This window comes from Streptomyces sp. NPDC046821 (assembly GCF_040645335.1).
In the GTDB taxonomy this organism is placed as follows: Bacteria; Actinomycetota; Actinomycetes; order Streptomycetales; family Streptomycetaceae; genus Streptomyces.
In genome coordinates this window covers 227,759-449,207 of record NZ_JBEYYB010000006.1, presented here as the reverse complement: position 1 = coordinate 449,207, position 221,449 = coordinate 227,759, and the positions used below count along the sequence as shown (strand labels likewise).

Sequence of the window (221,449 nt, the reverse complement as noted above, 5' to 3'; positions counted from 1 at the left end):
AGGGAGTCGGCGAGGGCCTCGATGATCGAGAAGTTCTCGGCGCCGTTCACGCCGCGTCCGCCGGAGACCACGATCGCGGCCTCGGTCAGCTCGGGGCGGCCGGTCGACTCACGCGGCGTGCGGGCGGTCACCTTCGTGCCCGTGGCCTGCGCGCCGAAGGTGACCGTGAGGGCCTCGACCGTGCCGGCGGCGGGGGCCGTCTCGACGGGGGCGGAGTTGGGCTTGACGGTGATGACGGGGGTGCCGGTGGTGACGCGGCTGGTGGTGGTGTAGGAGGCGGCGAACGCGGACTGCGTCGCGACCGGACCCTCCGCGCCCTGGGTGAGGTCGGTGGCGTCGGTGATGATGCCCGAGCCGATACGGACGGCGAGGCGGGCGGCGATCTCCTTGCCCTCCGCGGAGGACGGCACGAGGACGGCGGCCGGGTTGACGGCGGCGACGGCGGCCTGGAGGGCGTCGACCTTGGGGACGACGAGGTAGTCGGCGTACTCGGCGGCGTCGTGGGTCAGCACCCGGGTCGCGCCGTGCTCGGCGAGGACGGTGGCGGTGTCGGCGGTGTTGGTGCCGAGGGCGACGGCGACCGGGTCGCCGAGGCGGCGGGCCAGGGTGAGCAGTTCCAGGGTGGGCTTGCGGACGGCACCGTCCACGTGGTCGACGTAGACCAGAACTTCAGCCATGAGACTTCTTCTCCTGCTGTTTCAAAAAAGCTTGAGGGCGGATCGGGTGGGGGTGTGGCTGAAGAACTAGATGAACTTCTGGCCCGCGAGGAACTCGGCGAGCTGCTTGCCGCCCTCGCCCTCGTCCTTGACGATCGTGCCCGCCGTGCGCGCCGGACGCTCCGCCGCCGCGTCCACCACGGTCCACGCGCCCGCCAGGCCGACCTGCTCGGCCTCCAGGTCCAGGTCCGAGAGGTCCCAGGCCTCGACCGGCTTCTTCTTCGCCGCCATGATCCCCTTGAACGAGGGGTAGCGGGCCTCACCCGACTGGTCCGTCACCGACACCACCGCCGGCAGCGCCGCCTGAAGCTGCTCCGACGCGGTGTCACCGTCCCGACGACCCGTCACCACACCATCGGCCACCGCAACCTCCGACAGCAGGGTGACCTGAGGAACGTTCAGGCGCTCCGCGAGGAGCGCGGGAACCACACCGGCCGTGCCGTCCGTCGACGCCATGCCGGAGACGACCAGGTCGAAGCCGGCCTTCTCGATCGCCTTCGCCAACACCAGGGACGTGCCGATGATGTCCGTGCCGTGCAGATCGTCGTCCTCGACATGGATCGCCTTGTCCGCGCCCATGGACAGTGCCTTGCGCAGCGCGTCCTTCGCGTCCTCGGGACCCACCGTCACCACGGTGACCTCCGCGTCGTCCGCGGCTTCCTTGATCTGCAGCGCCTGCTCGACCGCGTACTCGTCCAGCTCGGAGAGCAGCCCGTCCACGTCATCGCGGTCCAACGTCAGGTCATCGGCGAAATGCCGGTCACCCGTCGCGTCCGGCACATACTTCACGGTGACAACGATCCTCAAGCTCACGCCGGCTCTCCTACCTACCCTGGTGCGATTCCTGAAATCGACACTATGGCACTCAGTACCCTCTGGCAAGGTACGTGGTGCCACGGGAGCGAATTCGGTGTTACGTTCCCGGCATGACGGAGTCGACCAGACCGGCCAAGAAGGCGCCGATGCGGGAGGTGCTCGCCGAGGCGGCGTTCCAGCTCTTCCTCGAGAGGGGCTTCGAACAGACCACGGTCGACGACATCGTCGCGCGGGCGGGAGTCGGACGCAGGTCGTTCTTCCGGTACTTCCCGTCGAAGGAGGACGCGGTCTTCCCGGACCACGAGCGCTGCCTCGCCGACATGGTCGCGTTCCTGGCCGACGCCGGTGACGCCGACCCGGTGGGCGCTGTCTGCGACGCGGCCCGCATCGTGCTGCGCATGTACGCGGCCAACCCGGAGTTCTCCGTGCAGCGTTACCGCCTCACGCGTGAGGTGCCTGGCCTGCGGACGTACGAGCTCTCGGTGGTGCGGCGTTACGAGCGCACCCTGGCGGGCCATCTGCGTGCGAGTTTCGCGCGGGAGCGGGACGGTGGTCTGCGGGCCGAGGTGATCGCCGCCTCCGTCGTCGCCGCTCACAACAACGGCCTGCGCTCCTGGCTCCGTTCGGGTGGCGAGGGCGATCCGTACGCGGCTGTGGACCACGCCCTCGCCATGGTGCGCGGCGTGTGGGGGAGCGCGGACGAAGGCGCGCGGCCGGCCGCCGTCGAGGACGATGTGATCGTGATGGTCGCCCCCAAGGGCGCCCCGATGTGGCAGGTCGTGCAGCGGATCGAGTCGGCCTTCGGGGAGAGCTGAGCCCCGGCCTCGGGCCGTTCCCGAACGATTTGGCACTCAGTGCCTTTACAGTTCGGAACTCAGTGCCATACGGTGCGCAGGCGTCGACGTGAAGGTGCGGCGCATCAGGGCCGAGCGCAGGGGGCCGAGAGATGTCCGAGACTGCAACCCACACCGCGCCGGTCATGCCGGCAAGTCACACCGCGCCGGCCATGTCGGCAACCCACCCCGTGCCGGTCATGCCGGCCGGTCACACGGCGACGGGAATCATGGAGCCCGTACAGACCGCCGAGCCCGGTCTGACGATCCAGCGCTGCCGCTGGTGCGGCACCGCCTCGTTCCGCCGGCTCCTGTGTCCGGTGTGCGCGTCCAGCGACCTGCAGCCCGAGCGCAGTACCGGTATCGGCGTGGTCGTGCAGTCCAACGTGGTGAACCGGTACACCGGAACGGCCCGCAACGAATCACTCGTCCGGTTCCCCGAGGGCTTCGTGTACCGCTGCCGTGTCGTCGGCGCCGCCCCGAACCTGGTGTGGATCGGCGCCCGTGTACGGCCCGTGGCCGGCAGCGACACCGACTCCGGTGAAGTGGTCTTCGAGCTGTGCGACACGGCCGGCCGCACCGACTGGCAGTGAACTTCCCCCACTTCGGCGGGCGGGCCTGAACTCACCGTTGTAAGGCCGCAGTTCGGCAGGCGACCGAGTCACGCACAGGCTCCGCTGCTGGGCCGTATGGTCGCCGCCGTGGGGAGTAGTGCGGAGAGCCGACCGGAAAACCCGGGCATATGGTGCGTCGAGGAAGAAGCCTCGCCCCATGAAAGGCGCTGCCGTGCAGCCCGAACTGACTCCAGCCGTGCTCGCCTCGCTGCGCCGGCCCCGGCAGTATCCGGCGGTCTCGGTGCTCGTACCCACCCACCGCACGAAGCCGGACAACGCGCAGGACCCCATCCGGCTGCGCAACCTGCTCGCCGAGGCCGCCAAGGAGCTGAACGCCGACCCCGCGGTGACACCGGAGGTGCGGCAGGACGTCGTGCGTCAGCTCGACCAGGCGGTCGCGGAGCTCGACCCCGGCAGCGCCGAGGACGGCCTGGCGATCCTCGCCTCACCCGGCGAGCACCATGTGTGGACCCTGCCGCGCACTGTCCCCGAGCGGGTCGTCCTCTCCGACACGTATCTGACCCGCAACCTCGTCGCCGCCTACGCCGCCGAGCGCCCCTACTGGGTCCTCGCGGTCTCGGCGGACCGCGCCGCTCTCTGGAGGGGTGACGCGCGGCGCCTCGTCGAGGAGCAGACCAACGGATTCCCGCTGACCAGGAGCCTGGAAGACCCCGACGCCGAGCGCAAGCAGCAGATCGGGGACCTGCCGAGCACCTACCGCGACGAGCAGACCCGCCAGTTCTTCCGGGACATCGACTCGGCGGTCAACGAGGTCCTCGCCCCCAGTGTGCGGCTGTACGTCACCGGCGAGCGGGAGGCCATCGGACTGCTCGCGGAGGTCGGCACCGCGACGAAGGACGCTGTCCCCGTGCCGCACGGCGGACTCGCCCAGGCCGGCGCGGAGGCCGTACGCGAGGCGGTGCTGCCCGCCGTCACCGCGCAGGAGAAGGACGGCGTGGCCGCCACCGTGGCCGACATCGAGGACGCGCGCGGGCGGAAGGAGTTCGCCGCGGGCGTGGACGAGGTGTGGGAACACGTGGCGGCCGGGCGCATCCGCGTCCTCGTGGTCGAGGAGCACTACCGCACCACGGTCCGCGAGGACGGGAACCATCTCGTCCCCGCCGAACCCGGTGACCTGGACGCGCGCGACGACATCGTGGACGAGATGGTCGAACAGTCACTGGAGACAGGCGCCGAGGTGCGGTTCGTCCCCGACGGAACCCTCGCGGACGGGGCCGGAATCGTGGGGCTCCTGCGTTACTGAGGGCGCCGGACCAGCTCCGTGAAACGTTCGAGGTCCACGTTGCCGCCGCTGACGATCACTCCGACGCGGCGGCCGCGCAGTTGCTCCGCCATGGCGCGGGCGGCGGCGAGACCGAGACACCCCGTGGGCTCGACGACGGTCTTCATGCGCGTCGCGAACAACCGCATACATTCGACGAGTTGATCGTCCGACGCGGTCAGGATGTCGTCGACGCCGTCCTTGATGACGGCGAAGGTGTGCTCGCCCAGATGCTGGGTCTGCGCACCGTCGGCGATCGTCTTCGGGGTGTCGATGTGGACGATGCGCCCCTCGCGGAGCGACTGCCTGCCGTCCGCTCCCGCCTCGGGCTCGACACCGTAGATCACGCATCGCGGGGACAGTGCGCGGGCCGCGAGGATCGAGCCGGAGAGCAGCCCGCCACCGCCCAACGGCACGAACAGCGCGTCGAGTTCACCGACTTCCTCGAAGAGTTCCTTCGCCGCCGTGCCCTGCCCCGCCATCACGTCCGGGTGGTCGTACGGCGGGATCAGCGTCAGTCCGCGCTCGGCGGCGAGCGCCCGCCCGATCTCCTCGCGGTCCTGGGTGTAGCGGTCGTACGTCACGACCTCCGCGCCGTACCCCTTGGTCGCGGCCAGCTTCGCCGCGGGCGCGTCGAGCGGCATGACGATGGTCGCGGGCATCTCCAGGATGCGGGCCGCGAGGGCGACGGCCTGCGCGTGGTTCCCGGACGAGTACGCGACGACACCGGCGCGGCGCTGCTCGGGGGAGAACCGGGACAGCGCGTTGAACGCGCCACGGAACTTGAAGGCACCCATGCGCTGGAAGTTCTCGCACTTGAAGTGGAGCGAGGCGCCGAGTTCCGCGTCGGTGAGGCGGGAGGTGAGGACGGGCGTGCGGTGGGCGTGGCCGGCGATGCGCTCGTGCGCGCGCACGACGTCGTCATAGGTGGGCAGTTCGCTCATCAGGGACTCCCTCTCGCTGGACTAACCATCCAGAGGGTACGGAGTGCCCGAGGCGTCGCGGGCCGCCGTTCTCGCCAGCCAGTCGTACGCGGCCGCAGCCGTGAACTCCCGGTGCCCGCCCCGGAAAAGCAGCTCCGCCGTGGCGAATCCGGGGTCGCCGGCCTGCGAGGTCACGTACGGGACCGCGATGCAGCGCATCCCGGCGGCGTACGCGGCAGCCGCTCCCGGGACGGCGTCCTCGATCACCGTGCAGTGCACGGGCATGGCGCCCATCCGACGCGCCGCCTCCAGGAAGATGTCGGGGGCGGGCTTGCCGTGCGCGACCTCGTCCGCCGAGACGTGGACCCGTAGGTGCGCGTTCAGACCCGTGCCCGCCAGGACAGCCGCGATGGCCTGGGACGACGACCCGGAGGCCACCGCCATCGGCACCCCGGCCGCGTGCAGCCGTTCCACGAGCTGCCGCATCTGCGGATAGACCGGGGTGGAGGCGTGTGCGCGCGCCAGATAGCGGGTGTTCAGCTCGGTGAGGAGCACGTCGACGGGGGCCTCGATGCCGTATTTCTGCCGCAGCATCTCCAGGGTTTCGTGGGTGCTGATCCCGACGTACGACTCGTGTTCCTCCCAGGTGAAGTCCGGGACGCCGTGCTCGGCGAGCGTCTGGCGGCTCGCCTCGAAGTAGTTCGGCTCGCTGTCCACAAGCGTTCCGTCGAGGTCGAAGACGACCGAGGTGTTGCCCAGGGAGCTCATGGGTTCAGGGTGACAGGGCGGGGGTCACCGGCGCTCGGCGGCGGCCCGGCCGATCGCCTCGACCAGCGGGAGCAGCCGGTGCGGAACACGCTCGCGAAGTGCCACCTCGGTGCGGGTGCGGACCACTCCGGGCAGCCGGTTCAGCTGCTGGATGACGTCCTCCAGATGCCCGTTGTCCCGGGCCGCCACGCGGGTCAGCAGGTCGCCGCCGCCGGTGATGGAGAACGCCTCGATGATCTCCGGCACCCCGGCGAGCGCGTCGCCCACCTCTTCGAGCTGCCCCTGCGTGACCTCGATGTGCACGAACGCGAGGACCGGGTGGCCGAGCGCCGTGGGGGACAGGGCCGGACCGGTGCCCGTGATCACCCCGTCGCGTTCGAGCCGGTCGAGCCGGGCCTGGAGCGTGCCGCGCGCGACGCCGAGAATGCGGGCGTATTCGCGCACACTCGTCCGCGGCTGCTCCAGGAGGAGACGCAGGATACGGGTGTCCAACTCGTCCACGGCCATGGGCGGCGGCCTCCTTCACGGGCGCGCTGTACGGGCACGATGATCGCCGGGCGACTGTACCAATGGTCCATCGATGAGCGCGATATCCGGGCCATTGGGGAGATAAGAGGCTTTGCGTGGCGCGCGCCGGGGGAGTCGGCCGTGATCCGTCGAAATCCGGTGCGGGGTCCTGTCGAGAGGGGGTCGATCACGAGATATCTTGATGTCGAGCAATGTTGCAGACGAGAGACGCAGACTGTGGAGCGGAGCACCCGGTGACTGACTCGACCATCATCTACACGCACACTGACGAGGCCCCGGCCCTCGCGACGTACTCGTTCCTGCCCGTGATCGAGGCCTACGCCTCGACCGCCGGCGTCGGTGTCGAGAGCCGCGACATCTCGTTGGCCGGCCGCATCATCGCCAGCTTCCCGGAGCGTCTCGACGAGGGTCAGCGCATCGACGACGCGCTCGCCGAGCTCGGCGAACTGGCCAAGACGCCCGGCGCCAACATCATCAAGCTGCCGAACATCTCGGCCTCCATCCCGCAGCTCAAGGCCGCCATCGCCGAACTGCAGGGCCAGGGCTACGCGCTCCCCGATTACCCGGACGACCCGCAGACCGACGAGGCCAAGGACGTCCGCGCCCGTTACGACAAGATCAAGGGCAGCGCCGTCAACCCGGTCCTGCGCGAGGGCAACTCCGACCGCCGCGCCCCCGCGTCGGTCAAGAACTACGCCAAGACCCACCCCCACCGCATGGGCAAGTGGACGCCGGATTCGAAGACCAACGTCGCCACCATGGGCGTCGACGACTTCCGCTCCACCGAGAAGTCCGTGGTCATCGACGAGCCCACGACGCTCCGCATCGAGCTGGCCGCCGCCGACGGCACCACCACCGTCCTGCGCGAGTCCGTCCCGGTCCTCGCGGGCGAGGTCGTCGACGCCTCCGTCATGCGCGCCGCCGCCCTGCGCGAGTTCATCACGGCGCAGATCGCCAAGGCCAAGGCGGAGGGCGTCCTGTTCTCCGTGCACCTCAAGGCCACGATGATGAAGGTCTCGGACCCGATCATCTTCGGCCACGTCGTGCGCGCCTTCTTCCCGAAGACCTTCGCGAAGTACGGCGAGGTGCTCGTCGCCGCCGGCCTGTCCGCCAACGACGGCCTCGGCGCGATCCTGAACGGTCTGGACTCCGTGCCCCACCTGGGCGCCGAGATCAAGGCGTCCTTCGAGGCCGAGCTCGCCGAGGGCCCGGCCCTCGCGATGGTCGACTCCGACAAGGGCATCACCAACCTGCACGTACCGTCCGACGTCATCGTCGACGCGTCCATGCCGGCCATGATCCGCACCTCCGGCCACATGTGGGGCCCGGACGGCGAGGAGGCCGACACCCTCGCCGTGCTGCCCGACAGCAGCTACTCCGGCGTCTACCAGGTCGTCATCGACGACTGCCGCGCCAACGGCGCCTTCGACCCGTCCACCATGGGCTCGGTGCCGAACGTCGGCCTCATGGCGCAGAAGGCCGAGGAGTACGGCAGCCACGACAAGACCTTCGAGATCCAGACCGCCGGCACCGTCCGCCTCGTGGACACCGCGGGCAACGTGGTCCTGGAGCAGGAGGTCGCCGAGGGCGACATCTTCCGCGCCTGCCAGGCCAAGGACCTGCCGATCCAGGACTGGGTCAAGCTCGCCGTCACCCGCGCCCGCGCCACCGGCGTCCCGGCCGTCTTCTGGCTGGACGAGACGCGCGCGCACGACGCCCAGCTCATCAAGAAGGTCAAGACGTACCTGGCCGACCACGACACCGACGGTCTGCAGATCGAGATCATGTCGCCGGTCAAGGCCACCGCGTTCTCCCTGGAGCGCATCCGCCGCGGCGAGGACACCATCTCCGTCACCGGCAACGTGCTGCGTGACTACCTGACCGACCTCTTCCCGATTCTCGAGCTGGGCACGAGCGCCAAGATGCTCTCCGTCGTCCCGCTGATGAACGGCGGCGGCCTGTTCGAGACGGGCGCCGGCGGCTCCGCCCCGAAGCACGTCCAGCAGCTCGTCAAGGAGAACTACCTGCGCTGGGACAGCCTGGGCGAGTTCTTCGCCCTGGCCGCCTCCTTCGAGCACCTGGCGACCACCACGGGCAACGCCCGCGCCCAGGTCCTGGCCGACACCCTCGACCGCGGTACCGCGACCTTCCTCAACGAGGACAAGTCGCCGACCCGTCGCGTCGGCGGCATCGACAACCGCGGCAGCCACTTCTACCTCGCCATGTACTGGGCGCAGGAGCTGGCCAAGCAGACCGACGACGTCCAGCTCGCCGAGGCGTTCGCGCCGCTGGCCAAGACGCTGACCGAGCAGGAGCAGACGATCGTCGACGAGCTGCTCGCCGTCCAGGGCAGCCCGGCCGAGATCGGCGGCTACTACCAGCCCGACCCGGCCAAGGCCGCGGCCGTCATGCGCCCGTCGGCCACGTTCAACGAGGCCATCGCGTCGCTCGCCTGAGCGCTCCGCCTGCTCTGACGCGTTCCGCCCCGGTCGGCACCTGCCGACCGGGGCGGTTCCGTATGCGTATGCGTATCTGGGCTCCGTACTGGGGTCGCACAACCTAGCATTTGCTTGGTTCAAGCTCGTAGAGTGACGGACATGTGTGAACTGTCTGACCGTCAGCAGATCCATGACGTCGTCCTGCGCTACTGCCGCGGTATCGACCGCCTCGACCTCGACCTCGTCCGCTCGGCGTACCACCCCGACGGCGTGGACCACCACACCGGCTTCAGCGGTCCGGTGGACGCTTACGTCGCGTGGGTGGAACCGCTGCTGCGGAGGTTCGACGGTACCCAGCACATCATCGGCAATCACTACGTCGAACTGTTCGGCGACGGCGACCATGCCGTGGCCGAGACCTACGGCACGGCCGTGCACTGGGGTTCACCCGCCGACGACGCGCGGCGCAACTTCACGAGCGGCTTCCGTTACGTCGACCACATGACCCGACGGGACGGGCGCTGGGCGATCGTCGAGCGGTTCGCGGTCCGGGAATGGACACGCAGTGACGCGGGCACGCGCATCGCGCCCGAGGCGGACGGGCCCAGGCCCCGCCGCGACGGGTCCGATCCGCTGCACACCCTCACCGCCCGCGTCCGCCGGACGGCCAAGTCGTAGGAGCGCCACGGTGGTTGAGACGCCCGTCTCAACCACCGCAGCTGCTGCCGCTCTTCGCGACGGATGTCAGAGGCCCGCCCCGACATCCGTCGCTCAGAGCCGGATCGACTAGAGCCGGATCGACTTCTTGTTCATGAACTCCTCGATGCCGAGCGCCCCGAGTTCGCGGCCCATGCCGGAACGCTTGATGCCGCCGAAGGGCAGATCCGCCACGGAGCCACCGGACTTGTTGAGGTAGACCATGCCCGCCTCGATACGGTCGGCGACGCGGCGGTTCCGCTCCGGATCGGTTCCGAAGACCGCCGCGCCCAGGCCGAACGGCGAGTCGTTGGCGATGGCGATCGCCTCCTCCTCGGTCTCGGCACGGAACACCAGAATGACCGGGCCGAAGATCTCCTCGTAGTAGGCGTTCATCTCCGGGGTCACATCGGTCAGGACGGTGGCCTCCAGGTAGGCGCCCGGGCCGATCCGGTTGCCGCCGGCGCGCAGCGTCGCGCCCTGGTCGACGGCGGTGCGGACCTGAGCGGCCACTTCGTCGGCGGCCGCGACGGAGGCGAGCGGGGGCAGTTTGGTCGCGGGGTCCGCCGGGTCGCCGGGCTGGTAATAGTTGCTGACCCGCTTGGTGATCTTGTCGACGAACTCGTCATAGATGTCGGCCATCACGATCATCCGCTTCGGAGCGTTGCACGACTGGCCGCAGTTGCGCATACGGGCCGTCGCCGTGGCCTTCACGGTCTCGTCCATGTCGGCTGTGTCCAGCACGATCAGCGGGTCGGACCCGCCCAGTTCGAGGACGGCACGCTTCAGGTTCCGCCCGGCCTCCGCCGCCACCGAGATCCCCGCGGCTTCGCTGCCGGTGAGCGACACCCCCTTGATGCGAGGGTCCGCGAGGATCCACGGGACCTGCTTGCTGGAGGCGAAGACATTCACGTACGCGTCTTCGGGGACCCCCGCGTCGTGCAGGACCTGGGCGATGGCGACGGCCGACCGGGGACAGATGGAGGCGTGCTTGAGCAGGATCGTGTTGCCGAGCACGAGGTTGGGAGCCACGAAACGGGCGACCTGGTAGCAGGGGAAGTTCCACGGCATGACGCCGAGCAGCGCGCCGATCGGCTCCTTGGCGATGACGGCCTCGCCGGACTTCAGGGTCAGGGGTTCGTCCGCCAGCAACTTGGGGCCGTTGGCGCCGTAGTACTCGAAGATGTCGCGGACGACGCCGATCTCCCCGCGCCCCTCATTGATCCGCTTGCCCATCTCGAGGGCCATGATCGCGGCGAGCTCGTCGGCGCGCTCGGCGAACAGCTCCGCCGCCCGCAGGACGATGCCCGCACGCTCGGCCACCGGTCGGCGCCGCCAGGCGGTGTAACCGTGATCGACGCGGCCGATCGCGGCTACCACCTCCTCGTCGGTCGTGTTCGGGATTTCCTCGATCAGTTCTCCGGTGGCCGGATTGGTCACTGAATACATGCGAACGAACCTCCCATGTCCCAGGCGAGCCAGGGCCTCTCGTCTGGATCAGGCCTGATCCAGACGAAAGACCCTGGGCGTGAGCCATCCACCGTCCCCAAAAACTGAGTGCCCGTCAACGCAAAGGTTCCTATTGGTATATAGGGGGCGCCTATGAGGGCTGGGTGGGGGCGCTTTGGGCGGCATGTTGGAACTTGATGGCAGTCGTGCCCGTGACCGTGTTTCGTCCCTCAGAACGCCCATCGCGTGTGGGTGTAGACCCCGCCGTCCCGGCCGAAGCCGTACGCGGTGGTGGGGGCCACCTCGAACAGCACCGCATCCCCTTTGCGGAACGCGTCGCCGATTCCGTGGAAGGTGCCCTCGGGTGAGGTGATGTGCGGTCCGTACTTCGCCTCGTACGCCGCGATCACCTCCTCGAGCAGTGCCGGATCGGCAACCTGCTCCGCCGTGCCCTCGACCACCAGGTCGAGTCCTTCGGTGAGCGCGTTGCCTCCCGTGGTCAGCGCGCAGTGCGCGTTGTGTGCGATGTTCTTCGCCTTCTGCTCGCCCGGGCCGGTGGAGAAGTACATCGCCCCGTCGTGCCAGGCCGCGATCACGGGGGTGACGTGCAGTCGGCCGTCGGGCCGCACGGTGGACACCCAGAAGATCTCGGCGGCCTCCAAGAGCCGCTGGGCCTCGGCCCATTGGGTGGCGGTGACGTCCGTGGCACCCGGGCGGGGAGTGAGTGCGGAGCTGTAGCGGGTGTCGAGCTCGGTCGTGGGTTGCTTCGCGGGGCTGCCCTGCATCGTCATAGCGCCTCTCCTTCGTCCCCCCAAAGAAACGACTTGCTGCCTTACGTAGTCCCGGCGGTGGTCAGAGTCTGGGTGACGCGCCACAGTCGGCGCGGCAGGCCGCCCTCCTCGAACGGGTGGACCTCTTCGAGGTTCCAGCCGTCGGCGAGGGAGTCGACCAGGTCGCGGTCGAAGAAGTGGACGGCGAACCCACCGTGCTCCCAGATGTCGTCGCCGTGCTCGGTGCCCGCACCGTAGTGGGCGTCCCCGGTGTGCCGGACCGTGTAGACGAACGAGCCGCCGGGCCGCAGCACCCGGCGGACCTCGGCGACCAGAGCGTGAATCTCCTCGGTGGACAGGGCCATGCACAGCAGCATGTGCGCGAACACGGCGTCCACCGAGGCATCCGGGAGCGGCAGCGGCTCGCGCACGTCGTGCACCGCGGTGGTGACCCGGTCCGCGATGTCCTCGGCGACGGCGGCCTCGCGCAACTGCTTCAGGCCGACCGGGCTGAAGTCGGTGGCCAGCACGGTGAAGCCGGCGCGGGCGAAGTACAGCGCGTCCCGTCCGTGCCCGGCGCCCAGCTCCAGCACCTCGCGGGCCCCCACGGCCCGGAACGCGGCGGCGGCATGGACAGCAGGCGCGGACGGCTCCTCTCCATACATGCCCGGGTGTTCGCCGTACGTCTGCTGCCAGTGCTCCTGCTGAGCCTCGGCCAGCTCCCGCTCGTTCCCAGACACGTCCGACGCCCCTTTCACCGCCCAGCCGGTGCCGGGACTCTCCTGCATGTCAGCGTAGATCCACGGCCGGTCACCGCAACGGGCAGCCACCTGCCGCCGATCGCCACGCGACGCTCTTGGCCTCACCTGAAGGGCGATCTTGCTCAATTGAGCGGACTATGAGCGAGGGCGCTTCGCGGAGCGCCTCGTACTCGCCCCCCGGATCAGCGAAGGGCTGACAGGTGATGTCGGACGAGAGAGCCGAACGCATCGCGGATTTCATCGAGCCACTCCGGGTGGAACCGGGGTCGGAGGTGTGCCTGGAGCGGGACTTCGACCCCCGCTACAAGGCCGGCCTGAAGAAGCGGGAAGGGATCGAGCTGCTCAGGACCGGGGTCTCGCTGCTCTCCGAGTACCAGGAGCGGCTCGCCGCCCAGAACACGTACGGCGTGCTGCTCTGCCTCCAGGCGCTCGACGCCGGGGGCAAGGACGGGACGATCCGCCACGTGATGAGCGGCGTCAACCCCCAGGGCGTACGGGTCAGCAGCTTCAAGGTGCCCTCCGCCGAGGAACTCGACCACGACTACATGTGGCGCTACGCACGGCGGTTGCCCGAGCGCGGTGAGATCGCCATTTTCAACCGTTCGCACTACGAGGAGGTTCTCGTGGTGCGGGTCCACCCCGAGAACCTTGTCCGGCAGAGACTGCCGGAGAGCGCGGTCCGGCACGGCCTGTGGGACCGGCGCTACCGGGAGATCAACCACTGGGAGCGTTACCTCACGGACAACGGGTTCAAGGTCGTGAAGATCTTCCTGAACCTGTCCAAGGAGGAGCAGCGCACCCGTTTCCTGAAGCGGATCGACCGGCCGGAGAAGAACTGGAAGTTCTCCGCGGCCGATGTCCGGGAGCGGCGCCATTGGGGCGATTACCAGGAAGCGTTCTCCGAGATGCTGTCGGCGACGAGTACGAAGTGGGCGCCGTGGTACGTCGTGCCGGCGGACCGGAAGTGGTTCGCGCGGATCTCCGCGGCGGCGATCCTCGCGCACACCCTGATGGACATCGACCCTCAGTTCCCCGACGTCGGAGAAGCGGCGCGCAAGGACTTGCTCGTCACCAGGCGTGACCTGGAGCGGGAGGCGCCTGCCGGGGAACCGGCCGATCCGTACGCCGAGAAGCGGAAGAAGAAGCGGAAGAAGAAGCGGAAGAAGAAGTCGAAGAAGAAGCGAGGCTAGAGCGGGAGTCGGGCCTGGCGCGGCGGCGCGCCCCCGGACGCATTCCGGCGGCCGGCCACGGATCGGAGGCAGGACGATGACGGTGCGCGCGGATTCCGTGGGGGAACCGCCTCGGGCCGGTGAGAACGACTGGTACGCGCGTTCCCCCGCGGAGGTCGTGGCGGCGTTCGGTGTCGATCCGGCGGCCGGCCTGTCCGCCGGGCGGGCCGAGGAGCTGCTGGCCGCGCACGGTCCGAACGCGTTACCGGAGGAGAAGCGGCCCGCGGTCTGGCGCCGGTTTCTTCAGCAGTACCGCAGTTACATGCAGATCGTTCTGGTGGCCGCGGCGGTCGTCTCGCTGGCCATCGCGGAGTGGACCACCGCGATCCTGCTGATCGCCCTGACTCTGCTGAACGCGGTCGTGGGCCTGCGCCAGGAAGGCAAGGCCGAGAGCGCGATGAACGCGCTGCAGTCGATGATGAAGGCGACGGCGCGGGTGCGCCGGGACGGGCTGGAGGCCGAGATCCCCGCCGAAGAGCTGGTCGTCGGCGACATCGTGCTCATCGCCGCAGGGGACCAGGTGGCGGCGGACGGACGCGTCATCGAGGCCAGTGCCCTGCAGATCGACGAGTCGGCGCTCACCGGCGAGAGCGTTCCCGCAGCGAAGGACACCGGCGTACTGACGGGACCGGGGACGGCTCCCGGCGACCGGACCAACATGGCGTTCATGAACACCCCGGTCACCCACGGCAGCGGCGTACTTGTCGTCACCGCGACCGGCGCCGCGACCGAGGTCGGCAAGATCTCCGGAATGCTGTCGGCCACCGAGAAGGAGGTGCCACCGCTCACCCGGGAGCTCGACGCCCTGACGCTGTGGATCACGGGGGCGGCGGCCCTGACGATGATCGTGATGTTCGTCCTGGGCCGGCACCGGGACCAGGCCTGGGACGCCCTGTTCGTCAGCGCGGTCTCGCTGGCCATCGCCGCCATCCCCGAGGCCCTCCCGACCGTGACGCAGGCGATCCTGTCCGTGGGCAGCCTCAACCTGGCCAAGCGGAACGCCATCGTCAAGGAGCTGCCGTCGGTCGAGACACTGGCGTTCGCGTCGGCGATCAACTCGGACAAGACCGGCACCCTGACCATGAACCAGATGACCGCCGTCGAAGTCGTCAGCCCCACCGACCGGTACACCGTCTCGGGTACGGGCTACGGGCTCGACGGCAAGATCCACCATGCCGCGGGCTCCTCCGCCGGTATCGAGGACGCGATCCTGCCGTACGTGGTGGCCAGCGACGCGAAGCTGGTGGACGGCGAGGTGGTGGGCGATCCCACCGAGGGAGCGCTGCTGGTCCTCGGGCACAAGGCCGGCCTTGACATCGACGCCACGAGGGCGGGCCTTCCCCGGATCGCCACGCTGCCGTTCGACCCGGACTACAAGCTGATGGCCACCTTCCATTCGGCGGCCGACGCCTCGGGGCGGCAGGTCGTGCGGTGCTATGTCAAAGGCGCCGTACCGGCCGTGGTGGCACGGGCGGCCACCGCGCTCGCCGCGGGCGAGACCGTCCCGTGGGACGCCGAGCTGGCCGAGCGCGCGACGGCGCAGACCGAGCGGATGGGCGGCGAGGGCCGCCGGGTGATGGCCGCGGCCACCCGTGATCTGGACCCGGCCGGCTTCGACCCCGACGGCGACCTGCTCGCGTACGTCACCGACCTGCGGATGACCAGCCTCGTCGGCATGGTCGACCCACCCCGTGAGGACGCGAAGACCGCCATCGCCGGGGCGCAGGCGGGGCACATCCGGGTCCGCATGGTGACCGGCGACGACGTCACCACCGGCGCGGCGATCGCCCGGCAGCTCGGCATCCCCGGCGAGGCGATCCTCGGCGCCGACTTCGCCGCCATGAGCGAGGAGGAGCGGCTCGCCCGCATCGACGGGATCGGTGTGGTGGGGCGCGTCGCGCCGGAGCACAAGGTGCTGCTCGCCGACACGCTCAAGAAGAACGGTGACGTCGTGGCGATGACCGGGGACGGCGTCAACGACGCGCCCGCCATCAAGGCCGCCGACATCGGCATCGCCATGGGCAGCGGCACCGACGTGGCGAAGAACGCCGGACGCATGATCCTCTCCGACGACAAGTTCGCCACCATCGTCTACGCCGTCGAGCAGGGCCGGCGAATCTACGACAACCTCACCAAGTACATCCGGTTCGTGCTGCTCCTGCTGGTCACGTTCGTGCTGACGTTCCTCGGGGCCACCGTCTTCAACATCGCCGCCGGTGAGCCGTTCACCCCGCCGCAGGTCCTGTGGATCCACTTCGTCGTGAACGCCTCGTTCGGCTTCGCGCTCGGCTTCGACCGGGAGAGCCCCGGACTCATGCGGCGTCGGCCGCGCCCGCGCGGCGAATCGGTGCTCACCCGGCCCGTACTGGTCACGGTCGGGCTGGCCGGACTGGCGATCACCGTCATCCTGCTCGGCCTGATCAAGCTCGGCCAGCACCATTTCGGCAGCACCGGCATCGGTCAGTCGATGGCGTTCACCGCCTTCGCCCTGTGTCTGATCGTGGCAGCGTTCGAGTGCCGCAGCGAGACGGACTCGGTGCTGACGCCGTCCACGTTCGACAGCAGGCAGATGAACTGGGTGGCACTGGTCCAGCTCGTCCTCGCGGTGCTGGTGACCCAGATGGACGGCTTCCGCCGGATCCTGGGGACGACTCAGATCAAGGCACGGCAGTTCGGGTGGGCACTACTGGCCGCCGTGGCGCTTCTCGCGCTGTGGGAACTGGCCAAGCTTCTGGCCCGCCGGGCGCGGCCGAGTATCGCCTGACATCGCGTCGCGTGGCCGTCGGCGGAGTCCTCCCCGTAGCAAAGTCACCTCAACTGACCTGCGCTGACACGCACTTGATGTCTTTCCGGCCTCATCCTCACCCGGAGGGTCTTATTCCAGGCCTATGGCGACAGGGCACTCCTTTGGTTGGGTTGGCGATGACCGATTGATCAGCTCGTGTGGGCGGCCGATGACGGCCGTCGCAGAGTCAGGGGGAGCGAGTTTCAGTGGGCCTTTCTTCGGACTACCCGAACGTCGAAACGTGGGTGAAGAACCCCAGCGGCTACCAGACGGGTTCCGTCACCAAGTACGAGGGCAATATTTTCCGCGCCGCATTCTGGGCCGATGAGCCGGGCGTGGGGGACCCGAACAAGAACGGCTGGCGCTTCTTCGACGAGCTCTACGACAAGACCCAGCACAAGGAGACGGAGAAGGCGAACGTCATCGCCTACATTCCCTCCTGGCGGAAAGAGGGGGAATTCGACTATGCCAAGGGTGAGATGTACCGGTACCTCACCCACGGCATCGTTGCCTTCCTGACGTTCAGCGAGAAGAACTCCGGCGCATTCGACGAGGGTTCGCTCCGGGAGGTCGGCAGCGTTCTCCCGGACGTGCTGATGGCCGCGAACCTGTACGGGACCAAGGTCATGGTCGCGCTGGGCGGTGCGAGCGACTACGCCTTTCTCGACCTGATGACGGAGATCGGGAACAATCCGGAGTCCCCGAAACTCGACAAGACGGTCCGCGCTGTCGTGGACTTCGTCACGCAGAACGGCCTGGACGGTGTCGATCTCGACCTGGAGTGCTGGTGGGGCCGGCCCGGCGGGCAGGACCAGGGCGGCCGGATGAAGAGCGATGGGCCCCATCCCGCGGGTAAGGGCCTGACGCTGTTCGCGAAGAAACTGCGGCAGGCCATGCCGGAGAAAACCATCTCGGCAGCCGTCTTCGGCACTTCCTGGTACGGCAACAACTACGATCCCGGCCTCGCCGAACACGTCGACTGGCTCGGCGTGATGACCTACGACCTGACGGGTTCCTGGGACCGGTCGCCGGTCGGCCCGCATTCCGCGCTGCACACGATCCGCGGCAAGGACACCGAGAACATCCGCAAGGCGGACGTCTATCTGGAGTCGTACCTGGACGAACAGCAGGGCGGCTGGCCGACGCCGCGAGCGGGTACGAAGCCGGGCGCGCCGGATGACAAGGCCCCGGATGGCAAGGCCCTGGAGGACAACCCGATCCTCTCCGTCGAGGACTGCCTCTGGTACTGGACGAATCCCCTGTTCATGAACTGGCAGGGAAAGGGACAGGGCATCGACCGCAAGAAGATCGCCGCCGGAGTGCCCGTGTACGGCTACGACTTCAGCGCGGCCAAGACACGGGACGACAAGACAGGAGACATTCCTCCGGGATACAAGGTGCTCCCGTACAAGGAAATCCTGGACGCCTTCCCGGACGCCCATGAGGCGAAGGACGGCAACATCAAGGTGCGCGGCGAGACCCCGCGCCCCCAGCTAGGCGAACCGCTTCCTCCGGGGACCTACCCGTACGCCCACAACGTCTATTTCGAGACGCCGGAAACCGCCGTCGCCAAACTGAAGTTCCTCAAGGACGTCGGAGCCCAGGGCGTCATCATCTGGGAACTCTCCAACGACGTCTGGGAAGAGGGAAAGGGCATCATCGAGGCGCTCTACCACGCCTCGGGAAACCAGGTGCTCGAACCCTCACCGGGACACGAAAAGCCCACGCCGGTGGCCGGCACGTACCTGTGGGACTCGCTCGGATTCCTGGGGCACGCGGCCAGTGCCCTGCAGTTCCAGGACGACGGCACCCAGGACAACGGAATGCGGCAGTTCTCCGCGCGCCTGTGGGACATCCCGGACGGCGTGGACTGGAAGTCGGCCGCGCAGAACGCACCGGCCGTGATCAAGCGGCAGTATTTCAACCGCCCCACACGCATCGTGGACAAGGGGGCACTCGGACTCTGGGGAGAGTTCGACGTGCTCGACGACGGTGATGTCCCGGACTGGTTCTGGAGCCACGTCGAAAAGCAGGACGAGGCTCCCGACGGATATACGCGCTACAGCTCGCGCCTCATGGGCCTCTCCCTCGACGACGACTGGAAAGAGTGCGCGAAGAAGACCCCCGCGCTCATCGCGGGTCAGTACTTCGACGAGCCGACAGAAATCGACGACCAGGGAATCGGCGGCCTCTGGGGCATTTTCGACGTCAGCGACAAACCGAGCCCGGTCCCCGCGCCCACGACGCAGTCACAGGGCGAGAACGACTGCATGTACTGCCAGGTCGGCACCGTCGCGGTACCGGAAGGCTGGGACAACGTAAGGCGGTTCAACCTCACGAACACGATGACCATCGGTGAGAACGCGCCCTTCCTCTATGCGGTGGTCACGAAGGACGACGACTCGGTCGACTTCCCCGACGGGGTTTTCATGAGCCTCAAGGACCCCGACGGGAACGCGTACGACAAGGAAGTCGACGAGGACGGTCGACTCGTCAAGATGTCGGGCGACTCGGTGCGATTGGTGGTCGTCAAGGATCCGCAGGCCGGCGACTGGACGATGACCATGAGGGTGGCCGCCGACGCCGCATTCCGCTGCGAGTGCAACACGGTTCCGAGCAGGGACGTCTTCAACACCATGCTCCAGACCGCCCGCCGGAGGGACGAAGGGGCCGGGGGGATCGCTCCGCGGAGCATCGGGGGAGACATCCTCGCGGCATTCCTCGGCGTCGCTATCGCCGTGGTCCTCATTCCCGAGGCGGCCATCACCGCCGCTCTCACCGTTGCCGTCACCGCGGCGGGGATTGTCGGGATGGGCTACAACGCCGTCAGGAAGAAGGACAGCGCGGAGAAAATGGGCACGGTCGCCTCCATCGTGAGCAAGATCGGCGACGAAGTCCGACGGGACGGGTTCGAGGGTGTCCTGAAGTGCGTGTGGCTGATCGGAAAGAACATCAGCGAGGAGGAAGTCAACGTCATCCGCAGGAAGGAGAATTGGGACAAGATCAACGCGTGGATCGGGGTGCACATCCAGGTGTACAAGGTGGTGGAGCACATGACGGACCCGGAGATGCAGAACTCCGTCCGTCATGTCTTCTGGCAGTGCCTGCTCACCAAGCGGCTGGGCAAGGAATTCGCGACGGAAATGGGCGATGCGCACGAGCGCGGCAGGCCGGGTTCGGACGCGGACAACAAGGCGGACGAGCGGAACAACGAGATCGGCCAGCAGCTCGCGGAGGAATTGGCCTCCGAGGACGAATGCCTGAAGCGCACGCGAGAACTGTGGGAGGCCGGGAAGCTGGCCATCCGGCCCGATTACGAGGGGGATCCGACGTGACTCAGGCGCGATTCCCGCTCGGGCCTGAGGTGACTCCGGTGTGACACCTGCTCGGGCCGCCCGCCGTCCCGGACTCCCGGGCCGGCGGGCGGTGGTCGCGCAGGATTGTCCAATGGGGAGGGTTCGTTCAGAGTCCGGTGACGTCGAGCGGGCCGAGGTCCTGGACGGTCCGGGCGAGGGCCCGGATCGTCTCGTTCTCCGCCTCGGCCGACCACACCAGCGCGAAGGAGAGCCTGTCCATGTCCCGCACGGGCAGGTACGTGATGTCGGGCCGCTGCCAGTAGCGGCTGACGTGGTGGGGGAACAGGCTGACGGCCTCTTCGGTGCTGACCAGGGAAAGCACCTCGTCGGCACTTCGCACCAGTGGGGCGCGCTCGATCCGGTGGCCGGCGGGAGTGTGGGAGGGGCAGTAGCTGTCGGCCCAGTAGTCGGGCCTGGACGGGGCGTCGGAGTGCGCGAAATCGGCGAGCATCTCGACCGAGGCGGTTTCGTACCGTGTCAGTTCGTGCTCGACGGCTACACCCAACACGCGTGGCTCGGTGAGCAGCACCGGCCCCACCGTCAGATCGGGCTCCTCAACGGGCAGCCAGGCGACGAGAACGTCGATGTCGCCTCGGCGCAGCGCGGCGAACGGGTCGACGTAGGGCGTAATCCGGATCTGCAGCTTCCACTGGGGGTGACGGCTGCGGAAGGTTTCCCAGTAGGGCAGCAGGTCGTAGGTGTTGTACGGGAGCGTGCCGACTCGCAGCACGGCGGTGACGCCCTGGGCGGCGAGTTTGGCGCGGCGCAGACTCGCGTGGAGGCCGGTGTACATCGGCCAGAGATCGTCGCGCAGCTGCCGGCCGAGAGGAGTCAGCCGTACCGTGCGGTTGCTGCGGTCGAACAGCGGGGCGCCGATCTGGCGCTCCTGCTTCTTGATCGCTTGGGTGACGCGAGCGGCAGTGACATGCAGACGAGCCGCGGTGCGGCCGAAGTGAAGTTCCTCGGCCAGGGTCAGGAAGATCTCGACATCACGCAGCTCCACGCCCCCTCCTCACGTTAACCCTGAGGTTAATTCACCTTGCGCGCTTGGTAGTTGATCGGGATCGTGCCTGAGACCAAACATAGCCGACGAGCGAATCCCACGACCCACGACTCACGACCCACGCCCCTGGAGGGACGACATGACGGACCTGACCGGCAAGACCGCACTGGTGACCGGCGCCTCGCGCGGGATAGGCCGGGCCATCGCCCTGCGGCTGGCAGCCGCGGGAGCACTCGTGGCGGTGCACTACGGCAGCAACGACAGCGCGGCCGCCGACACCGTGCAGCTGATCGAGAAGGAAGGCGGCCAAGCGTTCCCGGTGCGGGCCGAGTTGGGGGTGCCCGGCGACATCGACACACTGTTCGCCGCCCTGGCCGCCGGCCTGGAGGCGAGGACCGGCCGGGCACGGCTGGACATCGTGGTCAACAACGCCGCCATCAACACCGGCGGAACCGTCGAGGCCATCACACCGGAAGCGTTCGACCGGCTCGTGGCGATCAACACCAAGGCGCCGCTCTTCATCATCCAGCGATCCCTGCCGCTGCTCAACGACAACGGCCGGATCATCAACGTGACCACCGCCGCGACCAGGATCGCGATGCCCGAGGCGCCGTACGCGATGACCAAAGCGCCCGTCGAAGTGCTCAGCCGCTCCCTCGCCCAGTCCTTGGGCGGACGGGGCATCACGGTCAACGCCGTGGCACCGGGGCCGACGGTCACCGACATGAATCCGTGGATGCTCGGCAACCCCGACGTCCAGAAGATGGTCGGTACCGGCAACGCGATTCCTCGCGTCGGTCAGCCGGACGACATCGCCGACGTGGTGGCCTTCCTCGCCTCCGAAGCCGGCCGCTGGGTGACCGGCCAGGTCATCGACACCTCCGGCGGCTGCTTCCTCGGCCCACGCATCTGACTCCAGCGGCGAATTCGACGTGGCCTCAGTACGCTTGCCTCCGTACGAACGGTTCACGTCACTGTTCCGCCCCGCGCGAGGTGTCCCATCGCTGATGACCCGAGTCTCGCGGAGCTGCTGCGCCGCCATCGGCAGACAGCCCGCCTGACGCTCGAACAACTCGCGGAAGCATCCGGAGTGAGTGTCCGCACGCTGTCGGACATGGAGCGGGGGCGGAGCAGGGGACCCCAGCACCGGACGGTCGTCGCGGTGGCGGACGCACTCTCATTGCCGGGGGAGAGCCGAGAGCGGCTCGTCGAGCTGGCGCGGGACGGCCGTCTGCGTGACCACTGGACCCGCCCGGCCGGCCTGTGCGAACTTCCGCGCTCGGTCGCGGACTTCACGGGCCGGCCGGCGGAGCTCGTATGGATGGACGAGCTGGTCCGCGCCGGGGTCTCGCCCGGTGGCGCGGTGGTGGGGCTGGTCACCGGCTCGGCGGGGTCGGGGAAGACCACCTTCGTCATCCGCGCCGCTCACGCGCTGCGGCCCGGATTTCCCGACGGGGTGCTCTTCCTCGATCTCTTCGGCATGTCGGCGCAGCCCCGGCCGGTCGAGGACGCACTGGGGCTCCTGCTCGGTGCGCTCGGCGTCGCCGAACGTCAGCTGCCGACCGGCGCCGAGGCACGGGCTTCCCTGTACCGGTCGTTGCTGCGCGACCGGCAGGTCCTCGTGGTCCTCGACGACGCCGCGTCCGAGGAGCAGATCCGCCCGCTGCTCGCGGCGGACGGCCCGAGCCGGGTGCTGGTCACCAGCCGACGCCTGCTGGCCGGCCTGGAGGGCGTACGCCGTCTGGTCCTCGGTCCGCTGCAGTTGCCGGAGGCCATGGATCTGCTGACCGGCATCGTGGGCGAGCGTTCCGACACGGACGGGCCTGAGGCCCTGTCCCGGCTCGCGCAGCTGTGCGGCGGGTTGCCGCTGGCGCTGCGCATCATCGGCAACAGGCTTCTCAGCCGCCCCGGTTGGAGCGTCACTGAACTCGCCGCCCGGCTGTCGGACGAAGAAGGGCGCCTGGAGCACTTCAAGGCCGGCGACCTGAAGATCGCCAACGCGTTCGGGATGTCGTACGAGCAGCTCGGAGTCGTCGCGCGGCGGGTGTTCCGCCGGCTGTCCGTGGTGCCGGGTCAGGACTTCGGCGCCGAGGTCGCGGCCGTGGTCGGCGGCGTGGAACGCACGGCAGCCTGGAACGCGCTGGACGAGCTGGTCGATCTCGGCCTGCTGCACGACGGCGCCGCGGGCCGCTACAGCTTTCACGACCTCGTACGTCTCTTCGCCCGCGACCGGTTGCAGCGGGAGGAGACGGCAGCCGACCGCAAGGCGCTGACCGTCGAGGTGAGGTCCTGGCTGCTGCGGATGGCGACGATGGCAGGGCGGTGGTTCGAGCCCGGTTACGGCCGCCCCGACGGGCCCGATGCCGATCTGGTGGTGCTGTCAGGTCTGGAGGAGGCCGACCTGTGGCTGCGGGCGAACCTGGACAACTGGCTCGGCGCCCTGCGGCAGGCCCAGGAAGCCGGTGAATACGCCGCCGTGCTGGACTGCGCCGAGGCCATGCACTGGTTCTCCGACCAATGGGTGCACGCGCCGCACTGGCGGGAAGTCTTCACACTGGGCGCCCGAGCCGCCGGAGCCCTGGGCGATCCGCTGAACCAGGCGACCCAGCTGAACTATCAGGCCTGGGTGCACGCCATCCCGCTGGACGACCCGGAGGGTGCGCTGCGCTGTGCGGCGGAGGCGCTGGACCTGGCCACCCGCGCCGACGCCACGGCACAGATCGCCTGGTCGCACAGCTATATCGCGATCGCCCGGCGCAAGCTCAAGCACTACGAGGCGGCCGTCAGTTCCGCGTCCCGGGCGGTGAAGCTGTTCGGGTCCCTCGGCGACACCGACGCGTACTTCTCGAGCGTCAGCAATCTCGGTTACTGCCTGCGCGACGCCGGGCGTCATGCCGAGGCGGCGGAAAGATTCCGTGAGGCGCTCGCCCTGGTCAGCGACGAGCGTTCGGGCATCACGCCGAGCATCGCGGCGCACCTGCGACCCCACTACCTCGCGGACCTCGGCCGGTGCCTGGCCCAACTCGGCCACCGCTCCGAAGCGATCACCAAGCTCACCGAGGCCACCGACCTCATGGAGCCGTACGACGCGGACTACCACCAAGGCGGCGCCCTGGAAGCCCTCGCGGCCCTGCTGGCCGAGGACGGCCGCACGCAGGAAAGCCGACGTGCCTACGCCCGTGCGGCGGCGGTGTTCGAGGCGAGCGGCGAGTCGGAGGCGTACCGCCGCTGCCGCGACCTCGCCGCCCTCTGAGAACCACGGGCCGACGGTGCGCGCCGGTACGGACAGGCAGCAACTTCTGCGTGCTGTTCTGCATGGTCCGGCACCTGCCGCGGGAGTTGACTGAGCGCCACCGGACAGGCGCCGGACCTGTCCCTCTCCGACAGGAGCGACCATGGCGACCATCAGGAACATCGTGCTCGTCCACGGCGGATTCGTGGACGGCTCGGGCTGGCAAGGTGTCTACGAGCAACTGGCCGCGGACGACTACCAGGTGCACGTCGTGCAGAACCCCACGCTGTCGCTGGCCGGTGACGTCGCCGCCACCCACCAGATCCTCGACCGCCTCGACGGACCGGCCGTGCTGGTCGGCCACTCCTACGGCGGCGCAGTCATCACCGAGGCCGGCAACCACCCCAACGTCGCCGCACTCGTTTACATCACCGCCTTCGCCCCGGACAAGGGAGAGTCGGTCAGCACTCTGATCGCCGACCCGCCGCCCGGCGCACCGGTGCCGCCGATCCTGCCCCCGCAGGGCGGGTTCCTGTTCCTGGACCGCACCAGGTTCGCCGACTCGTTCGCCGCCGACCTGCCCGCCTCCGAGGCCGCGTTCCTGGCCGACTCCCAAGTCCCCTGGGGCATGGCGGCACTTGAAGGCGCCGTCTCCGAACCGGCCTGGCGGGCCAAGCCCGCCTGGTACCTGGTCGCCACCGATGACCGCATGATCCCGCCGCCCGCCCAGCGCGCCATGGCCGAGCGCACGGGCGCCATCGTCTCCGAGACCCCCGGAAGCCACGCGGTCTACGTCTCCCGCCCCGCATCCGTGGCCGCGGTCATCACCCAGGCCGCCGAGGGCCGCAACGGCAACGCGTAGCAACTCCCGCGCCGCCCGGGCGGGCACCCCGCCCCGGCGCACCTCCACCCACTTCGCCGAGGGAGACCCACATGTCCGCACACCGCACGTTCACCCGCCGCAGAGTCATCGCCACCGGAGCGGCCGCCGCGGCATCGGCCGCGATACTCACCCCGAGCAGCGCCGCCGCCGCGGTCACCGGCGACAACACGCCGGGCGCCAAGCCGACCATCGTGCTGGTCCACGGCGGCTACGCCGACTCGTCCTGCTGGAACGGAGTCATTCAGGAGCTGCAGAGCGAGGGTTACACCACGATCGCCGGGTCGAACCCGCTGCGAGGCATCCCCACCGACGCCCCGTACATCGCGAGTCTGCTCGACTCCATCAGCGGGCCCATCGTGCTGGTCGCACACTCCATGGGCGGAACCGTCATCACGAATGCCGCCGCCGGAAAGAGCAACGTCAAGGCGCTGGTCTACATCGCGGCGTTCGTGCCCGACGTGGGCGAGACCCAGGGGGAGCTCATCAACAAGTTCCCGGGCAGCGAGGTCCTGCCCGTGAGCGTGCCGGTCCCGTACACGAAGCCCGACGGCACCACCGGAACCGACCTGTACCTGAGCAAGGACGGCCAGGCCGCCTTCGCCGCCGACGTGTCGACCGCTGCGTTCCGACTCCTCCAGGCCACCCAGCGGCCCTTCGACGCGGACTCCTTCACTTATCCGACCCGGGCCGCCGCGTGGCGGACGATCCCGTCGTACGGGCTGGTCGCCGGCCAGGACAAGGCGATCCCGCCCGCGGCCGAACGCTGGATGTACCGCCGAGCGAACTTCCGCAAGGTCGTCGAAGTACCGACCTCGTCCCACGTCGCGATGATCAGCCACCCGAAAACCACGGCAAGGCTCATCCAGGACGCCGCCAGAGCCACCGGCTGACCAACACCGCTCCGGCCCGCACGCGCGGGCCGGAGCCCGAACGCGCGTCTGGTGATGCCGGAGACAGGCGTCCGCAGCGCCTGGCCTGCGCTGCGACGCGAACCGCGTACATCCAGGTCTCCCACGCGTCGTCGGGGCGATGGGCCGATGTCCGCTCCGGTTCACCAACGGCTGGTGGGCTGTGGAGGCCAAGACCCGGAAACGAGCCAGGAGTTCATGACATGCCCAGAGCCCGCCTGCCCCGCCGCCACCTCGTCGCCGCCGTGTCGGTGGCGACCGCCACCGCGGCCGTCGTCGCGGTCACCGCGTCGGCCGGCGCGGTCAGCACGCAGGACCAGGCCCGCAGCGCCGTCCAGGGCGGGAAGGCGAAGAACGTCATCCTGCTCATCGGTGACGGCATGGGTGACTCGGAGATCACCCTGGCCCGCGACTACACGGTGGGTGCGGGCGGCCGTCTGGACATGGACAGGTTCCCCATGACCGGCGCCTACACCACGTACGCCGTGCACAAGGACGGCACTCCGGAGTACGTGACCGACTCCGCGGCCAGCGGCTCCGGCTGGGCGACCGGCGTCAAGACCGTCAACGGGCGCATCTCCAAGACGCCGGACACCGACAAGGCCGTCCCCACCATCCTGGAGCTCGCGCAGAAGGGCGGCTTCGCCACCGGAAGCGTCACCACCGCCGAACTCACCGACGCCACCCCGGCCGTCCTCGCCTCGCACGCCACCGACCGCTCCTGCCAGGGCCCCGCCGACATGGCGAGCTGCCCCACCGACACCATCGCCCAGGGCGGCCCCGGATCCATCGCCGAGCAGAGCGTCGACCACCGGGTCGACGTGCTCCTCGGCGGTGGCAAGCAGCGCTTCGACCAGAAGGTCACCGACGGCAAGTACAAGGGGCAGACCGTCACCGAGCAGGCGCAGAAGCTGGGTTACCAGGTCGTCACGGACGACGCGTCGCTGAAGGCGGCCAAGGGCGACAAGCCGCTGCTCGGCCTGTTCGCCCCCGGCAACGTACCGACCGAGTGGACCGGCAAGGCCGCCGCGGTCGGCGGCACCGCCCCGCAGCGCTGCGTCACCTCCAACCCCGACCGCCCGGCCGCCACGCCGAACCTGGCCGACCAGACGGCCAAGGCCATCCAGCTCCTGGAGGACAGGCAACAGGCCAGGCACGCGAACAAGGGCTTCTTCCTCCAGGTCGAGGGCGCCTCCATCGACAAGCGGGACCACGCCGCCGACCCGTGCGGCCAGATCGGCGAGACCGCCGCGTTCGACCGCGCCGTCAAGGTCGCCCGCGCCTATGCGGCCAAGCACCCGGACACCCTGGTGGTCACCACCGCCGACCACGGCCACACCAGCCAGATCGTGCCGGTCGAGGCCACGCCGCCCGGCCTGTCCTCGACGCTCGTCACGGACGAGGGCCAGCCGCTGAAGGTCAACTACTCGACCAACACCCCGGGCCAGTCCCAGGAGCACACGGGCACCGAGGTCCGTATCGCGGCCCAGGGCCCGCAGGCGTACCGCGTCCTCGGCGTCACCGACCAGACCGACCTGTTCACCACGCTGCGCGAAGCGCTCGGCGTGCGCTGATCCGCGACCGACTCACCTGCCTGCGGCACACGGCTTGGTCAAGCGTGTGCCGCACGTGCTTTTCCGTACGGGGTGCGGGACCAACCCGGCAGCTTGCTAGATTGCGTAACTACGCAATAATACTGACCGGCACCCCGCCGCGCACGCTTCGTACGCCCGGACGCCGGTCACCGACGGACCATCGTGGAGTACGAAATGAGCGGCCTGCGAGACGGATCCGTCGACGAGACGAAACGTGGGGGTACGAGGGCCCGGGTGCCGGGCCAGCGCACCGGCGGGCGCGGCAAGCAGGCAGGTCCGCGGAGCGGGCATCGTGCGTCCGGCGGTGGCCGCTCGCGGCGGCGCGCCCCGAAGAAGGGGGCGAAGGCCGGACGCCGGAGGCGGGGCCTGCGCATCGCGTTGATCTGCCTGTCCGTCCTGCTCGTGGCGACGGCGGGCGCCGGCTGGTGGTTCTACCAGCACCTCAACGGCAACATCCGCAGCGTCGCACTGACCGACGGGGCCGGAGGCAAGGAGAAGCCGGACGCCTTCGGCCGGACGCCGATCAACATCCTCGTCATGGGCTCTGACGGGCGGACCAGCAAGGCCGACTGCAAGCTGGGCGGCGGCTGCGCCAAAACCGGCGTGCAGTCCGTGGGCAACGCGGACGTGGAGCTGGTCGTGCACGTATCGGCCGACCGTTCCAACGCCACGATGATGAGCATCCCCCGCGACACCGAGACGGACATCCCGGCCTGCACCGACCCCAAGACCGGCGCCTCCACCCCCGGCTACCGCGGCATGATCAACAGCGCACTGGGCCACGGCCCCGCCTGTCAGGTGGCCGCCGTCCACCAGCTCACCGGCATCCCGATCGACCACTTCGTGCAGCTCGACTTCTCCGGCGTGGTCAAGATGTCCGACGCGGTGGGCGGTGTCGACGTCTGCGTCAGCTCCAATGTCTACGACACGTACTCGCACCTGAAGCTGTCCAAGGGCAGCCACACCCTCAAGGGCGTCGCGGCCCTCGAGTTCGTCCGCTCCCGGCACGGCTTCGGCGACGGCAGCGACCTGGGCCGCACCTACGCCCAGCACATCTTCCTGTCCTCGATGCTGCGCAAGTTCAAGAGCGCGGGCACCCTGACCGACCCCACGGCGGTGTACGGGCTGGCCGACGCCGCCACCAAAGCCCTCACCGTGGACACCGGTCTCGGCAGCGTGAAGCAGCTCGTGGGCCTGGCCGCCGACATGAACAAGGTGCCGACCGACCGGACCACCTTCACCACCATGCAGACGGTCCCGGCGCCGGACGACGCCAACCGGCTCGTCCCGGCCGAGGCCGCGAAGGCGCTGTTCGCCACCATCGCCGATGACCAGTCCCTGACGACGCACGGCGGCGGTGACAAGTCGAAAGCCCCAACCGCCTCCGCATCGGCCACGCCCTCGGCCACTCCCTCCTCCGTGCCGGCCTCCGAGATCGCCGTGACGGTGGCCAACGGCACTGCCACCTCCGGTCGCGCCGCCGCCGTCGCCTCCGCGCTCACCGCCGATGGGTTCGCCCCGGGTACGAAGGCCGCCGGCAACGCCCCGCACACGACGTCGACCACGCTCACCTACGGCTCCGGACAGAAGGCCGAGGCGCTGACCGTCGCCCGCGCCCTGCGCCTGCCCGCCTCGCACCTCAAGCAGAGCGGCACCGGTCTGACCCTGGTGATCGGCACGGACTGGCCCAGCGGCACCGCGTACCCCGAGAGCAGCGAGCGGCCCGTCCCCGCGGACACCGCCCAGGCCGCCGCCGGATCCCACGCCCGCACCGCGGACAACTCCGGGAGCTGCTCCAAGGTCAGCCAGTACAAGACCGTCGAGATCAACGGAGTACCCATGACGCCGGCTCAGGCGTACGCCGCCGCGACCGGCCAACCCGACTCCGATGCGTAGGGCTCCGCTGAAGCTCGAGCCCTGGACCCTTCAAACGGCCCTTCAGATCAAACGGCCCTTCAGACGGCCCTTCGAATACCCTTCAAGCACCTAGATGCTTGCGCAATAATTGAAACAATTCTGTCCGTGTGGTGGAAAGGCCGAGGGATGCCCGTGTCGAACGCCTTAATGCCCAGCCCGCAGGATCCGCGATCGGGTGACTGGGCCCCTGCCGAGGTCGAAGTGCGCTCCGCGTACCGCCGCGTTCTGATCAACGCCGCCGGGGAGACCTGGCCGCTTCGTGGCACCGTCCTCGGCTGGTGGACCCGGTCGGACGGGCTCGAGATGTGCCGTCTTCGCACATTCGGCTCGAACGCGTCCGAGTGGGTGGTCTTCGATCCCGACCGGATCGTGTTGCTCGTGGAGAGCGGCACGTGAGCGGTGCGTGAGCGGCGCCCGTGACGTGCATGAGCTTGTCGCCGATCGTTCATGCCGGGGGAGCGACTCGCCCCACCCCCGGGCTATACAGTTGCGCAAGGTAGCAATCATGGACGCTGCCCTGACGCAGGCGTGATGAGCACCCTGCGGGCGTCCTGAACGGCCGGGAAACCGAGATAGGAGTGGGCCAAGTGCTTCGCAATGGACTGGAACCGTGGCACCTGCTGATCGTCGCCATCGTGATCATTCTGCTGTTCGGCTCGAAGAAGCTGCCGGACATGGCCCGCTCGCTCGGCAAGTCCATGCGCATCCTCAAGAGCGAGACCAGGGCCATGAAGAGCGACGGAGCGCCGGAAGCGGACGTGCCGTCCGCGGATGACGCCTCCGCGCAGCCGACGGCGCAGCGTGTCATTCAGACCGCCCCGGGCGACAGCGACACGGCGCGCCCGGTCACGCAGACCAAGGTCGCGGACTGACCGCTTCGCGCCACCGCTCCCGAGCTCACGTGGCGTCGGGGTCGTAGCGCAGAGGTGAGCGGGGGTCGGTTCCCTCGGTGACCTCCTCGGACGGTGTGGTGTCCGAGGAGGTCGTCGTGCCGTCCGCCATCGCGCGAGCGGCGTCGGCCGTCGCGGCCAGTTCCGGCCTCAGGTCGAGGGCGCCCCGGATCTCCTGGATGCCGAGCGGGTCGGAGTCCAGCACGTGCTTGCGCACAAAGGTCTTGGGGTGCAGATCCTCGAACTCGAAGTCCTGGAACTCCGGCCCGAGTTCGGAGCGGATCTCCTCCTTGGTGTTCTCCGAGAACTGCCGCACCTTACGCACGAACGCCGCGACGTCCTGGATGAGCTTGGGCAGCTTGTCCGGGCCGAACAGCAGGACGGCGAGCATCGCCAGAGTGATGAGTTCCATGGGACCGACATCCGAGAACACGCGGCGCTCCCTTCGCTGGAGAGGCGGGGGCCGAACGGCGGCCTCTCTCACGCCCGAGTCTCATTTTAGCGCTTGCGCAACTATGCAGAGTGTCGGAGTGGGCGCCGACTACTCGAAGTCGATGTCGTCGCCCTCGTAGTAGTTGTTGACGACCACGTCGGGCTCGTCGTCGCTCAGCGCCTCGTTCAGCAGCGCTCCGCCGACGAGTCCCGCCGCACCCGCGCCGATCAGGGCCCCGGTGCCGAACCGGCGACCGCCCTGCTCGTGGTGACCGTCCCCGAAGTGCTGCTGCTGGTAGCCCTGCTGGGGATAGCCGGCCTGCGGGTACCCGGCCTGCGGGTATCCGGCCTGCGGCTGCGGGTATCCGGTCTGGGGCTGTGCGTAGCCCGCCTGCGGCTGCGTGTAGTACGGCGGCGGAGTCGTCTGCACGCGCTGCGCGCAGGCGGGGCACGCCTGGATCTGGCGCGGTACGCCCCACTGCGGGGACCACATGGCCGCGGCCACGCCCGGTCCGTGCTGGGGATCGAAGAAGCACGTCATGGAAGAACTCCCTGAGGGTGAGGGGGGCGGTGTGGCGGGAAGCGGCGGTACCGGTGCGTCGGCAACCGTCGGCGACGGTGCGAAGGCCCCGTGCGGGGCGGGTGCCCCGGGAAGGTGCTGCGGCGCCGAAGGTTGCTGCGGGGCTGGGGCCGGGGGCTGGTGCGGGGCCGCCGCGGCCTTCTCCCGCAGTACGTCCACGCCGTAGTCGGAGGCGATGCCGGCGAGTCCGGACGCGTAACCCTGGCCGACCGCACGGAACTTCCACGCGCTGCCGTGCCGGTACAGCTCGCCGAAGACGAGTGCCGTCTCCGAGGTGACGCTTCCGGGTGTCAGGTCGTACCGCGTCAGTTCGGCGCCGCCGTCCCGGTCCAGAACGCGGATGTGCGGCCGTCCGACCTGGCCGAAGTTGTGACCCCGGGCCGCGGCCTCGTAGAGGGAGACCGGGAAGACGATCTTTGTGATGTCGGCCGGGACCCGGTCCAGGTCCACCTCGACGCGCTCCCGGCCCGCCGCCGAGCCGGGGGACTGGCTGCCGAGGTGGCGCACCGACCCGTCAGGGCTGGTCAGATTGTTGAAGAACACGAAATGCTGCTCGGAGGGGACCTTGCCGCCCTGGTCGCACAGCAGCGCGCCGGCGTCGAGGTCGAGGGCGGAACCGCCGTCCCACCCCAGCTCCACCGTCACACCGGTGAGACCGGGACTCAGCCCCGTCAGCGATACGTTGCCACCCTTCAACAAGGGCACGCTCATGAACTCCTCCGAGAGACAAGCGACTTGACGCGACCTGCAGTGATGCCGCTGAGACGCGACATTGCCACAGATTACTACTTGCGCAATTGGCGGAGTGTTTACGTGCCTTGTTCGTCGATGGCATGTCCCACGGCGGCCCGGGTGTCGGACTCCTGTGCAGGGCTCGTCAGTTGACGGACTATCAGACATTCACTCCGAAGTCGGAGGCGATACCGCGCAGTCCCGAGGCGTACCCCTGGCCCACGGCCCGGAACTTCCACTCGGCGCCGTGCCGGTACAGCTCGCCGAACACCATGGCGGTCTCCGTCGAGGCGTCCTCGGAGAGGTCGTAACGGGCGATCTCCTGGTTGTTCGCCTGGTTCACGACACGGATGAACGCGTTCTGGACCTGGCCGAAGCTCTGGCCCCGGGATTCCGCTTCATGGATGGAGACGGGAAAGACGATCTTGTCGATCTCGGCGGGCACGGCCGCGAGGTTCACCTTGACGCTCTCGTCGTCGCCCTCGCCCTCGCCGGTGAGGTTGTCGCCGGTGTGCTCGACCGAGCCGTCCGGGCTGGTCAGGTTGTTGTAGAAGACGAAGTGCCGGTCCGAGAGCACCTTGCCGGACGTGTTGCACAGCAGGGCCGACGCGTCCAGGTCGTAGTCCGCTCCCGTGGTCGTCCGCACGTCCCAGCCGAGGCCCACCAGGACCGCGCTCAGGCCCGGCGCCTCCTTGCTGAGCGAGACATTGCCACCCTTGGACAGAGAAACACCCACGTCATTCCTCCCGCTTCCGCACCGGGCCACGGTGACCCGAATCAAACGCCCAACCGGCGCCGAATCAACGCCGTTCACCAGGTACAACGGCCCTGGAAGGCTCGCGGTTCCCTTGCTTGCGCAACAAATAAACAGTGCGCCCCTGCGGGGAGGGGGTTCGGGATCTGCCCGGCCCTAGAATTGGGCGGCAACTGGGATGTGGCCGGGCGGCCGTGGAGGCCGCCCGTCCGGGAAGGGAGCGGGCCGTGACGGCACGGATCGGGGCAGCCGAGAGGCGCGAGGACCCCTCGGGCGAGGTACTCGCCCGGGCGGCCGAGGCGTTCGGCCTGCTCGCCGCTCCCGCACGGCTGCACATCGTGTGGATCCTCGCGCAGGGCGAGAGCGACGTGACCCATCTCGCCGAACAGGTGGGCGGCACCCTGCCCGGCGTCAGCCAGCACCTGTCGAAGCTCAAGCTCGCGGGCCTGGTGCGCGCCCGCCGTGAGGGCCGGCGGCACGTGTACTACGTCGACGACCCGGGAGTGGTGGCCGTCGTACAGCTCATGATCGGGCAGCTCGCCGAGCGTGCGGCCCAGCCGGTGCGCCGTATGCGCGGGGCCGGTGCCTGAGCATCTCGCGGCGCGGCCGGTGGCGGCCGGGCCGGCGGTAGGTGAGCGGACGTCGTTCCAGCAGCTCCGGGCGCTCGACGCGACCCCGCGCGGCCTGACCGAGGAGGAAGCCGCCGTCCGGCTCGGCGAGTACGGGGCGAATGTCCTTCCCGTACACCGGCCGACGCCGTGGCCGGTCCGGCTGGTGGGCAGTCTGCGTGATCCGTTCACGGCGGTGCTGCTGGTGCTCGGCCTTGTGTCCGCGCTCGTCGCGTCGTGGGGGACGGCGGGGGTGATCCTGACCCTCGTGGCGGTCAGTTGTGCGCTCCGTTCGCACGGCGAGCACCGCGCGGAGAACGCCATGACGCGGCTGCGGGACATGGTCGCCGGCACCGCGACCGTGCAGCGCCGCGCTTCGGCCGACGCCGAACCCGGCGCGCGAGAGGTCCCCGTCGACGAGCTGGTACCCGGCGACGTGGTCCGGCTCGGCCCGGGTGACCTGGTCCCCGCCGACGTACGACTGCTGCGCGCACACGGGCTGTGCGTGGACCAGTCGGCATTGACCGGCGAGTCCGCACCGGTCGCCAAGGCCGCGAGTGACGGCACGCCCGAGCCGGGTGGCGAGTTCGCCCGGGAGGAGCTGTGTTTCCAGGGCAGCAGTGTCGTGACCGGCAGCGCGGTCGGCCTGGTCGTCGCCACCGGGGCCGACACGCGCTTCGCCGCCGCCCAGCCGCCCGCGGGCCCACGGACACCGACCGCGTTCGACCGTTCGGTGCACGGGATCTCCTGGGTGCTGATCCGGTTCATGCTGCTCACCCCTCCGCTGGTCCTGATGGCGAACGCGGCGCTGCGCGGGCGCGGCCTGGAGACGCTCCCCTTCGCCGTCGCGGTGGCCGTCGGCCTGACCCCGGAGATGCTCCCGGTCGTCGTCACCACCTGCCTGGCCCGGGGAGCGGCACTGCTCGCCCGCGCACACGGGGTGATCGTCCGCAGGCTGCCGGCGCTGCACGACCTGGGCGCCGTGGACGTGCTGTGCATGGACAAGACGGGGACGCTCACCCAGGACCGGCCGGTCGCCCGCGAGGCCGTGGACGCCCACGGCCGTGCGGCGCCCGAGGTGCTGGAGTGGGCGACGGCCAACGCGTGGTGGACGCTCCAGCTCGCCGAACTCCCGGCCCCCGACCCCCTCGACGAAGCGCTCCTGGAGGCGGGCGACCTGGGCGAGGCGATGGCGTACGACCCGGTGGCGGCGCTGCCGTTCGATCCCGTACGCCGTCTGGCCACCGCCGTCGTCCGCACCCCGGGCGCGCTCGGCAGCCACACCCTGGTCGTCAAGGGCGCCGCGGAGAGCGTGCTGGAACGGTGCGTGATGGACGGCGAGGAGCGGTCCCGGCTGCTCGCCGACGCAGCCGCGCGCGCCTCCGACGGAGTGCGACTGCTCGCCGTCGCCACCGCAGACCGCCCCGCACGGAATCGGGCCTACACCCCGGCCGACGAACGCGGGCTGACGTTCCAGGGCTTCGTCACCTTCCACGACCACCTCACTCCCAGTGCCGCCGACGCCCTCACCCGCTTCGCCGACCACGGCGTCACCGTCAAGATCCTCACCGGCGACCACCCCGCCACCGCCGCCCGCACGTGCCGCGACCTTGGCCTCGAAGTGAACGGGGTGACCGACGCGGGCGACATCGACGCCCTCGACGACTCCGAGCTGACGCAGCTCGCCGCCCGCACCACGGTGTTCGCCCGCTGCACCCCCGCCCACAAGGCCCGCATCGTCGACGCGCTGAGCGCCGGCGGACACACCATCGGGTTCCTCGGCGACGGCATCAACGACCTGCCCGCCCTGCGCGCCGCCGACGTCGGCGTCTGCCCGGCCACCGGCGTCGACGTGGCCCGCGAGAGCGCCGACGTGGTGCTGGCCGAGAAGGACCTCGCCGACCTCGACCACGCGATTGTCGCGGGCCGCCACAGCAGCGGCAACATCGCCTCCTACCTGCGCATCACGCTCTCCTCGAACCTCGGCAACGTGATCGCCATGCTGGCCGCAGGCCTGCTCCTGCCGTTCCTGCCCATGCTCCCCGCCCAGGTCCTCGTGCAGAACCTCTGCTTCGACGCGGCCCAGCTCGCCTGCGCCTACGACCGCCCCGCACCCGGCACCCTGCGCCGCCCGACCGCGCTGCGCCCCGTACCGTTCCTGCGCTTCCTCACCGGATTCGGCCTGCTCGGCGCACTGGCCGACGTCACCACCTTCGCCGCCCTCTTCCACTTCGCCTCGGCCGGGCAGAACGAAAGCGCCTTCCACTCGGGCTGGTTCACCGAGAACCTGCTGACCCAGGCCCTGGTCATGCTGCTCCTGCGCACCGGCCTGCACCCCACGCCACGCCCCGTGCGCATCGCCTCCGCCGCCCTCGCCGCCGTCGGCGTCCTGCTCCCGCTCACCCCCTTGGGCGCGGTACTCGGCCTGAGCCTGCTGCCGCCTCTGTACTACGCGGCGCTCGCCGTGATCCTGACGCTGTACGCCGCCGCGCTCGCCGTGTTCAGCCGACGCCGCTGACGGTCACGCCGGGCGCCGCGGCCCGGCACTGGCCTCCCGCAGAGGCCAGTAAGATCCAACTCCCGTGAGCAGCAACACGATTCGTTCAACAGACCCGACGCGGCGGGCAGCCCTCGCGGCCCGCTGCCGGGCCGTCACCGAGGCGCGCTGGTTCGCCGTCACCGTCTTCGCGCTGATCCTGGCCAACGCCGCCGTCCTCGGCGTCGAGACGTACAGCGGCGCCATCGACCGGTTCGACGACGAGCTGAAGCTGGTGGAACACGCCTTCCTGGCCCTGTTCACCGTGGAGATCCTGCTCCGCGCCGCCGCCCACGCCGACCAGCCGCGCGGCTTCTGGCGTGACCCGTGGAACCTGTTCGACCTGGCCGTCGTCGCCTGCGCGTTCCTGCCCGTCGTCCGCGAGAACGCCACCGTCCTGCGACTCCTGCGCCTGGCCCGCGTGCTGCGAGCCGCCCGCTTCCTGCCTCAGCTGCGCATCGTGCTCGTCGCGGTGGGCCGCAGCCTCCCCGGCACCGTGAGCTTCCTCATCGTGGGCAGCCTGCTGCTGTACGTGTACGCGATGGTGGGCTGGGTCTTCTTCGGCACCGCCGACCCCGAACACTTCGGCTCCATCGGCCGCGCGATCCTCACCCTCTTCCTGCTCATCACGCTCGACGGCCTCGGCGACGTGGTCCGCGCCGGTCTGGAGATCTCCCGCTGGAGCATCCTCTACTACGCCTCCTACGTCCTCATCGCCTCGTTCGTGCTGGTCAACGTCCTCATCGGCGTGGTCCTCACCTCACTCGAAGAGGCCCGCGCCATGGAAGAAGCCGCCGCAGGGCCGGCGCCCGCGTCCGCTGCCCCCGCGACCGAGGAGGAGGTCCGGGCGCACATCGCCGCGGCACGCAGCGCCCTCGACCAGCTGGAGAACAGCCTCGATCGCTTTCCGGCACAGCGCTCAAACCTTCCGGCGGAGGAGAGCGAGGCCGTCCTGCGGTAGCGGGGCTGTCCTGGAGTAGCGCGGGGCTGGTCCGATGGTCCAGCCGTGACTGAGGAGGACGCGGCGCTTCTGGGCCGTTGGCCCAGTGAAACCGGACGCTGTTGAACCGGTGGCCGGTCGAATGGTGAGATATCTGAGTCGATGGCGCTGCGGATCCCGAGGGATCTCCGCGGCGCCTTTCTCATGTCAGGGCGCATCGCGGTGCGGAAGAGGCGGGACAACTTGCTGAAGAGGGCGTTCGTGGCGCCGGATCCGGGGCGGATGCGGCTGCGGTTCGCGAGCCGGGCGGTGCTGGGTATCGGGCTCGCCGTCGCGCTGTGCGGAGCCGTCGGGCATTCGCTGGTGGCCGCCATCACCGGCGGTCTGGCCGCGCTGCTCGCCCTGTTCACGGTGACCGACGCGAGCGTGCGCGGGCAGGCGGTGACGACGGCGCTGCTGCCGGTCGTCGGGTTCCCGGTGCTCGCGCTCGCAGCGGTGCTGCACGACGTGCCCGTCGCCCGCGACCTCGCGTTCCTCGCGGTCGTGGGAGCGGGCGTGTACGCGCGCCGCTGGGGACCGCGCGGGCACACGCTCGGCGTGTTCGCCTTCATGACCTTCTTCGCGACCCAGTTCCTGCACGCCGTGCCCGCCCAGCTGCCCGAGCTCTACGCCGCCGTACTCCTCTCGATCGCCGCGGCGTCCGTGGTGCGCTTCGGGGTGTGGTGCTACGAGCGGCGCCTGCCCGCGCCCCCGGCGGTCGCGCCGCCCACCGGGGGCAGCGGCCTCGCACGTATCACCACGCGGCAGGCGGTGCAGGCGACCGTGGGGGCCGGGTTCGCCCTCGCCGTCGGGCAGGTGCTGTCCGACCAGCGCTGGTACTGGGCCGTCGGCGCCACCTGGTGGGTGTTCGTGAACACCACGTCCCGCGGCGAGACCCTGGTGCGCGGGTTCCGCCGGTTCCTCGGCACCGTGCTCGGGATCGCGCTGGGCTTCGCCGTCGCCGTACCGCTGCACGACCAGCCGGTCGCCGCCGCCGTCGTCATCGCGCTCAGCGTCTTCGGGATCTTCTACACCGCCGCCGTCTCGTACACGTGGATGATGCTCGCCGTGACCGTCATGGCGAGCATGTTGTACGGGCTCCTCGGCGTGCTCGACCCGGCGCTGCTCGCCCTGCGCGTCGGCGAGACCGCCGTCGGGGCGCTCGGCGCGGTGCTCGCGGTACTGCTCGTCCTGCCCGTGACCACCCACTCCGTCACCGACGCGTGGGTCGAACGTGCTCTGCGCTGCGTACACGCCTGCACGGCCGAGGCAGCCGACCGGCTGGCCGGCTCCACCACGGCCGATCCGGCCGCGCGCGTCGCCGAGCTGGAGGCGATCCTCGGCCGTGTCCGGCTCTCGCTCGCGCCGCTGGTGCATCCGCTCAGCCCGATGCGCGCGCGGACGGCCCGGGCCAGGCACGTCCTCGCCCTGCTCGACGACTGCGCGCGCGAGGTGCGGGGGCTCGCCTCCGTCGTCGCCGACCCGGAGGCGTCGCACGACGCCCGGCTCGCCGCGGCCTGCTGGCGCGTCGAGACCGCGGTCGAAGCGCTCACGGACTCGCCCGTCGACGGGCGGCGCCCCGGGGCGGAGGCCGTCACCGTGGAGCACCCGGCGGAGGGCGAACCCGTTCTGGCCCACCTCCACGCCTTGGAACAGGCCTTGCTCGAACTGGCGGTACCGCTGCGCGGGTCCAACCGGGTGGCCGTCGGAGCCTGAGGACTGGAGGGGGGCTGCATTCATACGGCCCTCCCTCCGGTGCCGTCACGGCGGACACGCCGCTCCTGGTCTAGACCCGCTGCTACCGTCTGCCGCAACGAGCGGCGAGCACCCGGCTCGCCGTACTCCGGCGCAGGGAGACTCGCGTGGGTGACAGGAAGAGCGGGCGGGCGTACATCGGATCCTTCACCGCCGCGGGAGGCTCCGGGATCATCACGGCGCTGGCCGATACGGAGAGCGGCGCTCTCACGGAACTCGTCGCCGTCGACACCCTCCCCGACCCCTCCTTCCTCGCGCTCTCGCCCGCGCGCGACATGCTCTACGCGGTGAGCGAGACCTCCGAGGGAGCCGTCGCCGCGTTCCGCACCGGCGACGGCAAACCGGAACTCGCCGGGCGCGGCGTACTCGTCCACGGCTCGAGCCCCACCCATCTCGCCCTGTACGCCGGCCACGTCCTCACCGCCAACTACGGCTCGGGAAGCGTCAGCTCGGTGCGGCTGCGCGCCGACGGAACCCTCGACGGCGAACACGTCGAGGTGCTGGCCCACGAGGGTTCGGGCCCGCACCCCAAGCGCCAGCAGGCCCCGCACGCCCACGCGGTCCTGCCCGACCCCACCGGCCGCTGGGCCGTCAGCGTGGACCTCGGCACCGACTCCGTACGCGTGTTCTCACTGGCGGACGGGCGCCCTGAAGTGCACCGGGAGATCGCGCTGCGCCCCGGTTCGGGCCCCCGGCACCTGGCCTTCCACCCGCGCGGCGACCGCGCGTACATCGTGAACGAGCTCGCGCCCACCGTCACCGTCTGCCGCTGGGACGCCGCCGACGGCGCTCTGCAGCCGATCGGCGAGTTCTCCGTGCTGCCCGACGCGCCGCACGGTGACGCGTTCCCGTCGGAGGTGGTCGTGGCCCCCGACGGACGCTTCCTCTGGACGGCCACGCGCGGCGCGAACGTCATCTCCGTACTCGCCCTGGACGCCACGGGGGAGCGGCTGACCCTGCGCGCCACCGTGTCCTGCGGTGGCGACTGGCCGCGCGACCTGGCCCTGGACCCCACCGGCCGTTTTCTCTACGTGGCGAACGAGCGGTCCGGCGACGTGACCTGGTTCTCCGTCGACCACGGGACCGGTCTCCCGCGCCGCAGCGGCTCCCTCGCCGCGCCCGCCGCGTCCTGCGTGATCTTCGGCTGAGCCCCCCGGGATACGCCGACGGGTCCGGCCCCCATCAGGGCCGGACCCGTCACCGGTGCGTGCGGACCGCCGTCAGTGGACCGGCGCGCCCGGCGTCTGCTGCGGCGCGATACCGAGGGCCGTCGCGTACTTCGACAGCGCCAGCTTGCCGATCGCCGGGTAGGCGCCCAGCGGCTCGGCGGAGGCGCAGCCGGCCTCGCTCGCCGCGGCCTCCAGGAGGCCGGCGTCTATTTCCGGGCCGATCAGGTACGGGGCGAGCGCCAGGTTCTGCGAACCGGAACCGCGCAGCTGCTCGGCGGTCGCCGCGATGGCGCCTTCCTCGTCGAGCGCGGCGGCCATGACCGGCACCGCGAGGCGCGCGGCCAGGAGCATCCCGGTGATCCCGGCGGCCTGGACGGCCTCGGCGCCACCGACCGAGGCGAGGATGATGCCGTCCGCGGCGGTCGCCACGGTGAACAGACGGGCGCGGTCGGCGCGGGCCAGGCCCGCCTCCGACAGACGCACGTGCAGGGCCTCCGCGAGCAGCGGGTGCGGGCCGAGGACGTCCGTCAGCTCGGCGGCCGCACGGCTGTCGATCACGGCCTGCCGGATGCTGCGCGTGAGCGCGCTGTCCGGGCCGGCGAGCAGGGGCACGACCACGGCGACCGGTCCGTCGGGCTCCGCGACGTCGGCGCCCGCGGCACGGGCCTGCTCGAAACGGGCGGTGCGCTCCTTCGCGGCGCGCGCGAGCACGGCCCGGAGGGAGGGGAACTCGGCGAAGGCCGAGGCCTCGGCGGCCGGGGAGTCGTCACCGTCGAGGTATCCGATGCGGGCGTCGAGGCCCGGCAGCTCGGAGCGGGCGATGCTCACGACCTCTTCGGCGAGGCTGCGCGCGGCGGTGCTGGGCGGGCCGGGCACCGCGAGGACGAGTGCGGGTGCGCCCTCGGGAGCGGCCACGGGTTCCGGACGGCGGTGCCGACCGGGCTGACGGGGACGCGGCATTCGTACAGGGAGGCCGGATGCTGGCCCAGTGGGGGAGCTCATGCCGCCGTATGCTACTGGCTCGCCGGTCCGTGCTGTTCGGGGAGGGGGTAGCTGAGCGGTATCCGTCCGGAATTATCCGTTCAGTAATTAATGCCTCAACTGTCCAGGTGGGAGGGGGTGGCGAACCGCCCCCTTCAGGACGCTGATGTCTCTCCGGGTACGCGTCCGGGTACGTGTCCGGGGATATGGAGGAGCCGGCCGTCGCGCGGCAGGCGCAGGCCGTCTCGCGCGAGCGCGGCGGCGATCACCAGCGCGCCGTGCAAGGGGTCGCCGGCGGCGGGCACCACGGTGGCGTGGGGGAGTTGCTCCGCGAGTTCGGCCCGCAGCGGCGCGAGCAGCGGCTCGCCCATCTTGAACAGCCCGCCCGTGAGCGCCACTTCACTTGTCGTACCCGGCGGGCACACCGCGGTCGCCGCCTCGGCGATGTGCGCGGCCGCCGCGCGCAGGATGGCGCGGGCGACCGGATCGTCCTCGTCGAGGGAGGCGCTGGCAACGTCCGGAGCGAAGGACGCGAGGACGGCGGGACGGTCCGTACGCGGATAGATCCGGGAGGGCAGCTCTGCGGCCGGGCCGAACCGTTCCTCGGCGAGCGCGAGCAGCGCGGCGGAACCCCCGCGCCGACCGTCGTACGCCCGCATCGCCGCGTCCAGGCCCGCGCGGCCGATCCACGCGCCGCCCCCGCTGTCACCGAGGAGATGACCCCAGCCGTCGGCCCTGCGCCAGGTGTCGAGTGCGGTGCCGACCGCGATCATCCCGGTGCCCGCGGCGACGACCGCGCCGGGCCGCTGACCGAGCGCGCCCGCGTAGGCGGTTATCCCGTCGGCGGCCAACGCGAGGCGCCGTACGCCCAGTTCGGCCGCGAGCGCGCCGGGCAGCTCGGCCCGCAACGCGTCGCCGAGCGTGGCCATCCCGGCCGCGCCGACGGCGACGGCGTGCACTGCGGGGACGTCGGCGCCGGGGCCGGCCACGCGGCCGAGCAGTTCGCGCGCCATCGGCAGGAGCTGCTCGAGCAGATGACCCGCGTCGATCCCCGAGGCACCCGTCCGCACGGGCTCGCGGGACACCGCCGTCTCGGGCCGCGCGAGATCCCTGCGGTCCCCGGCCTCGTCCCCGTCCTCGGCGAGTGCGACGTCCCCGGCCTCGGCCAGCGCGACCCGCAGCCCGGAACCGCCGGAGTCGACGCCGAGAACCCATGCCTGCCCGTGACGCATCAGGCTCCCTCTCCTCCGGATGACCTTCCGATGACCTTGATCGAGGAGGAAGACTAGCGCCGGAGCGGGTGCCCGCGAGCACGGGCTCCCGCGTTTGTGCGCGAGGCGGGTGTGGGCCAGTAGGGTGACGGGCTGTGGCACCACGACCCTTGCATGAACTAGTCGAAGCAGGCTGGGCCAAGGCCCTTGAACCTGTGGCCGAACGCGTCGCCGGGATGGGGGACTTCCTCCGGACCGAGATCGCGGCAGGCCGGACCTACCTGCCGTCCGGCGCGAACGTCCTGCGGGCCTTCCAGCAGCCCTTCGACGACGTACGCGTCCTGATAGTGGGGCAGGACCCCTATCCCACCCCCGGAATGGCCATCGGGCTGAGTTTCGCCGTGGCCCCGGACGTACGGCCGCTGCCGGGCAGCCTGCAGAACATCTACCGCGAACTCGGCACCGACCTGGGCCTGCCCCTCCCGTCGAACGGCGACCTGACGCCGTGGACCCGGCAGGGTGTGCTGCTCCTCAACAGGGCGCTCACGACCGCCCCGCGCAAGCCCGCCGCGCACCGGGGCAAGGGCTGGGAGGAAGTCACCGAGCAGGCTATCCGTGCGCTGGCGGCGCGCGGCAAGCCGCTCGTGTCGGTGCTGTGGGGGCGGGACGCACGCAATCTGCGGCCGCTGCTCGGGGACCTTCCGGCGATCGAGTCCGCGCACCCCTCACCGATGTCGGCGGACCGTGGTTTCTTCGGCTCGCGCCCGTTCAGCCGGACCAACGACCTGCTCGTCCGGCAGGGAGCGCAGCCCGTGGACTGGCGTATTCCGTAAGCGAACTCAGCTATGACGAGGGGCCGTCCGCACATCGCGGACGGCCCCTCGTCATACGGAGGTCATACGGACGTCAGCGGGCCCAGAACGGCACCGGCGCACAGGAGTTGGCGCAGGTGTAGTCGCCCGGCATCAGCAGGCCCGCGTCGTCCTCGTAGTTGTCGCCGCCCGCGAAGTACACCTCGGGGACCCAGCCCCACCGGCCGTTGTCGGCCATCGTGCTGCCCCACCAGAAGTTCGCCGAGCTGCCCAGGTGGAAGTCGCCGCCCTTCATCTCCGTCACGAACCAGTTGGCGGCGCCGCCCTGCTCCAGGTGGCCGACGACCGGGGCGTCCGCCGAGCGGGAGGCGTAGACGGGGACGTGGCCCTGGGTGAGGTTGCAGTACATGACGTCGGTGCCCGGCCAGACGTTGCCGGTGTTCGGGTCGGTGAGGTCCCGCTTCACGGTGCCGTGGCACGGGACGTTGTCGGTGGCCTGGGCCGTGGGGGCGGACAGGCCGGCCAGGGCGGCGGTGAGCGCCACGACGGCGAGGGCGAGCTTGGAGCGCATGTGTTCCTCGGGAACGTAGGGATGATCTTCCTGCGTGTGTCCCAACGAGGGCGGCCGGATTCGGGTTGTAGGCCATAGGAGGGGCGGCGCCCCGCGTCACCGCGCGGCCGTGACCACCTGGCCGGTCAGCCGATCACCGCCGCGCGGACGCACAGCACGTCCGGCAGATGCGAGGCCAACTGGCGCCAGCTGTCCCCGTCGTCGTCCGACGCGTACACCTCGCCGTTGCGATTCCCGAAGTACACGCCCGCGGGGTCGGAGTCGTCCGCGCACATCGCGTCGCGCAGGACCGTCCCGTAGTGATCGCCCTCGGGGAGGCCCGCCGTCAGTGGCTCCCACGAGCGGCCCGCGTCGGCCGTGCGGAAGACGCGGCAGCGCCGGTCCGCGGGCACACGGTCCGAGTCGGCGTTGATCGGGAAGACGTACGCGGTGTCCCCGCGGTGCGGATGCGCGACGGCCGCGAAGCCGAACGTCGAGGGAAGACCGGCGCCGATGTCGGTCCAGCGAGAGCCGCCGTCGTCACTGCGGTACACGCCCCAGTGGTTCTGCAGATAAAGCCGGTCCGGGTCGGCCGCGTCCCGTGCGACCTTGTGGACGCACTGGCCGAACTCGGGGTTCGGGTCCGGCAGGAAGACCGCGGAGACCCCGGAGTTCGCGGGCTCCCAGCTCAGGCCGGCGTCCCGCGAGCGGAACACCCCGGCCGTGGACACCGCGACCGTCACCGCGCTCGCGTCGCGCGGATCGGTGAGTACGGTGTGCAGACCCTCGCCGCCACCGCCGGGCACCCACTGCGACCTGGTCGGATGCTCCCACAGCGGACGCACGAGCTCGAAGGTCTCGCCCCGGTCCTGCGAGCGGTACAACGCGGCGGGCTCGGTGCCCGCGTACACCACGTCCGGCTCGGCGGCGGCCGGGTGCAACTGCCACACGCGCTCCAGGGAGGCCCCGGTGTCCTTGGGGAACTTGACGGCGGGGCGCGCCGGCTCGGTCCACGTGCGGCCCAGGTCGTCGGAGTGGAACACGGACGGGCCGAAGTGCGAGCTGTCGCCGCCGACCAGCAGCCGGGGGACGGAGCCCCGCGTGTCGATCGCCACCGAATACACGGCCTGCGCGTTGAAGTACGGCCCGTCGTCGAACTCCCACGCCCCACCGCCGCGCCTTCGGCCGATGAAAAGCCCTTTGCGCGTGCCTACCGTCAGCAGTACGTCGGTCATGCCGGACACCTCCGAGGACGCCGTTGTTCTCAGGTACCGGCCAGTCTGCACCCCGCCTCTGACAGTCACCCCCGCTGACGGCGTCACCGCAGGTCACACCGGCTGGGCGCCGACCTCGGGCCCCGGCAGTCGGTGCGCGGGGCCCCGCATCGCACGTACGCCTGCCGACGCGCTCCGGGCGAGCCTAGAGTTCACGACGCGAACCGAACCCGCCGGACCGATCGCCGCCTGCCCCTCTTCAGGAACCGCCGCCCGCCCCCTCCCCAGGAAGAGAGCGCCCCACCATGACCAGCACGGCCCCCACCCGCCGCCTGCGCATCGGTATCGGCGGCATCGGCATCGAGTCCTCGACCTTCTGCCCGCACCGCGCCACCACCGACGACTTCCGCCAGACGCGCGGCCAGGAACTCCTCGACCGCTACACCTGGACCCATCCCGACTCGGACCTCGCCGAACTCGTCGAGTGGGTACCGCTCCTGCACGCCACCTCCCTCCCTGGCGGCCCGGTCGAGGCTGAGTCGTACCTGACCCTCAAGGACGAACTCGTCACCCGCATCCGCGAGGCGGGCCCCCTCGACGGCCTGGTCTACGACATCCACGGCGCGATGAGCGTCGTCGGCCTCACGGACGCCGAGGGCGATCTGACGGAGGCGGTCCGCGCCGCGCTCGACTCGCACGGGACTCACCCCCTGCTGTCCGCCGCCATGGACCTGCACGGCAATGTCTCGCGCCGCTTCGCCGGCCCCTGCGACCTGCTCACCGCCCACCGGCTCGCCCCGCACGAGGACGCCTGGGACACCCGCGAGCGCGCCGCCCGTAACCTCGTCCGCTGCCTGCGCGACGGCACGCGTCCGCACCGCGCCTGGGTCCAGATCCCCGTCCTGCTGCCCGGCGAGAAGACGAGCACGCGACTCGAACCCGCCAGGTCCCTCTACGGCTCGCTCGCCGGGATCGAGAGCAACGACGGCATCCTCGACGCGGCGCTGTGGGTCGGCTATGCCTGGGCCGACGAACCCCGCTGCAAGGCGGCCGTCGTCGTCACCGGAGACGACCCCCGACTCGCCGCGGCCGAGGCCGAGAAGCTCGCCCGGCGCTACTGGGACGCCCGCCGGGACTTCACCTTCGTCGGCCCGACGGGCACCGCAGAGGAGTGCATCGAGAAGGCCGTCGCCTCCGACCGGCGCCCCTTCCTCATCAGCGACTCCGGGGACAATCCGACGGCCGGCGGCGCGGGCGACCTCGCGTACATGCTGGGCAAACTCCTCGCGAACGAGGCGATCCGCACGGGCGAGGTCACGGCCGTGCACCCGGGCATCACCGACCCCGTCGCCGTGGCCCGCTGCTTCGAGGCCGGCGTCGGCGCCGAGGTCACGCTGAGCGTCGGCGGCAAGGTCGACGCCGGCCATGGCGGTCCGTACGAACTCACCGGCACGGTAACGGCGTTGCAGCGCGCGACCGATCAGAAGGACCGGGCGGAGGGCGGGGCGTACGACCGTGGTGTCGACATGGCGGCCGTGTGCGTCGGGGGACTCACCGTCGTCCTCGTGGGGCGCCGCAAGCCGTTCCACACGCTCGCCGACTTCATGGGCCCCGCCGAGGGCGGCCTCGGCGTCGACCCGCGTACGTACGACCTGGTCGTCGTGAAGATCGGCTACCTGGAGCCCGAACTCCACGACATGGCCGCCGACTGGCTGCTCGCCCTCACCCCGGGCGGCGTCGACCAGGACCTGCCGCGCCTCGGCCACCACCGGGTCGACCGTCCTCTGTACCCGTTCGACGAGGACGCGTACGAAGACGGGCCGGGCCCCGACCTGACGGCCACGCTCCTCTAGGTCTCGCCGGAGTCGCGGAGCGGGGGCTTCCGGGCCAGGCTGGAACGGTCAGTACCGGCCCGCCTACGCATGGAGAGACGATGCAGCAGGACAAACAGCCCGCCTACGGTCCCGTGGTGTTCCGGGACCGTTCGGCGGGCTATGCCTTCCTGACCCGCTCGACCGCCGTCAGCGAGGAGACGATCGAGTGGGACGACGGCGAGACCTACCCCGTGGTCGACGTGGAGATCTCCTCCGAGTCGCACCCGTTCTACACGGGCAAGGCACGCGTGGTCGACGCCGAGGGCCAGGTCGCCAAGTTCGAGAAGCGGTACGGCGAACAGGGTAAGAGCTGACGGCCTGACGACAGCCGCCTACGAGCGGCCGTACTGGTTCGGCGCGTAGACGTCGGCGCCCAGTTCGCGGGCCGCGTGGCGGGCCCAGTAGGGGTCGCGCAGGAGTTCGCGGCCCAGGAGAATCGCGTCGGCGTCGCCGTTGGCCAGGATCTTCTCGGCCTGCTCGGGCTCGGTGATGAGTCCGACGGCGGCGGTCGGCATGGGCGTCTCGGTCTTCACGCGCGACGAGAACGGGACCTGGTAGTTCGGGCCCACGGGGATGCGGACGTCGGCGACGTTGCCGCCGGTCGAGACGTCGAAGAGGTCGACCCCGTGATCCCGCAGGAGCGTCGCCAGACGCACCGTGTCGTCGGCGGTCCAGCCGCCCTCCTCCAGCCAGTCCGTCGCGGAGATACGGAAGAAGAGGGGCAGGTCGTCCGGCCACACGGCGCGAATGGCGTCGACGACCTCCAGGGCGAAGCGGACGCGGTTCTCGAAGGAGCCGCCGTACTCGTCCGTGCGCTTGTTGGAGTGCGGCGACAGGAACTGTCCTACGAGGTACCCGTGGGCGCCGTGGACCTCGGCCACCTGGAAGCCGGCGGCGAGCGCGCGGCGCGCGGCGTCGGCGAACTGGCCGACCACGTCAGCGATTTCGTCCGTCGTCAGCTCGTGGGGGACCGGGTGCGCGTCGTCGAACGGCACGGCGCTCGGCGCCACCGGCTGCCACCCGTGCTCGTCCGGGCCGACGGGTGCGCCGCCCTTCCACGGACGCTCCGTCGAAGCCTTGCGTCCGCTGTGCGCGATCTGGATGCCCGGCACGGAACCCTGGCTCTTCACGAAGTCCGTGATCTTCCGCAGCGCCGCTACCTGGGTGTCGTTCCAGATCCCGAGGTCGTACGGGGAGATACGGCCCTCGGGGCTGACGGCGGTGGCCTCGGTGATGATCAGGCCCGTGCCGCCCACGGCGCGCGCCGCGTAGTGCGCGAAGTGCCAGTCGGTGGCCACGCCCGCCTCCGGGCCTTCCGGCGCGGCGCTGTACTGGCACATCGCGGCCATCCACACACGGTTCGGGATGGTGAGGTCACGCAGCTTGTAGGGGCTGAAGAGTTCGGTCACCGGAAGACTCCTGAGGTGTATCGGGTGGTGCGCCGCGCCGGAGTGGCGTCCTCGTACGATAGACATCGTAGTACGGCAACTGTCAAACTACGATGGATCTCGTACAATGAGGGCCGTGACGCACACCGCGCCCGCGCACCGGGCCGAACCGCCCGTGTACCGGGCCGAACGAAGTGGAGCCACCGTGACGACCGCCGCAGCGAACAGCAGGGCGCTTGCTCACCCCGCGCGTGACGAGATCCGCCTGGAGTCGGTGCTGCACGCGCTCTCCGACCCGATGCGGCTGCGCGTGGTACGGGAGTTGGCGGCCGAGGAGGGCGTCGAACTCGCCTGCTCGTACTTCGTCCTGCCGGTCACGAAGTCGACCACCACGCACCACTTCCGCGTCCTGCGGGAGAGCGGCGTGATCCGGCAGATGTACCGCGGCACCGCCAAGATGAGCGTGCTGCGCCGCGACGACCTGGACGCGCTCTTCCCCGGCCTGCTCGACAGCGTCCTCGCGGCGGCCGCCGGCCAGGACGCCCGACTCGGCACGGTCACCCTGGAACGGCCCGCCACCTAGTAGGTCGCCGCTGGCTGTCGTACTACGAGTCCCCGTCCCGCGCCGCTGCCAGCAGTCCCGCCCAGTCCGGGATCTTCACCGGCCCGCGTCCGAGGGAGTGGCCGAGCGCCGCCTCCGCGCGTTCGATCGCGAGCCACCCGGGCCACTCGACCCCCGTCGCGCCCGACGCCCGCAGCCCCGGGAGCGCGTCGTCCGGAACGTCGCGGCCGGCCAGCGCCGGCGCGTCGTCCAGCAATGACTGCGCCGTCTCCTTGGCGCACGGGCGGTTCGTGCCGATCACTCCGGACGGCCCGCGCTTGAACCAGCCCGCGACGTACTCGCCGGGCGAGGTCTCACCCTCCCGTAGGATGCGCCCCGCGAGGTGCGGCACCGTCCCGGTGGCCGTGTCGAACGGCAGCCCCTCCAGCGGAACTCCGCGATACCCGACCGAGCGCAGGACGAGCTGCGCGTCGATCACCTCGTACCGCCCGGTGCCGGTCACGCCACCCATGCCGTCCGGCGCGGTGCGCTCGAACCGCACCCCCGCCACGCGCCCGGCGGGCCCCTCCAGAAGCTCCACGGGGCGCAGGAAGAAACGTGGGTGGATACGGCGGGACAGGCCCGGCGGCGGCTGCTCGGCCCAGGTGCGCAGGACTTCGACGTTCCGCCGGTTCGCCGCGGGCAGGGTTGATGGGTCGAGGCAGGCGGGATCGAGCGCCAACTCGTCTGTGTCTACGGCTACTTGGACCCCGGGAAGCGTGCCGAGCTCGCGCAGTTCCTTCGTGGTGAACCGGGCCTGGGAAGGGCCGCGCCGCCCCACCATGTGCACGTCCCGCACCCCGCTCTCGGCCAGGACGCCGAGTGCTCCCTGCGGCATGTCCGTGTGCGCCAGCTCGGCGGCGCCGCGCGCCAGGATCCGGGTCACGTCCACCGCGACGTTCCCGACGCCGATGACGACCGCCGACTCGACGCCCCGCAGGAACTCCTCGGCCACGGCGTCCGGATGCGCGCTGTACCAGGAAACGAAATCGGTCGCCGACCAGCTGCCCGCAAGGTCCTCACCCGGCACCCCGAGCCGCCGGTCGGTGGCGGCGCCGACGCAATAGACCACCGCGTGGTACAGCTCCAGGAGCCGGGCGGGCGGCAGACCGGGGCCCACCTCGACGCCGCCGACGAAGCGGACGCGTTCGTGTTCCAGGACCGCGCGCAGGTTGTTCTGCAGCGACTTGATCTTCTCGTGGTCCGGTGCCACGCCGTAGCGCACCAGACCGTACGGGCAGGGGAGCCGGTCGAGGACGTCCACATGGACGTCCGGCACCCGCTCCTGCTGGACCAGGCTCTGCGCGGTGTAGACCCCGCTCGGCCCGGACCCGACAACGGCGACGCGCAGCACGGCGGACTCCTTCGGCAGGCCGACGGACTTCCAGCATGACACCGCGACGGCGAGGCCGGGAGAGTACGACGCGCCCGGACTCACGCGGCTGGGCGACGCGACGGCGGCCACATGCGCCGCCCGGGAGATCACGGGCAGCAGCCATATGTGCCGCCCCGGAGCCACAGGCAACGTCCACGCGCGCCGCACGTACGGCCCGGCCGCACGCGCGCCGCACGTACGGCCCGGCCGTCACGCCATCCGCCGCACGCGCCGCCCGGCCGTCACGTCGAGCCCCGCACCCACCCTGCCCCCGGCCGTCACGACCAGCCCCGCACCCACCCCGCCCCCGGCCGCCTCACGGCATCTTCCGCATCCGCTCTATCTCACTCGTCTGCTGCGCGATCACGTCGTTGGCCATCTCCTCGACCTGGACGTTGTTCCCCTCCGACAGCACGTCCGTCGCCATCGTGACCGCCCCCTGGTGATGCGTGATCATCAGCTTGAGGAAGAGCTTGTCGAAGGCCGCGCCGCGCGCCGCGCGCAGCGTCCGCAGCTGTTCCTCCGTCGCCATCCCCGGCATCGCGTCATGGTGGTGCATCCCGCTCTCGCGTTCCCTGCCATGGGAGTTGAGCCAGCCCTCCATCGCGCCGATCTCCGGCCCCTGGGCCGCCGTGATGCGCTCCGCGAGCCGCTTGACCTTCCCCGACTCGGCCCGTTTCGGGGCGAGTTCGGTCATCTGAAGGGCCTGCGTGTGGTGCGTGATCATCATCTGCGCGTACGAGAAGTCGGCGGAGTTGGGACTGTCGTCCGACTTGCGTTTCTCCGCCTCCGCCGCCGAGAGCGTCTCCGCCCCCTCGCCCGGCTTGCCCGGCGCGATCACCGAAGGCCCGCCCCCGGCACGGGACTTGGCGTCACCGCCTCCGCCGCCCGCCCCCGCGTCACAGCCGCCGAGCGTGAGCGCGCCGAGGGCGACCACCAACGGCAGAGCAACTTTCATGACGATTACGTTGCCATCTGTTGATCTGTGCATGAGGAAGACGATACTCGGGGGACCCGTGCATCGTTCCGGTTCGAACGGAGGGCACGGGAATGTCATCGACGAGGGAGACAGCAGTGACCCTGTTGAACGAGTCCCGAACACGCCGCAGACGACTGGGAGTCGGCGCGACCGCGGCCGGTCTGCTCGCCGCGCTGCTCATCGGAAGCCCGGCGTCCGCGACGCCCGACCCGGGTGATTCCCCGGCCGCGAAGAAGCAGCTCTCCAGCAGCGTGGCGGCCGACACCAAGGAGGCCATAGCCGGCGGCGAGATACCCGCCCAGGACCAGGTCGTCCACTCCGACAACGTCGAACACCTCGCCAACATCCCCAAGGACGCGCTGCCCGGGTTCAACTCGGACCTCGCGTTCCAGGGCAACTACGCCTTCGCCGGCAACTATGACGGCTTCCGGATCTTCGACATCAGCGACCCCAAGGCCCCGAAGACGGTCTCGCAGGTCCTGTGCCCCGGCTCGCAGAACGACATCTCCGTCTCCGGGAACCTGCTCTTCCTGTCGACGGACTCCTCGCGCAGCGACAACTCCTGTGCCAGCACCACCCAGCCGGCCACGGAGAAGTCCTCCTGGGAGGGCATGAAGGTCTTCGACATCAGCGACAAGAAGAACCCCAAGTACGTCGCCGCCGTCGAGACCGCCTGCGGCTCGCACACGCACACCCTGGTGCCGGAGAAGAAGAACGTCTACATCTACGTGTCTTCGTACTCACCGAGCGCCGCGTTCCCGGACTGTCAGCCGCCGCACGACGGGATCTCCGTCATCAAGGTGCCGCGCAACGCGCCGGAGAAGTCCGCTGTCGTCGGCTTCCCCGTGCTCTTCCCCGGTGAGGGTCCCGACGGCGGCGGCAACCCCGGCGCCCCGACCAACCCGGGCGTCTCCAAGACCACCGGCTGCCACGACCTGACCGTGCTCCCGTCGAAGGACCTGGCCGCCGGCGCCTGCATGGGCGACGGCATCCTGTTCTCCATCGCGGACCCCGAGCACCCCAAGGTCATCGACCAGGTCCAGGACAACAAGAACTTCGCGTTCTGGCACTCGGCGACCTTCAACCAGAAGGCCGACAAGGTCGTCTTCACCGACGAGCTGGGCGGCGGCGGAGCGGCCACCTGCAACGCGGCCGTCGGCCCGAACCGCGGCGCGGACGGCATCTACGACATCGTCGGCAAGGGCGACCACCGCAAGCTCGCCTTCAAGAGCTACTTCAAGATCCCCCGCCACCAGGCGGACACCGAGAACTGCGTGGCCCACAACGGCTCGCTGATCCCCGTCAAGGGCAAGGACATCATGGTCCAGGCCTGGTATCAGGGCGGCGTCTCGGTCTGGGACTTCACCGACTCCACCAAGCCCAGGGAGATCGGCTACTTCGAGCGCGGCCCGCTCAGCACGGACACGCTCAAGGTGGGCGGCGCCTGGTCCGCGTACTACTACAACGGTCACATCTACTCGAACGACATCGAGAAGGGCTTCGACGTCCTGAAGATCAGTGACAAGCTCACCGACCCCGCCCAGAAGGTGCGCGTCGGCGAGCTGAACGTCCAGACCCAGCCGGACTACTTCGACTGAGGTTCTGTCCGGCGCGGTTCGATGAACGGGGAGAAGTCCGGCGCAGTGGCCGGGCTTCTCTCCCCGGACGGCGACGCCTCGGGAGGGAAGCCCAGCTCCCACGCGAGCCCGTACCGGGCGAACAGCTCCGACCGCAGGGCCGTCAGCGGCATCGGCGCCCCCGGGACGAGCGCCGCGAAGACGGCGCCCATCAGCTGGGAACGCAGCAGCGGATAGTCACGGTCGACGCTGAGCGAGCCGTGCCGCTGGACCGTGTCGCGCAGCAACTCCGCGAGCCGCTGCTGCTCCGGACACTGCACGAAGCCGGTTGATTCGAGCATCCCGGCCATGTGCGTCCGCATCAGGACGGGCTGGTCGAAGGCGAGCCCCAGGATCGCGTCGACGGCCCGCGCCAGCCGCTCCCGGCCGTCCTCCGTGCGCGGCTCGCGCTCCAGCGCCTCTTCGAGCGTCCGGTGCATCAGCCGGTGCACCGCGGACTGCAGCAGCTGCCGCTTGCCGGGGAAGTAGTACGAGACCAGGCCGCGTGCCGATCCGGCCTGGTCGGCGATGTCCCCGAGGGTCGTCGCCTCGTACCCGCGCTCACCGACGAGATCCACCGTGGCCTGCAGGATCCGCTCGCGCGAACGCTTGCGCAAAGCCTCGTTGGTCGACGCGCTGCGGGGGGACATCGGGTGACTCCTATGTTGACTGGCGGCCAGCCAGTATACTTTCCCCGTCCTGTCCAGCGGGCCTTTTCGGTCGTCGGCCAGGACTGTGGACCGTATTCGGCGACGCGGGGGATCGCCGGATGCGGCCGGTCATGACCGGACCGGTGTCCGGGCGGCGTCGGCGCTGCCCGGGTACCGGTTTCCGCGACCGGATCGCACTCGTCCGGGACCCTCCCTAGAGTGGTCAGGGGACAGCACGAGGTCGCGTATCTGGGAGGCGTTCCGAGATGGATCAAGATCAGATCCTGGCCCGGATCACCGAGATGGTGGACGACGAGAAGCGCCTCCGCGCCTCCCTCGCCTCCGGTGAGATCGACGGGGCGACCGAACACGCGCGCCTCGCCGCCGTGGAACGTGAACTCGACCAGTGCTGGGACCTGCTGCGCCAGCGGCGGGCCAAGGCCGAATTCGGGGAGAACCCCGACGAGGCGCGGGTCAGGCCCTCGTCCCAGGTGGAGGACTACCAGTCATGACCGCCAAGCCGTACGAGGGCAAGGACGTCACCGTCACCTTCGACGGCGAACGCTGTCTGCACGCGGCGGAGTGCGTACGCGGCCTGCCCCCGGTGTTCGACACGTCGCGCCGCCCCTGGATCGACCCCGACGGAGCGCCCGCCGCCGACGTCGCCGAGGTCATCCGGCGCTGCCCCTCGGGCGCGCTCCAGTACCGGCTCGCCGACGGCCCCACGGAGACCCCGTCCGAGGTCACCACGGTCGTGCGCACCGAGGACGGCCGTCTCGTGATGCGCGGTGACCTGCGGGTCGGACGCCAGGGCGACGCGGAGGTGCGCGAGACACGCGTGACACTGTGCGGGTGCGGCGCGAGCGGCAATCAGCCGTACTGCGACCACTCCGGACCGTGCGGTTCCGCGACTTGAAACGACGCGGGGCCGTCAGCCGACGAGATCCAGGACCGGGCGCAGCGCGTCCGGCCGGGCGGCCGCCGGGAGATGGTCCACGAAGTGCACGGCGCACCCGAGCGCGCTCGCTCCGCCGTCGGCACGGCGGTCGTCGCCGACCATGAGCGTGTCGCCCGGCGCCACCCCGAGCGCCTCGCACGCGGTGGCGAAAATGCGGGGGTCGGGCTTCTGGACGCCGTGCCGGTAGGAGAGCGCGTACGTGTCGATGTACGGGTCGAGGCCGTGTTCGACGAAGACGGGCCGGATGTCCCAGCCGATGTTGCTGACCACGCCGACGGCGATGCCGCGCTCGCGCAGCCGTGACAAGACGTCCAGTGCGTCGGGGTAGGGCCGCCACGCCGCGGGCTCGAGCTGCCGGTCGTACAGCGCGTCGTGGAGACGGTCGTCCGGCAGTGGCACCTGGCGGGAGAGGGCGGTGAACGCGGCGCGGTGCCGGTCGGCGTCGTGGTCACGGACGGCGAGGAGCGGGGCCAGGTGCGGGGGGATCTCCACGTGGGAGGTGGGGCCGCCCGGCTGTGCGCCCACCGCGTGGAGGGCGGCCGCCGCCCTGGTGAACTCGGCTTCGGGCAGCGTCAGTTCGGCCTTGTCGAGGGTGGCCCGCAGCCAGGACTCGGTGGACTCGATGCGGAACAGCGTTCCCGAGAAGTCGAAGAGCACGGCTTTGACAGTCATGCGCCCGATCCAACGTTGCCGGAAAGGGGCGGGTCAATCACCTTTCCGGCCGGGCAGCCGGTCGTACGCCGTCACCGCCACGGTCACCGTCAGCGCGCCGAGCAGCCAGCCGCCGAGCACGTCCGAGGGCCAGTGCACCCCGAGCCACAGGCGGGTGAGGCCGACGCCGATGACCGAAACCGCCGCGATCGCACAGGCCGTACGCCACACGATCCGGCCGGCGTCGTAGCGGCGCAGCAGCCAGAGGACGAGCCCGCACACGACCGTGGCCGTCATCGCGTGCCCCGAGGGGAACGCCGCGTAGTGCGCGGAGTCCACGGGGTCGGGCCACACCGGGCGGGGGCGGTCGACGGCCGCCTTCACTCCCTGCTGGAGCAGCGTGCCGACCACACATGTGGCGGCCACCCACAGAGCGAGCCGCCAGGCATGGTGGCGCCACATCAGCCATACGACGGCCACGGCGCACACGGCACGCATCGTCAACGGGTCCCAGACCCAGTCGGACAGCACCCTGTTCACGTGGGTGAAGCCGGGATCGGCGACTGCCCAACGGTGGAAGGTGCGCGCCAGTTCGTCGTCGAGCGTGATCAGCGGGCTCCAGCGCACCGCCACCGCGACCAGGACCAGCGTGAACAGGGCGGCGAGCACCGCCGACGCGCGTGCGGGCCGTGGATCTCGACGGTGGGGCGGGGAGTCGACCGGTGCCGGGTGCATGGGGAAGATCCTCACCCATGGGCGGGGTCGGGGGCCAACGTGCGGATCGGGCGCGTCCGGTGTCGCGCCTCGGGCCTCTCCATCGGATCAGACCGGGCTCGCGGGGCCTGGCTCGGGACGCGCAGGGCCGGTGTGGCTCCTAGCCCAGCACCGGGCAGCGCCGGTGTAGCGCCTAGCCCAGTACGCGCAGCGCCGGCACGAACGTCACCAGGAGCGGCACCACCGGAACGAGCGCGGCCATGGCGGTCAGGCGCAGCCGCTTGCCGGCGGTCAGGCGCCGTGGGGGAGTCAGCAGCCGGTGCACGCGCTCCGGCAGATGGGCCTGCGAAGGGGGACAGGGGCCGAACACCCCGCGGTCCTCGTTCAGTTCGACCAGGGCGAGGGCGATGGTCAGCCGTCCGAAACGGCGCGACGCCACGTCGTCGGCGGCCAGTTCGACGAGCCGGTGCATCTCGTCACGGAACGCGGCGAACACCGGAACCTGGGGGAAACCCGAGGCCAGCGCGCCCGAACAGTGCAGCAGCCAGTCGTGCCGCCACCGCACGTGCCCCATCTCGTGCGCGAGCACCGCGTCCAGCTGACGCCCCTTGAGTCGTTGCAGGGCGGCGGTGGTGACGACCAGTTGGGGCACCGCGCCCGGCAGCCACCAGGCGTCGGGCCGTACGCCTTCCAGAATGACCAGCCGGTCACCGCTCGGCTGCTCGCCGGGCAACAGCGGGGAGCGCACCTCGAGTTCGGCGCGCCGCTGACGGCGCCCGGCACCCGAACGGAAGATCTCCCGGGCGAGCATCGCCGCCGTCCACACACCGCCGAGGGCGAGCGCCACCGCCACGGCCGCCGCCCATCCGTCGCCCACCCGGAGCGCGTACGCGTCGACCACGGCGTGCGGAGCGGGCGCGAACACATGGCCACGGACGGCCTGCCAGGCGGCGGCCGCGCTCAGGGTCATCGACAGCGCACAGCACAGGAGGACACCGGCCACCACGCACTGCCACACCCACAGGGCGACCACCGGCTCGCGCTCCGTCCAGTCGGCCCGCGCGAGAAGGCGCGGAGCGACGACAGCGGCGAGGGTGCCGAGCAGCAGCAGTGCCACGGGGACCGTCATGGCCTCAGCCTATGAGCCGGGGGTACACGTGGGTACGGGCTGTCGCGTCAAGTGACGCACGCCACGGTTTCACTCGGTCAGTTGTCCGTAATGGAGCAGTTTCCCGGGCCGCTTCCGCCGCCGGACGGCGTGGTCGGCTACATCGTCAGCAGCATCGCGACCATCCCGATGCCCATCGACAGGCGGCAGGCGCGCGCCAGTTCGGGGCGGTCGCCCCAGCCGGTGACCGGTGGTGCGCCCCCAGCCGCCGCTACGGGGACGAGGCGAGCCCCCGACCACAGGACGTAGCCCGCGAAGTAGAGCAGGAGCAGCTCCGTCACCAGTGGGGTGCCAGCGCCTCCGTGGCCGGCGTGCCCGCCCGGCGCCACGGCCATCGCCACCGCCATGTACGCCATGGCCGACGTGCCGACGAGATGGTGCAGATGGTGCGCCCCTGCCCCCGCCCCCGAACGCGCGGCCCACAGCGCGCGCAGCGCCGCCGCCCCGAACACGGCCGCGTACACCGCCCAGGCGGCGCGCGGTGGAGTGAACACAGCTGCCGGGAGTGCCATGAAGGCCATGCCGAATCCCATCAGGGCCTCGCCGCCCGCCGCGCGGCGCTGTTCCTCGACTCCGCTGCGCATCCGCAGCACGCAGTACGCGCCGGTCGCCGCGCACAGCGCGACGAGCAGCCAGGCGGCCGAGCCCGGTCCGTGCACGGGAACCTCCCCGTCGGGCGCCGGCCGGCTCTCGCCTGCGGGCGCCGAAAGTCGACGCCGGGCGGCGTCGGGGACGAGATGCCCGGGCGCGGCGGGGCGCAACCGAGCGCAGGGGAGCACCCGGCCGGGCGCCCAGTGCCACCGTGCGCGGGTGTTGCGCGAGACGGCGAATCAAGAAGAGGGACAGTTTCTTATGTTTTTCGAGTAAAACACTTGCTAAGCTTCTCTGTATGAGCAGCTCGGCACCCCCTACCCCGACCCAGACCCCGTCCCCCTCCGCGTCGCGGCCCCGGCTCGTCCTGCGGCTTCCGGTCGTGGGGCCGCTGCGCCTCAACAAGCCGTCCGACATCTGGTTCAAGGCCTCGACCAGCGTCGCCGTGTCCGTCGCGGTGCCGGGCCTCACGCTGTTCGCGATCGGCCGCCTCGACCTCGCGATGTACACGATGGCCGGGTCGTTCTGCGCGCTCTACGCCCACAACCTGCCGTACGCGGCGCGGGCCCGCGCCGTCGCCTGGGTCGTCCTCGGGATGATCGCGAGTCTCGCGGTGTCCCTGGTCACCGCCTCCTTCACCACCAACGCCGTCATCCTGGTGACCGTCGGCGCGCTCCTCGCCGCGGTCCAGAAGACCGTGTGTGACGCGACGCGGATCGGCCCGCCGGGGCATCTCATCCTTACGTTCATCAGTTCGGCCAGCCTCTTCGCGCCGCAGAAGCTGGGGCAGATACCCGGCCACCTCGCCCTGACCGCCGCCGCGGGCGCCGTGGCCTGGCTCGTCTGTATGGCCCCCGCCCTCGTGCGCCCGCACGGCCCCGAGCGGCGCGCCACCGGCCGCGCGCTGAACGCGGCCGCCGCGTACGTCGAGGCCTTCGGCGCCGGGGACGCCACCGTCTCCGACGCCGCACGTGGACGCGCCCGTGCCGGCGCTGCCGCCGCCGTCCACGCCGCCTGGCAGTCCCTCTTCGCCACCGGCGGCGAAGGCGCCGCCCGCCGGGCGCTGGAGCGCCTCGTCGTCCGCGCCGAGGTCGCCCTCGCCGCCCCGGCCGACACGGACCCCGCACAGTTGCGCGCCTGGGCGGCCGGACTCAGCGGCACCGGCCCCGTCCCGCGCCCCGCGCTCCTCGACGGCATGGAGGACGAACTCCTCGGCATCGAGATCGAACGGGCCAGTGCCGCCGCGCCGTCGCTGTGCCGCAGGCTCGCCCCCGGTTCACCGTTCCTGCCGGTCGGCCTGCGCACCGCCATCGGCTGCGCCCTCGCCGGGTACGGCTCGCTCGCGCTCGGCGTCGGCCGCCCCTACTGGGCCCTGGTCACCGCGGCCGCGCTCTACCAGGCCAACGTCACCCTCACCTGGAACCGCACCGTGCAGCGCGTGACCGGCAACCTCCTCGGCGTGCTCGTCTTCGCGGCCGTGGTCCCGCTCGCCCACGTCAGCCCGCTGTTCATCGTCCTGCTGTGCATGGTCTTCAGCTTCGGCGCCGAGGCGTTCATCGCCCGCAACTACTGGCTCGGCACCGTCTGGGTCACGCCCATGGCGCTGCTCATCACCGAGTTCGCCCGGACCCAGGACGCCGGTGAACTGATCACGGACCGGGTCATCGACACCCTCCTCGGAGCGGTGCTCGGGATCGTCGCCGCCCTGATCGTCACCAACCGGCGCGTCGGCGACCACATCGAGCGGGCGCTCGACGCCGCCGACCGGGCCCGCGAGCACGCCGAGCGCACCCTCGCGGCCACCCGTCCGGCCCCCGGCGAGCTGGAGGGCGCGCGCCGCCGACTGGTCGCAGCTCTCGTCGAACTGCGTACCGCCGACGACACCGCGGCAGGCGAATGGTGGCAGCGCGCACTGCCCGAGGAGCGTGTGGTCGCCGTCGAACAGGCCGGACACCGTACGCTCGCGGCGACGGTCCGACGCCAGGCGCGGCGGTCCGTCCAGGACATCGACGAACACAGGGGCGGCACGGACGCCCGGGAGAACACGCGAGCATGACGACACGCAACGGCAGGGCGGCGGCGGACGACACGGTCGCCGCGGTGGTGCGGCAGTGGCAGACGGTGCGCCCCGACATCGACACCGGGCCCATGGAGGTCATCGGGCGAATCAACCGCTGCGCCGCCCTCCTCCAGCAGGCCGAGGACGCCCCGCTGCGCCGCGCCGGACTGACCCGCGCCGAGTTCGACCTGCTCGGCGCGCTCCGCCGCACGGGCCACGAACTCACCCCCGGCGACCTCGCCCGGGAGACGTTCTCCTCGGGCGCCGCCGTCACCAAGCGGCTCAAGGCGCTCCAGGAGCGCGGCCTCGTCGACCGCCGCGGCGACACCCGCGACCGCCGCGTCTCCCACCTCAGCCTGACCGACACGGGCCGCGAACTGGTCGACGAACTCCTGCCGGACCAGCTCGCGTACGAGACGACGGTACTGTCGGGCCTGGACGCCCCTGGGCAGCAACAACTCAGCGCTCTGCTGGGCGACTTGCTGGGACAGCTGGAAGGACGACTGGGAGGGGCGCGGACCTGAGGCCGCTTCGCCCGGAGGGCCGCTGGGCCACACATGGCGCGCGCCAGAAGCCACGCCGCTCCGCCTCGAGAATCACCGTAAAACGCAAAGCGCGGACGATCACCCCGTGATCGTCCGCGCTCATGTCTGCCTACCTGAGCCCTCAGGACCCGAACGGCAGATAGTCCACCTCGTAGCCGAAGTACCGCGGTCCGGCCAGTGCCAGGCCGCCCGGGGATGTCCAGCGGGGGTCGCAGCGGGCCGCGAGCACGCTGACGCGGAGTCCGTAGCGCAAGCCCTCCGTGGTGACCGGGTCGCCGGTCTCGCTGTCCAGGACGCAGATCAGGTCGGGGGTCGTGGCGACGACAGCGCCGTCGCGCGTGGCCAGCAAGTGCTCGTTCTGGAAGTCGAGTTCGAGTACCTGCCCGGCCGCGTCGCCGATGCCCTCGATGACGGACCGGCCGCGCGCGAAACCGCCCTCGGTGCGTCGGCTCACGTCGACGACCTTGCCGGTCAGCAGGTGGATGCCGTCGAGCATCTCGCAGGCCGCCGCCACCGGGTCGGTGTGCGCGGCCCGCGCCTCACGCACCGCAGCGCCCAGGCGCTCGGCCAGCGTCAGCGTCGCCGGCACGAGCCCGTCGGCGAGCTGGTCACCCCGCAGCACCGTGTCCGCGGCCGAGATCTGGCAGCCCAGCTCCACGCACACGGCACGGCCGATCCGCTCCGACGCGTGGTTGTCGACGGCCTCCACGACGATCGTGTTGCCCTTGACGTCCGCGAGCGCCATCGGCGAGTTGGTCACGCCGATGAGTCCCGGCAGGACCATCTGAGCCTCCGGGAAGGCCCGCCCCATGGCGTCGCCGTCCACGATCGGCAGGCCCGCCTGCGCCGCGCACGCGATCGGCAGCATCGAGTTCACGCCGCCCACCTCGATCGGCGCGATGTGCGTGGCGGAGCGCCCGAGGTGCTTCTCCAGCGCGCGCAGCGCGGCCAGTTCCTCGCCGCCGTTGGGGACCCGTTCCAGGAGCACCGTCGGCGCCCCCATCCCGGACACCGGCACGACCATCGCGTCCGGCGCGACCTCGTCGATGTCCACGACCCGCACCGGACCGTGCTTGCGGATGGCCTCACGGGCGAGCAGCTTCCCGATGTACGGGTCGCCGCCCCCGCCGGTGCCGAGGATGCCGGCGCCGCGTGCGATGTCGTCGAGGTTGTCCAGGGTGATCTCACGCATGTGCCGTCGCTCCGTGCTGCTGGGTGCCGATCCGGTTGAGGTCGAGGTCGCCGACCGCCTTGACGCGGATCCGGGTCGCGCCGCCCGGCAGATAGGCGAGCGGCACCTCCTCGATGTCCACGACGCGCACGGTGCCGGGCCGCGCGCCCGCGTCCTCGGCGCGCCCCACGGCCTCGCCGCGGGCCTCCGCGAGCACCGCCTCGCGGCGCCCCTCGGGGACGTGGAAGACCCGGTCGACCTCGCCGCCGACCTGTGCGATGGCCGCGCCGACCGCGTTCGCGACGCCGAAGTTCCCGGGCCGCCGCACGTCGTCGAAGCCCGGCAGCGACTCGGGCACGAGGATCGAACCGCCGCCCACCGCCACCACCGGCAGCGGCGCCGCTGAGGTGCGCATCCGGTCGACGCTCTCCGCGAGCCGCTCCGCGATCCGGTCCAGGGCACGTGCCACGAAGGCCTTGTCGAGGTGGGCGACGCGCGACGCGTCCCCCACGTCGGCCCGTCCCGCCGCCACGGCCAGGTCCGTCGCGGTCAGCGTCGTACCGCCGAAGACGAGCGCTTCCTCCGTGAGCCGGTAGCCGACCGAGCGGGGCCCGGTCTCGCCGTCGTCGGACACCAGCGAACCGCCGCCGATCCCGAGCGACAGGACGTCGGGGATGCGGAAGTTGGTGCGGATGCCCGCCGCCTCGCTCTCGCCCGCCGCCTCACGCGGGAAGCCGCCCGCGAGGATGCCCACGTCGGCCGTCGTGCCGCCCACGTCGACGACCGCGCAGTCCCCGAGCCCGGACAGGAAAGCCGCTCCGCGCATCGAGTTGGTGGGACCCGACGCGAACGTCGCCACCGGGTACGTCCGCGCGAAGTCCACGTCCATCAGCGTCCCGTCGTTCTGCGACAGGAAGAACGGCGCCGTGATCGACACCTCGGCGAGCGCCTTGCCGAACGACTCGACGATCACCGTCGCGAGATCGCGCAGCGCCGCGTTGATGATCGTGGCGTTCTCGCGCGCCAGCAGGCCGATCCGGCCCAGCTCGTGCGACAGCGAGAAGTGCACGCCGTGGCCCAGCTCGCCGCGCAGGATCTCCATCGCGCGCCGCTCGTCGTCCTCCGCGACCGGGGAGAACACCGACGACACGGCCACCGAACGGATGCCGCGCGCGGCGATGTCCGCGGCGGTCCGCTTCAGCTCGTCCGGGTCGAGCGGGGACAGGACCCGGCCGTCGAACTCGCGTCCGCCGTGGCACAGGTAGCCGTGCCCGCCGACCGCGGTCCGCTGCCGCTCTGGCCAGTCCGTCATCGGCGGCAGGGCCGCCGTCGCGGGCAGGCCGAGGCGCACGGCGGCGACGGGCGCGAGCCGGGCGCCCTCGATGAGGGCGTTCAGGAAGTGGGTCGTGCCGATCATCACCGCGGTGATGGACTCGACCGGCGGGTCCAGGGCCCGGATCGCGGCCGTGACCCCGGAGGTGATGTCCGGAGTCGTCGGCGACTTGGCCGCCGCGAGGACCCGGTCGTCGTCCCCCAGGAGAGCGGCGTCGGTATTGGTTCCTCCGACGTCGATGCCGATGCGCATGTGGTGGCTTCCTTCGTGCGTACTTCGTGCGTACGTGGATGTGTACGGGAGTTCAGTGGGCGGCCGCGGGCACGGGGTCCGCCGTGCCGGCCTCCGCCTCGATCTGGGCGGCCGGGCGTTCCGGCTGGGTGAAGGGCAGTTCGCGGACACCGCGTACAAGGCCCAGCTTGCCCAGGACGATGTAGCCGAGGCCCGCGAGGATCAGGGAGTTGAGGGCCGGGATGCCCCACCAGGCGTAGTGGTCGCCGAGCCAGCCGACGAGCGAGGCGACGGCCCACATGGCGAGGGTCGCGGGCACGCAGCCGGGCTCGCTCTCGGGCAGGCGGCCGAGCGCGCGGGAGGCGTCGAGCTGCGGGCGCCACTTCTTCACCACGAAGTACTCGGCGACCATGATTCCGGCGACCGGCGGGGTGAGGACGCCCAGGATCGTCAGGAAGTCAGTGAAGTGGTTCAGGATCCCGGCCGCGGCGGCGAGGCTGCCGAGGACACCGATGACGACGGTCGTGCCGACGCGGCCGAGCCGCACCTTGAACACCGACTCGACGGCGCTGATCAGGCCGAGCGAGGACGAGTACAGGTTCCAGTTGTTGATCTTCACGGTCGCCGACACCAGGATGATCACGCCGACCACACCGGAACTGGACGTGATGATCGCGATCAGGTCGGAGGACTTCACGGCGTAGGCGAGGAGCACACCGGCGAGGCCGAGGACGTACTCGCCGAGCGAGATGCCGACGAGGGTCTGCTTGACGACGTCGCCGGTGGTGCGGTTGAAGCGCGTCATGTCGGGCGTCGTGACGGCGCCGACGATGTACGAGCCCGCGACGATGGTCGCGCCCGTCGCGATGGAGATGTGCATACCGAACGGCGGCGACGCGACGAGGTCGGTGAAGCTGTGGCGGGAGATCTGCACGGTCATCGCCCAGCCGGCCAGGCCCAGGAACGCCGGCACGGTCACGAACGCCGTCCAGCCCATCGCCCGGAACCCGCGCAGCACGAGCGCGGTGACGCCGAGCCCGCAGATCAGGCACCAGCTCCACAGCGGGATCGACGGCACGATCGACTGGAGACCGGCCGCGAACACGGCGGTCTGCACGCCGAACCAGCCGAACAGGCTGACCGCGATCACGAGCCCGATCAGCGTCGAGCCGTACCGCCCGAAGCCGGTCCAGCGCACCAGCATCGAGGTCGACAGGCCCTCCCGCATACCGGCGACGCCCACGAAGATGCAGACGATCTCCAGGATCACCGAGCCGAGCGTGAACGCCCAGAAGGCGCCCCAGAAGGACAGACCGGCGCCGAGCGTCGCGCCGAGGAGGAACTGGGTGAGGTCGGAGAGCTGGCCGAACCGCTGGACCGCGACGTTGAACCAGGAGTAGCGGGCCGCACGCGGCACTCTCTCCAGGGGGTAGTCCTCGTCGGTCTGGTCGGCGGCCGGCACGTCGGACGGCTTGGGCATGGGGACGGTCCTCACAAGAAACGGATGACAGGAATGACGGCAGCGCCGCGGCGCGCGGCTGCCGTGAAGAAGTACGGGGGATGCCGGGTCGAGAGGCTCAGAGCGGTAGCGGTGGCCCGAAGGCGCGGGCCCGCAGGAGCAGCGCGTCCGGTACGTAGGGCACCGTGAGCTCGGGTTCGAGAACCGTGCGCACCCGGCGGGGATCGGCCCCGGCCCGCACCGCCCCGGCCCGCGCGAGATCGCGCACCTCGTCGCGTACGGCGTCGAGTCGCCGGCCGGAGGCGACCCGCACGATGCGCTCGTGCTGGCCGCCCACCGGGCTCGCCGCCGCGCCGAACGCGCCCGCGACACCGCCGTGCTCGGGTCGTAAGACCTCGCAGCCGGGCAGCGCCCGGTCGGGCACCGACGCGGCGCCTCCGCCGACCAGGACGACGGGGAGCCGGCCGGCTGCGGTCTGCATCCGGTCCACGGCCTCCGCCAGCTCGCGGTGTGCCGCGGCGTCGACGGTCAGCAGTTCGGGGACGCGCAGGCTGACGGGTACGCCGCCGATACGTCCTCCGGGTCCGGCCTCCTGGGGATAGCCGGCAGTCAGGGTGCCCACGCGGGCCCGGCGCTCGCCGATGTCGGCGACCACCGCGTCCTCCAGTCCGCTGAGCAGGCCCGCGCCGCGGATGGTGCACGCCGGGCCGGAACCGAGGCTCAGGCCGGGCTGGCGGCGCAGGTAGTCGAGGCTCATCAGCGTGCCGTCGTGACGGGTCACGAGTACGGCGGCGCCCGGCGCGAGTCCGAGCCGGGGGAGCGCGGCCGTCAGCTCGTCGGCGACGCGCGCCACGAGCAGGCACAGGGCGGCGTCGAGGACGGTGGCGTTCTCGCGCCGGAGCAGCCCGAGGGAGCCGATCTCGCCGGAAAGGATCACGGGTACGTCGGCGCCGGCCTCGGCCCGCAGGATCTCCGCGGCCTCGCGTTCCTGCGTCCCGTCGGCGGGCGCGGACACGGCGCTGACCGCGAACGCCTCGGCCCGGCCCGCGAGTTCGGCCCCGAAACGGGCCACGGCGTCCCGGTCGAGGGGCGCACCGTCGCGCGGGCCGAGACCGCCGCCGCCGGCGACGTTCGCCGTCCCGGCACACACGGCGTCACGCAGCTCGGCCGGCCACCCGAACAGCGGCCGTACGCCGTCGGCGGCCTCGCCCCCGATACGCAGCACACCCACCTGGGCGAGCCCCGCACGCTCCGCGACGGCACGACCGGCGACGCGCAGGCCGACAGCGAGTTGCGTGGCACGAGCCCGCGCCTCCCGGGGCAGCGCCTCCACGGCGGCAACGAGCGAACCGACGGCGTCACCGGGCAACGACGGCACCTTCACGGCCCACAGGGCCTGGCCACCGCGGACTCCGTCACCGGCACCGTCACCGCGCGCACCGTGACTGTCGCCGTCGCCCTCAAGCAGCACGGCGTCAGTGTTGGTGGGACCGACGTCGACTCCGATGATCACGACGCCACCTCCCGCGTCAGCCCGTCCAGCCCGAAAGCCGCAGGCCCGGCAAGCCGCAGCCCCGCCTCCGAGTACCAGACCGGCGCCGACGGCAGCGCGAACAACCGCACCCGCAGCCCGTACCGGACCTCTTCCACCGGTACGGCCCAGCCGGTGTGCACGTCCACGAGAGAGATCACGTCAGGCACCAGGGCCAAGGTCCGGCCGTCCTCGAGGGCGGCGACGAACTCGCTGCGCGCCTCGATCCGCACGAGCCGCCCGGCGTCGGCGCCGGTCCCTTCGAGCAGTACGCGCGTCGCCCCCTCCTCGTCCCGCCGCACCGACGACACCTTGCCGGACAGCAGCGCCGACACACCCTCGCCCCGGCCGACGGCGACCGCCCGCGTCACCGAACCCGCGACGGCGTGCCGGGCGGCCTGCCCGGCGGTCAGCGGGTACTCGGACGTCGCGGCGTGCCCGCCGAACGTCGTGACCACCGACCGCGCCAGCTCCTCGAGCCAGGCACCGTCGACATGGTCGAGGACGACGGTGCGCCCGTACTCGTCCGCGAGCACCGTGGGACCCGGCCGCAGCCCGGCCAGTTCAAGAACGTTCTGGTCCATGCGCGGGAACGCCCGACCCATGGCGTCGGCGTCGAGCAGCGGCAGCCCCAGCCGGGCCGCCCAGGCCACCGCAGTACAGCCGTTGAGCCCGCCGATCTCCGAGCACAGGACTGCCGCCACGGGCCTGCCGTGCAGGGCTTCGACGCGCTCCCGCATCCGCGCGGGCTCAGCCCGGCTTCCGATGCGCTCCTCGGCGACGGCGGGCGAGCCGATCAGTCCGACCGGCATGACGAACGCGTCCTCCGGCAGCTCGCCGGCGGCGACCACGCGGACGGGCCCGCACTCCTCGATGGCCTGCTCGGCCAGAGGGCGGGTCACGGAGGCGGGGCTTCCGCCGCCTCCCGAACCCAGGACGGCGCAGCCCCGCGCGAAGTCGGCGAGCACTCCGGCGTCCATCTGCATACCGTTCAGCGTACGAGCAGGTCCCGGTCGGCCAATGGGCCACAAGCCCACACCTTGGCATCGCCACGTGCTGCCAGCACAATGACCCCATGCCGCGCCTCGTCCACCTGCTCGCCGCCCCCGGCCTCGACGCCCTCCGCCCGCTCGCGGGCCCCCTGGATGCGACGGAGGTCACGGGCATCCGTCTCGAAACCGGCACCGGCGGACTCGCCACCGTCCCTCCAGGCACGGTCGCGGTCCTCCTCGCCCCGCTGCCGGACCACCTCCTGGACGTCGCCGTACGGGACGCCGCCTCCGCCGGGGCCGCAGCCCTCGTACTCACCGGACGAGAGGCGGGCGCGGCGGGGGACCTCGCCCTGCGGGCCCTGGCCGAGCGCGGCCGGATCGCCGTCCTGACCACGGACGGCGACCTCGCGGCGCTCGTCGTCGCCGTCGAGCGCGCCGTCGCCGGGGACGCCGCCGACGCCCTCGCCCGGATCGACGCCGCCGCCCGTGAGTTGCCCGCCGCCGCGGGCGACCCGGAGAAGGCGGCTGCGACCGCCGCCCGGCTCCTCGGCGCACCCGTCGAGCGCCGCGCGGCGGGCCCGGGAGAGGAGGGCGCGTCGGCCGCCGGACCCGACGGTGAAGTCCGCCTCGCCGCGCCCGCGCGCCCCGGCCACGCGGGCACCGCCGTCCGCTCTGTCCTGGCCCTCGCCGCACTCACCGCGGCCGGCGGCGGACTCGGCGACGTCCCCGTCCGCTCCCGCGGCCACCTCCTGGCCGAACTCCTCGTCGCCCCGCAGGACCGCACCGCCCACCTGGCCGCCCGCGGCCGCAGCATCGGCCTTCCGGTCGACGGCCGCCACATAGCGCTGCGGATCGAGGCCGCGGCCCTGCCCGCCGCCGACCGCTACCTGCTCCTGGACACCGTGCTGCCGAGGACCCTGACCGACGTACGGCAGTACGCCGCCGACGGACACGTGCCCGACGGCGTCCACTGGAACGCCGCGCTCGTCGACGACGCGCTCGTCCTGCTCGGCACCTGGCCCGCCGACCCCGGAGCGCCCGGCCGCCGCGCCGCGCTCGCCCTGGCCCGCCGCGCCGTCGACCGGTTGCGCCGCCTGCATCCCGAGGCGGACCTGCGCGGCGGCGTCGGAGCCCCGCACCGGGGCCCGCTCGGCATCAGGACCTCGGCCCGCGAGGCCCGCGCCGCCCTCCTCAAGTCCTCACCCGCCGACAAGTCCTCGCCCGGCGACGGCACCCCGGTCACCGCACACGACGCGGCCGGCCTCGACCGGATGCTCCTGGAGTGGTACGCCTCCGACACCGCCCGCGAAGCCGTCGACGAACTCCTCGCGCCCGTCGCGGACCTGGGCCCGGACCGCGCCGACCTCCTGCTGCGCACCCTGCAGGCCTACCTCGACCACAACAACTCCCCGGCCCGCGCGGCCGAGGAGCTCCACCTGCACCGCAACGCCGTCGGCGCCCGCATCCGCCGCATCACGGACCTCACGGGCGCCGACCTCACCGATCCCGAGACGCGACTGGCCCTCCAACTGGCCTGCCGCGCCCGCCTCTCGACGCCACCGGGACCGGCTTAGGGCTCGCAGCAACCCCTACGGGATCTCCGGCTTCACCGGAGCCATCGAACCGTCCCCGTCACCCTCCCCCGACACCATCGCCCGCACCTCGTCCGGCGTCAGATAGGCGTCCGTCTTCTCGAAGTCCTTGAGGGTCCTGGGCCGCTCCGCCTGGAACCCGGTCCGCACGAAGTCGTCGCCGGCGATCGCGTTGAGCCCCCAGTTCGCCAGCGTCCGGAAGCGGGCCGGACCCGTGCGCAGCGCCCCCAAGTGGTAGGCGCGGGCCACGATCTGGGCGGGCAGCCCGGTCAGCTGCACACCCATCGGCTTGGACACCGCCTGGATCCCGCCGAGGTCGACGACGAGCCCCAGGTCCTTGTGCCGGTACGGCGTCAGCTCCTGGCCGTGCAGCGCGGCGGCCACGTTCTTCGCGGCCGCCCAGCCCTGCCGCATGGCGTGCTGCGCGGTCGGCGGGCAGGTCGCGTCGCCGCCCTTCTCCAGGTCCGGCACGGCGGCCGCGTCGCCGAGCGCGAACACCCCGTCGAGCCCCGGCACCGACAGATCCGCGTCCACCACGAGGCGGCCCCGGTTCGTCTCCGCGCCGAGCGTCGCGATCAGCGGACTCGCCGCGACACCGGCCGTCCAGATCAGGGTGTGGCAGGGCAGCACACGGCCGTCCGTCAGCGTCACCGTGTCCTCGGTCGCCTTCGCCACGGACACCCCGAGCGAGACGTGCAGCCCGCGCCGCTCCACGATCGACAGGGCCTTCTCGCCGAGCCGCTCACCGAGCTCGGGCATCAACTTGGGCGCGATGTCGACGAGATGCCACTTGATCTGCGCCGGGTCGAGCCCCTTGTACCGCTTGACGGCGGCCGTGGTCAGGCGCTGGAGATACGCGGCCGTCTCCGTACCGGCGTATCCGCCGCCCACCACCACGAACTGCAGCCGGGCCTCGCGCTCGGCGGGGTCCGAGCTGGCCGCGGCGAGGTCGAGCTGCGAGATGACGTGGTCGCGGATCCAGGCCGCCTGCGACAGCGTCTTCATGCCGACCGCGTACTGGTCGACGCCGGGGATGTCGAACTGCCGCGTGACACTGCCCGGCGTCAGGACCAGGTAGTCGTAACGCTCCACCGTCGTCTCGCCGTTGATCTTCCGTACGACGACCGCCTTCGCCTTGGCGTCCACGCCCACCGCGCCGCCCGGGATGATGCCGGTCTGCCGAAGCATCCGCCTCAGCGGCACCGCCACCGACGTCGGGGTGAGCACGCCGGAGGCGACGTGGGGGAGGAGCGGCAGGTACAGCTGGTGGTCGAACGGGCTGATCAGCCTGAGCTGCGCCTCGCCCGGCTTGAGGATCTTCTCCAGCTTGTGCGCGCACTCCATGCCGGCGAATCCGCCGCCGACGATCAGGATCCGAGGAGGTGCCATGTGATGTCTCTCCAGGGTGGGGCTCATCCGGACGTGAGGGGGACCGGCCTTAGGCTGTCCCGCCCATACTCTTCCGCGCGCACGGCCTGCGCACGCCGAACGGGTCCTTCCGCCCGCGTACCCCCGAACCTGCCCCCTCAGGGCCGGTAGCGCAATGGATGGTCATCAGGTACTTCGACGACGACGATGTTGACCCCGTCGGGATCCGCGACCCAGAACTCGATCAGGCCCCACGGCTCCTTGACCGGCGGACGCAGTACCTCGACGCCGCGCGCCGCCAGCTCCTCGTGCGCGGCGTACGCGTCCGCGACCTGGAGCCACAGCTGGAGTCCCGGCGCCGGCGGCGCCTCCGCCCGCCCGGAGACCTCCAGGAACCCGCCCCCGAGGAAGTACACGGTGCCGCGCTCGGGGCCCGTCCCGAACTCGCGGTACACGGCGAGACCGAGCGCCTCGCCGTAGAAGGCCCGCGACCGCTCCGGGTCGGTGGGCCGAAGAAGCGTCCTGCTGCTCAGTACGTGAACCATGCGGCCGGAGCCTAATGCCCGGGGGATACGCTCGACGGCGCCCGCGCCGAAAGGCCCGTCAGCCCCACGAGATCGGAGACCCGCCCCATGTCCGTCGCTCCCCGCACCACGACCGGCGACCTCACCTTCCGGGACGCCACCGAAGCCGACGCCGACGTGCTCGTCCAGCTGATCGAGTCGGCGTACCGCGGTGACTCCAGCCGCGCCGGCTGGACCACGGAGGCGGACATCCTGGAAGGGCAGCGCACCGACCCGCAGGGCGTCCTGGACGTCATCACCTCGCCGGACAGTCGGCTGCTCGCCGTCGAGCGCGAGGGCCAGGTCGTCGCCTGCTGCCAGCTGGAGCACCGCGGTGACCACGCGTACTTCGGCATGTTCGCCGTCAGCCCTGCCCTCCAGGGCGCGGGGCTCGGCAAGGTGATCATCGCGGAGGCGGAGCGCACCGCCCGCGAGACGTGGGGCGTGCGCGAGATGCACATGACGGTGATATCGGTACGCGAGGACCTCATCGCCTGGTACGAGCGCCGCGGCTACCGCCGTACGGGAAAGATGACCCCCTTCCCGTACGGCGACGAGCGCTTCGGCATCCCGCAGCGCGACGACCTTCAGTTCGAGCTGCTGGTCAAGCCGCTTGCCTGAACCGGCGACCGGCGACCGGCGGCCGCAGGCCTCAGGGTTCAGGCCGTGAAGCGGCCCGTCCGTTTGATTTCCGGGTAGTCCGTCGTGGCGCCGTCCAGGCCGAGGGCCCGTACGAGCCGCAGGTCGTCCTGGGTGTTGACGACCCAGCCGATGACGCGCAGGTCGGCCTTGCGGGCCCGCTCGACGATCTCCTGGGTGAGGCGGCGGATGTTGAGGACCAGGGACGTGGCGCCGACGGCGGTGGCGCGCTCCACCACGTCGGTGCCGTAGCGGCTCGCCACGAGGGCCGTCCGGACACCCGGCACCAGGCGGGCGATCTCGGCGATCGCCTCGTCGTGGAACGAGATCACCTCGACGCGGCCGACCAGGTCGCGGCGCAGCATGACCTCGGAGAGGGTGCGGGCCGCCGCGACGTCCTTGATCTCGGCCTGGAGCGGCGTCGAGACGGCGTCGAGGACTTCCTCGAAGAGGGGCACGCGCTCGCCCCGCCCCGCGTCCAGGGCGCGCAGCTCGGTGAGGGTCTTGTCGGCGATGGGGCCCCGGCCGTCGGTGGTGCGGTCGACGTCGGCGTCGTGCATGACGACGAGGGCGCCGTCCTTGCTCAGGTGCAGATCGAGTTCGATGAGGTCGAGGCCCGCGTCCTGCGCTGCGACGAAGGAACGGAGGGTGTTCTCGGGTTCGACACCCATGATTCCGCGATGCCCGATGATGAGGAAGTTCAAGATTGTCTCGCTTCCGTCGACGGCGGCTCGGCACCGCGCGGGGTCGCGGACGGGCTCGCCCGCGCGGCAGGGCCGAGCCTAACCGCCCGCCTCCGCGATGGGACCGGTCCGACGCGAGGGAGTGGAGTGGTCCGCTCTGGTCGCGGCGATCCCGAGGAGCAGTCCGGTGATGACGGCGGCGACCAGTACGGCACGGATGCTCACGGTCAGGGGCTCCAGACGGGTGGCGGTGCGCGGACCGCTCCGTCCTACCGCTCCCGGCACCCTGCCGCGGGAAGCCTCACCCCTGCGTGGGCGAGTTCTCCGGCGGTTGACCCGGCGCCGCGTCCAGGTCCTTCAACATAGCCTCCGCCAGCTCGACTTCGGCCATGAGCCGCCGCTCGCTCCACCGCAGCGCGACCTGCGGATGCGCCCACGCCTCCACCCCGTCGGCCCGCGCGAGCGCCCCCTGGACCTCGGCCAGCTCACTCTTCGTACGTTCCACATGGTCGGTCACCAGACCCCGCAGATGCTCCGGCGCCGCCAGATGGCCGAGCCACACGCGCAGCAGCACCGGGTGCTTGAGCACCGGCGCCCCGAGATCCTGCCCGCCCCCGGCCCACACGGCGAGCGCCGCCCGCCCTTCCTCGGTGATCGCGTACGTCCGCTTGGTCCGTGGCTCGTCGGCCCCCGAGCGCAGGGAGGTGGCGTAGCCCAGGGACTCCAGGCGGCGCAGCTCGCCGTAGATCTGGCTGATGGCGGGCGACCAGTAGAAGAAGCGCAAGGACGCGTCGGCCCACTTCTTCAGCTCGTAGCCCGTGCGTTCGCCGGGGAAGGACAGCAGGCCGAGGACGGCCCAGGCGGTCGGTGGCAGCTCGTCTGACATGGCCCGCATTGAAGTGACCATGGGACCGCCACCGCAAGGCCCCGGGACGGGTCTTGTGGCGAATCGCGTCGCCGCCCTTGCCGTCGCGGCACCTGACAGTTAGTCATATACCTATCCGGAACAAGGGCTTTGAACCACCTCCCTGGAGGCACCGTGAAGTTCTCCGTCATTTTCGAGGCGCAGCTCGCCAACCCCACGGTCGAACATGAGCACCAGGTCATCAAGGACTGTGTCGAACAGGCCGTGCTCGCCGAGGACATGGGCTTCGACCGCATCTGGGCGGTCGAGCACCACTCCCTCAAGTGGTACGCACACATGTCGGCGCCGGAGATCTTCCTGACCTGGGTGGCCGCCCGTACCAGCACCATCCGCATAGGCCACGGCGTCGTGTGTATGCCGTTCAACTTCAACCACCCGGCGCGCGTCGCCGAACGCGCCGCCATGCTCGACCTGCTCTCCGGCGGCCGGCTCGACCTCGGCGCGGGCCGCGGCGGCACCGAGCAGGAGACCTCGCTGTGCGGTGTCGACAAGAACCGCACGACGCAGGAGGTCGAGGAGGCGCTGCGGATCATCGGCAAGGCCTGGGAGAAGGACGAGCTCGAATATCACGGTGAGCTGATCGACATCGACCCGCACCCGATCCTGCCCCGCCCCAAGCAGACGCCCCACCCGCCGCTCTTCCTCGCCTGCAGCCGCACCGACACCCTCACCCAGGCCGCCGAACTCGGCATCGGCGCACTGGTGATGGGCTTCGCGGGCCCGGACTCGATCGCCGACATGCGACGGCACTACGACGAGGCCCGCGCCGCGCGCACCGGCGACCGTTTCGTGTCCAGCGTCGTCAACGACCACTTCTCCGTCCTGTGCCCGACGATCGTCCTCGACGACCGCGAGCAGGCCCGCCGCGTCGGCATCCGCGGCCAGCGCTTCTTCGCCCAGTCCATCGGCCACTGGTACGGCGGCACGGGCGTCCCCGACGAGGCCGTGGTCGAGGGCGCCGACGAGGCGGAGGACATGCGCAAGGCCGCCGAGCAGGTCGTGGCCAAGCTGCACGAGCACAACATCCCGGTGCGCCCCAACTCCACCGCCACCTTCAACGCGGACCACGCCTACGGCAGCGCCGACGACGCCATCGCCTACGTAGAGCGGCTGCGCGACGCGGGCGCCGACGAGATCATGTGCCTCATCCAGATGGGCACGGTCCCGCAGGAGGCCTGCCTGGAGACGCTGCGCCAGTGGGGCGAGAAGGTCATCCCGCACTTCCGCGCCCAGGAGGCCCAGGAGAACGCGCAGGGCGCCGCGTGAGCCCGGCGGGCGAGGACCGCCTCGCACCCGACGTCAGAGCCCTGGTCGACGCGATGACCGCGTCGTTCCCCGACCTCGGCGGCACCGTGACCGACGCGGTGCAGGCCCGCCGCGTGCTGGCCGCCGCCCCCGCGTCACCGTTCCCGCCCCCGATCGTCGGCTCCATCGAGGACACCGACATCCCCGGCCCCGAGGGGGCGCCCCGCATCCCGATCCGGATCTACCGCCCGGACCCGCACGACGCCCCGGGCCCGCGTCCGACCGTCGTCTTCTTCCACGGCGGCGGCTGGGTGATCTGCGACCTCGACAGCCATGACTCCACCGCGCGCGGAATCTGCCGCGAGGCGGGCGCCGTCGTCGTGTCCGTCGACTACCGGCTGGCTCCGGAGGCGCCGTTCCCGGCCGCCGTCGACGACGCGTACGCGGCACTGGGCTGGGCCGCGGGCCACATCCCGGAACTGGGCGGCGACGCGGACGCCTTGGTCGTGGCCGGCGACAGCGCGGGCGGCAACCTCGCGGCCGTCGTCTCCCTGCTCTCCCGCGACCGCGGCGGTCCCCGCATCGCGCTCCAGGCCCTCGTCTACCCCTCGACCGACGCCCACCAGCAGACGGAGTCCTTCGAGCGCAACGCCGACCACTACTTCCTGACGGCCGCCCACTGCCGCTGGTTCGCCGAGCAGTACCTCGGCCCGGACGGCGACCGGGCCCACCCGCACGTCTCGCCGCTCCTCGCCGACCTCACCGCGCTGCCGCCGGCCCACATCGTGACGGCGGGCTGCGACCCGCTGTGCGACGAGGGGCGCGCCTACGCGGCGGCGCTGCGCGCGTCCGGCGTGGAGGCCACCGAGAGCCACTTCCCGGCGATGTTCCACGGCTTCTTCGGCTTCCCCGGCCTGCTCGACGACGCCCGCACCGCCTTGGCCGATATCGGGAAGGCCATCGCCTCCACGGCGTCCGACAGGAAAAATGGCGGTGGATCAGGGGGGTACGCAGGATAATTTCCCGGGTCTCCACTTGTGGAGGAGAACCTCGCGCGCTTACGGTGTGAGCACGCGAGGTTCTCCCGTGGAGGATGGGTAATGACGGAAATTCTTGTGCAGTCGGGCGTGGAGGGGAAGGTTCCTCCGGAGACGGTCGGAGCAGGCCTCGAGGCCAGGGTGGTCGAACACCCGGCCTGGCCCGTGCTCAAGGCCGCCGTGGAGGAGATCCGTCCGTGGCAGCGGCCGGACGGCTCCATCGACTTCGCCGCCGACGGTGTCCCGTCCAAGGCGGTCGTCGAACTCACTCTGAACCGCGCGATATCCGCAGTCGGAGAGCTCTCCCCGCTCCTCCCGCACGACGCCGAGTACCACGAGGCGCTCGTCGCCGATCTGCGCCGCTGGGCCGAGAACGGCTTCGGGATTCCGGACTTCCTCGACTCGCTGCTCGCCTTCCAGCCGGCCGCCGGCCGCGCGGACGGACTGCAGCACCTGGTCGTCTTCGCGATGTACACGCAGAACGGCAACCCGGACCGCAATCTCGAAGCCGTCGTCCTGCGCATGGTGTGGCCCGAGTGGCTCGCCGAGCTGGAGGCGACGCGCTACGACAACCCGCTGTACTGCGGCATCACCTTCGAGGACTTCACCGCCGGGTACGACACCCACTCGGCCGTGCTCTTCCCGGAGACCATCGCCGTACGCGAGGCGCCCGCGCGCTTCTCCTGGGGTGGCATCTTCTGCGACCGCGAAGCGGCCCGTTTTCGCGCCGTCACCGAGGCCTCCGTCGACATCCTCGGGCTCGAACTGCCCGACGACATCCGTGAGATGGTCTCCGACCAGCAGCGCTGCGAGCAGGCGTTCGTCCTGTGGGACATGGTCCACGACCGCACCCACAGCCACGGCGACCTGCCCTTCGACCCCTTCATGATCAAGCAGCGCCAGCCGTTCTGGATGTACGGCCTCGAGGAGCTGCGCTGCGACCTCACCGCCTTCAAGGAGGCCGTGAAGCTGGAGGCCGAGGGCAACACGCACGGCCGTGACGTCCAGTACGCCGTCCTCATCGACCGCATGTTCCGCTTCCCGGTCTCCGGAGACCGCAACCGGAACTACGACGGCCTCGGCGGCCAGCTCCTCTTCGCGTACCTGCACAAGCACGACGTGCTGCGCTGGACCGACAACAAGCTGCACATCGACTGGCAGCGCGCGCCCGAGGTCACCAACCAGCTCTGCGCCGAGATCGAGAAGCTGTACCGCGACGGCATCGACCGCCCGAAGCTGGTGCACTGGTTCGCCGCGTACGACCTGGTCGCCGAGTACCTCTCCCCGCACCCCGGCTCCCGCTGGGCCAAGGGCCCGGACGCCCTCGACCTGACGCAGCCGCCCCGCAAGCTCGTCGACGACGTACTGCCGGACGAGTTCCCGCTGAGCATGTTCTACGAGGCGCTGTCCAAGAAGCTGAAGAACGTGATCGCGTCCACGAAGGGCATCGTCGGCACGCGGGCCGCGGCCTAGGTTCGGAGATCGGAGCCCCCGCCCGGTGGCGGGGGCTCCGGCGCGCTGGGCAGCGGGCGTGGATCAAGGGCATCCTGTCAGGAGAGGATCATCTCGTACGACGCGGTGCCCGCCCTTGATGATCATGCTCTGCCCCGCGAGAATATTTACGGCGATATCAATAATTCGACGGAGGATATTGTGAGAATGGCAGTGGGTGGGCGCATTACTTCCATCAAGTCCATCACGGGGATCACCACTGCGAGCGCCGTGCGGGCCGCCGCGTGAGCGCTCACGAGGAGGCGACGACCATGGCCGAAGGCAACGGGAACGGCAGGCTGAACGGAGCGGTCGTCGCGGTGACGGGAGCGGCCGGCCCCGCCGGACGCGCGACCCTGCTGCGGCTCGCCGAAGCGGGCGCGACCGTCGTCGGAGCGGACGCGAACGCCGCGCGTCTGGCCGAGGCCGTGGACGCGGCCCGTTACGCGCACGGCGGCGCCACCGTCGTCGGCGACACCGTGGACCTGCTCGACCTGGACGCGACCCGCGAATGGGCGACCCGTGTCGAGAAGGACTTCGGGCGCGTCGACGGCGTCGTCCACCTCGTCGGCGGCTGGCGCGGCAGCGCGTCCTTCGCGGAGACCGACCTCGCCGACTGGGACCTGCTGGAGAAGCTGCTGATCCGCACCGTCCAGCACACCACGCTCGCTTTCGAGGGCGCCCTTGAGCGCAGCGACCGCGGCCGCTTCCTGCTGATCAGCGCCTCGGGCGCGACCAAGCCGACCGCGGGCAACGCGGCGTACGCGGCCTCCAAGGCGGCGGCCGAGGCGTGGACGCTCGCCCTCGGTGACGCCTTCCGCAAGGCCGGGGGTGACGCGGGTCCGCAGCAGGCGGCTGCGATCCTGGTGGTGAAGGCGCTGGTGAACGACGCGATGCGCGCCGAGCGACCCAACGCGAAGTTCGCGGGCTTCACGGACGTCAAGGACCTGGCCGAGGCCATCGTCGGCGTCTGGGACCGGCCCGCAAAGGAATTGAACGGGACCCGTCTGTGGCTGACCGAGAAGCCGTGAACCCTCCGAAGACCGACGCCCGCAGGCATCACGACCCGGACGTCCGCGGCTTCGCGAGCGACAACTACGCGGGCGCCCACCCGGAGGTCCTCGCGGCACTCGCCCTCGCCAACGGCGGCCACCAGATCGCGTACGGCGAGGACGCGTACACGGAGAACCTGCAGCGGATCATCCGGGGACACTTCGGCGCCAGTGCCGAGGCGTTCCCGGTGTTCAACGGCACCGGTGCCAACGTCGTCGCGCTCCAGGCGGTCACCGACCGCTGGGGCGCGGTGATCTGCGCCGAGTCCGCGCACATCAACGTCGACGAGGGCGGGGCCCCCGAGCGCATGGGCGGCCTCAAGCTGCTCACCGTGCCGACCCCGGACGGCAAGCTCACCCCCGAACTCATCGACCGGCAGGCCTTCGGCTGGGACGACGAGCACCGGGCCATGCCGCAGGTCGTCTCGATCACGCAGAACACCGAACTGGGCACGCTCTACACGCCCGACGAGATCCGCGCGATCTGCGACCACGCCCACCAGCACGGCATGAAGGTGCACCTCGACGGCTCGCGCATAGCCAACGCGGCGGCGTCCCTCGACGTGCCGATGCGCACGTTCACGAACGCGGTCGGCGTCGACATCCTGTCGCTGGGCGGCACCAAGAACGGCGCCCTGTTCGGCGAGGCCGTCGTCGTCCTCAACCAGGACGCCGTCAGCCACATGAAGCATCTGCGCAAGATGTCGATGCAGCTCGCCTCCAAGATGCGTTTCGTGTCGGTGCAGTTGGAGGCCCTGCTCGCCAAGGACCTGTGGCTGCGCAATGCGCGGCACGCCAACGAGATGGCGCAGCGCCTCGCCGAAGGGGTCCGCGCCGTGCACGGCGTCGAGATCCTCTACCCGGTGCAGGCCAACGCCGTCTTCGCGCGGCTGCCGCACGACGTCAGCGAGCGTCTCCAGAAGCGGTACCGCTTCTACTTCTGGGACGAGGCGGCCGGCGACGTCCGCTGGATGTGCGCCTTCGACACCCGCGAGGAGGACGTCGACGGTTTCGTCGCCGCCCTCAAGGAGGAGATGGCCCGCTAGGCGCATCCGTTGGGGAGCCCCGATCTCTGCATAGATATGCGATCGACCGTAAAGTCATTGACTCGCGGTTGGTCGCGTTTCTATGCTCGGGGATCATGGAGCTCATCCAGAACACCCCTGACCTGTCTGCCTATTTGGTCGCTGACGAGGTCGTCGACCACGACCACCCGCTCGTACAGAAGACGGCCGCGCGCCTCGCCGCGCAGGCCTCCGACTCATACTCATACGCTCAAGCTGCCTACGAATTCGTGCGCGACACCATCCCGCACTCCGCCGACAGCGGGGACCTGCGCGTCACCTGGCGCGCCTCCGACGTCCTGGAGAAGGGCACAGGCATCTGCCACGCCAAGGCCCACGCGCTGGCCGCACTTCTGCGTGCCGAGGACATTCCCGCCGCGCTCTGCTACCAGCGGCTCACGCACGACGCGGGCACGGGACACGCGCTGCACGGCCTGGTAGCCGTCCGCTTCCACGGCGCCTGGCACCGCCAGGACTGCCGGGGCAACAAACCAGGAGCCGAGGCCGAGTTCTCCCTCGACGGGGAACGGCTGGCCTTCCCGGTGGACAGTGCGTCAGGTGAAGTGGACTACCCGCACCTCTTCGACGCGCCGCACCCGGCCGTACTGCGCGCCCTGCGCGAGGCCCCCGACCGGTCGTATCTATGGGAACACCTGCCCGACGCACTCTGAACGGCCGGGCGTGCGTGGGTGAAACAGCGCGGCGCCGGCGCCGCCCTCGGTGTCGAGAGCTACGCCGGCGCCGCGTCCGCAGGACCGATTCAGCCGGCCTCGGCGGCCTTCACCTCTGCCGCCGTGGGCGCGGTGCCACCGAGGTGCGCGGGCATCCACCACGTGTCGTCCGGACCCTTGGGGCGCACGGGGTACGCACGCTGCGCCGCCTCGAGCAGCTCCTGGACCCGCTCGCGAAGCCGCCGGGTGATGGCGCCGGCGTACTGGTCGCGCGGGGCCTCCATCGGCTCGCCCACGCGGATCGTGATCGGGATGTGCTGACGCTTGAAGTTCTTCGGGTGGCCCTTCGTCCACAGGCGCTGGGTGCCCCACAGCGCCATGGGGATGAGCGGAACCCCGGCCTCCTGGGCCAGGCGCGCGGCGCCCGACTTGAAGCTCTTCAGGGTGAAGGACTGGGAGATCGTCGCCTCGGGGAACACCCCGATGACCTCACCGGACCGCAGCGATTCGAGGGCGTGCGCGTACGCCTCCTCGCCCTGCTTCCGGTCCACCGGGATGTGCTTCATGTTGCGCATCAGCGGGCCGGAGATCTTGTGCCGGAACACCGACTCCTTCGCCATGAAGCGCACCAGGCGCTTCTGCGGCAGCGCTGCGAGACCGTCGAAGATGAAGTCCAGGTAGCTGATGTGGTTGCTGACCAGGACCGCGCCGCCGGTGCGCGGAATGTTCTCCGAGCCCTTGACGTCGATCTTCAGATCGAGCGCCTTGAACATCGTGCGGGCCGCGCCGATGGCCGGACGGTAGACGAGCTCTGCCATGGGAGGGGGATGACCCTTCATCTCTGCCTGGGGAGGGGTCTCCCGGCGGGAAGTTACGCAGCCGTAGGTTTAGTGGCCTGCGCAGATCGTGCCCCATGAACGGCCGGGTGACCAGTCCTGGTGCCGGCCGGCCGAGAGATCCTCGTCACTCCCGCACATTTCGCACAGGCCCGTTGATCAGCCACATCGCGTGCGACACCACCCTTTGATGTGGGGAATCGCCGGGCTCTCATGGACGCTGCACTGGACGACACGTGCGGTGCTGACAGGTACGGCGACGACAGGTGTGGCGGCGGCAGGTGCGGCTACGGCAGAGCGGGAGGACGAAGGTGCGGGACGGCGAAACGGTGCTCGGGGCGGCGCAGTTGGGCGAGGAGTTGGGGGAGCGGGCGACACTCGTACAGTTCTCCACCGTCTTCTGCGCCCCGTGCCGGGCCACCCGGCGCGTGCTCGACGAGGTGGCCGGCATGGTCCCCGGAGTCACCCACGTGGAGATCGACGCCGAGGACCGCCTCGACCTCGTACGGGACGTGGGCGTCCTCAAGACACCCACCGTCCTCGTCCTGGACGCGGCCGGGCGCATCGTGCGCCGGGCGGAGGGGCAGCCGCGCAAGGTGGACGTCATCGCGGCGCTTGGGGAGGCGGTCTGACGGGCGGTGACCGCTTCGTGACGCATCTCCCATATGGCGGGACGCCCTTGACTGCACCGGTCACCCGTCGTCAGCCTGGCCGTATGCCCTCGGAACTCCTTCTCTTCGCGCGGGTCCACGTGGACCTCGCCCGCTGCGCGAGCGCGCGTTGTCCCGGCCCCTGAGCAGCCACGGACACCGCCCGCACTCTCTTTGGCAGAAGGACAACTCCATGACGGCCACGTCAGATCTCCGCACCCTCACCGCCGCCTCGCCCGAACTGCTGCGCTCTGTCTTCCGGCGGCACGCGGCCGGAGTCGCCGTGATCACGGCCCGGGGCGCGGAGCCCGTCGGCTTCACCGCGACGTCCCTGACCTCCGTGTCGGCCGAACCCCCGGTCATCTCGTTCGGCATCGGAGTGGGCGGCTCCAGCTGGCCCGCCGTCTCCGAGGCCGACCACATAGGCGTCCACATACTCGGCGAGCACCAGCGGGACCTCGCGGCCACGTTCGCGAAGAGCGGCGCGGACCGCTTCGCGGAGCCCACCCGCTGGTACGACGGCCCCGAGGGTGTGCCCGTACTGGACGGTGTCCTGGCCTGGCTGGTGTGCCGGGTGATCGCGCGCGTGCCCGCGGGTGACCATCGCATCGTGCTCGCCGAGGCCGTCGTGGGGGACCACGCGGGGGCGGGTCGGCCGCTGGTGTATCACCAGGGCCGTTTCAGCGGTCTGCGCGACTAGTTCAACGGTCCGCGCGACTAGGATCACACGCAAAGCGCTTGCTCAGCGCGGGTGATCTGGATGTACTACTGACGAGTAATATTGCGTTCGGGGCGCGGGCCGCCCCGACCGGAACAGTCCGCTTCGGACACCTATGCTGCCCGCAGGACAGCAAGGCCGCCCAGTACCAGACGATTGCAGTAGGAGAGCCGGCGTGAGCTTGAGGATCGTTGTCACCGTGAAGTATGTGCCGGACGCGACGGGTGACCGGCATTTCGCCGATGACCTGACGTTGGACCGCGATGACGTGGACGGGCTGCTCTCCGAGCTGGACGAGTACGCGGTCGAGCAGGCGCTGCAGATCAAGGAAGCCGCGGACGACGCGGAGGTCACCGTGGTGACGGTGGGTCCCGAGGACGCGAAGGACGCGCTGCGCAAGGCACTGTCGATGGGCGCGGACAAGGCGATCCATGTCGAGGACGACGATCTGCACGGCACGGACATCATCGGCACGTCTCTGGTGTTGGCGAAGGCGATCGAGAAGGCCGGCTTCGACCTGGTCGTCTCCGGCATGGCGTCGACGGACGGCACGGCCGGTGTGGTTCCCGCGCTCCTCGCGGAGCGCCTGAACGTTCCTCAGGTCACCCTGCTGTCCGAGGTTGCGGTGGCGGATGGTGTGGTGACGGGTCGTCGGGACGGTGACACCGCATCCGAGCAGCTTCAGGCTTCGCTGCCGGCGGTGGTGTCGGTGACGGACCAGTCGGGTGAGGCCCGCTACCCCTCGTTCAAGGGGATCATGGCGGCGAAGAAGAAGCCGGTCGAGGCCTGGGACCTGTCCGACCTGGACCTGGAGGCCGAGCAGGTCGGCCTCGCGGGCGCGTGGACCGTGGTGGACGCGGCGGCGGAGCGCCCCGCGCGCACGGCGGGCACGATCGTCAAGGACGAGGGCGAGGGCGGCAAGCAGCTCGCCGAGTTCCTCGCGGGCCAGAAGTTCATCTAGCCCCTTCCCTCTGCTCGGGGTCGGCTGATCCCGGGCGGACATCCCACCTCGCCCCCTTCGTTCGTTCTTGCAGGAGAGAAGAAGTCTCATGGCTGAAGTTCTGGTCTACGTCGACCACGTGGACGGTGCCGTCCGCAAGCCCACCCTGGAACTGCTCACCCTGGCCCGCCGCCTCGGCGACCCGGTCGCCGTCGCCCTCGGCACCAACACCGCCGACACCGCCACCGTCCTCGCCGAGCACGGCGCGACCCGGGTCCTGACCCACGACGCCGCCGAGTACGCCGACTACCTCGTCGTCCCCAAGGTCGACGCCCTCCAGGCCGCCGTCGCCGCCGTCAACCCGGCCGCCGTCCTCGTCCCGTCCTCCGCGGAGGGCAAGGAGATCGCCGCCCGCCTCGCCGTCCGCATCGGCTCCGGCATCATCACCGACGCCACCGACCTCACCCAGGGCGACCAGGGCCCCATCGCGACGCAGTCCGCGTTCGCCGCCTCCTACACCACCACCAGCCGCGTCACCACCGGCACCCCCGTCATCACCGTCAAGCCCAACAGCGCCCCCGTCGAAACGGCCCCCGCCGCCGGCGCGGTCGAGGCCCTCGCCGTCACCTTCGGCGCGCAGGCCACCGGCACGAAGGTGACCGCGCGCACGCCGCGTGAGTCGACCGGGCGTCCCGAGCTGACCGAGGCCGCGATCGTGGTCTCCGGCGGACGCGGCGTGAACGGCGCCGAGAACTTCTCGATCATCGAGGCCCTCGCCGACTCCCTCGGCGCCGCCGTGGGTGCCTCCCGGGCCGCCGTCGACGCCGGCTGGTACCCCCACACCAACCAGGTCGGCCAGACCGGCAAGAGCGTGTCCCCGCAGCTCTACATCGCCAACGGCATCTCCGGCGCCATCCAGCACCGCGCCGGAATGCAGACCTCCAAGACCATCGTCGCCGTCAACAAGGACGCCGAGGCCCCCATCTTCGACCTCGTCGACTACGGCATCGTCGGCGACCTCTTCGACGTCGTCCCCCAACTCACCGAAGAGATCAACACCCGCAAGGGCTGATCTTCTCCGGGCCGCAACGGGGCCGCGCGGTGATCTTCACCGCGCGGCCCCGTTCGCGTACAGAGACCATTGACGCGGGTCGCGTGCGGGGATAACTTCACTATGCGGATTAGTGATTCCGTGAAGCGGAAACTCGCGAACGAATGTCGAGAGTGTGGAGGGTGCAGTAATGGGTCAGCAAGAGAAGGTGGCAACGAGCCTCGCCGGAGCGGTCAGCGAGGGCATCAGCGCCTCCCTCGCCTCGGTGGACGCGGAGCTGGAGCGCCGCTACCCCGGAGACCCCGGCACCCGGCAGCCCGTCCACACGGTGTACGTCCCGGCCGAGCAGTTCGACGCCGACACCATCCGTACCTGGGGTGACCAGGCCATCGCGATGCTCGACGAGCACGCCCCGGACGCCGCGTCCTTCGCCTCCGTGCTCGGCCTGAGCGACGACCTCGCGGAGCCCGTCTACACGCGCGTACGCGCCAAGCTGGAGCGCGAGCCCATCGAGGACCTGCGCATCGACTTCGAGGACGGCTACAAGGGCGCCGACGAGGACCAGGACGCCGCCCGCACCGCCCGTCTCGTCGCCGAGGCGTACAAGAACGGCACGGCGGCCCCGTACATGGGCATCCGGATGAAGTGCATGGAGGCGCCGGTCCGTGACCGGGGCATCCGTACGCTCGACATCTTCCTGTCCGGCCTCATGGAGGCCGGCGGTCTGCCCGACGGGCTCGTCCTCACGCTTCCCAAGGTGACGTACCCGGAGCAGGTAACCGCCATGGTCCGGCTCCTGGAGGCCTTCGAGAAGGCGCACGGCCTGGAGGCCGGCCGCCTCGGCTTCGAGATCCAGATCGAGACCAGCCAGTCGATCCTCGGCCCGAACGGCACCGCCGCCGTCGCCACCATGATCGAGGCCGCCGAGGGCCGCGCCACCGGGCTGCACTACGGCACCTTCGACTACAGCGCCTGCCTCGGCGTCAGCGCCGCCTACCAGGCCAGCGACCACCCGGCCGCCGACTACGCGAAGGCCGTCATGCAGGTCGCCGCGGCCGGCACCGGCGTCCGCGTGTCCGACGGTTCCACCAACGTCCTGCCCATCGGCCCGACCGCCAAGGTCCACGACGCGATGCGCCTGCACTTCGGCCTCACCCGCCGTGCGCTGGCCCGCGCCTACTACCAGGGCTGGGACATGCACCCGGGTCACATCCCGACCCGTTACGCCGCCGTCTTCGCGTTCTACCGCGAGGGCTTCGAGGCCGCCGCCAAGCGCCTCGCCGCCTACGCCAACCACGCGAGCGGTGACGTCATGGACGAGCCCGCGACCGCCAAGGCGCTCGCCGGGTACCTGCTGCGCGGCCTGGACTGCGGCGCCCTCGACGCGGGCGAGGTCACCCGCCTCACCGGCCTCACCCTGGCCCGCCTGCAGGGATTCGCCGGCCCGCGCCGCGGCGACCTGACCCCGCAGGACCGCTGACCGTCCCGGTCCGGTAACACACCTCTGGTCCCAACTCCGCTGCCCCGTAGTCTGTACGCCTGGATCAGGCGTCACAGGGACGGGGCAGCGGTGTCTTCGGGGGACTCTTCGAGCGAGAACGCGAGCGTGCCGGACGAGACCACGGAACGGCTCATCGCCGGGCGCTACCGGGTCCGGGGCCGGCTCGGCCGCGGTGGCATGGGCGTCGTGTGGCGGGCCGTCGACGAGGTGCTCGGCCGCGAGGTCGCCGTCAAGGAACTCCGCACCTACACGGACGCCGCCGGACCCGAACTCGCCGACCTCGGCCTGCGGATGCAGCGCGAGGCCCGCGCCGCCGCCCGCGTACGCCACCCCGGAGTCGTCGCCGTGCACGACGTCACCGAGATCGACGGCCGCCCCCTCATCGTCATGGAGCTGGTCGACGGCCCGTCCCTCGACGACGTCCTCCGCGAGCAGGGCCCGCTCGACCCGCGCGAGGTCGCCGCGATCGGTGCCAAGGTGATGGACGCCCTCTCCGCCGCGCACCGCGCCGGTGTCCTGCACCGGGACGTGAAGCCCGGCAACATCCTCCTCGACCGCTCGGGCCGCGTCGTCCTGACCGACTTCGGCATCGCGACGATGGACGACCCGGGCGACGGCTCGGCGACCCACATCACCCACAGCGGCGAACTCGTCGGCTCCCTCGACTATCTGGCCCCCGAACGCGCCCAGGGCCAGGACCCGGGCCCCGCCTCCGACGTATGGGCCCTCGGCGCGACGCTGTACGCGGCCGTCGAAGGCGCCGCTCCCTTCCGCCGTACGTCTACGTGGTCGACGCTCAACGCGATCGTCGTCGAACCGCTTCCGGAGCCGCGACGGGCGGGCGCCCTCGGCCCCGTACTCCAGCAGCTGATGCACAAGGACCCGCAGGCGCGGCCCGACGCCGGGCGGGCTCGGGAGCTTCTGGAAGAGGCCGCCGCGGCGGCCGACGACACGGCGACCACCGCGCTCAGGCCGGTGGCGCCGCGCCCGCGCGAGGCGACGGAGCGGAGCGTGCCGAGCGGGCCTCCGCCCGGGTTCGGGCCCCCGCCCCCGCCGTCGTCCTTGGACGTGACGCCTCCACCGGCGGCCGAGCCGCGCAAGCCCCGTCGTGCGCGCGTCCTGCTCGCGGTGGCGGCCGTGATCGCCGTACTCGGTGCGGCCGGGGCGACCGTGGCCGCGCTCGGCGGCGCGGACGGCAACAAGGCCGCGGCCGCCGCGTCGGCCGCGGCCACGACCTCGGGTACGCCGCAGCCGGACCGCAGCCGAGGTGCCCTGGGCGGCGCGGGGGAGCGCCCCAGCGGCCACCACAATTCGCAGGCGCCGGGCAAGACGTCAGCCCCGTCGGACCCGCAGCCGTCCGCCACCCGGCCCACGCAGTCCGACCCGACGACGACCGCACCCCGTCCGACCAAGGCCACCGCCACCCCCGGCGGCGGAGGCGGCGGTGGCGCGGCGAGCCCGACCCCGGCGGCCCCGGCCTGCCACTCCGCCGGCGCCGGCAAGTACGACTGCACGGTGTGGCGCATGGCCGACTCGTACGACGCCTCCGGCACCAAGGCGGGTGTCCTGAACGCGGGCACCAACTACTTCTACTGCCAGCAGAACCTCGGCCGCCGCGAGACCTACGGCCAGTGGACGAACGTGTGGTGGGCCAAGACGGACGACGACAGCGGCAACACGAACGTCTTTGTCAGCGACGTCTACATCAAGGGCGGCGACAACGACGCGCCGCTGCCGGGACTTCCGGTCTGCTGAACGGGGAGTGTGCCGGGCTTCCCGTCCGCCCGCCCCAACCCGTCAGTCCGCCGGCGGCAGTTCCCCCGACCCCCGAGTGATCAGCCGCGTAGGCAACTCGATGCGCTCCGGTACCACCGAGTCCCCGTCCAGCTGGCGGAACAGCCGTTCGGCGGCCGTGCGGCCCAGTTGGGCCGCGTCCTGCGCCACCACGGTGACCCCGGGGCGCAGCAGGTCGCCGAGTTCTATGTCGTCGAAGCCGACGAGCGCCACTTGGCGCTCCGTCTCCGACAGGACCCGCACGACCGTCACCGTCACCCGGTTGTTGCCCGCGAAGATCGCGGTGACCGGTTCCGGGCCCGTGAGCATCGCCTCCGCGGCCGTGCGCACCCGCTCCGGATCCGTCACGCCGAGGGACATCCACGCGTCCTCGACGGATATCGCGGCCTCCTCCATCGCGGCCCGGTAGCCACGCAGCCGCTCCGCCGCGGTGTGGATGCGCGGCTGGTCGCCGATGAAGCCGATACGGCGGTGGCCGTGCGCGATCAGATGCGCGACGCCGCCCCGCGCGCCCCCGAAGCTGTCGGACAGGACCGCGTCCGCGTCGATCTTCCCGGCGGGCCGGTCCACGAACACGGTCGCGACGCCCGCCGCGATCTCCGGCTCCAGATAGCGGTGGTCGTCACCGGCCGGAATCACCACGAGCCCGTCCACGCGCCGCGCGCACAGCGCGAGGACCAACTCCTGCTCGCGCTCGGGGTCTTCGGCACTCGACCCGTTGATGAGCAGCGCGCCGTGCGCGCGGGCGACCTCCTCGACGGCCCGGCTCAGCGGCCCGTAGAACGGGTCGGCGAGATCCTCGAGGACCAGCCCGATGCTCGCGGTCCTGCCCTTGCGCAGCACGCGCGCGCTGTCGTTGCGGCGGAAACCGAGCGCCTCGATGGCTTCCTGGACGCGCCGCTCGGTGTCCGGGGTGACCCCCGGCTCGCCGTTCACGACGCGGGACACCGTCTTCAGTCCCACCCCGGCGCGCGCCGCGACGTCCTTCATGGTCGGGCGGTTGCCGTAACGGCTGTCGGGGCGGCGGGCGGTGCGGTCCACGGTGGGCTGTCCTGTCCTGTCGTCGCTGCGGGATGGCGTCGAGCATAGGCCCTGGACAACGTTGTCAGAAGCGGAGAGACTGTCCCATCGCAATCGGCGACCTGCGCTTTCGGCCTACCCTTTCCGACCTGACCTTCCCCGACCTCCCCCCTCCCCAGGAGTTCTCACACCGATGCAGACCGACCTCGTCGCCGCGCTCGACATCGGCGGCACCAAGATCGCCGGAGCCCTGGTGGACGGCGACGGCCGCATCCTCCTGCGCGCACAGCGGCCCACTCCGGCGAAGGAGGACGGGACCACGGTGATGCGGGCCGTCGAGAGCGTGCTGGGCGAGCTGACGGCCGCCCCGCTGTGGGGAGGCGTACGGGCCGTCGGCATCGGCAGCGCCGGCCCGGTCGACGCCTCGACCGGCACGGTGAGCCCGGTCAACGTGCCGGGCTGGCGCGACTTCCCCCTCGTCGACCGCGTCCGCGCCGTCACCGGCGGCCTGCCGGTCGTACTCGTGGGGGACGGCGTCGCGATGACGGCCGCCGAGCACTGGCAGGGCGCGGCCCGGGGCCACGACAACGCGCTGTGCATGGTGGTCTCCACCGGCGTCGGCGGCGGCCTGGTCCTCGGCGGCACCCTGCACCCGGGACCCACCGGCAACGCGGGCCACATCGGACACATCAGCGTCGACCTGGACGGCGAACCGTGCCCGTGCGGCGCGCGCGGCTGCGTCGAGCGGATCGCGAGCGGGCCCAACATCGCGCGCCGCGCCCTGGACGGCGGATGGCGCCCCGGCGCGGACGGCGACGTGTCGGCGGCGGCGGTCGCGGCCGCCGCACGCGCAGGCGACAGGGTGGCCGTCGCTTCCTTCGAGCGCGCCGCCCAGGCGCTGGCCGCGGGCATCGCCGCGACGGCCACGCTCGTCGAGATCGACATCGCGGTGATCGGCGGCGGCGTGGCGAAGGCGGGAGACGCCCTCTTCGCCCCGCTGCGCCGCTCGTTGCGGGACTACGCGACGCTGTCGTTCGTCCAGCGGCTCACGGTGACCCCGGCCCTCATGGGTACGGATGCGGGCCTCGTCGGAGCGGCAGCGGCGGCGCTCACGCGCGACCGGGACGCGTTGCTGAGCTGAGGACGCCGTTTCCGCGAAGCGGGGACAGGACATCAAGTCCCGCCCCCGCTCAGCTGATTGGTCGCTGCTAACAGGACAGCGTCGCGTCCCCCCAGTCCGCGTGGTCGTAGTCCACTCCGTCGCCACCGTCGGTCACGACCAGCCGCACCGACTGCGCGCCGCTCACATCGGCCGACATCGCCTGCGCGGCATCGGCGTTGGTCAGGACACCGGTCGACGCCACCTTCTTCCCGTCGGCCCAGATCTCGAACGCCACGGTGCCCCTCGCCCCCGTCTCGTCGTCGACGCCCACATGTGCGGTGACGCTCGTGCACGCGCCGCCGGTGTAGAACTCGACCGCGGAGTTCGCGTGCACGCCGAGCCCCTTCGCGTAGACCACACCGCCGATGGTGATCGGGTGGCCGTCGCCCGCGGCGCTCTCGCCGTTGCTGGTGTTGCGTTCGACCGGGCCCCAGCCGTTGCTCGTGGACAGCCACGGCAGATCACCGAGCGACGACGTCCCGGCCGGTGGCGCGACGACGACGTGCGCGGTCAGGGGCAGCACGCTCTCGACGGCCGTCCCGGTGGGGGAGAGGTACGTGGCCTTGAGCGACAGGTCGTACGCACCGGTCTTGGTCCCGGCCGGAGCCGTCACCGTCCACGATGTCGAGAGCGCCTTGCCGGTCGGTACGGCGGCGGAGCCGGTCGGCGAGCTGGGCTCGACCGTCCATCCGGCGGGCCCGCTCAGCGCGACGGACACCTGGCGCGCGGGTGTGCGGCCGAGGTCGGTGACGGTCGTCGTGAGCGTGGCCGGCCTGCCCGCCTCGACGAACGGCGAGCCGCCCAGGCCGAGTTCGACGGCGGGCGGGTTCTGCGCCCACTTGTCGTCGGCGGAGACCCGTACGAGAACGGTCCCGTGCGCGGGCACGGTCGCCGAGATCGTCCCGGCCGTGTTGTAGCTCTTGTGCTGCCACAGGTCGCGCACGGTGTAGGCGTCGGCGTCCGGCAGGCCGACCGCGCCTGCCGTCGTGGCGATGCGCTGGGCGGTGCCCGACTCGTTGAAGAGCGCGACGACGCGACTGCCGTCCGCCATCTCCTTGTTCACGACCCAGCGCCCGCTCTCGGAGGAGAGTACGGAGCCCTGCATGCCCAGGGGGTCCTGGTCGACGGCGATGACCTCGCGGTTGCTGAGCATGTCGAGGGTCTCGGCGGAGGCCTTGCGCAGGTCGGTGCCGATGAGGAGGGGTGACGCCATGATCGACCACATCGAGAAGTGCGTGCGGTACTCGGTGGCGGTCATCCCGCCGTTGCCGACCTCCAGCATGTCGGGGTCGTTCCAGTGGCCGGGGCCCGCGTACGGGGCGAGCGGCAGGTTCTGCTTCATCAGCGACAGCATCGAGCCCCAGCTGTCGCTGATGTCACCGGTGGTGCGCCACAGATGTCCGACGTCGGAGGCCCACTCCCAGGGCTTGTTGGAGCCCCACTCACAGATGGAGTAGACGATGGGCCGACCGGTGGCCTTGAGGGCGTCGCGCATCGTGCGGTAGCGCTGCTTCGCGTCGACGCCCTGGTTGTTGCAGTTGTCGTACTTGAGGTAGTCGACGCCCCAGTCCGCGAACTGCTGGGCGTCGCTGTACTCGTGCCCGAGCCCGCCGGGGAACCCGACGGAGCTGCACGTCTTGGTGCCCGCGCTCGAATAGATGCCGAGCTTGAGGCCCTTGGAGTGGACGTAGTCGGCGACGGCCTTGATCCCGTGGGGGAAGCGGATCGGGTCCGGGACGAGTTTGCCGCCGAGGTCGCGGGTCGGCATGGCCCAGCAGTCGTCGAGGTTGACGTACTCGTAGCCGGCGGCCTTGAGCCCCTTGTCCACGAAGAGGTCGGCGATGCCCTTGACCATCGACTCGTTGAACTCGGCGCGGCAGTGGGTGGAGTTCCAGTTGTTGAAGCCCATGGGAGGGGTGAGGGCGAGACCGTCGGCGAGGGCGGGGGACGCCTGTGCTTTGGCCGTCTCGGGCCTTTCGGGGGGCGGTGGCGCGGCCTGCGCGGCCGGGGCCGTGACGCCTGCCGCGCACAGCAGCCCGGTGGCCAGCGCTCCGACGATTCTTCGGCGGGTGGTGCGTGAGGTGCGGGTGGGAAGGTGACGCATCGTTACGTTCCTCCGTACTCACGGACAGTGGAGTGAGGTTCGCGTTCGTGTCACTGGAGAGCGCTTACGTTAGGCCGTGTTCGACTCTGTTGGAAGAGATGAGGTAACGGTTGCCGGATGTCCCGTCAAAGCCCTTGACGAATAAGGGAGTTGAGAGTGTGATCCAACCCGCGCGTTCGGTTGTGTTGGGTTGCGGTCCTAGGAGAGGGACATGGCGCAGTCATCGATCTACGGTTCCGGCGAGCACCAGAGCGCGACGGGACATCGGATGTCCCGTCGGGGCCTTCTGCGGAGCGCGGCCTTCGGTACGGGGGCGCTCACGCTCCCCGCACTGCTCACGGCGTGCGGGAGCGGCCCTGGCGGCGACAAGAAGACGGTCACCGTCGGGTCCAACGCCTCGGACGAGGTGCCCAAGAAGGCCTTCGCGGCGGCCTTCGCGGCCTACGAGAAGAAGTCCGGGAAGAAAGTCGACGTCAACACCACGGAACACAACGAGTTCCAGACCAACATCACACGCTATCTCCAGGGCACCCCGGACGACGTCTTCATGTGGTTCGCCGGTTACCGAATGCAGTATTTCGCCGAGAAGGGGCTCCTGACGGACGTGGACGACGTCTGGAAGGGGTTCAAGGGTTTCTCTCCGGCGCTCAAGGACCAGTCGACGCACGACGGCAAGCAGTATTTCGTGCCGTACTACTACTATCCGTGGGCCGTGTTCCATCGGAAGAGCCTCTTCGACAAGCGCGGTTACGCGCAGCCGAAGAACTGGGACGACTTCATCGCCCTCGCGAAGACGATGCACAAGGACGGCACCCCGGTCGCGTTCAGCGACAAGGACGGCTGGCCCGCGATGGGCACCTTCGACTACATCAACATGCGCCTGAACGGATACGACTTCCACAAAGGCCTCATGGCGGGCACCGAGGCCTGGACCGACACCAAGGTCAAGAAGGTCTTCGACCTGTGGCGCGAACTCATGCCGTACTACCAGAAGGGCGCCCTCGGCCGGACCTGGGAGGAGGCCGCGCAGGGCCTGCAGAAACGCCAGACCGGCATGGCCGTCTTCGGTATGCCGCACCCGGGCCAGCAGTTCCCGGCGAACGAGCGCGAGGACATCGACTTCTTCGCCTTCCCGGAGATCGACCCGCAGTACGGACAGGACGCCGTCGAGGCACCCATCGACGGATTCCTGATCGCCAAGAAGTCCAGGAACCCCGAAGCGGCGAAGGAACTGCTCAAGTATCTCGGAACGCCCGGCGCCGAGGACGTCTATCTGGCGGGTGACCCGAACAACGTCGCGGTGAACGACGGCGCCGACACCTCCAAGTACAGCCCGCTGCAGAAGAAATCAGCCGAACTCGTCTCCGGGGCCAAGCAGATCTCGCAGTTCATGGACCGCGACACCCGGCCCGACTTCGCGCAGACCGTGATGATCAAGGCGCTCCAGGATTTCATCGGAAACCCGAAGGACGTCGACGGCCTCGTCAACCGGATCGAGCGGCAGAAGAAGGAAATCTTCTCGTCCGCCGTCAGTTGAGCGGGCGTCGGTTGAGTGGGCATCAGTTGGGTGGGCGGCGTCAATTGAGCACCGGGGGAACGCGTTCCGTGGCGACTGGCACCGCGCGGCGCGAAGGGCAGCGAGGGCGGGGGCGCGAAGGTCGGCGAGGGCGGCGGCGCTTCACCCGCCGGGACCTCGCCGTCCTCGCCCTGCTCCTGGGAATTCCCGTACTCCTCGACATCGTCATCGTCTGGGGCCCCACACTCGCCTCCATCGGCCTGTCCTTCACCTCCTGGGACGGCATCGGCGACGTGCACTGGGTCGGCGGCGACAACTACAAGAACCTCGTCGACAATTACCCGCCGTTCTGGCCGGCCGTGCGCCACAACCTCCTGTGGCTCGCCTTTCTCGGCCTGGTGGCCACGCCGTTCGGCCTCTTCCTCGCCGTCCTCATCGACCGAGGAGTGCGCTTCAGCCGCTTCTACCAGTCGACCCTCTATATGCCGGTCGTGCTCTCACTCGCCGTCGTCGGATTCATGGCGCAGCTCATCCTCGGCACCGACCAGGGCGTCATCAACACCTTTCTCGGCAACCACGAGAACCCGATCGACTGGCTGGGCGACTCCCGCATCAACATCTGGATGATGATGCTCGCCGCGAGCTGGCGGCACACCGGATACGTGATGATCCTCTATCTCGCCGGCCTGAAATCCGTCGACCCGACCCTGAAAGAAGCCGCGGCGATCGACGGCGCGAACGCACGGCAGACATTCCTGCGCGTCGTCTTCCCGACACTGCGCCCGGTCAACGTCGTCGTCGGCGTCATCACCGTCATCGAATCCCTGCGCGCCTTCGACATCGTCTATGCCGTGAACAAGGGCCGCAACGGCCTGGAAATGCTGTCCGTCCTCATCACGGACAACGTCATCGGCGAGGCCAGCCGTATCGGATTCGGCTCGGCCATCGCGGTCGTCCTGCTCGTGGTCTCCCTCGGATTCATCGTGACGTTCCTGGTCCAAGAGCTGCGAGGTGCGCGCGACCGATGACCGCCGACATCAGTACGACGACGCCGGCTACCCCGGACCGGACACCGGCCGACGACGACCGCCGCCGCCCCGAACTCCCGCGCCGACGAGGCCGTTTCGGGGTGCATCTCTTCCTGGCAGCGGTCTCACTGGCATTCCTGGCACCCCTCCTGCTCGCCGTCTACGCATCACTGCGGCCCTACGAGGAAACGGCGCAGCACGGCTACTTCTCGCTGCCCGAGCACCTGTCCTTCGACTACTACCGCAAGGCCTTCACCGAATCGGGAATGGGCCACTACTTCACGAACACGCTGATCATCGCGGTCCCGGCCGTACTGATCACGCTGTTTCTCGCCGCGTTCGTGGCATTCGCGGTCTCGCGCCTCAAGGTGCGCGGCGGAATCGTCCTCCTGATGCTCTTCACGGCGGGAAACCTCCTGCCGCCCCAGGTGATCGTCACCCCGCTGTACGTCCTCTTCCTGAAGATCCCACTGCCCTGGTGGATGTCGGACTCACTGACGCTGTACGACTCCTACTGGGCGCTGATCCTGGTCAACGTCGGATTCCAGATCGGTTTCTGCGTCTTCGTCCTGGCGAACTACATGCGGACGCTTCCCCAGGAGATCCTGGAGGCGGCGATCGTCGACGGCGCGGGCCTGTGGACCCAGTTCTGGCGTATCACACTGCCCCTGTGCAGACCCGCTCTCGCGGCACTCGGCACGCTCGAATTCACCTGGGTCTACAACGACTTCCTCTGGGCCCTGATCTTCATCTCGAAACCCGACAAACTCCCGATCACGTCATCCCTGAACAACCTCCGCGGCCAGTTCTTCACGGACTACAACCTGCTGGCCGCCGGCTCGGTCCTGGTGGCGCTCCCCACCATCCTCGTGTTCCTGCTCCTGCAGAGGCACTTCATCGCGGGACTCACGCTGGGGTCGAGCAAGGGGTAGGGCGCAGGCGTGGGGGTGGCTGCGCGGGGTGACGCGCGGAGACGGCTGCGCAGAGGGTCAGCCGTGCGGATGCGGCCCGCGGGCGGCCTGGCGGAGGGCCTTTTCGACGTCGTGGGGGTTCATGCCCTGTTCCTGCGCGTACGCGGTGACCGCGGCCTCGACCTCGGCCGCCGCCGCGAACCACGCCTCCCGCTGCGCCTGACGCTCCCCGTCGTCGAGATGCTCCAGGGTGCGGCCCTTGTCATCGGCGTCGTGCTGCATACGGATCAGGTCTTCGGGAAGGTCCACGGAGCGGATCCTAGGCGGCACTCGCGGCTCGTTCACGGACCTTGTCACGGCGCGCGAGGCGTACGCTGGGCGCGCCCCCATCAGGCCCTGGTTTTCTTTGCACGCTGTTGCGGGCAAGCCTCAGGGGGCCTACTGAGGAGGGGGAGCCGTGATCGTCTGGATCAACGGTGCGTTCGGTGCGGGGAAGACCACCACCGCACGGGAACTGATCGAGCTGATCCCGAACAGCACGCTCTTCGACCCCGAGGAGATCGCCGGGGAAGTGGCGCGGCTGCTGCCCGCGAAACATCTGGCCGAAGTGGCCGACATCCAGGACCTGCGGATCTGGCGCCGGCTCGTCGTCGACACCGCGGCCGCGCTGCTCGCCGAGGTCGGCGGCGTACTCGTCGTCCCCGGGACCCTGCTCAGGCAGGACTACCGCGACGAGATCTTCGGCGGCCTCGCCGCCCGCCGGATCCCCGTACGCCATGTGCTCCTCGCCCCGGCTGAAACGATCCTGCGGGAGCGGACGGCACAGCGGGAGGCGCCGGCTGCGACGGGCGCGGGAGGCGCGCCGGGCGCCGCGATACCCGGCCCCGGCCTCTCCTACGACCACATCGAGAGCTACCGCACGGCGCTGGCCACCTGGCTCACCGCCGACGCCCACCCCGTCGACACCAGCACGCTCACCCCGTACCAGGCCGCCGTCCGTATCGCCGAAGCCGTGCGGACCGGAGCCGTCGAGGCGTGCGACATAGTGCAGACGCCCGAGCCCACCGGCGAGACGGTCGCCGCCGGCGTGCTCCTCTTCGACGAGGAGGACCGTGTGCTGCTCGTCGACCCCACCTACAAGGCGGGCTGGGAGTTCCCCGGCGGTGTGGTGGAACCGGGCGAGGCGCCCGCGCGCGCGGGTGTGCGCGAGGTCGCCGAGGAGACCGGGATACAGCTCGCGGAGTTGCCGGGTCTGCTCGTCGTGGACTGGGAGGCACCCGTGGCCCCCGCGTTCGGCGGCCTGCGCCTCCTCTTCGACGGCGGACGCCTCGACGGAACCGAGGCGGAACGGGTCCTGCTGCCGGGACCGGAGCTACGCGGCTGGCGCTTCGTCACCGAACAGGAGGCCGCCGGAATGCTCCCGCCCGTGCGGTACGAACGCCTGCGCTGGGCACTCCGCGCCCGCGAACGCGGCGCCGCGCTGTATCTGGAGGCGGGAGTGCCGGTGGGCTGACGCCCCGAACGCGTTCATTGGTAGCGGGCGACCGCCGCGCTCAGAACCGCCGACGCCCCGCCGACCACAGGATCACCGTGCCCGAAGCACGCCACGTCGGACTCCAGCGAGGCCAGCGTGCGGAAGGAGTCGAGCGCCCGCTCGCCGTCGAGGTTGAACACGCCCAGCATGACCTGCCCGTCCACCGGGGACGCGGCGACGGCGTCGCCCGTGAACAGCACGCCGTGGTGCGGCAGATGGAAGGCGACACTGCCGTCCGTGTGACCGGGCGCCGCCACGACGCAGGCGCCCCCGCCGAAGCCGAGCACATCCCCGTCCGTCAACTCCCGTACTACATCCGGCAGTACGGGCTCCACCGGCCGCGGCGGAAGCCGCTTCTGAGCCTCCGCGTAGAACGGCCGCTCCCACTCCTCGATCACCGGGTCGGGCCCAGGACGTTCACCGCGTACGAAAGGCGCGTCGAGCCGGTGCGCGTACACCTCCGCCCCACTGAGGGCCGCGAACTCGCCCGCGCCGCCCGCGTGATCCTCGTGGAAGTGCGTGAGGACGACCCGGCGCACCTCACGCGGATGGCGGCCCAGCGCGCGCACCGCGCCGGCGAGCTCCTGCCCGGCCCCGGCGGTCCCCGCGTCCACCAGGGTCAACTCGTCCCCGTCGTCCCACAGATAGGCCTGCCCCACCGGAAAACGGAACAGGTGCAGACGCGGGACGACCTCGATCACATCGATGATGCCGTAGACACTCATGACCAGAACGTAGGCACCGGCCGCCGCCGTGGGCGTACGGTTACGCCCCGGGCGGAAGACTTCCGCCCGGGGCGAATGCGGCGCGCCGGCCCTTGATTTACAGGCGCCGGACTCAGATCGCCGCGTACTTCTGCAGGAACAGCGCCTCCGCCACCGACAGGCGCTCCAGCTCCTCCGGCGACACGCTCTCGTTCACCGCGTGGATCTGCGCCTCCGGCTCGCTCAGGCCGATCAGGAGGATCTCCGCCTCCGGGTACAGCGACGCGAGCGTGTTGCAGAGCGGGATCGAGCCGCCCTGGCCCGCGTACTGCATCTCCTGGCCGTCGTACGCGACGCTCATCGCCTCGGTCATCGCCGCGTACGCCGGGCTGGCCGTGTTCGCGCGGAAGGCCTGGCCCTGGCCGATGTGTTCGACCTGGACGCGGGCGCCCCACGGGGTGTGCGACTCGATGTGCGCGACGAGGAGCTTCGTCGCCTCCACCGCGTCCGTGCCCGGCGGCACCCGCAGGCTGACCAGGGCGCGCGCCCCGGCCTGCACCGACGGCGTCGCGCCGACCACCGGCGGGCAGTCGATGCCGAGGACGGTGACCGCCGGGCGCGCCCAGATGCGGTCCGCGACCGTGCCCGAACCGATCAGCTCGACACCGTCGATGACCTTAGCGTCCGCGCGGAACTGCTCCTCGTCGTACTGGAGACCGTCCCACTGAGCGTCGCCCGCGAGCCCGTCGACCGTCGTCGAACCGTCCTCCGCGCGCAGCGAGTCGAGGATCCGCACCAGCGCCGCGAGCGCGTCCGGGGCCGCGCCGCCGAACTGCCCCGAGTGCAGATTGCCGCCGAGCGTGTCCACCTGGACCCGCACCAGCGTCATGCCGCGCAGCGTCGACGTCGCGGTCGGCAGGCCGACCCGGAAGTTGCCCGCGTCACCGATGACGATCGTGTCGGCCTTCAGCAGCTCGGGGTGCTGCTCGGCGTACCGCTCCAGGCCGCCCGTGCCCTGCTCCTCGGAGCCCTCGGCGATCACCTTGACGCTCACCGGGACACCGCCGTTGGCCTTCAGCGCCCGCACCGCGAGGAGGTGCATCAGGACGCCGCCCTTGCAGTCGGCGGCCCCGCGCCCGTACCAGCGCCCGTCCTCACGCTCCGTCAGTTCGAAGGGCGGCGTGACCCACGCCGACTCGTCGAGCGGCGGCTGGACGTCGTAGTGCGCGTAGAGCAGGACGGTCGGCGCGCCCTCGGGGCCGGGCAGGAACCCGTACACCGACTGTGTCCCGTCCGGGGTGTCGAGCAGTGCGACGTCCTGGAAGCCCTCGGCGCGCAGCGCGTCGGCCACCCAGTTCGCGGCGCCCTCGCTCTCGCTCCTCGGGAACTGGTCGAAGTCCGCCACCGACTTGAACGCCACCAGTTCGGCGAGCTCGGTCCGGGCCCCGGGCATGAGCGAGGCGACGGTCTCGGCGATCGGATTCGGCGACATGGGCACGCTCCTCGTAGGTGCGACGTGTGGGTTACGTGTGTTGCTACGTGTCTTGATACGTGTGTGCGCGTGGTGTACGTGGTGTGTTGTACGTACGCGGCTGCCGATCCTCCCACAAGGGGCGCGGAGGGCACCGCCGTAGGATGCCCCGGGAAAGGTGCGGCAGGCGGCGTGATCGGGAGCGGTAGACCATCGTGAGCAGCGAGAACTCGGCGGGCGGCAACGGAGCGGGCGAGCAGGCGGCGGACGCCGCCGACGGCGCGCGGGTGTGGGACGTCGTCGTGGTGGGCGCGGGCCCCGCGGGCGCCTCGGCCGCCTATGCCGCGGCCGTCACGGGACGCAGCGTCCTCCTCGTGGAGAAGGCCGAACTGCCCCGGTACAAGACGTGCGGCGGCGGCATCATCGGACCGTCGCGCGACGCGCTGCCCCCGGGCTTCGAACTGCCCCTGCGGGACCGCATCGGCGCGGTGACGTTCTCCCTCGACGGGAAGTTCACCCGCACCCGGCGCGCCCGGCACACCCTCTTCGGGCTCGTGAACCGCGCCGACTTCGACCAGCGGCTCGTCGAGCACGCCCAGAAGGCGGGCGCCGAACTGCGTACCGGCACCTCCGTCTCGCGCGTGGAGCAGCACGGCGCGGCCGTGCCGGACCGGCGCACCGTCGCCGTGATCCTCCAGGACGGCGAAACGATCCTCGCGCGCGCCGTCGTCGGAGCGGACGGCAGCGCCAGCCGCATAGGGGCACATGTCGGCGTGAAGCTCGACCAGGTCGACCTGGGCCTTGAAGCCGAGATCCCGGTGCCCGAGACCGTCGCCGAGGACTGGAAGGGCCGCGTCCACCTCGACTGGGGCCCGATGCCCGGCAGTTACGGCTGGGTCTTCCCCAAGGGGGACACCCTGACGGTCGGCGTGATCTCCGCGCGGGGCGAGGGCGCCGCCACCAAGCGGTATCTGGAGGACTTCATCGCCCGGCTCGGCCTCGCCGGCTTCGAGCCGTCGATCTCCTCCGGCCATCTCACGCGCTGCCGCGCCGACGACTCGCCGCTGTCGCGCGGCCGGGTCCTCGTGTGCGGTGACGCGGCGGGACTGCTCGAACCGTGGACCCGCGAGGGCATCTCGTTCGCGCTGCGGTCCGGCCGGCTCGCGGGGGAGTGGGCGGTACGGGTGTGCGAGGCGCACGACGCGGTGGACGCGCGCCGGCAAGCGCTGAACTACGCGTTCGCGGTCAAGGCCGGGCTCGGCGTCGAGATGAGCGTGGGCCGCCGGATGCTGAACGTCTTCGAGCGCAGGCCCGGCATGATGCACGCGGCGGTCACCGGGTTCCGGCCCGCGTGGCGGGCGTTCGCCCGGATCACGCAGGGCGTGACGACGCTGGCCGAGATCGTCCGGACGCATCCCCTCGCGGGGCGGATGCTGAGCCGGATGGAGGGGACGGGCGGGACGGGCGGGGACGGGGCGCCGGAGGCGGAGACGGCGGCGGGGTCTGGGTCTGCGGCTGGGTCGGGGTCGACCGGGTCGACGGAGTCATAGGGCGAGCGGTGGTGGCGCGTCCTGGTGGGCGGCGTGCCACCTGGGCGGCGGGCCGGCGTGGCGCCGAGGCGGCCGGCCGGCGTGGCGCCTGGGCAGTGGTCAGGTGTGCCACGGAGGCGGCGGGCAGGCGTGGTGCGGGCTACTTGTCGACCGTGATCCGGAAAACCGGGTGGTCGGGCGCCGCCGCGATCAGCTCGTCCTCGGTCGACGTGGCGGTGACGCCCTTGAAGTACCCGTTGACCTCCCAGCCCCACCTCTCCAGGTAGCTCCGCAGGATCGCCGGCTTCTCGCTGTCGGGCACCTCGGTCGCGGTGAACATACGGACCTTGCGCCCGACCCGCAGCTCACCGGCCTGCGCGACGCGCATGTTCCGCACCCACTGCGATTGCCCGCGCGCCGAGACGATGTACTGCGCGCCCTCGTACGTGTGCGGGTTGACCGGGATGCGCTGCATCTGGCCGCTCTTGCGACCGCGTACGGAGAGCTCGGCGGAACCCTTCAGGCTGACGCCGTGCCGCGCGAGCCAGCCGATCACGCCGTTGAGCCGCACCTGGAGCGGGCTGCTCTTGAGGTAGTAGGGGGTGGGGGAGGCGGGGGTGCTGTTCGTGGTCATGGGGTGCTCCCAGGTATGTGGTGTGGACCGGCCGGAGCCGGTTCCGAGAGCGGTGCTCTCGCTTGAGACCAGTGTGCGCCGGATCGGTGATCCAAAGCAAGAGCAGTGCTCTCTTTTTTGTGCGCCGCTCTCGGGAGTGTGCGGTGCTCCCTAACATGTGCGCCGCTCCAAAGAGCGTGCACCGCTCCGGAACGTATGCACCGCTCCGGAACGTATGCACCGCTCCGGAACGTGTGCACCGCTCCCCGCACATGGCACACTGCCCGCATGAGCACCGCACGAGGAGCCCGGGCCAGGGCGCGCGAAGAAGTCACCGCCGCCATCAAGGACGAAGCCCGCAGACAGCTCGCCGCCGAGGGCGCCGCCAAGCTGTCCCTGCGCGCGGTCGCCCGCGAGCTCGGCATGGTCTCCTCCGCGCTCTACCGCTACTTCCCCAGCCGCGACGACCTGCTGACGGCCCTGATCATCGACGCCTACGACTCCATCGGCGAAGCCGCCGAGCAGGCGGACGAGGCCCTGCGCGGCAAGGGCGGCCGGATCACGCCCGCGCGCCGCTGGGTAACCGTCAGCGAGGCCGTACGCGCCTGGGCCCTCGCCCAACCCCACGAGTACGCGCTGATCTACGGCTCGCCCGTGCCCGGCTACACCGCACCGATGACGACCGTTCCGGCCGCGGCACGCGTCGGGCTGCTGCTCATCGGCATCGCCCGGGACGCGTACCAGGGCCTCGGTGTCGCGGAGCCGCCGCTGTCCGCCGAGCTGCGTCCCGAGGCCGAGCGGCTCGCCGCGGACCTGGCGCCCGACCTGCCGCCGGCGGTGGTGGCCGCACTCGTCGCCGCCTGGGCGCAGCTGTTCGGGCTGATCGGCTTCGAGCTGTTCGGCCAGTTCAACCGGGTCGTCGAGGACCGCGCCGCCTTCTTCAGGCACGCGGCCACCCAGCTCGCCCACGGCGTGGGCCTGACCCTGCCCGGCGCCTGACACCAAGCGCTCCCCACGCCGACCCCGCACACCGACCCCGCACACCGATCTCGCAGGCCCCACATCACCCCCCGCACACACACCCCGCGCCCCCACCCCCGTACTCCCCAAGGAGTACCCGTGATCACCACGCCCGGCTGACGCTCACAACCGCGTGAGCCGTCTAGCGTTGCCGTCATGGACGAGCAGCACGTACGCGGTCGCGGCGGACCGCCCCGGACGTGGGGCGGGCCGCCGCACCTCAGGCGCCACGGGCCGCCCTGGTGGGGTGACGAGGGGCACGGTCCGCGGTGGCCGTGGCGGTCCACGGTCCTGATCACCGTGTTCGTCCTCGTCGGGTCGACGTTCGCGGCGCACGGCCAGTCCGAGCGCGCCCAACTCGACGTGTTCGCACGCCTCCTGCTCATCGCGGGCGGCGTCCTCCTGCTGTGGCGCCAGCGCTATCCGGTCTTCGTCGCATTCGGTACGGCGGTGTGCGCGACGGTGTATCTCGGCGCGGGGTACGCGTACGGGCCGGTCTTCGTGACCGTCGCCGTGGGCTGTTACGCCGCGATCGTCTCGGGGCACCGGAGGGCCGCGTGGGCGGCGGTCGGCACGTTCTGGGTGGGGCACGTCCTCGTGGCGCACTGGCTGTACGCGTATCTGCCGCCCGCCGGTGACCGGGCCGCGTCCTGGGGGCAGGAAGGCGTCATCGCGGCGTGGGTCCTGGCGATCGTTGCCTTCTCCGAGCTGGTCCGGGTACGCCGCGAGCAGTGGGCCAAGGAGCGCGCCGAGCGCAAGAAGGCCGCGGGCCGCCGCGCCGACGAGGAGCGCCTGCGCATCGCGCGGGAACTCCACGACGTACTGGCGCACTCCATCTCCGTCATCAACGTCCAGGCGGGCGTGGGCCTCGCCCTCCTCGACTCCGACCCCGAACAGGCCCGCACCGCCCTCACCACCATCAAGGCCGCGAGCAAGGAAGCGCTCGGGGAGGTCCGCCAGGTCCTCGACACGCTCCGCACCCCGGGCGACGCCCCGCGCGCCCCGGCGCCCGGCCTCGACCGGCTCCCCGAACTCGTCGACCAGGCCGCGACCGCCGGCCTCACGGTCGACACCACCACGAAGGGCACCCGCGTCGCCCTGCCGCCCGGCGCCGACCTCGCCGCGTTCCGCATCGTCCAGGAGGCACTCACCAACGTCGTACGGCATTCGGAGTCGCGTCACGCGCGCGTAGAGGTGCGGTACGGCCCCGGAGTGCTGTCCCTGCGGATCGACGACGACGGCCCGGCGAGTCGCGAGGCGGCCGGCGGGAGCGGGAACGGGCTTGCCGGAATGCGGGAGCGGGCCGCCGCCCTCGGTGGCACGATCGAGGCGGGGCCGCGCCCGGACGGCGGCTTCCGGGTGCTCGCCGAACTGCCGCTCACGCCGACGGAGGAGAACCGTTGATCCGCGTACTGCTCGCCGACGACCAGTCGCTCGTCCGCGCCGGATTCCGGGCACTGCTCGACGCGCAGGGCGACATCGAGGTCGCGGGCGAGGCCTCCGACGGCGACGAGGCGGTGCGCCTCGTCCGTGAACTGCGGCCCGATGTCGTCCTGATGGACATCCGGATGCCGGTCCTCGACGGACTCGCCGCGACCCGCCGCATCAGCGAGGACACCGCCCTCGAAGAGGTGAAGGTCGTCATGCTGACCACCTTCGAGCTGGACGAGTACGTCTTCGAGGCGATCCGCGCCGGAGCCTCCGGGTTCCTCGTCAAGGACACCGAACCGGAGGAATTGCTGCGCGCGGTACGGGCGGTGGTGCACGGCGACGCGCTGCTGTCGCCGGGGGTGACGCGCCGCCTCATCGCCGAGTTCGCGGCGCGCTCCAAGGAACCCGCGGCGGCCGAGTCGCTCGGGCAGCTCACCGAGCGGGAGCGTGAGGTGATGGCGCTCGTCGGCATCGGCCTGTCGAACGAGGAGATCGCGCGCCGCCTCGTCGTGAGCCCCCTCACCGCGAAGACCCATGTGAGCCGCACGATGGTGAAACTCGGGGCACGCGACCGGGCCCAACTGGTCGTCCTCGCCTACGAGTCGGGCCTGGTGCGGCCGGGCTGGCTCGGCTGACAGGCCTACGTAAATCTGCGCCCGGCGGGCAGGGGACTGCCGGCCGGGCGCACCCACGTGGGCTCGCTCGAAAAGTCTGTGCGTCAGTCGTGGACGGCGACGCGTACGGGCTCCGTCTCCTCGTGGACCGACTTCGCGATCACGACCGTGGCCTCCGGACGCCGCGTCCGCAGCCCGGTCAGCGTGATCAGCAGACCCGCGAGCGCGATCGCCGTGACGACGACGAGCCCGGGCCGGAAACTGTCGAGGACGGCCTGCGGCGACGAGCCCTCACCGGCGTTCGCGGTGACGACGGCCGTCACGACGGCGAGGAAGATGGCGCCGCCGACCTGCACGGACGTGTTGAGAAGCCCCGAGACCATGCCCTGTTCGTCGTCGTGGACGCCGTTCGTGGCCTGGATGTTGAGCGAGGGGAACACCAGGGCGCAGGCGGCGCCGATGAGGAGCATCGTCGGCAGGATGACGGACGCGTAGACCGGGTCGAGGTTGATGCGCAGGAACAGCGCGTAGCCGATCACCATGAAGGTGAAGCCGACCGCGATGAGGCGCGGCGTGCCGAACCGGTCCACGATGTCGCCGACCTTCGTGGAGCTGAGGGCCACGAGGGCGCCGGCCGGCAGGAACGCGAGCGCGGTGTGCAGCGCGGACCAGCCGAGCAGGGACTGCATGTAGAGGGTGACCAGGAACTGGAAGCCCACGTACGAGCCGAAGAACGCCATGGCGCCGAGCTGGGCCCTGATCTGCGGGCCGGAGCGCAGTACGCCGAGTCGGATCAGCGGGCCCGGGGAGCGGCGTTCGATGGTGACGAAGACCGCGAGCAGGACGGCGACGGCCGCGAAGGACAGCAGCGTACGGGCCGATGCCCAGCCCGCCTCCGGTGCCTGCACGACGGTGAAGACGAGGAGCAGCATCGACGCGGTGCCGGTGACGGCGCCGGGGATGTCGTAGCCGCGGTGGTTCTTCTCGCGTTCGCTGTGCGGGATCAGCTTGATGCCGATGAGCAGCGCGATGACGGCGATCGGCGCGGGCAGCAGCATGGTCAGGCGCCAGCTGGCCTCGGTGAGGAGGCCGGACAGGACGAGGCCCATGGAGAAACCGGTGGCGGCGCAGGTCGTGTAGATGGACAGCGCGCGGTTGCGGACCGGCCCCTCGGCGAACGTCGTCGTGATGATCGACAGGCCTGCGGGTGCGGTGAACGCGGCGCTGAGGCCCTTGATGAAGCGGCTCGCGATGAGCAGCGGCCCGGAGTCGACGAGTCCGCCGAGCAGGGACGCGAGGGCGAAGACGCCGAGGGCGATCAGGAACACCCGGCGCCGGCCGAGCAGGTCGGCCGCGCGTCCGCCGAGGAGCAGCAGGCCGCCGTAGCCCAGGATGTAGCCGCTGACGATCCATTGGAGGGTCGCGGTCGACAGGTGGAGTTCGGTGCCGATGGACGGCAGGGCGACGCCGACCATCGAGACGTCGAGCGCGTCGAGGAACATCGCGGCGCAGAGCACGAGCAGGGTGCCCCACAGACGCGGGGACCAACGTTCCTGAGAAGCGGGGGAGTTGGCGAGCGGAGAGGTCATGCGGAGCAGACTACATGCATACGCATTGACTGCAAGTGCATTTAATTCCAGTGCAACAATGCCTGTCTTTTCTGCTACGGTGCGGTTATGACGGCGAAAAAGGCTGATCCCGGCCTCGTGGATCAGTGGCGGGGCATCCTCGCGGTACACGCGCGCACCATGTGCGAACTCGATCGCGCGCTGCACCAGCACGGCCTGGGCGCCAGCGACTTCGAGGTCCTCGACGTCCTCGCCGAGGGCGCGGCGGAGGACGGCACCTGCTCGTACCGCGTGCAGGAGATCGCCTCGCAGGTCCATCTCAGCCAGAGCGCCCTGTCGCGCCTCATCGGCCGCCTGGAGAAGGACGGCCTCCTGGAGCGTGGGATGTGCCCCGAGGACCGTCGGGGTGTACGCGTCACGCTGACGCCGAAGGGGCGCGACCTGCACGCGGAGGTGCGTCCGTTGCAGCGGGCGGTGCTGAGCCGGATGCTGGCGGGCGACGCGGAGGGGTGACGCGTCGAGGCTACGTGGGGTGGCGTCATGTCCGCCTGGCCCCGCGTGCGCCTCATGTCCAATTGATTGCCGACCGCTCCCGCCACAGCGCCGCCAGCGTCGCGTCCCCGGTGATGCGCGGGAACGGCAGCCGGTTCCACAGCGACAGATAGAGCCGCGCCGCCGGACCTGACAGTTCGCAGTCGGCCTCGCCCGCGCCCTCCCGCTCCGCGACCGGCACCCCCTGCGAGATCCGCACGGTCCATGTCCGGCCGGCGTCGGTGGCCCGTACGCGCAGCAGCCGCGGAACGTCCGACCGCACCTTGCTCCTCGCCCGCGCGTGGAAACCGAGCAGCAACTCCTCGATCCCGTCGACCGCCAGCTCTATGGGAATCACGCCGGGCGTCCCCGCCAGAGCGAACTCGGCGTCCACCCGGTGGACGGTCGTCTCATGCGCCTGCCTGCGCGCCCAGAACGCGAGCGGCGACGGCGCGGGCAGGAACGTCCAGCACCGCACGTCGGGCCGGGCATCGGTCAGTGTCCGCACCAGCCGCTCGTGCCCCTCGCGGAACCACGCGACGAGCTCCGCCCCGTCCAACTCCGCGAGCCCCTCGCCCGGGTGGTACGCCATGCGCTCCTCGGCGACGAACGCGGTCGCCCAGCGATGCACCATGCTCACGTGTCGCAGCAGGTCACGTACGTCCCAGCCCGGGCAGGTCGGCACCTTGGCGGCTGTGCCCGCCGACTCGGCGGCGCGGGCGAGGAGCCGGCCCTCTTCGGCGAGCGTCTCGATGTGTTCCGAGGTCTCCATGACGGGAGTCTGCCCGACAGGGTGTGCCCGGGACGCGGTCTTGAGGGGGGCGTGATTACGTGACGGCGGAGCGCCGGGTGGCGAATCCGATCAGCGAGGCGGCGCCCGCCAGTACGGCCACGCTGGTCAGTGCGACGGGGAGCGAGAACCAGTCCGCCATGAAGCCGATCATCGGCGGGCCGAGCAGCATTCCGCCGTAGCCGAGTGTGGACGCGGCGGCTACGCCGGTGGGGCCGGCGAGGGCCCCGGCGCGTTCGACAGCTACGGGGAAGATGTTGGCGAGACCGAGCCCCGTCACGGCGAAGCCGAGAAGCGCCGCCCACGCCGTGGGGGCCAGCGAACCGAGGAGCATCCCGGCCGCGCCGGTGGCCCCGCCGAACACCAACGTACGGGTGCGGCCCAGGCGTTCGAGCAACGTCGTCCCGCTGAGCCGGCCGACGGTCATGGCCAGGGCGAAGCAGGAGTAACCGGCGGCCGCGATGCCAGGGTGCGCGTCCAGGTCCTCCTGTAGGTGCAGCGCACCCCAGTCGGCGAGCGCCCCTTCTCCGTACGCGGTGCACAGGGCGATGAGCCCGAAGACGAGGACGAGTCCGCGTGCTCGCCCCGCCGGTGACTTGGGCGCGGTCCGCGGCTCGGCGGCCGTCGGGGCCTCGTGCCGGAGCAGGGTGGGGCCCGCGGCCGCCGTCACGGCCAGGCCGACGACGGTGAGGGCGAGCAGATGCCAGGCGGGGGAGAGGTGCCCCGCGACCAGGCCGCCGAGCCCGGCGCCGAGCATTCCGCCGAGGCTGAACGCGGCATGGAAACTCGGCATGACGGGCCTGCGCAGGGCGGCGACCAGGTCGACGGCGGCACTGTTCATCGCCACGTTGATCCCGCCGTAAGCGGCGCCGAACACGAGCAGGACGAGGCCGAGAGTGAGTGCCGAGTGGGTGAGCGGGGGCAGCGCGACGCTCAGCGACAGCAGCACACCGCACACCACGGTCGCCGGATGGCTGCCGAACCGGCGGCACAGACGCCCCGTGAGCATCATCGTGACCACGGCCCCCGCCGAGACCCCGAGCAGTGCGAGCCCGAGCGTGCTGGCGGACGCGCCGGTCCGCTCCTTCACGGCGGGAATGCGCACGACCCACCCCGCGAACACGAACCCGTCGAGGGCGAAGAAGACGGTGAGAGCGATACGGAGACGGCTCAGACGCGGGGTTGTGGGGCCGGTGTCCTTGACGGTCCCTAGTTTGTTCAGTGTCGGCACAAAATCAGCGTAGGGGGTGGTCCGTGTATTGGGCAAGCGAGTGCGGGCAGGGGTGACGGGCGCGACATCCGCCGGACATGCCTGTGGCCCCGTCCGGGCGGACAGGGCCACAGGTGGGACACGGGCAGGGTCACAGGCGGGACATGGGTGCTCAGACCGCGACGACCTTGACCCCCGCCTCCTCGAAGCGGGTCACTGTGTCCGGGTCCACCGCGTTGTCGGTGACCAGGGTGCCGATGCGGTCCGTCGCGCAGATCCGGGCGAAGGCGCGCTGGCCCAGTTTGGTGGAGTCCGCCGCGACGATGACGCGCTCGGCGCGCTCGCACAGAAGGCGGTTGATGGCTGCCTCCGCCTCGTCGTGCGCGGTCGCGCCGTGGGTGACGTCGAAGCCGACGAGGCCGAGCACGGCCGTGTCCATGGTGATCTGGCTCAGCACGCCGTCCGCCAGCGGTCCGATGAGCTCGTACGACTGCGGCCGGGCGACGCCGCCCGTGACCACGATCTTGAACTGGGGGCGCACCGCCAGCTCGTTGGCGATGTTCAGCGCGTTCGTGACGATCGTGAGGGCGGGGGAGCCGGACGCGAGGTCCGCGCGGACCGCGAGCGCGCGCGCCACCTCCGTCGTCGTCGTGCCGCCGGTGAGGCCGACCGCCTCACCCACGGTGATGAGTCCGGCGACAGCCTTGGCGATACGCTCCTTCTCGGAGGCGTTGCGTGCGGTCTTGTAGCGCAGGGGAAGCTCGTAGGAGACGCCGTGGACGACGGCGCCACCCCTGGTGCGTACGAGCATCTGCTGCTCGGCGAGCTGGTCGAAGTCGCGCCGGATCGTGGCCGCCGATACTCCAAGGTCGGCCGCCGCCTCCTCGACATCCAGGCGGCCCCGCTCCACGAGCAGCTCCAGCAGGGATTTCCAGCGGGCGTCGCGGGACATCCGCGGCCTCCAATCGTCGATCTCCCGTGACCCTAGCGCACCGTCAGATGCTTGGATATGCTCGAAACCTAGAGATATCTTGCAGGAACGAGCATAAGCTCGGGGGGACCGTTCGAGCGCGCCGTATTGCGGTGGATTGCGCCGGGCATTTCGACGAAATCGATCGGTCCACGGACACCAGACAGGGAGTGGGCACGGCATGAGCCATGTCGAGAACGAGCTGAACAGCCAGCCGGAGTGCTGGACGCGCGCCGCCGGACAGGCCCCCGACGAGGCGGCCAAGCTGCCCGCACCCGGGGAGCGCGTCGCGATCGTCGGCTGCGGCACCTCCTGGTTCATGGCGCAGGCCTTCGCCGCGCTGCGCGAGCAGTCCGGCCAGGGCGAGACCGACGCGTTCGCGGCCTCCGAGTTCCCGGCCGACCGCCCGTACGACCGCCTCATCGCGCTGTCCCGCTCCGGCACCACGACCGAGGTCGTCGAGCTGCTCGCCGCTGTCAAGGGCCGCGTCCGGACGACAGCCGTCATCGGCGACCCGAACACGCCGATCGTCGACGTCGCCGACGACGTGATCGTCCTCGACTTCGCCGACGAGAAGTCCGTCGTCCAGACCCGCTTCGCGACCACCGCCCTCACCCTCCTGCGCGCCCACCTCGGCCTGCACACCGAGCAGGCGGTCGCCGACGCGCGTACCGCGCTGGAGACGCCGCTGCCCCAAGGCCTCGTGGAATGCGGCCAGTTCACGTTCCTCGGACGCGGCTGGACCGTCGGCCTGGCGAACGAGGCCGCCCTCAAGATGCGCGAGGCGTCCCTGTCCTGGACCGAGGCGTACCCCGCGATGGAGTACCGCCACGGCCCCATCAGCGTCACCGCCGAGGGCACCGCCACCTGGATGCTCGGCGAGGCGCCCAAGGGGCTCGCCGAGCAGGTGGCCGGCACCGGCGCGCTCTGGATCGAGGGCGGCCTCGACCCGCTCGCCGAGCTCGTGCGCGCGCAGCGCCTCGCCGTCGCCGTCGCGGCCGCCCGCGGACTCGACCCCGACCAGCCCCGCCACCTCACCCGCTCGGTGATCCTCGACCCCAGCGCCTCCTGATCCTTCCGAGAGCCATTCGAAAGGAGGGGCTGTGCCCCTCGCAGCAACCGGCGCGCTCGTCGCCGAGGCCACCGCGGCACGTACCGCGGTGGCCGCGTTCAACGTGATCACCATGGAACACATCGAGGCCGTCGTCGCGGGCGCCGAGGCGGCGGACGCGCCGGTGATCCTCCAGATCAGCGAGAACGCGGTGCGTTACCGCTACGGGCGGCTGCTGCCCCTCGCGCGCGCCGCGGCCGCGACCGCCGAGGCGGCCCGGGTACCCGTCGCGCTCCACCTGGACCACGTCCAGAGCGACGAACTGCTCCGCCAGGCCGCCGACGCCGGGTTCAGCTCGGTCATGTACGACGCGGCCCGGCTGCCCTACGAGGAGAACCTCGCGGCCACCCGCGCCGCCGCCGAGTGGGGCCACACCAACGGGCTGTGGGTCGAGGCGGAGCTCGGCGAGGTCGGTGGCAAGGACGGCGCGAAGCCGCTCGACGCCCACGCGCCGGGGGCCCGCACCGACCCCGGCGAGGCCAGGGCCTACGTGAACGACTCGGGCGTCGACGCCCTCGCCGTCGCGATCGGCTCCTCGCACGCCATGACCACCCGCACCGCCGTCCTCGACCACGAACTGCTCCGGCAGCTCGCGGAAGGCGTCGGCGTACCGCTGGTCCTGCACGGTTCCTCCGGCGTCGGTGACGACGAACTGACGCAGGCCGTCCGGGGCGGCATCGCCAAGGTCAACGTCGGCACCGCGCTGAACATCGCGATGACGGCGGCCATCCGGGACTTCCTCGCCGCGCACCCCGACGCCGTCGACTCCCGCAAGTACCTCAGCGTGGGCCGCGAGGCGATGGTCAGCACGGTGACGGAACTGGTCGGAGTGATGCGCCGCTGACCTGTCAGGCCACCTGGTCCCCGGGACGCCCACACCGTGTACCGGGGACAATGGCCTCATGGCAGGCAGGCCCGAACCGCACGCGCCCCCGCTCTTCCCGCTGACCCGGGAGCGCAGGGAGATCACGCCCGGCGCGGTGCACGTGCCCGGCTGGCTCGACGCCGACGCCCAGCGCGCCCTCGTCGACGCCTGCCGCGCCTGGGCCGCCGGTCCCGTCCCGATGCGCCACACCCGCCTGCCCGGCGGCGGTGTCATGTCCGTACAGACCGTGTGCGTCGGATGGCACTGGAAGCCGTACCGCTACACACGCACCGCCTCCGACGTGAACGGTGAGCAGGTGGCTCCCTTCCCCGGCTGGCTGCGGGAGTTGGGGAGGCGGGCGCTCGCCGACGCCTACGCGGACGGGACGGCAGGCGACACCTACGAGCCCGACACGGCGCTCATCAACTTCTACGACGACGCCGCCACCATGGGAATGCACCAGGACAAGGACGAGCTGTCCCCAGACCCAGTCGTCTCGCTCAGCGTCGGCGACACCTGCGTCTTCCGCCTCGGCAACACCGAGAACCGCGGCAGACCGTACGAGGACGTGGAGCTGGTCTCCGGGGACCTGCTGGTGTTCGGCGGGCCGGCACGGCTCGCGTTCCACGGCGTGCCGAAGGTGTACCCCGGCACCGGCGACCCGGCCACCGGTCTCGCGCGGGGCCGGCTGAACCTCACGATGCGCGTCACCGGACTCGCCGGGCCACCGCCGCCTCCCAGGTGAGTTCCCGCCCGGGAGGACCGAACCGATCACCGGTTACGATGCGACACGGTGATCAGGGCGAGGAGTAGCTGATGCGTGGCAACGCGGCCTCGGGGGCCGGAGGACAGACGGCGGGCGAGGCGGCCGGATCCGCGCGTCCGCCCCGCCTCGAACGCGGACGCGGCGCGCTCGGACCCGCGCTCGAACTCGTCCACACCGGCCGCGCGCCCACCCGTGCCGTCCTCACCGCCGAACTCGGCGTGACCCGCGCCACCGCCGGTGCCGTCGCCGCCGAGCTCGAAGCGCTCGGGCTGATCAGGATCGACGCCAAGCCGAGCGCCGCAGCGGGCTCGCAGGGGCGGCCCTCGCACCGGCTCTCCGTCGCCGAGGAAGGGCCCGTCGCGCTCGCCGCGCAGGTCCACGCCGACGGGTACCGCGCGGCGCTCGTCGGCCTCGGCGGCCGGATCGTCGCGACCACGTCGGGCCGCGACATCATCGACCCGGACCCGGCGCGGGTGCTCGGAGTGGTCGTGGAGGCCGGCGCCCGGCTGCTGCGCGAGACCGGGCGCGACTGCGTCGGCGCCGGCCTCGCCGTACCCTCCGCCGTCGCCGAACCCGAGGGCACCGCCCTCAACCCCCTGCACCTGGCCTGGCCCGCGGGCTCGCCCGTCCGCGAGATCTTCGCCGAGCGGGTACGGGAGGCGGGCATCGACCGGCCCGCGTTCGCCGCGAACGACGTGAACCTCGCCGCCCTCGCCGAGCACCGGCACGGCGCGGGGCGCGGCGCGCGCGACCTGCTGTGCGTCGCCACCGGCCACCGCGGTGTCGGTGGCGCGCTCGTGCTCGACGGGCGCCTGCACACAGGCAGTTCGGGCCTCGCCCTTGAGGTCGGGCACATCACGGTGAACCCCGAGGGGCGCCCCTGCTACTGCGGCAGCCGGGGCTGTCTGGACGTCGAGACGGACCCGCTGGCCCTGCTCGACGCGGCGGGCCGCGAACCCGGCCCTGACTTCTCCCTGCTCAAGCAGGCCCGCGAACTCCTCGCCGACAACCTCGACGACCCGAAGGTACGGATGGCCGCCGAGGCCCTCATCGACCGACTCGGGCTCGGGCTCGCGGGCCTGGTGAACATCCTCAACCCCGACCGCATCATCCTCGGCGGCCTGCACCGGTCGCTCCTCGACGCCGACCCGGACCGCCTGCGGGCCGTCGTCGCGGACCGCAGCCTGTGGGGCCGCAGCGGAGGGGTTCCCATCCTGGCGTGCACGCTGGACCACAACAGCCTGGTCGGGGCGGCGGAGTTGGCGTGGCAGCCGGTGCTTGACGATCCGCTTTCGGCGGCGGCTGCGGGTTGAGGGGGCTACGGGCTACGGCTAAGGGGTGGGCTACGGCTTGAGGGGCGGGCGCCAGCGGCTGGCGCACGGGACCCTTTTAGACGAGGCCCCGCGTCAGCGCACAGCCCCATAAGCCCGCGCCCGCCCCCCCACCGCCAGCACCCCCCGAGCCAGATCCCCTCCCGAGTGATGCCCCACCGCCAGCAGCCCCCGCGCGGCGTCGTCCAGCGAACCCTCCCCGCACAGCGCACGCAGGAACTCCCGCGCCTGCGCCACGCATTCACCCCGCACCGCGTGCCGCAGCAGCGCCGCCGAGAGCAGCGGAGTACGCCGGGCGGCGTCCGCGACGGCGTCGGAGAGCGCGCCGAGGGGTCCACCCCACACGCGGCTCGCCAACAGCGCCCCGCACAGAACGTCGTCCCCCGACGGCGTGAGACCGGGACCCAGCCCGACCAGCGCGTGAGCGGCCGGCCCGACGCGCTCCCTGCCCTCCGCGAGAGCGGCACGCAGGTCGGCGAGACCCGTCACCAGCGCCGGAGGCACCGGCTGAGCCCAAGAGTCGAGCAACGCGCCCGCCCGCTCGACGAGTTCGGGGTCCGGCGGGGAGGAGGCGCCCTGGACACGGGGCGGTGTCCAGGACGCCCCCGGCTCGACGCCGAGCGACCCGACGACGATGCGGCCCACCCCGAATCCGGCGCGGCGGGCCCCGGCCGACCCTCCCGCCGAAGTCAGCACGTCCAGCGGCTGCTCCACCGAGGAGAACGGCACCACGCACGCGTTCGGCAGGCGGATCGCGTCGCGCGTCACGACGGCGAGCGCCGGCAACTCCGCGTCCCCGGTGGCGAGATGGACCGCGTACCGCGTGACGGCGACCACGCGGGCCCGCCGGAACGGGCCCCGCACGAGGGGAGCGACCACCGCACTGACCGAACCCCCGTGCACGCGCGCGGTCGCGTGCGTCACCCCTCCTGCTCCGGCGGCTCCTCGAAGGCCCGCAGCGCGTCCGTGAAGCAGCGCATCGGGGCGTGGGTGAGGCCCGCGCCGATCTGGCCGATGCCCGGCTCGCGGTGGGCGATGCCCGTGGTGACGACCGGTTCGAGGCCCGTGTCGACGACCTTGCGGATGTCGAGACCGACGGGGCTTCCGACGAAGTCGAGGCCCGGGAGCCGGTAGTCGCGGTGCCGGCCGACCGTGAGCGTCGCCATGTCCTGGCTGACCTGGCGGGCCCCTTCGGGCGTGCCGCCCACGAAGCCGACGATCGCGGGGGCGGCGGCGAGCGCGAAGCCGCCGAGCCCGTGCATCTCCGTGATGGCGCTGTCACCGATGTCGGGGTTGGCGTCCTCAGGCCCGTACCCGGCGAAGTACAAGCCGTCGACGGGCGCGGCGTCCGCCGTGAACCAGGCGTCGTCGAGGCCGCTGACGCGGATGCCGACCTTGACGCCGTTGCGGGCGAACGTCGTCACGACGGTGGAGTGGGGCACCCCGTGTCCGGCCATGAGCGCCAACTTGCTTGCCGCCATGGAGAAGTTGAGGAACCAGTAGTTGTTGTCGCGCAGGAAGTCGAGCGCCTCGATGCCGCCGATGTCCGCGTGGCGGGCGAGGGCCGCCGAGAGTTCGCGGGTGAGCAGGGCGCTCGCCGCGGTGTTGCGGCTGTGGCACTCGTCGCCCATCTGGAGGGCCTGCGCGGTGACCGAGCGCAGGTTCACCGGCTCGGTCAGTGAGCCGAGCGCCGCCCGGAGCGCCGGGCCGAGCCGCTCGCCCATCCAGCGGAGCCGTGTCATGACGTCGTCGCCGAGTGCCCCGTAGCGCAGGCAGCGGCCCTGGCCCTCGTTGAGGTTGGAGTAGGACCGCAGGCCCGTGGCCTCGTCCTCGACGACGAGCAGCGGCATGGTCTCGGAGATGATGCCCGCCATCGGGCCGACCGCGTCGTAGTGATGGCAGGGCGCGAAGCGGATCGCTCCCGAGCCCGCGAGGGTCTCCGCTTCCTCCGGGGTGGCCGCCCAGCCTTCAAGGAGGGCCGCGCCGACGACGGCGGCCCGCATCGGGCCGCACATGTCCTCCCACGCGATGGGCGGACCGGCGTGCAACAGCAGCCGTTCCTCGGCCAGTTCGGGGATCAGCTCACCGGCCGGGCGGACGTCCGTCCACATGGGGACGACGCCCAGGATCCGTTCGAGCGCCGTCGCGTTGGCCGCCTCGACGGCCGGGTGCGCCACGAGCCGGGCGAGCTTCGCGCCGAGTTCCGTGTCGCCGGACGCCGGCGGGCGCCATTCCAGGGAGGTCACCGTCGCTCCGGCGGCCCGTGGCGGTCCGGCGAAGGCGTCGACACCGACGTTCACGACGTGCGGCACGGCGGTCAGGAGGCCCTGCGCGGGAGCGGCCTCCGCGGGGACGCGCTGTGCGGGGACGGCCTGCGTGGTCATGCGGTGTCTCCGATCCGGGAGGCGGCGGGGGTGAGCACCAGGTCGCCGTCGTCGGACAGCAGACCGGCGCACACCCGCGCGGCGGTCGTGCTGCTGTCGACGACATGGGCGCCCGCGTCGCGCAGGATCCGCTGCGTCGCGGTGAGGCCCTGCGGGTCGGCGTCGGTGCCCACGACGAACGCGATCACGGGCGGAGCGTCGGCGGGAGCCTCCGCGAGCGCGCCCGCGAGAGCCGCCGCAGGGTCCTGCGCGGCACCGTGCCCGATGACCACGTCGAGGACGACAGCGGCCGTCGTCGGATCGGCGAGCGCCGCCTTCAGATACGCGGTGCGCACCGTCGGGTCGATCATCGGGTGCGGCCGGCCCTCGGTGAACTCGTCGTCGCCGAGGTCGAGCACGAGGTGACTCTCGGGCAGAGCCGGGAGGGAGCCCGGAACGGGTGGGGGAGCGGTGCGCGTGATGTCACCGAGTACGGGCGTCAGCAGGCAGACGGCCTCGTGGGCGAACGTGCCGCCCGCGTACAGGGCGCGCAGCAGCCGGCGCGGCGCGGCCGGGGCGGACACCTTCGGCAGCTCCTCGTCGGGGACGGCCGCCCCGGTGGCGAGGGACGCGGCGACCCGCGCGGCCTCCGACAGAGTGGGCGTGAGCGTGACGCCGGCCGGCGTCGGCGCGGACTCGTCCGTGCCGAGGAAGCAGGCCACGACGGGCTTGCCCAGCGTCCCGGCGTGCCGCAGCAACTGCTCGGCCACCTGCGGGGCGGGCGGCTTGGACACCAGGACGATCACCTCCGTCGCCGGGTCCGCGGCCAGGGCGTCGAGCCCCGCCCGCATCGTGAGCCCGCCCACGTCCACGCTCACGTCACGGCTTCCCGTACCGATCAGATGGCTGACGCCCGCGCCCATGGAGTGCAGCAGGCTCGACACCTGCTGAAGTCCCGTGCCGGACGCGCCCACCATGCCGACGGAGCCGGGGCGTATCTCGTTGGCGAAGCCCAGCGGGACACCGCTGATGACGGCCGTTCCGCAGTCCGGCCCCATCACGAGGAGCCCGCGGCGCGCGGCCTCCTGCTTCAGGGCCACCTCCTGCTCGACCGGCACGTGGTCGCTGAAGATGAAGGCGTGCATCCCGAGGCGCAGCGCCTTGAGGGCTTCGGCGGCCGCGTACTGGCCGGGGGTGGAGATCAGGGCGAGACTCGCGCCGGGTGGCGCGCCCGCGAGGGAGCGCACGGCGGGCCCCGCGGCCGCGCCGGAGTCGCCCGCGGCGCCCGGTCCCTCGCCGGCGGTCAGCGCCTCCACCACCTGGGCGAGGGCGGCGTCCACCGCGTCGGGGGCGCCGCGGACGGCGACGAGCAGGTCGTTGGGTCCGGCCGACCGGCCCTCGTCGGTCAGCAGCTCCGACCGGGCCAGGACGTCCTGGTTGGCTGGGGTGCCCATGACGAGGCTCGCCGTTTCGACGCCCGGCGGCTCGGCCAGGCGTGCGGCGACCCTCATGAGGGCGACGGAGTCGGCGTACAGGTCCTTGTGCACGGCGTTTCGCAGCACCATGACCGCGACTGTAGGCACCCGCCGGGGGCGCGGAGCATGGCTCGGTGTGCCGAACCCGTCACGGATTTACCGGCACATGCTGACAATGACGCGAGGCGGCGCCGGAACGGAGCATGTGGCTTCGCTCGCGAGGAGGAATCCCATGCCACGCACCTCACGTGCCGTCGCGGCGACGGAGGACTACGCGGCCTCCCGGCTTCCGGAGTCCGAACGCCGCTCGACCCTGTCCATCACGCTGGTGCGGATGGGCTTCACCGTGTCCGCCACCGACCTGCTCTACGGAATGTCGCTCGGCCTGTTCTTCCCCTTCTGGACCGGCGTCCTGATCTCCCTGGGCTCGTCCCTGGTGGTCTGCGCGATCTCGGTCCTGTGCGGCCTGATGGGACAGCGGGAGCGGGTGACGACCGCGACCGGGCTGCGGCTCACGTTCGGCAGGGACGGCAGCAGGCTGCCCTCGCTGGTCATCGCGGTGCTCTCCGCCGGATTCGTCGGCTACAGCACCGGCATCACCGCGGGGGTGCTTCCGGGCGGTGAGACGCCGGTGATCGGACTCGTGTACTGCCTGGGCCTCAGCGTCGTGTACACGGCCCTGTCCGTCGTGGGCTTCAACAAGGGCCTGACCTGGGTGGGCCGGATCAGCGTGCCGCTCATGCTGGTGACCGTCGTCATCGCCGTCGTCGCCACCGTGCGGCACGCGGGCGGTCTGGCCGAGATCGTGGGCAACGACCCCGCGCGGGCGGGCGAGATGAGCGCGCTGACGATGTTCGCGCTCGGTGTCAGCAAGTGGATGACCGGCGCGACGGTCACGCCCGACATCACGCGCTTCGGCCGCAGCCGCTCCACGGTCTACACGACGACCGTCGCGGAGTTCGTCGTCGGCAACTTCGGCTTCAACCTGCTCGGCATCCTCATCGGCCTCGGCGTCGGCCTCGGGAACATGGGCGACGCGTTCGCCGCCGTCGGCGTGGCCGGACTCGCCGCCGTAGCCGTCTTCGTCCAGGGCTTCCCGCACGAGGTGAACAACATGTACGCGGCCAGCCTCGCCGGCCGCACCGCCCTGAACCTGCCCCGCCTCGTCGTCAACGTGCTCGCGGGCGCGATGGGTGCCGCCCTCGCCTACTACGGCCTGCGCGAAGGCATTCTGAGCGCCTTCCTCGAATACCTGGGCTACCTCGGGTACGCGATCCCGCTGATCCCCGGCATCCTCATCGTCGACTACTTCGTGCTGCGCAGGGGCCGCTACGACGTCGACCTCGACCGCGTCCCACGCGTCAACGTCCGAGCCGTCGTCGCCTACTTCGGCGGGCTCGCGATCAACGTCTACATGGGCGTCGTGCTCGACGACGAGCTGTGGCACGCCCTGCCGGTGTCCGGAATGGTGCTGTATCTGCTCCTGTCGATCGGGGAGCTGCGCCGCCGCGGGAGCGCGGTGGCGACCGGCACGGCCGATGCAGTGCCCGGTCAGCGCCGGTCGCGGGCCCAGAGCAACCGGAGTGCGTAGACCGCCAGTTCGGTCTGGAGCCGGGCCGTCGGCCTGCGCTCCAGACCGCCGGTGAGCCGGTCGATCTGCCGCAGCCGGTAGCGCAGGGTGTTGTAGTGGATGTGCAGCCGGGACGCGGTGGTCACGCCGTTGCGGTCCTGGAGCAGATACACGCTCAGCGTCTCGACGAGGTTGCCCTCGTGCTCCGCGTCGTGCGCGAGCAGCGGCCCGAGCGCGTCCTCGACGAGCGCCTCCAGCTCCGCCGCGGGGAGCTGCCCGAGGAGCCGGTACACGCCCAGGTCCGCGTAGCTGCGGACGAAGTCGGGGCCGTGCAGTTCCCGGCCGAGCGTCAGGGTCTCCGACGCCTCCTCGTAACTGTGGTGGTAGTCGGTGAAGTCCTCCCGGACGGTCCCGGCGGCGACGGCCACGTCCCAGTCGGGATGGGCGGCGGTGACCGCCGCGTGCAGGGTCTGACATCGGCCGGTGAGCGACGTCCCGGGTTCCATCAGCAGGACGAGGCCGCTCTGGCTCCCCCAGATGATCGCGTCCGGCCCCGCGGCCGACCGTACGAGGGGCAGGAGTCTCTCCTCCAGGGCGAGTTCGGTGTCGGCTGGCCCGCCCGCGCCCGTCGAGGCGACCTCTACGAGGACGACCGCGCGCGCCAGGCGCAGGTTCCAGCCCATGGCGGCGGCCCGGCGCGCGGTCTCGGCACGGTCGCGCGGCGGGCGCGACACCAGCTCCATCAGGAGCAGGGTGCGGTACCGCTGCTGACGGCTCGCCAGGGCGCGCTCCTGGGCGGCGATGGTGGCCGCGACGGTCGTGGCGTGCTCCAGCGCCATCCGCTGGTGGTTCTCCAGCTCGGGGAGGGACGGCTGCGCCGGGTCGCCGAGACCCGGTCCGGGTTCGCTGTCACTGCTCCACAACGCCACGGAACCGCTCGCTCCGGTGCCCGTCTCGATGGCGCGCTCGGCGGCGGGCGCCACGTCCGAGGGCGGCGAGCCCGCGGAGGCGAGGATCCAGCCCTGTTCGTCGCGCACCGCCGCCGCACAACCGGACAGCTCCAGGAGGACGTTCATCAGCTCCTGATAGGAACCCCCGTCCAGAGCCACCGCCGTCAGCCGCTCGTGGATGGAGCGTGACCGCTCCAGCTCCAGGGCCTGCCGGTTCAGCACGGTGCCGAGCACCTCGGACAGGATGTCGTTGAACATGACCGCGCCCGGCAACTCCACGATCGGGAATCCCAGTTCGTCAGCCACCGCCAGCATCACGGGTGGCAGCGCCGGCAGATAGGGCCCCACCTTCACGGCCAGCGCCGCGAGCCCGCGCTCCGCGAGTACGGGGATCAGCGCGCTCAGCGCCTCCGCGTCGTCACGGACGGCGTACGCGGTGGTCAGGAGCAGTTCACCGCCCCGCATCCAGCGCACGATGTCCGGGACTTCCATGATGTTGACGACGTGGATGCGGCGCCCACGGCCCTTCGCCCCGGCGACCAGACGCGCGCCGCGAAGGCAGGGCAGAGCCAGCGCCTCACTCACCGTCAGACCGGGGGAGAGGTCGAAGGGGACACTCCGGGCCGAACCGATACCGATGCCTGTCATGCACAGTCACTATGCGACAGCTCGGAGTCACCCGTAATACCCTGGGCGTAACTTCTCTGTTTCCTGTGGCGCACGCGGCGCCACTTGTCAGCGGGTGTCAACCGGGAGCCGTCCATCCTGGCGTCCGGTGCCCATGACCGGTTCTCGACGGCGCTTCTACGGTGACCGCATGACTCCCCGAACCGTGAGCGGGACAGCGGTGGTCGCCATCGGCGGCAACGCACTGCTGCCGGACGGAACGAGCCCCACCGTCGAAGTGCAGGTGGCGGCCGCCCGGAGCCTGGCCACTCCCGTCGTGGCGCTCGCCGACGCGGGATGGCGGGTCGTGGTCACCCATGGCAACGGCCCGCAGGTCGGCATCATCAAACGCCGGGCCGACCTCGCGCAGGCCCTCGACCCCGAACTGCCCACCCTCGACCTGGACATGTGCGTGGCCGATTCGCAGGGCGGCCTCGGGCACATTCTGGCCAACGCGATCGCGGGCCGGCTCCGGTCCCTCGGCCGGGACCCGGACCGGGTCGCCGCGCTGATCACCCACACCGTGGTCGACGCCGAGGACGAGGCGTTCGGCCGGCCCACGAAACCCATCGGCGCCTTCTACCCCGAGGACAAGGCCCGGGAGCTGGCGGCCGCCCACGGCTGGACCGTCGCCGAGGACGCCGGCCGGGGCTGGCGCCGCGTCGTCCCGTCGCCCCGCCCGAAGCGGGTCCTGGAGACGGACGCCGTACGGGCGCTGTCCTCGGCCGGACACACCGTCATCGCGGGCGGGGGCGGCGGCATCCCGGTCGTGGACCACGGCTCCGACGGCTGCCGGGGCGTCGAAGCCGTCGTCGACAAGGACCTGACCTCGGCGCTCCTCGCGGCCGAACTCGACGCGAAGCTGCTCGTCATCACCACCGGCGTGGACCGCGTGGCCGTCGACTACGGCCGTCCCACCCAGCGCTTCCTCGACCGCATCGAACCCGCCGACGCCGAACGGCTGCTGGCCGAGGGCCAGTTCCCGGCGGGCAGCATGGGCCCCAAGATCCGGGCCGCCCTCGACTTCCTGGCCGGCGGCCCCGACCGCCAGGTGCTGATCACCTCACCGCCCCGCCTCGCGGAAGCACTGGCCGGCGACGGCGGCACCTGGCTCGGCCGCACCCCGATCCTGACCACCTCCGTACCGACCTGAGCACCGATCTCAGAACCCAAGCGCTGGACCCACCGCAGAACCCTCAACGGCACCGTCACGGCAGGAGGCCGCAGTGATACTCGAAGCGGGACAGGGACCTATCGACGGCAAGCACTATGTGCGGGCCACTCCGGAGTCCGTCGGCTGGGGGCGGCTGCCCTGCCGCGGCACCGACCCGGCGTTCACCATCGACTCCGGAGACAGCGTCACCTTCGACACCGTTTCGCACGAGGGCATCCTGGAGGACCAGGGCCGCGACCCGGCGGCCTTCTTCGGCGGATACGGCGTCGCCTCGACCGACGTCCTCACCGACGCCCGCCTGCTGGCGAAGACCCCGCCGCCCCGCGACCCCGAGGAGGACGGCCCGCACGTCATCACCGCGCCCGTCCATATCAGGGGCGCCGAACCCGGCGACCTCCTCAAGGTCGAGGTGCTGTCCCTGCACCTGCGCGCCGACTACGGCGTCATCTCCAGCCGGCACGGGCGCGGCGCCCTACCCGACCAGTTCGCCTGCACAGGGCCGGAGTTCACGTTCTGCGAGGTCGAGCGCCAGGGCGGCCGGGACATCGGTGTGATCCGCTACGGAGAGGACCGGTCCGCCCGGTTCCCGCTGCGGCCTTTCATGGGCATCATGGGCGTCGCCACCGACACGGACGACCGGCAGCACACCGTGCCGCCGGGACGCCACGGCGGCAACCTCGACATCAAGGAACTCGGCACGGGCTCCACGCTGTACCTGCCCGTCCAGACGGAAGGGGCGGGCTTCTACACCGGCGACCCGCACTACGCGCAAGGCAACGGCGAAGTCGCCCTCACCGCCCTGGAGGCGCCGCTGCGCGGCACGTTCAAGCTCAGTCTCCTCAAGGGCCAGAAGGCCCGCGCGGCCTCCGAGACGCTCCAGCACCCGTTCGGCGAGACCGACCAGCACTGGATCCCCGTGGGCCTGCACGAGGACCTGAACGAGGCGATGCGCTCCGCCGTCCGGGCCGCCGTCCGCTTCCTCACCGACCGCTTCGGCATGGACAGCGTCGCCGCCTACGCCTACCTCAGCGCTGCCGCCGACTTCGAGATCTCGCAGGTCGTCGACCAGGTCCAGGGCGTCCACTGCCTCATCCGCAAGGCAGACTTCCCCGGCTGATGACCCCACCCGGGACCGGTCCCACAAGGCCGGTCCCGGCCACCCTCACCCCCCGCACCCGCTCTGCCGCACCACATCCCAGCCCCGGCACACCCACGCAACGGGAGCACGGCATGACACAACTGATACTGCGTCAAGCGCGCGTCGAGGACAGCCGGTCGGTCTGCGACGTGGTCATCGACGGCGGCCGGGTGCGGGCCGTCGGGGACGCCTCGGGCCAGGACGCCGACGAGGTGATCGACTGTGCGGGCCGGGTCGTCCTGCCCGGCTTCGTCGAACCGCACCTGCACCTCGACAAGGCCCTCCTGGACGGCGTGAAGCACAACCCGGACGGGACGCTCGCCGGGGCCATCGCCGTGACCGGCGAACTCAAGAGCGCGTTCACGCACGCCGATGTCGAGGCACGGGCGCGTCGCGTCCTGGAGTCGGCGGTCCGCAACGGCACGACCGTGATCCGCGCCCACCCTGACGTCGACCCGATCGCCGGCCTCATGGGCGTCGAGGTGCTGCTCAAGCTGCGCGCCGAGTACCGCCACGTCGTGGACCTCCAGATCGTCGCCTTCCCGCAGGAGGGCGTGCTCAAGTCGCCGGGGACCGAGAAGCTGCTGGTCGCTGCCCTGGTGGCGGGCGCGGACGTGATCGGCGGCTGCACATACAACGAGGCCACCCTCGAGGACTGCCGCCGCCATGTCGAACTCGTCCTCGACCTCGCCGCGGAGCACGGCGTACCGGCCGACCTGCACGCCGACTTCGCCGACGACGACTCCGATCCGCGGTACGCGCTGGCCGAGTTCATCGCCGTGGAGACCGCGCGACGGGGGCTGGGCGGACGGGTGGCGCTCGGTCACATGACCTCGCTCGGCGGCCGGGTGCCCGCGGACCGCGCGCGGGCGATGGCGGCCCTCGCCGACGCGGGCGTCGCGGTCGTCCCGCTCCCGGCGACGGACCTCCACCTCAGCGGCCGCAAGGACACCCACGCGATCCGGCGAGGAGTCGCCCCGGTGCGCGAACTCTGGGACCACGGCGTGCTCGCGGCCATCTCCTCCAACAACGTCCGCAACGCCTTCACGCCCTTCGGACGCGCCGACCCGCTGGACACGGCGCTCCTCCTCGCGCAGACCGGCCATCTGTCCGGGCCCGCCGACCTCCACCGCGTGCTGCGCATGGTCACGCACGACGCGGCCCGCGTCGTCGGCCTCGACGGCGACTACGGCGTACGCCCCGGAGCCCGCGCCGACCTCGTCGTCCTCGACACCCAGGTCTACGACGACATCGTCCTCGACCGGCCCGAACGCGCCCACGTCATCAAGGCGGGAAAGGTGGTGGCACGCACGACCAGGACCAGCGAACTCCTGATCCACTGAGCATCACCCGGATTTCCAGTCCCCCCACATGCCCCCACATGCCCCCACATGCCTCCGCACGGCACCGCGCTCTGCCACCCGACTCCAGCAGAGGAAAAACCCATGCGCGAACGCCTCAACCACGAAATCGTCGCCTCCATACTCGCCGGCACCACGGCGTTCATCGGAGGCACCGCGCTCCATCTCCCGCCCTGGGCCATCTTCATCTCCTGGGCGGCCGTCTTCGCGCTCGGCGGGCCGAGCTGGACGAACGCCGGCAGGCTGTGGCGCACGATGCCCGCCGGCTCCACCTTCGCCCTGATCATCGTGTTCATCGACCAGCACGTGGGCACGGCGTTCGGCGACAGCCAGATCGCCCAGAACGCGGTCCTCGCCCTGATCATCATCGTCATCAACACGCTCCTGATGTACACGGGCAGGCTCAAGGCGTTCTCGCTGATCCCCGGCATGTTCTTCGGCTTCGCCAGCTACTTCGCCACGCTCTTCGGCGGCTTCGGCTTCAAGCCGGGCAACATCTGGGCGGCCTGGGTCTGCGTCGTCGCGATGAACGCGCTCGGGCCGCTCTTCGCCTATCTGTCCAACCGGCTCATGTACCCGATCTTCTCGCCGGTGCCGACGGCGGTCGTGGCGTCCGCCGGCCCCGTCCACCACGACGGCCGCACCACCCAGGCCGGAACCGCCCAGGCCGAGTAGGCCGGGCGGCGCCTGGAGCAGACCGGACGCAGCGCGCGTACTCCCGTGGGGGTACGCGCGCTGCCGCTTGCCGTACGACGACTTCGACCCCCTGCCGGGGCGAGTCTCGAGTCATCGAGAAAACGTAGGACACCACGTCCGAGGAGATGACTCTCATGCAGACTCTGGCGAACTGGGACGGCGGGCCCGGCCCGTGGATCCTCTTCTTCCCCCTGATCTGGGCGGCCGTCGTCATCGGCGTCGTCACCCTGCTGCGCCGCACCGTGTGGCGCGGGCGCGGCCGGCGCGGCCCCTGGCGGCCCGCCGTCGACGAGTCCTCGCCCATCGCCGTCCTCGGCCGCCGCTTCGCCGCGGGCGAGATCGACGAGGACGAGTACTGGCGCCGGCTCTCCGTCCTGAACGAGGAGTTCGGCCGTACCAGGGGCGGTGCGGCCTGACCACCGCCACCGCACCCGGACCGCGGCCCGTGTCGTCGACGCCGCGAAGGCCTACGGCACCGGCGACACCGCGGTCCGTGCCCTGGACGGCGTGAGCGTCGGCTTCGAGGCCGGGCGGTTCACCCGCGATCGTCGTCGGCCAACGCACCCGCGAGAACGCGCTGCTGCGTGCCCTCGGTACCTCCCGCCACCAGGTCACCGCGGCCACGCTCGTCGAGGCGAGCGTCGTGGCCGTCCTCGCGTCGGCCGTCGGTCTCGCCGAAGACATCAGCATCGCGGCCGGACTCCAGGCGCTGCTCCCTGCGATTGAGTGACCTACCTAGTGGTGGTCACCGCCCGGTCAGCCGGCAACGGCCGACCGGGCGGGAGCATGTCGGGCCGTCTCGCGGTCCACGGGCGCATCCAGTTCGAGGAACTCGGGGAACGGGTCCTCGACCCGGTACTCGGGACACGGCGGCAGAGCGGTCGCCGGCGACGGCACGGCGAGCGTGAACCAGACGACCTTGCCGCGCTCGCCCCGCTCCCGCACGCCCCAGCTCTCGCTGACGGCGGCGACCAGGGCCAGGCCCCGGCCGCAGGTCGCGAGCGGGTCGGCGTCGCACTCCTGCGGCAGATGCGGATCGTGGTCGTGCACCGACACCGTGAGCCGGTCGAGGTGCAGCTCGATCTCGACGGTGCACATCTTGTCGGGCCCGGCGTGCCGGTGGACGTTGGTGAGCAACTCGGTCACGCCGAGGACGGCCGGGTCTATCAGCGGAGCCAGATGCCAGTAACGCAACTGCGCCGCGATGATGCGGCGGATCTGGCTGATCCGGGACGGCATGGCCTGGAGCTCGACCGTGCAGTGCCTGCTGGGGTTGGTGATCACGGCTGCGACTCCCCGAATTGAAGGTCCGGAAGAAGGCGGAGTACCGATCCAGCAGAGGGCCGTGTGACGCGCGTCGGGGCCCGCCTGCTGCGTGTCCGGCGGGCTGGTTCGCAGCGTTATCGCCGGTAAACCCTGAGTAGTGATGTGTGACCAGAGTGACTCAGGGGTCGGGCGCTCGCAACTCGCGGACGAGGCCGTGTCGTACGCGCCGCTTACGACAGACGGCCGCGCGCCCTGCGCACCGCCTCGACGAAACGCCGGGTCGTGGAGGGCCCGTTCGAGCCGCCGAGACGCGGGAGCGCCGTCGCAGCGTCGTGGTCGGCGCCGTATTTCAGCAGGTAGCGCCTGCCGCCGACATCGGCGAGCGCACGGTCGCCGGGCGCGAACCAGGCCTTGCCGGCCCGCACGTCCTTCAGCGGCGCGCTGTCGATCTCGCTGCCATAACTCGTGAGCAGCTCGAGACGGCCACCTTTGATACGGACCTCACCCGCCCGGGTGAGTGAGCGAAGGAGGCGCCCGATGCGCACACCCGTCGCCGTGAACTCCGGCTCCGCCATTGTCGCTGCGCCCCCTCTCGTCCGGAGCTCCGACCGGCCCCGTTGTGCAGTCTGCCCCCATGCGGGCGCCCGTACCAGTGTGACGGGGGACAGGCCTTCCTTTGACTTGCTCAAAGGCATGTTTATGCAGGTGAGAAGCGTGCGGAAGGTGTTTATGATCGGGGCGTCCAACGGGTCGTGAACGCTTGCGGCCGGGTCGGGGCCGGCGTCGGACCGGCGCGCCGAACGACGCGAAGGAGCCATACGGTGAGCACCCCTCAGCAGAACCCGTCAGCCACGCTGGACACGCTCGACGTGGACCACACCGACACCGCGTACCGGAGCTGGCTGAAGGAGGCCGTGCGCAAGGTCCAGGCCGACGCCAACCGGTCCGCCGACACCCACCTCCTGCGCTTCCCGCTCCCCGAGGCATGGGGCATCGACCTGTACCTGAAGGACGAGTCGACCCACATCACCGGCAGCCTCAAGCACCGGCTCGCCCGCTCCCTCTTCCTCTACGGCCTGTGCAACGGCTGGATCCGCCCCGGCCGCCCCGTCATCGAGGCGTCCAGCGGCTCGACCGCCGTCTCCGAGGCGTACTTCGCGAAGCTCATCGGGGTGCCCTTCATCGCCGTGATGCCCCGCACCACCAGCACCGAGAAGATCCGCCTCATCGAATTCCACGGCGGCCGCTGCCACTTCGTCGACGACTCCCGCACGATGTACGACGAGTCGGCGCGCCTCGCCGTCGAGACCGGCGGCCACTACATGGACCAGTTCACGTACGCGGAGCGCGCCACGGACTGGCGCGGCAACAACAACATCGCCGAGTCGATCCACCGGCAGCTGCGCCTGGAGCGCTACCCCGAGCCCGCCTGGATCGTCGCGACCGCCGGCACCGGAGGCACCTCCGCGACCATCGCCCGGTACGTCCACTACATGCAGCACGACACCCGCATCTGCGTCGCCGACCCCGAGAACTCCTGTTTCTTCGAGGGCTGGACGACCGGCAACCCGGACGTCACGACCGACTGCGGCTCCCGTATCGAGGGCATCGGCAGGCCGCGTATGGAGCCGAGCTTCGTACCCGGCGCGATCGACCGCATGATGAAGGTGCCGGACGCGGCGAGCGTCGCCGCCGTGCGCGCCCTGGAGGGAGCCATCGGCCGCAAGGCGGGCGGCTCCACCGGCACGGGCCTGTGGAGCGCGCTGAAGATCGTCTCCGAGATGGTCGCCGAGGGCCGCACCGGCAGCGTCGTCACCCTGCTCTGCGACCCGGGGGACCGCTACCTCGACAAGTACTACTCCGACCGGTGGCTCGCCGAACAGGGCCTGGACATCGCCCCGTACACCCGGGCCATCGAGACCCTGCTCACGACGGGCAAGTGGCCGAGCTCCTAACCCGCCTTCGGATCACGGGACTTGGCCGCGATCCGGCGGTCGAGCGCGGACACCGCGCTGCGGAAGGAGTGGCCGACGCCCGCGCGGCCGATCCGCAGAGCCACCCGGAACGGAGCGGCGCCGTCGGCCGCCATCGTCCACTGCACATGCGTCCCGCCGCCGCCGGACGGCGTGAGCCGCCACTCCTCGACCAGGGCTCGCACGCCGGGTGCGTTCGTCTCGTCCACCCGGTACGCGTACCGCTCGTCGGGCTCGGCGGCGAGGATCGTCTCGCTCATGCGCGTGCCGCCCATGAGGTGCACCTCGCGCCCCGCGCCGTCGTTCGTCGGACGAGCCTGCGTGACCGCGGAGAACCACTCGGGCCAGCCCGCCACGTCCTCGGCGAGCGCCTGGTACACGGCATGCGGCGGGGCGGCCACCTCACGGGCGAAGACCAGGCGCAGCGGCGCGGTCTCGGTGAAGTCGAGCCCCACGGGCGTCAGTCGGCGTGCCATGGACGTTCAGCCCCCAAGAGGAATTCGGACGGTGGTTCGGTCAGCGGTCACCATAGCTGACGGTCTGTCAGTTGTCTGTACTGGTGCCGGACGGCTCACCCGCGATGACGAGCCGCAGCTCCTCGGAGATCTCCGCACGCACCTCGACGGGCAGCCCGGCGTCCGTCACCAGAGTGTCCACCTGGTCGAGCGAAGCGAACGAACTCAGGCCCACCGTCCCCCACTTGGTGTGGTCCGCGACCACGACGACACGGCGCGCGGACTGCACGAGCCGCCGGTTCGTCTCCGCCTCCGCGAGGTTCGGCGTCGACAGCCCCGCCTCCAGCGATATGCCGTGCACACCGAGGAACAGCACGTCGAAGTGGAGCGCCGCGATGGCCTGGTCCGCGACTGGCCCCACCAGCGAGTCCGAAGGCGTCCGCACGCCACCCGTCAGCACCACCGTCGCCGCACCCGGCCGCTGCCCCGACGTGCGCTGCGCACCGTGGAACACATCGGCCACCCGCACCGAGTTGGTCACCACCGTCAGGTCCGGCACGTCGAGCAGATGGTGCGCCAGCGCGTACGTCGTCGTACCGCCGGACAGCGCGATGGCCGTGCCCGGCACCGCCAGGGCCGCCGCCGCCCGCGCGATGTCCTCCTTGGCGCTGAGTTCAAGGCCCGACTTCGCCTCGAAACCCGGCTCGTGCGTACTGGCCTCGACCACCGGCACCGCACCGCCGTGCACCTTCTCCAGGACGCCCTGCCGGGCGAGGGCGTCGAGGTCGCGGCGGACGGTCATGTCCGAGACACCCAGCTTGCGCGTCAGTTCGTTGACCCGGACGCCGCCGCGGCGCCGCACCTCGTCGAGGATCAGGGCCCGGCGCTGCTCCGCGAGGAGGTTCTGATTCTCGCTCACGTCCTGTCGGATCCCTTCTCCTTGCCACATCCGTCCACGGTCGCCACATCCTCGCACGCACCACCGACCCCCGGACCACCACCCGTTCGCGTGCATGTATGACAAGCGGTCGCACGGATGGAGGAGATTCGGTGACGGGGGCTGTGCGCGGAGGCCCGGTGCCTGGATTCTGGAAGGAAACAGCACATGCGCACGTCATCCGGGGGGACAGAGCGGTGGAGCGCGACGACCGGGCGGACGAGACCGCCCTCGAACTACTGGTCCACGGCGTGGGGGGCACCACCCCCGCGCAGATGCTGGACGACCCGCGCACGGTCCGGGTCTCCGGCGACGACACGGCCGCGGTCTACCGCCGCGCCGAAGACGTGGACGCGGAACAACGACCCGAGGACTACCGGGGCAAACCCGTCCCCGAGGCCTACGTCTGGTGCAACCTCACCTCCGGCAACGGCTCGCGCGCCCTGTGGCTGTTGCTGCTGCCGTTCATGGTGGTCAACCTCGCCCACTGGATGCGCCCCGACGCCCACAGCCGCACTCGGGCGGTACGCGCGTACGGCCTGCTGCTGCGCCTCGCGGGCCTCACCCTCACTGTCCTCCTTGTCGGCGCGGCCTGTGAGGTGGCACTCGACCTGGCGGCCTGGCAGTGCGCGGGCACGCACGCGTGCGCCCGGCACCACTCGTGGCTCGGCTTCCTGTCGGTCGACGCGCAGGGACACGGCGGCTGGTGGAGCCAGCCCGGCCGCCGCCTCGCCCTCGCCGCCGCCGTCCCCACCGCGCTGACCACGCTCCTCTGGTACCTCTCCCGCCGCACCTGGTACGCGTACGAGTCCCAGCAGCCCGTGCCGCACCAGCCCGACCCCGACGAGGAGGACCCGACCACGGCGCTCGGCAGGCCGGGCTTCTGGTACGGGCGCCGGCTCGTCGCCCGGCTGCGTGCCGCGCACACCGCCGCCGGTCTGCTCACCGTGGCGGCCGTCGTCGGCACCGCTGCCGCCCGGTTCGACAGCGAGCGCGGTGGCCCCGTGCTCCTCGACGTGCTCGGCCGGATCCTCGACGTGGCACTCGTCGTCGGCGCCGTCTTCGTCATCTGGGTGGTGTGCCGCAGGGGACGCAGCGAGAACACGATCGACGAGACCGTCGACGCCCTCGTGGGCCGGCTCCCCGAGGCCGCCCTCACCCTCCTCGCCCTCACCCTCCTCTACGCCGGCTGGTCACGCCCCGAGTGGCGGTCCCACGGCCGCCTGCCCGGCGACGCGATGTTCGGCGGGATCGTCCTCGTCCAGGGCGCGCTGATCGTGATCCTCGCCCTGGTCGCGCACGACATCCACCGCCGCAAGCGCGAGTCCCGGGCGGCCCTGCGCGGCCTCGGCGGCCCCGCCACCGCGATGCTCGCGTGCGCACTCGGCGGCGTGATGACCGGCGGAGTCGCCCAGCGCGTCGCCGACTGGCTGGACGGTCCGGGCACCCCGGGCGCCGGCGACATCCTCACCGGCCCGCCCGTCCTGCTGTCCTGGCAGGCCTCCGTGATCCCGCCGCTCCTGGTCGCCCTCGCCGTGGTCTTCGCGATCCTCGCCCGCCGCACCCTGCGCCTCAAGCGCGAGGAAGCCGCCACCGTCGCCACCGACTACCCCGGCGAACCTGTGGACGCCGCCCGCACGAGCGCCATCGCCGGCACCCGCGCCCGTGCCGCCCTCACCGACCAGGCCCCCATGATCATCGGCGTCCTGTCCAGCGTGACCCTCTTCCTCGGCGCAGGGGCACTCGTCGGAGCCTGGATCACCCACCAGGTCCCCGGCCGCGCGGCGCAGGGCTCGTACGGCATCGTGGAGGGCGCCGCCCAGACGGCGCAGGCGATGGGCTCCTGGCTCATCGGCCTCGGCTTCATCCTCTTCGTCACGTGGGGGCGGCGCGCCTACCGAGACGCGTCGGCCCGCCGCACGATCGGCATCCTGTGGGACGTCGGCACGTTCTGGCCGCGCGCCGCGCACCCCTTCGCACCGCCCTGCTACGCGGAGCGCGCCGTGCCCGACCTGACCTGGCGCATGGCCACCTGGACCCGCACCACCGGCGGCCGCCTCGTCCTGTCGGGCCACTCCCAGGGCAGCGTCCTCGCCGCCGCCGCGGCCTGGCAGCTGCACCCCACGGTCCGCCGCCGCGTCGCCCTGCTCACCTACGGCTCACCCCTGGAGCGGCTCTACGGCCGCTGGTTCCCCGCCTACTTCGGCCCCGCCGCGCTCACCGCCCTGCACCGCGAGGCCGACTGCTGGCGCAACCTGTACCGCATGACCGACCCCATCGGCGGCCCCATCCGGCTGCCCGGCGACTGCGGCCCGCTGGTCGACCACGAGCCCCTCAAGGACCCCCTCGCCTACGGCCGCACCGAGCAACACCCGCTGCCCGCGCCGATCCTGGGCCACTCCGACTACCAGGCCGACCCGGTCTTCGCCGAGGAGCGGGCCCGCCTGCTCGCCCGGCTCCGTCCGGAGGTCCCCGGTCAGCGCCCGGACGGCGAGCCCACGGAGACTCAGGGCAGCTCGGGCAGGTCCGCCTCGTAGAGCAGGGTCAGGTCGTCCTTCGTCGGCTCGGCGAGCTGGGCGACCCGGCCCGCGTGGCGCTCCACCATCGACTCGAAGGTCTGGCGCGCCGTACGGCCGTTGCCGAACGCGGGGCCCTTCGGTAGCGCGGTGAAGTGCTTCAGAAGGGCCTCGGACGCGCCCTCGCCCAGCTGGTACTCGTGCTCGTCGGCCTGCTGCTCCACGATCCGCAGCAGCTCCTCGGGCTCGTAGTCCGAGAACGTGATGGTGCGTGAGAAACGGGAGGCCACACCGGGGTTGACCGTGAGGAAGCGCTCCATCTCGGCGGTGTAGCCCGCGACGATGACCACGACCGAGTCGCGCTGATCCTCCATCAGCTTCACGAGCGTGTCGATGGCCTCACGGCCGAAGTCACGCCCGGAGTCCTCGGGCGACAGCGCGTACGCCTCGTCGATGAACAGGACGCCACCATGGGCGCGTTGGAACGCTTCCTGGGTGCGGATGGCCGTCGAGCCGATGTGCTCGCCGACCAGGTCGACGCGCGACACCTCGACGAGATGGCCGTTCTCCAGGACGCCGAGCGAGGCGAGGATCTCGCCGTACAGGCGTGCCACGGTCGTCTTGCCGGTGCCGGGGGAGCCGGTGAACACCAGGTGGCGCCGGACGGAGGCCGCCTTGAGGCCCGCCTGCTGCCGGCGCCGGCCCACCTCGATCATGTCCGTGAGCGCCCGCACCTCGCGCTTGACGCTGTCCAGGCCCACCAGCGTGTCGAGTTCACCGAGCACGTCCGCCGACGTACGCGTGGTGGACGGCGTCTCCACCGGGGGCGCCGCCGGCACCGTCCGCTGGTCGGGCAGGGCGCTGAGCAGGCCCACGGTCTGGGTGGCCGTCTGTACGGCGGGCGCGGCCAGTGCGGTCGTACTCGCCGGACGGACCCCGCCGCTCTCGTCGCTCGTGCACTCCTCGACGACCGGCCCGTCCTCGGCGAACTCGTACCCGCCGCGCGAACACCGTTCCGTACGGCACTTCTTGAGCGTCGTGCGGCAGCCGTCGATGATGTGGAAGCCGTACCCCTCACTGCCGGTGACGCGGCAGCCGTGGAAGGCGCCGCGGCCCTCCGCCGACACGTAGAAGCCGGCCTCGGTGGGGGAGCTGACCGTGCAGCGCTCGATCGTCGGGTCGGCGCCCTTGGTGACGATGACGCCCGTCTGGACGCCGTCGACACTGCAGTTGGCGAGGGTGCCGCTGCTCCCGTGGTCACGGAACCAGGCGCCCGTCGCCGCCTCGCGGATCCGGCAGTCGTCGAGCTGGGCGGTGGCTCCGTCGCTCACCGACACCGCGGTGTTGCGTACTTGGGAGAGGTCGCTGTCGACGACGTCCACGCGCGAGCCGCGGTCGAGCACGAACAGGGCGTCCGGCACGTCGTGCACCCGGCACGACTCCAGGACGGCGGCCGCGCCGTCGCTCACCCACACGGCTGGGTAGTCGCCCGTACTGTCGTGGATCTCGCACTGGTTGGCGTCCACGCGCGTGCCCGGGTCCCACACCGACAGGCCGTTGCGCCCGAACCGGCTCACCGTCGAACGGGTCAGCGTCAGGACCGACCGGGACCGCAGGTCGATCGCGTTCTCCGGGACGTCGTGGATACGGCAGTCGGCGAGGGTGAGGACCGCGTCCGTGTCGAGCGTGATCCCGTCGGACGTCGTGCGGTGCACGTCGCAGTCCGTGAGGTGCGCCGTCGCGCGCCCGGTGACCTGCACCCCGGTGCCCTTGACCTCGTACACCTCGCAGCCGACGGCCTCCAGGCCGCTGTGCTCGCCGGTGACGGACAGTCCGGAACCCGACGCGTGGTGCACCCGGCAGCGCTCAAGACGCGGATGCGCCCCACCCCGCACGGCCACACCGGCCTGCCCCGCCGAGACGACCTCGCACTCCTCGAACACCCCGCCCCCGCCGTCGAGTACGACGATGCCGAGGCCGCCGGGATTGTCGACGGTGCAGCGCTTCACGGTGGGCCGCGCGCCGCCCCGCACCTCTATGCCGGCCGCGGAACGCGTCACGATCCGCAGGTCCGAGAACTCCGGAGCGCCTTCCTCCACAAGGAGTGCGGGGGCCGCCGAGTCCTGCCCCTCGACATGCAGATCGGCGACGGTCGCGGACGCGCGTACCGTCAGCGGCACCCCGTCGACGGGCGCGATCCGCACGGACCCGGGCGAACCCTCGGGCCCCCGCAGGGTGACCGCGCGCTCGACGACGAGATTCTCTCTGTACGTGCCCGACGCCACGGTCAGCACGTCCCCGTCACCCGCGGCCTCCAGGGCCGCGGCGAGCGATGCGTACTCTCCAGTGCGGCGCCGCCACCGCGACGTGCCGGTGTGCGTCACCTGGACCGTGCCCTGTGCCATGGCTGTGTAGTGCCCCCACCTCGTCGTACGCGGGTCCTCGCTGCGATCCCCGCGGCGAAGGTGGGTCCACCGTAGCGTGCGCGGAGGACGCGAGTTGACCGGAGCGTAAGGCTGGTCAACTGCCGGTCAGCTGCCTGCGCCGGTCCGGCCCCAGTCGGGTCCCGCCTTGTCCCAGGCGCGGTCCCAGCGGTCGTACCGGCGGCGGACCATGCGCCAGACGATCAGGCGCCGGGTGCCCTCGACCAGGCCCGCCGCGGCCACCGCGGTCCCGAGTCCGGCCAGTACGGCGTGGGTGGTGGCCGTCGCCGAGTCCAGCGGGCGGCCCACGACCTTGCCGGTGCCGTTGACCCACAGGGGGAACCGGTCACCGGCGCGCGGGTTGCTGAGGGTCGCGAGCACCGTGCCGTGGTGCAGCGTGCCGTCGGGTGCCGTCCAGTCGGCGACGACGCGGCTGTGCGCGTCTCTCGCGGTGGCGGTCTCGGGGTCGGGGTCCAGCGGAGGCTGGGCCACCTTCTGGAAGACCGTGGCGGTGACTTCGCTGCGGCCCTTGCGCTGCTCCTGCACGGAGTGCAGCAGAGCCCCCTCGGCCAGCATCCCTGTCGCGACGCCGATGAGCGGTGCGACCACGACGATCAGCAGCACAGCCGCCAGCGCGATCCAGGCCTCAGCGAGGTCGGTCGCGCGGCGCAGCGGATTGCGCCGCCACCGCCAGAGTCCGGCGATTGCCCGCACAGCCAGCACCCCCTTCCGCGTCCGTCCTAACCGTGGACGGCACGGCTCACGCGTGAGTGGGGCGAAGAGAGAGCGAAATCACCCCTCCCGACGTCGGCCGATGCCGGTCCCCGACTTCCATGCCTTTCCATTGTGCTCCAACGACCGTGTCCCGGCTCGGGGTTCCCTCCGAAGAGGCCGGAGTCACTCCAGGATCGAGATCGCGTCACCGATCCGGACCGTGCCCGTCGTCTCGGGGACCAGGTTCGTGCCGAAACACAGCTGGTCACCGAAGCGACGGTGGCGTGCGAGCGTCCGCAGCGGCTCTTTGCCACGCTCCGCGTTTGTCTGGTTCGTAGTGGTGACAACGCAGCGACCGCTCTTTTTCGTGACACGGAAAGTGACGTCGCCGATCGCGATACGTGACCAGTCGTCCTCGGCCCAGGGCGGGGTGCCGTCCACCACGACGTTGGGCCGGAAGCGGTTCATGGGCAGCGGGCCCTCGTCGGAGTGATCACCCTGCGCGATGAGGGAGTTGAGGGCGTCGAGCGAGGAGACGGTCGTGAGCAACAGGGGGTAACCGTCCGCGAAGCTGACGGTCTCGCCAGGACGGGCGTACTCGGGGTCGACAGGGCGCCGCGTCGCGGGGTCGTCGAGGTGGACGAGCCGGACGTCGGATCCCAGGTACGCGCTCCACCAGCTGTGCGCGGAGTCGTCGGCAAGCACGGCCTCGACCTTGTCGCCGAAGATGTTCACCGTGGTCGTCCCCGCGGGCGCGGGCACCGGAACGGTCAGGGGCCTGCGGCCGGGTGCCGCCATACGCAGGCCGTCACCGTCGGGTATCGACGCCGACGTGAGCGCGAGACGCGGATGCTGACGCTGGGTGACCACGGTGCCGGAGTCGTCGATCAGTACCCATCGACGGTCTCCCGCGAGGCCCCACGGCTCCACCACCGCCTCGTCCGGCGCGTGTCCCCGGACCGACTTCAGCGGGTGGACGTGGATCGAATGGAGGGAGGCGTTCGGCATGGGGCCATCCTGCCAGCGGGCGAGGACGGCCCCATGACGGGGAGATCAATTCCCGCGATACTGCTGGCGGTTGTACGGATCCTCGTACGGCGCGGCGGCGGGGCGGGGAGCCGCGGGGCGCATGGCCTCGTAACCGGCGCCCTGCATGGGCCGCTGCTGCTGGGGCTGCATTGCCGCGTAACCGCGCGGCGCTGCGGCCTGCTGCGGGATGTACGGCTGCGGAGCGTGCTGGAGAGGCGCCTGTTGCTGAGTGGCGTAACCGTACTGGGGCGCGGGCGCGGAGGGCCCGGCCGGCAGTGCGGGAAGCGCCGAGGGAAGGGCCGGCAGATGGCTGCCGGTGTCGTACATGGCAGGCACCCGGATCGGAGCGATCTGGGGCGTGCCCCGCTCTGCGACGAGGGAGTCGTAGATCGGAGTGTCCGCGAAGGACGGGGCGGAGTAGTAGCCGCCGCCATAGGAGGAGCGGGGGGAGGTCATGGCACATAAGTTAAGCCCACGATGTGCTGGTTGGGGAGACCGATAAGAGGGTTGTTTTGCGTTTCGGCAGTGACTTGAGATCCCCAATGCGAGCGAACTTGGCAAAAACGGTCGCCACTCGACGTATGGATCATGTAAGGGCAGGTCTTTGGGGGTTACCGGTGGTTGGCCTGGGACCGTCAAACACGTGTCCTCGCGTCGCTTTCCGTCGCGGAGAATAAGTTGAGCGTGAACCCGGAGATCTCAGTAGGGGGCGGACATGGCAATGTCTAAAGGTCAGAATGTCGTCGTTCCGGCGTCGTCCGTGCGCGTCGAATTGGGCTGGCGTTCAGGTGCGGGGGTGCCGGACGCGGACGCCTCCGCGCTGCTGCTCGTCTCCGGGAAGGTCCGCTCGGACGCCGACTTCGTCTTTTACAACCAGCCGTCGCACGCGTCCGGGGCCGTCCGGCACGAGGGCAAGCGCACCTCCGACGGCCAGGTGACCGACACGATCGCCGTCGACCTCGCGCGCGTGGAGCCCACGATCGAGAACGTGGTGCTCGCCGCGTCGGCGGACGGCGGCTCGTTCGGGCAGGTTCCCGGCCTCTACGTGAGAGTGCTCGACGCGTCGAGCGGAGCCGAGATCGCGCGCTACGACAGCTCCGACGCGAGCGTGGAGACCGCCTTCGTCCTCGGCGAGCTGTACCGGCGTCAGGGCGCCTGGAAGTTCCGGGCCGTCGGCCAGGGGTACGGCAGCGGTCTGGCGGGCCTGGCCACCGACTACGGGATCACGGTCGACGAACCCCGGACGCCTCCTCCCGCCCCCGCTCCTGCTCCGGTTCGCCCGGCCGCCGCCCCCGTGACGACGCCCCCGCCCATGCCGCCCGCGCAGCCGGTGCGCCTCACCAAGGTGACGCTCACGAAGTCGGCCCCGTCCGTCTCCCTGGCCAAGCAGGGCGGCACCTCCGGAGCGATGCGCGTCAACCTCAACTGGGAGGTGCGCAAGCAGTTCAAGGGCTGGGGCAGCAAGCTGGGCCGGGCCGTGGCACAGCACTCGGACCTGGACCTGGACCTGTGCGCCCTCTACGAACTCACCGACGGCCGCAAGGGAGTCGTCCAGGCGCTGGGCAACGCCTTCGGCGCCCTGCAACGGCCGCCGTACATCCACCTCGACGGCGACGACCGTACGGGCGCGATCTCCACCGGCGAGAACCTGACGATCAACCTCGACCACAAGAGCGATCTGAAGCGGATCCTCATCTTCGTCACCATCTACGAAGGCGCCCGCAGCTTCGCCGACCTGCACGCGACCGTCACGCTCCAGCCGCAGTTCGGCGCGGCCATCGACTTCTCCCTGGACGAGTGCACCGTGCCGTCGACCGTGTGCGCCCTCGCGCTGATCACCAACAACGGCGGCGATCTGACGGTGCAGCGCGAGGCCCGCTACCTCGTGCCCGAGCGAGGAGTGAGCCCGCAGCGCACCATCGACTACGCCTACGGGTGGGGCATGAACTGGACGCCCGGCAGGAAGTAGTCGCCCCGGCGGCTACCGCTGTTCCGGCGCTGGGTCCGGCCTGGAGTACGTACGCCCCTTCCAGGCCGCACCACGTCCTCTGTAGTGCTGCACCGCCGAGTCGACGGTCATGAGGAGATACAGAAGGGCGGTGCCCGGCAGCAGCGGAGCCGTCCACGGCGACAACCCGTAGTAGCGCAGCATCGGGACGTACGTCGCCGTCATCAGCAGCCAGGCGAGCCCGCCGAGCAGCGCGGTGAGCCCGTTGCCGGTGGCGAGGCCGGCGACGAGCGTGACCGGCGGCACCAGGTAGACCAGCGCGAGCCCGGCCACCGTCCCGGCCAGGAGCAGCGGGTTGTGGCGGAGCTGGGCGTAGGCGCTGCGCGACACCATGCGCCACAGATCGCCAAGGCCCGGGTAGGGGCGCACGCTGTCGACGCGGTCGGCCAGGCCCAGCCAGATGTGACCCCCGGAACCCTTCACCGCGCGGGCGAGCGCCACGTCGTCGATGACGGCGTGCCGGATGGAGTCGGGGACGTTCGCCCGCTCGGCCGCCCGCGCGCTCAGCAGTACGCAGCCGCCCGCGGCAGCCGCCGTCCGCGAGCCCTTCCGCGCGATCCACCGGAACGGGTACAGCTGGGCGAAGAAGTACACGAAAGCCGGCACGACGAGCCGCTCCCACACGCTCTCCACCCGCAGCCGTGCCATCAGCGAGACGAGGTCGAAGCCGCCCGAGCGCGCGGCGGCCACCAATTCCCGCAGGCTGTCCGGCTCGTGCGCGATGTCCGCGTCCGTGAGCAGCAGGTATTCGGGGTCACGCGCGCGTGCCAGGCCGATCCCGTGCCGCACCGCCCAGAGCTTGCCGGTCCAGCCCGCAGGAGGTTCGCCGGGCGAGTCGACGGTGAGCGGCAGCCCGCCGTGCCGATGGGCCAGATCCCTGGCCAGGGCGCCGGTCCCGTCGGAGCTGCCGTCGTCGACCAGGAAGATCTCCGCCCGCCCCGGATAGTCCTGCGCGAGCAGCGAGGGCAGGCTGTCCGGCAGCACGGCGGCCTCGTCGCGCGCGGGGACGACGACGCAGACCGAAGGCCATTCGGCAGGTTCCGTACGCGGGGGCAGCCGCAGGTCCGTGCGCCAGAAGAAGCCCTGCCCGACCAGCAGCCACACCCACGCGGCCAGCGATGCTGCGGTGATCCACACAACGGCGTCCATTTGCCGCAGTCTGCCCCACCCCACACCCCGTTCAAGGGCCATCGTCTATGGTTTCCGGGTGAAGATCGCGCTCATGGACTCGGGAATCGGACTCATCGCGGCCGCCGCCGCGGTACGGCGCCTGCGGCCCGACGCCGACCTCGTCCTCTCCTCCGACCCCGACGGGATGCCCTGGGGACCGCGGAGTTCGGAGGGCATCGTCGAGCGGGCCCTGATCGTCGCCGAGGCCGCCGCGCAGCACCGCCCCGACGCGCTCATCGTGGCGTGCAACACCGCCACGGTCCACGCCCTCCCGGCCCTCCGCGCCCGCCTCGAACCCGAGATCCCGGTCATCGGAACGGTCCCCGCGATCAAGCCGGCCGCCGCAGGCACCGGACCCGTCGCCATCTGGGCCACCCCCGCCACCACCGGCAGCCCCTACCAGCGCGGCCTCATCCGGGACTTCGCGGACGGCGTCGAGGTCACCGAGGTGCCCTGCCCCGGACTCGCCGACGCCGTGGAGTACGCGGACGAGGACGCCATCGACGAGACGATCGCCGCCGCCGCGGCGCTCACGCCCCGCGATGTAAGTGCCGTCGTCCTGGGCTGCACCCATTACGAACTCGTGGCGGAACGTATCCGTGCCGCCGTCCAGCAGCCCGGAACGCCGCCCCTCGTGCTGCACGGCAGCGCCGGCGCCGTCGCCGCGCAGGCCCTGCGCAGGATCGGCGCCGGACCCGACCCCGAGGCCGGTACGCAGGGTGCTGTCACGGTGCTCCTCAGCGGCCGCCCCTCGACCACACTGCTGACCCCCGCGCTCGCCTACGCCGAGGGCAGGCTGCTCCAGGCCGTCAGCCACGTACGGTAACGATCACCGGGCTGCTCCATGTGGCCCTGGGCGGGCGTCATCACTCTCCGCTGACCGGTGCCTTCGCTGGGGAACGTGAGTACTCTCGATTTCATGAGGGACCACTCCCGTAGTGAGCGGCGCGTGTCCGTCGCCCCCGAGATCTGGACCGGCCGGGCGCGCAACCGCGTGCAGTGGCTGGCAGCGCTGGGCGGGTTCGCTTTCCTGGCCCTCGGCGCCGATCTCGCCGTGGAGTTCAGCTGGACGTCCAAGAGCCCGGCCCTGGCGATGTCGGTGGTCGGCTGCATCGCGGCCGGGCTGCTGATCCTCTTCGGAACCCTCGCCTTCGTCCATGTGGCCGTGAAGGTCGACAAGGACTCGCTGGAGGTGCGGTGCGGTCACATAGGGCTTCCGCGCCGCCGCATCCCGCTCTCCCATGTCGTGGGGGCCGAGTTCGAGCCCCGGGTCACGCCCAGGCAGTGGGGCGGCTGGGGTTACCGCTGGCGTCCGGAGAAGGGCACGGCCGTCGTCGTCCGGCGCGGTGAGGCCGTCGTGCTCGAACTGGGCGACGGCCGGAAGTTCACCGTCACGGTGGACGACGCGGAGGCCGCGGTGACCGCGATCCGCGACCGGCTGGGGCCACCACGGGTGGGTTCCGCGATCTGACCCCAGCGGTACCTGTGCACGCGCAGTACTTATGAACGGCCGTTCCGGGAATCCACCGGGGCGGCCGTTTCGCTGTACCGGGGCTCGTCGCCCCAGGGGCGCGCCGTCGCCACTCCCGCGAGCAGTCCCGCGCCCACGGTGACGGTGGTGAAGCTCAGGGCGTTGCCGAGGGCGGCCAGGCCCGCGACGGCGGTCAGGGCCGCGCCCGCCGTCAGGACCACCGGCGTGGAGCGCGCCGACCGCCACAGGACGTAGAGGAGCCAGCAGAACACCGCGGCCAGGAGTCCTATGCCGACCAGGCCCTGTTCGGCGGCCTGCTGGAGCGGGGCCGAGTGCGGTCGTCCGTCGGACAGCAGCGTCCCGCCGGCCGTGGGGCTCAGCTCCCCGAAGCGGCCGGGGCCGACGCCCAGACCGGGATGGGACTCGGTCAGGCTCAGCGCGTCCTGCCAGAGCATGACCCGGTGCCGCGTGAGCAGCCCCGTCAGCGAGGCGTCGAGCCCTGCGGGCAGTACGCCCTTCAGCAGGGCCAGGGCGAGTCCGGCCACGACCGCCGTCACGAGTCCGAGGCCGGCGAGTCCGAGGCCCCGGTGCCGCATCCCGACGGCGGCGAGGGAGCACAGCAGGACGCCCGCGCACGCGGTCACCCCGGCGATGGACCCGACCACGGCCGCCGCCGCGACCGTGCCGCCGGCCAGCAGGAACAGGGCCGTGCGCGCCAGGGAGCGCCGCGCCGCCCAGGCCGCGCAGCAGGCCGCTCCGGTGGCGAGCACCAGGAGCGCGGCGGTCGCGCCGGTACGGCCGAGGGGCGAGCCGGTGTCGGGCGCGGGGACGGCGTGCGGGGAGGCGAGCGCGAGCCCGAGTCCGGCGAGGGCCGCCGCACAGGGCGCCGCCACCGGCACCAGCGCGCCCGAGATCCGCCCGCACACATAACCGGCGGCCACGGCAAGGACCGCGAGCAGAACGCCTTCCGGCCGGCCCGCGCGGGTGGTCGCCGTGAGCAATGACCACGCCGCACATGCCCCGAGCACCACGACACCCACCGCGTCCGCGACCCCGTGCCGCTCGTACTCCGTCTCCGTCGACGGACCCGCCGTCGATGACATCCCCGTCGCCACCACCCCGTCGCCCCCCGACTGTGACGGGCCCCGGGCGGCATGGCCGGATCCGGCCCGTCGCAGGGGACTCGGGCACACGGTAACGGCTGATGCGGGCGTTTGTGGATGGGTTGCGCAGGAACGATGCTTCATGGGCCGTGCCGGGGGCGAGCCCGGCCCCTGGACCGACATGTCGCCGGGCAGGTGACCCGCCGTACACTCCCGGAGTGACCGCCACCGCAACTTCCGTAGACGGCCCGCAGCAGCTCGAACCGCAGTCGGCGCCCTCCTCGCGCGTGGCCGGACTGCTGCGCGGGACCGCCCGGGCCGCCGCGGCGGCACTCTCCGGAGTGCTGCTGTACGTCTCCTTCCCGCCCCGTGAGCTGTGGTGGCTGGCACCTCTCGCGCTCGCCCTGTTCGGCGGGGCCGTGTACGGGCGGCGGCTGCGCGCGGGATTCGGCCTGGGCTTCGTCATGGGCCTCGGCTACTTCCTGCCGCTCCTGTCGTGGACGGGCGTCGACGTCGGACCGCTGCCGTGGCTGGCGCTCGCCTTCGCCGAAGCGCTGGTCATGAGCCTCGCAGGCCTCGGCATCGCCTACGTCTCCCGGCTTCCGCTGTGGCCGCTGTGGGCCGCGGGCGTATGGATCGCGGACGAGGCCCTGCGGGCCCGCTTCCCGTTCAGCGGCTTCCCCTGGGGCAAGCTCGCGTTCGGGCAGCCCAGTGGCCTGTTCCTGCCCCTCGCATCCTTGGGCGGCACGCCGCTTCTCGGCTTCGCCGTCGTCCTGTGCGGGTTCGGCCTCACCGCGCTCGCGCTGCGCCTCAAGGACGTACGCCGGGTGCGGGACCGTGGTGTGGCCGTCGCCGCCGCGATCACCGTCGCGCCCGTCATCGCCGGAGCGGCCACGGCGCCGTTCATCTCCAACGCCCCCGAGAACGGCACCGCGCGCGTGGCCGTCGTCCAGGGCAACGTGCCGCGCATGGGCCTCGACTTCAACTCCCAGCGCCGGGCCGTGCTCGACTACCACGTGCGCGAGACGATGAAGCTCGCCGCGCGGATCAAGGCGGGCCAGATCAAGAAGCCCGACCTCGTCCTGTGGCCGGAGAACTCCTCCGACATCGACCCCTACGCCAACCCCGACGCGTACGCCGAGATCGACAAGGCCGCCAAGGCCGTCGACGCGCCCATCTCCGTCGGCGCCGTGGTCAACGCCGAGGACGGCACGCCCCGCAACCGGCAGATCCTCTGGGACCCCAAGACGGGCCCCGGCGCCGTCTACGACAAGCGGCAGCTCCAGCCGTTCGGCGAGTACATGCCCTACCGGAGCTTCTTCCGGATCTTCAGCAAGGACGTCGACCGCGCGGGCAACTTCGTGGCCGGCAAGAAAGCCGTCGTCTTCGACATGGCGGGCACCAAGGTCGGCCCGGTCACCTGCTACGAGGCCGCCTTCGACTCCGTCGTACGCGACCAGGTGAAGGCGGGCGCGCAGATCCTCTCCGTGCCCAGCAACAACGCCACCTTCGACCGCAGCCAGATGACCTACCAGCAGCTCGCCATGGACCGGGTGCGCGCCGTCGAGCACGACCGCGCCGTCATGGTCCCGGTCACCAGCGGCGTCAGCGCGATCATCCGGCCCGACGGGTCCGTCGCCCAGCACACCGGCATGTTCGTCGCCGACACCCTGGTCGCCGACGTGCCCAAGCGGACCTCCCTGACCCTTGCCACGCGCCTCGGTGTCTGGCCCGAGGTGCTGCTCGTGGGGATCGGCGCGGCCGGGCTCGGCTGGGCCGTGGTGCGCTCCCGCCGGGGTGTTCGCGCCGCCGGATAGGGTCGCTGACATGCCGACTCCAGAGTTCATCCGCACGATCCGGGCCTCCGTGGGCCACCAGCTCCTCGTCCTGCCCGGCGTGAGCGCCATCGTCTTCGACGACGCGGGCAGGGTCCTCCTCGGGCGGCGGGCCGACACGGGCAAGTGGGCGGTCCTCGCTGGGATCCCGGAGCCGGGGGAACAGCCCGCGGAGGCCGCCGTGCGCGAGGTGTACGAGGAGACGGGCGTCGAATGCGTGGCCGAGCGGGTCGTCCTGGTGAAGACTCTCAAGCCGGTGACGTATCCGAACGGCGACCAGTGCCAGTTCACCGACATCTCCTTCCGCTGCCGCGCGACGGGCGGCCACGCGCGCGTGAACGACGACGAGTCCCTCGAAGTGGGCTGGTTCGAGCTGGACGCGCTGCCCCCGCTGGGCAACTTCTGCCTGCTTCGCATCAAGCAGGCGTCGACCGACGCACCGACATGGTTCGAGACCATGACCGAGCGCTGAAGTATGGGGGCTGACCACATCGGGCGGGGCGCGGCGGCTGCCTAGGGTGCGGAACATGACCGCGCCCACCACACCCTTCGCCGCGCCCGCCGCACCCCTCACCGCGCCCCTCGACCTGGGCGGCCGCATCGCACTCGTCACCGGCGCCGCGGGCGGCATCGGCCGCGCCTGCGCGCTGCGGCTCGCCGCCGCCGGGGCCGAGGTGAGAGCGGTCGACCGGGACAGGGCGGGACTGGACGCGCTGGCCGAGCAGGCAGCCGTCACCGCCGGCGGCATCGAGCCGCGCGTCCTGGACCTCACCGACCTGGACGCGGCCGAGGAGTGCGCCGCCGGCGCCGACATCCTGGTCAACAACGCGGGGCTCCAACTGGTGCGCCCCATCGAGGAGTTCCCGCCCGACGTCTTCCACACCGTCCTGACCGTGATGCTGGAGGCGCCCTTCCGCCTCGTGCGGGGCGCGCTGCCGCACATGTACGAGCAGGGCTGGGGGCGCATCGTGAACCTCTCGTCCGTCCACGGGCTGCGCGCCTCCGCGTTCAAGTCCGCCTACGTCGCCGCCAAGCACGGGCTCGAAGGGCTCTCCAAGACGGCGGCGCTCGAAGGCGCCCCGCACGGCGTCACCTCGAACTGCGTGAACCCCGGCTACGTCCGCACGCCCCTCGTCGAGAAGCAGCTCGCCGACCAGGCCGCAGCCCACGGCATCCCCGAGGAGCGCGTCCTGACCGAGGTCATGCTCCAGGACAGCGCGCTCAAGCGGCTCATCGAACCCGACGAGGTCGCCGAGGCCGTCGCGTACCTGTGCAGCCCGCAGGCCTCCTTCATCACCGGGACGTCCCTCGTGCTCGACGGCGGCTGGACTGCACACTGACCACCCTTGTGAGTGACGGGAATTGACTGATCCATTGAGTTGTCCACAGGGCTGGCGGGCCCGGCCGCACGGTGGGTGATCCTGGTGAGCATGTCGCACGAGCCAACGCAGTCCGCCGCCCAGCCCGAGGGACCCGCACCGAGTGCCGAGACGCCGTTCCTGGAACTTCTCGCCCGGGGCGCGTCCGCCGACGCCTACGAACAGCCCGTCCTTGTCGCCCGCGCCGAGGGCGAGCCACGGGAGCGGATCGACGCACTCGACCGCGCGAAGGGGCTCGCCCTTCGGGTCCGCGCGGACCTCGAAGGCAGACGCCGCCGCGAGGCGGAGCTGTCCGCGCTCTTCGAGACGGCGCACGACCTGGCCGGGCTGCGTGATCTGGACGCCGTACTCCAGGCCATCGTGCAGCGCGCCCGCTCGCTCCTCGGCACGGACGTCGCCTATCTGACGCTGAACGACCCGGCCCGCGGCGACACCTACATGCGGGTCACCGAGGGCTCGGTCGCCGCACGCTTCCAGCAGCTCAGGCTCGGCATGGGGGAGGGGCTCGGAGGTCTCGTCGCCCAGACCGCGCGGCCTTACGTGACGGCGGACTACGCCCACGACGTCCGCTTCCAGCACACCCGCACCATCGACGCCGGGGTCCACGACGAGGGGCTTGTCGCGATCCTGGGTGTACCGCTTACGTTGGGGCCGCACGTCATCGGTGTGCTGTTCGCTGCCGACCGGCGGGCGCGCGTCTTCGAGCGGGAGCAGATCGCGCTGCTCGGCTCCTTCGCGGCGCTCGCCGCGGCCGCCATCGACACCGCGAACCTGCTCTCCGAGACCCGCGAGGCGCTGGGCGAGCTGGAGCGCGCCAACGAGATCATCCGGGACCGCAGCGGCGTCATCGAGCGGGCCTCCGATGTCCACGACCGCCTCGCCGAACTGGTCCTGCGGGGCGGCGGCGTCCACGACGTGGCGGCGGCCGTCTCCCAAGTCCTCGACGGAACAGTGGAGTTCGCCGACGCGGTCACCGCCCCCGACAAACCCCTCGAAGCCTCGCGCGCGGACGGTCACGCCGTACGCGACGGTGATGACTGGGTCGCCGCCGTCGCCGCGGGCGGTGAACTGCTCGGCGCGCTCGTGCTGCGCGGGCACCCCGGGCTCGACCCCGTCGACCAGCGCACCCTGGAGCGCGCCGCGATGGTCACCTCGCTCTTGCTGCTCGCCCGGCGCTCTGCATCCGAGGCCGAACAGCGCGTACGGGGCGAGCTGTTGGACGACCTGCTCGACGCGCGCGACCGGGATCCGCGTCTGCTGAGGGAGCGCGCCGCCCGGCTGCACGCCGACCTGGACGCCGTCCACGTGGTCCTTGCGGCGCGCCTGGAGACCCCGGGCTCCGACGCCGAACAGGAAGCCGCCGCACGCCGCCGCCTCTGGTCCGCCGCGTCCCACCTCGCCGCCACCCGGCACGGCCTCGCCGCCGCGCGAGACGGGGGTACGGTCCTGCTGCTTCCGCTCAGAGCGGCGGACCGGGCCTCCGACCTGGCCCGCCGCACGGCCAAGCACCTCTCCGCCGCGGTGCACGAGCGGGTCACCGTCGGAGCGTCGGCGCCTCTGGAGGACCTGGCCACCCGCACGCACACGGTCGCCGACGCGTACGCCGAGGGGCAGCGCTGCCTCGACGCTCTACGTCTGCTCGGCAGAGCGGGGGAGGGGGCCGCCGCCGAGGACTTCGGCTTCCTCGGGCTGCTGCTCGCCGACAGCCGCGACATCACCGGGTTCGTGGACCGCACGATGGGCGAGGTCGTGACGTACGACCGCCGCAGAGGGACCGATCTCGTGCGCACGCTGGACGCGTACTTCGCCTCGGGGATGAGCCCGGCCCGCACCAAGGACGCGCTGCATGTGCATGTGAACACGGTGGCGCAGCGGCTCGAGCGAATAGGCCGGCTCCTCGGCCCCGACTGGCAGTCGCCCGCCCGGTCCCTGGAGCTCCAACTCGCGCTGCGGCTGCACCGGTTGACCGGCGCGACATCGGGCTGACCCGAGCGTCCGAACGGGCCCGGCCCCCGTGCGCGGGATGCGTACGGAGGCCGGTGACGGACGCCGTCGGGCTCAGACGCTGCGTGCGTCCGCCGGGTGGCCCGCGGCGGACGCCCTGCCGGAGGAGCCGTGCTCCTCGACGCGGGTCAGGTCGCGGTGCCGGGTCTCCTTCGCGACGCCCACCGCGATCAGCGTCAGTACGGCGGCGGCGATCACGTAGAGGGCGATCGGGGTGGAGGTGCCGTAGTCGGCGAGCAGGGCCGTGGCGATCAGCGGGGCGGGGGCGCCCGCCGCGACGGAGGCGAACTGTGCGCCGATGGAGGCGCCCGAGTAGCGCATACGGGTCGCGAACATCTCGGAGAAGAAGGCAGCTTGCGGTGCGTACATCGCTCCGTGCAGGACGAGGCCGACGGTGACGGCGATGAGGAGGTTCCCGAAGGTGCCGGTGTCGATGAGAGCGAAGAACGGGAACATCCACAGGCCGATTCCGGCGGCCCCGAACAGATACACGGGCCGGCGTCCGAGGCGGTCGGAGAGCGCGCCCCACGCGGGGATCGCGGCGAAGTGGACGGCGGAGGCGATGAGTACGGCGTTCAGCGCGGTCTGCTTCGAGACGCCGGCCGATGTGGTCGCGTACACGAGGATGAAGGCGGTGATCACGTAGTAGCTGATGTTCTCCGCCATGCGCGCGCCGATGGCGACGAGGACGTCACGCCAGTGGTGGCGCAGGACGGCGATCAGCGGGGTCTTCTCCTCGGCGCCCCCGGCCGCGGCCTTCCGCTCCTCGGCGCGGGCCAACGCCTCCTTGAAGACGGGTGATTCATCGACGGAGAGGCGAATCCACAGACCGAGGACGACGAGGACCCCGGACAGCAGGAACGGGATGCGCCAGCCCCACGAGCCGAAGGAGGCGTCGGAGATGAGCGCGGTCAGCAGGGAGAGCACGCCGGTGGCGAGCAGCTGGCCGGCGGGCGCGCCGGTCTGGGGCCACGACGCCCAGAAGCCGCGCCGCCTGCTGTCCCCGTGCTCGGAGACAAGCAGCACGGCGCCGCCCCACTCGCCGCCGAGCGCGAAGCCCTGGACGAGCCGCAGCACGGTGAGCAGCACCGGGGCGGCCGCGCCGATCGTGGCGTACGTCGGCAGAAGGCCGATCGCGAAGGTCGCCCCGCCCATCATGAGCAGGCTCAGGACCAAGAGCTTCTTACGGCCGATGCGGTCGCCGAAGTGCCCGAACACGAGCGCGCCGAGCGGCCGGGCCGCGAACCCTACGGCGTACGTCAGGAAGGAGAGCAGCGTGCCGACGAGCGGGTCGGCTTCGGGAAAGAAGAGCGTGTTGAAGACCAGCGCGGCGGCGGATCCGTACAGGAAGAAGTCGTACCACTCGATCGTCGTGCCGATGAGGCTCGCCGCGACGATCCGGCGGAGGTTCGCGGGTGGTGGGGGAGCGGTTGCTGCGGAGGCCATGTGCACCACTTCCAGGCGTTGGGCGGGGACGGGTCCGTGTGGGCACAAGGTAGAAAGACGCAGGTCAACGGCACATGTGGTGGGGCACCATAGTTTCGGCTGTGGCTATGCGCGGGGGCACCATGCGGGGGCGGTGAACTGCGCCGGGTGAGGGTGCTGCCTGCTGATGTCGCGCCAGGGAGGCGGACGCGTTCGGTCGTCAGCGAGCTCATCAGTCGGCCCGAGCATTCGGGGGACGGCGGTGCGCAGTCGAGTCGCGGCCGATCGGGTTGTGCGCACGGAGTGTCGCGGAAAGTGTGTGGATGCTCACAGGCCGTTAAATGCCTGATCAGGATCGGTGGCCCGGATCGGGCGCGTGGACGGCGGCCGGAGTACACGGGGCCGCGGGGGTGATTCGGGTGGATGGCTCCGGTGGTGCGCGGCTCGGGGCTGACTGACGGTGATCAGGTCGGGGCCGGTTACTCGTGCTGACAACGCGTCAGCGGCTTGGCCGCGGCGGAAGGACACTGAAGATGCGTTCTGCCCGAACCCGAATGCTCCTTGCGACGGCGACGGCCACTGCCGCCCTCGCGATCGCAGCCCCCGGCGCACTGGCCGCCGCGGGGAGCGACTGGGGCAACGATGACTCCTCCTACAGCAGGGAGCACGACAAGGACAGCAACCGCGACGAGGGTCGAGACCAGGGGAGGGACGGCAACCGCGACGAGGACCGGAACCGCGGTGAGGACTGCAACCGCGACGAGGGCCGTGACCAGGGGAGGGACGGCAACCGCGACGAGGGGCGCAACCGTGACGAGGACCGGAACCGCGATGAGGACCGCTGCAAGCCGAACGGTGGGATGCACACCGGTGGTGGTGCGCTGGCCATGGTGGTGAAGGGTGACGACTCGGGCCGGGACGGAGGCAAGAGGGACGAGGGTCGTGACCACGGTCGGGACAACAACCGCGGTGAGGACCGGGGGCGGGACAACAATCGTGGTGAGGACCGGGGGCGTGGCGAGGGTCGTGACCGCGGTCGGGACAACAACCGCGGTGAGGACCGTGAGAAGCCCCGTGGTGGGATGCACACCGGTGGTGGTGCGCTGGCCATGGTGGTGAAGGGTGACGACTCGGGCCGGGACGGGGACGAGGGTCGTGACCACGGTGGGGACAACAACCGTGGCGAGGACCGGGGTCGGGACAACAACCGCGGTGAGGACCGGGGTCGTGACGAGGGTCGTGACCGCGGTCGGGACAACAACCGTGGCGAGGACCGGGGTCGTGACAACAACCGCGGTGAGGACCGGGGTCGGGACAACAACCGCGGCGAGGACCGGGGTCGTGACGAGGGTCGTGACCGCGGTCGGGACAACAACCGCGGCGAGGACCGGGGTCGTGACAACAACCGTGGCGAGGGCCGTGGCCGGGACAACAACCGTGGTGAGGACCGTGAGAAGCCCCGTGGTGGGATGCACACCGGTGGTGGCGCGCTGGCCATGGTGGTGAAGGGCGACGACTGGACCAAGGATCAGGCGAAGTTCGACCCCGAGAGCTACAAGAAGGACGGTGGCAACGACTCCTGGGGCTCCGACGAGGACCGTGACAAGCCGCGTGGCGGTATGCACACCGGTGGCGGCGCTCTCGCGTCGAACCCGGGCGTCACCGCCGGCGGTCTGGCGATCCTCGGTGTCGCCGCGGCAGGCGTCTACGCCCTCCGCCGTAAGACCACGTCCGACGGCGCGTCCTGACTGATGCCTGTCATAGCGGCCGAGGCCGCCGCGTGAATCCGGCGCGGCGGCCCGGCTGGCCTTTTGTCGTCCGCGGTTCCCGCTCTGCTCGCGATACCCGTGCGGCCCGGTGTGGCCGCTCCTCTTCTTTCCCTGAGGTGGTGCCTGATGGCAGCCCGGTTGCCTTCCCCTGATCAATCCGAGTCCAAGCCGACCAGGCACCGTTCCCGCACAGGCATCTGGATCGCGTGGTCGCTCGGAATCCTGTTCGTGGCGGTGAGCCTGCTCGGCGGCCACAACGAACCCGCCGGATCGTCCGGTTCGACCGATTCCGCGGCAGCGCACACGCGGCCGCCGTCTTCGTCGTCTTCGTCTTCGTCTTCGTCGTCATCGGCCGCGCACGCCGCACCGCCCGTCGGAAACTATCTGCCGCGGGCCACGCCGACCCGGCTGCTGATCCCCAAGATCGGGGTGAACGCCCCGTTCACCGGCCTCGCCATCGGCCCCACGGGTCAGCTCGAGCCGCCGCCCGCCGACAACACCAACCTGGTCGGCTGGCAGGCTGACGGAGTGTCACCAGGAGAGACAGGCACCGCGATCATCGCCGGGCATGTCGACACGAAGACCTCCCCCGCGGTGTTCGCCGGCCTCAGCGATCTGAAGAAGGGCGACCGCTTCACCGTGCAGAGGTCCGACAAGCGAACGGCCTCGTTCTTGGTCGACAGCGTCGAGGAGTTCGCGAAGAACGACTTCCCCAACGACCGTGTGTACGGGGACACTCCGCAGGCCCAGGTCCGCCTGATCACCTGCGCCGGCGCGTACGACCGCGCGGCGAAGGACTACAGCGACAACCTGGTGGTCTTCGCCCACCTCGTCTGAACATCGGGTCGTTACGAGCACAGGCCCCGTGTCCCCTCCGGGGTCTTTCCCCGCGAACATCCCCCTGTGTCCGCGCACATCGGTGTCCCCTTGCCTCCCCGCACACCGGTGTCCCCTCAACTCCGCCCCCATCTCTGCCCCCGCCCCCCGGCTCCGCTCACCCCCACGAGCGGAGCCGGCGGAGTTTTCAGTTCCGGGCCAGGACGGTGGTGAGGACCTTGCGGAGTTCCGACTCCGGGTCCGCCGCAGGTCCTTCGGAGCGCCATGCGACGAAACCGTCAGGGCGGACGAGCACCGCACCGCCCGCGCCGACGCCGTGGGCCTCCGCCCAGTCCGCGTCTGTCTCGGGCGCCAGCTCGGCGCCGGGACCGGAGCCGATCCGGTACGAGTCGAGCCGTACGCCCATGGCTTCCGCGAGGCGCTGCGCGGCGGCGTGCCAGCCGGCGTCACCGTTCGCGCCCTCGCTGTCACCGCTACTCAGCAGCACCAGCGACCGCTCGTACAGATCGAGGGTCGAGATCCGGGTGCCCGCACGGTTCAGCCACAGGTGAGGGGCACGGCTCCCGGGCTCGCCCGTCAGGCGCATCCCTTCGGGTACGACCGGCGTCGCCGGATCGGCGCCGAGGACCGCCCCGCGCGGGTAGCGGTAGCCGAGCGCCACATTGAGAATCCCGCCCTTCTTGCCACCGGGACCACCGGCTCCGCCGGGACCGCCGGCTCCACCGGGACCGCCACGGCCACCGGAAGCACCGGGACCACAGGCACCGCCGGGACCACCGGCACCGCTGGGACCGCCAGGGCCACCGGCACCCTCGGGACGCACCGGACGGCCAGAGCCACCGGAAGCACCGGATCCGGCCGGACCACCGGAACCACCCGCACCGCCCGCACCGCGAGGCCCACCGGCACTGCTCGGACCACCCGGCCCACCCGCACCGCCCGAACCACCCGCACCACCCGGCCCACCCGCACCGCGAGGCCCACCGGCACTGCTCGGACCACCGGAACTACCCGCACCGCCCGAACCACCCGCACCACCCGGCCCACCCGCACCGCGAGGCCCGCCGACACCACCCGGCCCACGGGACCCACCCGCACCGCCCGGCCCACCGACACCACCCGGCCCACGGGACTCACCCGCACCGCCCGGCCCACCGGCACCGCCCGGACCCCCTGGACCACCCGCACCCCCAGTGCCCCCCACCCCCGCCTCCGGCGTATACCCCGGGTGACTGTGCTCCACCGACCGAGAAGACGCCCGCGCACTAGTCGCCTCCGCCACCGGACGACGCTCCGCGTCGTACGACTCCAGCAACCCACGGCCCGCCCACCCCCCGAGCACGGCCGCCAGCTTCCACGCGAGATTGTGCGCGTCCTGGATCCCCGTGTTGGAGCCGAAGGCCCCCGTCGGGGACATCTCGTGGGCCGAGTCGCCCGCGAGGAACACCCGCCCGTCCGCGTACCGCTCGGCGACCCGCTCGGCGGCGTGCCACGCGGCCCTGCCGGTGATCCGCACGTCGAGGTCCGGTACGCCGACGGCGCGCCGGATGTGTTCGACGCACCGCTCGTCCGTGAACTCCTCAAGCGTCTCGCCGTGCTCGGGGTGCCAGGGCGCGTGGAAGACCCAGTGCTCGCGGTTGTCGACCGGCAGGAGCGCGCCGTCGGCCTCCGGGCTTGTCAGGTAGCAGACGATGAAGCGCCGGTCGCCCACGACGTCCGCGAGGTCGCGCGAGGTGAACGTGAGGCTCACGTTGTGGAACAGGTCGCCGGGCCCGCTCTGCCCGATGCCGAGGTGCTCGCGGATGGGGCTGCGCGGCCCGTCCGCCGCGACGAGATAGTCCGCGCGGATGGTGGTGTGCTCGCCCGTGTCCCGGCTCTTGAGGTGCGCGGTCACGCCCTCGGAGTCCTGCTCGAACGACATCAGCTCGGTGTGGAACCGCAGATCGCCACCCAGTTCCTGGGCGCTCTTGAGCAGCACGGGCTCCAGGTCGTTCTGGCTGCACAGGCACCAGCCGCCGGGGCTGAAGCGGGCGAGCCCGCCACCGGGGTCGATCTCCTTGAACAGCCACTCGCCGGCGTCGCCCACGAGGGTCGGGGTCTGGAGGATGCCGTGGTTGTCGGCCAGTACCGACGCGGCGTCCTCGATGCGGCGCTGCACCCCGGCCACCCGGAACAGCTCCATGGTGCGCACGTTGTTGCCGCGACCGCGTGGATGGATCGACGTGCCCGAGTGACGTTCGACGAGCACGTGCGGGACGCCGAGGCGCCCCAGGAAGAGCGAGGTGGACAGGCCTACGAGGGAGCCGCCGACGATGAGCACCGGCGTGCGTTGAGTGGCCTCGAGGACCTCTTCTGACGGTTTCATTGACTGCCTCCAGAGTCACCTGCGAAGGGTGCGGAGATGTGTGGGGGATCAGGTCCCAGAGTGCACGCGGCCCTGTACCCCCCCGCGCGCGGGAAGCACCCACTCGGGCCTGCGCTTCACCCGTCCGGCTCGTGCGAATCGCGCCCCCGTGGGGGCCCAACAACGATCGGCACATGGCGACCGCGCCGTTTCGGACGCGACAGCCGCTCCCGGCCTTCGGCGAACGAGGCCGTCGACGGACGAACCCGCCGACGGACGACACCTTCGACGGACGACGCCCCCGGCGAACAAAGCCTTCGGCGAACGAAGCCCTGGACGAGATGAAGCCCAGGACGAATGAAGCCTTCGGTGAACGAAGAGAGAGGTGCCCCGTATGTCCATCTCAGGACGCATTTCGCAGTCGGCCTTCGACGGCTCCCGGCTGCGCGTGATCCTTCTGCTCGACCTGTACGAGGGAGCCCAGCAGGAGTTCCTCGCCGCGTACGAGCACATGCGCAATCAGGTCGCGTCCGTCCCCGGTCACCTCAGCGACCAGCTGTGCCAGTCGATCGAGAACCCCTCGCAGTGGCTCATCACCAGCGAATGGGAGAGCGCCCCGCCCTTCCTGGCCTGGGTGAACAGCGAGGAGCACGTCGAGACGGTCCGCCCGATGCACAGCTGCGTCAGGGACACCCGGTCGATGCGCTACAGCATCCTGCGCGAGACCAGCCCCGCCCAGCCGCTCACGCGCGAGCGGGCGTCGTCGGCCACGAAGGTCGCGGCCCGGGTCGGCGACGGTGCCGCGCGCCACGCCCTCACCTTCACCGTCAAGCCCGGCTCCGAGTCGAAGGTCGCCGAGATCCTCGCCGGTTACCCGTCGCCCCAGGCCCAGGTCGACGACACCACGCGGCTGCGCCGTACCTCGCTCTTCCTGCACGGCAACCGTGTCGTGCGGGCCGTGGAGGTGGAGGGCGACCTCCTCGCGGCGCTGCGCCACGTGGCCCGGCAGCCCGAGATCCGCGAGGTCGAGGAAGCCATCAACCCCTACCTCGAACAGGACCGGGACCTGACCGACCCCGAGTCGGCGCGCGTCTTCTTCACCCGGGCCGCGCTCCCGGCCGTCCACCACGTCGTGTCCGACCGCCCGGCCCCCGAGGGCCTGCACCGGCACGGACTGCGGTACCCGGCGAAGCAGGGCTGCGGGATGGAACTCGCCCGCCTCCTCGCCCACCAGGACGCCGCCGCGGCGGAGGACCCGCGGAACCCGGTGTACGCCAGCACGGTCTTCCAGCGCGACGACATCGTCGTACGCCTCATCGACATCACCGGTGAGCTCGACGCCGACCCCGTCGCGTCCGTCGGCCTCAAGGGCCGCGAGCAGGACACAGAGTTCGAACGGCTCCTCGACGGCGCCGCGATCGGCGTCGAGGGCTCCGTCTTCACCGACCGCAACATCAACCGGCTCCTGTCGCACGCCGACATGACGCCGATCACCGACCGCAGCTCGGCGGGTTCCTGACGCATCACCGCGGGCCGTCCGCGGGCAGGGCCCGGGACGCCATCGCCACACCGGAGGTATCAAGCATGAACAAACATCCACGCATCGTGGACCTGAGCGAGACGGAACCCAACCGCAGGCGCGGAGGCGACCTCCGGGCCATGCTCACGCCCACCACGGTCGGCTCCACCAGCGGCTTCATGGGCCTGGCCCTCGTCCAGCCCGGCGAGCGCATCGGCGAGCACTACCACCCGTACTCCGAGGAGTTCGTGTACGTCGTCCAGGGCGCGCTCGAGGTGGACCTGGACGGCGACACGCACGAACTGCGCCCGGACCAGGGGCTGTTGATCCCCATCAACATGCGCCACCGCTTCCGCAACGTCGGCGAGGTCGAGGCCCGTATGGTCTTCCACCTCGGCCCGCTGGCCCCGGAGCCGCGCCTCGGCCACGTCGACACCGAGGAGCCCGAACGCAGTGAGGTCATAAGGTGACCCGGCGGGTGGCTGTCACCGGTGTCGGTGTGGTCGCTCCCGGCGGCATCGGGGCGACGGCGTTCTGGGACCTCCTGGCCAACGGCCGTACAGCGACCCGCGGCATCACGCTCTTCGACCCGGTGGGCCTGCGCTCCCGGATCGCCGCCGAGTGCGACTGGGCCCCGGACGCGCACGGCCTCGACCCGGAGGTACGCGAACACGCCGACCGTTACATCCAGTTCGCGGTCGCCGCCGCCGGCGAGGCCGTCCGCGACTCCGGACTCGACACCGGCCAGGAGGACCCGTGGCGCGTCGGTGTCTCCCTCGGGAGCGCCATCGGCGGGACGACACGCCTCGAGCACGACTACGTCCTCGTCAGCGCGGGCGGCCAGAAGTGGGACGTGGACCACCGCGCGGCCGAACCCAAACTGCACATGGCGTTCTCACCGAGCACACTCGCCTCGGTCGTCGCCGAACAGTTCGGCGCCCAGGGCCCCGTACAGACGGTCTCCACCGGCTGCACCTCGGGACTCGATGCCGTGGGCTACGCCTTCCACACGATCGAGGAGGGCCGGGCCGACGTCTGCATCGCCGGAGCGTCGGACTCTCCGGTGTCACCCATCACCATGGCGTGCTTCGACGCCATCAAGGCGACCTCACCCAACAACGACGACCCCGAACACGCCTCCCGCCCCTTCGACGCCGACCGCAACGGCTTCGTCATGGGCGAGGGCGCGGCGGTACTCGTCCTGGAGGAGGCCGAACACGCCCGTGCGCGCGGCGCCCATGTGTACTGCGAGATCAGCGGCTACGCCACCTACGGCAACGCCTACCACATGACCGGTCTGACCAGCGAAGGCCTGGAGATGGCACGGGCCATCGACACCGCACTCGACCAGGCACGGCTCGACCCCACGCTGATCGACTACGTCAACGCCCACGGCTCCGGCACCCGGCAGAACGACCGCCACGAGACGGCCGCCGTCAAACGGTCGCTGGGAGCCCACGCCTACGACACACCCATGAGCTCCATCAAATCCATGGTGGGCCACTCCCTGGGCGCGATCGGCGCGATCGAAGTCGTCGCCTGCGTCCTCGCCATGAAGCACCAGGTGGTGCCGCCCACCGCGAACTACGAGACGCCCGACCCCGAGTGCGACCTGGACTACGTGCCGCGCACCGCCCGCCCCCGGAAGCTCAGGAACGTGCTCTCCGTGGGCAGCGGATTCGGCGGATTCCAGTCCGCGGTGCTCCTGGCCGGGCCCGGAGGGAGGAAACGATGAGCCGACAACGCCCCCGGCGCGCGGCCGTCACCGGCCTCGGTGTGATCGCGCCCAACGGCCAGCACGCGGACGCGTACTGGAAATCCGTCCGGGAGGGACTCTTCGTCCTGGACCGGATCACCCGCGAGGGATGCGAGAACATGCCGCTCCGCGTCGGGGGCGAGGTCCGCGCCTTCGACGCCGCGGACCACATCGACGAACCGTTCCTCGTCCAGACCGACCGGTTCAGCCACTTCGCGATGGCCGCGGCGGCCCTGGCCCTCGAGGACGCGGGCCTGAGCCGGGGCGAACTCGAGGAGCCGTACTCCGTCGGAGTCGTCACCGCAGCCGGATCCGGCGGCGGCGAGTTCGGCCAGCGCGAACTGCAGAAACTATGGGGCCAGGGCTCCAAGTTCGTCGGCCCCTACCAGTCCATCGCCTGGTTCTACGCGGCCAGCACCGGCCAGATCTCCATCTGGAGCGGCTTCAAAGGACCCTGCGGAGTGGTCGCGAGCGACGAGGCCGGCGGCCTGGACGCCATCGCCCACGCGGCCCGCGCGGTACGACGAGGTACGGGGGCCATGGTCGTCGGCGCCGCCGAGGCCCCGCTCGCCCCGTACTCGATGGTGTGCCAGCTCGGCTACCCCGAGCTCAGCACCGCCGACGACCCCGAACGCGCCTACCTGCCCTTCACCAAGGCGGCCCGCGGTTTCTCGCCGGCCGAGGGCGGCGCCGTACTCGTGGTCGAGGAGGAGAACCGCGCCCGCGAGCGGGAAGTGCCCGTCCGCGCCCTCGTGGCCGGACATGCCGCCACCTTCACCGGCGCCTCCCGCTGGGACGAGTCCAGAGAGGGCCTCGCCCGAGCGATCCGCGGCGCCCTCGACGAGGCCGGATGCGCACCCGAGGAGATCGACGTCGTGTTCGCCGACGCGATGGGCGTCCCCGACGCCGACCGCGCCGAGGCTGAGGCCCTCGTCGACGCCCTCGGCGCACACGGCACCCGCGTCCCCGTCACCGCACCCAAGACCGGGATGGGCAGGGCCTACTGCGCCGCGCCCGTCCTGGACGTCGCCGCCGCCGTGTTCGCCATGGAGCACGGCCAGATTCCCCCCACCCCCCACGTGTTCGACATCTGCCATGACCTCGACCTGGTGATGTCTCGCGCTCGCCCCGCCGAGCTGCGCACGGCCCTGGTCCTCAGCAGGGGACTCATGGGCTCCAACGCGGCGCTCGTACTGCGCCGCGGCGACTCCGCCCGCTAGGACCGGGCGGGAAGGAGAACACCCGCATGATCGCCACCGAAGTGACCTTCGACGAACTGGCCCTCCTCATGAAGAAGGCGGCCGGCATCACCGTGAAGCCCGAGGTCCTCAAGCAGGACCCCGATTCGGCCTTCGCCAACCTCGGCATCGACTCGCTCGGCCTGCTCGGCATCGTCGGTGAGATCGAGAACCAGTACAGCCGGTCCCTGCCCCCCGACTCCGAGCGCTGCAAGACGCCCCGCGAGTTCCTCGACGTCGTCAACAACACCCTCAAGGCTGGAGCCTGACATGTCAGGACACACAGAGAACAGCATCACCATCGACGCCCCCCTCGACCTCGTCTGGGAGATCACCAACGACATCGAGAACTGGCCGCAGCTCTTCAGCGAGTACGCGGCCCTCGAAGTCCTCTCGCGCGAGGGCGACACCACGACCTTTCGCCTGACCATGCACCCCGACGACAACGGGAAGGTCTGGAGCTGGGTCTCGGAGCGGACCATGAACCGCGCCGAGCGGACCGTCCGCGCCCGCCGCGTCGAGACCGGCCCCTTCGCCCACATGGACATCCGGTGGGACTACACCGAGACCCCCGAAGGCACCCGGATGGACTGGAAGCAGGACTTCGCGATGAAGCCCGAGGCCCCGGTCGACGACGCCTGGATGACGGAGAACATCAACCGCAACTCCGTCACGCAGATGGCCCTCATCCGCGACCGCATCGAGAAGGCGGCCCGCAAGCGGCAGACGGCGTCCGTGCCGCGCTGACCTGCGGCGCAGAACGGAAACAGAGAGGACACAGGAAGGAATCCCGATGCACCACGCCTTGATCGTCGCCCGCATGGCGCCCGACTCGGCGCCGCACATCTCCGACGTGTTCGCCGCCTCCGACCGGGGTGAACTCCCGCACCTGATCGGCGTCAACCGGCGCAGCCTCTTCCAGTTCGGCGACGTGTACCTGCACCTCATCGAATCGGAGAGGGACCCGTCGCCCGCCATCGCCAAGGTGGTCGGCCACCCCGAGTTCCGCAGTGTCAGCGACCAGCTCTCGGAGTACGTCAGCGCGTACGACCCGAAGACCTGGCGCAGCCCCAAGGACGCCATGGCGCACTGCTTCTACCGCTGGGAGCGCGACACCCCGACCTGACAGACGTCCCCGGTACAACCCGAGGCCGCCGGCTCCGCGTCACACGTGGAACCGGCGGCCTCGGGTCGTTCCCGGTCAGCCGTCAGTCCAGGACTCTGCACTCGAAGGCGTGGAGATACGGGTTGACGGGACGGATGTCGTCGATGGCGAGGCCCGCGTCCGTGAGCCGGTCGATCATGCTCTGCCGGGTGTGCTTCGCGCCCCCGACGTTGAGGAGCAGCAGCAGGTCCATGGACGTCGTGAACTTCATCGAAGGTGTGTCGTCCACGAGGTTCTCGATGACGACGACCCGCGCACCGGGCCGCGCCGCCTTGCGCACGTTGGCCAGCGCCCGGCGCGTGCTCTCGTCGTCCCACTCCAGGATGTTCTTGATGATGTACACGTCCGCCTGGACCGGGATGTCCTCGCGGCAGTCCCCGGCGATGATCCGCATCCGCGAGGCCAGCGCCCCGCCGTCCCGCAGACGGGGGTCCGCGTTCTCGACCACACCCGGCAGGTCGAGCAGCGTGCCGCTCATCCCGGGGTGTTTCTCCAGCAGGCTCGCCACCACCTGCCCCTGACCTCCGCCGATGTCCGCGACCGAGGCCGCGTCCCGCAGGTCGAGCAGCTCGGCGACGTCCTGCGCCGACTGCTCGCTCGACGTCGTCATCGCCCGGTTGAACACGTGCGCCGACTCCGGGGCGTCATTGTTGAGGTAGGTGAAGAACTCCTCGTCGTACAGGTCCTCGAAGACGTTACGGCCGGAGCGCACCGCCTCGTCGAGCTTCGGCCACACGTTCCACGTCCACGGCTCGGTGCACCACAGGGCGATGTACCGCAGGCTGTGCGGGTCGTCCTCGCGCAGGAGCCGCGACATCTCGGTGTGCGCGAACGTGCCGTCCGGCAGCTCGGTGAAGACGCCCTGGCTGGACAGGGCGCGCAGCAGCCGGCGCAGTGTCTGCGGCTGCGTCTTCACCGCCGCCGCCAGGTCGTCCACGCTCGTGGGGGTGGCGTCGAGGGCGTCAGCGACACCCAGGCGGGCGGCCGCGCGCACGGCCGCGGCGCACGCCGCCCCGAACACCAGCTCTCTGAGCTTCATCGACGGCGGCGGAGCCACCTCGGTCGCGGGAGCCGGATCAACGGTCGTCATCTGTTGCCTCGCTTCTGCCGGCGTGATGGGGATACGGACATGTCCTGGGGGGTCAGCACATGCCGGCGGGCTGGGAGACCGCGCACATGTTGTCGCGGAAGGTGTTGCCCTGGCCCTTGTCCTGGACGGTCAGGTCGGCGGTGCCGTTGCGCACGACCACGTTGTCGCGGATCTCGTTGCGCTCGTTGAGGGCGTTCATGAAGTTCCGGGCCAGCACGATGCCGCCCGACATCGGGGCCTTGCCCACGTTGTTCTCGACGTAGTTCCCCACCACGTGCGAGTCCTCGACGCCGGTGAGGACGATCCCCGACCCCTGAAGATAGGGCAGCCGTGCGGTCTTGGCGCAGTACTTGTTGTTGGAGTGGACGTAATTGCCGACCACGCGCAGCTCGCCGGGGCGCGGCTTGTTCTCGTCGCCGACGAGGAACATCGCCGCGCAGTTGCCGGTCGCCTCGTTGTGAGAGACGGTCAGGTCCCGCAGCCGCCGTACGGTGAGGCCGATCCGGTTGCCGACCATACGGTTATGGCTGATCACTGCCTGCTTGGTGTCCAGGGCGCCTTCCTCGGCGTCGACGGTGTTGCCGACGAAGAGTCCGGCGTCGCCGTTGTTCGCGACGGTGTTGTGGCGGAACACCCCACGCACGGAACGCTCCTGGCCGATCCCCCACTGGCCGTTCTTCTCGGAGGTGACGTTCTCGACCCGCAGCCCGTCGGTCCGTGTCGCCCACAGGCCGGTCTTGGCGAAACCACGGAGCGTCAGGTTGCGGACGGTGACCCGGTCGACGGAGCGGTCCGCCGTGCCGGTCACGCAGACACCGTTGCCGGCCTTGGCACACGCGCTGCCGATGGACTTGCTGTCGGGGGTCTCGGTGTCGGGGACGATGACGGTGCGTCCGGTCCCGGCACCTCGCAGGGTCACGCCCGACACGGTGATGTCGACGCTCTCGTGGAAAGTGCCGGGCGCGATGGTGACGACATCTCCCGGCTTCGCGCTGTCGACGGCCTTCTGGATCGACTGGCCGGGCTTCACCTGATGCACCGTCCGGGCGGCGGCGGCCGGTGAGGCGGCACCTAGACCCGACGCGACGGCGGCCGCGACGCAAGCGAGACGCACAATCTGTTGTTTGGTCATATGACGAAGCTATGAGGGGGTGTTCCGCCCCGTCACTGAAGCTCGCCCAGCCGCGCCGCGAGTTCGCCCGGTCGGCGAAGCCCGTTCCGCCGAGCGTGTCAGCGACGCGTACGACGGCCTGTCTAGGCTGGCCCAGGACGTGAACGAGCCTGAAGGGGGCGGCGCATGACGACGTGGGGACTGATCGTCGAGACGACGGTCGGCATGGGGGAGCGCAAGCACATGGAGGCCTCGGTGCTGGCGCACGTCGAGGGTTCACGTGAGGAGGCGATGGCCGAGCTGGAGAGGCGGGCCTGGCGCTACATCCCCGAGCACCCGCGCAATGCGCGGCGCAGGAGGGCCTACCGCACCGCGGACGGAATCCTGCTCGTCATGGACGGTTCCTGGCAGTCCTTCAGCACACGCTTCGTCGTGGCGGAGCTGGTGGGGGACTCGGACGCGCCGCCGCCGGAGCCCGAGCCCGTCCCCGCCGAAGTGGATCCGACGCCCCCCGCACAGCCCGAGAACACCGGCACCCCGTCGCCGGACGCGTCCGTGGCGCGGTACGACGACGGGGTGCCGGTGAAGCCGGCGTGGTTCGGGCGTACGGATCTGTCCTGACGGCCCGTCGGGAGACCCGGACGGGCGCGGTGGCTCCTACGCGCCCGCCGTCACCGGGGAGTCGGTGCGGGCGCCGACCGAGTTCGCCGTCACGGACTTCGGGATGGGGCGGTCGGCACGCAGCGCCTGCCACACCTGGCGGGATTCCTTGGGCAGGGGGAGGACGCGGCCGGCGTCCTGCGTGTCGTAACGCACCGGCAGCGTGATCATGTGCATGTCGGCGGGCTTGATGCCCTTGAGGTCCTTCGCCAGACCCAGCAGCTTGTTCGCGGACGCGAGTCCGGTGTCGGCGCTGACGCTCTTGGTGACGGTGTTGGCGATGTCGTAGGCCCGTACGGGGTCGCTGACGACACCGATGGACTCGGCGCGATGGATCAGCGCCTTGATGAACGCCTGCTGGAGCTGGATACGTCCCAGGTCGCTGCCGTCGCCGACGCCGTGCCGGGTCCGCACGAGCGCCAGGGCCTGCTCACCCTTGAGGGTGTGCTTGCCGGCGCTCAGCGACAGATGGCTGGCGTTGTCCTTGATGGCCCGGTGGGTGGTGATGTCGACACCACCGAGCTCGTCGACGAACTTCTTGAAGCCGGTGAAGTCCACCTCGACGAAGTGGTCCATGCGGAGGCCCGACATGTGCTCCACCGTCTTCACGGCGCAGGCGGGACCACCCACCGCGTACGCCTCGTTGAACATGGCCTGCCGCGCGGCAGGCACGGTGCCGCCCGAGGGCTTGGCACACGCGGGCCGCTCGACCATGGTGTCGCGAGGGATGCTCACGACGGAGGCCTTCTTGTGGGTCTTGTCGACGTGCAGCACCATCGCCGTGTCCGACCGGGCGCCGACGACCCCACTGCCGTACTGGCCATGGGTGCCGGCGCGCGAGTCGGAGCCGAGGAGCAGGATGTTCATCGCCCCGGTGTGGCTCGCGTCCGGACGGTTCTTGCCGAGCGCGGCGTTGATGTCCGTGCTCTTGAGATTGCCGTTCAGATGCGACCAGGCGTAGGCGGCGCCACCGCCCGCGACGAGGGCGAGGCCGAGCGCGGCACCGGTGATGACACGCCACTTCTTCCTGCGTGGCGGGCCACCCGCGCGGTGCACGTGCGCGGGGCCGTATTCGTGGTGTTCACCCGGGTGTCGCGGCGCGTCCGAGGTGGGCGGGCGCCCTTCTTCTCCGCTGGTGTGCGGCATGTGCGCTTGCCCTCCGGTCGGGGGTCCGGGTTCAGTTGGTCAGTGACAGCTGGATCGGTAACCCGCGGCTCAGTAGGCCGAGTTGACGTTGTCGATCGAGCCGTACTTGTCGGCGGCGTAGTTGGCGGCCGCGGTGATGTTGGCGACCGGGTCGGTCAGGCTCTTGGAGGTGCCGTCGACGTGGTAGTAGTCGAACGTCGGCTGGATGACCTGGAGCAGGCCCTTCGACGGGGTGCCCTTCATCGCGTTGACGTCCCAGTTGTTCACGGCGTTCGGGTTGCCGGACGACTCACGCATGATGTTGCGGTGCAGACCCTCGTACGAGCCGGGGATGTGCTTGGCCTTCATGATGGAGAGCGCCTGACGGATCCAGCCGTCGAGGTTGTCCGAGTTGGAGACCTTCGCCAGCGACACGGCGTGGACGGCCTTGGGGGCGGCGACCGGCTCGGCGGCGTGTGCGGGCGACGGGGCGAAGGCCAGTGCTGCACCCGCGAGACCGGCGGCGGCCAGGACCGTGACGGTGGCGCGGCGGAAGACGTTGGGGCGGGCGGCAGCGGTGATGGGGGTGGAGATGGTCACGCGGAGTACCTCTTCATGGGTCATCGTCGGGTGGCCGCCGGCATGGCGGCACCCAGAGCGGTGCGGGGGATATGCCTCGTGGCACGGAGGGGTCGGTGCGAGCGCCGTCGCTCGTGCTCCGACCCGCTCTCCGGAACGACTCAATAGTTAGCCGGGCCCTGAGAGGGGCGCAAGGATGTGACGTACTACCCCACTACGGAGGAATGTCCGAAATGACGGGTGATGGTGTGGCCACACACCCCGACGGGCGTGCTTAACCCCTACTAACGCCGTTGGTATGTGATCTGGCCCCTATGGGCCGCCTCACAGCCTGAGACCCTCCGGAGTTGCCCAGGTCACGCGTTTCGGCCTCTTCGGCGGGGGTTCTGAGCGCGCACGGAGGGCGCGAATCTCCGTGTAGGTGGCTCTCTGTATGCGAGGGGACACCCTTACGTGTGTGACGCCTCCCCGGTCCTACGTGTCTCATGCACGACGTGACACACGTCTCTCCCACGACATGCCACCCACACGGCGACACACCACCCACCTACACACCACATCTGTCCCGATCACACCCCCACGGGGTGTCTGCGCCGACGGAGTGTCAATAACCTTTGGAGCGTTGCCTGTTAATCACTCAAGGAGCTTCATGTCCACCGTGGAAATCCCCGACATCCTGTCGCCGGAGTTCGCCGCCAACCCTTACCCCGCCTACGCCGCCATGCGTGAACACTCGCCTCTCCTGTGGCATGAGCCCACGCAGAGTTACGTCATCTCGCGGTACGCCGATGTCGAGCGCGTCTTCAAGGACAAGGAGTCGGAGTTCACCACCGACAACTACAACTGGCAGATCGAGCCGGTGCACGGCCGCACGATCCTGCAGCTCAGCGGCCGTGAGCACGCGGTGCGCCGCGCTCTGGTGGCGCCCGCTTTCAGGGGGAGCGACCTCCAGGAGAAGTTCCTGCCGGTCATCGAGCGCAATTCGCGTGAACTGATCGACACGTTCCGTGCCACCGGCTCCGTCGACCTCGTGGACGCGTACGCGACCCGCTTCCCGGTCAACGTGATCGCCGACATGCTGGGCCTGGACAAGGCCGACCACGCACGCTTCCACGGCTGGTACACCACCGTCATCGCGTTCCTCGGCAACCTGGCCGGCGACCCCGACGTGGCGGCGGCAGGTGAACGTACCCGCGTCGAGTTCGCCGACTACATGATCCCGGTCATCCGGCAGCGCCGGGACAACCTCGGCGACGACCTGCTGTCCGCGCTGTGCGCCGCCGAGGTCGACGGTGTCCGCATGAGCGACGAGGACATCAAGGCCTTCTGCAGCCTGCTGCTCGCGGCCGGCGGTGAGACCACCGACAAGGCCATCGCCAGCATCTTCGCCAACCTGCTCACCCACCCCGAGCAGCTCGCCGCCGTCCGCGAGGACCGCACGCTGATCGCCCGCGCCTTCGCCGAGACCCTGCGCTACACGCCGCCGGTCCACATGATCATGCGCCAGTCCGCGACCGACGTGGAGCTGACCGGCGGCACGATTCCTGCGGGCGCCACCGTCACGTGCCTGATCGGCTCCGCCAACCGCGACGAGGACCGCTACGCGCGGCCCGACACCTTCGACATCTTCCGCGACGACCTCAGCACCACGCACGCGTTCTCGGCCGCCGCCGACCACCTGTCGTTCGCGCTCGGACGCCACTTCTGCGTCGGCGCGCTCCTGGCCAAGGCGGAGGTCGAGATCGGCGTCGGCCAGCTCCTCGACGCGATGCCCGACGTGCGGCTCGCGGACGGGTTCGACCTGGTGGAGCAGGGCGTGTTCACGCGGGGGCCGCAGTCCCTGCCGGTGCAGTTCACGCCCGTAGCCTCTTGAAGTACCGCTGTAAGAGCGTGAGTTACGTGGAATCGGCCACGTAACTCGGAACGGGCGCGTGCCCCCGCATCGGGTTGGCCGCCGCGACCCTCGGTCGTCACTTCGACTGCGGGGCGCGCGTCCTGCGCCACAGCAGATACGCGGCACCGCCCGCGAGCGCCGCGCCGAAACCGATCCGGCCCAGGTCGAAGCCGCCGCCCGAGCTGCCGCCGACTCCCGCGCGGGCGCCGCGCGGGACGTCGTGCCTCACCGTCATCGGCGCGCTCCACCGCCTTCCGTCAGGGCAGGAACCTACGACGGACCACTGGGAGCCGGCCGCCGCGCTCAAGCTGCTCGGCTCGGCCAGGCGGGCCATCCCCCGGTACTCCGTACGGCCACCGTCCTGTCCTCGGCCTCCGCCGCTCGCGGGGAGCATGACCGAGCCCTCGGCGAAGGCGCTGGAGCTGGCCGTGATGGAGCCCTGGCCGCTGCGACCACAGGACACCGTGATCTCGACCGTGGACGAGGCCGACACGGTCGTCGGGGAGAGGAACACCTCCGCGGTGCTCGAGCCACTGGCGGAGATGCGGTCGCCCGACGGGCCCACGGGGTCGCGCGGGGACCCGGCGTCGGCGCCGGGAGCGGTCACCGCGTCGGGAGCCGTCATCGCGGCGGGCGCGGTCACAGAGCGGGCGGCCAGGTGCTGCGGCGCTGTGACGGCCCCGGGCGCGAGCGCCGTCAGGCACGCGGTCGTCGTCATGACGGTGGCTATGGGACAGAACATCCGGCGACTCTCCCGTTCCGTGAGCCACCGCGGCCGAATGCCGCGGTCCTGCTCCGGACGCTAGAGAGCGCGGGCGGACGCCGCCCGCAGGACTAGGCCGATCGGGGGCCGCCCCCGCCGCCGTTCGCGTTCTTCTTCCCGCCCCCGCTCGCCATCTCGCCCTTCTCGCGGTAAGCGACCCCCGTGGCCGTCACGAGCAGGGCGCTGACGAGAAGAGGCCAGCCGAGCCCGTGGTGCAGCACGAGCAGCGCGCCCACCCCGGCGCCCGCGAGCATCGCCGCCACGGAGACGACCCGCAGCACGGCCCGCGGATTGGTGCCCCCGGCGAGCGAGGAGTCCGCGGCGAGCCCCGTCAGCGTCATGGTCAGGACCGTGGTGGTCATCTCGGGGACCCCGAGCTTGCGGACCGTGGCGTTGCGCAGCCCCATCGCCCACGCGATGACCGCGATGAGCGCGTACATCGCATGGCCGGGCCGGGCGAACGCGATGGCCGACGCCACACCGAGCATGACCGCCTCGATGGCGAAGACCGAGCGGATCCACGTCTCCCGGGAGCGCCCGGCGAACGCCGCCGCCAGCCGCCCCGCGCACACCGCGCCCACGAGGAACGCGCCGAGCGACGTCAGCGACCCCGCCACGGAGAACCCGGGGGCTCCGGCCGCGGCGAAGCCGATGATGACGACGTTGCCCGTCATGTTCGCCGCGAAGACATGGTCGAGGCCCAGATAGCTGATCGCGTCGACGATGCCGCTCACCACCGTGAGCACCGTGAGGGCCGCGGTGACGGCGGCCGGGGGCGCCGCCGGCGCGGACGCCGCTGGGGGAACGCTCGCTTCGCTCACCCGCACGACTTTACGAGTGAGGCCCCCGGCGGTCCATGGGTCAGGAACGCAGGGCCCAGCGTTCCTCGACCTTCGCGAGCCGCCAGTACGCGATGGCCACCGCCCACACGACGACGAAGAGGCCCACGATGACGAACCCGACGTTGTCCAGGTCGAGCCCCGCTATCCAGCTCGTCACCGCGTCCCGCAGGTCGAGCTTGTCGTGCAGGACACCCACCAGCTCGATGGTCCCGATCAGGAACGCGACGGCGATCGACAGGCCGGTGATGGCGAGGTTGTAGAACACCTTGCGTACGGGGTTCGAGAACGCCCACTGGTACGCGAAGTTCATGAACGTACCGTCCAGGGTGTCGAACAGGCTCATGCCGGCGGCGAACAGCAGCGGCAGGCACAGGATCGCGTACCAGGGCAGTCCGGCCGCCGCGCCGCTGCCCGCCATCACCATCAGCGTGACCTCGGTCGCCGTGTCGAAACCGAGCCCGAAGAGGAAGCCGAGCGGGTACATCTGGCCCGGCCGCGTGATGGACCTGGTGAACTTACCGAGGATCCGGTTCATGAACCCCCGTGAATCCAGGTGCTGTTCGAGCTCCTTCTCGTCGTACGAGCCCGCACGCATCGCACGGAACACCCGCACGATCCCCACGAGCGCGACGAGGTTGAGCGCCGCGATGAGGTACAGGAACGACCCGGAGATCGTGGTGCCCATGACGCCGAGCGTCTGATGGGTGGCCGACCCCTCGTTCATGATCCGACCGGCCAGCGCGGTGCCGCCCGCGATGAGCGCGGCCAGCACGACCACGACGCTGGAGTGTCCGAGCGCGAACCAGAAACCCACGGACACCGGGCGTTTGCCGTCGGCCATCAGCTTGCGGGTGGTGTTGTCGATCGCGGCGATGTGGTCGGCGTCGAACGCGTGCCGCATCCCCAAGGTGTACGCGGTGACGCCGAGGCCGATCCCGAACGCCTTGGACCCCACCTCGTAGTGCTCGGGCACGACGAGTAGGAACAGGACGCCGAACGCGACGACATGGAGTGCGGCTATCACCGCGAGGAGTCCGGCGGTACGGACGGTGTCCTCGCGCCGCCATTCGAACGCGCCGCTTCCGGACGCGGGGGACTTCGGAGCCTTTACAGGCAGGGTCATACGATCACGCTCCAGCACCTCGTGGATCACTTCGTGAGATGCCGTGGCCGGTCTCCTGGCTGACGGGTGTCCGCGTCCGCCCCTGCCTTCCCAGTCGCTTGTGGCGGCCAGTGGCATCGCGGGGCGAGGCGTCCCGGGTCTCTCGTTGCCGAGGGGCCCGGGGCCCGATCACAGTGGCGAGGGCCGCTTCGGTCTGAGTCCTTGACGGACTGTCACCGAATTCCCGAACACCACGGCCCGTCCACAGTAGAGGCCGGGCGGCGACGCCTGCAAGGCTGCACAGTTGCGTAGGTGTACGCGGGTATTCAAGATCACACCCGTGGCTGCGAGGATGTGCCCATGCATCTCGTCCCCGCCGAGCGCGCCGGCCGTCGCACGATCGACGGCCACCGGGTCTGCGACGCCATCGCCGCCATCGGTGAGCCCGGACATGTCCGCGCCTGGGCCGACCGGTTCTCGCTCCTCGCCGACGCCCGGCGCCTCGCGCTGCTGCTCGCCCTGTACCGCGCCGGTCCGCTGGCGGTCTCGGATCTCGCCGTGGCCACGGGCATGAACGACCCGGCCGTCTCGCAGGCGCTGCGGCTGCTGCGCGCGGCGGGTGTGGTCGAGGGCGAGAAGGAGGGCAGGGTCGTGCGCTATCGGGTCGTGGACGCGGCGACGGGGGAGTTGTTGAAGCAGTGTGGGGCGGACGGGGCGCACTGACGGCGCGGGCGCTTATGTGAGCGTGCCGGGGGCGCCGATACGTGGCCCCGACACCCGCCCTTGCCCCCGCTCCCGCCCGCCAGTGCTACGTCAGGTCAGCCCTCCTGCCCGGCCTCGGCCGCCCGCCGCACCGCCGCACCGATCTCCGCGTACGTGAGCGCGCGGCCCTCCCAGTGCGAGCCCTCGACGGACTTGCCGGGTTCCAGGTCCTTGTAGACCTCGAAGAAGTGCGTGATCTCCAGACGGTCGAACTCGGAGATGTCGTCGATGTCCCGCACACCGGCGTAGCGCGGGTCGTGCGCGGGCACGCACAGGACCTTCTCGTCCATGCCCTTCTCGTCCCGCATGACGAACATGCCGATCGCGCGGCACTCGACGGTGCAGCCGGGGAACGTCGGATCACCCACCAGCACGAGCGCGTCCAGGGGGTCGCCGTCGTTGCCGAGGGTGCCCTCGATGTAGCCGTAGTCGGCGGGGTACTGGGTCGAGGTGAACAGCATCCGGTCGAGCCTGATACGGCCGACGGCGTGGTCCATCTCGTACTTGTTGCGGGAGCCTTGCGGGATCTCCATGAGCACGTCGAACGCGTGGATCGCGTCGGTGCCGCGGGCTTCGTCGGTGTGACGCACCTCGTTGTCCAAACCGGCCTCCTCGTCCACCCCGAGTGTGCGCCAGTGGGCGGGGGCGCGTCACCCGATGGGAAACGCCAATTCGGGCCGGTCCCACATCACGGCGGGCGGATTCGCGGCCTCCGTGCCGGTCCGTACGGCGCCCACGCCGAGGTAGAAGCCCTCGGCAGGCGGGTGGGAGACGACGCGGACCGAGGTGAGCCCGGCGGCGCGCGCCTCGTCCTTCATGTGGGCGACGAGCAGCCGCCCGATACCGAGGCCCTGCGCCGCGTCGGCGACGAACATCAGGTCGAGCTCCGGCGGCACGAGCGTGAGCGCATAGAACCCGAGCGCCAGATCTTCCGGTCCCACGGCAACGAAGACACGATGCGCCTCGATGTAGTCGGGACCCACCCGGTACCCGTCCACCATCGCCGCGTACGGAGCCTCGTAGGCACGGGACGAGCGAACGATCCGGGTCAGCCGCTTGGCGTCCCGGGCAGTCGCCCTACGCACCCGAACCGCCTGTTCCCCGGTACGCGTAATGCTCGAATCCATACCGTGAGTATTACGCATCCAGCCGCGCCGATCGACCCAGGTCCGCACCCCTCATGCGACGGGAACCGCGGACCGCACCTGCCGCAGGAACGTCAACTCGCTCTCAGGAAGAAGGAGTTCTTCCCGGCGCGTACCCGACCTGACCAGGTCGACGGCGGGGCGGATAGGACGCTCCGCGAGGCCGCTGCCAACCCCCGTAGCCCCCGGCAAGGCGCCCGCTCCCCGGTGAAGCGGCCGCCCAACCGCGAAACACCCGCCCCCGGCCTATGCTGACCCCGATGTTCGAACCCGAAGGGCCCACAGTCCGGGAGCTCGCCGTTCAGGCGTTGTCCTCCGTCGAGCGTGGCTACGACCTGCTCGCGCCCAAGTTCGACCTCACGCCGTTCCGGACGCCACAGGTGATCCTCGCGCCTGTTGCCCGCGCCCTGCATCGCCTCGGCCCGTTCGGGCGTGGGCTCGATCTGTGCTGCGGGACCGGCGCGGGGCTCGGTGTGCTGCGGCAGGTGTGTCGCGAGCGACCCGTAGGGGTCGACTTCAGTGCGGGCATGTTGACGGAGGGACGCGCGGCGTACGGGGACGGCGCGGACCTGGTGCGCGGCGACGCGCTCGCCCTGCCCTTCGGTCCGGTCTTCGACCTGGTCGTCAGCTTCGGGGCGTTCGGGCACTTCCTGCCCCGGCAGCGACCCGAGCTGTTCGCGCAGGTCCACTCCGTACTGAAGCCCGGTGGCCGCTTCGCGTTCCCGCTTCCGGCGCCCGCGCGGCCCGGCTCACGCGGCTACTTCGCGATGCTGGCCTTCGATGGCGCGATGCGCGTGCGGAACGCACTGTGGCGGCCGCCGTTCGTCATGTACTACCGCGGTTTCCGCCTGGGCGACGTACGGAGAGAGCTGAACGCGGCCGGATTCGACGTGGCTCTCCAGGCGCTGCCCGAGCTGGGCGAGCGGAGCGACGGCAGCCCGAGGTGCCGCCTCCTGGTGGCGACCCGTAAGCGCTGACCCTCGTCGCTGACCCGTAAGAGCGGCCCCGCATTCGTTGACGCGTAACCGCTAACGGCCCGTGTCCGGCACCCCGCCCGCCTGCCGCACGTCCTCATGCAGGTGCACGATCAGCCAGCGTCCGCCCTCGGGGTCTCTGTGCAGGACTGCCGTGTTCCGGATCAGCTCGGGGCGCAGCGGGGCGCCGTCCGGACCGGGCTCGAACGCGACGCGCAGCCAGTACCGCAGGACCGCCGTGTCGCCGAAGACGTCGACGACCGGGTCGAAGGGGCGCGGACTCCTGGTCACGGGACCGTCCGCCGGCCGCTCGGACCGTACGCGGTCCAGGTCGGGCTTGCCGAGCAGCAGGTTCTCGTCCGCCGGGTCCCAGATCGTGGCCTCCGGGTCGAGCCGCGCGTCGACCTGGGCGCGGTCCCCGATGGCGTACGCCTCGTACATGCCCGTCACGACGGACCACACGGCGGCCACGTCGCCGGGCGCCGCGCCCGGCCTGGCCAGTGCGGGGCGTGCGGTCACGGCGGACTCGGGCATACGGATGCTCCTGGTCGGACGGGGAAAGCGCGGCGGCGCCGATGCCAGGCCACCGTAACGGGTCGCCGCCGACCGGCGGCCGGCCGGGCGCCCGGCCCGGGACCTGGAACGTAGTGGCCCCGCCCGCCCCGGGCGCTGGTTGCACCGGGGCGGGCGGGGCGGTCGAGGGGGTGCCAGTGGCGCGGACGCCCCGCGTGTCAGTGGCGCGGACGCCCCGCGGCCTGGGTCGTGGGCGGGTGGGCCGGTGCCGAGGCCGGCTTGTGGGCGGGCGTGCCGGGACCGTGCTTGACCGGCGGGGCCGGCGTGATGTCCTGCGGGAACGTCAGCTGGCTGCTCATCCACTGCATCGCCGGCGAGATCTCCCGCAGCCAGGTCGTGAAGTGGTGGCTGCCGCGCGGCAGGATGATCTGGGCCGACGTCATGGGCGGCTTCACCGCGTGCAGGAACTGCATCGTGGCGGCGTAGTCCTTCTCGCCCTGCCTGCTGCTCGCGGCCAGCACCGACACGTGCGGGACGGGCAGGTGCTTCAGCCGCCACACCAGGTCGTGCTCACGCTGCCGCTTGGCGCCGGCCGGACCCGAGCCGAACAGGCTGCCCGTGGTGAGGTCGTCCGCGATCTTGTAGTCACCGGACAGGGACGCGGCCGACGTGTACACGTTGGGGTTGCGCAGCGCGAGCTGGAGCGAGCACGTGCCGCCCGACGAGTAACCGAGGGCGCCCCACGCGCTCGGGTCGTGCCCGACGCGGTACGTCTGCTTGATCGCCTCGGGCAGGTCCTTGGTGAAGAAGGTCTCCGCCTGCGGGCCGCCCGGCACGTCCACGCACTCGGTGTCACGCGGCGGCGCGATCGTCGGACGCACCATCACGATCACCGTCGGCTGCATCTTGTTCTGCTGCAGCAGATGGTCGGCGGTCTGCGGCACCTGGAGATACTGGGCGAGGTTCATGATGCCGCCCGGATAACCACTGATGGCGACCATCACCGGGAACCGCTGGCGGTGGTACTGCTGCTGGAAGTACTGCGGCGGCAGGTACACGAACGCCGGGTTCACGGCCCGGGTCCGCCGGCCGATGATCTTGACCGACTCGATCTTGCCGACCTTCGAGGGAGGCCCCTGCGGAAGGCCCTTCACGCGGTCGAGGCCCTGCGGTCCGGCCGGCTGCACGAGCCCGCCCTGCGTCGACCCGACGGTGGAGACACCGGACTGACCAAGGGCCGTGACCTGGGCCGGAGCCTTGTCGACATTGCCGAGCAGCTCGCTCCAGGACCCGTAGAAGTCGAACTGGGTGTTCACAGCGATGGCGAACGCGGTGATAATCGTCAACTGCGTGGCAGCGATCACCCCGAGGCGGCCGAGGACGGCCGCGGGCCCGCGGCGGGCGAGGCGGGGCCACACCCAGACCGTGAGCCCCACGCACACCAGTGCGGCCAGCACTGTCGCGTATTCGAGTGCCCGACTCGTCAGGCCCATGTTTTCCTCAACTTTCAGCCGTCATCTGCCTTGTTAAGCAGTTTTCATGGGGAAAGAGGCACGGTGGCCGCGGAAGGTTTGCCGTCGTCCGCGTTCTTACCGTGCTCCTGTGTCGCTCTTACTCCCCGGTGGTGCAGCGCTTCTACTCTCAGTCACTGTGAAACAACGCCCCGCCGCAGTGGCAGGTCACACGTGCCTGATCATCGGAATCCTGGACATCGCGTCGGCGATCTCCCCGCACATGCAGGAGACCCGCATAGAGCGGATCGCCACGTACGTGCCGGGCCTCGCCGAAGACGTGGCGCGCGCCGCCGCGCTCGCTGCCGGACTACTCCTAGTGATGCTCGCCAGAGGCCTGCGCCGGCGGAAACGGCGCGCCTGGGAAGCGGCCGTCGGACTGCTCGCGGTCAGCGCGCTGGTCCAGGGCTTCCGCCACCACGCGTTCATCCCGGCCGCCGTCTCGGCCGTCCTGTGCGTCGCGCTCATCGCGTACCGCAAGGAGTTCTACGCGCTCGGCGACCCGCGCGGCAGAAAGCGCGCCCTGTGGAACTTCGTCGTGCTCGGCGGGTGCAGTTTCGCCCTCGGCCTCCTCATCGTCGGCGTGCGCGCGGATCAGGAGACCGGCCACGGCATCGCGTTCCTCGACCGTGTCCAGCAGGTCGGCTACGGCATGATCGGCGCGTACGGCCCCATCGAGTACACCAGTGACCGGGTCGGCGACATCGTCCACTTCTCGCTGCTCGCGCTCGGCGTCGTCACCGCCATCACCAGCATCTACCTCGCCCTGCGGCCCGTCACCATGCGCCCAGCCGACAGCGACGAGCGCCTGCGCTCCCTGCTGGCCGACGAGGGCCGGCGCGACTCCCTGGGCTATTTCGCGCTGCGTGAGGACAAGAGCGTCCTCTTCTCGCCCTCGGGCAAGGCCGCCATCGCGTACCGCGTGGTGTCCGGTGTGGCCCTCGCGGGCGGCGACCCGATCGGTGACTACGAGGCGTGGCCCGGCGCCATCAAGGAGTTCCTGCACCAGTGCACCCTGCACGCCTGGACCCCCGCCGTGATGGGCTGCAGCGAACTCGGCGGCCAGGTCTGGACGCGCGAAGGCGGCCTCAAGGCACTGGAACTGGGCGACGAGGCCATCGTCGACTGCGCGTCGTTCAGCCTCTCGGGGCGCACCATGCGCAACGTCCGGCAGATGGTCAACCGCATCGAGCGTGGCGGCTACACGTGCCGTATGCGCCGCGTACGCGATCTGCCCGACGAGGAGAAGAAGCGGCTGCGTGAGGCCGCCGCGGCCTGGCGGGGGAACGCGACCGAGCGCGGGTTCTCCATGGCGCTCGGCCGGTTCGGCGACCCCGACGACGGGGACTGTGTCGTCGTCACCGCCCACCAGGACGACGAGCACGGCAACGACCGCGTACGCGCCCTGCTGCACTTCGTGCCGTGGGGCGAGGACGGTCTCTCCCTCGACCTGATGCGCCGCGACCGCACGGCCGAACCCGGCCTCAACGAGCTTCTGATCGTGGCCGCGCTGCGCGGCGCCCAGGGGCTCGGCGTACGCCGTATGTCGCTCAACTTCGCGGTGTTCCGGGCCGCTCTCGCGCGCGGGGAGCGCCTCGGTGCTGGCCCGGTCCTGCGGGTGTGGCGCGGCCTTCTCGTGTTCCTGTCGCGCTGGTTCCAGATCGAGTCCCTGTACCGGTTCAACGCCAAGTTCCAGCCGGTGTGGGAGCCGCGCTTCGTCGTGTACCCGACCGTGCGTGACCTGCCGAGGATCAGCTGGGCCTGCCTCCAGGCGGAGGCGTTCGTGGTCCTGCCCCAGCCCGCCGAGCGACTCCGCCAGCTCCTGCGCACCCGCCCCGCCTCCCGCGAGGACAAGCCGCACCCGGTCCGGGTCACCAACCCGTGAACAACAGGTGGTTGACCGCCAGCGCGAGCATCGCCTGCGTGGTCAGCCACCCCCGGCGCCACCGCTCCGGCAGCAGAGCGGTGGCCGCCAGGAGCCACACGGCGAACGGGAGCCAGATCCGTTCCGTCTCCGCCTTGCTCATCCCCGAAAGATCAGCGGCCAGGAGGGCGAACGCCGCGCCGAGCACGACCGTCGCGAGCCGTCCTTCCGGCTCCGCCCGGGCGCGCAGCACCCGCCCGGGAACCCGGCGCAGCCCCGCCACCGCGGCAAGACCCACGATCAGCACGGTGCACGCCAGGTTGGCCCACACCCAGTACCCGTAGGGCCGGACCCCGCCCGCCCCCTCGTAGTAGCGCCGCGTCAACAGCCGGTACGCCTCCCACCAGTCGAACCCGGCGAGCGTGAACGCGACCGGCACGACGGCCGCCCCCACGAGGAACAGCGGCAGCGGCCGCACCGTACGCGCCACGACAAGCACGGCCGCCCCGACGAGGGCGATCAGCGTCAGGCCGTACGACAGGTAGCAGGTGAGCCCGAACAGGAAGCCGCTGCCGAGTGCCGCCGTCCGGCTGTCGCGGGTCGCCGCCACCGTGAGCAGCGCCACGGACCAGGCGGCGACCGCCGCGAAGTAGCCGTCGGCCGACGTGCCCACCCAGACCGCGGCCGGCGCGAGCACCAGGTACGGCGCCGCGCGGCGCGCGAGCTCTTCGCCCGCGAGTGCGCGCACCGCGACGAGGACGGCGACCGACGCCGTGCAGCCCACGGTGATGCACCAGACCCCGGCCCACCCACCCCCGCCAAGGCCGATCCGGTCCAGGGCGACGAACGTCAGGGTCGCCGCCGGCGGGTGCCCCGCGACATGGGGCGGCCAGTGGCCGGGGGAGTGCAGCAGGATGTGCCGCGTGAAGTCCCGCAGCGTCGCGCCGACGTTCCCGAACCGGTCGATGACCGTCAGGTACTCGTACGGCGTCGTCAGGCGCCCGGCGATGCCCTGCTGCCAGCCGTCGACCAGCGCGAGCGAGAACGTCCAGGCCGCCGACGCGGCCCACACGGCGGGCAGCAGCATCCGCCACCGCAGGCGGGCGGCCACCAGGGGCCCGTATCCGACGACCAGTACGGCCACGCAGACCGCGGCCGGGGTGCCCACGCCCATGTGCGGGTACCAACGGGCGTACAGCGGAGGCCAGTTGACGTGCAGCGTGCCGTGACGGTCCTCGATGTAGCGGCCCACGAGGACGGCCACCACGACCAAGGCGGCCGCGGCCGCGGCGGCCACCAGGTCACGGCGTGTCCCGCCGTCGGACGAGGTGGCGTTGCGGCGGCCCGGGCGGAGTGCTTCCAGTTTCACCCCTCGCACGCTAGGCGCCCCTCCGGCCCGTCCGGTGGCAGCGCGGGCACGCGTCACCGAACCGTCAGATCTTCCAGCGCCGATCCGGCGACCCGCCGCACTACCGTCGGAGCAGGCCGGCGGGGCCCCCGCCGCGCACAGCCCGAAGGAACCGGATGCGCGACCTCCCTCGAACCCTCCCCGATCCATGGCGCAGCCCCCTGCGCGGCCCCCGCTTCACCGCGGTCCTCGGCCTCGTCCTCCTCGCAGGCATCACGCTGCTCTTCGTGACCGGCCTCCTGTCGTACGCCGCGTACAACCCGAACCTCGCGGCGGCCAACGACAAGACACCGGACAAGGGCCTGCTCGGCCTCTACCTGTTCTCCTGGCCGACGCACCCGCACTGGCTCTACCGGCTCACCCAGGGCCTGCACGTCACGGTCGGTGTCGCGCTCGTGCCGGTGCTCCTCGCCAAGCTGTGGTCGGTCGTGCCCAAGCTCTTCACGCTGCCGCCCGCCCGCTCCCTCGGCCACGCCCTCGAACGCCTCTCCCTGCTCCTGCTCGTCGGCGGCGTCCTGTTCGAGTTCGTGACCGGCATCCTCAACGTCCAGCTCGACTACCTGTTCCCCGGCTCCTTCTACCCGCTGCACTTCTACGGTGCCTGGGTGTTCATCGGCGCGTTCCTCGTCCACGCCGTGCTCCGCGTGCCGCAGGCGCTGCGCGTGCTGCGGGAGAGGAAGGCGGGTGTCGCGGAGACGGGTGAGCTGGTGCCCGCGCGGCCCGCCGAGCCCACCGTGTCGCGACGCGGAGCGCTCGCCATGGTCGGTGCCGGCTCGCTCCTGATCCTCGTCACGACGGCCGGCCAGAGCATCGGCGGTGCCTGGCGCCGTACCGCCCTCCTCGCCCCGCACGGCGGCGCCGATCCCGGAACGGGCCCCGGCGCGTTCCAGATCAACAAGACGGCCGCCGTCGCGGGCGTCCGGGCCGTCGACACCGGTGATCCGTGGCGGCTCGTCGTCACCGGCCCCACCGGCGCCGTCCGACGGCTCTCGCGCGACGATCTCCTCCAACTCCCGCAGCACAGCGCCTGGTTGCCCATCGCCTGCGTCGAAGGCTGGTCGACGGACGACCGGCGATGGACCGGCGTACGACTGCGCGACCTGGCCCGCCTGGCCGGGACCGACGGCGACACCGACGTGTTCGTCGAGTCCCTGCAACAGCACGGCGCCTTCCGCAAGGCGGCCCTGCGCCACAACCAGGTCCACGACCCGCGCTCACTGCTCGCGCTCCGCGTCGACGGGGCCGACCTCACGCTCGACCACGGGTATCCGGCCCGCGTCATTGTGCCCGCGGCGCCGGGCGTGATGAACACGAAATGGGTGGCCGCCCTGACGTTCGGAGCGCTGCGATGAGCGGGCGTACAAGGCGATGGCGGCGGGGTGGCGGGGCGTACCACGCGGTGAGCCGCTGGTACGGAGAGAGCCCACTCCAACTCCCGCTCCTGGCCGCCTCGTTCGCCCTCGCGGGATACGCGGGCGTGCGGTTCCTCGCCGGTGACGCGTGGGGGGTGGCGGTCTGGTTCGTCGGCGCGGCGGTCGTCCATGACCTGGTGCTCGTACCGCTGTACTCGCTCGCGGACCGTGCGGCGGTGCGGGCGTTCGGCGTACGCAACCGTGCGGCGGTGTCGTACGTGCGGGTGCCCGCGTTCCTGTCGGGGTTGCTGCTCCTGGTGTGGTTCCCGCTGATCACGCGGGCGCGACCGGAGCACTACGCCCTGCTCACAGGACGTTCGGAGGACCCGTTCCTGGCACGCTGGCTGTTGCTGACGGCCGCGTTGTTCGCCGCGTCGGCGCTGTGGTTCGTGACGCGTACGTTCCTTGCTCACGCGTCGCGGTGGCGGCAGGTGCGGGAGCAGGAAGGGCGGTCGGGACGTCAGCGGCGCAAGGAGACGCGTCAGCGGCGCAAGGAGACGAAGGAGCGCCCGCCCACCGACCACTGAGCGACCGGCCGCCAGCCGAGTGGGCGCGCGTTCCGCAGCAGCGCGCGCGTGCCCACTCGGGCCCACGGGAACAGCGAACCCGACGCTCCCTGCCCGTCGTCCACCCGCACGTCCACACGCTCGTCGACGTCGAACGGAGACGTCTCCGCCGTCAACAGGCCGCCGGGAACGACGAGTTCAAAGACCCGCGCCAGCAAGGCGCCCGGGTCACCGCCGATCCCGATGTTGCCGTCGAGCAGGAGCGCCGTCCCCCAGCCGCCCTCGTAGGGCAGCTGATCGAACACGGACCGGTGCAGTGCCGCACCCCCGAGGCGGACCGTCCGCGCCACGGCGGCCTCGCTCACATCGACTCCCAGCACGCGGTGCCCGGCCGCGGCGAGCGCGGCGACCAGGCGGCCCGGGCCGCAGCCGATGTCCAGCACCGGGCCCTCACAGCGGCGCAGCGCCGACAGATCGGCCGCGTCGGCTCGCGCGCACCAGCGCTCCACCTCGAGGGGGAGCAGCCAGCCGTCGGCGCGCCGCAGGAACAGGGGGCCGCGCTCATTGCGCACGGCATCGGCGTACGGGTCCCTGCACCAGGGCTGTGCCACGTCCTCGTGCGTCGTGGTCACGGGCGGACCGCCCGGGTCAGCCGCGCGTGTTCGGCGGCGAAGCGGCCGTCCGGCGCGGCGGCGGCCACCAGCGCGGCGTCGTCCGCCGTGTCGACGTCCCGCAGGACCGCGAGGTCCCGTACCCGCAGCCCCGCCGAGGTGAGCCGGGCCCGCTGGGCGGCACCCGTGTGCGGCGTCGACATCGGGACGCCCCGCAGGAGTTCAGGGTCCGGCGCGGCGAGCCCGAGCGCCCAGAACCCGCCGTCGTGGGCGGGCCCGAACCAGGCGTCACAGTCCCGCCAGGCGTCGGCACCGAGGGCCGGCGCGAGCAGCGAGGGCGTCACCTGCGGTGTGTCCATCCCGATCAGAACGGCCGGCCCGGCGCACCCGGCGAACGCCGCCGCGAGCCGCTCGTCGAGGCCGCCGGCGCACTGGGCGACCACCTCGATGCCGTCCGGCAGCCAGGGCCCGGGCGCCCCGTCGAGCACGAGCACCCGGCGCCGCGCGGGCGTCGCGAGCGCGGCCCGCAGCGTGTCGACGAGCGAGGCCTCGGCCAGCCGCGCGGCCTCCCCGGGCGTGAACGGCGGCGTGAGCCGCGTCTTGACGCGACCGGGGGCGGGGGATTTGGCGATGACCAGGAGGGTGGGTTCCACGGGGGTGCCGGCCGGCCGCGCGAAAGGCGCGCCGGCCACGTCGTCGTACGTCATCGGGGCCCCGCCTCTCCGCGTGCCGGGAGCGGAGTCCGGGGCGGCTCCGCGAGCACCGCCCGCATGTCCCGGACCGCCTGCCACGTGCCCCGCCAGGTGCCCGTGACCTTGGACTTTCCCGTACGACGGCGGTACGGCACCGTGCGTTCCTCGATGCGCCAGCCCGCGTCCGCCGCTCGGACGACCATCTGGAGCGGATAGCCGCTGCGGCGGTCCGTGAGGTCCAGGCCGAGGAGAGACACGCGGCGAGCGGCCCGCAGCGGGCCCAGGTCGTGCAGCCGCACCCCGGTACGCCGTCGAAGCATCCGCGCGAGCGCCAGATTCCCGGCGCGCGCATGGGCCGGGAAAGCTGCCCACCCCTGAGGCCTGCGCCGGCCGAGCACGAGGTCCACCCGTCCGGCGGACACGTCCTGGACGAACGGCACGAGCAGGGCCGGATCGAGGGAGGCGTCGCAGTCGCAGAAGCAGACCACGTCCGCGTCGGACGCCAGCAGGCCCGCGTGGCACGCGGCCCCGAAACCGCGCCGGCGCTCCGTCACCACCGTCGCGCCCAGGGACCTGGCGATGTCCGGGGAACCGTCGGTGGAGCCGTTGTCCACGACAAGCGCCCGCCAGCCGTCCGGGACACGGGCCAGCACCCACGGCAGTGCGGCGGCCTCGTCGAGGCAGGGCAGCACGACGGCGACGGACGGGCCGCAGGCGGACGGGACGGCAGGATCGAGGGGTGAGTTGGAGTCAGGGGGGATCACGCTGTCACCCTACGAATCCAGAACGGACATTCCGGGTTCCAGGTCCTTACGAAACGCGGACGTCGGGCCCGGGGGCCCCGCGTACGGGGTGCCAGGACAGGACGTGGTGCGACGCTGTCCCCATGGAGACATCACCGCTCGGTCGCGTACTCGTCGTCGACGACGATCCGACCGTCGCCGAGGTCGTCGCGGGCTATCTGGACCGGGCCGGTTACGACGTCGACCGCGCCGCCGACGGCCCGGCCGCCCTCGACCGTGCCGACGCTCAGGGCCCCGACCTGGTCGTCCTCGACCTGATGCTGCCCGGCATGGACGGCCTGGAGGTGTGCCGCAGGCTCCGGGAGCGCGGCCCGGTCCCTGTGATCATGCTGACGGCTCGCGGCGACGAGGACGAACGCATCCTCGGCCTGGAGGTCGGCGCGGACGACTACGTGACGAAGCCCTTCAGCCCGCGCGAGCTGGTCCTGCGCGTCGAGTCGGTGCTGCGCCGCTCGCGGACGGCGGCGGTGCCGAAGCCGACGGGGCCGCTGCGCGCGGGTGCCCTCTCCGTCGACCCGGCGGCCCGTCGCGCCACCAAGGAGGGGGCCGAACTCGCCCTCACCATCCGTGAGTTCGACCTTCTCACGTTCTTCCTCCGTCACCCGGGCCGGGCCTTCGCCCGCGAGGAACTCATGCGGGAGGTCTGGGGCTGGGACTTCGGTGACCTGTCGACCGTCACAGTGCACGTACGCCGCCTGCGCGGCAAGATCGAGGACGACCCGGCGACCCCACGCCTGATCCAAACGGTCTGGGGAGTCGGCTACCGCCTCGACCCGGACCCACGTGCCGCTTCCGGTGCGGAGGAGGGAACGGCGGAGGGTCGAACGGGCTCGACCATCGCGGGTGACTCGGCCATCCGGGGTGACCGGGGTGACCGGGGTGACCGGGGTGATCGGGGTGATCGGGGTGACCGGGGCGACCGGGGTGATCGGGGTGGCCGCACGGTCCCAGCCGCCCCACCTTCCCCCGCCGGCCAGACGCACCTCACCACCCCTGCCGACCACGCGGCGCCGCCCACCCCGGCCCCCCATTCCTCCCAGGCCGGTCGCCGTGCGTGACCTTCTCCTCATCGCTCTCTACGCATTCCTCGGTGCTGTCGGCGCCGGGCTCCTCGGCGCGCTCGCGCTGTTCCTCCTCCGCCGGCGCTCCCTGACGGTGTCGCTCACCGTCGTCGCCTCGGTTGCCGTTACCGCGATGCTCGCCGGGACGCTCGTCGTGGCCTGGGCGATGTTTCTCTCCCCACACGATCTGACCGTCGTGACGACCGTCGCCGCGATGGCGGCCACCGTGTCGCTGGCCACCGCGCTCCTTCTCGGCCGATGGGTCGTCGCGCGCAGCAACGCGCTCACGCTCGCCGCCCGTTCCTTCGGCGACGGCGGCAGCTTCGCCGCGCCCGCGACGCCCGCGACCGCGGAACTCTCCGCCCTCTCAGGCGAGTTGGAAGCCACCAGTGCCAAACTCGCCGCCTCCCGGGACCGCGAGCGCGCCCTGGAGACCTCGCGGCGCGAACTCGTCGCCTGGATCTCCCACGATCTGCGTACACCGCTCGCCGGGCTGCGAGCCATGTCCGAGGCTCTGGAGGACGGCATGGCGGCCGACCCGGACCGCTATCTCCGTCAGATCCGCGCCGAGGTCGAGCGTATGAACGACATGGTCGGCGACCTCTTCGAACTCTCGCGCATCCACGCGGGAACGCTCGTCCTGACCCCGTCCAGGATCTCCCTGCACGACCTGGTGGGCGACGCGCTCGCCGGCGCCGACCCCCTCGCCCGCGAACACGGCGTACGCCTCGTCGGCGACCTGGCCGACGTGATCCCGGTGGAGGTCGACGCCAAGGAGATGAGCCGGGTCCTCGGCAACCTCCTGATCAATGCGATCCGGCGAACCCCCGCCGACGGCACGGTCGCCGTCGCGGCGGCGCTCCGCGCGGACGGCGTGGTCCTGACGGTCACGGACGGCTGCGGCGGCATCCCGGAGGAGGATCTGCCCCGGGTCTTCGACACAGGGTGGCGCGGCAGCCACGCCCGTACGCCCCCGTCGGGCGCGGGCCTCGGGCTCGCCATCGTCAGGGGCATCGTCGAGGCCCACCGGGGAAGCGCCGCCGTACGCAATGTGGCCGGCGGCTGCTGCTTCGAGGTGACGCTCCCGGCACCGGGAACGTAGCCCGTCCCCCGCGAGCCCGCTGCCCCGAGTCCGTCCCCCGCGAGCCCGCTGCCCCGAGCCCGCCACACAACTCCCCGTCGAAGCGTCACCCCCCTCACCCCGGCTCCGCCGTGGCGAACTCCCGCATCCCCTCCTCGAAGCCCGTCTCCGCCCGCCACCCCAGCTCGGTCTTCAGGCGTCCGGGGTCCGCCGTGATGTGCCGGACGTCGCCGAGCCGGTACTCGCCCGTCACCACCGGCGCCGGACCGCCGTACGCGGCGGCGAGCGCGTGGGCCATCTCGCCCACCGTGCGCGGGTCCCCGCTGCCGGTGTTGTACGCGGAGCACGCCCCGGCCGGCCGGTCGCGAACGGCCTCCAGGGCGAGCGCGTTCGCCGAGGCCACGTCGCGTACGTGCACGAAGTCCCGCCGCTGGCGCCCGTCCTCGAAGACACGCGGAGCCTCACCCCGGGCGAGCGCCGAGCGGAAGAACGACGCGACGCCCGCGTACGGGGTGTCGCGCGGCATCCTGGGCCCGTACACGTTGTGGTACCGCAGCGACATGACGCGCCCCCCGGTGGACCGGGCCCAGGCGGACGCCAGATGTTCCTGGGCGAGCTTCGTCGTCGCGTACACGTTGCGCGGGTCCGTGGGCGCGTCCTCCGTGACGAGACCGGGGTCGAGCGAGGCACCGCAGTGCGGGCAGAGGGGCTCGAACAGGCCCGCCCGCAGATCCGCCTCCGCTCGCGGCCCCGGCCGCACCACGCCGTGCCGCCCGCACACGTACCGCCCCTCCCCGTACACGACCATCGACCCCGCGAGCACCAGTGCCCGCACGCCCGCCGAGGCCATCGCGGCGAGCAGTACCGCCGTGCCGAGGTCGTTCCGGGAGACGTAGTCGGGAGCGTCGGCGAAGTCCTTGCCGAGGCCGACCTGCGCCGCCTGATGGCACACCGCGTCGACACCCGCGAGCGCCGCGTCGACGGCGGCACGGTCCCGTACGTCCGCGACGGTCCGAGGCCGCCCCTCGCCCGGCTCCGGCGGCCGCACGTCGAGCACGACGACCTCGTGCCCCCGCGCGGCGAGGGTGTCCACGACGGCCGACCCGATGAACCCGGCTCCGCCGGTGACCAGTACGCGCATACCGCCCACGCTAGGCGGGACAAGGCGCCCCGGCCGCGTTCGACGCCCGCACGTCACCACTCCGTAAGGCTTGCATCGCGCGCCGCGCCGCTCGCGGCTAGCGTGAATCGGAGGACGTCAGACCGGTCCACCCGGAATCGGAAGAAGGGGTTCGTGCCATGTCCGTACGACCGGAGGGCGCGCCCATCTGGGCCGACGCCATGTTCCCGGACCTGGAGGCCGCCAAGAATTTCTACGGCGAGCTTCTGGGCTGGACCTTCGACGAGGGGCAGGAGGAGTTCGGCTACTACACGCAGGCCAGGTCAGGCGGCAAGCGGGTCGGAGCGCTCGCGCCGCAGATGCCGGGGATGGAGAACATCCCGGCCGCCTGGAATCTTTACCTGGCCACATCCGACGTCGACGCCGCCGTCACCCGTATCAAGAACGCCGGCGGCACCCTGGCGGCGGAGCCGATGCAGGTCGCCGACTTCGGCAAGATGGTCACCGCCCAGGATCCCGCCGGAATCTTCTTCAGCCTCTGGCAGCCCGGCACCCACAGCGGCTTCGAGAAGGCCGGTGAGCCCGGTTCGTTCGCCTGGGCCGAGGTCACCACACGGGACACCGCCAAGACGGACGGGTTCTTCGAGGCCGTCTTCCCGTACGAGGTCAAGAAGATGGTGGACGAGCACGTCGACTTCAACGTCTGGCAGCTCGAAGGAAAGCCCCAGCTCGGCCGCTTCAAGATGACCGAGGACTTCCCGCCCACGGTCCCGTCGTACATCAACCTCTACTTCGCGGTCGACAACTGCGACGAGGCGGTCGCGAAGATCGCCAAGCTCGGCGGAAAGCTCCACTTCGGCCCGATGGACTCGCCGTTCGGCCGGTTCGCGGCGGTCGCGGACCAGCAGGGCGCCGCGTTCACGGTCATCGACATGAGCACGACCGAGGGCGAGATGCCCGACCTCTCCTGATCCACCCCTAGGGGAGCGAGAATCCGAGCGCACGGGCGGCGCGCTCCGGAGTGGGCTGCGTCCAGCGCTCGGCCATCGCGCCCCGCGTGGACAGCGACCGCAGTTCGGCGCGGTCCAGATAGAGCGTGCCGTGCAGATGGTCGGTCTCGTGCTGCACGATCCGGGCGGGCCACCCCGTGAACTCCTCGTCCACGGTGTGGCCCCGCTCGTCGAGCGCCCGCAGCCGCACCTTCTCGTGCCGGGGAACCACGGCCTGCAGTCCCGGCACACTCAGGCACCCCTCGAAGAACGCGACCCGGTGCGCGCCCACGGGCTCGTACGACGGGTTGATCAGGACGCGGAACGGCTGCGGCACCCGGCCGCGCGCGATACGTACCTCGTCGGGCACGTCCGCGCCGTCCTCGATGACGGCGAGCCGCAGCGGTACGCCGATCTGCGGTGCGGCGAGCCCGACGCCGGGTGCGGCGAGCATCGACACGCGCATCGCGGCGATCAGACGCTCCAGGAGCGCGGGCGCGAGCTGACCGTCGTAGGTCTGCGCGGGGGACCGGAGGACGGGGTCGCCCGCCTCCACGACCGGCAACGGGTGCTCGCCCGCGAGCAGTTCCTCGACGTGGTCGCTCAGGGGTACGGAGGGCATCGCGCCAGGTACGGAAGGCATCGCGCCAGGATGCCAAGCGGCCCGCGCCTCGGCAACATCCACCGTTGCGGGCTTGTGAACATCTCCCGGTGAGGGAATGGGAGCGCGGTGACATGGGCTTTCATCTGTGGCAGGCCACGGCCGCCCACCCGCCACCGCCCCCTTGGAGTCCGCAGCATGACCGTCCCGGACGTCACTCCCGCCCACCCGTTGGACAATCCCGCGTACGCCTCCCTCACCGGCCCGCACGCGCACTTCGCCGAACGGCGGGGCCGGGTCATGCGGTACCCGCTCGACGTCTCGCCGTGGCTCGCGCTGCCCGACGATCCGGGGTCCGAGGACTGGGCCGACCTCGCCGCGCTCGCCGGCCCAGGGGCGGAGGTGCCGCTGCCGGGGATACGGACGGCGCCGCCCGAGGGGTGGGAACTCACGATGAGCATGGACGGGGTCCAGCTCGTCGACGCGGGCGTGGCCGCCACCCATGACGCGGAGGCCGTGCGGCTCGGCGCCGCCGACGTGCCCGAGATGCTGGACCTGGTCGCACGGACCCGGCCGGGACCGTTCCTGCCGCGCACCGTCGAACTCGGCACGTATCTCGGCATCCGCAGGGGCGGCGCGCTCGTCGCGATGGCGGGCGAGCGGCTGCACCCGCCGGGCTGGACCGAGATCAGCGGGGTCTGCACCGACCCGGCCCACCGCGGACAGGGGCTCGCGGCCCGCCTGGTCCTGGCTGTGGCGGCGGGCATCAGGGAGCGCGGCGAGACCCCGTTCCTGCACACGTCGGCCGGCAACACGAACGCCATCAGGCTGTACGAGACGCTGGGCTTCCGGCTGCGGCGTACGACGAAGTTCGCGGCGGCCAGGGTGCCGGAGTCGGACGGGCTCGCGACGGTGGGGGCGGCGCGGGCGTCTTCCTGAACGCGGGCGCGCCGCTCGGAACGCTCACGTGCGGAGGGTGCTTCTCCGGCCGCCCCCTCGCGGAGCGTGCCTCTCGGCCCGGCCCGCACTTCGCTGACAGGCACGTTCCCGCGCCCGGGACTAGCCTCCTGACCATGAGCGAAGCCAGTTCCGCGCCCGCGCGCTTCACCGTCCTGGTCAAGCCCCAGCTCGCCGACAAGGACGGCCACCCGGTGCACGGCAACCCGCTGCGCGTGGTGTCCGTCGAGGCCACCGGGGCGTCGGGGGAGACCGGCTATCCGGTCTTCGAGGCCGAGGGGGTGCGGGTCGAGATCGACCCCCGTACCCGCACCGTCGAGGCCGTGACGGTCGACGGCGAGGAGCTGCCGTACGGGTGGGTGGCGGAGGTCGCCGACAAGTAGCCCTCCGGGGTGGCCGACAGTCCGTGGCGCAAGCCCCCGGCCCGTGGGCGGCAGACCGTGGCGCAAGCCCCCGGCCTGTGGGCGGCAGACCGTGGCGCAGCTCTCTTATGCAACTTGTTGCAAAAGAGAGCCGGCGTCGTCTACAACTGTGACGACGTTCGCCGCGCACGGAGGGCCCCATGAGCCGTTACCCGCACCTGCTCACCCCGCTCGACCTCGGTTTCACCACGCTGCCCAACCGGGTCCTGATGGGATCCATGCACGTGGGTCTCGAAGAGGCCGAGAACGGCTTCGCGCGCATGGCGGAGTTCTACGCCGCCCGCGCCCGCGGCGGCGTCGGCCTGATGGTCACCGGCGGCATCGCGCCCAACGACGCCGGGCGCCCCTGGGACGGCGGCGCCAAGCTGACCACCGAGGCGGAGGCCGCCGAGCACCGCCAGGTCACAGAAGCGGTGCACGCCGCCGGCTCGAAGATCGCGATGCAGATCCTGCACTTCGGCCGCTACGCCTACCACCAGGACCTCGTCGCCCCGAGCCCCCTCCAGGCGCCGATCAGCCCCTTCCCGCCCCACGAACTCACCGACGCCGAGGTCGAGCAGACCATCGAGGACTTCGTGCGCGCCGCCGAACTCGCCAAGGTCGCGGGTTACGACGGCGTAGAGATCATGGGCTCCGAGGGCTACCTCATCAACGAGTTCATCGTCGCCGCCACCAACAAGCGCACCGACCGCTGGGGCGGCTCGTACGAGAACCGCATCCGCTTCCCCGTCGAGATCGTGCGCCGCGTCCGCGAGCGAGTGGGCGCCGACTTCATCCTGATCTACCGGCTCTCGATGATCGACCTCGTCCCGGGCGGCTCCACCTTCGACGAGGTCGTCCAGCTGGCCAAGGAGATCGAGGCCGCCGGCGCCACCCTCATCAACACCGGCATCGGCTGGCACGAGGCGCGCATCCCCACCATCGCCACCTCCGTGCCGCGCGGCGCCTACACGTGGGTCACCAAGAAGCTCATGGGCGAGGTCTCGATCCCGCTCATCGCGGTCAACCGCATCAACACCCCGGAGATCGCCGAGGAGTTGCTCGCCGACGGCGTCGCCGACATGGTCTCGCTGGCCCGCCCGATGCTCGCCGACCCGGACTTCGTGAACAAGGCCGCCGAGGGCCGCTCCGACACCATCAACACCTGCATCGGCTGCAACCAGGCCTGCCTCGACCACACCTTCAGCGGCAAGATCACCTCCTGCCTGGTCAACCCGCGCGCCTGCCACGAGACCGAACTCGTCCTCGCCCCGACCCGCCTGCGCAAGCGCGTCGCCGTCGTCGGCGCGGGCCCCGCCGGGCTCGCCTGCGCAGTCTCCGCCGCCGAGCGCGGCCACGCCGTCACCCTCTTCGACGCCGCGTCCGAGGTCGGCGGCCAGCTCAACGTGGCCCGCCAGGTCCCCGGCAAGCAGGAGTTCGACGAGACGCTGCGCTACTACCGCACCCAGCTCGAACTGCATGGCGTGGACGTCCAGTTGAACACCCGGGTCACCGCCGCCGACCTCACCGCCGACGCGTACGACGAGGTGGTGGTCGCCACCGGCGTCACCCCGCGCACCCCCGAGATCGAGGGCATCGACCACCCCAGCGTCGTCGGCTACCTCGACGTCCTGCGCGAGGGCGCACACGTCGGGGAGCGCGTCGCGATCCTCGGCGCGGGCGGCATAGGCTTCGACGTCGCCGAGTTCCTCACCGACAGCGGCGACAAGGCGAGCCAGGACCCGGCGACGTACTTCCGGCAGTGGGGCGTCGACATGGACTACCAGGACCGCGGCGGCCTCGCGAAGCCCGAGCGTCCCGTCCCGCCGCGCTCCGTCCACCTCCTCCAGCGCAAGACGTCGAAGGTCGGCGCCGGGCTGGGCAAGACCACCGGCTGGATCCACCGCACCGAACTGCGCCACCGCGGCGTCACCATGGTCTCCGGCGCCACCTACGACCGCATCGACGACGCGGGCCTGCACGTCACCGTCGACGGCACCTCCACCGTCATCCCCGTCGACACCGTCGTCCTGTGCACCGGCCAGGAACCCCGCCGAGGCCTCTACGACGACCTGCTCGCCGCCGGCCGCGAGGCACACCTGATCGGCGGCGCCGACGTCGCCGCCGAGCTGGACGCCAAGCGCGCCATCCGCCAGGGCACCGAGCTGGCCGCGGCGCTGTGAGACCGGCGCTCACGTGGCCGGGCCCGCCGGCCACGTGAGCGCCTTCGCACGGCTGGCCGTACGCGCCGGCCACGTGAGCGCCTCCGCACGGCTGGCCGGGCCCGCCGGCCACGTGAGCGCCTCCGCACCGCACAGCACGGCCCGCACCGGTCCCGGTCCACATAGGCTGCACCCCATGTCACTCCCGCACGCGATCCTCACGGCTCTCCTGGAGAAGCCGTCGTCGGGCCTCGAACTGACGCGTCGCTTCGACAAGTCGATCGGCTACTTCTGGTCGGCCACCCACCAGCAGATCTACCGCGAGCTGGGCCGCCTCGAACGCGAGGCCTACATCAGGGCGCTGCCGTCCCCGACCCCCGCGCGCGGCCAGAAGAAGGAGTACGAGGTCCTGCCCGAGGGCCGCGCGGAACTCGCGCGCTGGACGGCCGCGAGCCAGGACCCCAAACCGCTGCGCGATCCGCTGCTCCTGCGCCTGCGCGCCGCCGCCGTCGTCGGCACCGACGGCATCGAGGCGGACCTGCGCCGCCATCTCGACCTGCACAGGCGGCAGTTGGCCGAGTACGAGGAGATCGAGAAGCGGGACTTCCCGCCGGGCCTCGTCGCGGTCGAGGACCGGCTGCGGCACGTGGTGCTGCGCGCGGGCATCGAACTGGAGACGTTCTGGTCCCGGTGGCTGGAGGAGACGCTGACGGAACTCGGTCTCGACGCGGATCCTTCCTGAAGCCGGGACCGTACGACGCAGCGCTGCCGCCGCCCCGGCACGGAGCCGGAGCGGCGGCAGCTCTGTTGCGGACCTACGTCCGGTGGTGTTCGCCACGACGGCGCAGGAACGATGCGCCGCCCACGACACCGGAGGCCACCAGACCCCCGCCGACGCCGTACGCCAGCGTGCTGTGGTCCGCCGTGCCTCCGCCGAGCCCGCCCTGCACACCGCGCGCCGGGAGGGAGGTCGCCGAGATCGTCGGTGCCGAACTGACGGTGACGGACTGGCTGCCCGCCGGTGTGCGCCGGCCGGTGCACGTGACCGTCACCGTGTAGGTGCCGGGACTGACGTTCCGGAACGACGCGGAGCCGTTCCTGAGCGGGGCCTGCCTGCCCCGGGTGACGCTGGTCCGGCCGCCGGGCAGAAGCGTGACGGTGCCGCCGGTCCCGCAGGTCTGGGTGCTGACCTGCACAGTGGAGCCGTTGACCGTCACTGTGATCCCCGCGCCACCCGGCGGCCCGCCTGCGAACGCGGCCGGCACTGCCACACCCGAAGGAAGCGCGGCCGCCGCGGCGACAGTGAGCGAGGATCGGACAAGTATCTGATTAGCGCACATGACTCTGCCCTCCGGCGGCACGGGGGCGGTTCGTCGATGCCCCGCCGATGGTTGGCAATCGCCCGTGCAACCTGACGCCGAGCCAACTTGCGCGCCGGGCCGCTCGCATGTGGACAGGAGCCGGGCAGGTGACAGGTTCCTTCGTCCGGCTCACCCGCCGCGCTCAGGACCCGGTGGTGACGGCGCGCTCGGCCGAGAACGCGCCCCACGTCCCGTCCGGCAGCTGCGCGCGGATCCGCACCTTGTGCCGCACTCCGGCGTCCCGGCCCACGTAGAAGCTGTTCCGAGCCGTGCCCGCGGGCGGCGCGTCGCCCCACACGAGCGTGGTCGCGAGATGCCCGTCGAGGTAGATCCGGTACGCGGGAACGGTGCCTCCCGTGCGCGGCGGCGTCCACGACAGGTCGAGGTAGTAAGCCCCGCCCGCCCGGCGTGCGGCGACCCGGAAGTCCGAGGGCGCGGTGCCGGGGCCCTCGCCGGAGCCCTTCACGGTGGCGAGGCGCAGGGCCGGACCGGCCGGTGACGTGTTGTCGGCGGCGTCACGCGCCTTCACGGTGAACACGTAGGCCGTGCCGGGCCGCAACCCCGTGATCAGCGCCCGCGTCTCGCCGCCGCCGACGCTGTGGATCTTCGAGGTGCCCTGGTAGATGTCGTACGAGACGACGCCCTTGTCGTCGTGCGAGGCACCCCACGTCAGGGTCGCGGCCCGCGCCCCGTCCGCGTGGCCGCGCAGCGCACCCGGCCGCGTCGGTGCCGAGCGGTCCTCCGCCACGGCCTTCGGAGTCGTGACGGTCACCTTCGCGCTGAGCGGCCCGACCGTGCCGTCGGCGCCCTCGGCCCGCACGGAGAAGGTGTACGTGGAGCGGGGGCGCAGGCCCACGATGTCCACCATGTGCTGCTCGCCCGGCACCTCTTCGACCCGGGTGGCACCCCGGTACACCGTGAAGCTTCTGACCTCGGCGACTCCCTCGGGGCGGCTCCACATGACGTGCACGGAGGTGGCGGTGCCCGCCTGGGCGGTGACGCCGGCGGGAGCTGTGAGGGCGGGGCCCTGCCGGGTTTCGTCGCCGAGCAGGCCGCACGACGTGACGAGCAGCAGGGCGGCGGCGCAGGTCGCGTACGGGAGGGCGCGGTGGGGGGTGCGTCGCACGGGCAGGCCTTCCACTCGGAAGCATTGGTACAGACCTGTATGTCATGGGTGACGGGTTCACATCAAGAGGTCGTGGGCTGCACTCGTGCACGTCCGGCCCCCGAGCAGTGGCAGATGGATGCAACTGACCCCAGATTGGGTCTTTATGTTCCGCCGTCAGGGTTCCGTCGCGAAAGGCGCCTTCATGTTGCGCACCCGCCCCCTGCCCCTGGCCGCCCTCTGCGGCGCCACCCTGCTCGTCCCCGCGCTGCCCGCACTGGGCCACGCACCGGACGCGGCCGTGGAGCGCGCACCGCATCGCGTCTCAAGTGCGCGAGAAGGGTCCGTGAGAGCCGCCGACCTGCTGAGAAAGCTCAAAGGGTGTACGCGGATCTCGCACGGCCGCTATCGCAGTGACGAGGGCCGCCCCGCGACCATCCCCGTGTGCGGCAAAGGCGACGCCGTGTACTGGAAGGCCGATCTGGACATCGACTGCGACGGCCGCGCGAGCCGCCATTGCAGCCGCCGCACCGACCCGACGTTCACGGCCATGACCGCCTATCCGGACTCCAAGGGAAGGCAACTCAGCTCCGAGCGCCTCCCGTACGTCGTCATCCCCGGCGCGAGCCGCATCTGGCGCCCGGCGGCCTACGGCATCCGCGGCGGCACGCTCGCCGTGGTCCTCTACCGGGACAAGGTCCAGTACGCGGTCGTCGGCGACGTCGGCCCGAAGGGCGTCATCGGCGAGGCTTCCTACGCCACCGCGGTGAGCCTGGGCATCAACCCTCACCCCGTCCGGGGCGGCGCCCCCACCGACGTCACGTACCTGCTGTTCAAGAACACGATCGTCCGCCCCATCGAGAGCCATGCGGCGGCGGTGGCGCTGGGGGAGACGCGGGCGAGGAAGTTCCTGGGCGACAACTGAGCGCGGAATCACAGGGGTTGGGGTCACGGCAGTGGGGTGACCGTGGGGGCGCCGTAGCCACCGACCCCCTCCGTGCGTCGCCCCCGATCCGCTCACACCTTGCGGTACGTGTACGCCTCCGTGGCGGCCGCCTCGACCGCGTCCAGGTCCGCCCCGGCCGACGCCGTGACGACCGCCGCCACGGCTCCCTCGACGAAGGGGGCGTCCACCAGGCGTGCCCCGTCAGGGAGTTCGTCGCCCTCGGCGAGCAGCGCCTTCACGGTGAGCACCGCGCTGCCGAGGTCCGTGAGTACGGCGACGCCGGCACCCCGGTCCACCGCGCGGGCGGCACCCGCGATCAACTCGGCGCTGGTGCCCAGCCCGCCGTCCTCCGTACCGCCCGCCGGCGCCACGGGCGCGACCGTGCCACCGACCGCGAGACCTGTCGCGAGCTCAGCTACTGACTCGGCGACCGCCCGGCTGTGAGACACGAGCACGATTCCGACGAGCTTCTGCCCGCCGCTCTCCCCGCTCCCCGGCTCACTCATCGCGGGCCGCCTCGGCGAGCGCCGCCACCAGCAGCGCGGACGACGTGGCACCCGGGTCCTGATGCCCGATGCTCCGCTCGCCCAGATAGCTCGCCCTGCCCTTGCGTGCCTGCATCGGCGTCGTCGCGAGCGCGCCCTCCTCGGCCGCGGTGGCGGCGGCCTCGAAGGACGTACCGAGCGCGTCCACCGCCGGGACCAGCGCGTCGATCATGGTCTTGTCGCCCGGCGCGGCCCCGCCCAGCGTCATGACCGCGTCCACTCCGGCCCGCAGCGCGGCGGCGAAGTCGGCCTCGCTCACCTCGGGCGCGTCACCCAGCGCCTTGCCCGTACGGCGCAGGAGCGTCCCGTAGAGCGGGCCCGACGCACCGCCCACCGTGGAGATCAGCTGACGCCCGGCGAGAATGAGTACGGCACCGGGGGTGTCCGGCGCCTCCTTGTCGAGCGTGGCACTCACGGCGGTGAAACCGCGCTGCAGATTGCTGCCGTGGTCGGCGTCGCCGATCGGCGAGTCGAGTTCGGTGAGCCGGGCGGCCTCCCGGTCGACCGCGGCGGTGGCCGCCGTCAGCCAGCGTCGGAAGAAATCGGCGTCGAGCACGTCATCTCCTAGCGTTTTCGGGCGAGTTGGTGATGCTTCGGTTCGGGCGACAGGGGAACGGTGTCTCACATACCCCAGCGCAGGCCCGCCGTCCGCACCGGCGCGTCCCACAGGCGCAGCAGCTCCTCGTCGACCTGGCACAGGGTGACGGAGGCGCCGGCCATGTCGAGCGAGGTCACATAGTTGCCGACGAGCGTGCGCGCGACGGGGACCCCTCGTTCGGCCAGCACGCGGTGGACCTCGGCGTTGAACCCGTACAGCTCGAGGAGCGGCGTCGCGCCCATGCCGTTCACGAGGGCGATGACCGGGGACCTCGGCTCCAGGTCGTCCAGGACGGCGTCGACCGCGAAGTCGGCGATCTCCCGTGACGTCATCATGGCGCGCCGCTCACGACCGGGCTCGCCGTGGATGCCGATGCCCAACTCCAGCTCCCCGGGAGGAAGTTCGAAGGTCGGGCTGCCCTTGGCCGGCGTGCTGCACGCGCTGAGGGCCACGCCGAAACTCCGCGAGTTCGCGTTGACCTGTCGGGCGATCGACTCGACCCGCTCCAGGGGCTGGCCCTCCTCGGCCGCCGCGCCCGCGATCTTCTCGACGAACAGGGTCGCGCCGGTCCCGCGCCGGCCGGCGGTGTACAGACTGTCGGTGACGGCCACGTCGTCGTTCACGAGGACCTTGGCGATCTGGATGCCCTCGTCCTCGGCGAGCTCCGCGGCCATGTCGAAGTTGAGCACGTCACCCGTGTAGTTTTTGACGATGAACAGCACCCCGGCCCCACTGTCCACGGCGGCGGCCGCCCGCACCATCTGATCGGGCACCGGCGACGTGAACACCTCCCCGGGACACGCGGCCGACAGCATCCCCGGCCCCACGAACCCGCCGTGCAGTGGCTCGTGCCCCGACCCGCCCCCGGAGACGAGCGCCACCTTGCCCTCGACGGGGGAGTCCTTGCGGAGGATCACCCGGTTCTCGACGTCGACCACCAGCTCCGGATGAGCGGCCGCCATCCCCCGCAGCGCGTCGGCGACCACTGTCTCGGCCACGTTGATCAACATTCTCACTGGTACCTCCGAGTGACTTGGCGGTTGATGCGCGGGAGTGAGTCTTGCCTGGTCAGGTTGGGTGCGATGGATTCTGGATCTTGGCGGTTCCTGGTGGTTCCTGGTGGCGGTCGGTGACGGGGTTCGGCGGGGGCTGATGCTGACTCGATGCGGATTCTGATGACGGTATGTCAGACCGCCTCAGCGGCGGCCCACAGCCAGTATCGACGGATGGCTCGCGTCGAGCACTTGTTGCGGCCTGATCGGAGCGGCTTCGTCGTCGGGGTGTGGGGGAGCGCGTCTCCATGGGGCGCGGCGCGGCGGCGTGGCGACGTCTTTTCCGGGGTCCCGATGTGGCGGACTAGGCCCATCGCCCATCACAGTCCCGCCGGGGTCGGGTCTGCCACCTGGAGCCTGCGGCCGCGTTCGTCGTCGGTGTGCTCGACCACGTCACGCGGCCTGCGGTGTCCTGTGACAGCGAGAGTGCGTGCCGGGCCTCGCGGGTCGGCCCGAACTTACGGACACGGCCTACGGACACGACCTAACGCTTCCGCACCGCGCTCCAGAAGTCCGCTTCGGTGCAGTACAGGTCGCTCTTTTCGAGGAGGGCGCGCACGTCTTTCCAGCCGGCCTTGTCCTCCTCGAACTCTGAGCGCCTGAACAGAAAATGACAATCCGCCAGATCGAATCTTTCGGTCCGGTCGAACATCCGGGGCCTGACCCGTCGCTTCGCTCTCCCGCTGGATTCTCCGGTCACCGTGACCTCGGGCTCTGCCGCTCCGGGGGCGTACTGAATGACAACAGTGTCCTTCGGCTTGCCAGTGGCGCTGCCCGAGCGCATCTCTGTGCCGTGCAACTTGGCGTCGACGATCGAGAGCCGGGCGATATCCGTCCACGGGATCCGGGTCTGCACTCTCGACCTCCCACGCCGCACGGCCACCGTTACCCCGCGCGAGTCCACCGCTGCGGACTTCGTCCAGAGCAGCGGCCCGATGAAGCCGGCCACGAAAACATAGAGTCCGAAGAGCGTGCAGCCTCCAGCGACGATCCACCCCGCCAGGGGGTCGGAGCCGGTGGGCGTGGAGGCGGGGGACGCCATGGTTACGGTCCCGATCGCGATACCTCCCCCCAGAAAGAGAGCGCCGAAGACCACGGCGGGCACAATCATCGGGGTCCTGGGGACGCTCACCTCGGCAAACTGGTCGGGGCCGATCGGTCTCTTCCCGGCCGTCGGCTTGAGCTTCTTCCGTTTGGTCGGGCTGCGCCGGGGCTGCGGTGGGACCGGCACGGTCGGGGTGTAGGCGGTGGTGGGGTGTTGTTTCCGGATCTGGGTGAGGGCCTGGGCGGTCTGTGCCGCGGATGGCCGTTTTGTGGGGTCCGTGGCGAGTAACTGCTGGACGAGGTCGGCGAGTTGTTCGGGTATGTGGTCGATGTGGGGTGGTTCGAGGTCGAGGTGTTGGCGCATCCAGGCGGCGTATGTCGGACCGGGGAAGGGGTATCTGCCGGTGAGTAGGAGGTGCAGGGTGGCGCCGAAGGCGTACATGTCGCAGTGGGGTGTGGCCTGCTCGCCCATCCACTGTTCGGGGGGCATGAACGGGGCGGAGCCCATGACGGTGCCGGTCGCGCTGAGGGGTGCGGTGGCTTCCGCGTAGCTGGCGATCCCGAAGTCCAGGATCTTCGTCGTATCCCGTGGAAGGTGCATCAGGTTGGCGGGCTTGATGTCCCGGTGCACCACACCCTTGCCGTGCGCGTAGTCCAGTGCCTCGGCGACCTGGATCATCAACACTGCCGCACGCTCCGGGGCAAGCCCCCCGGGGTGCTCGGCGAGAAGGTCCGCGAAGGTACGGCCTTCCAGCCGCTCCATGACGAAGTACGGGTGCCCGTCGGTTTCACCGATGTCATGGACCACCGTGATCCCGGGATGCTGGAGCGCGGCAACGGTACGAGCCTCACGCCGCAACGACGTGATCAGTCCCGGATCGCTGCCCAATGCCGCGAGCACGATCTTCACCGCCACATCACGACGCAACTCCTCGTCACGCGCCGCCCATACCTCCCCCATCCCGCCACGCCCCAGCCGCTCGGTCAGCCGGTACCGCTCCCCCAACAACGCCCCCGAATCCACCCCGTAACACCTTCCACTCAACCCCGAACCACACCCAGCCCACCCCAAAGGCAAGAGTGAACCACCAACACCACCAGGCCGACAGACCCACGACTCCGACAACACGCCAGCCCCTGCAACGCGCGATCGTATTCCCGGAAGACCTTCGAACGGTGCCGGGCCCGACGACAAGAGGGCGGCAGGCACGCCCCGTCCGGACAACCGGCCTACACGACCTAGGGCCTGGCTCCGCGACCTAACTGACGGCAGTGCGCGCGGCTGCCAAGTGGTGCTGTCATTGACGCGCTGCAGAGATCAGGTCGTTGACGGCCTGGACAACCGCATCCGCCCGTTCCTCGTGTAGCCATCCGTGCCCTGCGTTGTCGAGAATCCGCTGCGCGCCGCGCGAAGACTCGGCGGCCATCTCCGCGTGCAGGGCGCACTTGTCCTTGTTGATCTCACGCAGCAGCTCCGGGGACCACAGGTGAGCCTGCGTCGCATCCTGCCCCATTGCCGTGAGCACGATCAGCGGCACGTCGGGGGTGGCCGGGGCGTGCCGGAGTTCGGCTGCGACCTTGCCGTAGAGATTTTGGTTCTCGCGCGAGGAGGACTGCCACGTGGCGAGGTGACGCTCGGCCAAGGGCTCGCGCACCGGCTCCGGCCAGGCGGCGAAGTGCTGGAGCATCTGGGCGCGGGCCTGCTCGTGCTGTTTTTCTTGGGCATCATCATGCTCGCGGGTACCGCCCTCATATCGGTCAACATCATGGTCGAAGACACCGTCAGCGGCGATGACTTGGCGACGCTGGTGATCTTCGGGGTTCTGACGATCCTTTTTCTCCCTCTCGCCTTTGTGGGGAAGATGTTCTGGAGGAAGTCCGTGGAGGTGGACTCCCGCAGGGTGACGGTGACCCTTCGCAAGGGGAAGTCGAGCGTGCGGATCAGGATCCCGTGGACAGACGTCGCCCGGATCTCGATCATCGAAGGCCGATTGCGCGGAAGGAGATGAGCGTAGGGCGTGGTTCCCCGGATCTCGTCGTCATGCAACGCGCCCCTGGAGCAGCGGAGCCCGAGATCGAGGCGGTCGGAACTCCCACCGCGAGAGCGAAGCGACTGGTCAGGCCCCGGATGTTCAGCCGGACCGAAGGGTTCGATGTGATGGGCTGTCAATTTCTCGCCGTGGAGTCGGAGTTCAGCGAAGACGAGGCTGGATGGGAAAGCGTGCGGAACCTCCTTAAAGGGAGCGACCTGTACTGCACCGAAAAGGACTTCTGGAGCGCGGTGCGGAAGCGCTAGGTCGTATCCGCAAGGTCCCGGTGTGCGCCCGAAGGACGCGGCCTGCGGCGAGAGTGCGTGCCGGGCGTCGCCGATTGGCAGGGTGCGGCAGCGCTCGGAAGGCCCTCGTGCGTGCGGCACCCTGGGTGTCAGTTGCTCGCCCGACTTCGCCCCGCCGGCAGGGTTCCGTAACGAGTTGGCCCAGGGGGACGGCTGTGTCTCCACCGACTACGTCAGTTGATTCGCGGCCAGTCCCTCTGCATCCCCTGGTGTCGTCACGTGGGTCGGGCTCTGCCACCTTTGGGTCAGGCCGGTCGCCTGAGGTCGCAGGGCGCGGCCGTCATCGCCTTGGTGAGCAACCGGAACGCGATGCCGACGGCCGCGCCATAGGCAAGGTGCGCTCCGAGGTCCAGGGCCACCACCTTCGCTCCGTACTCCCAGATCGGCTTGTAGAGACCGGCGACCGGCAGGAGAACGTAGTCGCCGGCGAACACGGTGATGCCGAACGGCACGCCGTACGCGGGAAGGGGTACCGGCAGTGATCCGGCCACGATGCCGTACGCGGCGCCCAGCCCCGTTCCGTAGCCCCAGTGGGCGACGGTGCTGATGAGCCAGGCCGAGCGGTCGGGGAGTTCACGTTGAGTGAACCCTTCGATCACCCGCTTGGCCACGTGCCCGGGGGCCGGTGCCTTCTCCCAGCCCTCGACCGGCGCGAATTCCCAGGCCACAGGGCTGTCCGTGCCGCCGCCACGGCGGTATTTCAGGTAGTGGACGGCGTCCAGGCACACGGTCCCTACGGCCCCGGCCAAGAGACCGGCCGCCACTGCCGCAAGCGGAGTCATCCTGGGCATCCTGGTCAACGGTGTACGCATGGCATGTTCTCCTGTCCTGTTTCACCAGCGAGGCCATCGCAGGACGAGTTGCTGACCACTGTCGACGTCGAAGGTCGCGCCTGTGACGGCGGTGGCGGTGTTCGTCATGAGGCGTACTGCCAGTGTGACGATGTCCTCCGGGCTGACAACTCGGCCCATCGGTGGCGTGGACCGTTGCTGCTTCCTTCGGCCCGGGCCGGCCGTCGAGGCCGGGGCCGCTCTCACGATCGTGTGGCCCTTCCGTGCCTTTTCGAGTGGGGTCAGGCGGAGGCGGCGTAACACTTGAAGAAGTACTCCACTCTGACGATCACGAGCCGGTCGAGCGAGCCGGACAGGAACATCCAGGGCCTCAAGGCCCGCCTCGACGGTCGCCAGGGCCGCACGCTCACGGCGCTCGCGGAGCCTGCGCCGGGCGGGGTTCTGCCGTGGGTTCCCCGTGCGTCAGATCTGGTCCGCTAGGCGCACGTAGTCGTAGTGGAGGGGGTCCCCGTCTTCGTCGAGGAACCGGAACAGCTCCACGCCGCTCAGTGCGCCCTTGGTGAAGCCGAGGATCACGTTCAGGCCGGACGCGTCGTGCTTGAGCTGGATCTGCCCCGGCGCCGGATCACATTCTCGCTGCCTCAGTGACGTGTCATGGAGGGGTTGTTGTCATCCAGGCCGGCGGCCATTTCCTTGATTTGCCGATCGTAGGTACCGGGGAAGCCGCTTGATCCAGGCCGCCGTACCCGCAGCTCTCCTCGGTACGGGTGCCTGCCAGAACCGGAGCTACTTTGCCAGCTTGCCGGTCGGCCTCACCGTGAACCAAGTGCCGTTCACGCCCTGGCCGTTGGTGTCGCCGGGCTTCTTGTCGCCGGTGAACCAGTAGAGCGGCCAGCAGTCGATGGAGAGCTGCTTCGTGCCGTCGGGGCGGGTGTACGCGGTGAGCAGCTTCGGGTTGATGCCCTTGATGTCCTTCTTGTCGACGAGCTCCGCCGGCTTCCACTTCTCCAAGCAGGCGCCCACGCAGTTGGACTTCATCGGCCAGGCGGTGTCCTTGGTGAAGCGATAGAGCGTACGTCCCTTGCCGTCGCGGATGATCGTGCCGTGCTCCGCGTCGTCGACCGTGGACAGTGCGGGCAGGTCCTCCGACTCGCTCGGAGCCTGCTGCGCCTGCGCCTTCGTGCCGTCGGGCGCTGCCGCGAACCAGGTGCCGCCGACACCCTGGCCCCGGGTCTGCCGGGGCGCCGTGTCCTGCGCGTAGCGGTACAGCGGCCGGCCGGCGAGCGTCAGCTGCTCCGTGCCGTCGGCGCGCTTCACCGAGCCGAGCAGCCCGGAGCCGATACCGCGGCCCGCCTTCGCGCCGTCCGCGAGCACCGGCGGCCAGGCCGCGGCGCACTCGCCCGCGCAATGGGATGCGGGCGGCTTCGGTGTGTCCTTGTCGAAGCGGTACAGGGTGAAGCCCGCGCCGTCCGTCACGACCGGGCCGAGCTGCTTGCTCTTCCAGACGCTGAGGCGGCCCGCCTGCGAGGGCTGCGCACCGTTGTTCGTCGAGGCGCGTTCGGCGGAGCCGGTGGTGGTCGCCGCCGTGCCCTGGGAGCTTCCGCAGCCCGCCGCCAGCAGGACCGCGGCGACCGTGAACGCGACCGGGACGGAGGTGGATTTACGCATGGGTATCCCTCTTTCGGGAATTCTGGGGGAAACATAATTCGCTGAAAGCGTCGAAGCGCTGAATTGCTGAGTAATGGACCGCCCCGGCAGCAGGGGAGGAGTCGGCCGACTGCCGGGGCGGAGTCTCTGGTCTCGGAATTACTTCCGGCCGGTCGCTGTCGCGTTCACTGGCACTGTGAAAACGGCCGCTGTGGCGGGGAGGTTCAATCCAGGAGACGATTCCGGGGGAAATCTGCGGGGGATTCTTCTATCGGTCGCGGGTCGCGGGTCGCGGGTCGCGAGTCGCGAGTCGTCAGACCCGCCCCGTACCCGCCCCCGCCAGCGTCTGGGTGGGAACCACCACCCGCAGGCCCAGGACGCCCAGGTCGACGCTGCCGTCGTTCTCCGCGTACCACCGCCAGTGCGCACCCGGTACGTCGCCGACCGTCAGCACGATCCAGCCGCCGCCCTCGGGCACGGAGAGGTCCGCGAGTGCTCTGGCCTCCTCGGCGGTCGGTGCGTTCTGGAGGACGATGAATCCCGTGACCTCGCCGGTACGGGCGGCGCCGCGCACCAGGCCGACGCCCAGTTCCTCGGCGGAGTTGAGGATCTCCTCGGGGGCCTTGCCCTTCACCTCCGACACGGAGCGGACCCGGACCAGCCCGTTGAGGCCGGGCAGCGCGCTCGCGCCCGGGTCCACCGACACCACCACCGTGCTCTGCCGCGGCAGTTCGAGCAGGCCGCGCACCAGCGCCGCCACCGTGTCCTGGGCGACGACGAGGTCACCGCTGACGCTGAGCGCGCCGTTGATCTGCCCGAGGTCCACCATGACCTGCGCACCCCGCTCACTCACCCCGATCCGGGCCAGGTGCGGCAGCGCGAGCGCCACATCGGCCGTCGGGTCGCCCTCGATGACGGAGGGCAGCCCGGCGCGCTCCCAGCGGTTCGGTTCGAGTGCGGTCCACGGCGCGGGCGCCGTGTGCGCCCCCGACACCGACGCCAGCAGCTTCGTGGGTTCGGCGAGCACGCTGTAGACCCGCACCGGACGCTCCGCCTCCGCCACATCAGCGGGGATCAGTTCGCGCAGCGCCTGCCGCACCATCACCGGCGTACGGGTGTCCGCCGCGAGCCGCCGCGCGAGCGCGCCCCGCCGGCGCCGCCGCAGCGCGAGCGCCAGACGGCGCGGCAGCCGCGGCCGCAGTACCCGGGAGGCCCGCGCGATCCCGGAGCCGGTGGCGCGCAGAGCCCGGCCGATCGGTCGCCGCGCGACGATCACCACGGTCAGCGCGGCCGCGCCGGCGACACCCCCGATCAGCCACGGCGACCCGAGTCGGTCGCCGAGCCCGGCGAATTGTCCCGGCCTCCCGCCGGCCGCGGCGGCGCGGGGCGCGGCGGGGGAGGCACTCTGCCCGGAGCGCTTCGCCGGGGCGGTGCTCTCCTCGGGCAGGACACCGAACTCCACACCGGGCCCCTTCGCGTCCTCCGGCAGCATCAGCGGGAAGCCCGCGGTCAACTGGTCGGGGCTCACGAAAGCGGAACCGTCCGGCAGCTGGCGCCCGCTGTTGAGGACCAGGATCTCCTCGAACCGGTCACCGTCGCCGAGGGTGCGCTCCGCGATCCCGAACAGCGTCTCCTGCTCGCCGCCGTTCTCCTGCGCGGACTTGACCACGTAGTACTTCGTGACCTCGTCGGCCTGGAGCGCGCGGGAAGGCCGCATCTGCATGGCGGCGAGCACCGTTGCGGAGTCCAGAGCCCGCACCGGTACGGAGCCCGCAGCCCGCGCCGGCGCGGAGCCCAGAGCCCGTACCGAGACCGGAGCCTGTACAGACCCCGGAGCCTGCGCCGGTACGGAGTCCAGAGCCTGTCCCAGCTCTGGAACCCGTACGGACCCCAGAGCCTGCGCCGATGCGGGCAGCGCAAGCCAGGTGACGGCCGCCAGGCCGCACACCGTCGTGACCCGTACCGCCATGACCCGTACCGCCGTGACCCGTGCCGTCGTGACCCGTCCCGCCATGTTCCACGGCGCCGGTCGCCGCGCTTCGTTCGTCGTCCTCGGGGCGTCGCGCATCTTTCTCGTCCTCCTCCGTACGGGGCCTGGTGACGCGCACTGCTGATGCGTCGGCCGTCACACGCGTACAACCCCGGGGCGGTTCAACGAGGTGAACCAGAACGTCGAACTCCTCGTGAGGAGGTGCCGAACGAGCGTGCAGCCGGGAGGAGTTGGAAATGGCGCGTCGGCATACCACGGGCTGGGAGGTGCTCGGGTTCGCTTCGGACCCGACCCCCGGGAACCCGGAGGCGATCAGAACACTGGCCCGGACCTATCTGGAACTGGGCGACGGAGCGGGCGAAGCGGTCGACCTGCTGCGCGCCGACGGGGCGCTGCGCCGCGGCAAGGGCCAGGCGATGGACGCCCTGAAAACACGGATCACCAAGGATCTCCCGGGGCTCCTGGAGAAGACCCGGGATTCCTTCCGTACCGCCGCGGGCGCCTACGACGAGTACGCGAACACCCTGACCGACGCCCAGGACCTGCTGGACCGGGCCATCGACCAGGGCCAGGAGGTCGCCACCACCGCGAAGACGGAGGTCCCGGACCTCGGGGAGGGCGCCACCCCGGAACAGGCCGAGGCCCACCAGACGCAGCAGGGCGAGGTGAGCGCCGCGAAGGAGGCACTGTCCGCCGCCGAGGAGCTCGGCCGCGCGGCGCGGCGGATGCGCGAGGACGGGTCCAACAAGGCCACCGTCATCCTCGATGACGCAGCCGAACAGGCCATCCCCGCACGGGACTTCATCAAGAAGTTCGGAGACTTCCTCGCGGACAACCCGCTGGTGGAGATCATCGCCGGTGTCATCATCGGCATCGTCGCCGTGTTCTTCCCGGTCATCGGTCTCATCCTGGGCGGGATCCTGTTCGCGGTCTCGATCATCCGGATGGTGTCGCAGGGCAAGATCGACGCCGGTGACATCATCATCGGTCTGCTCACCCTCGTACCCGGTGGTGTGCTGCTCGGCGGGCTCGGGAAGATCGCCGGGTTGGCGGGCAAACTGGCGAAGTTCGCGCCGTTCCTGGCCAAGGTGGGGAAGGGCGTCGGCACCGTTTCCGGGGCGGTCACGGCGGCCCTGAAGAACTCGACGTTCGTCCGCAAGATCATCGACCCGCTGGCCAAGGGGCTCGTGGGTCTCAAGGCGTCCCCCGGTCTGGCCCTCGGCGCCAAGTTCGCGATCGACGTGACCACCGAGTTCTCCCTCGGCTTCCTGGCGAGCGGGATCACGGCGGCGGTCGACGGGAAGAAGTTCGACGCGGCCTCGGCGGCCACGGGAGCAGCGCTCGGCGCAGCCACGGCCGGCGCCTTCACCCTGTTCGGCGGGACGAAGTTCGCCACCAGCATCAAGGACGCCTTCACCACCAAGGGCAAGTTCAAGAGCAACATCGACAAGGCGTTCTCCGCGAACACCTTCGGTTTCACCGAAGGCAAGTTCAAACCCGGCGACCTGCTGTTCGTCGACACCAAGGGCGCGCAGAAGACCGGTTTCCACGGCATCAACGGCTCGACCAAGTCGGACCCCACCACGGGCGAGGTCAAGACGAAGGTCACGACCCCGGACGGCGCCAAGACCGAGACCAAGATCACCCCGCCCGGTCCCAAGGCCGACCCGGCCGCGGCCCCCGACGGCCTGCCGGGGCCCGAGACGTCGACGACCACCACGACACCGGACGGGTTCACCTCGACCACCGCGAACGGCACCAACACCATCAAGAGCCCGGACGGGGACATCATCACCTCGAACGGCACCACGACGACGATCGACACCCCGGTCCAGGGCCCGACCACGAAGGAGAAGATCTTCGACGGGTTCGGCGGCGAGTTCGCGCCCGCGCACTCCGAAAAGCCCACACTGTCAACGGAGTTGGGCCCGGACGGCGGCTTCACGACCTCGGGATCGTTCGGCGAGGTCAACAAGGGGCCCGACGGCACCACGACGTTCAGCTCGCCCGGCGACGGCGGCGGTCCCACCCCGGAGTTCACCGTGAACAACAACACGGTCTCCACCCCGACCGGCCTCACCGTGACCGACAACGGCGGCTCCACGACGGTGGGCGGTGGTGGGCTCACCACGGACAACCAGAACGGTGTCAACTCGGTCTTCAACGGCCCCGCGGGGGGCCAGCCGGCGGTGACCCACAACCCCGCCGACGGCAACGTCGACATCAACTTCGGCAACACCACGCTCCACGGCAACACCGGGAATCCCGGGGGCGGATTCGCCCTGCCGGACGGCACACAGGCCACCGTCGGCAACAACGGCAGCGTGAGCGTCGTCAACGGCGACGGTGGCGGCCAGAACGTCAATCTGCCCCCGGCGGGCGCGAACGGCGCGGTCACCTTCACCGACACCAACGTCAGCACCAGCATCCCACCGGGCGGCGGCGCGACCATCACCACGCCGGACGGCGGCCCCGCCACCACGCTCGACAACACGGGGTTCACGGTGAACACCGGCGGCCCCACCCCCGACACGGTGCAGTTCAACGGTCCGGGCAACTCGCTCGACGTGACCCCGCCCGGCGGCCAGCCGCAGGTCTCGGTCGGCGCGGACGGTGGCATCACCACCGGCAACATCACAACCGACGGCGGTGGCGGCGGTACGGCCACCGGCGGCGGAGGGAACGTGGAGTTCTCGCCCGCCGACATCACGTTCAGCACGCCCGACAACGGAACGATCACCGTCAACCCACAGGGGCAGTTCGACGTGACCCCCTCCGGCGCCCAGCCGCAGGTCACGGTCAACCCGAACGGGGACATCGCCGTGGGCCCGAACGGCACGGCCCCGGTCACCTTCAACGGCCCCGACGGCACCGCCGTCACCACCACGCCCGGCGGCGGCCTCGACGTGACGCCGCCCGGCGGACATCCGCAGGTCTCGGCAGGCCCGGACGGCGGCGTCACCGTCGGCGGGATCACCACGGACGGCAAGGGCGGCGGCACGGCCACGGGCCCCGGCGGCAACGTCCAATTCTCGCCGCTCGACGTCAAGTTCAGCTCCCCGGACGGCACGACGTTCACCATCAACCCCAACGGCAAGTTCCACGTCGACGGGATCAGCCACGGCGCGGACGGCGTCACCATCGGCGGCTCGACGACGGTCAACAAGGACGGCTCGGCGAGCATCGCCCACGGCGGCCAGGAGATCCACGTCGCTCCCGACGGCACCATCACGGCCAACGACGCCCAGGGCAAGCCGGTCCCGCCGGCCATCGCGCAGCCGACTCCCGGAAACCCGGTGAACGCGGGCAACACCACCATCTCCGTGGACAACGCCGGCGGTCACTCGGTCACCGTCCATGGCCCGAACGGCGCCACGGTGACCGTCAACAACAACGGCACCACGACCGTCAACAACGGCCCCATCCAGGCGAGCCACGGCCCGAACGGCATCAGCGGCAGCGTGGGCACCGCCAACCCGGTCCAGGTCAACCAGGGTCCGAACGGTGTCACGACCGTCAGTCAGAACGGTACGTCGGTGAGCACCGGCGAAAAGGCTCCGACCACCGTCGGACCGCAGGGCGGGCCCGCCTCGGTCACCGTCAAGGCGCCGTCGGGCGACAACCCCGCCCAGGTCACCACCGCAGACGGCAGCACCACCAGCGTCCACGAGGACGGCACCGTCACCAAGTCCGCGCCCGGCGGAACCGGCAGCCAGACGGTCAACACGGGCGGCGCCGACAACACCACGGTCGCGGTCGACAACAAGGGCACCACCACCGTCAGCCATGGCCCGATCCAGACCAGTCACGGCCCGGACGGCACCGGCGGCAGCGTGGGCACCGCCAACCCGGTCACGGTCAACCAGGGCCCGGACGGCGTCACGACCGTCCAGCAGAACGGTACGTCGGTGAGTACGGGCACAGACGGACCGACCACCGTCGGACCGCAGGGCGGGAACGCCTCGGTCACCGTCAACCCGCCCGACGGCGACACCCCGACGCAGGTCACCACCTCCGGCGGCAGCAGCACCACCCTGACGGCGAACGGCGCCCAGACGGACGTCAACGGCAACAACACCGCGAACAGCACCATCAACGACAACGGCACCATCACCAACAACGCTCCGGCGGGCCCCAACAGCACCGTCACGACCGGGGCGAACGGCACCACCGTCGCCGACAACAACGGCACCTTCAGCGTGGACAACACCGGCACCGTCACCGACGGCACGGTCACCATCAACGCCAACACGGACGCCAACAACAACCCCGTGGCCACCTTCACCGACACCGGAGCCGGCGGTGCGCAGGCCGATGTCGGCACCAACGGCGTCAGCACCCAGGGCATCGACACCACGGTCAACGCGGGCGGCGATGTCACCTTCACCCACAACCAGACACCCGGCGGCCCGCCCACGACCGTCAACTCAGGCGCCGACGGCACGATCACCACAAAAACCCCCGACGGGGCCGAGGCGAAGGTGCCGCCGCCCCCGAACCCCGTGGGCGGTAACCCGGCCCCCAGCACGATCACCAACACCAACGGCGCCACCCTCTCGACGGACGGGCAGACCACCACCTTCAGCCACGACGGGTTCACGACCACCATCGGCAACGACGGCAATGGCCCGGCCACCACCACCGTCCACCACGACTCCGGCGTCAGCCACACCGTCGACAACAACGGCCAGGCCACAGTCCACAATTCGCCGAGCGGCGCCGGCATCACCGGCAGCAACACCCAGGTGACGGTGAACACCCCGCAGCAGGAGGGCTGGGGCCTGTTCGGCTCACCGGAGATGACCGGCGGCCAGAACACCCTGTCCAACGGCCCGGACGGACCCACGATCACCACACACGGCGCCGACCCGATCCACGAGCCCGGCAGCACCGTCGTGCACGGCCCGAACGGGGACGGAGGACCCGACGGCGAGTTCTCCGTCACGTACGGACCGGCCTCCGGCACCTTCGCACCCGGCGGCGTCACCAGCCTCGGGCCCTCCGGCACCCATGTCGACCCGGTCACCCACCTTCCGATCGACACGGCGGGCAACCCCGTCGGCAACAACCCCGGCGACACCACCATCAGCACCGTCACCGGCGACGGCAACAGCGGCATCACCGTGCCCACCCCCGGCGGCGGCCCCGTCGTCCACCACGACGGCTTCTACGGCGGCAACACCAGCGTCGACTCCAACAACACCACCTTCGGCAAGAGCCCCGGCGGCGCGGAGAACGCCGGTACGGCGGGCCAGAAGTCCAACATCCTGGACGGCCCGAACAACCCCATCAACCGCGGCCCCGCGCCGGGCCCCGAGACCTTCACGGTCGGCGGCAACGGCGGCGGTCCCTTCGCCGACATCCCGGTCGGCGGCAAGGGCAACTCCACCGTCCACGGCGGCCCGTTCGACGTGAAGGCCAACGGCGACGGCACCTTCGACGTGTCCGTACCCGGCAGCAACCAGCCCGGCGACACCGTCACCGTCGGATCCGACGGCAGCCTCACCGGGCCCGGTGTGACCCAGACGGCGCAACCCGGAGCGGGACAGGAGGGGCCCGCCGGACCCCCGCAGGCCACTTTCAGCAACAACGCCACCGTCACCGGCGGGCAGGCGCCCACCGTCACCCCGGACGGTGGTGGCGGCGCCACCACCACCTTCGCGGGCGGCGCCGCCACCACCACCGACCAGGCGGGCAACGTCACCATCACGCAGCACCCGGACGGCAGCACCACGTTCAGCAACAACGCGGGCGGTGAGAACACCACGTTCACCGTCACCAAGGACGGCGCGGAGGGCACCGTCACCACGACCGACAACAACGGCAACGCCGCCACGTTCGACGTCAAGGTCAACAACAACGGCTCCGTGCAGGTGAAGGACGCAAACGGCAAGACCCTCACCGAGGTCGACGCCAACGGCTCCTTCAACGAGCAGCACACCCCGATCCACGACTACCACGCCTACGCGGGCGGCCCCACCTCCGTCACCGAGCTCCACGACTACGGCTACGAGGCCCTCACCAGCGTCATCAAGGGAGCAATCGGCCAGATCGTCAACTTCGGCTACGAGGTGGGCGCCAAGGGCGCCGACGCGCAGACCACCGCGGAGAACGGGGCCATCAAGCTCGGCTACGGCGTGGGCAATTCGCTCGCCGGCAAGAAGGTCGAGAACGCCCATGGATTCAAGACCAAGGGCCCCGAGGTGCCCCTCTCCTCGATTCCCACCAAAACCATCGGTGCCGTCAATTCCAACCAGGACACCGCATTGGCGAATCCGCCGGAAGAAGCCCCCATCAAAGTCTGAACCGATCGGCCGGACCCCTCGTGTGTAGGGCGCGGGTCCACGAACGGTCCACGAAACACCCGTCCTCACCACCGACTTGGAAACAGGAGACATACCGATGGCCGATTACATCGTCAACGACGAGAAGACCGGTGCCGCCGCCACGCAGACCATGAACGAGTACGAGATCGCGGTCGCCCAGCTCAACAAGATCAAGTCCGACCTGGACGCGCTCACGGCCGACGGCTACAACACCCCCTCGGCGAAGAACGACTTCCAGCCCTTCGTGCAGGAGTACACGGACAACTACGGCAAGGTCACCGAGGGCCTCACCGGCATCTCCGAGTACATCAAGAAGTACGGCGAGGGCATGACCCAGTTCGACACCGAGATGGGTTCGAGCCTCCGCAAGTGACCCCCCCAACCGGACATCGGCCGGGCCGGCCCCTCCCCTTCCCGGCCCGGCCGATGTCCCGCACAACCCGGTGACCCCCGTGCCCAAGGAGCACTGACGATGCGTCTGACCGTCACCGCCGTCGACCCGGAGCAGGGTCAGACCGCGGACATCATGATCGAGGCCGACCCCGAGGCCCCCGCGGGCGAACTCGCCGCACAACTGCACCGGCGGCTGCGCGGCGGCACCCCGGACACACCGCCCGTCCTGTACCACGGGGCCACCCCGCTCCCCGCCGACCAGCCGATGGCCACCGCCGCCCTGCGCTCCGGCAGCCTGCTGTCCCTGGACGCTCCCGCACCCGAGGCGGGCCCGGAGCCGGACGGCGTCGTGGAGCTGCGCGGCATCGGCGGCGCCGACGCCGGAGCGGTGTTCCGGCTGTCGCCCGGCGACTACGAGATCGGCTCCGCCGCGTCCTGCCGCATCCAGCTCCGCGCCGAAGGCCTCGCCAAGACCGCGGCGCGCCTGAAGGTGCGCGCCGACGGCACCGCGACCGTACGCTCCGTCGACCAGGACGGCGTCACACGGGACGGCACCGAGACGCGGGACTGGACGGACTGGCCGCTCGGCGGCGTCCTCACCGTCGGCCCGGCCCTGCTCGAACTGGCCGCGCCCTCCGTGCCCGACGCCGCACTCCACCCCTCCGACGACGGCGTGGGCCTCGACTACAACCGGCCGCCCCGGCTGCTGCCCCCGCCGGTCGACAACCGCTTCCAGCTCCCCGTACCACCCGGCAAACCCACCCGCAACAAGCTCCAACTCATGATGATCTTCGCGCCGTTGATGATGGCGAGCGTCTCGTTCATCCTCTTCAACAACCCCAGATTCCTGATCTTCGGCGTCCTCTCCCCGGTCGTCGCCCTCGTCTCCCAGTTCTCCAACAAGCGCCGGGGCAAGGAGAGTTACGAGGACCAGCTCAAGGAGTACGAGAAGAAGAAGGCCGCTCTGGAACAGGACGTGGACGAGGCGGTGCTCGCCGAACAGCACGCCCGGCGCCTCGCCGCCCCGGACCCGGCATCGGCCCTCCTGATCGCCACCGGCCCGCGCCAGCGCCTGTGGGAGCGCCGCTGGCGCGACGACGACTTCCTGCTGATGCGGCTCGGCGTCGCCGACCTGCCCGCCTACGTGGAGCTCCAGGACCCGGCCGAGCCGGAACACCGCCGCAGGGTCGACCGCACCACGCACTCCGTGCCCGTGACCGTGCCGCTGCGCTCCTCGGGCGTCATGGGAGTCGCCGGAGGCGAGAGTGCCGAGCCGCTGGTGCGCTGGCTGATCGCCCAGGCCGCCGTCCTGCACAGCCCCTCCGACCTGCGGATCTGTGTACTCTCCGGCACCGGCGGCGCGGACCGCTGGTCCTGGGTGCACTGGCTGCCGCACTGCGCGCCGCTCGGCGAGGACACCATCTCCCTCGTAGGCGCGAGCGCCGAGTCCGTGGGCCGCCGCATCGCGGAACTCACCGCCGTCATCGCCGCCCGGCAGAAGGCCGGCGACCGGGCACCGCGCGGCGGCGCCGTCGGCGAACCCGACGTCCTGGTCGTCCTCGACGGCGCCCGCAGACTGCGCTCCCTGCCCGGCGTCATCCAGATCCTCCGCGACGGACCGGCCGTCGGCGTGTACGCGCTGTGCGTCGACGACGAGGCCCGGCTCCTGCCCGAGGAGTGCCGCTCCGTGGCCGTGGCCGGGCCGAAGTGGCTGCGCGCCGAGCAGGACAACGCCGACCCCGTCGAAGAGGTCCGCATGGACGCGCCGACCCGCTCCTGGTGCGTGGGCGTGGCCCGCGCGCTCGCCCCGATCCGCGACGTGGGTGACGACGCCGACGAGAACCTGCTGCCCGCGTCCGCCCGCCTCCTCGACGTACTCGGCCTCGAACCGCCAACCCCCGACGCCGTCGCCGCGCGCTGGGTGATCGCCGCCCGCAGCACCCGTGCCGTGATCGGCGAGGGCGTGGACGGCCCGTTCGCCGTCGACCTGGCCGCCGACGGGCCGCACGGCCTGATCGCCGGCACCACCGGCTCCGGCAAGTCCGAACTGCTCCAGTCCCTCGTGGCGAGCCTCGCCGTCGCCAACCGGCCCGACGAGCTGAACTTCGTCCTCGTCGACTACAAGGGCGGCAGCGCCTTCGCCGAGTGCGAGGACCTGCCGCACACCGTCGGCATGGTCACCGACCTGGACACCCACCTCGTGGGGCGGGCCCTGGTCTCCCTCGGCGCCGAACTCAAGCGACGCGAGCACATCCTCGCCGAGGCCGGGGCCAAGGACATCGACGACTACACCGACAAGCGCACCCGCCGCCCCGAACTCGTCCCCATGGCCCGGCTCGTCCTCGTCATCGACGAGTTCGCCTCGATGGTGCGCGAACTCCCCGACTTCGTCTCCGGACTCGTCAACATCGCCCAGCGGGGCCGCTCCCTCGGCATCCACCTGATCCTCGCCACCCAGCGGCCCTCCGGCGCCGTCACCGCCGACATCCGCGCCAACACCAACCTGCGGATCGCGCTGCGCACCACCGACACCGGCGAGAGCCGCGACATCATCGACGCACCCGACTCCGGGCAGCTCTCGCCCCGCACCCCAGGCCGCGCCCACGCCAGGCTCGGCCACGCGGCGCTGCTCCCGTTCCAGACCGGCCGGATCGGCGGCCGCCGCCTCGACGCCTCGGCCACGGACGAGGACCGCCCCGCGCCGGTGCTCACCGAACTCCACTGGGAGGCACTCGGCGCACCGATGCCGAGGCCGGACACCCAGGAGGACACCTTCCAGCCGGTCACCGACCTGTCGGTGCTCGTCGACGCGGTACGCGACGCCGCCACCCAGCTCTCCGTACCGCCTGCCCGCCGCCCCTGGCTGCCCCCGCTGCCCGACACCCTCACCCTCACCGACCTGCCCACGCCTCCCGAGGCCTCCGAGGACGGCGGGCTCGCTCCGGTGGCGTACGGCCTCGTCGACGTGCCCACCGAGCAGACACAGCGTCAACTCGCCTTCGGGCCGGACGAGATGGGTCATCTGTACATCGTCGGCTCACCGCGCAGCGGCCGGTCCCAGACGCTGCGCACCCTCGCCGCCGCCCTCACCGGAGCGCACGGCTGCGCCGACGTCCACCTGTACGGACTCGACTGCGGCAACGGAGCCCTCCAGGCCCTCAGCGCGCTGCCGCACTGCGGTGCCGTGGTGGACCGGAGCCAGGTCGAGCGGGTGGCTCGCCTGCTGAACCGCCTGGTCGCCGAGGTCGGGCGGCGCCGCGAACTCCTCGGCCGGCGGGGCGTAGCCGACCTCACCGAGCTGCGCCGCGTCCTGCCCGAGGAGGAGCGGCCCCCGCACATCCTGCTGCTCGTCGACCGGTTCGAGGCGTTCGAGCGGGACTTCGCCAACTACGACCAGGGCAGCCTGATGGACGCCATGACCCTCCTGATGCGCGAGGGCGCGAGCGTCGGTGTGCACCTGGTGCTGTCCGGCGACCGCATCCTCGGCCAGAGCCGGTTCTCCGCCTCCACGGAGGACAAGCTGGTCCTGCGCCTCAACGACCGCTCCGACTACTCCATGGTGGGCCTCAACGTCCGCAACGTCCCCGAGGAGCTCCCGGCCGGCCGCGGTGTACTCGCCAAGGACACCGACAGCGCCCAGGTCGCGCTGATCCCCGGCGCCGACGGCACTGACGCCACCGGCGCGGGCCAGGCCCGGGCACTCGGCGCACTCGCCGAACGGGTCACGGAACGCGACGCCGACGTACCCGCCGGGCGCAGGCCGTTCCGTGTGGACGTCCTGCCCGACGAGCTGGACTTCGCCGATGCCCTCGCCCGCAGGCCGCAAAGCACCTCCCCGCTGTGGGCGATGATCGGCGTCGGCGGCGACGAACTCGCCGCCGTAGGCACCGACTTGTCACAGGTGCCGTCCTTCGTGGTCGCCGGTCCGCCGCGGTCCGGGCGGAGCACGGTGCTGCTCACCATGGCGAAGTCCCTGACCGCGTCCGGCACGAAGATCGTGGTGATCGCACCGCGCAATTCGCCGCTGCGCGGCCTCGCCGGACAGCCCGGCGTCGTAGAGGTCTTCACCGACGCCGATGTCGCGGTCGCCGACTTCCGTGCCGCACTCGGCAAGGTCGACAGCCCGGCCGGAGCCATCCTCGTCGACGACGCCGAGATGATGATCAACTCCGAGCTCGACACCGACTTCGTCGCGCTCGCCCGCGGCAGCGCCGGGGACGGCTGGGGCCTGATCGTGGCCGGCAACAACGAGGCGCTGCTCGGCGGCATCGGCGGCTGGCAGGCCGCCGTACGCCGTAACCGCTGCGGCGCCCTGCTCGCGCCCCGCCTGATGGGCGACGGCGAACTCGTCGGCGCGCGTCTGCCACGCGGCCTGATGGGCCAGGACAGCGAACCCGGCCGCGCCCATCTGCAGCTCGGCGACGGCCGCTTCACCACGGTCCGCGTCCCCGCGACGACGGCGGACTGACACCGACGGCACGGGGCACATGAAGAGGGCCCGGCCGTTCCTTCCAGGAACGGCCGGGCCCTTCGCGAGGCCGGCGCCGGTCAGGTGGCCGCCGCGCCGGCGGCCACCGGAGCCTCCTCGCCGAAGGCGAACGTCGAGGTGATGGCGTCGAAGAGGTCGCACAGGGGCTCGGCGAGCGGGATGTTCGGGCTGAAGCAGGTGATGATCAGGACCCGCTCACCACCGGGCACCGGCACGAACGTGTGCGTCACCACCGTCTTGTACGAGACGCCGTCGGAGATCTCCGTCTCCTCGATGCCGGACATCCGGCCGACCGGACCGACACCCGGCAGCGTCACCGTCGTGAGGGTCCGGTCGGTGCCCTCGCGGCGGCGGCCCCCGGCGGCCGAGAACTGCCCGGCGAGACCCTTCGCGGAGAAGTCCTCACCGGGCGGCGGCTTCACGCTGAAAATCATCAGCCCGGCCATCAGCAGGCCGTCCTCGTACATGGCCGTGGTGCCCGCCGCATAGACGGCGCCGCGCATCCGGGCGCCCTCCATGATGCGCCGCGCGCTGCGGAACGTGTGGTTGATGGCGTCCCGGGTCTCCTTCTGCGGAGCGTGCCGCAGCATCTCGGCGCGGCGCTCGGCGAGCGTGTCGCCGTGCAGGTCGTACTCCGTCCAGTCCTCCGGGATGGCGATCCCGAAGGTGTGCGAACCAGTGGTCATGGGACCGTTCTCCTCAGTTCGTTCCGGGCCGGGCCCGTGTCGGGCCAGGCGGATTGGGGGGAGCTCCTAGGAGTGCGGCCGGGGGCCGCCCCCGGCGGGTGTCGCGTCGCCGCCACCGCTCGGGCTGCCGCTCTCCTTCAGCGAGGAGCCCATCTTGGTGTCGAATTCGGCGAAGGCCTTCACGATGGCGTCGCAGCCGTCCTTGAGGTCCTTGGTGTTCCGCTTGACCTGCACGCGCCCGTCCTTCCACGCGTCGTCGAAGTCGGTGCCGGCGCGCACGAGTGGCGGGCCGACGTCCGCGGGGTTGTAGCCCGACGGCCGGGTGTCGATGAGCTCCACCACCCGGCCCAGCAGTTCACCGAGACGTTGCACCTCATCGCCCGGCATCTCGATCTCGGCCAAGGCTCCTCCCTCGTACGCGTCGTCCGGCGGGCACGTCCCGCCCCGCTCCACACGACCGTGGACGCGGAACGGTTCAACGGCCCGCCGGATCAAGGGCGTACAGGACAGCCCCCAGGCTCACGCGGACCTGCGGACGAGCTTTCCGTCGGGCGACACGGCGAACCACTCGCCGTCCAGGCCCTGCCCGTTGACGTCACCGGGCGCCATGTCACCGACGTAGTAGTACAGCGGCCAGTCCCCGTACGTGACCTGCACGGCACCCCCCGACTGCTTCGCCTCGCGCAGCAGCGACTTCTCGACGCCCTTGCCCGCGGCGGCGGGGGAGGGGCTGGTCAGCGCGGGCCATACGGCGATGCACTCCGCGTCGCAGTTGCTGGTGGCCTCCTTGTCCTTGGTGAAGGCGTACAGGGTGCGGCCCTGGCCGTCGACCAGGATGGAGCCGAGCCCGACATCCGCCACGGTGACCTGGGTTCCGGACGCGGCCTTGCGCGGCGCCTTGTGGCGTGCGGTGCCGCTGCCGGTGCCGTCGTCGCTCCCGGTACCGCAGGCGACAAGTCCCAGGGCCAGCGGGATGGCGAACAGCGCCTTGCGTGCGTGCATGGTGACGACCTCTCTCGTACGTCGTGAAAAGCGGCGGGGCGATTTCCCCGTGGCCCACACGTGCCGCCCGCCCCACGGGTTCAGCCCCATCCGCCAACGCCCGTGATCCCGAACGGCGTTGAACCGTTCGGGCAGTCCGTCCGTTGGTCGACGCGAAGGGCCCTCGAAGCCCAACTCCCGGAAGGACGAAAGACATGCGCAGGCTCACTGTCGCGGCGGGCGTCGCCGTGCTCGTCGCCGGTCTCACCGGCTTCGCCGGTACGGCCCCGGCGTCGGCCGAGGACGGCCCCGGCGCCCGGGTCTCGACGGCCGCCGCCGAAGCGGCGCGGGCACCGGCCGTCTCCCTGATCGCCACGCTCACCGGCGACCAGGGAGCGCGGAAGAAGAAGGGGCCCGCGGCGGGCGACAAGGACGGCAAGGCCGTCGCGCTCATCAAGGTCAAGGGCGACCGGGTCACCTTCGCCCTCACCTGGAACGGCATCGGCAGGCCGACACGCGGCCACCTCCACGAGGGCCGGGCCGGCAGCGACGGCGGGGTGAAGGCCGAGCTGTTCGGCACGACCATGCCCGCCTCGGTGAACTCCGCCGCCGGCCAGACCTCGATGTCCTCCGCCTCGCTCGCCCGACGACTGCGCACCGACCCCGGAGGCTTCTACATCGACCTGCACTCCAAGAAGTTCCCCGGTGGCGCGGTACGCGGACAACTCCGGCTCCTGGACAAGCCGGTGAACCCGCTCAGCATCATCAGGGGCGGCAGGTTGCGCGCGCTCGCGGACGGCGGACAGGAGGTCCCGACGGGCGGCCCCGGCACGGCGGGCGACCCCGACGGCCACAGCACCACCTTCCTGCACCCGAGGCCGGACCGTGTCGACTACTCCATGGCCTGGGTGAACATCGGGGCGCCGCTGGCCGGACAGATCCACGAGGGGGTGCTCGGCGAGAGCGGCGACGTACGGCTCACGCTGTTCGTCTCTCCCGTGCCGAAGAACGTCTTCGCGATCTCGGGCAGCGTCAGCACCCCCGACGCCGAGCTGATCGCACGCCTCAAGGGGAGCCCGACCAGCTTCTACTCGAACGTGTACACCCGTGGGTTCCCCGACGGCGCCGTACGGGGGCAGTTGTTCATGTGACGTTCAGCGGGCGGGAGTTGATGGAGGTTCAGTGGGTGGCTTGCGGGCAATCTTGCCTGACCGGGCCCCCGGTGCCACTCTGCTTCCGTGTGGATCAAGCTGCCCTCCTTCAAGTCCCGGCTGTTCTGGGGCATTTGGCCCGTATTCCTCGGGCTGGTCGCGTTCCTCGGTGTCATGACGTTCGTCGCCGACGGGGCCGTCACGGTGTCCAACGCGCCCGCCGACAGCAAGTACGTGGACATCGGGACCGTCGCGCAGGCCCAGAAGCCCGTTGCCGGACCTGACGCGTCCACCGGCTCGTACACCGTCGAATGTGGCCGCAACGAAGAGGGCCACTACAACATGGACAACGTGGTGATCTCCCCGGGCATCGTGAACGGCGCCCACCACACCCACGACTACGTCGGCAATCTCTCCACCAACGCCCTGTCCACCGACCGGAGTCTGGCCGCCGCCGGGACCACCTGCGCGGGCGGCGACCGGTCCACGTACTACTGGCCGGTGCTGCGCCGCCTCGACCGCACCGGCGAGGCCCACAAGGCCGGGCTCGGCGCCCACGGCAACACCGGCGAGGCCGTCACCGCGTCCTCGGTGCGGGTGGAGTACCGCGGCAACCCGGCCAGCTCGGTCGTCGCCATGCCCCGCTTCCTGCGGCTGGTCACGGGCGACGCGGTCGGGGCCACCACGCAGAGCACCAACGTCCGTGCCCAGTGGGGCTGTTCCGGCTACCCGGACCGCTTCTCCCGGAACTACGTGCGCTGCCCGCAGGGCAGTGGACCGACCCGCACCCTGGACTTCCCGAGCTGCTGGAACGGCCTCGCCACCGACAGCCCCGACCACCGCGGCCACGTACAGTTCCCCGCCGCCGACGGCACCTGCCCACGGGCCACGTTCCCCGTGCCGCAACTGCGCCTCACCCTCACCTACGAGCTCCCGGAGGGTACGGCGTTCGCCGTCGACTCGTTCCCGGAGCAACTGCGCGATCCCATCACCGATCACGCGATGTTCGTGAACGTGATGACCAAGGACCGCATGGCGGAGCTGGTGCGCTGCGTCAACGAGGGCCGGCAGTGCAAGTCCCGCTGACCGTAATGGTGATTCGGCACAGATCGGCCCAGGCATTGAACCGGTCCGGCCCGCCATCCGTGTCCAGCGCGTCGGCCCAGGAGAGGACGGAGAAAATGAATGGCGGCATTGTGGTCACGCAGTCGGCAGAGACAGGACACCGGTGACGAGGCACTGATCCGGTCCCTGTACGAGGAACACGGCAGAGCCCTGCTCGCGTACGCACAGCGCCTGACCGGCGACCGCAGCGCCGCCGAGGACGTCGTCCAGGAAACCCTGATCCGCGCCTGGAAACATCCGGACGCCCTGGTCAACGGCAAGGGCTCGGTACGCGGTTGGCTGCTCACCGTGGCCCGCAACATCATCACGGACCGGTACCGGGCCAAGGCGGCGCGGCCCACGGAGGTCGCAGAGTCGGTGACCACCCAGCCCGTCGAGCGGGACCACGCGGACGCGGTGGTCGACTCGATGGTCGTCATGGAGGCGCTCGACCAGCTCTCCCCGGACCACCGGGACGTGCTCGTGGAGATCTACTTCCAGGGCAGAAGCGTCGCCGAGGCGGCGAAGAAGCTCGGGATACCACCCGGGACGGTCAAGTCCCGGTCACACTATGCGTTGAAGGCCCTGCGGGACATGTATGCGGACAGACCGAATTCAGTGAAACTCGTGGCGTTGAAGGGGGTGGCGGTATGAGCACCAAGGAACACGACAGCGAACTGCTCGGCGCCTATGCCCTCGGCGCGCTCGATGAGCAGGAGGTGCGAACCGTCGACGTACATGTGGTGTCGTGCCAGAAGTGCCGCGACGAACTGGACGGGCTGCGGGAGATGGAGTCCGCGCTCGGCGAAGTGCCCCCGGAGGCGTTCCTCGACGGACCCCCGGAAGGCGGTGACCTGCTGCTTCAGCGCACGCTGAGGCAGGTCCGCAGCGAACGCGCCGGGCAGACGCTGCGGCGCAGAGCGGTCCTCGCCGCCGTCGCGGCCGTCGCGGCGGCAGCACTCCTCGGCGGCGGCGTCCTGATCGGCCAGAACACCGGCGAACGCGCCCCGGTGGCGGGCCCCCCGGCCCCCTCGGCCACGGCGCCCGTGCCACCGGCGTCGCAGCCGGCGGGCGTGAAGGTCCTGGAGGGCCGCAGTGCCTCGACCGGCACCGAGATGAGGCTCCGGGTGACCCCGGCCGCCGACTGGATCCGCCTCAACGCCTCGGTGATGGGCATCCCGGCGGGCGAGCGCTGCCGCGTGGTGGTCGTCGCGAAGGACGGCAGCCGCGAGATCGCGGGCAGTTGGCTCGTCGCCGACGAGAAGAAGGGCGCCAATCTCGACGGCTCGGCGGCCGTCCCCATGGACGACGTGGCGAAGGTCGTGATCGAGAACGACAAGGGCAAGGAGTACGTGTCCGTCGACGTCTGAACCCCTCGGCCCCCGAGCCCCCGGACCGGTGAGACGAAACGACCTCACCGGTCCGGGCGTTCGGGCAGATGTCGCCTAGGCGGTCTGAGTGTGCGGCCTCGTCACGGGGCGCGAAGCCCGGCGGCAGAGCATCCTCGCGACCGCGGCGACGATGCTGAGCGAGATGCCGGTCTCGGCACTCAGCCTCAACGAGCTCAGCCGCCGGGTCGGCCTCGCGAAGTCGAACGTGCTGCGCTACTTCGAGTCGCGCGAGGCGATACTCCTCGAACTGCTCTCCTTGCAGGCCCACGACCTGCTGGCGGAGGGCGTCGGGCAGCTCCCCGGCTGTATCGACGAGACCGGACCCGCCGCCACGCTCGAACGCTCCCTCACGCTCTTCCTGGTGGACCTGCTGTCCGACCCCGACCGGTGACGCGGGCCCGCCGCTCGCGCACTAGTGTCTGATCACCGCCGCCCGGACGCGGTGACGGTCGACCAGGAGGGTGGGCGGGATGGCGCAGCAGTTCGGTGACTACCAGCACGAGATCTACTTCAACGCGCTCGGGGGCGTCGTTCCCGAACTGCCCATGTCCTTCGCGGAGTTGGAGCAGCGGGCGAGTGCCGCGCTCTCGCCGTCCGTGTGGTCGTACGTCGCGGGCGGTGCGGGCGACGAGTTCACGCAGCGGGCCAACGTCTCCGCGTTCGAGCAGTGGGGGCTCGTGCCGCGCATGTTCGTCGGGGCGGCGCAGCGGGACCTGGCCGTCGACCTCTTCGGGCTCAAGCTCGCGAGCCCCCTGTTCATGTGTCCCATCGGCGTGATCGGGCTCTGCGGGCAGGACGGGCACGGGGACCTCGCGACCGCACGGGCCGCCGCCCGTACGGGAGTTCCGATGGTGGCCTCGACGCTGTCCGCCGACCCGATGGAGGACGTCGCCAAGGAGTTCGGGGAGACGCCCGGTTTCTTCCAGCTCTACACGCCGACCGACCGCGACCTCGCCGAGAGCCTCGTCCGCCGGGCCGAGGCCGCCGGCTTCAAGGGCATCGTCGTCACCCTCGACACCTGGGTCACCGGCTGGCGCCCCCGCGACCTGTCCACCGGCAACTTCCCCCAGCTGCGCGGCCACTGCCTCAGCAACTACACCTCCGACCCGGTCTTCCGCTCCCGGCTCCCCGAGGGCCGCGCCGACGACACACAGGCCGTCGTCATGCAGTTCGCGAGCGTCTTCGGCAACCCGCTGACGTGGGACGACCTCCCCTGGCTGCGGTCACTCACCAGCCTGCCGCTCATCGTGAAGGGCCTGTGCCACCCGGAGGACGTACGCCGTGCCAAGGACGGCGGCGTCGACGGGATCTACTGCTCCAACCACGGCGGCCGGCAGGCCAACGGCGGACTCGCCGCGCTCGACGCCCTGCCGGACGTGGTCGAGGCCGCCGACGGTCTGCCCGTCCTCTTCGACTCGGGCGTACGGTCCGGGGCCGACGCCGTGAAGGCGCTGGCCCTCGGCGCCACGGCCGTCGGCATCGGCCGCCCGTACGCCTACGGCCTCGCCCTCGGCGGCGTCGACGGCATCGTCCACGTACTCCGGTCCCTGCTGGCCGAGACCGACCTGATCATGGCCGTCGACGGTTACCCGGCGCTCGCCGACCTCACCCCACAGGCGCTGCGTCGCAGGCGCTGACCCGTGCGGGGAGGGGCGCGGCCCGGTCCAGTTCGACGGCGAACTGGGCACCGGCCAGCAGCGCCAGATTCGACACCCACAGCCACACGAGGAACACGACGACGCCCGCCAGGGAGCCGTACAGCCTGCTGTAGGTGCCGAGTTGGGACGCGTACAGCGTGAAGCCGGCCGAGGCGACGAGCCAGATGAACGAGGCGAGGACACCGCCCGGTACGCCGTGCCGCCACCCTCGGGCGGCGGGCGGTCCCGAGCGGAAGAGGACCAGCACGAGCAGCGCCACCAGACACAGCAGCGCGGGCCACTTCAGGAGGTTCCAGGCGGCGGCGCCCGCGTCCCCGAGACCGAGCCGGCGTCCGAGCGACTGCGCGAGGGAGCCGCTCAGCACGAGGACGAGGGCGCTGGTCATGAGGAGCGTGAGCAGTGTGCACGCGGTCAGCACGATGCGGTGGGCCTTGCGCCACACCGGCCGGGTGTCGCGCACGCCGTGCATCGCGTGCAGGGCTCTGCGGAACACGGCCGAGTAACTGGACGCCGACCACAGGGCGCTGACGGCCCCGCCGATCGTGACGGTGAGCGCCGCGGACCGTTCGTGCGCCATGTGGCGCAGGAGTTCGTGCAGGGCGGGACCCGACTCGGCGGGCGCCCACGCCGTCACGTGTGCGATCACCGCGTCCGTCGTGGCCGGGCTGACCAGGCCGATGAGCGAGACCATCACGAGGAGCGCGGGCAGCAGGGCGAGGATCGCGTAGTACGTCAGTGCAGCCGCCCAGTCGGACACGTCGTCGCGCCACATCGACACGGGTGTGCGACGCAGGGCGGCGGACAGCGGGGGCCAGAACGTCCGGGGTGGGCGGATGTCGGCGGTGGTGGCGTCAGCGCGGGTGGCGTCGGTGCGGGTGGCCGGGGCCGTCGGCCGCGTTCCCAAAGCGTGCTCGTCTCGGTCGGTGGGCGCACGGCGGTGTCTGCGGGAGAGTCGTCCGTCGGGCGCGGGGGCAGGGGCCGCGATCATCTCACCGCGGCCACTGCGCGTTTCGAGGCGGGGGAGGGCCCTGCGCCAGGCCGGGGGAGGGCCCCGACGCCGGTCAGCCGTACGCCGGACGTTCCGCGCCGCCCCGGTCAGCCGTACGCCGGGACGTTCCGTCCGGCGCCGGTCAGGCTTACGCCGGGATGTTCCGCGCCGGTGAGCCGTGCTCAGGGATGTTCCGCGCGGCCCAGTCGGCCAGCACGCGGGCGCAGTCGGCGACCGACTCGCGCCACGTCCGGGCCGCGCCGTCGCCCGCTTCGTCGCTGACGTGCTTGACGATGCGCAGCGGTACGCGGGCCTGCTGGGCGGCGGAGGCGAGCGCGTAGCCCTCCATGTCGACGAGCGGCGCGAGCTCGGCGAGGCGCGCGCGGGCCGCCTCGTCGGAGACGAAGGAGTCGCCGGTCGCGAGGGCGGGGCCGTCGTGGTCGGGCAGCTCGATGGGCGGACCGTAGGTCTCGCCGGTCAGCGACGCGAGCACCGCGTCGTCGAGGTCGTGCTGGAGCACCGAACCGATGACGTGGGTGCCGGTCCAGCCGGGGCGCAGCGCCCCGGCCGTCCCCAGGTTCACGATGCCCGAGGGGCGCGGGCCCCGGGCCAGGACAGTGGCGAGCGCGGTCGCCGCGTTGACCTTGCCCATGCCGGTGAGCAGCACGGGGAGGTCCGTGTCGAGGAACTGCGCCTCTTCCTTCACGGCCAGGACGAGAAGGGGGCGGCCGGCGGTCATCTCACCTATGAGTTCCATGCCGCAACCGTAGCGACGGCACTTCCGGCGCCCGGCAGCGGGGCGCGTAACCCCAGGTCAGCGGCCGCGTACCGCGCCACGGGCCACCGGGGTGAGCAGCATCCCGATGCTGAGCCCGACGGCCGCGAAGACGGCGGCGGTGCCGATCTTCGTCACGACGTCGGCCGAGGTCGTGAAGGGCTGCAGGACCACGACGAACGTGGCCAGGCTGACGATCCAGGCGAAGAACCGGCCGGGCTGCGGGGTGCCGAGGCACAGGAGGTACAGGAGCAGCGTCGCGGCGAGGGCCGCGGCGGCGGAGCCACCGGCCAGCAGGCCGGTCGACGCGTCACCCATCGCGCCCTCGCCCTCCGGCGCGAACACGGAGATACCGAGCACCCCACGGACGAGGAGCACCCCGGCCACGGCGGTCAGCGCGGCGACGATCGCGGTC

At 71.2% G+C, this 221,449-nt stretch carries 200 protein-coding genes, 4 pseudogenes and 1 riboswitch (1 of these 205 only partly in view); of the genes and pseudogenes, 108 read left to right on the top strand and 96 right to left on the bottom strand.

Translation table 11 applies throughout. The features are described from left to right. The coding region (locus ABZ893_RS15030; protein ID WP_361402428.1) for an electron transfer flavoprotein subunit alpha/FixB family protein at positions 1 to 677 on the bottom strand (677 nt) is incomplete at its 3' end. A gap of 66 nt (positions 678 to 743) precedes the next feature. Continuing rightward, the gene (locus ABZ893_RS15025) at positions 744 to 1,529 is read right to left on the bottom strand and encodes an electron transfer flavoprotein subunit beta/FixA family protein (protein ID WP_361402425.1); all 786 of its coding nucleotides are present in this window, start codon (positions 1,527 to 1,529) and stop codon (positions 744 to 746) included. Between the two features lie 113 nt (positions 1,530 to 1,642). Here ABZ893_RS15025 and ABZ893_RS15020 point away from each other — a divergent pair, with 113 nt between their 5' ends. The 3 genes from ABZ893_RS15020 (at position 1,643) to ABZ893_RS15010 (ending at position 4,243) form a co-directional block, all read left to right on the top strand. After that, a complete protein-coding gene (locus tag ABZ893_RS15020; protein WP_361402422.1) occupies positions 1,643 to 2,347 on the top strand; it encodes a TetR family transcriptional regulator in 705 nt (234 codons plus the stop codon). A 248-nt stretch (positions 2,348 to 2,595) separates the two neighbouring features. After that, complete coding sequence (locus ABZ893_RS15015) at positions 2,596 to 2,958, top strand: zinc ribbon domain-containing protein (protein ID WP_361402493.1); 363 nt, start codon at positions 2,596 to 2,598, stop codon at positions 2,956 to 2,958. Between the two features lie 193 nt (positions 2,959 to 3,151). Further along, positions 3,152 to 4,243 (top strand): chemotaxis protein, encoded by a 1,092-nt coding sequence (locus ABZ893_RS15010; RefSeq protein WP_361402490.1) that lies wholly within the window; start codon positions 3,152 to 3,154, stop codon positions 4,241 to 4,243. Here the strand turns inward: ABZ893_RS15010 and ABZ893_RS15005 are convergent. The 3 genes from ABZ893_RS15005 to ABZ893_RS14995 are packed head-to-tail and all read right to left on the bottom strand — an operon-like array spanning position 4,237 to position 6,459. Next, on the bottom strand, positions 4,237 to 5,205 hold the full coding sequence (locus tag ABZ893_RS15005; RefSeq protein ID WP_361402420.1) for a threo-3-hydroxy-L-aspartate ammonia-lyase: 969 nt from the start codon (positions 5,203 to 5,205) through the stop codon (positions 4,237 to 4,239). The two genes, ABZ893_RS15010 and ABZ893_RS15005, sit on opposite strands and share 7 nt — an antisense overlap. Positions 5,206 to 5,226: 21 nt before the next feature. After that, positions 5,227 to 5,952, bottom strand: coding sequence for an HAD family phosphatase (locus ABZ893_RS15000; protein WP_361402417.1), 726 nt, complete (start codon positions 5,950 to 5,952; stop codon positions 5,227 to 5,229). A 24-nt stretch (positions 5,953 to 5,976) separates the two neighbouring features. Beyond that, complete coding sequence (locus tag ABZ893_RS14995; protein ID WP_361402414.1) at positions 5,977 to 6,459, bottom strand: Lrp/AsnC family transcriptional regulator; 483 nt, start codon at positions 6,457 to 6,459, stop codon at positions 5,977 to 5,979. Between the two features lie 254 nt (positions 6,460 to 6,713). On the opposite strand from ABZ893_RS14995, the gene ABZ893_RS14990 reads away from it, so the two are divergent. Then, on the top strand, positions 6,714 to 8,936 hold the full coding sequence (locus ABZ893_RS14990) for an NADP-dependent isocitrate dehydrogenase (RefSeq protein ID WP_361402411.1): 2,223 nt from the start codon (positions 6,714 to 6,716) through the stop codon (positions 8,934 to 8,936). Positions 8,937 to 9,077: 141 nt separating this feature from the next. Continuing rightward, positions 9,078 to 9,596 (top strand): nuclear transport factor 2 family protein, encoded by a 519-nt coding sequence (locus ABZ893_RS14985; protein WP_361402408.1) that lies wholly within the window; start codon positions 9,078 to 9,080, stop codon positions 9,594 to 9,596. A 108-nt stretch (positions 9,597 to 9,704) separates the two neighbouring features. Here ABZ893_RS14985 and ABZ893_RS14980 read toward each other — a convergent pair whose 3' ends face one another. From ABZ893_RS14980 to ABZ893_RS14970, 3 genes are all read right to left on the bottom strand, one after another. Then, on the bottom strand, positions 9,705 to 11,063 hold the full coding sequence (locus ABZ893_RS14980; protein ID WP_361402406.1) for an NAD-dependent succinate-semialdehyde dehydrogenase: 1,359 nt from the start codon (positions 11,061 to 11,063) through the stop codon (positions 9,705 to 9,707). A gap of 230 nt (positions 11,064 to 11,293) precedes the next feature. Next, entirely contained in the window at positions 11,294 to 11,854 is a 561-nt protein-coding gene (locus ABZ893_RS14975) for a pyridoxamine 5'-phosphate oxidase family protein (RefSeq protein ID WP_361402404.1), read from the bottom strand. Positions 11,855 to 11,895: 41 nt separating this feature from the next. Then, on the bottom strand, positions 11,896 to 12,573 hold the full coding sequence (locus ABZ893_RS14970; RefSeq protein ID WP_361402401.1) for a class I SAM-dependent methyltransferase: 678 nt from the start codon (positions 12,571 to 12,573) through the stop codon (positions 11,896 to 11,898). Positions 12,574 to 12,797: 224 nt separating this feature from the next. Here ABZ893_RS14970 and ABZ893_RS14965 point away from each other — a divergent pair, with 224 nt between their 5' ends. From ABZ893_RS14965 to ABZ893_RS14955, 3 genes are all read left to right on the top strand, one after another. Continuing rightward, entirely contained in the window at positions 12,798 to 13,784 is a 987-nt protein-coding gene (locus ABZ893_RS14965; RefSeq protein ID WP_361402399.1) for a polyphosphate kinase 2 family protein, read from the top strand. Between the two features lie 76 nt (positions 13,785 to 13,860). Beyond that, positions 13,861 to 16,587, top strand: a complete 2,727-nt coding sequence (locus ABZ893_RS14960) for an HAD-IC family P-type ATPase (protein WP_361402397.1) — start codon at positions 13,861 to 13,863, stop codon at positions 16,585 to 16,587. A 227-nt stretch (positions 16,588 to 16,814) separates the two neighbouring features. Next, the gene (locus tag ABZ893_RS14955; RefSeq protein ID WP_361402395.1) at positions 16,815 to 19,943 is read left to right on the top strand and encodes a glycosyl hydrolase family 18 protein; all 3,129 of its coding nucleotides are present in this window, start codon (positions 16,815 to 16,817) and stop codon (positions 19,941 to 19,943) included. Positions 19,944 to 20,070: 127 nt separating this feature from the next. Here ABZ893_RS14955 and ABZ893_RS14950 read toward each other — a convergent pair whose 3' ends face one another. Next, a complete protein-coding gene (locus ABZ893_RS14950) occupies positions 20,071 to 20,967 on the bottom strand; it encodes a LysR family transcriptional regulator (protein ID WP_361402393.1) in 897 nt (298 codons plus the stop codon). Between the two features lie 139 nt (positions 20,968 to 21,106). Here ABZ893_RS14950 and ABZ893_RS14945 point away from each other — a divergent pair, with 139 nt between their 5' ends. From ABZ893_RS14945 to tatA, 8 genes are all read left to right on the top strand, one after another. Beyond that, a complete protein-coding gene (locus ABZ893_RS14945; RefSeq protein ID WP_361402390.1) occupies positions 21,107 to 21,880 on the top strand; it encodes an SDR family oxidoreductase in 774 nt (257 codons plus the stop codon). A gap of 12 nt (positions 21,881 to 21,892) precedes the next feature. Next, positions 21,893 to 24,220, top strand: a complete 2,328-nt coding sequence (locus ABZ893_RS14940; protein WP_361402487.1) for a helix-turn-helix domain-containing protein — start codon at positions 21,893 to 21,895, stop codon at positions 24,218 to 24,220. Positions 24,221 to 24,362: 142 nt separating this feature from the next. After that, entirely contained in the window at positions 24,363 to 25,061 is a 699-nt protein-coding gene (locus ABZ893_RS14935; protein WP_361402387.1) for an alpha/beta hydrolase, read from the top strand. A gap of 71 nt (positions 25,062 to 25,132) precedes the next feature. Continuing rightward, on the top strand, positions 25,133 to 25,972 hold the full coding sequence (locus ABZ893_RS14930; protein WP_361402384.1) for an alpha/beta hydrolase: 840 nt from the start codon (positions 25,133 to 25,135) through the stop codon (positions 25,970 to 25,972). Positions 25,973 to 26,193: 221 nt separating this feature from the next. Then, on the top strand, positions 26,194 to 27,564 hold the full coding sequence (locus tag ABZ893_RS14925; RefSeq protein WP_361402381.1) for an alkaline phosphatase: 1,371 nt from the start codon (positions 26,194 to 26,196) through the stop codon (positions 27,562 to 27,564). Between the two features lie 195 nt (positions 27,565 to 27,759). Then, positions 27,760 to 29,481 carry an LCP family protein gene (locus tag ABZ893_RS14920; RefSeq protein WP_361402379.1) on the top strand — a complete coding sequence of 574 codons (1,722 nt, stop codon included), beginning with the start codon at positions 27,760 to 27,762 and terminating at the stop codon, positions 29,479 to 29,481. 153 nt (positions 29,482 to 29,634) lie between these two features. Further along, on the top strand, positions 29,635 to 29,898 hold the full coding sequence (locus ABZ893_RS14915) for a hypothetical protein (RefSeq protein WP_361402376.1): 264 nt from the start codon (positions 29,635 to 29,637) through the stop codon (positions 29,896 to 29,898). A gap of 191 nt (positions 29,899 to 30,089) precedes the next feature. Next, positions 30,090 to 30,374, top strand: coding sequence for a Sec-independent protein translocase subunit TatA (tatA, locus tag ABZ893_RS14910; protein ID WP_361402373.1), 285 nt, complete (start codon positions 30,090 to 30,092; stop codon positions 30,372 to 30,374). Positions 30,375 to 30,399: 25 nt separating this feature from the next. Here the strand turns inward: tatA and ABZ893_RS14905 are convergent, their stop codons facing one another. The 3 genes from ABZ893_RS14905 to ABZ893_RS14895 form a co-directional block, all read right to left on the bottom strand. Beyond that, complete coding sequence (locus ABZ893_RS14905; RefSeq protein WP_361402371.1) at positions 30,400 to 30,825, bottom strand: sec-independent translocase; 426 nt, start codon at positions 30,823 to 30,825, stop codon at positions 30,400 to 30,402. 108 nt (positions 30,826 to 30,933) lie between these two features. Then, complete coding sequence (locus tag ABZ893_RS14900) at positions 30,934 to 32,115, bottom strand: TerD family protein (protein ID WP_361402368.1); 1,182 nt, start codon at positions 32,113 to 32,115, stop codon at positions 30,934 to 30,936. A 181-nt stretch (positions 32,116 to 32,296) separates the two neighbouring features. After that, the gene (locus tag ABZ893_RS14895; protein ID WP_361402365.1) at positions 32,297 to 32,872 is read right to left on the bottom strand and encodes a TerD family protein; all 576 of its coding nucleotides are present in this window, start codon (positions 32,870 to 32,872) and stop codon (positions 32,297 to 32,299) included. Positions 32,873 to 33,117: 245 nt separating this feature from the next. Here ABZ893_RS14895 and ABZ893_RS14890 point away from each other — a divergent pair, with 245 nt between their 5' ends. The 5 genes from ABZ893_RS14890 (at position 33,118) to ABZ893_RS14870 (ending at position 39,916) form a co-directional block, all read left to right on the top strand. After that, a complete protein-coding gene (locus ABZ893_RS14890) occupies positions 33,118 to 33,480 on the top strand; it encodes a metalloregulator ArsR/SmtB family transcription factor (protein WP_361402362.1) in 363 nt (120 codons plus the stop codon). A 19-nt stretch (positions 33,481 to 33,499) separates the two neighbouring features. Further along, entirely contained in the window at positions 33,500 to 36,016 is a 2,517-nt protein-coding gene (gene mgtA, locus ABZ893_RS14885) for a magnesium-translocating P-type ATPase (RefSeq protein ID WP_361402484.1), read from the top strand. A gap of 64 nt (positions 36,017 to 36,080) precedes the next feature. After that, on the top strand, positions 36,081 to 36,995 hold the full coding sequence (locus tag ABZ893_RS14880) for an ion transporter (protein ID WP_361402359.1): 915 nt from the start codon (positions 36,081 to 36,083) through the stop codon (positions 36,993 to 36,995). Positions 36,996 to 37,217: 222 nt separating this feature from the next. Then, positions 37,218 to 38,729: an FUSC family protein gene (locus ABZ893_RS14875; RefSeq protein WP_361402356.1), complete on the top strand. Its 1,512-nt coding sequence runs from the start codon at positions 37,218 to 37,220 to the stop codon at positions 38,727 to 38,729. Positions 38,730 to 38,875: 146 nt separating this feature from the next. Then, positions 38,876 to 39,916, top strand: a complete 1,041-nt coding sequence (locus ABZ893_RS14870; protein WP_361402353.1) for a lactonase family protein — start codon at positions 38,876 to 38,878, stop codon at positions 39,914 to 39,916. Positions 39,917 to 39,988: 72 nt separating this feature from the next. Here the strand turns inward: ABZ893_RS14870 and ABZ893_RS14865 are convergent, their stop codons facing one another. Both ABZ893_RS14865 and ABZ893_RS14860 read right to left on the bottom strand, forming a co-directional pair. Further along, positions 39,989 to 40,939 carry a hypothetical protein gene (locus ABZ893_RS14865; protein ID WP_361402350.1) on the bottom strand — a complete coding sequence of 317 codons (951 nt, stop codon included), beginning with the start codon at positions 40,937 to 40,939 and terminating at the stop codon, positions 39,989 to 39,991. A gap of 134 nt (positions 40,940 to 41,073) precedes the next feature. Continuing rightward, entirely contained in the window at positions 41,074 to 42,150 is a 1,077-nt protein-coding gene (locus tag ABZ893_RS14860) for a BadF/BadG/BcrA/BcrD ATPase family protein (protein WP_361402348.1), read from the bottom strand. Positions 42,151 to 42,284: 134 nt separating this feature from the next. Between ABZ893_RS14860 and ABZ893_RS14855 the strand changes: the two genes are divergently transcribed. After that, on the top strand, positions 42,285 to 42,962 hold the full coding sequence (locus ABZ893_RS14855) for a uracil-DNA glycosylase (RefSeq protein ID WP_361402346.1): 678 nt from the start codon (positions 42,285 to 42,287) through the stop codon (positions 42,960 to 42,962). A gap of 73 nt (positions 42,963 to 43,035) precedes the next feature. Here ABZ893_RS14855 and ABZ893_RS14850 read toward each other — a convergent pair whose 3' ends face one another. Then, positions 43,036 to 43,512, bottom strand: a complete 477-nt coding sequence (locus ABZ893_RS14850; RefSeq protein WP_361402344.1) for a hypothetical protein — start codon at positions 43,510 to 43,512, stop codon at positions 43,036 to 43,038. A 125-nt stretch (positions 43,513 to 43,637) separates the two neighbouring features. Beyond that, positions 43,638 to 44,726 carry an exo-alpha-sialidase gene (locus tag ABZ893_RS14845; protein ID WP_361402341.1) on the bottom strand — a complete coding sequence of 363 codons (1,089 nt, stop codon included), beginning with the start codon at positions 44,724 to 44,726 and terminating at the stop codon, positions 43,638 to 43,640. 284 nt (positions 44,727 to 45,010) lie between these two features. Here ABZ893_RS14845 and ABZ893_RS14840 point away from each other — a divergent pair, with 284 nt between their 5' ends. Both ABZ893_RS14840 and ABZ893_RS14835 read left to right on the top strand, forming a co-directional pair. Beyond that, the gene (locus tag ABZ893_RS14840) at positions 45,011 to 46,558 is read left to right on the top strand and encodes a M81 family metallopeptidase (RefSeq protein WP_361402338.1); all 1,548 of its coding nucleotides are present in this window, start codon (positions 45,011 to 45,013) and stop codon (positions 46,556 to 46,558) included. Between the two features lie 80 nt (positions 46,559 to 46,638). Beyond that, the gene (locus tag ABZ893_RS14835) at positions 46,639 to 46,893 is read left to right on the top strand and encodes a type B 50S ribosomal protein L31 (protein WP_361402335.1); all 255 of its coding nucleotides are present in this window, start codon (positions 46,639 to 46,641) and stop codon (positions 46,891 to 46,893) included. Positions 46,894 to 46,911: 18 nt separating this feature from the next. Here the strand turns inward: ABZ893_RS14835 and ABZ893_RS14830 are convergent, their stop codons facing one another. After that, the gene (locus ABZ893_RS14830) at positions 46,912 to 47,988 is read right to left on the bottom strand and encodes an NADH:flavin oxidoreductase/NADH oxidase (protein WP_361402332.1); all 1,077 of its coding nucleotides are present in this window, start codon (positions 47,986 to 47,988) and stop codon (positions 46,912 to 46,914) included. A gap of 184 nt (positions 47,989 to 48,172) precedes the next feature. Here ABZ893_RS14830 and ABZ893_RS14825 point away from each other — a divergent pair, with 184 nt between their 5' ends. Beyond that, entirely contained in the window at positions 48,173 to 48,550 is a 378-nt protein-coding gene (locus ABZ893_RS14825; RefSeq protein ID WP_361402481.1) for a transcriptional regulator, read from the top strand. A 22-nt stretch (positions 48,551 to 48,572) separates the two neighbouring features. On the opposite strand, the gene ABZ893_RS14820 is transcribed toward ABZ893_RS14825, so the two are convergent. Further along, the gene (locus ABZ893_RS14820; RefSeq protein ID WP_361402478.1) at positions 48,573 to 49,922 is read right to left on the bottom strand and encodes an FAD-dependent oxidoreductase; all 1,350 of its coding nucleotides are present in this window, start codon (positions 49,920 to 49,922) and stop codon (positions 48,573 to 48,575) included. 337 nt (positions 49,923 to 50,259) lie between these two features. Then, on the bottom strand, positions 50,260 to 50,901 hold the full coding sequence (locus ABZ893_RS14815; protein WP_361402329.1) for a DUF305 domain-containing protein: 642 nt from the start codon (positions 50,899 to 50,901) through the stop codon (positions 50,260 to 50,262). Positions 50,902 to 51,017: 116 nt separating this feature from the next. Here ABZ893_RS14815 and ABZ893_RS14810 point away from each other — a divergent pair, with 116 nt between their 5' ends. Continuing rightward, complete coding sequence (locus tag ABZ893_RS14810) at positions 51,018 to 52,520, top strand: hypothetical protein (RefSeq protein WP_361402327.1); 1,503 nt, start codon at positions 51,018 to 51,020, stop codon at positions 52,518 to 52,520. Here the strand turns inward: ABZ893_RS14810 and ABZ893_RS14805 are convergent. After that, positions 52,508 to 53,188 carry a helix-turn-helix domain-containing protein gene (locus ABZ893_RS14805; RefSeq protein ID WP_361402324.1) on the bottom strand — a complete coding sequence of 227 codons (681 nt, stop codon included), beginning with the start codon at positions 53,186 to 53,188 and terminating at the stop codon, positions 52,508 to 52,510. The two genes, ABZ893_RS14810 and ABZ893_RS14805, sit on opposite strands and share 13 nt — an antisense overlap. Before the next feature lie 266 nt (positions 53,189 to 53,454). Here ABZ893_RS14805 and ABZ893_RS14800 point away from each other — a divergent pair, with 266 nt between their 5' ends. Then, the gene (locus ABZ893_RS14800) at positions 53,455 to 53,700 is read left to right on the top strand and encodes a DUF2630 family protein (protein ID WP_361402321.1); all 246 of its coding nucleotides are present in this window, start codon (positions 53,455 to 53,457) and stop codon (positions 53,698 to 53,700) included. Further along, a complete protein-coding gene (locus ABZ893_RS14795; RefSeq protein WP_361402318.1) occupies positions 53,697 to 54,104 on the top strand; it encodes a (4Fe-4S)-binding protein in 408 nt (135 codons plus the stop codon). Before ABZ893_RS14800 ends, ABZ893_RS14795 begins: the two co-directional genes overlap by 4 nt. 15 nt (positions 54,105 to 54,119) lie before the next feature. Here the strand turns inward: ABZ893_RS14795 and ABZ893_RS14790 are convergent, their stop codons facing one another. The 4 genes from ABZ893_RS14790 to ABZ893_RS14775 form a co-directional block, all read right to left on the bottom strand. Beyond that, complete coding sequence (locus ABZ893_RS14790) at positions 54,120 to 54,818, bottom strand: HAD-IA family hydrolase (protein ID WP_361402315.1); 699 nt, start codon at positions 54,816 to 54,818, stop codon at positions 54,120 to 54,122. Positions 54,819 to 54,851: 33 nt separating this feature from the next. Next, on the bottom strand, positions 54,852 to 55,532 hold the full coding sequence (locus ABZ893_RS14785) for a phosphatase PAP2 family protein (protein WP_361402312.1): 681 nt from the start codon (positions 55,530 to 55,532) through the stop codon (positions 54,852 to 54,854). Between the two features lie 172 nt (positions 55,533 to 55,704). Continuing rightward, complete coding sequence (locus tag ABZ893_RS14780; protein WP_361402309.1) at positions 55,705 to 56,640, bottom strand: M56 family metallopeptidase; 936 nt, start codon at positions 56,638 to 56,640, stop codon at positions 55,705 to 55,707. 137 nt (positions 56,641 to 56,777) lie between these two features. Further along, the gene (locus tag ABZ893_RS14775; protein ID WP_361402306.1) at positions 56,778 to 57,338 is read right to left on the bottom strand and encodes a DUF5134 domain-containing protein; all 561 of its coding nucleotides are present in this window, start codon (positions 57,336 to 57,338) and stop codon (positions 56,778 to 56,780) included. Positions 57,339 to 57,568: 230 nt separating this feature from the next. Here ABZ893_RS14775 and ABZ893_RS14770 point away from each other — a divergent pair, with 230 nt between their 5' ends. Further along, positions 57,569 to 59,326, top strand: a complete 1,758-nt coding sequence (locus ABZ893_RS14770) for an FUSC family protein (RefSeq protein WP_361402303.1) — start codon at positions 57,569 to 57,571, stop codon at positions 59,324 to 59,326. Then, positions 59,323 to 59,853: a MarR family transcriptional regulator gene (locus tag ABZ893_RS14765; protein ID WP_361402301.1), complete on the top strand. Its 531-nt coding sequence runs from the start codon at positions 59,323 to 59,325 to the stop codon at positions 59,851 to 59,853. The genes ABZ893_RS14770 and ABZ893_RS14765 overlap by 4 nt, the downstream gene beginning before the upstream one ends. A 142-nt stretch (positions 59,854 to 59,995) precedes the next feature. On the opposite strand, the gene ABZ893_RS14760 is transcribed toward ABZ893_RS14765, so the two are convergent. The 5 genes from ABZ893_RS14760 to ABZ893_RS14740 form a co-directional block, all read right to left on the bottom strand. Next, positions 59,996 to 61,066, bottom strand: a complete 1,071-nt coding sequence (locus ABZ893_RS14760) for a DUF917 domain-containing protein (RefSeq protein WP_361402298.1) — start codon at positions 61,064 to 61,066, stop codon at positions 59,996 to 59,998. Further along, positions 61,059 to 62,630 (bottom strand): hydantoinase/oxoprolinase family protein, encoded by a 1,572-nt coding sequence (locus ABZ893_RS14755; protein ID WP_361402295.1) that lies wholly within the window; start codon positions 62,628 to 62,630, stop codon positions 61,059 to 61,061. The genes ABZ893_RS14760 and ABZ893_RS14755 overlap by 8 nt, the downstream gene beginning before the upstream one ends. A gap of 52 nt (positions 62,631 to 62,682) precedes the next feature. Then, positions 62,683 to 64,089, bottom strand: a complete 1,407-nt coding sequence (locus tag ABZ893_RS14750) for a cytosine permease (protein WP_361402292.1) — start codon at positions 64,087 to 64,089, stop codon at positions 62,683 to 62,685. Between the two features lie 97 nt (positions 64,090 to 64,186). Then, the gene (locus ABZ893_RS14745; RefSeq protein ID WP_361402289.1) at positions 64,187 to 65,581 is read right to left on the bottom strand and encodes a hydantoinase/oxoprolinase N-terminal domain-containing protein; all 1,395 of its coding nucleotides are present in this window, start codon (positions 65,579 to 65,581) and stop codon (positions 64,187 to 64,189) included. Continuing rightward, a complete protein-coding gene (locus ABZ893_RS14740; protein WP_361402287.1) occupies positions 65,578 to 66,585 on the bottom strand; it encodes a DUF917 domain-containing protein in 1,008 nt (335 codons plus the stop codon). Before ABZ893_RS14740 ends, ABZ893_RS14745 begins: the two co-directional genes overlap by 4 nt. 89 nt (positions 66,586 to 66,674) lie before the next feature. Between ABZ893_RS14740 and ABZ893_RS14735 the strand changes: the two genes are divergently transcribed. Next, on the top strand, positions 66,675 to 68,165 hold the full coding sequence (locus ABZ893_RS14735) for a helix-turn-helix domain-containing protein (protein ID WP_361402284.1): 1,491 nt from the start codon (positions 66,675 to 66,677) through the stop codon (positions 68,163 to 68,165). A 15-nt stretch (positions 68,166 to 68,180) separates the two neighbouring features. Here the strand turns inward: ABZ893_RS14735 and ABZ893_RS14730 are convergent, their stop codons facing one another. Both ABZ893_RS14730 and ABZ893_RS14725 read right to left on the bottom strand, forming a co-directional pair. After that, a complete protein-coding gene (locus ABZ893_RS14730) occupies positions 68,181 to 69,572 on the bottom strand; it encodes an NAD(P)/FAD-dependent oxidoreductase (RefSeq protein WP_361402281.1) in 1,392 nt (463 codons plus the stop codon). Between the two features lie 137 nt (positions 69,573 to 69,709). Continuing rightward, positions 69,710 to 70,096 carry a VOC family protein gene (locus tag ABZ893_RS14725; protein WP_361402279.1) on the bottom strand — a complete coding sequence of 129 codons (387 nt, stop codon included), beginning with the start codon at positions 70,094 to 70,096 and terminating at the stop codon, positions 69,710 to 69,712. Positions 70,097 to 70,183: 87 nt separating this feature from the next. On the opposite strand from ABZ893_RS14725, the gene ABZ893_RS14720 reads away from it, so the two are divergent. Continuing rightward, positions 70,184 to 70,735 (top strand): GNAT family N-acetyltransferase, encoded by a 552-nt coding sequence (locus ABZ893_RS14720; protein WP_361402276.1) that lies wholly within the window; start codon positions 70,184 to 70,186, stop codon positions 70,733 to 70,735. Between the two features lie 38 nt (positions 70,736 to 70,773). On the opposite strand, the gene ABZ893_RS14715 is transcribed toward ABZ893_RS14720, so the two are convergent. The 3 genes from ABZ893_RS14715 to ABZ893_RS14705 form a co-directional block, all read right to left on the bottom strand. Then, complete coding sequence (locus ABZ893_RS14715; protein WP_361402273.1) at positions 70,774 to 71,457, bottom strand: glycerophosphodiester phosphodiesterase family protein; 684 nt, start codon at positions 71,455 to 71,457, stop codon at positions 70,774 to 70,776. 78 nt (positions 71,458 to 71,535) lie between these two features. Beyond that, positions 71,536 to 71,661 carry a hypothetical protein gene (locus ABZ893_RS14710; RefSeq protein WP_361402270.1) on the bottom strand — a complete coding sequence of 42 codons (126 nt, stop codon included), beginning with the start codon at positions 71,659 to 71,661 and terminating at the stop codon, positions 71,536 to 71,538. A gap of 76 nt (positions 71,662 to 71,737) precedes the next feature. After that, positions 71,738 to 72,322, bottom strand: coding sequence for a PadR family transcriptional regulator (locus ABZ893_RS14705; protein ID WP_361402267.1), 585 nt, complete (start codon positions 72,320 to 72,322; stop codon positions 71,738 to 71,740). Between the two features lie 153 nt (positions 72,323 to 72,475). Here ABZ893_RS14705 and ABZ893_RS14700 point away from each other — a divergent pair, with 153 nt between their 5' ends. The 6 genes from ABZ893_RS14700 to ABZ893_RS14675 all read left to right on the top strand — a co-directional run bounded on the left by ABZ893_RS14700 (position 72,476) and on the right by ABZ893_RS14675 (position 78,921). Then, entirely contained in the window at positions 72,476 to 73,627 is a 1,152-nt protein-coding gene (locus ABZ893_RS14700) for an LLM class flavin-dependent oxidoreductase (RefSeq protein ID WP_361402264.1), read from the top strand. Continuing rightward, a complete protein-coding gene (locus ABZ893_RS14695) occupies positions 73,624 to 74,625 on the top strand; it encodes an alpha/beta hydrolase (protein ID WP_361402261.1) in 1,002 nt (333 codons plus the stop codon). Before ABZ893_RS14700 ends, ABZ893_RS14695 begins: the two co-directional genes overlap by 4 nt. An 81-nt stretch (positions 74,626 to 74,706) precedes the next feature. Next, positions 74,707 to 76,116, top strand: a complete 1,410-nt coding sequence (locus tag ABZ893_RS14690; RefSeq protein WP_361402258.1) for a DUF6421 family protein — start codon at positions 74,707 to 74,709, stop codon at positions 76,114 to 76,116. 290 nt (positions 76,117 to 76,406) lie between these two features. Then, positions 76,407 to 77,165, top strand: a complete 759-nt coding sequence (locus tag ABZ893_RS14685; RefSeq protein WP_361402255.1) for an SDR family NAD(P)-dependent oxidoreductase — start codon at positions 76,407 to 76,409, stop codon at positions 77,163 to 77,165. Beyond that, entirely contained in the window at positions 77,162 to 78,232 is a 1,071-nt protein-coding gene (locus ABZ893_RS14680) for a low specificity L-threonine aldolase (protein WP_361402252.1), read from the top strand. Before ABZ893_RS14685 ends, ABZ893_RS14680 begins: the two co-directional genes overlap by 4 nt. A 95-nt stretch (positions 78,233 to 78,327) precedes the next feature. Further along, a complete protein-coding gene (locus tag ABZ893_RS14675; protein ID WP_361402250.1) occupies positions 78,328 to 78,921 on the top strand; it encodes a transglutaminase domain-containing protein in 594 nt (197 codons plus the stop codon). Positions 78,922 to 79,010: 89 nt separating this feature from the next. Here ABZ893_RS14675 and ABZ893_RS14670 read toward each other — a convergent pair whose 3' ends face one another. After that, entirely contained in the window at positions 79,011 to 79,739 is a 729-nt protein-coding gene (locus ABZ893_RS14670) for a lysophospholipid acyltransferase family protein (RefSeq protein ID WP_361402247.1), read from the bottom strand. 299 nt (positions 79,740 to 80,038) lie between these two features. Between ABZ893_RS14670 and ABZ893_RS14665 the strand changes: the two genes are divergently transcribed. The 6 genes from ABZ893_RS14665 (at position 80,039) to ABZ893_RS14640 (ending at position 86,372) form a co-directional block, all read left to right on the top strand. Further along, complete coding sequence (locus tag ABZ893_RS14665; RefSeq protein WP_361402244.1) at positions 80,039 to 80,389, top strand: thioredoxin family protein; 351 nt, start codon at positions 80,039 to 80,041, stop codon at positions 80,387 to 80,389. Positions 80,390 to 80,600: 211 nt separating this feature from the next. Then, on the top strand, positions 80,601 to 81,107 hold the full coding sequence (locus tag ABZ893_RS14660) for a flavin reductase family protein (RefSeq protein WP_361402241.1): 507 nt from the start codon (positions 80,601 to 80,603) through the stop codon (positions 81,105 to 81,107). Positions 81,108 to 81,300: 193 nt separating this feature from the next. Beyond that, a complete protein-coding gene (locus ABZ893_RS14655; RefSeq protein ID WP_361402238.1) occupies positions 81,301 to 82,086 on the top strand; it encodes an electron transfer flavoprotein subunit beta/FixA family protein in 786 nt (261 codons plus the stop codon). Positions 82,087 to 82,174: 88 nt separating this feature from the next. Beyond that, the gene (locus tag ABZ893_RS14650) at positions 82,175 to 83,137 is read left to right on the top strand and encodes an electron transfer flavoprotein subunit alpha/FixB family protein (RefSeq protein ID WP_361402235.1); all 963 of its coding nucleotides are present in this window, start codon (positions 82,175 to 82,177) and stop codon (positions 83,135 to 83,137) included. 169 nt (positions 83,138 to 83,306) lie between these two features. Next, on the top strand, positions 83,307 to 84,596 hold the full coding sequence (locus ABZ893_RS14645) for an aldolase/citrate lyase family protein (protein WP_361402232.1): 1,290 nt from the start codon (positions 83,307 to 83,309) through the stop codon (positions 84,594 to 84,596). A 126-nt stretch (positions 84,597 to 84,722) separates the two neighbouring features. After that, the gene (locus tag ABZ893_RS14640; RefSeq protein WP_361402229.1) at positions 84,723 to 86,372 is read left to right on the top strand and encodes a serine/threonine-protein kinase; all 1,650 of its coding nucleotides are present in this window, start codon (positions 84,723 to 84,725) and stop codon (positions 86,370 to 86,372) included. 42 nt (positions 86,373 to 86,414) lie between these two features. Here ABZ893_RS14640 and ABZ893_RS14635 read toward each other — a convergent pair whose 3' ends face one another. Next, positions 86,415 to 87,452, bottom strand: a complete 1,038-nt coding sequence (locus ABZ893_RS14635; RefSeq protein ID WP_361402226.1) for a LacI family DNA-binding transcriptional regulator — start codon at positions 87,450 to 87,452, stop codon at positions 86,415 to 86,417. A 172-nt stretch (positions 87,453 to 87,624) separates the two neighbouring features. Between ABZ893_RS14635 and ABZ893_RS14630 the strand changes: the two genes are divergently transcribed. After that, positions 87,625 to 88,572 (top strand): ROK family protein, encoded by a 948-nt coding sequence (locus ABZ893_RS14630; RefSeq protein WP_361402223.1) that lies wholly within the window; start codon positions 87,625 to 87,627, stop codon positions 88,570 to 88,572. A 67-nt stretch (positions 88,573 to 88,639) separates the two neighbouring features. Here the strand turns inward: ABZ893_RS14630 and ABZ893_RS14625 are convergent, their stop codons facing one another. Beyond that, positions 88,640 to 90,697 (bottom strand): NPCBM/NEW2 domain-containing protein, encoded by a 2,058-nt coding sequence (locus ABZ893_RS14625; protein ID WP_361402220.1) that lies wholly within the window; start codon positions 90,695 to 90,697, stop codon positions 88,640 to 88,642. A 268-nt stretch (positions 90,698 to 90,965) separates the two neighbouring features. Between ABZ893_RS14625 and ABZ893_RS14620 the strand changes: the two genes are divergently transcribed. From ABZ893_RS14620 to ABZ893_RS14610, 3 genes are all read left to right on the top strand, one after another. Continuing rightward, positions 90,966 to 92,234 (top strand): ABC transporter substrate-binding protein, encoded by a 1,269-nt coding sequence (locus tag ABZ893_RS14620; protein WP_361402475.1) that lies wholly within the window; start codon positions 90,966 to 90,968, stop codon positions 92,232 to 92,234. Positions 92,235 to 92,302: 68 nt separating this feature from the next. After that, on the top strand, positions 92,303 to 93,241 hold the full coding sequence (locus ABZ893_RS14615; protein ID WP_361402217.1) for a sugar ABC transporter permease: 939 nt from the start codon (positions 92,303 to 92,305) through the stop codon (positions 93,239 to 93,241). Then, complete coding sequence (locus tag ABZ893_RS14610; RefSeq protein WP_361402214.1) at positions 93,238 to 94,173, top strand: carbohydrate ABC transporter permease; 936 nt, start codon at positions 93,238 to 93,240, stop codon at positions 94,171 to 94,173. The genes ABZ893_RS14615 and ABZ893_RS14610 overlap by 4 nt, the downstream gene beginning before the upstream one ends. Positions 94,174 to 94,230: 57 nt before the next feature. Here ABZ893_RS14610 and ABZ893_RS14605 read toward each other — a convergent pair whose 3' ends face one another. Continuing rightward, positions 94,231 to 94,461: a hypothetical protein gene (locus tag ABZ893_RS14605; protein ID WP_361402211.1), complete on the bottom strand. Its 231-nt coding sequence runs from the start codon at positions 94,459 to 94,461 to the stop codon at positions 94,231 to 94,233. A 148-nt stretch (positions 94,462 to 94,609) separates the two neighbouring features. Between ABZ893_RS14605 and ABZ893_RS14600 the strand changes: the two genes are divergently transcribed. After that, a complete protein-coding gene (locus ABZ893_RS14600; RefSeq protein ID WP_361402208.1) occupies positions 94,610 to 95,665 on the top strand; it encodes an NUDIX domain-containing protein in 1,056 nt (351 codons plus the stop codon). Positions 95,666 to 95,679: 14 nt separating this feature from the next. Here ABZ893_RS14600 and ABZ893_RS14595 read toward each other — a convergent pair whose 3' ends face one another. Together ABZ893_RS14595 and ABZ893_RS14590 are read right to left on the bottom strand one after the other, a co-directional pair. After that, positions 95,680 to 96,393, bottom strand: a complete 714-nt coding sequence (locus ABZ893_RS14595) for an MBL fold metallo-hydrolase (protein WP_361402472.1) — start codon at positions 96,391 to 96,393, stop codon at positions 95,680 to 95,682. Positions 96,394 to 96,523: 130 nt separating this feature from the next. Then, on the bottom strand, positions 96,524 to 97,882 hold the full coding sequence (locus ABZ893_RS14590) for a dipeptidase (RefSeq protein WP_361402205.1): 1,359 nt from the start codon (positions 97,880 to 97,882) through the stop codon (positions 96,524 to 96,526). Positions 97,883 to 98,148: 266 nt separating this feature from the next. Here ABZ893_RS14590 and ABZ893_RS14585 point away from each other — a divergent pair, with 266 nt between their 5' ends. After that, positions 98,149 to 99,411: a geranylgeranyl reductase family protein gene (locus ABZ893_RS14585; protein ID WP_361402470.1), complete on the top strand. Its 1,263-nt coding sequence runs from the start codon at positions 98,149 to 98,151 to the stop codon at positions 99,409 to 99,411. Between the two features lie 139 nt (positions 99,412 to 99,550). Here the strand turns inward: ABZ893_RS14585 and ABZ893_RS14580 are convergent, their stop codons facing one another. Continuing rightward, positions 99,551 to 100,024, bottom strand: coding sequence for a nitroreductase family deazaflavin-dependent oxidoreductase (locus ABZ893_RS14580; protein ID WP_361402202.1), 474 nt, complete (start codon positions 100,022 to 100,024; stop codon positions 99,551 to 99,553). 267 nt (positions 100,025 to 100,291) lie between these two features. On the opposite strand from ABZ893_RS14580, the gene ABZ893_RS14575 reads away from it, so the two are divergent. From ABZ893_RS14575 to ABZ893_RS14565, 3 genes are all read left to right on the top strand, one after another. After that, complete coding sequence (locus ABZ893_RS14575; protein ID WP_361402200.1) at positions 100,292 to 101,002, top strand: TetR/AcrR family transcriptional regulator; 711 nt, start codon at positions 100,292 to 100,294, stop codon at positions 101,000 to 101,002. A 177-nt stretch (positions 101,003 to 101,179) separates the two neighbouring features. Further along, positions 101,180 to 102,427 (top strand): sensor histidine kinase, encoded by a 1,248-nt coding sequence (locus ABZ893_RS14570; protein ID WP_361402197.1) that lies wholly within the window; start codon positions 101,180 to 101,182, stop codon positions 102,425 to 102,427. Continuing rightward, entirely contained in the window at positions 102,424 to 103,089 is a 666-nt protein-coding gene (locus ABZ893_RS14565; protein ID WP_361402194.1) for a response regulator transcription factor, read from the top strand. The genes ABZ893_RS14570 and ABZ893_RS14565 overlap by 4 nt, the downstream gene beginning before the upstream one ends. An 83-nt stretch (positions 103,090 to 103,172) precedes the next feature. Here the strand turns inward: ABZ893_RS14565 and ABZ893_RS14560 are convergent, their stop codons facing one another. After that, complete coding sequence (locus ABZ893_RS14560; protein WP_361402191.1) at positions 103,173 to 104,657, bottom strand: MFS transporter; 1,485 nt, start codon at positions 104,655 to 104,657, stop codon at positions 103,173 to 103,175. Between the two features lie 87 nt (positions 104,658 to 104,744). On the opposite strand from ABZ893_RS14560, the gene ABZ893_RS14555 reads away from it, so the two are divergent. Beyond that, the gene (locus ABZ893_RS14555; protein ID WP_361402188.1) at positions 104,745 to 105,149 is read left to right on the top strand and encodes a MarR family transcriptional regulator; all 405 of its coding nucleotides are present in this window, start codon (positions 104,745 to 104,747) and stop codon (positions 105,147 to 105,149) included. Positions 105,150 to 105,201: 52 nt separating this feature from the next. On the opposite strand, the gene ABZ893_RS14550 is transcribed toward ABZ893_RS14555, so the two are convergent. The 3 genes from ABZ893_RS14550 to ABZ893_RS14540 form a co-directional block, all read right to left on the bottom strand. Further along, positions 105,202 to 105,939, bottom strand: a complete 738-nt coding sequence (locus ABZ893_RS14550) for a maleylpyruvate isomerase family mycothiol-dependent enzyme (RefSeq protein WP_361402185.1) — start codon at positions 105,937 to 105,939, stop codon at positions 105,202 to 105,204. 55 nt (positions 105,940 to 105,994) lie between these two features. Beyond that, complete coding sequence (locus tag ABZ893_RS14545) at positions 105,995 to 107,188, bottom strand: MFS transporter (RefSeq protein WP_361402182.1); 1,194 nt, start codon at positions 107,186 to 107,188, stop codon at positions 105,995 to 105,997. A gap of 151 nt (positions 107,189 to 107,339) precedes the next feature. Then, positions 107,340 to 108,119, bottom strand: a complete 780-nt coding sequence (locus tag ABZ893_RS14540; protein ID WP_361402179.1) for a DeoR/GlpR family DNA-binding transcription regulator — start codon at positions 108,117 to 108,119, stop codon at positions 107,340 to 107,342. A gap of 199 nt (positions 108,120 to 108,318) precedes the next feature. Between ABZ893_RS14540 and ABZ893_RS14535 the strand changes: the two genes are divergently transcribed. The 4 genes from ABZ893_RS14535 to ABZ893_RS14520 all read left to right on the top strand — a co-directional run bounded on the left by ABZ893_RS14535 (position 108,319) and on the right by ABZ893_RS14520 (position 112,192). After that, positions 108,319 to 109,209: an SIS domain-containing protein gene (locus ABZ893_RS14535; RefSeq protein ID WP_361402176.1), complete on the top strand. Its 891-nt coding sequence runs from the start codon at positions 108,319 to 108,321 to the stop codon at positions 109,207 to 109,209. Positions 109,210 to 109,240: 31 nt separating this feature from the next. Then, complete coding sequence (locus ABZ893_RS14530) at positions 109,241 to 110,092, top strand: class II fructose-bisphosphate aldolase (protein ID WP_361402173.1); 852 nt, start codon at positions 109,241 to 109,243, stop codon at positions 110,090 to 110,092. Positions 110,093 to 110,150: 58 nt separating this feature from the next. Continuing rightward, entirely contained in the window at positions 110,151 to 110,858 is a 708-nt protein-coding gene (locus ABZ893_RS14525; RefSeq protein WP_361402170.1) for an alpha-ketoglutarate-dependent dioxygenase AlkB, read from the top strand. A gap of 71 nt (positions 110,859 to 110,929) precedes the next feature. Next, on the top strand, positions 110,930 to 112,192 hold the full coding sequence (locus ABZ893_RS14520; protein WP_361402167.1) for an ROK family protein: 1,263 nt from the start codon (positions 110,930 to 110,932) through the stop codon (positions 112,190 to 112,192). 93 nt (positions 112,193 to 112,285) lie between these two features. Here the strand turns inward: ABZ893_RS14520 and ABZ893_RS14515 are convergent, their stop codons facing one another. Genes ABZ893_RS14515 through fdrA form a run of 3 tightly spaced genes read right to left on the bottom strand, consistent with a single transcriptional unit; the run spans position 112,286 to position 116,138 of the window. Continuing rightward, positions 112,286 to 113,134, bottom strand: a complete 849-nt coding sequence (locus ABZ893_RS14515) for a DUF2877 domain-containing protein (protein WP_361402164.1) — start codon at positions 113,132 to 113,134, stop codon at positions 112,286 to 112,288. Further along, complete coding sequence (locus ABZ893_RS14510; RefSeq protein ID WP_361402162.1) at positions 113,131 to 114,594, bottom strand: DUF1116 domain-containing protein; 1,464 nt, start codon at positions 114,592 to 114,594, stop codon at positions 113,131 to 113,133. Before ABZ893_RS14510 ends, ABZ893_RS14515 begins: the two co-directional genes overlap by 4 nt. After that, positions 114,591 to 116,138, bottom strand: coding sequence for an acyl-CoA synthetase FdrA (gene fdrA, locus ABZ893_RS14505; protein ID WP_361402159.1), 1,548 nt, complete (start codon positions 116,136 to 116,138; stop codon positions 114,591 to 114,593). The genes ABZ893_RS14510 and fdrA overlap by 4 nt, the downstream gene beginning before the upstream one ends. 142 nt (positions 116,139 to 116,280) lie before the next feature. Between fdrA and ABZ893_RS14500 the strand changes: the two genes are divergently transcribed. Further along, positions 116,281 to 117,639: a cytosine permease gene (locus ABZ893_RS14500; RefSeq protein WP_361402156.1), complete on the top strand. Its 1,359-nt coding sequence runs from the start codon at positions 116,281 to 116,283 to the stop codon at positions 117,637 to 117,639. On the opposite strand, the gene ABZ893_RS14495 is transcribed toward ABZ893_RS14500, so the two are convergent. Then, complete coding sequence (locus ABZ893_RS14495; RefSeq protein WP_361402154.1) at positions 117,600 to 119,216, bottom strand: PucR family transcriptional regulator ligand-binding domain-containing protein; 1,617 nt, start codon at positions 119,214 to 119,216, stop codon at positions 117,600 to 117,602. The two genes, ABZ893_RS14500 and ABZ893_RS14495, sit on opposite strands and share 40 nt — an antisense overlap. 169 nt (positions 119,217 to 119,385) lie before the next feature. Here ABZ893_RS14495 and arcC point away from each other — a divergent pair, with 169 nt between their 5' ends. The 6 genes and pseudogenes from arcC to ABZ893_RS14465 all read left to right on the top strand — a co-directional run. After that, positions 119,386 to 120,387: a carbamate kinase gene (arcC, locus tag ABZ893_RS14490; RefSeq protein ID WP_361402151.1), complete on the top strand. Its 1,002-nt coding sequence runs from the start codon at positions 119,386 to 119,388 to the stop codon at positions 120,385 to 120,387. A gap of 73 nt (positions 120,388 to 120,460) precedes the next feature. Further along, positions 120,461 to 121,525 carry an acetamidase/formamidase family protein gene (locus ABZ893_RS14485; protein WP_361402148.1) on the top strand — a complete coding sequence of 355 codons (1,065 nt, stop codon included), beginning with the start codon at positions 120,461 to 120,463 and terminating at the stop codon, positions 121,523 to 121,525. A 113-nt stretch (positions 121,526 to 121,638) separates the two neighbouring features. Next, positions 121,639 to 122,889 (top strand): amidohydrolase family protein, encoded by a 1,251-nt coding sequence (locus ABZ893_RS14480; RefSeq protein WP_361402145.1) that lies wholly within the window; start codon positions 121,639 to 121,641, stop codon positions 122,887 to 122,889. A gap of 102 nt (positions 122,890 to 122,991) precedes the next feature. Continuing rightward, a complete protein-coding gene (locus ABZ893_RS14475; RefSeq protein ID WP_361402142.1) occupies positions 122,992 to 123,582 on the top strand; it encodes a DUF1097 domain-containing protein in 591 nt (196 codons plus the stop codon). Between the two features lie 155 nt (positions 123,583 to 123,737). Further along, on the top strand, positions 123,738 to 124,019 hold the full coding sequence (locus ABZ893_RS14470; RefSeq protein WP_361402139.1) for an SHOCT domain-containing protein: 282 nt from the start codon (positions 123,738 to 123,740) through the stop codon (positions 124,017 to 124,019). 119 nt (positions 124,020 to 124,138) lie between these two features. Further along, positions 124,139 to 124,327 (top strand): annotated as a pseudogene (locus tag ABZ893_RS14465) (FtsX-like permease family protein); the annotation flags it as partial. Positions 124,328 to 124,359: 32 nt separating this feature from the next. Here the strand turns inward: ABZ893_RS14465 and ABZ893_RS14460 are convergent. Together ABZ893_RS14460 and ABZ893_RS14455 are read right to left on the bottom strand one after the other, a co-directional pair. Beyond that, the gene (locus ABZ893_RS14460; protein ID WP_361402136.1) at positions 124,360 to 124,887 is read right to left on the bottom strand and encodes an ATP-binding protein; all 528 of its coding nucleotides are present in this window, start codon (positions 124,885 to 124,887) and stop codon (positions 124,360 to 124,362) included. Between the two features lie 212 nt (positions 124,888 to 125,099). Continuing rightward, positions 125,100 to 125,444 (bottom strand): hypothetical protein, encoded by a 345-nt coding sequence (locus tag ABZ893_RS14455; RefSeq protein WP_361402134.1) that lies wholly within the window; start codon positions 125,442 to 125,444, stop codon positions 125,100 to 125,102. 246 nt (positions 125,445 to 125,690) lie between these two features. Between ABZ893_RS14455 and ABZ893_RS14450 the strand changes: the two genes are divergently transcribed. Beyond that, positions 125,691 to 126,824 carry a PLP-dependent cysteine synthase family protein gene (locus ABZ893_RS14450; protein ID WP_361402131.1) on the top strand — a complete coding sequence of 378 codons (1,134 nt, stop codon included), beginning with the start codon at positions 125,691 to 125,693 and terminating at the stop codon, positions 126,822 to 126,824. Here ABZ893_RS14450 and ABZ893_RS14445 read toward each other — a convergent pair. Together ABZ893_RS14445 and ABZ893_RS14440 are read right to left on the bottom strand one after the other, a co-directional pair. Further along, on the bottom strand, positions 126,821 to 127,318 hold the full coding sequence (locus ABZ893_RS14445; RefSeq protein ID WP_361402128.1) for an SRPBCC family protein: 498 nt from the start codon (positions 127,316 to 127,318) through the stop codon (positions 126,821 to 126,823). The two genes, ABZ893_RS14450 and ABZ893_RS14445, sit on opposite strands and share 4 nt — an antisense overlap. Positions 127,319 to 127,385: 67 nt before the next feature. Beyond that, positions 127,386 to 128,216 (bottom strand): DeoR/GlpR family DNA-binding transcription regulator, encoded by an 831-nt coding sequence (locus tag ABZ893_RS14440; protein ID WP_361402125.1) that lies wholly within the window; start codon positions 128,214 to 128,216, stop codon positions 127,386 to 127,388. Between the two features lie 215 nt (positions 128,217 to 128,431). Here ABZ893_RS14440 and ABZ893_RS14435 point away from each other — a divergent pair, with 215 nt between their 5' ends. After that, on the top strand, positions 128,432 to 130,771 hold the full coding sequence (locus tag ABZ893_RS14435; RefSeq protein ID WP_361402122.1) for a hypothetical protein: 2,340 nt from the start codon (positions 128,432 to 128,434) through the stop codon (positions 130,769 to 130,771). On the opposite strand, the gene ABZ893_RS14430 is transcribed toward ABZ893_RS14435, so the two are convergent. From ABZ893_RS14430 to ABZ893_RS14415, 4 genes are all read right to left on the bottom strand, one after another. Beyond that, a complete protein-coding gene (locus ABZ893_RS14430; protein WP_361402119.1) occupies positions 130,741 to 133,155 on the bottom strand; it encodes a right-handed parallel beta-helix repeat-containing protein in 2,415 nt (804 codons plus the stop codon). The two genes, ABZ893_RS14435 and ABZ893_RS14430, sit on opposite strands and share 31 nt — an antisense overlap. Positions 133,156 to 133,281: 126 nt before the next feature. Beyond that, entirely contained in the window at positions 133,282 to 133,896 is a 615-nt protein-coding gene (locus ABZ893_RS14425; protein WP_361402116.1) for a hypothetical protein, read from the bottom strand. Between the two features lie 174 nt (positions 133,897 to 134,070). Further along, complete coding sequence (locus ABZ893_RS14420; protein ID WP_361402114.1) at positions 134,071 to 134,895, bottom strand: MOSC N-terminal beta barrel domain-containing protein; 825 nt, start codon at positions 134,893 to 134,895, stop codon at positions 134,071 to 134,073. A 45-nt stretch (positions 134,896 to 134,940) separates the two neighbouring features. Next, positions 134,941 to 135,372 (bottom strand): DUF6643 family protein, encoded by a 432-nt coding sequence (locus ABZ893_RS14415; protein ID WP_361402112.1) that lies wholly within the window; start codon positions 135,370 to 135,372, stop codon positions 134,941 to 134,943. A 265-nt stretch (positions 135,373 to 135,637) separates the two neighbouring features. Between ABZ893_RS14415 and ABZ893_RS14410 the strand changes: the two genes are divergently transcribed. Then, positions 135,638 to 136,885: a TerD family protein gene (locus ABZ893_RS14410; RefSeq protein ID WP_361402109.1), complete on the top strand. Its 1,248-nt coding sequence runs from the start codon at positions 135,638 to 135,640 to the stop codon at positions 136,883 to 136,885. A 12-nt stretch (positions 136,886 to 136,897) separates the two neighbouring features. Here the strand turns inward: ABZ893_RS14410 and ABZ893_RS14405 are convergent, their stop codons facing one another. Further along, positions 136,898 to 138,073 carry a glycosyltransferase gene (locus tag ABZ893_RS14405; protein WP_361402106.1) on the bottom strand — a complete coding sequence of 392 codons (1,176 nt, stop codon included), beginning with the start codon at positions 138,071 to 138,073 and terminating at the stop codon, positions 136,898 to 136,900. 58 nt (positions 138,074 to 138,131) lie between these two features. On the opposite strand from ABZ893_RS14405, the gene ABZ893_RS14400 reads away from it, so the two are divergent. Together ABZ893_RS14400 and ABZ893_RS14395 are read left to right on the top strand one after the other, a co-directional pair. Then, positions 138,132 to 138,920, top strand: coding sequence for an aspartate/glutamate racemase family protein (locus tag ABZ893_RS14400; protein ID WP_361402103.1), 789 nt, complete (start codon positions 138,132 to 138,134; stop codon positions 138,918 to 138,920). A gap of 93 nt (positions 138,921 to 139,013) precedes the next feature. Continuing rightward, on the top strand, positions 139,014 to 139,565 hold the full coding sequence (locus ABZ893_RS14395; protein WP_361402101.1) for a hypothetical protein: 552 nt from the start codon (positions 139,014 to 139,016) through the stop codon (positions 139,563 to 139,565). A gap of 29 nt (positions 139,566 to 139,594) precedes the next feature. Here ABZ893_RS14395 and ABZ893_RS14390 read toward each other — a convergent pair whose 3' ends face one another. Next, complete coding sequence (locus ABZ893_RS14390; protein ID WP_361402098.1) at positions 139,595 to 140,668, bottom strand: O-antigen polymerase; 1,074 nt, start codon at positions 140,666 to 140,668, stop codon at positions 139,595 to 139,597. Between the two features lie 218 nt (positions 140,669 to 140,886). Here ABZ893_RS14390 and lnt point away from each other — a divergent pair, with 218 nt between their 5' ends. The 4 genes from lnt (at position 140,887) to ABZ893_RS14370 (ending at position 145,868) form a co-directional block, all read left to right on the top strand. After that, on the top strand, positions 140,887 to 142,485 hold the full coding sequence (lnt, locus tag ABZ893_RS14385; protein WP_361402095.1) for an apolipoprotein N-acyltransferase: 1,599 nt from the start codon (positions 140,887 to 140,889) through the stop codon (positions 142,483 to 142,485). 10 nt (positions 142,486 to 142,495) lie between these two features. Next, complete coding sequence (locus ABZ893_RS14380) at positions 142,496 to 142,975, top strand: NUDIX domain-containing protein (protein ID WP_361402092.1); 480 nt, start codon at positions 142,496 to 142,498, stop codon at positions 142,973 to 142,975. A 55-nt stretch (positions 142,976 to 143,030) separates the two neighbouring features. Next, positions 143,031 to 143,843, top strand: a complete 813-nt coding sequence (locus tag ABZ893_RS14375; protein WP_361402089.1) for a 3-hydroxybutyrate dehydrogenase — start codon at positions 143,031 to 143,033, stop codon at positions 143,841 to 143,843. A 90-nt stretch (positions 143,844 to 143,933) separates the two neighbouring features. Further along, positions 143,934 to 145,868, top strand: coding sequence for a helix-turn-helix domain-containing protein (locus tag ABZ893_RS14370; protein WP_361402086.1), 1,935 nt, complete (start codon positions 143,934 to 143,936; stop codon positions 145,866 to 145,868). Positions 145,869 to 145,940: 72 nt separating this feature from the next. Here ABZ893_RS14370 and ABZ893_RS14365 read toward each other — a convergent pair whose 3' ends face one another. After that, a complete protein-coding gene (locus ABZ893_RS14365; protein WP_361402084.1) occupies positions 145,941 to 147,332 on the bottom strand; it encodes an MFS transporter in 1,392 nt (463 codons plus the stop codon). A gap of 512 nt (positions 147,333 to 147,844) precedes the next feature. Between ABZ893_RS14365 and ABZ893_RS14360 the strand changes: the two genes are divergently transcribed. Next, positions 147,845 to 149,059: a hypothetical protein gene (locus ABZ893_RS14360; protein ID WP_361402081.1), complete on the top strand. Its 1,215-nt coding sequence runs from the start codon at positions 147,845 to 147,847 to the stop codon at positions 149,057 to 149,059. 147 nt (positions 149,060 to 149,206) lie between these two features. Continuing rightward, positions 149,207 to 149,917, top strand: coding sequence for a class F sortase (locus tag ABZ893_RS14355; protein WP_361402078.1), 711 nt, complete (start codon positions 149,207 to 149,209; stop codon positions 149,915 to 149,917). Between the two features lie 187 nt (positions 149,918 to 150,104). Here the strand turns inward: ABZ893_RS14355 and ABZ893_RS14350 are convergent, their stop codons facing one another. Beyond that, positions 150,105 to 150,503, bottom strand: coding sequence for a hypothetical protein (locus ABZ893_RS14350; RefSeq protein ID WP_361402467.1), 399 nt, complete (start codon positions 150,501 to 150,503; stop codon positions 150,105 to 150,107). Between the two features lie 303 nt (positions 150,504 to 150,806). After that, a pseudogene (locus tag ABZ893_RS14345) lies at positions 150,807 to 152,282 on the bottom strand (FAD-dependent monooxygenase); the annotation flags it as partial. Between the two features lie 373 nt (positions 152,283 to 152,655). On the opposite strand from ABZ893_RS14345, the gene ABZ893_RS14340 reads away from it, so the two are divergent. From ABZ893_RS14340 to ABZ893_RS14310, 7 genes are all read left to right on the top strand, one after another. Continuing rightward, complete coding sequence (locus tag ABZ893_RS14340; protein ID WP_361402075.1) at positions 152,656 to 153,780, top strand: SchA/CurD-like domain-containing protein; 1,125 nt, start codon at positions 152,656 to 152,658, stop codon at positions 153,778 to 153,780. Between the two features lie 65 nt (positions 153,781 to 153,845). After that, positions 153,846 to 154,250: a cupin domain-containing protein gene (locus ABZ893_RS14335; protein WP_361402072.1), complete on the top strand. Its 405-nt coding sequence runs from the start codon at positions 153,846 to 153,848 to the stop codon at positions 154,248 to 154,250. Beyond that, positions 154,247 to 155,515 carry a beta-ketoacyl-[acyl-carrier-protein] synthase family protein gene (locus tag ABZ893_RS14330; protein ID WP_361402070.1) on the top strand — a complete coding sequence of 423 codons (1,269 nt, stop codon included), beginning with the start codon at positions 154,247 to 154,249 and terminating at the stop codon, positions 155,513 to 155,515. The genes ABZ893_RS14335 and ABZ893_RS14330 overlap by 4 nt, the downstream gene beginning before the upstream one ends. Further along, the gene (locus ABZ893_RS14325; protein ID WP_361402067.1) at positions 155,512 to 156,756 is read left to right on the top strand and encodes a beta-ketoacyl synthase N-terminal-like domain-containing protein; all 1,245 of its coding nucleotides are present in this window, start codon (positions 155,512 to 155,514) and stop codon (positions 156,754 to 156,756) included. The genes ABZ893_RS14330 and ABZ893_RS14325 overlap by 4 nt, the downstream gene beginning before the upstream one ends. Positions 156,757 to 156,782: 26 nt before the next feature. Beyond that, complete coding sequence (locus tag ABZ893_RS14320; RefSeq protein ID WP_361402064.1) at positions 156,783 to 157,043, top strand: acyl carrier protein; 261 nt, start codon at positions 156,783 to 156,785, stop codon at positions 157,041 to 157,043. Position 157,044: 1 nt separating this feature from the next. Next, positions 157,045 to 157,521 carry an SRPBCC family protein gene (locus ABZ893_RS14315; RefSeq protein ID WP_361402061.1) on the top strand — a complete coding sequence of 159 codons (477 nt, stop codon included), beginning with the start codon at positions 157,045 to 157,047 and terminating at the stop codon, positions 157,519 to 157,521. A 46-nt stretch (positions 157,522 to 157,567) separates the two neighbouring features. Further along, positions 157,568 to 157,900 (top strand): TcmI family type II polyketide cyclase, encoded by a 333-nt coding sequence (locus ABZ893_RS14310; RefSeq protein ID WP_361402059.1) that lies wholly within the window; start codon positions 157,568 to 157,570, stop codon positions 157,898 to 157,900. A gap of 82 nt (positions 157,901 to 157,982) precedes the next feature. Here ABZ893_RS14310 and ABZ893_RS14305 read toward each other — a convergent pair whose 3' ends face one another. Continuing rightward, on the bottom strand, positions 157,983 to 159,029 hold the full coding sequence (locus ABZ893_RS14305; RefSeq protein ID WP_361402056.1) for a methyltransferase: 1,047 nt from the start codon (positions 159,027 to 159,029) through the stop codon (positions 157,983 to 157,985). Between the two features lie 52 nt (positions 159,030 to 159,081). Continuing rightward, positions 159,082 to 160,161: a right-handed parallel beta-helix repeat-containing protein gene (locus tag ABZ893_RS14300; protein WP_361402053.1), complete on the bottom strand. Its 1,080-nt coding sequence runs from the start codon at positions 160,159 to 160,161 to the stop codon at positions 159,082 to 159,084. Between the two features lie 165 nt (positions 160,162 to 160,326). On the opposite strand from ABZ893_RS14300, the gene ABZ893_RS14295 reads away from it, so the two are divergent. Beyond that, positions 160,327 to 160,761, top strand: a complete 435-nt coding sequence (locus ABZ893_RS14295; RefSeq protein ID WP_361402050.1) for a hypothetical protein — start codon at positions 160,327 to 160,329, stop codon at positions 160,759 to 160,761. A 36-nt stretch (positions 160,762 to 160,797) separates the two neighbouring features. On the opposite strand, the gene ABZ893_RS14290 is transcribed toward ABZ893_RS14295, so the two are convergent. Both ABZ893_RS14290 and ABZ893_RS14285 read right to left on the bottom strand, forming a co-directional pair. Beyond that, complete coding sequence (locus ABZ893_RS14290; protein WP_361402047.1) at positions 160,798 to 161,946, bottom strand: LCP family protein; 1,149 nt, start codon at positions 161,944 to 161,946, stop codon at positions 160,798 to 160,800. 69 nt (positions 161,947 to 162,015) lie between these two features. Continuing rightward, positions 162,016 to 162,456 carry a transglycosylase SLT domain-containing protein gene (locus tag ABZ893_RS14285; RefSeq protein WP_361402464.1) on the bottom strand — a complete coding sequence of 147 codons (441 nt, stop codon included), beginning with the start codon at positions 162,454 to 162,456 and terminating at the stop codon, positions 162,016 to 162,018. A 697-nt stretch (positions 162,457 to 163,153) separates the two neighbouring features. Here ABZ893_RS14285 and ABZ893_RS14280 point away from each other — a divergent pair. After that, positions 163,154 to 164,377 carry a cytochrome P450 gene (locus ABZ893_RS14280; RefSeq protein WP_361402044.1) on the top strand — a complete coding sequence of 408 codons (1,224 nt, stop codon included), beginning with the start codon at positions 163,154 to 163,156 and terminating at the stop codon, positions 164,375 to 164,377. Between the two features lie 97 nt (positions 164,378 to 164,474). Here the strand turns inward: ABZ893_RS14280 and ABZ893_RS14275 are convergent, their stop codons facing one another. The 3 genes from ABZ893_RS14275 to ABZ893_RS14265 form a co-directional block, all read right to left on the bottom strand. Further along, positions 164,475 to 165,116, bottom strand: coding sequence for a hypothetical protein (locus tag ABZ893_RS14275; RefSeq protein ID WP_361402041.1), 642 nt, complete (start codon positions 165,114 to 165,116; stop codon positions 164,475 to 164,477). Positions 165,117 to 165,232: 116 nt separating this feature from the next. Beyond that, positions 165,233 to 165,907, bottom strand: coding sequence for a YoaK family protein (locus ABZ893_RS14270; RefSeq protein ID WP_361402461.1), 675 nt, complete (start codon positions 165,905 to 165,907; stop codon positions 165,233 to 165,235). Between the two features lie 115 nt (positions 165,908 to 166,022). Next, the gene (locus ABZ893_RS14265) at positions 166,023 to 167,126 is read right to left on the bottom strand and encodes a HoxN/HupN/NixA family nickel/cobalt transporter (RefSeq protein ID WP_361402038.1); all 1,104 of its coding nucleotides are present in this window, start codon (positions 167,124 to 167,126) and stop codon (positions 166,023 to 166,025) included. Between the two features lie 27 nt (positions 167,127 to 167,153). Continuing rightward, positions 167,154 to 167,376, bottom strand: a riboswitch (cobalamin riboswitch). A gap of 89 nt (positions 167,377 to 167,465) precedes the next feature. Here ABZ893_RS14265 and ABZ893_RS14260 point away from each other — a divergent pair. Beyond that, positions 167,466 to 167,828 carry a metalloregulator ArsR/SmtB family transcription factor gene (locus tag ABZ893_RS14260; protein ID WP_361402035.1) on the top strand — a complete coding sequence of 121 codons (363 nt, stop codon included), beginning with the start codon at positions 167,466 to 167,468 and terminating at the stop codon, positions 167,826 to 167,828. 95 nt (positions 167,829 to 167,923) lie between these two features. Here ABZ893_RS14260 and ABZ893_RS14255 read toward each other — a convergent pair whose 3' ends face one another. Further along, a complete protein-coding gene (locus tag ABZ893_RS14255; RefSeq protein WP_361402458.1) occupies positions 167,924 to 168,400 on the bottom strand; it encodes an inorganic diphosphatase in 477 nt (158 codons plus the stop codon). A 117-nt stretch (positions 168,401 to 168,517) separates the two neighbouring features. Continuing rightward, entirely contained in the window at positions 168,518 to 168,994 is a 477-nt protein-coding gene (locus ABZ893_RS14250) for a GNAT family N-acetyltransferase (protein WP_361402032.1), read from the bottom strand. A gap of 278 nt (positions 168,995 to 169,272) precedes the next feature. Here ABZ893_RS14250 and ABZ893_RS14245 point away from each other — a divergent pair, with 278 nt between their 5' ends. Continuing rightward, positions 169,273 to 169,989, top strand: a complete 717-nt coding sequence (locus ABZ893_RS14245) for a class I SAM-dependent methyltransferase (protein WP_361402029.1) — start codon at positions 169,273 to 169,275, stop codon at positions 169,987 to 169,989. Between the two features lie 51 nt (positions 169,990 to 170,040). On the opposite strand, the gene ABZ893_RS14240 is transcribed toward ABZ893_RS14245, so the two are convergent. Beyond that, a complete protein-coding gene (locus tag ABZ893_RS14240) occupies positions 170,041 to 170,520 on the bottom strand; it encodes a DUF4440 domain-containing protein (protein WP_361402026.1) in 480 nt (159 codons plus the stop codon). Between the two features lie 197 nt (positions 170,521 to 170,717). Next, positions 170,718 to 171,992, bottom strand: coding sequence for an alpha/beta hydrolase-fold protein (locus tag ABZ893_RS14235; RefSeq protein ID WP_361402023.1), 1,275 nt, complete (start codon positions 171,990 to 171,992; stop codon positions 170,718 to 170,720). 241 nt (positions 171,993 to 172,233) lie between these two features. Between ABZ893_RS14235 and ABZ893_RS14230 the strand changes: the two genes are divergently transcribed. Then, the gene (locus ABZ893_RS14230) at positions 172,234 to 173,895 is read left to right on the top strand and encodes a phosphatidylglycerol lysyltransferase domain-containing protein (RefSeq protein ID WP_361402455.1); all 1,662 of its coding nucleotides are present in this window, start codon (positions 172,234 to 172,236) and stop codon (positions 173,893 to 173,895) included. Here the strand turns inward: ABZ893_RS14230 and ABZ893_RS14225 are convergent. Beyond that, positions 173,882 to 175,237: a hypothetical protein gene (locus tag ABZ893_RS14225; protein ID WP_361402452.1), complete on the bottom strand. Its 1,356-nt coding sequence runs from the start codon at positions 175,235 to 175,237 to the stop codon at positions 173,882 to 173,884. The genes ABZ893_RS14230 and ABZ893_RS14225 overlap by 14 nt on opposite strands. 161 nt (positions 175,238 to 175,398) lie before the next feature. Here ABZ893_RS14225 and ABZ893_RS14220 point away from each other — a divergent pair, with 161 nt between their 5' ends. After that, complete coding sequence (locus tag ABZ893_RS14220; protein WP_361402021.1) at positions 175,399 to 176,634, top strand: molybdopterin-dependent oxidoreductase; 1,236 nt, start codon at positions 175,399 to 175,401, stop codon at positions 176,632 to 176,634. Further along, positions 176,631 to 177,221 carry a hypothetical protein gene (locus tag ABZ893_RS14215; protein ID WP_361402018.1) on the top strand — a complete coding sequence of 197 codons (591 nt, stop codon included), beginning with the start codon at positions 176,631 to 176,633 and terminating at the stop codon, positions 177,219 to 177,221. Before ABZ893_RS14220 ends, ABZ893_RS14215 begins: the two co-directional genes overlap by 4 nt. On the opposite strand, the pseudogene ABZ893_RS14210 reads toward ABZ893_RS14215, so the two are convergent. The 3 genes and pseudogenes from ABZ893_RS14210 to ABZ893_RS14200 form a co-directional block, all read right to left on the bottom strand. Continuing rightward, positions 177,179 to 177,832 (bottom strand): annotated as a pseudogene (locus ABZ893_RS14210) (methyltransferase domain-containing protein); the annotation flags it as partial. The gene ABZ893_RS14215 and the pseudogene ABZ893_RS14210 overlap by 43 nt on opposite strands. Then, positions 177,829 to 178,518: a DUF2064 domain-containing protein gene (locus ABZ893_RS14205; protein WP_361402015.1), complete on the bottom strand. Its 690-nt coding sequence runs from the start codon at positions 178,516 to 178,518 to the stop codon at positions 177,829 to 177,831. The gene ABZ893_RS14205 and the pseudogene ABZ893_RS14210, both read right to left, overlap by 4 nt. Next, complete coding sequence (locus tag ABZ893_RS14200; RefSeq protein WP_361402449.1) at positions 178,515 to 179,195, bottom strand: glycosyltransferase family 2 protein; 681 nt, start codon at positions 179,193 to 179,195, stop codon at positions 178,515 to 178,517. The genes ABZ893_RS14205 and ABZ893_RS14200 overlap by 4 nt, the downstream gene beginning before the upstream one ends. A gap of 194 nt (positions 179,196 to 179,389) precedes the next feature. Between ABZ893_RS14200 and ABZ893_RS14195 the strand changes: the two genes are divergently transcribed. Continuing rightward, the gene (locus ABZ893_RS14195; protein ID WP_361402011.1) at positions 179,390 to 180,364 is read left to right on the top strand and encodes a response regulator transcription factor; all 975 of its coding nucleotides are present in this window, start codon (positions 179,390 to 179,392) and stop codon (positions 180,362 to 180,364) included. Then, a complete protein-coding gene (locus ABZ893_RS14190) occupies positions 180,357 to 181,469 on the top strand; it encodes a HAMP domain-containing sensor histidine kinase (RefSeq protein ID WP_361402008.1) in 1,113 nt (370 codons plus the stop codon). Before ABZ893_RS14195 ends, ABZ893_RS14190 begins: the two co-directional genes overlap by 8 nt. Before the next feature lie 94 nt (positions 181,470 to 181,563). Here ABZ893_RS14190 and ABZ893_RS14185 read toward each other — a convergent pair whose 3' ends face one another. Beyond that, on the bottom strand, positions 181,564 to 182,589 hold the full coding sequence (locus ABZ893_RS14185) for an NAD-dependent epimerase/dehydratase family protein (RefSeq protein WP_361402005.1): 1,026 nt from the start codon (positions 182,587 to 182,589) through the stop codon (positions 181,564 to 181,566). Positions 182,590 to 182,747: 158 nt separating this feature from the next. Here ABZ893_RS14185 and ABZ893_RS14180 point away from each other — a divergent pair, with 158 nt between their 5' ends. After that, entirely contained in the window at positions 182,748 to 183,539 is a 792-nt protein-coding gene (locus ABZ893_RS14180; protein ID WP_361402002.1) for a VOC family protein, read from the top strand. Between the two features lie 7 nt (positions 183,540 to 183,546). On the opposite strand, the gene ABZ893_RS14175 is transcribed toward ABZ893_RS14180, so the two are convergent. Further along, positions 183,547 to 184,200 (bottom strand): peptide deformylase, encoded by a 654-nt coding sequence (locus ABZ893_RS14175; RefSeq protein ID WP_361401999.1) that lies wholly within the window; start codon positions 184,198 to 184,200, stop codon positions 183,547 to 183,549. A gap of 156 nt (positions 184,201 to 184,356) precedes the next feature. On the opposite strand from ABZ893_RS14175, the gene ABZ893_RS14170 reads away from it, so the two are divergent. The 4 genes from ABZ893_RS14170 (at position 184,357) to ABZ893_RS14155 (ending at position 188,420) form a co-directional block, all read left to right on the top strand. Further along, positions 184,357 to 185,097, top strand: a complete 741-nt coding sequence (locus tag ABZ893_RS14170) for a GNAT family N-acetyltransferase (RefSeq protein ID WP_361401996.1) — start codon at positions 184,357 to 184,359, stop codon at positions 185,095 to 185,097. Positions 185,098 to 185,231: 134 nt separating this feature from the next. Then, positions 185,232 to 185,498 carry a hypothetical protein gene (locus ABZ893_RS14165; RefSeq protein WP_361401993.1) on the top strand — a complete coding sequence of 89 codons (267 nt, stop codon included), beginning with the start codon at positions 185,232 to 185,234 and terminating at the stop codon, positions 185,496 to 185,498. Between the two features lie 179 nt (positions 185,499 to 185,677). Continuing rightward, positions 185,678 to 187,699 carry an NADPH-dependent 2,4-dienoyl-CoA reductase gene (locus tag ABZ893_RS14160; protein ID WP_361401991.1) on the top strand — a complete coding sequence of 674 codons (2,022 nt, stop codon included), beginning with the start codon at positions 185,678 to 185,680 and terminating at the stop codon, positions 187,697 to 187,699. A 175-nt stretch (positions 187,700 to 187,874) separates the two neighbouring features. Beyond that, positions 187,875 to 188,420 carry a PadR family transcriptional regulator gene (locus ABZ893_RS14155; RefSeq protein WP_361401988.1) on the top strand — a complete coding sequence of 182 codons (546 nt, stop codon included), beginning with the start codon at positions 187,875 to 187,877 and terminating at the stop codon, positions 188,418 to 188,420. 73 nt (positions 188,421 to 188,493) lie between these two features. Here the strand turns inward: ABZ893_RS14155 and ABZ893_RS14150 are convergent, their stop codons facing one another. Both ABZ893_RS14150 and ABZ893_RS14145 read right to left on the bottom strand, forming a co-directional pair. Further along, positions 188,494 to 188,949 (bottom strand): hypothetical protein, encoded by a 456-nt coding sequence (locus ABZ893_RS14150; protein ID WP_361401985.1) that lies wholly within the window; start codon positions 188,947 to 188,949, stop codon positions 188,494 to 188,496. Between the two features lie 232 nt (positions 188,950 to 189,181). After that, positions 189,182 to 190,165, bottom strand: a complete 984-nt coding sequence (locus ABZ893_RS14145) for a fibronectin type III domain-containing protein (protein WP_361401982.1) — start codon at positions 190,163 to 190,165, stop codon at positions 189,182 to 189,184. Positions 190,166 to 190,349: 184 nt separating this feature from the next. Between ABZ893_RS14145 and ABZ893_RS14140 the strand changes: the two genes are divergently transcribed. Then, complete coding sequence (locus ABZ893_RS14140; protein ID WP_361401979.1) at positions 190,350 to 191,069, top strand: glycoside hydrolase family 75 protein; 720 nt, start codon at positions 190,350 to 190,352, stop codon at positions 191,067 to 191,069. A 92-nt stretch (positions 191,070 to 191,161) separates the two neighbouring features. Here the strand turns inward: ABZ893_RS14140 and ABZ893_RS14135 are convergent, their stop codons facing one another. From ABZ893_RS14135 to ABZ893_RS14115, 5 genes are all read right to left on the bottom strand, one after another. Further along, positions 191,162 to 191,596 carry a PTS fructose transporter subunit IIA gene (locus tag ABZ893_RS14135; RefSeq protein ID WP_361401976.1) on the bottom strand — a complete coding sequence of 145 codons (435 nt, stop codon included), beginning with the start codon at positions 191,594 to 191,596 and terminating at the stop codon, positions 191,162 to 191,164. Next, positions 191,589 to 192,191, bottom strand: a complete 603-nt coding sequence (dhaL, locus tag ABZ893_RS14130; RefSeq protein ID WP_361401974.1) for a dihydroxyacetone kinase subunit DhaL — start codon at positions 192,189 to 192,191, stop codon at positions 191,589 to 191,591. Before dhaL ends, ABZ893_RS14135 begins: the two co-directional genes overlap by 8 nt. Before the next feature lie 65 nt (positions 192,192 to 192,256). Then, a complete protein-coding gene (gene dhaK / locus ABZ893_RS14125; protein WP_361401971.1) occupies positions 192,257 to 193,249 on the bottom strand; it encodes a dihydroxyacetone kinase subunit DhaK in 993 nt (330 codons plus the stop codon). A gap of 520 nt (positions 193,250 to 193,769) precedes the next feature. Next, complete coding sequence (locus ABZ893_RS14120) at positions 193,770 to 195,458, bottom strand: serine/threonine-protein kinase (protein WP_361401968.1); 1,689 nt, start codon at positions 195,456 to 195,458, stop codon at positions 193,770 to 193,772. Positions 195,459 to 195,627: 169 nt separating this feature from the next. Further along, on the bottom strand, positions 195,628 to 196,017 hold the full coding sequence (locus ABZ893_RS14115) for a hypothetical protein (protein ID WP_361401966.1): 390 nt from the start codon (positions 196,015 to 196,017) through the stop codon (positions 195,628 to 195,630). Here ABZ893_RS14115 and ABZ893_RS14110 point away from each other — a divergent pair. Beyond that, positions 196,006 to 196,338 carry a hypothetical protein gene (locus ABZ893_RS14110; protein WP_361401963.1) on the top strand — a complete coding sequence of 111 codons (333 nt, stop codon included), beginning with the start codon at positions 196,006 to 196,008 and terminating at the stop codon, positions 196,336 to 196,338. The genes ABZ893_RS14115 and ABZ893_RS14110 overlap by 12 nt on opposite strands. A gap of 571 nt (positions 196,339 to 196,909) precedes the next feature. Here the strand turns inward: ABZ893_RS14110 and ABZ893_RS14105 are convergent. From ABZ893_RS14105 to ABZ893_RS14090, 4 genes are all read right to left on the bottom strand, one after another. Continuing rightward, a complete protein-coding gene (locus ABZ893_RS14105) occupies positions 196,910 to 197,446 on the bottom strand; it encodes a hypothetical protein (protein WP_361401960.1) in 537 nt (178 codons plus the stop codon). A 51-nt stretch (positions 197,447 to 197,497) separates the two neighbouring features. Then, on the bottom strand, positions 197,498 to 197,701 hold the full coding sequence (locus ABZ893_RS14100; protein ID WP_361401957.1) for an SDR family oxidoreductase: 204 nt from the start codon (positions 197,699 to 197,701) through the stop codon (positions 197,498 to 197,500). Positions 197,702 to 198,241: 540 nt separating this feature from the next. Beyond that, a complete protein-coding gene (locus ABZ893_RS14095; protein WP_361401955.1) occupies positions 198,242 to 199,123 on the bottom strand; it encodes an SCO0930 family lipoprotein in 882 nt (293 codons plus the stop codon). Between the two features lie 292 nt (positions 199,124 to 199,415). Next, positions 199,416 to 201,170 (bottom strand): hypothetical protein, encoded by a 1,755-nt coding sequence (locus ABZ893_RS14090; protein WP_361401952.1) that lies wholly within the window; start codon positions 201,168 to 201,170, stop codon positions 199,416 to 199,418. 158 nt (positions 201,171 to 201,328) lie between these two features. On the opposite strand from ABZ893_RS14090, the gene ABZ893_RS14085 reads away from it, so the two are divergent. The 3 genes from ABZ893_RS14085 to ABZ893_RS14075 all read left to right on the top strand — a co-directional run bounded on the left by ABZ893_RS14085 (position 201,329) and on the right by ABZ893_RS14075 (position 212,279). Further along, entirely contained in the window at positions 201,329 to 207,397 is a 6,069-nt protein-coding gene (locus tag ABZ893_RS14085) for a hypothetical protein (RefSeq protein ID WP_361401949.1), read from the top strand. Between the two features lie 97 nt (positions 207,398 to 207,494). Beyond that, positions 207,495 to 207,791, top strand: coding sequence for a hypothetical protein (locus ABZ893_RS14080; RefSeq protein WP_361401946.1), 297 nt, complete (start codon positions 207,495 to 207,497; stop codon positions 207,789 to 207,791). Positions 207,792 to 207,890: 99 nt separating this feature from the next. Next, positions 207,891 to 212,279 (top strand): FtsK/SpoIIIE domain-containing protein, encoded by a 4,389-nt coding sequence (locus tag ABZ893_RS14075; protein ID WP_361401943.1) that lies wholly within the window; start codon positions 207,891 to 207,893, stop codon positions 212,277 to 212,279. 80 nt (positions 212,280 to 212,359) lie between these two features. Here the strand turns inward: ABZ893_RS14075 and ABZ893_RS14070 are convergent, their stop codons facing one another. The 3 genes from ABZ893_RS14070 to ABZ893_RS14060 form a co-directional block, all read right to left on the bottom strand. Further along, positions 212,360 to 212,986 (bottom strand): hypothetical protein, encoded by a 627-nt coding sequence (locus ABZ893_RS14070; RefSeq protein WP_361401939.1) that lies wholly within the window; start codon positions 212,984 to 212,986, stop codon positions 212,360 to 212,362. A 66-nt stretch (positions 212,987 to 213,052) separates the two neighbouring features. Next, positions 213,053 to 213,388 (bottom strand): hypothetical protein, encoded by a 336-nt coding sequence (locus ABZ893_RS14065; protein ID WP_361401937.1) that lies wholly within the window; start codon positions 213,386 to 213,388, stop codon positions 213,053 to 213,055. Positions 213,389 to 213,505: 117 nt separating this feature from the next. Next, positions 213,506 to 213,988, bottom strand: coding sequence for a hypothetical protein (locus ABZ893_RS14060; RefSeq protein ID WP_361401934.1), 483 nt, complete (start codon positions 213,986 to 213,988; stop codon positions 213,506 to 213,508). 194 nt (positions 213,989 to 214,182) lie between these two features. Here ABZ893_RS14060 and ABZ893_RS14055 point away from each other — a divergent pair, with 194 nt between their 5' ends. The 6 genes and pseudogenes from ABZ893_RS14055 (at position 214,183) to ABZ893_RS14030 (ending at position 219,250) form a co-directional block, all read left to right on the top strand. After that, the gene (locus tag ABZ893_RS14055) at positions 214,183 to 215,118 is read left to right on the top strand and encodes a CHRD domain-containing protein (protein ID WP_361401931.1); all 936 of its coding nucleotides are present in this window, start codon (positions 214,183 to 214,185) and stop codon (positions 215,116 to 215,118) included. An 87-nt stretch (positions 215,119 to 215,205) separates the two neighbouring features. After that, positions 215,206 to 216,204: a DUF1996 domain-containing protein gene (locus ABZ893_RS14050; RefSeq protein WP_361401928.1), complete on the top strand. Its 999-nt coding sequence runs from the start codon at positions 215,206 to 215,208 to the stop codon at positions 216,202 to 216,204. Between the two features lie 99 nt (positions 216,205 to 216,303). Next, entirely contained in the window at positions 216,304 to 216,876 is a 573-nt protein-coding gene (locus tag ABZ893_RS14045) for a sigma-70 family RNA polymerase sigma factor (RefSeq protein ID WP_361401925.1), read from the top strand. Beyond that, positions 216,873 to 217,592, top strand: coding sequence for a zf-HC2 domain-containing protein (locus ABZ893_RS14040; protein ID WP_361401922.1), 720 nt, complete (start codon positions 216,873 to 216,875; stop codon positions 217,590 to 217,592). Before ABZ893_RS14045 ends, ABZ893_RS14040 begins: the two co-directional genes overlap by 4 nt. Positions 217,593 to 217,680: 88 nt before the next feature. Next, positions 217,681 to 217,866 (top strand): annotated as a pseudogene (locus ABZ893_RS14035) (helix-turn-helix domain-containing protein); the annotation flags it as partial. A 217-nt stretch (positions 217,867 to 218,083) separates the two neighbouring features. Further along, positions 218,084 to 219,250, top strand: coding sequence for an alpha-hydroxy-acid oxidizing protein (locus ABZ893_RS14030; protein WP_361401920.1), 1,167 nt, complete (start codon positions 218,084 to 218,086; stop codon positions 219,248 to 219,250). Here the strand turns inward: ABZ893_RS14030 and ABZ893_RS14025 are convergent. The 3 genes from ABZ893_RS14025 to ABZ893_RS14015 form a co-directional block, all read right to left on the bottom strand. Continuing rightward, positions 219,219 to 220,106 carry a YihY/virulence factor BrkB family protein gene (locus ABZ893_RS14025; protein ID WP_361402446.1) on the bottom strand — a complete coding sequence of 296 codons (888 nt, stop codon included), beginning with the start codon at positions 220,104 to 220,106 and terminating at the stop codon, positions 219,219 to 219,221. The two genes, ABZ893_RS14030 and ABZ893_RS14025, sit on opposite strands and share 32 nt — an antisense overlap. 301 nt (positions 220,107 to 220,407) lie before the next feature. Continuing rightward, complete coding sequence (locus ABZ893_RS14020) at positions 220,408 to 221,016, bottom strand: nucleosidase (protein ID WP_361401917.1); 609 nt, start codon at positions 221,014 to 221,016, stop codon at positions 220,408 to 220,410. A gap of 57 nt (positions 221,017 to 221,073) precedes the next feature. Further along, positions 221,074 to 221,449, bottom strand: the 3' portion of a protein-coding gene (locus tag ABZ893_RS14015) for a DUF6069 family protein (RefSeq protein WP_361401914.1). 191 nt of this gene lie beyond the right edge of the window; the window shows 376 of its 567 coding nt (coding positions 192-567); its start codon lies beyond the right edge, outside the window; it ends in the stop codon at positions 221,074 to 221,076.

Excerpts from the sequence above, each read along its gene's own strand:
- ABZ893_RS14360 (WP_361402081.1), top strand. The coding sequence starts at position 147,845 with ATGCGTTCTGCCCGAACCCGAATGCTCCTTGCGACGGCGACGGCCACT.
- ABZ893_RS14780 (WP_361402309.1), bottom strand. The coding sequence starts at position 56,640 with ATGACGGTCCCCGTGGCACTGCTGCTGCTCGGCACCCTCGCCGCTGTC.
- ABZ893_RS14525 (WP_361402170.1), top strand. The coding sequence starts at position 110,151 with ATGGCAGGCAGGCCCGAACCGCACGCGCCCCCGCTCTTCCCGCTGACC.
- ABZ893_RS15015 (WP_361402493.1), top strand. The coding sequence starts at position 2,596 with ATGGAGCCCGTACAGACCGCCGAGCCCGGTCTGACGATCCAGCGCTGC.
- ABZ893_RS14365 (WP_361402084.1), bottom strand. The coding sequence starts at position 147,332 with ATGGCCTCCGCAGCAACCGCTCCCCCACCACCCGCGAACCTCCGCCGG.
- ABZ893_RS14965 (WP_361402399.1), top strand. The coding sequence starts at position 12,798 with ATGTCGGACGAGAGAGCCGAACGCATCGCGGATTTCATCGAGCCACTC.
- ABZ893_RS14245 (WP_361402029.1), top strand. The coding sequence starts at position 169,273 with ATGTTCGAACCCGAAGGGCCCACAGTCCGGGAGCTCGCCGTTCAGGCG.
- ABZ893_RS15000 (WP_361402417.1), bottom strand. The coding sequence starts at position 5,952 with ATGAGCTCCCTGGGCAACACCTCGGTCGTCTTCGACCTCGACGGAACG.
- ABZ893_RS14410 (WP_361402109.1), top strand. The coding sequence starts at position 135,638 with ATGTCTAAAGGTCAGAATGTCGTCGTTCCGGCGTCGTCCGTGCGCGTC.
- ABZ893_RS14500 (WP_361402156.1), top strand. The coding sequence starts at position 116,281 with ATGCCACGCACCTCACGTGCCGTCGCGGCGACGGAGGACTACGCGGCC.
- ABZ893_RS14230 (WP_361402455.1), top strand. The coding sequence starts at position 172,234 with ATGCAGGAGACCCGCATAGAGCGGATCGCCACGTACGTGCCGGGCCTC.
- ABZ893_RS14155 (WP_361401988.1), top strand. The coding sequence starts at position 187,875 with ATGTCACTCCCGCACGCGATCCTCACGGCTCTCCTGGAGAAGCCGTCG.
- ABZ893_RS14540 (WP_361402179.1), bottom strand. The coding sequence starts at position 108,119 with ATGTCCCGCGACGCCCGCTGGAAATCCCTGCTGGAGCTGCTCGTGGAG.
- ABZ893_RS14470 (WP_361402139.1), top strand. The coding sequence starts at position 123,738 with ATGCAGACTCTGGCGAACTGGGACGGCGGGCCCGGCCCGTGGATCCTC.
- ABZ893_RS14325 (WP_361402067.1), top strand. The coding sequence starts at position 155,512 with ATGAGCCGACAACGCCCCCGGCGCGCGGCCGTCACCGGCCTCGGTGTG.
- ABZ893_RS14090 (WP_361401952.1), bottom strand. The coding sequence starts at position 201,170 with ATGCGCGACGCCCCGAGGACGACGAACGAAGCGCGGCGACCGGCGCCG.
- ABZ893_RS14900 (WP_361402368.1), bottom strand. The coding sequence starts at position 32,115 with ATGAGCGTGCCCTTGTTGAAGGGTGGCAACGTATCGCTGACGGGGCTG.
- ABZ893_RS14375 (WP_361402089.1), top strand. The coding sequence starts at position 143,031 with ATGACCGCGCCCACCACACCCTTCGCCGCGCCCGCCGCACCCCTCACC.
- ABZ893_RS14520 (WP_361402167.1), top strand. The coding sequence starts at position 110,930 with ATGCGTGGCAACGCGGCCTCGGGGGCCGGAGGACAGACGGCGGGCGAG.
- ABZ893_RS14735 (WP_361402284.1), top strand. The coding sequence starts at position 66,675 with ATGCCGCGCCTCGTCCACCTGCTCGCCGCCCCCGGCCTCGACGCCCTC.
- ABZ893_RS14795 (WP_361402318.1), top strand. The coding sequence starts at position 53,697 with ATGACCGCCAAGCCGTACGAGGGCAAGGACGTCACCGTCACCTTCGAC.
- ABZ893_RS14310 (WP_361402059.1), top strand. The coding sequence starts at position 157,568 with ATGCACCACGCCTTGATCGTCGCCCGCATGGCGCCCGACTCGGCGCCG.
- ABZ893_RS14195 (WP_361402011.1), top strand. The coding sequence starts at position 179,390 with ATGGAGACATCACCGCTCGGTCGCGTACTCGTCGTCGACGACGATCCG.
- ABZ893_RS14350 (WP_361402467.1), bottom strand. The coding sequence starts at position 150,503 with ATGCGCCTGACGGGCGAGCCCGGGAGCCGTGCCCCTCACCTGTGGCTG.
- ABZ893_RS14380 (WP_361402092.1), top strand. The coding sequence starts at position 142,496 with ATGCCGACTCCAGAGTTCATCCGCACGATCCGGGCCTCCGTGGGCCAC.
- ABZ893_RS14790 (WP_361402315.1), bottom strand. The coding sequence starts at position 54,818 with ATGACTGTCAAAGCCGTGCTCTTCGACTTCTCGGGAACGCTGTTCCGC.
- ABZ893_RS14480 (WP_361402145.1), top strand. The coding sequence starts at position 121,639 with ATGACACAACTGATACTGCGTCAAGCGCGCGTCGAGGACAGCCGGTCG.
- ABZ893_RS14685 (WP_361402255.1), top strand. The coding sequence starts at position 76,407 with ATGGCCGAAGGCAACGGGAACGGCAGGCTGAACGGAGCGGTCGTCGCG.
- ABZ893_RS14705 (WP_361402267.1), bottom strand. The coding sequence starts at position 72,322 with ATGTCAGACGAGCTGCCACCGACCGCCTGGGCCGTCCTCGGCCTGCTG.
- ABZ893_RS14175 (WP_361401999.1), bottom strand. The coding sequence starts at position 184,200 with ATGCCTTCCGTACCTGGCGCGATGCCCTCCGTACCCCTGAGCGACCAC.
- ABZ893_RS14030 (WP_361401920.1), top strand. The coding sequence starts at position 218,084 with ATGGCGCAGCAGTTCGGTGACTACCAGCACGAGATCTACTTCAACGCG.
- ABZ893_RS14865 (WP_361402350.1), bottom strand. The coding sequence starts at position 40,939 with ATGAGCTCCCCCACTGGGCCAGCATCCGGCCTCCCTGTACGAATGCCG.
- ABZ893_RS14370 (WP_361402086.1), top strand. The coding sequence starts at position 143,934 with ATGTCGCACGAGCCAACGCAGTCCGCCGCCCAGCCCGAGGGACCCGCA.
- ABZ893_RS14620 (WP_361402475.1), top strand. The coding sequence starts at position 90,966 with ATGTCCCGTCGGGGCCTTCTGCGGAGCGCGGCCTTCGGTACGGGGGCG.
- ABZ893_RS14930 (WP_361402384.1), top strand. The coding sequence starts at position 25,133 with ATGTCCGCACACCGCACGTTCACCCGCCGCAGAGTCATCGCCACCGGA.
- ABZ893_RS14395 (WP_361402101.1), top strand. The coding sequence starts at position 139,014 with ATGAGGGACCACTCCCGTAGTGAGCGGCGCGTGTCCGTCGCCCCCGAG.
- ABZ893_RS14215 (WP_361402018.1), top strand. The coding sequence starts at position 176,631 with ATGAGCGGGCGTACAAGGCGATGGCGGCGGGGTGGCGGGGCGTACCAC.
- ABZ893_RS14105 (WP_361401960.1), bottom strand. The coding sequence starts at position 197,446 with ATGACTCCGCTTGCGGCAGTGGCGGCCGGTCTCTTGGCCGGGGCCGTA.
- ABZ893_RS14740 (WP_361402287.1), bottom strand. The coding sequence starts at position 66,585 with ATGCAGATGGACGCCGGAGTGCTCGCCGACTTCGCGCGGGGCTGCGCC.
- fdrA (WP_361402159.1), bottom strand. The coding sequence starts at position 116,138 with ATGGTGCTGCGAAACGCCGTGCACAAGGACCTGTACGCCGACTCCGTC.
- ABZ893_RS14060 (WP_361401934.1), bottom strand. The coding sequence starts at position 213,988 with ATGCACGCACGCAAGGCGCTGTTCGCCATCCCGCTGGCCCTGGGACTT.
- ABZ893_RS14575 (WP_361402200.1), top strand. The coding sequence starts at position 100,292 with ATGAGCACCGCACGAGGAGCCCGGGCCAGGGCGCGCGAAGAAGTCACC.
- ABZ893_RS14320 (WP_361402064.1), top strand. The coding sequence starts at position 156,783 with ATGATCGCCACCGAAGTGACCTTCGACGAACTGGCCCTCCTCATGAAG.
- ABZ893_RS14405 (WP_361402106.1), bottom strand. The coding sequence starts at position 138,073 with ATGGACGCCGTTGTGTGGATCACCGCAGCATCGCTGGCCGCGTGGGTG.
- ABZ893_RS14250 (WP_361402032.1), bottom strand. The coding sequence starts at position 168,994 with ATGGATTCGAGCATTACGCGTACCGGGGAACAGGCGGTTCGGGTGCGT.
- ABZ893_RS14510 (WP_361402162.1), bottom strand. The coding sequence starts at position 114,594 with ATGACCACGCAGGCCGTCCCCGCACAGCGCGTCCCCGCGGAGGCCGCT.
- ABZ893_RS14220 (WP_361402021.1), top strand. The coding sequence starts at position 175,399 with ATGCGCGACCTCCCTCGAACCCTCCCCGATCCATGGCGCAGCCCCCTG.
- ABZ893_RS14590 (WP_361402205.1), bottom strand. The coding sequence starts at position 97,882 with ATGTCGCCGAATCCGATCGCCGAGACCGTCGCCTCGCTCATGCCCGGG.
- ABZ893_RS14560 (WP_361402191.1), bottom strand. The coding sequence starts at position 104,657 with ATGACCTCTCCGCTCGCCAACTCCCCCGCTTCTCAGGAACGTTGGTCC.
- ABZ893_RS14960 (WP_361402397.1), top strand. The coding sequence starts at position 13,861 with ATGACGGTGCGCGCGGATTCCGTGGGGGAACCGCCTCGGGCCGGTGAG.
- ABZ893_RS14495 (WP_361402154.1), bottom strand. The coding sequence starts at position 119,216 with ATGACAGGCATCGGTATCGGTTCGGCCCGGAGTGTCCCCTTCGACCTC.
- ABZ893_RS14720 (WP_361402276.1), top strand. The coding sequence starts at position 70,184 with ATGTCCGTCGCTCCCCGCACCACGACCGGCGACCTCACCTTCCGGGAC.
- ABZ893_RS14760 (WP_361402298.1), bottom strand. The coding sequence starts at position 61,066 with ATGCGTGAGATCACCCTGGACAACCTCGACGACATCGCACGCGGCGCC.
- ABZ893_RS14730 (WP_361402281.1), bottom strand. The coding sequence starts at position 69,572 with ATGGCACCTCCTCGGATCCTGATCGTCGGCGGCGGATTCGCCGGCATG.
- ABZ893_RS14355 (WP_361402078.1), top strand. The coding sequence starts at position 149,207 with ATGGCAGCCCGGTTGCCTTCCCCTGATCAATCCGAGTCCAAGCCGACC.
- ABZ893_RS14290 (WP_361402047.1), bottom strand. The coding sequence starts at position 161,946 with ATGCCGCACACCAGCGGAGAAGAAGGGCGCCCGCCCACCTCGGACGCG.
- ABZ893_RS14840 (WP_361402338.1), top strand. The coding sequence starts at position 45,011 with ATGACCAGCACGGCCCCCACCCGCCGCCTGCGCATCGGTATCGGCGGC.
- ABZ893_RS14140 (WP_361401979.1), top strand. The coding sequence starts at position 190,350 with ATGTTGCGCACCCGCCCCCTGCCCCTGGCCGCCCTCTGCGGCGCCACC.
- ABZ893_RS14390 (WP_361402098.1), bottom strand. The coding sequence starts at position 140,668 with ATGTCATCGACGGCGGGTCCGTCGACGGAGACGGAGTACGAGCGGCAC.
- ABZ893_RS14535 (WP_361402176.1), top strand. The coding sequence starts at position 108,319 with ATGAGCCATGTCGAGAACGAGCTGAACAGCCAGCCGGAGTGCTGGACG.
- ABZ893_RS14235 (WP_361402023.1), bottom strand. The coding sequence starts at position 171,992 with ATGGGCCTGACGAGTCGGGCACTCGAATACGCGACAGTGCTGGCCGCA.
- ABZ893_RS14020 (WP_361401917.1), bottom strand. The coding sequence starts at position 221,016 with ATGGAACTCATAGGTGAGATGACCGCCGGCCGCCCCCTTCTCGTCCTG.
- ABZ893_RS14455 (WP_361402134.1), bottom strand. The coding sequence starts at position 125,444 with ATGGCGGAGCCGGAGTTCACGGCGACGGGTGTGCGCATCGGGCGCCTC.
- ABZ893_RS14055 (WP_361401931.1), top strand. The coding sequence starts at position 214,183 with ATGCGCAGGCTCACTGTCGCGGCGGGCGTCGCCGTGCTCGTCGCCGGT.
- ABZ893_RS14075 (WP_361401943.1), top strand. The coding sequence starts at position 207,891 with ATGCGTCTGACCGTCACCGCCGTCGACCCGGAGCAGGGTCAGACCGCG.
- ABZ893_RS14275 (WP_361402041.1), bottom strand. The coding sequence starts at position 165,116 with ATGACGACGACCGCGTGCCTGACGGCGCTCGCGCCCGGGGCCGTCACA.
- ABZ893_RS14750 (WP_361402292.1), bottom strand. The coding sequence starts at position 64,089 with ATGCCCAAGCCGTCCGACGTGCCGGCCGCCGACCAGACCGACGAGGAC.
- ABZ893_RS14115 (WP_361401966.1), bottom strand. The coding sequence starts at position 196,017 with ATGCTCCAGCACTTCGCCGCCTGGCCGGAGCCGGTGCGCGAGCCCTTG.
- ABZ893_RS14800 (WP_361402321.1), top strand. The coding sequence starts at position 53,455 with ATGGATCAAGATCAGATCCTGGCCCGGATCACCGAGATGGTGGACGAC.
- ABZ893_RS14925 (WP_361402381.1), top strand. The coding sequence starts at position 26,194 with ATGCCCAGAGCCCGCCTGCCCCGCCGCCACCTCGTCGCCGCCGTGTCG.
- arcC (WP_361402151.1), top strand. The coding sequence starts at position 119,386 with ATGACTCCCCGAACCGTGAGCGGGACAGCGGTGGTCGCCATCGGCGGC.
- ABZ893_RS14570 (WP_361402197.1), top strand. The coding sequence starts at position 101,180 with ATGGACGAGCAGCACGTACGCGGTCGCGGCGGACCGCCCCGGACGTGG.
- ABZ893_RS14315 (WP_361402061.1), top strand. The coding sequence starts at position 157,045 with ATGTCAGGACACACAGAGAACAGCATCACCATCGACGCCCCCCTCGAC.
- ABZ893_RS14170 (WP_361401996.1), top strand. The coding sequence starts at position 184,357 with ATGACCGTCCCGGACGTCACTCCCGCCCACCCGTTGGACAATCCCGCG.
- ABZ893_RS14835 (WP_361402335.1), top strand. The coding sequence starts at position 46,639 with ATGCAGCAGGACAAACAGCCCGCCTACGGTCCCGTGGTGTTCCGGGAC.
- ABZ893_RS14255 (WP_361402458.1), bottom strand. The coding sequence starts at position 168,400 with ATGGAGATCCCGCAAGGCTCCCGCAACAAGTACGAGATGGACCACGCC.
- ABZ893_RS14785 (WP_361402312.1), bottom strand. The coding sequence starts at position 55,532 with ATGCACCCGGCACCGGTCGACTCCCCGCCCCACCGTCGAGATCCACGG.
- ABZ893_RS14860 (WP_361402348.1), bottom strand. The coding sequence starts at position 42,150 with ATGCGTCACGGGCAGGCATGGGTTCTCGGCGTCGACTCCGGCGGTTCC.
- ABZ893_RS14040 (WP_361401922.1), top strand. The coding sequence starts at position 216,873 with ATGAGCACCAAGGAACACGACAGCGAACTGCTCGGCGCCTATGCCCTC.
- ABZ893_RS14815 (WP_361402329.1), bottom strand. The coding sequence starts at position 50,901 with ATGAAAGTTGCTCTGCCGTTGGTGGTCGCCCTCGGCGCGCTCACGCTC.
- ABZ893_RS14555 (WP_361402188.1), top strand. The coding sequence starts at position 104,745 with ATGACGGCGAAAAAGGCTGATCCCGGCCTCGTGGATCAGTGGCGGGGC.
- ABZ893_RS14240 (WP_361402026.1), bottom strand. The coding sequence starts at position 170,520 with ATGCCCGAGTCCGCCGTGACCGCACGCCCCGCACTGGCCAGGCCGGGC.
- ABZ893_RS14295 (WP_361402050.1), top strand. The coding sequence starts at position 160,327 with ATGACGACGTGGGGACTGATCGTCGAGACGACGGTCGGCATGGGGGAG.
- ABZ893_RS14340 (WP_361402075.1), top strand. The coding sequence starts at position 152,656 with ATGTCCATCTCAGGACGCATTTCGCAGTCGGCCTTCGACGGCTCCCGG.
- ABZ893_RS14475 (WP_361402142.1), top strand. The coding sequence starts at position 122,992 with ATGCGCGAACGCCTCAACCACGAAATCGTCGCCTCCATACTCGCCGGC.
- ABZ893_RS15005 (WP_361402420.1), bottom strand. The coding sequence starts at position 5,205 with ATGAGCGAACTGCCCACCTATGACGACGTCGTGCGCGCGCACGAGCGC.
- ABZ893_RS14995 (WP_361402414.1), bottom strand. The coding sequence starts at position 6,459 with ATGGCCGTGGACGAGTTGGACACCCGTATCCTGCGTCTCCTCCTGGAG.
- ABZ893_RS14945 (WP_361402390.1), top strand. The coding sequence starts at position 21,107 with ATGACGGACCTGACCGGCAAGACCGCACTGGTGACCGGCGCCTCGCGC.
- ABZ893_RS14335 (WP_361402072.1), top strand. The coding sequence starts at position 153,846 with ATGAACAAACATCCACGCATCGTGGACCTGAGCGAGACGGAACCCAAC.
- ABZ893_RS14445 (WP_361402128.1), bottom strand. The coding sequence starts at position 127,318 with ATGGCACGCCGACTGACGCCCGTGGGGCTCGACTTCACCGAGACCGCG.
- ABZ893_RS14980 (WP_361402406.1), bottom strand. The coding sequence starts at position 11,063 with ATGTATTCAGTGACCAATCCGGCCACCGGAGAACTGATCGAGGAAATC.
- ABZ893_RS14070 (WP_361401939.1), bottom strand. The coding sequence starts at position 212,986 with ATGACCACTGGTTCGCACACCTTCGGGATCGCCATCCCGGAGGACTGG.
- ABZ893_RS14845 (WP_361402341.1), bottom strand. The coding sequence starts at position 44,726 with ATGACCGACGTACTGCTGACGGTAGGCACGCGCAAAGGGCTTTTCATC.
- ABZ893_RS14550 (WP_361402185.1), bottom strand. The coding sequence starts at position 105,939 with ATGGAGACCTCGGAACACATCGAGACGCTCGCCGAAGAGGGCCGGCTC.
- ABZ893_RS14045 (WP_361401925.1), top strand. The coding sequence starts at position 216,304 with ATGGCGGCATTGTGGTCACGCAGTCGGCAGAGACAGGACACCGGTGAC.
- ABZ893_RS14805 (WP_361402324.1), bottom strand. The coding sequence starts at position 53,188 with ATGTCCCCCCGCAGCGCGTCGACCAACGAGGCTTTGCGCAAGCGTTCG.
- ABZ893_RS14260 (WP_361402035.1), top strand. The coding sequence starts at position 167,466 with ATGCATCTCGTCCCCGCCGAGCGCGCCGGCCGTCGCACGATCGACGGC.
- ABZ893_RS14085 (WP_361401949.1), top strand. The coding sequence starts at position 201,329 with ATGGCGCGTCGGCATACCACGGGCTGGGAGGTGCTCGGGTTCGCTTCG.
- ABZ893_RS14080 (WP_361401946.1), top strand. The coding sequence starts at position 207,495 with ATGGCCGATTACATCGTCAACGACGAGAAGACCGGTGCCGCCGCCACG.
- ABZ893_RS14280 (WP_361402044.1), top strand. The coding sequence starts at position 163,154 with ATGTCCACCGTGGAAATCCCCGACATCCTGTCGCCGGAGTTCGCCGCC.
- ABZ893_RS14185 (WP_361402005.1), bottom strand. The coding sequence starts at position 182,589 with ATGCGCGTACTGGTCACCGGCGGAGCCGGGTTCATCGGGTCGGCCGTC.
- ABZ893_RS14205 (WP_361402015.1), bottom strand. The coding sequence starts at position 178,518 with ATGACGTACGACGACGTGGCCGGCGCGCCTTTCGCGCGGCCGGCCGGC.
- ABZ893_RS14265 (WP_361402038.1), bottom strand. The coding sequence starts at position 167,126 with ATGACCCTGCCTGTAAAGGCTCCGAAGTCCCCCGCGTCCGGAAGCGGC.
- ABZ893_RS14650 (WP_361402235.1), top strand. The coding sequence starts at position 82,175 with ATGGCTGAAGTTCTGGTCTACGTCGACCACGTGGACGGTGCCGTCCGC.
- ABZ893_RS14975 (WP_361402404.1), bottom strand. The coding sequence starts at position 11,854 with ATGACGATGCAGGGCAGCCCCGCGAAGCAACCCACGACCGAGCTCGAC.
- ABZ893_RS14415 (WP_361402112.1), bottom strand. The coding sequence starts at position 135,372 with ATGACCTCCCCCCGCTCCTCCTATGGCGGCGGCTACTACTCCGCCCCG.
- ABZ893_RS14430 (WP_361402119.1), bottom strand. The coding sequence starts at position 133,155 with ATGGCACAGGGCACGGTCCAGGTGACGCACACCGGCACGTCGCGGTGG.
- ABZ893_RS14180 (WP_361402002.1), top strand. The coding sequence starts at position 182,748 with ATGTCCGTACGACCGGAGGGCGCGCCCATCTGGGCCGACGCCATGTTC.
- ABZ893_RS14770 (WP_361402303.1), top strand. The coding sequence starts at position 57,569 with ATGAGCAGCTCGGCACCCCCTACCCCGACCCAGACCCCGTCCCCCTCC.
- ABZ893_RS14935 (WP_361402387.1), top strand. The coding sequence starts at position 24,363 with ATGGCGACCATCAGGAACATCGTGCTCGTCCACGGCGGATTCGTGGAC.
- ABZ893_RS14300 (WP_361402053.1), bottom strand. The coding sequence starts at position 160,161 with ATGACCAAACAACAGATTGTGCGTCTCGCTTGCGTCGCGGCCGCCGTC.
- ABZ893_RS14920 (WP_361402379.1), top strand. The coding sequence starts at position 27,760 with ATGAGCGGCCTGCGAGACGGATCCGTCGACGAGACGAAACGTGGGGGT.
- ABZ893_RS14725 (WP_361402279.1), bottom strand. The coding sequence starts at position 70,096 with ATGGTTCACGTACTGAGCAGCAGGACGCTTCTTCGGCCCACCGACCCG.
- ABZ893_RS14755 (WP_361402295.1), bottom strand. The coding sequence starts at position 62,630 with ATGCGCATCGGCATCGACGTCGGAGGAACCAATACCGACGCCGCTCTC.
- ABZ893_RS14660 (WP_361402241.1), top strand. The coding sequence starts at position 80,601 with ATGACGGCCACGTCAGATCTCCGCACCCTCACCGCCGCCTCGCCCGAA.
- ABZ893_RS14135 (WP_361401976.1), bottom strand. The coding sequence starts at position 191,596 with ATGAGTGAGCCGGGGAGCGGGGAGAGCGGCGGGCAGAAGCTCGTCGGA.
- ABZ893_RS14165 (WP_361401993.1), top strand. The coding sequence starts at position 185,232 with ATGAGCGAAGCCAGTTCCGCGCCCGCGCGCTTCACCGTCCTGGTCAAG.
- ABZ893_RS14305 (WP_361402056.1), bottom strand. The coding sequence starts at position 159,029 with ATGACGACCGTTGATCCGGCTCCCGCGACCGAGGTGGCTCCGCCGCCG.
- ABZ893_RS14675 (WP_361402250.1), top strand. The coding sequence starts at position 78,328 with ATGGAGCTCATCCAGAACACCCCTGACCTGTCTGCCTATTTGGTCGCT.
- ABZ893_RS14850 (WP_361402344.1), bottom strand. The coding sequence starts at position 43,512 with ATGCGCTCCAAGCTCGCCCTCGCCGTCGTGGCGCTCACCGCCGCCCTG.
- ABZ893_RS14645 (WP_361402232.1), top strand. The coding sequence starts at position 83,307 with ATGGGTCAGCAAGAGAAGGTGGCAACGAGCCTCGCCGGAGCGGTCAGC.
- ABZ893_RS14670 (WP_361402247.1), bottom strand. The coding sequence starts at position 79,739 with ATGGCAGAGCTCGTCTACCGTCCGGCCATCGGCGCGGCCCGCACGATG.
- ABZ893_RS14630 (WP_361402223.1), top strand. The coding sequence starts at position 87,625 with ATGCAGACCGACCTCGTCGCCGCGCTCGACATCGGCGGCACCAAGATC.
- ABZ893_RS14420 (WP_361402114.1), bottom strand. The coding sequence starts at position 134,895 with ATGCCGAACGCCTCCCTCCATTCGATCCACGTCCACCCGCTGAAGTCG.
- ABZ893_RS14765 (WP_361402301.1), top strand. The coding sequence starts at position 59,323 with ATGACGACACGCAACGGCAGGGCGGCGGCGGACGACACGGTCGCCGCG.
- ABZ893_RS14625 (WP_361402220.1), bottom strand. The coding sequence starts at position 90,697 with ATGCGTCACCTTCCCACCCGCACCTCACGCACCACCCGCCGAAGAATC.
- ABZ893_RS14985 (WP_361402408.1), top strand. The coding sequence starts at position 9,078 with ATGTGTGAACTGTCTGACCGTCAGCAGATCCATGACGTCGTCCTGCGC.
- ABZ893_RS14610 (WP_361402214.1), top strand. The coding sequence starts at position 93,238 with ATGACCGCCGACATCAGTACGACGACGCCGGCTACCCCGGACCGGACA.
- ABZ893_RS14690 (WP_361402258.1), top strand. The coding sequence starts at position 74,707 with ATGACGGAAATTCTTGTGCAGTCGGGCGTGGAGGGGAAGGTTCCTCCG.
- ABZ893_RS14160 (WP_361401991.1), top strand. The coding sequence starts at position 185,678 with ATGAGCCGTTACCCGCACCTGCTCACCCCGCTCGACCTCGGTTTCACC.
- ABZ893_RS14580 (WP_361402202.1), bottom strand. The coding sequence starts at position 100,024 with ATGACCACGAACAGCACCCCCGCCTCCCCCACCCCCTACTACCTCAAG.
- ABZ893_RS15020 (WP_361402422.1), top strand. The coding sequence starts at position 1,643 with ATGACGGAGTCGACCAGACCGGCCAAGAAGGCGCCGATGCGGGAGGTG.
- ABZ893_RS14095 (WP_361401955.1), bottom strand. The coding sequence starts at position 199,123 with ATGCGTAAATCCACCTCCGTCCCGGTCGCGTTCACGGTCGCCGCGGTC.